Here is a 226605-nt window from a genome sequence, read left to right as displayed (position 1 = left end):
CGGCGCCGCACGCGCGGACCGCCGGTACGCGCGGCGCACGGCGGAGGAGTCCCGCGCCGGTCCCGGCCGGTGGGGGCCCGGCAGCGTGGCCGCTGTGGCGGTGCCGCTGGTGGCGGGCTACAGCTTCATCCTGCTGCGGGGTTCTCTGCTGCAGGGCATGGGGCGGGTGGCCATCGCGGTGCTGTGCGTCAGCTTTGTGACGACGTTCCGCCAAACAGCCCCCTCGCCTCAGGGCTTGCCCCGCGGGGAGCGCTGAGAAGGAGAGTGCCCCTGTCCGTCGTCCGCAGGCTGCGCAGGAAGTGTGGTTGCTCGCGCAGTTCCCCGCGCCCCTGACGGGGCGCCCAGGAGCCGGGCCGTACGCAACCAACTGGCAGCGCCCTTCGCCGCCGAGCCCAGGCACAGCCCCCACGCCGCGCCGAGCACACCACCCAGCGCGTAACCGCCCAACAGACACCCCACAGAGGCGAGGGAGAAGACGAGCTGGATCGGAAGCGTCGTCCGCGGCCTCAGCACCCGCAGGGCCAGCAGCCCGCAGGTGCCCAGCGCCATCGCCGCGTACTGGCTGCCGGTGGCGGGCAGCAGCCGCGCCGCCGAGGACCAGGTGTCGCCGAGCAGCGCGCGCCCGGCGCTGTCGGGCAACAGCACCAGCACGGTGGCCCAGGCGGCGGCCACCACGGCCAGCACTCCCCCGGCGGTCCCGGCCGCACGGGCGGCCCGGCGCGCGCCGCCCACCCGGTTGAGCAGCGGGGGCCCGAACCCGGTGGCCGCGTTGAACAGCACGTTCATCGGCCCGAAGAGCGTGGTGGCGCCGCGCAGCGCGCCCACCGCGAGCGGGTTGGCGATCAGACCGAGGCCGATGATGGCCAGTTGGCTGCCCGCGTTGCCGACGCCGAACTCCACGGCGAACCTGCGGCCCAGGTGGTCCCGGCGCAGACAGTGGCGCGGGTCCTGGCCCGCGCCACGGGTGTGCCGCAGCAGCAGCCAGAGCGCCAGCGCGAGCGCCGGCAGCGTGGACAGGCCCCATGCCAGCAGCAGCCGGGCCGCGCCCGCGCCGTGCGGCTGGAGGGCGAGCGCGGGCAGCACGGCCGCCAGTCGCACCAGGTCAGCGGCCAGGGCGTACTGGGGGCGGTGGAGCGTGGAGAAGGCGTAGCGGGTGGTCTCCTGCGTCAACGCGAGCGGCAGCACCAGTGCGAGGGCGGCCAGTGCGGTGGCCGTCCCGCCGTCGGCCGCGCCCAGTACGAGCGCGGCCGGGACGCCCAGCGTGGTCGCCGCCAGCGCGGTGAACGCCACCGCCGAGCGGCAGGCCCGGGCCACGGTTGCGGGTTCGCCCTTCTCCAGGACGAGGGCCTGGCCCACGTAGGCGGTCGTGAGGCCGAGGAGGACGGTGAAGACCGTGTAGACGAGGGAGAAGGTGGCGAACGCGTGCACGTCCGATCGTCGCGCCGCGACGATCACGACGGCGATGTTCGTCCCCGCCGCCACCCCTTGATCGGCTACGGAACATATGAGGGCTGATAAGGGGGTGCCCCTTTCCGCAGTTCGCAGGCTGCGGGTTCGCTGTGGCTTGTCGCGCCCACGCGGCGGAGCCGCACATCGACCCGGCCCGCGCCCCTGACGGGGCGCACCTCCGCTGCGCTTGGGAGGTCTGCGCCTGGGGGTACCCCCTGCTCGAAGAGCTTGGGGGAGCAGGGCCGGCAAGCGCAGCCCCCCACGCCGGGTACGCCGAACGAGGCGGCCCCTCACCGGACGGTGACGCGCAGGGCGGTGCCCTCCCGCGTGGGGGACCCGCGATCGGGTGGGGCCGGAGGTCCCGAAGAGGCTCCCCGGCGCCGGGGTTCGGCCCCGGCGCCCTCCGCGTGGAGAAGCGCACCCAGCACACGACCCCCCGCGCCGACGACCAACTCCCGCACCCTCGCCAGGTCGTCCCTGCGCACCTCGCGCGGGTCGCAGACGAGCAGCGCGCAGTCGACCCGGTCGATGAGCGCTATGGCGTCGGCGTACGACAGCACGGCCGGCGCGAGCACGATCAGTACCGAGTCCCGCTCGTCGGCGTGCCCGATCAGCTGGGTGACGGCGGAGGAGGTGAGCGCGCGCGGCACCTTGCTGACGCGGTGTCCCGGCACCAGGTCGAAGACGCCGGACTCGCCCGCGTCGATGGGCACCCGGTGTCCGGTGGGCCAGCCGATGGTGCCGTGACCGGGCGCGCGGGCCCATCCCGCGGGCTGGACTCCGTCGGCCTGCCTGAGGCGTTCGGTGAGGGAGGGCGTGCGCAGGTCGGCCTCAAGCAGCAGCACGTCCTTGCCCATCTCGGCGAAGGACGCGGCCAGATTGACGGAGGCGGCCAGCGCCGTGGCGATGCTGCCGCGCGGCGGGACGACGAGAACCCGGCGGCGCCGTGCGAACGTCTCGTCGTAGGCGAGCCGGAAGGCGACGGAGCGGTACTCCTCGGCGAGCCGGCCCGCGGCGAGCAGGGAACGCGGGCGCGCGCGGGCACGGCCGCGCGGCAGCGTGCCCAGCACGGGCGCGTGCAGGGCCCGTACGACGTCGCCAGGGGTGCGTACGGCGGGGTCGAAGACGAGCCGCACCCAGGCCGCGAGCAGGCCGAGGCCGATACCGACGGCCGCGCCGAGGCCGAGCATCATCGGCAGCGCGGGCCCGGAGGGCTCGCCGGGCGGGGTGGCCTTGGTGACGACCCGGCCCGGGGTGGTGTCCTCGGCGCGCAGGTCGCTGATGCTGCCGTTGATCTCGGCGATGCGGTTGACGACGGAGGAGTGCGCGGACAGCGTGCCGTCGAGAGCGCCTTCCTTGCCGGAGGAGGCGATCTCCTTGGCGAGCCGGTCGCGCTCCTTGACCAGCGGGGCGCGCTGTTTCTCGTAGGAGGAGACCATGCTCCTGACGCGGGTGGCGGCGTCCTTCTCGCGGTTGGCGAGGTAGGCCGTGGCGAAGGCGTTGGCGCCGCGGGCCGCCGCCTTTGGACTGTGTGCCGTGTAGGCGAAGCGCAGCATCCGGGTGTCGGGCGGGTTGGTGACCTGGAGGTCGGCAGCGAGCCGCTGGGGGCGCGCTTTTGAGTGCAGGGTGCGTGCGGCGCGTGCGGCGACGACGCTGCTGAGCGCGGTGCGCCGCTCGGATCCCATGCTGGTCTCGCCGGGTGCCGTCTTCTCGCCGCTGCTGTCGATGGGCAGCGGCCGGACGGTGACCTCGGTGGTTGCGGTGTAGGAGTCGGCGCCGCGCAGACCGATCCAGCCGCCGCCGAGCACACCGAGGACGATGCCGAGCGCGATCAGCCAGCGGTAGCGCAACAGCTGGCGGAACTGGTCGCGCAGCAGGTCAGGTTCGTCGTAGACGGGGGCGGAGGCGGCGGCTCCGCGCGCTTCACCGGCCGGGGTGGCGGTGCCGCTCATGCGGTGCCGCCCTGGTGCCGGGTGGCGCCCTCGGCCGCGCCGGGCAGCGGTCCGCGCCTGCCGCGTGCGCGTGCCGCGCGGAGTCCGGCCGGGCGCCGTCCGGGTGCGGGGGCCAGGGTGAGGGCCTCCTCCAGCAGGGCCGTCAGCCTCTCCAGTGCCGCTGTACGGCCGAGGTGGCCGGTGGCGTAGGCGCGGCCCGCGGCGCCGAGCGCGGCGGCGCGGGCGGGGTCGGCGGCGAGGTCGCGGAGCGCGGCGGCGAGCGCCGCGGGGTCCTCGGGCGGCACCAGGACTCCGGCGCCGGAGCGGCGCACCTCGCCCGCGGTGCCGCCGCCCGCGGCGACGGAGGCGACGACCGGGCGCCCGGCGGCGAAGTAGGAGGTGAGTTTGGAGGGGACGCTCATGTCCAGTACGGAGGCGCGCTGGGTGACGGCGAGCACATCGGCAGCGGCCAGTACATCGGGGAAGTCGGCGTCGGCGGCGGGCGGCAGCAGTTCGACCCCGGGCAGCGGTGCGGCCAGCCGGGCCAGGTGCGGGCGCTGGTTGCCGTCGCCCATCAGGACGACGCGTAACCGCTTCGGCGCCGCGCCGCCCGGCGCCCGAGTGCCCTGTTCACCGGCTTCCCCGGCTTCCCCGGCTCCATCGGCGGTGCTTCCGCGTCGGCCGTCGAGCAGCCGGGCGGTTTCGATCAGCACCTCCAGGCCCTGTTTGAGGCCCATGTTGCCGGAGTGCAGGACGACCGTCTCGTCCTCGCGCCAGCCGAGCCGGGCGCGGGTCTCGGCACGCGGCCGGGAAGGGTCCGCGATATGCGTCCAGTTGGGGACGGTGCGGATGCGCGAGCGGGGTACGCCGAGCGCCGCGACGCGGTCGGTGAAGCTCTCGTGGATGACGCCGACGAGGGTGGCGGCGGCCAGCACCCGGCGCTCCACACAGCGGGCCGGCGCTGCGGCCCGGTCACCGCCCCGGATGCCGCTCTGGGCCGCCGCCGCGCCCATCAGATCCTGTACGACGGGTATGAACGGCACCCCGGCACCGCGCGCCATGCGGGCGCCCAGGAGCGCGCCCGCGAGGCTGGGCAGCTGGGCGACGACGGCGTGCGGCCGCCCGCCGAGACGGGGCGGCGCGAGCAGGCCGTGGGCGAGGATGGACGCCTCGTACAGCGCCCGGCGCCCGGCGGTCTGCCGGGGCGGGACGGTGTGTCTGCGGCGGTGCACCCGCACCCCTTCGCGCAGCTCGGTCGCCCGCCAGACGCCCCGGTAGTCGGGGTCCGTACGCCAGGCGGGGTAGTGCGGCATACCCGCGAGGACGTGGACGTCCCAGTCCGGTTGTGCGGCCCAGTGCTCGGCGAGCTGCGCGGCGTAGGGTCCTATCCCCGCCTGCTCCGGCGCGTAGTTGGTCGATACGAGTAGCACCCGGCGTCCGGGGCCCCGTTCGCGCCGCTGTCCGGGCGCGGTGCCGTTCGCGGGCACGGCATCGCCGTTCACCATGAATCCCCCCACAGTTCTTCCCCTCGGGCAGCGTAACGCCTGTCGTGCGCGCTTTCGCCAACCTGTCCCTGTTTCTTGCGGGTTGTGGTTGCATGCAGCGATGTACGACGGCCGGGGAGGGCCGCGGTACATCCAACGGCACGCGTCCAGGGGGGACTTCGCATGACCCACACCGTCGGCTACGCGCCCGGTGCCTACGACCTGTTCCACGTCGGCCATCTGAACCTGCTGCGGCACGCCCGCTCCCGGTGCGACTACCTGGTGGCGGGGGTGGTCTCGGACGAGATGGCCGAGCGCGCCAAGGGGCGTCCACCGGTGATTCCGCTCGTCGAGCGGCTGCAGATCGTCCGCAGCATCCGCTTCGTGGACGCGGCGTTCGTGGAGACGGTGCCGGACAAGCTGGAGACCTGGCAGCAGGTCAGGTTCGACGTGCTGTTCAAGGGCGACGACTGGCGCGGTACGCCCAAGGGCGACAAGCTGGAGGCCGATTTCCGTACGGTCGGCGTAGAGGTCGTCTACTTCCCGTACACCGTCCATACGTCCAGCACTCAGCTGCGGCGCGCGCTCGACGCTCTCGCCGGGCCCGCCGCCGGACCCGCCCTCGCCCAGGAGACCGGTCAGCACTGAGGCGCGGCCGACAGTTCCCGGAACCATTTGACCGCGAACGCGGCGAGGAACAGCGCGTAGCAGGCGAACAGTGCCGCGTAGCAGGCGCGGAACAGCCCGGGGGCGCCGAGCAGCAGGAAGACGGCGCAGAAGACGCCGTAGTCGACGGGCAGCAGCGCCACCGCGCGCAGCCGCGAGGGGGGCCGGTCGTGCGCTCCCCCGCCGGGCCGCGCGGGGCGCAGCTTGTCCGTCAGCAGCCCGCCGAAGAAGATCAGCACGGCCACGAGCTGGAAGCCCAGCGGCAGCAGCAGCCAGCCCTCGCCTGGCAGGTCGGCGAAGCGGTGGAAGGAGATCAGCACGGCCGCGTGCAGCCCGGTGATCTTTGCGCAGTCCACGACGTGGTCCAGCCACTCCCCCGCCGGGCTGCCACCGCCCCGCAGCCGCGCCAGTTGTCCGTCGGCGGAGTCCAGCGCGAACCCGACGACGAGCGCGGCCCAGACGCACCACCCCAGCGTCCAGGACGGCCGTACCAGCGCGACCGCCGCGACCCCCGCGAAGCTGCACACCGCGCTCAGCAGCGTCACCTGGTTCGGGGTGAGCCCGGCGCGGTGGGCGGCCGCCGCCAGGACGCGGCCCAGCGGCCGGTTGACGTACCGCGAGTAGAGCGAGACGCCCTTGGCCGTCTTCTGGGCCTCCCGCAGGCGGCGCAGCGCCGTGCCGAATGCCGCGGGTTCCGGGTGCCGTTCGGCAGCCTGAGCCATGTGCCCCCCTTGATCGTCCCCTCTGATCCCCGCCGCGCATACTGTGCCAGGCACCACGCGGCGCGCCAGACCGCGCGCGGTAGGGTGCCTTCGCCGACAGCACCGGGAGGGTGGAACAGGTGAAGGGGTTGAGGGCTGGCAAGCCCCCGCGCATACCGTTCGCAGCGGCCGTGACGGCCGGGGCGCTGCTCGCCTCGCTCACGGGCTGTGTCACCGTGCACGGCGAGAGCGCCGTCGTCCCCGCGTTGAGCAAGGCGGAGGCCGCCAAGGTTCTGGGGACCTTCGTGAAGAAGAACAACCAGGCCAACACCGCCTACGACGCCGAGCTCAACGCCACCATCGAGTCGGGCGCCCTCGGCGCCATCGACCAGGCGGGCCTCAAGTCCCGCAAAGAGGTCCGCCCCAAGGGCAACCCCGACTACCGGCCGCTGGAGCTGACCGACACCCGCTATCTGATCCCCGAACAGGCCGGCTGGCCCAAGTTCTTCGTCACCGACTCCAAGAGCAACCGCAAGGGGCAGGGCCGCTGGCTGTTCGTCTTCCAGCGGGACCGGGCCGACGGGCCGTGGAAGGCCTCCTACCTCTCGGTCGTCGACCCCGGCGAGATCCCCCGGTTCGCGCGCGACGAGCACGGCCATGTCAAGGCCGTGCCGGTGGGCGGCGGCTCCGGGCTGACCGTGTCGCCGGACCAGCTGAGCAAGCGCTACGCCCGCTATCTGCAGGAGGGCGCCGGAGAGGACTTCGCCCCCGGCCCGCATACGAGCAAGGTGCGCGAGCAGCGCGAGAAGGCGATGAAGCGCACCAGCGTGCGCAACGAGTTCGCGGACCAGGCCGCACAGCCGCCGCAGTTCGCGCCGTTCGGGCTGCGCACCAAGGACGGCGGTGCGCTGGTGTTCTTCACCTCGCACCACCACCACAAGCAGACGCTGCCCAAGGGCTACCAGCCGCAGATCAAGGACCCGCTGGTCAAGGCGCTGATGTCGGGCACGCCGAAGCACTCGGTGACCTTCAAGCGGGTCTCGGAACAGGCCGTGACCGTCCCGGCCAAGGGCAAGAAGGGCAAGGTCACCTTCCTGAGCCGCATCGAGGGCCTGACAGCGGCCCAGGGCAGCTAGCCGGCGCCCCGAAGGGAGGCAGCCCCTCCCCAGCGTCACCGCCCAAGCAAGCGCAGCGTCACCGCACCGGCCAGGGCGCGGCCTCCTCGCGGCCGTCCGCCGTCAAGGCGTACTCCGCGCACGCGTCGGTGAGCGTCTCCAACAGGACGAGAGGTTCGGGGAGCGCCGTCCCCGGCTCGGGGGGCCGCAGCCAGCGGACGCCCTGTCCGTCGTCGGGCAGCCGCGACGGCGGCAGCAGCACATAGCTGCCCCGGCAGTGCCACCGCAGCCCGGGGTGCTCCTCCATCGTCTCGGGGTGGCTGTCCAACTCGCAGGGCCACCACTCGTCCTCGTCCTCGGGAGTGCCCCGGGTCTTGGTGAAGAAGAGCATCCGGTCCTCGCCCAGCAGCGCGACGGGCCCCAGCACCGGCTCGGCACCGGGGTCGGCCGCGCCCTCCCGCTCCTCCAGCCGGGCCAGCGCCGCGTACCCGGCCTCGGCGGGGACGTCCAGCACGTCGTGGGCACGCCCTGTGGCGGTGATGAAGTTCGCGTCCGGCTCGGCACGCAGCCAGCGCTCGATCTGGGCGCGGTCGGTGGTGGCCTGGGTCTGCCAGGCGAAGGAGACGGGGTGCCTGCCGGGGGTGGGACAGCCGATCCGTACGCAGGAACAGCCGTACCCGGACGGGTGCGCGGCGGGGGCCAGCGGGAACCCGGCCTCGGCGGCCGTGAGCAGGAGGGTCTCGCGGTCCCTGGCCGCTTCCGCGGCCTCGGCGGCCGGCTGGCCGCCCCGCCCACCCCAGCGCCGTACACCCGAGCGGGCCGAGCCCTCGCGTGACCTGCGGCCGGGGGCCGTCCCGGTCCCCGTCGTCCCGTCCCGGGCATCGGGCCGCGCGGCCGCCGTTCGCTCGGCGCGCTCGGCGGCGCGCTCGGCCCGGCGGCGCAGCCATTGGGCGATCCTGCTCTCGCGTTCCATCTACCGCCTCACTCCGCGACCGAGAACCATGAACTCCGAGGGTACGCAGCCGTACGGCACGCTGAGGTGGAATCCACGGATCACGGATGTCTCTCCTCTATCCTGCGCTCCCTCGCGGCCGCTCCGGTACGCGGGGTCGGGCGCGTCACCCCTGAGGGCCACCCGGCCGGACGCCCCACCCGGCGTATCGTCCCGGTCACCCCTAGCTTGGGACCATGGTCACAAAGGCGGTTTTTGTCCCAATGGTCCCGTTGATCGCCCTGACCCTCGCCACAGCTCCGGCCACACCGGCCGCACCGGCCGGGCGCACCGGCCCGTCGGTCGCCGCACCGGAGGCCCCGAGCGAGGTCGTACCCCGAGGCGCCCGGCTCACCGGCACCACCTTCACCGCACACCGGGGCGGTGCTCTGGAGGTCCCCGAGAACAGCATGCAAGGGATGATCGCGACTCAGCAGCGCGGGTACGCCCGGGTTCTGGACGCCGACATCCGCCAACTGCGCGACGGCACCCTGGTGGCGATGCACGACGCCACCCTCGACCGCACCACCGACAAGCACGGCAAGGTCAGCGCGCTGGACTGGAAGGACTGGCAGAAGGTGCGGATCGTCCCCAAGCGCAGCCTGCCGGGCCACTGGCGGCGCGAGCGCCCCCCGGCAGCGCGGGAGATCCTCGACCGCTTCGGCGGCGACACGCTGCTGATGCTGGAGCTGAAGGACTCCGAGGGGCTGTCCCGGCTCGCCCGGCTCATCCGCGACCGGCATCTGACCCGCTCGGTCCTGGTGGAGTCCAACGACCCTCAGGTGGCGGAAAAGGCCCACAAGATGGGCCTGCTGACGGCCGTATGGCGCTCGGCACGCCAGCTGGCCCACGACCAGCCGAAGGAGTGGCAGGACTTTGTGACGATGCTCAGCGTCGACCACCGCGCCCCGGCGCGGCACGTCCGCAAGGCCGTGGAGTCCGGCATCACCTATGTGTGGTCGCACACCGTCAATACCGAGAAGACCCGCGACCGGATGCTGAAGCTGGGCTGCGACGGCATCGTCACCGACCGGCCGGGCAGCCTGGCCCTCACCGGGGCCGAGCCGTAGACACGGAGGGTGGATGTACGGGCGGGCGACGACGCTGTTCCGGCGTGCGCCGTCGCGCGGCGTCTCAGGGTGCGCCGTCGCGCGACGATCAGCGTGTGCCGTCGCGTGGCGCGAGGGCCCGCAGGACCAGCTCGACCAGCCGGTCGGTGAACTCGTGGGTCAGCGGGCCCGAACGGCTGAGCCAGCGCTGCTGGAATGGGCCGAGCAGCAGTTCGACGGCGAGGTCCAGATCCAGCTCGGGGTCGATCTGCCCGGCCTCCTGCCCTGAGCGCAGCCGCTCGGTGTACACCTTCAGACCCGGCTCCCTGAGCCGGGTGACGAACTGGTCGGCCAGCTTCGGGTCGGTGGCGGCGGCGACGGCCAGCGCGCGGTAGGGGGCCTCGAAGGCGGCGTCGGAGAACTCGTCGGCAGTGGCCCTCAGCACCGTCTTGAGGTCGGCCTCGATGTCACCCGTGTCGGGGAGGCCGCTGTCGTAGTCCTGGTCGTGCACGACCTCGGTGAAGGCGTCGAGCAGCACGGCCGCCTTCGAGGGCCACCAGCGGTAGATCGTCTGCTTGCCGACACCGGCCCGCGCCGCGATGGCTTCGATGGTCAGCTTGGGGTATCCGACCTCGCCGACCAGTTCCATGCTGGCCTCGAGGATCGCCTTGCGGGAGCGCTCGCTGCGGCGCGAGACGTCGGGGTGCTTCGCCGTGGTGGGTGACATGGCCCGAATCTAGCAGCGTGCTGAGACGAGACGAACCGTCTTGACAAGACGGTTCGTCTCGCCGCATGCTCCTCAGGCGGAGCGGCGAGACGATACGTCTCGTAGCACTTCCCTGCACTGTTCCGTTCACCAGGAGAGGAGACGTTCATGAGCAAAGGACGCGGCGGAAGGATGCTCGGCGTCGGCGGCACCCGCGCACACCTGTCCCGCAAGCAGCTGCGGGGCGGGGGCGCCACGGGCGGCGGCCACGGCTCGGGCGGCGGGACCGACCCGCTCACCCAGAAGCGCGAACTGCTGCGCAGGCTGCGGGAGTCACGGGAATAGCGCGGGCGCGCCGTAGTGCGCCCCCGCTCCCACTCCCCCGCTCCCGCGTTCCCGGCCGGGAATCCGAGCAACTTGACCGGCAATCCATCCGAACAGGCTCCTCAGGGCGCACCATGGGCGCACCGCATCACGCATGTGCCCTGAGGAGCCTGAGATGTACGCAACCCGTCGCTATCTGATGTGCCCTCCGACCCACTTCCGCGTCACCTACTCCATCAACCCCTGGATGGACCCCGGCAAGCCCGTGGACCTCCGCCTCGCGCTCGCCCAGTGGGAAGCCCTCCGCGACCGCTACCGCTCCCTCGGCCACACCGTCGAGATCCTCGACCCGGAGCCGGGACTGCCCGACATGGTCTACGCCGCCAACGGTGCGACCGTCGTCGACGGGAGAGTGCTCGGCGCCCGGTTCGCGCACCCCGAGCGCGCCGGAGAGGCGGCAGCGCACCGCGCCTGGTACCGGGCACACGGCTTCGCCGACGTGACCGAGCCCGTCCACATCAACGAGGGCGAGGGCGACTTCGCCGTCACCTCCTCCTGGCTGCTGGCCGGCCGCGGCTTCCGCAGCAGCCCGCTCTCCCACGGGGAGGCCCAGGAGTTCTTCGGCCGCCCCGTCATCGGCCTCGACCTGGTGGACCCGCGCTACTACCACCTCGACACGGCGCTGTGCGTGCTGGACCCCGAGGGGGACGAGGTGATGTACCACCCCGCCGCCTTCTCGCCGGGCAGCCAGGCCGTCCTCGCACGGTTGTTCCCCGACGCGCTGCTCGCGGAGGAGTCCGACGCGCTCGCTCTCGGCCTCAACGCCGTCAGCGACGGCCACCATGTGTTCCTGCCCGAGGCTGCCGCCGGGCTCTTCGCGCCGCTGCGGGCACGGGGCTATGAGCCCGTGCCCGTCGATCTGACAGAGCTGTTGAAGGGCGGCGGCAGTGTCAAATGCGTGACAGCGGAGTTGCGGCCGTAGGCCGCCCGCCGAATGGTGCGGCACCCCTTCTCCTTGTGCTGGGGAGGGGGTGCCGCTTGCCCCGTCTTCGCCGGGTCAGGGGTGGGTGGGCGGGAAGGCGCCGCCCCATTCCGCTTTGCGAGCGGCGCGATACGTGGGGCCCTCGCGCTTGGTGACCGTCCGGCGGCGCAGGCCGCCACCATCCTCGCCCTCGCACAGATCGAGCAGCACCTGCCCCTTGCGAAGCTGCGGCTTCCGCACGATGCGAGCCGGCGCGGCCGAACCCGCAACCGCGTCCCGCACCGCCACCACGTAGCTGAACTTCTCATCCTCGTACGGAAGCTCCCCGCCCTTCACCCGGCGGTGCAGCGAGGAGCGGGCGACCCGTACCGCGAAGTGGCACCAGTCCTGCCCCACCACGATCGGGCAGGCACCGTCGTGCGGACAGGGCGCGAGCACCCGCAGCCCTGCGGCGATCAGCGCCTCGCGGGCCTCGCGGATGCGCAGGTAGCCGTCCGGCGTACCGGGCTCGACCAGCACGACCGCACCCCGCGCGGCCCGCGCCGCCGCCTCGACCACGGCACGCCGGTCCGCGTCGGCGAGCTCCCCCAGCACATAGGAGACGGTCACCAGGTCAGCGGGCTCCCACCCGGGCGCCGTACCGCCGCGTAGCGACCCGCGCCGCCACTCGGCACCGTCGAGTGCCGCCGCCCCGGCTCCGGACGCGAGCCGGCGGCCGAGGGCGAGCGCGGGCTCCGCCCAGTCCAGTACGACGGTGGAACGTGCCGTATCCCACACCCGTGCCGCCGCCCACACGGCGGCGCCCGTACCGCCGCCCACGTCCAGATGGGCGGCGGGGGCCCAGCCGGGGGCGCGCTCGGCCAGCGCTTCCAGCGCCGCGGAGGCGGCGGCGAAGGTGGCGGGCATCCGGTAGGCGGCGTAGGCGGCCGCGTCGGCGCCGTCCCGCAGTACGGGCGCCGTGGTGGGGGTCTCCCCCCGGTAGTGGGCGATCAGCCGTTCGACGGCGGCCGACGCCTGCCGCGCGGGCAGCCCGTCCAGCGCTGCGGCGAGCGCGCCGCGCAGTTCTTGCTCGATCACCTCGACAGTGTAGGAAAGCCGGAGGCCGCACCGTCCCGGCAGCTCACAGCACGCTCACAGCACGGCCCGGGCCAGCCGGGTGGCCGCCGCCGCGCGGGGGCGGCTGTCCGGGGGCCGCCGTACGGGGTGGACGGTGTTGGCGAGCAGCACCAGAAAGGTGTCGGTCGCCGGGTCGAGCACCAGGCTGGTGCCGGTGAAACCGGCGTGCCCAGCGGCACGAGAACCGGGCCCGGCAGCCAGGTCCCCCATGAGCCAGGCGGCGCCGGTGTGGAAGCCCAGGCCCGGTGGGGCCAGCAGCTCGGCGACCGAGGAGCGGGCCAGGATGCGTGCCTGTCCGTACGCGCCGCCCGCGAGCAGGGTGCGGCACAGCACGGCGAGGTCGCGCGCCGTGGAGAAGAGTCCGGCGTGCCCGGCGACGCCGCGCATGGCGTAGGCGTTCTCGTCGTGCACGCGGCCGTGGATCAGACCGCGGTTGAGCTTGGCCCAGGGCCTGCGCTGGTCCTCGGTCGCGGCGATACGGGAGCGCCAGGAGCGGGGCGGGTTGAAGCGGGTGCGGTCCATCCCGAGCGGGGTGGTGATGCCCTCCCGTACCAGGGCGTCCAGCGGCCGGCCCGTCACCTGCCACAGCACGCTCTCCACCAGCAGCAGGTTGAGGTCGGAGTACAGATACGCCGTGCCGGGTTCGCTCACCGGCTTCTCGGCCCACAGCAGCGCGAGGTGCTCGGCGGTGTTGTGCTCGTAGAACGGCAGCTCGGGCCGGAGTCCGGAGGTGTGGGTGAGCAGGTGGCGGACGGTGATGCCGTGGTCGGTGACCAGCCCGGCGCGCGGGTCTGCGTACCCGGCGACGGGCGCGTCGAGGTCGAGCGTGCCGCGCTCGGCCTGCTGGACGGCGGCTATGGCGGTGAACAGCTTGGTGAGCGACGCCAGGTCGAAGACGGTGTCCGTGCGGACCGGCAGCCACTTCTCGCGCGGCAGCTCCACGGGCAGCCCGCGCTCCGGGTCCCAGGCGGCGTACCGCAGCGCCCACCCGGTGGCGTGCTCCAGCGCGATGTACGGGCCGCGCCCCGCCAGCACGACGGCACCGGCGCACCAGCCCGCGGCGGGCAGTGCGTCGGTCTCGTCGGCCAGCGCGGCCAGGTGGTCGTCGTCGAGCCCGGCCTTGTCCCGGAAGCGGCGCCGCGCTTGCGCGTCGTCCAGGACGGCCACGCTCCTCAGTCGCGTGCGCGCCATGGACGGCAGAGTGCCACGAAGGCGAGCGAGGCCACAGCAACGGAGCTGAGCTGGACGAGTGCCATGGGCACGGCGGTGCCCTCACCCGCGACGCCCACCAGCGGGGAGGCGACGGCTCCGATGAGGAACTGCGAGGTGCCCAGCAGCGCGGAGGCCGAGCCGGCCGCGTGCGGGGTGCGCATCAGCGCCTGGGAGTTGGCGTTCGGCATGATCAGCCCCATGCCGGACATCATCACGCACAGTCCGGTGGCCAGCGGGACCAGGCCGACGTGCCCGAAGACTCCGGTGGTCATCACCAGCAGCGCCACGGTGGCGGCGCCGACCATGCACAGCCCGAACGCCAGCACCCGGTCCAGCGGGACCCGGCCGACCAGGATCTTCCCGTTGAGCTGTCCGAAGGCGACCAGCCCGATGGAGTTGACCATGAACAGCAGGCTGAACGTCTGCGGCGAGGCACCGTAGATCTCCTGGACGACGAACGGCGAGGCCGCGACGTAGGAGAACAGCGCCGCGAACGCCAGGCTGCTGGTGAGCAGATATCCGGTGAAGACGCGGTCCGCGAGGAGCCCGCGCATGGTGCGCAGCGCGTCGGGCAGGCCGCCCTTGTGCCGCCGCTCGGCGGGCAGCGTCTCGGGCAGCTTGCGCAGCACGACCAGGACGAGCAGCAGTCCGATCCCGGCCAGGATGCAGAAGACGCCCCGCCAGTCGGTGAAGCGCAGCACCTGGCCGCCGAGGACCGGTGCGAGAATCGGCGCGGTGCCGGAGATCAGCATGAGCGTGGAGAAGAACCGCGCCATCGCCAGCCCGTCGTACATGTCCCGTACGACGGCGCGGGCTATCACCACGCCCGCGGCGCCCGCGAGGCCCTGGGCGAGCCGGAAGACGGTGAGGGTGGCGGCGGTGGGCGCCAGCGCGCAGGCGACGCCGGCGACGATGTAGCAGACCATGCCGGTCAGCAGCGGGCGGCGGCGCCCGAACCGGTCGCTCATCGGCCCGGCCACGAGCTGTCCGACGGCCAGCCCGACCAGGCAGGCGGTGAGGGTGAGCTGAGCGCTGGCGGCGGGGATGTGGAGCGCTTCGCCGACCTCCGGGAGCGCCGGGAGGTACATGTCGATGGAGAGGGGCGGAAGCGCGGTCAGTCCGCCGAGGATGAGGGTCAGCAGCAGTCCGGCACGGCGCCGCCGCGTCAACTCGGGGGCGGCGGTGGGGGTTTCCGCGGTGGCTTTCGCGGAGGCGTCTGGGGTGGCTTTCGCGGTGGGTTCCGCGACGGGTCCGGGCTGGTGCCCGGGGTCGGTGGGTGGGGCGGCCGATGTCTGGGGGCCGGGCTTGGTCATGCACCTCTCCAGGAGATTGTCACGGGCCCGAACATTCTCCCAGGGATTCCGGGAACGGCCCACACGTTTGTTCCCCCACCGGACGGCCGCGACGACCCCGGGCCACCGGCGACGACGCTTCCCGGCCACCCGGTGCCGACGCTCCCGGCCGCCCGGCCACGGCGTCCCGACCGCCGGGCGCCCACACGTACGCTGCGCTCATGACGCAGCAGAACCACGAGGCACACGAGGCGAACGACGCCAACGAGCACCCCGCCGAGACGGCCGGTACCGCCGTGGTGACCGGCGCGGGCTCCGGAATCGGCCGCGCCGTCGCCCTCACCCTCGCCGACGCCGGCTGGACGGTCGTCCTGGCGGGCCGCCGCCGGGAGACGCTGGAGCAGACCGCGCAACTGGCCGCGGGTGCCGCGACCCGGTGCGTCCCCACGGACGTCACGGACCCGGCCGACGTCACAGCGCTGTTCGACTCCGTACGCGAGCACGAGGGGCGGCTCGATCTGCTGTTCAACAACGCGGGCACCTTCGGCCCCGCCGTACCGCTGGAGGACCTCTCCTTCGAGCAGTGGCGCGGCGTCGTGGACGTCAATCTGCACGGCGCCTTCCTCTGCGCCCAGGCCGCCTTCCGGCTGATGCGCGACCAGCGGCCCAGGGGCGGCCGCATCATCAACAACGGCTCCATCTCGGCCCACACCCCGCGGCCGGGCTCCATCGCCTACACCGCGACCAAGCACGCTGTGACGGGCCTGACCAAGTCCCTCTCACTCGACGGCCGCGCCCACGACATCGCCTGCGGCCAGATCGACATCGGCAACGCCGCCACCGAGATGACCTCGGCCATGTCCCAGGGCGTCCCCCAGGCGAACGGCAGCCGTGCCGCCGAGCCGACCATGAACGCCGAGGACGTGGCCCGCACCGTGCTGCACATGGCGTCGCTGCCGCTGGAGGCCAACGTCCAGTTCGCGACGGTGCTGGCGACGAAGATGCCGTACATCGGCCGGGGCTGAGCCCGCCACCCGGTGCCGCCCGACCGCCCGGCCGTGAGCGGGTACGATGGCCGCACGGCGGACGAGCCGGCCGGGCGGTCGCGTCGGGAGTGCCCAGCGCATTCCCGCCGAGGAACGTCCGGGCTCCACAGGGCAGGATGGTGGGTAACGCCCACCCGGGGTGACCCGCGGGACAGTGCCACAGAAAGCAGACCGCCAGGGCCGTGCTCCGCACGGAGGACGGCTCTCGGTAAGGGTGAAACGGTGGTGTAAGAGACCACCAGCGCCCAGGGTGACCTGGGCGGCTAGGTAAACCCCATCCGGAGCAAGGTCAAGAGGGAGCACCCTGGTGCTCCTGCGCGGACGACCGAGGGCGGCCCGCCCGAGTCCGCGGGTAGACCGCAGGAGGCCGGTGGCAACACCGGTCCTAGATGGATGACCGCCACCCGGAACGCCGCAAGGCGCCCGGAGCACAGAACCCGGCGTACAGGCCGACTCGTCCGCCCCATCTCGGCTTGCTGTCCATGCTGAGCCCGTGCCCAGGCGCCGAACCTCTTTCTTGGCCTTTCGGCGTCTGTCTCGTTCCTTCGTTTTGCGGCCGCCTCAGAACCGCCTCAGGCTCAGGCTGTGAGTGCTGGCGGTCCTCCGCAACGACGACCGCCCCGCCCCCTGGTCAGGGGCGGGGCGGTGCCCGCCCACCGGGCCCACGCCTCCTCAGGGGTGTGCCCGGCGGGCCGGCTGCTGCGCATCGCCGACGCCCTCGACACCCCGCTCGCAGACCTGGTGCGGGACTGAGCCCTGGCCGCCCGCGACGGGGGAGGCACGAACGGCCAGGTGATCAGAGTGCGGGCGTCACTGGGTGGGCTGGCCAGAACCCGGGCATGTCCGGTTGGTTCCGGTCTCCTGGTGGTTCGGGGCGCCTTCACCCTTCTCGACGCTGACGCCCGCTCCGCACACGGAGCAGTTCGAGTAGCTGGTGATGCTGGGGTCGTACCGTCGTGGCCGCACAGTGCACCTCCGGTAGAAGGGGCTCGCGTCGTCACAACAGCAGCATGTTGACCTTGCTGCCGTTGTGGAACACCACACCGAGCCCGGGGTTCTGACTGCTCTCCTCGTAGGGATAGACGCGGGCCAGCTCCTTGTGGCCCGTGCCGGCCAGGACGGCGGCGAGAAACTGCGCCGTCTGCCTGTCCCTTACCCCCGAGGGGGTCGGCCGGGGCTCGATCGGGGCGGGCGGCTCGCCCTCCGCGACAGGCTCCGGCTGCTCCAGGTCCTCGCCCTCCACCCGCACCCGCGTGATCGCGTGACGGACGACCTTGCCACCGGCCAGCTTGATCTCGACACCGGCTGGCCGGTTGTGGCCCTCGGTGTAGGGCTCCGCCGAGACGACCTCGGGGGCCTGCTGGTAGGCGGCGACGGCGAACTCCTGGAACTGCTGAATGCGCATGTGGATCTTCCTCGCGTTTCGGGCGGCGACCTGAGTCTAGGGATAGTGGGCACTTCCTGGTGGTCGGTTCTCGGGTGAACCCGCCCCGGCCGGTACGCACGAGCGGAACCGCGTCTGGTGTCGCTCCGGCCGGGGGCGGGGGGCATCAGGCGCTCGCGATAAGTCGCAGTTCTGGCGGCCCTGGATGCTTGGCTTCCCGGTGCCGCCGCATCACGATGACCAGGGCGTACGCGACGTCGGCCTCCTGCCTGTGTCGCGCGAGGGCGAGCATGTGGTGGATCTGGTCGCACATCCCGCACGGCGCACCGTCGAGCTCGTCCTCGTCTTCGACGGCGCGCAGTTGCGCAGCGGCCAGCACCAGGTCGTCATCCGTCACGGTGTGTCTTCCGGCTGGGCGATCTCGACGGGAAGGGCGGCGGCGCGGTTCGGACAGGCGGCGAGGAGCACCAGGGCGGCCTCCATCTGCACCGGCCACGTCCTGGCCAGGAGGCGGTCGAAGGGAACGATGTCGTCCCGCTGACAGGCGGCCTGCTGCAGCTCGGCGGCGAAGCTGTGCGCCTCTCCCGTCGGCCACCTCACAGCGTGGTCACGGGCGTGCCAGGCGAGCCGGGCCAGGATCCGGGAGCGGGCCTCGATCTTCGACGTCTTCCACACCGCGTGGAGGAAGGTGCTCTCGACGGCGCGGCGACCATGCAGGTGCAGCTGCTGGCGCAGGTGACGGCTCAGCGACTGGATGGGGCTGTCAGGGTTCTCAGCCACGGCTGGCCTCCTGCGCAGCTTGGTGCTTGCGGTGCTGGTCGCGCTTCTCAAGGGCGGCGACGGCGGCCTGCGCGTCCCGGCCGTAGTGGTCCAATGGCAGCTTCTGGGCGCACGGCAGGCAGGCGAACAGGCCGTAGCCGCCGCCAGATCCCTGCTCGTGGTGGATGATCAGCGCCACGTCGTCGGCGGGGCCTTCGTGCCACCAGCAGTGCGCTGTGCTCAAGACGTCGTCCTTTCGGTGATGTTCGGTGGGCAGGCACACTTGCCGCGCACGGTGATCCAGTCCGGCCCCTCGCCGCCGGGCGCCGGCACGGCGCGGACGGTGAGGGTCGGCAGCCGGTCGCAACGTGGGCACGGGGCGCGTTCGGACTCTGCGGCCGCCCGCACGGCGACGACTACCGGGTCAGCCGGCGGCATGGCGACGGTCGCGTCGGCAGCGCGGGCAGTCGCATGGCGGGAAGTCCGGGCTGACGAGGGGAGCCCCACCGCGCACGGTGCGCCGCCTCGTCCAAGTGCGGCCGCCGTCGCGGGAGACGCGCAACGTCATGGTGCTCACGCCTCGGCCCTCCCCAGCGGTTTGAGGAAGACTCGCCGGGCCGCGTTGTAGACGTCGCGCTCCTGCTGGGTGGCCTCGCGCAGTCGCTGCGGATCGGCCGGCCACTCGTAGCCGGTGTGGGTGACGAGCTGCACGCGGCCTTCAGAGAACGTCTGCTGCGCTGGGCCCGCCCATGAGGGCTCGGGCGGCACGGGCTGCGCGGCGTCGAGGTCCACCACGTAGTCGCCCCCCTTGTAGGGGGCCTTACTGGTGGTGGTCATGACGCCCTCTTTCGTGGCCGAGTTCGCACGTTCACGTGTACGCGTCCTTGTCACGCTTGGATGATGGTCGTGCGTGACATACGCCAACTAGGCCGAGCGGCGGCCACTTGGCGGCCATTCCGCGGCCACGCTCAGGAGTGCGACCCATGACAACTCACACTGCATCCACAGGCGGCAACGACACTCTGCGAGCAGCCCGGCTCAAACGTGGCTGGCGCTCGCAGGAAGCCGCCGCGAAAGGGGTTTCGGCAGCAGGTCGTGAGGCATTGGATGACATGCACTTCGAGGTGGCGCCCCGCACGTGGCGCCGGTGGGAATCCACCCGCCCCGGTTGGCCGCGAGACGACTACGCCGTCGCTCTTCATGCCGCGTTCGGCCGCTGGCCTGAAGACCTCGGCTTCGAGGTGCCGGAGGGCTGGCACCGCGAGGAACGCCACACCACGGACGATGACGTGAAGCGCCGCGCTTTCGTCTCGGTCACAGCGGCAGCGCTCACGGCCGGCCCGACACCACCTCGGCACGTCGACCCCGCACTGATCACCTACTTCCATGAGCAGTTGGAAGGCCACTACCGGGCCGACATGCTCCTGGGGCCGCACGACCTGATCGGCACGGTCTCAGCCCAGTACGAGCTGATCGACCGCCTGGTCCGCGTCGCCAAGGGCGAGACCCGCCGGGGACTGCTGCGGGTAGGTGCCGCGTATGCCGCACTGGTCGGCTGGCTCTACCAGGACGCCGGCGATATGGGAGCCGCGGCCTTCTGGCGTGGCATAACGCAAGAGATCGCTCTGCGCTCCCGCGATCCGCACTTGGTCGGCTACTCCCTCGTCAACCAGGCGCAGGTGCGCACCGACCTGCAGGACGGTTATGGAGTCGTGGACCTGTGTGAAACCGCGCTGGAGAACGAGCGCGCCTTGGCGCCGAAGGTGCGGGTCATGGCTCTTCAGCAGCAGGCCCACGGAGCCAGCCTCACCGGCGACCGGCAGACCGTCGACACGCTGATCGACCAGGCTTCCAGTCTCCTCTCCCGCGTGGACGACGACTTGCCTTGGGGAAACGCTTGTCGCCGCACACCGAACTACCTGGAGGTGCAACGCGCCACCTGCTACGGCCGACTCGGGCTCGGCCGGGAGGCTGGGTCCCTGTGGAGGCAAGTGCTGGACGAAGTCCCGGAGACAGCGCGACGGGACCGAGGCGTCTACCTCGCCCGGCATGCGACAGCCGCAGCCGCAGCACTGGACCCGGACCAGGCGGTTGAGGTGGCCAAGGAGGCAGCGCAGATCGCCGTGGACACTGGCTCGGTGCGTATGCGCCGGGAGCTGGACACCCTTCAGCGTGCAATGCGGCCGTGGCAGGATGCGCCCATCGGCCAGGAGCTCACCGAAGTCCTGGCCCCCGTGGACGAGAGGGGATGACGTGGGCGACATGCCGCAGGTGTTGTCCGAACAGGAGATCACCGAGCGCCTGGAACAGCTACCAGGCTGGCAGCGCTCCGGCGACGAGATCACCCGTAGCTACGGCACCCGATATCACGGCGGCGTCGCGATGATCGTGCACGTTGCTGACGTTGAACGGCTGATCGGGCATCACGCGGACATCGACCTGCGCTGGGACCATGTACGTTTCGCCATTACCACGCATGACGCCGGTCACAAGCTGACCTCGGCTGATTTCGATCTCGCCGCGCGGATTGATCAGATCGCGGCAGCTCACGATGCCCAGCCGATCTGACCCGACACTAGAACGGTACGCCTCAGCGGGGCGCAGTTTCATCGGTCGCGGCCTCTACTCGTTTTCGAGCAGGGGCGGTTGCCGTGCCGGGGCGGCACGAATCGTGACGTCACCGCCCACGCCCCGGCCACGTCGACCGCCAGTTGCACGACAGCGATCAGCGCCACTCGCTGCGGCCAGTGCCCTTGCGAGTTCCTCCTGGAGTCCCGGCACCTTGCGGGCGATGCGCAGGTATTGGGCGCCCACTCGCCAGTCGACTGCCTCGGAGACGGCCGCGCGCAGCTCGTGATGGGGACGCATCGGTCCGTCCTCCGGCAGGTCGTAGGCGGCGATCATCCGCGACAGCTCAGGGATTTTGTCGTGCACGCGGGAGTCGGTATGGCCTCGGTGTCCCAGCAAGCGGGCCGGATCCACGCTCAAGGTCGCGGCGAGCGCATCGAGAACGTCGTCCCGGGCATCCGCGCACCTCGCTCAAGGGCACGCACCATGCTGGAGGAGACGCCTGCCGCATCAGCCAGTGCCTTCTGCGTCATACGGGCGAGTCGGCGAGCAGCAGCGATCGTTCCCCGACTCCGTAGCGCGGATCCATGCATGCTGGTCTCCGTTCTGTGCAGGCACATAGAACGGTAGCGACTGGTGCCCCGACAGGCTGCGTCTTCGGCGGGGCACCACGCCTATGAGGTCAGCACCGTGGGCAAGTCGAGAATGCTGTCGATGCGGAAGTCCGGTGCAGGATCGGCAGTGCCCGCCCACAGATGCCCCCACGGTCCACGGCGCAGCAGGCAGGTCCGCAGTCCCGCGCGTGCGGCCGGCGCCACGTCGTTCTTCGGGTGGTCACCCACGTACAGGGTGGCGGCCGGTTCGCTGCCCGCCGTGGCCAGCACCCGCTCGAAGAACGCGGCCTCGGGTTTGGCACACCCCCACTCGCCGGAGGTGGAAATCGTGTCGGCCGGAAGGTCGAGGCTCCGCAGCAGCTCGCCGACGCGGGCTGTCTGGTTCCCGGCGATGTGCACCCGGTAGCCAGCAGAACGGAGGGCTGCCAGGCCCGGCCGCACATCGTCGTACAGGTCCGAGTCGTCCAGGATCTCGCCGAGACCTGCAGCCTCCATCGCTGCCCGTTCCGCAATCAGGTCCATGTCGGGACGCAGCACCCGGATGGCGTCGGCGTTGTCGCGCCCTTGAGCGACCACGGCGCCGACCAGTGCGGAGAGCGTATGTCGCGGAACGTCGAGCCAGTCGGCCCAGCGGCCCCAGTAGCGGTCGTCTCGGGCGAGGGTCTCGCCGACGTCGAAGACGATGCTGGTAATCATCAGCATCAGCCTACGGCTGTCGTGCCACTGGCTGTGGCGGGTGCAGGGGCCTCCGAGATGCGGGCCGCTCGGTGCGAGAGCACGGTGGTGTCATGGCTGCACCGGTGTCACCGTGCACCCCTGCCGACGCCCCGAGGTGATCAACTCGGCGAGCTGTACTCGTATACGGTCGGGCAAAGCAAGGCGCGTGCCGCCCGTGACGTACGCGACCGCCTCCGTGAACTGCTGGCGGACCGATGAAGGGGCACACCCCGATGACCATTCTCGCGGTGACAGGACACATGGACCTCACGAACGAGGCCGTGCCGCTCGTCCGGGACGCGCTGGACAAGGTCCTCGCCGACTACGAGCCCACCGACCTCGTCGGTGTCTCCTGCATCGCCAAGGGCAGTGACAGCCTCTTCGCGGAAGCCGTCCTGGCGGTCGGCGGCCGACTCGTCGTCGTGCTGCCCTCCCAGGACTATCGGGAAGCCAAGGTCAAGCCCGAGCACGCGCCGACCTTCGACCGGCTCCGCGCGGCTGCCTCGGAGGAGATCGTGATGCCGCACGAGACCGCGAACCGAGCGGCGTACGAGGCGGCCAACGCTGAGCTGCTGCGCCGTGCGGACCGGCTCGTGGCGGTGTGGGACGGGCAGTCGCCTTCCGGGAAGGGCGGGGGCACTGCGGGCACCGTGCGGCAGGCGCAGGATGAGGGGATCGGAGTCACGGTGGTGTGGCCTGAAGGGGCTGCCCGGAAGGGCTGATCCCAGATCGGTCCGGCAGGCGCTCCGCAGGAAGCCGCCTGCTCAGGGGCAGTTGATGACTTGGGCCGCGTAACTGAGGCCCGCGCCGAAGCCCAGCAGGAGGACGGGGTCACCTGATCGGAGGCGGCCCAGGTCGATCAGTCGGGAGAGGGCCAGCGGGACGGAGGCGGCCGAGGTGTTTCCCGTCTCCACGATGTCGCGGGCGACGGCGGCCTCGTCGACGCCGAGAGCGGCTGCCAGCCGTTCGATCATCCGCAGGTTCGCCTGGTGCGGTACGAAACCACGCAGCTCGGAGGGGGTGATTCCGGCGCGGGCGCAGGCGGCTTCGGCGACTTCGGCCAGCTCTGTGACGACCCACCGGTAGACGGCCTGGCCCCGCATGGCCACGCTGCTGTAGCGGTCGGGGATGGTGACGAGCGATGCCTGGTCGCCGTCGCCGCCCCACACCACCGGATGGACGCCGGGGGTGTCGGCCGGGACGACGACGGCGGCGCCGGCCCCGTCGGCGAAGACGGTGGCCGTGTCCACATCCGAGGGGTCCACCCAGTCGGTCATCCGCTCGGCGCCGATGACCAGCGCACACCTGCTGGTACCGGAGCGCAGCAGACCGTCGGCGGTGGCCAGGGCGTAGCAGAAGCCCGCACAGGCCGCGTTGAGGTCGAAGGCGGCGGTGTGCGGAACGTCCAGCAGCGCGGCGACGGAGGCGGCGCCGCTCGGCATGGGCGAGGGCATCGAGCAGGTCGCCAGCAGCAGAACGTCGACCTGGTCGGGCGAGAGTCCGGCCGCCGCGAGCGCCTTGCCCCCCGCCGCCGCGGCCATCGCGGTGACGGACTCCCCCGGGCCGGCGAAGCGCCTTTCGCGTACGCCCACGCGCCGTTCGATCCACGGGGGCGGGACGCCGAGACCGGCTCCCAGCTCGGCGTTGTCGACCACGCGCTCCGGCCGGACCCCGGCGACCGCCGCGATACGTGCCCCTGCGGGCATGCCGGACGCGGTGGCGGGGGGTGTGGACGGACGGGCGGAGGGACGGTTGGGCGGAAGCGGGCTGGTCGACATCGGGTCACCTCACCAAGGTTGCGCCGCCGGGCGGTCGCAATGAGCTGATTTTCCGTTTCGCGGATTTCTCAACTGTGAATCCGCCATCTGCTGCACCGGATCCGGGACGGACTCGCACAACTGGAACTCTGGTTGCGCCGCAGCGAGTTACTGTTATCGAGTACCACGAGCACCACCAGGCTCGACGACTGCGATGAAGGTCGCAGTCCAAAACGGCCGGCAGGTCGGGGGGTCTCTCCCGGGTCGCCCCGGAGGGATTTGCGGGTGCATTCTCGCCGCACGCTGATCGGCCGGGTGTCGAGCCTCTTCGTACGGCTGGAACAGCTCAACGAAATGGGGAGCATGTGAACGGGGACAGCAGTGGTATTACGACGGTGGACCACGACAGATCGAGGGCGCTGGACGCGCTGACGCCTCGCGAACGCGAAGTGCTCGGCGTACTGGCGGCCGGCGAGGGGAACCGGGCCCTGGCACGTCGCCTGGGCATAGCGGAGCGCACCGTGAAGGCGCATCTGACGAGTATCACCCGCAAGTTGGGGCTCAGGTCCCGTATCGAGGCCGTCATCCTGGCGCGGGAGTGTGCGGGTGACGTCCGGCCGCAGGGAGGGCCGCGTCCCACCGAGGGCGTCAACGGCATGACGTCCCTCGCCTAGCGGCTTGCCGCGCATCGCCGACCTCCCTCCGCCCGGTGAGGTCGTCGTACGGCTGCTGCGGATCGGCAGCTCCACGGCAGCCGCCGACTCCCGCATCCTGGACGAGGAAGAGCGGCGCCGGGCCGCCGGGTTCCAGGACCCGGCGGCCCGGGAGCGCTTCCGCGTCTCGCACATCGGGCTGCGGACGCTGCTCGGCGCCCGTCTGGGCGTCCGGCCTCAGGACGTGACCCTCACCCGCGAGCCGTGCGGTGTGCCGGGGTGCGGCCGGCCGCACGGCCGCCCCGCCGTCGCAGGCGCGACGGGGCTGGAGTTCTCGATGTCGCACGCGGGCGATGTGGTGCTCTACGCACTGGCCGGCGCCGCCGTCGGCGTCGATGTCGAGGCCGAGGAAATCGCCCGGGACGGCGTGGAACGGCGCGCCCGTCGGCTGCACCCGCAGGAGCGCGCCGAACTGGCCGCGCTGCCCGCCGAGCGGCGCGCGCGGGCGCTGCTCGGCTGCTGGGTGCGCAAGGAGGCGTACTTCAAGGGCCTCGGCACCGGCCTTGCCGCGGGCACCCGACGGCACTACGTCGGACTCGCCGTACGGGACGCCGACCGCCCGGGGCGGCCCGAGGACGGTACCGGGTCCGCGCATACCGGGCCCGGGGGCTGGGGGCTGGCCGAGGTGCCGGTTCCGGCGGGGTACCGCGCGGCCGTCGCCCTGCGTACGGCGCGGCCGGGTCCGCCGACCGTGCGGGCGGCGCCGCTGCGGCTGGGCTGAGGGTGCGGGCGCCGCGGACATACCGCCGTCACCGGCCACGCCGTCCGCACCGGTCACGGTCTCCATGCCGTCCGTCCTCTCCCGTGCTGGCCGGCCGCTACGCACCCGCGCCGCTGACGGCCTTGTTCAGCCGGTGCATCCGGGTCGCCAGGCTCATCCGGCCCTCCAGCCGGAAGGCGGGCGGGCGCCGGCCGTCCACATCGTCGAAGCCGTACTCCTCCGCCAGATCGCCTGCGGCGAGTACCTGCCCCGAGCGCTCCATCAGCCGCGGATCGGCGAGCAGCAGGGCAAGGGCCCGGCCCACGTACTCGGGCGAGTGCACCACCGAGGCCGGGCCGTCGCCCATCGCCTCCCACGCGGCCTGCACCCGCTCGGTGCGGACGAAGCCGGGGTGCAGCGAGACCGCCGCGATCCCCCGCTTGCGCAGATCGGCGGCGAACCCGCGGCACATGCGGTCGGCGGCCGACTTGAAGACGTCGTAGCCGACCTGCCCCAGGTAGGTGTCGCCGTCCGAGAAGCTGATGCCGGCGACCAGGCCCTTCCCCTGCGGAAGCATCAGCGGCACCAGGCGGCGGGTGACGTCGTACTGGGCGCGCAGTGACGTGCTGAACAGGTCGTAGCGCCACATGGGCTGGTCCCAGAACGGTGCGTCGAAGCGGACCTCGGCGGAGCGTTCGTACCCTCCCCAGGCGTTGTTGACCAGCACATCGAGCTTTCCGTGCCCCTCGCGTACCCGCTCGGCCAGCGCCTCGTTGGCATCGCCGTCGGCGTGGTCGCAGGGCACCGCGATACCCGTGCCGCCGCGCGCTGTGACCTCGTCGGCGGTGTCGTCCACGGTGCCGGGGAGATCCTCGGTGCGGGCCCCGTCCCGGGTGCTGCGGCCCGTGACATAGACCGTCGCGCCGGCGTCGCCCAGCGCCAGGGCGATGCCACGCCCCACGCCCCGGCTGGCACCTGTCACCACCGCCACGGTCCCGCCGAGTTCGGGCGCTCTCCAGCCCTCGTTCGCGTTCACCACTGTGTGTCCTTCCGTCTCGTCAGCTCCGGCGCCCTGAGATCCGGCGCCCTGCGGTCCGGCGCCCTAAGCCAGGTGCGCTGCGGCGTACTCCAGGCTGGTCAGGTAGGCGGCCGTGTCCTCGACGTACGGAACGCCGTACCGTTCGCGCAGTTCGGGCATCGAGGTGGGCAGCACACCGCCGCTGCACCAGGTCACCTCGCTGACGTCACGCAGCACGGACAGGTAGGAGCGGGTGCGCGCGGGGGTGCGCGCCAGGTCGTCCGGGCCGATATGGCGCGCGTCGGCCGGCTCGGGAGGGGTCAGCGTTCTGCCGCTCGCGGCCGCGTGTTCGACCAGCAGCTCGAGACAGGTGCCGATGTCCATGGCCTCGGGCCCGTAGGTCACCCAGAACTCTCCGGCATCGTCGCCGAGTTCGATTGCCCGCAGCACTGCCTTGGACAGCAGGTCCTGCGCGACGAAGTCCATCCGGATGCCCGGGTGCACGGGTACGAACGGCGCCCTGCCCCGGCCGATGAAGTCGGACATCAGCTGGACGATCTGGCCCTGGGACGTCCAGCCGGTCGCGGCCTCGCCGATCAGGTTGGTGGGCCGGAAGACCGTGTGCGGCACCCCGCTGTCCCGCAGGACGCGCTCGGCCTCGGCCTTGGAGCGGATGTAGGCACGGCATACGTTCCGCTCGCTCAGCGGCTCCGGCGCCCGGTCACCGAGCGCGGCGACGAAGGCCGTGCTCATGAAGTGGACGGTGGCGCCCGCGCGTTCGGCGAACTCGGCCACCCGGCGGGTGCCTGCCACATTGAGGGGCAGGTAGCGCTCGGCCGGCAGGCCCCACTCGGTGAGGCCCGCCGAGTGGACGACGACCTCCACCTCGGCGGCGAGCGCGGCGTAGCTGTCCTCGTCCAGGCCGAACCGCTCGGCCGTCAGATCGCAGCGCAGTACCGTCCCGGCGGCGGCCTCCGGCACCGGGGCGCTGTGTGCGGCGGCCAGCACCCGTCGCCCGTCGCCCCGCGCGTGCACCTCTCGCAGGAAGGAGCGGCCGACCACCCCGGAGGCCCCGGTGAGGAGGACGGTGGCAGGCCTGCTGCGCGGGGCGGCGCCGCTCATGCTCGGGACTCCTTCCAGTCCAGCAGCCGCGTCACCGTGCGGGCACCGGCCCACAGCAGCGGTTCGGGCGGGAACGAGGCGAGCGGTCGGCGGCGTGCGTTGTCCACGAACAGCAGCCGCGAGTAGTCCGTGTCCTTCCCCAGCGCCAGATCGCGCAGTACCTTGCCCCCCGTGTGGGTGGCGGCGATGCCGTTGCCGCAGTAGCCGTAGCCGTAGAGGAGGTTTCCGCCGAGGACGCCGAAGTGCGGCGCGAAGTCCCGTACGACGTCGGCGGTGCCGCCGTAGGCGTAGCTGAAGGTGAGGTCGTCCCACATGGGAAAGAACCGCAGGAACTCCCGGTGGATGGCGCGGTAGACCTCCGGGCGGTTCATGTTGCGCTGCCGCTTGTCACGCCCGAAGTAGTACGGCGCGGGTCCGCCGGCGAACATGACGCGGTTGTCGTGCGTGAAGCGGCAGCAGGTCAGCAGCGACTTGGCCTCGACCAGCCCCTCGCGGCCCGTCCAGGGGACGCGGGCCAGCTGCGCCTCGGTCAGCGGTTCGCTCACCATGGCGTAGGTCCACACCGGTATGACCTTGCGGCGGAACGGTGGAAAGGCATCCATATGGACATTGGTGGCCAGCACCACCTTGTCGGCCTTCAACCGGCCTCCGGTGGTGACGACGGTGGGCCGGGTGCCCGGCTCTACCCGGAGACACGGCGTCCGGTCGTAAATCGTCACGCCCTTGCCGCGGACCACGCGGGCGAGCCCCCGGGCGAGTTTGAACGGGTTCACCAGCGCGCCGCCGGTACGCATACTCGCGACGATCGCGGGTGAGCCGATGACATTCCGGGACGCGGTCCCGTCCAGCAGTTCCGGCTGCGGCGCACCCATTCCCACAGCAAGTTCACGGTCCTGCCGCAGCCGCCTGACCTGTGCGGCGTCGGTGGCGACCATGAGGTAGTCGGTAGCCTCGTATTCCGCGTCGACGCGATTCTTCCGGGCGAATCTCCCGATCTCCAGAATGGAACGGCCCACCGCCTGGGACGCCTCCAGCGCGCGCTCAGGACCGAATTCATCGACCAGTGCCCGGATGTCCTTCCCGATGGTAGGGGTGACGAATCCATCGGCCCTGCCCGAGGCGCCGTAACCGGAATGATGGGCCTCGACGACACGGATATCGAGTGCCGGTTCGGCTTCCTTGAGGAAATAGGCGGCCCACAGTCCGGTGAAACCGCCGCCGACGACAGCGATATCGCAGTCCGCCGATTCCCGCAGCGGTGGGTGCGGTGTCACCGGTTCCGTGTCGTGCCAGTAGACGACGTGCTTGTAGGTGTTCACAGGTGCTCCTTGCCGGCCGCTGGGCGGGCTCCCGCCGGGCGGCTTTTCCCGCCCCGGGGCCCCGAACCGGGCACACGGCTGCCGCTCACACGGCCTCGAGGACGAGTCGCGACAGGCCCAGATGCCGGTTGGTGAAGTGGCCGACGGTCGCGGCCAGATACCGCTCGTAGTCGGCGGTGTGGGCCTCACCCGCGCACTCCACGGCTTCGGCACGGCGGGCGCGCAGCCGGCGCAGCCACTCCTGGCAGGTACGGGCGTAGTGGTCGGGATCGTTGCGCAGCGAGACGAGATCGAAGTGCTTCTCGCTGCCCTCCACGACCTCGGACAGTGCCGGGATCTCGGACTCCGGGAAGATGGTCTCGATGATGAACATCAGGTCGCGGACGGTCTGCTTGTCCATCCGCACGTTGTTGCCCTTGATGTTCGTCTGCAGGGCGAGCCGCCCCCCGCGGGGGAGCCAGGCACGGCACCGCTCGAAGAACTCGCGGTAGGCGGCCACCCGCTCGGCACGGTCCAGGCCCGTCCGGGCGAAGTGCTCGAAGGCGCCGATGGAGACGATGGCGTCATAGCGCTCCTCCGGCTCGTGGTCGAGCCAGTTCTCCACCCGCACCTCGGTGCCCGCCAGGGGCCGGCCCCTGAGCCACTCGGCCTGGCTTTCGCTGAGCGTGAGCCCCACCGCGTGGGCCACCCCGTGCGTGTGCACCAGGCGGCGCAGCATGCTGCCCCATCCGCAGCCGACGTCCAGCACCCGCGCAGCTCCGGGGGCGCGTGCACCCTCGGCGAGGAAGTCCAGCTTGCGGCGCTGAGCCGACTCCAGCGTGTCTCCCTCTTCCCACAGGGCGCAGGTGTAGGTGAGGTCCTCGTCCAGCCAGAGGGCGAAGAACGCGTTGGACAGGTCGTAGTGGTGCCTGATGGCTTCGGCGGTCGCGCCCTGGTATGCCGTGCTCACGCCGCGGTGCTGCCCTGCTCGGTCTCCTCGACGAGCCGCACCAGGTCGCCGACGGTCTTGACACCCGCCGCCTTGCTTTCGTCGAACTCGATCTCCAGGTCGTCCTCGATCGAGTAGACGATGTCCGCGATCTGGAGGCTGGAGAGGCCCACCGAGTCGAAGGCGGTGTCGGCGCCGAGCGTGTACGAGTCCGCCTTGCTGCCAAGTTTCTTGGCGATACGGGAACAGATCTCTTCAACAGTGATCACGGGAGCCCCCCTGATTCGTGGAATGGTGAAAAACGTCCGCGACGCGACAGGTATCGGTCGCGAGGGAACAGTGCCGGTCAGCCCCGCAGCGGCGATCCGGTCTCCGCACGGAATCGGCCACGTCGCACGGATTCCGGCACGCCGCGGAATGCCGGAATCCGGATGCGCAGAAGTGCATCAGCGCAGAACAGAAGCACGACGGCCCGGAAGCCCGGTGAAGCAGCCGAACCGAAGAAACAACGGGCGGGTGAACACCACCCAGGACCCCAGGGATCCGGACACTACGCCCGGACACACGTGGCTGACTATTGCCCTTTGGGGCATTGCCCTGAAAGCAAGCACATTCTGCTGGCGGAATACGTCTGAAGATGCTTTCCTTACGCCTATGACTCTTGAAGTGCGCCTCTCCGCCGGCCCGGTCGAGTACGAGGACACAGGCGGCGAAGGGCCGGTCGTCGTCCTGCTGCACGGAGTCGCCATGAACGGGTCGCTGTGGCGGAACGTGGTCTCCGCGCTGCGCCCCGACTTCCGCTGTGTGGTGCCCACGCTGCCGCTGGGCGGGCACCGGAAACCCATGGACCCGGACGCAGATCTGTCCATCCCCGCGGTGTCCCGGCTGGTGGCCGAGTTCCTGGACAGCCTGGACCTGCGGGACGTCACCCTGGTGATGAACGACTGGGGCGGTGCGCAGGCGCTGGTCGCCCAGGGCCGGGACGAGCGCATCGGACGCCTTGTGATCACCTCGTGCGAGGCGTTCGACAACTTCCCGCCGGGGTTGCCCGGAAGCAATCTGCACACCTCGGCCCGGCTGCCGGGCGGGCTGGCCCTCGCCTTCGGCCTGCTGCGGCTCAAGCCGATGCGGCGACTGCCGATGACCTGGGGCTGGATGAGCAAACGGCCCGTACCGCCCGAGGTGATGGACGACTGGTTCGGCCCTCTGTGGAACTCCAAGGAGATCCGACGGGATCTGCGGAAGTACGTCCTGGGGGTGCCGCCCGAACAGGAGCTGCTCGGCTGGGCGGAGGCGCTGCGCGGCTTCGACCGCCCCGCGCTCGTCGCCTGGGCCGCGGAAGACAAGGTCATGCCGCCCGAGCACGGGCGCAGGCTGGCCGAACTCCTGCCGAAAGGTGAGCACGTGGAGATTGCCGACAGCTTCACCCTCATCCCCGAGGACCAGCCCCAGCAGCTGAGCGAGCACATCCGCTCGTTCGTGCAGGCCGGTGCCCAGGGCGGCGAGGCGTAGCGCGACGCGGGGCCGGCGGGCCCGCGGGCTCCCCGACCCCGCGAGTCCGCGGGGTCGGGGCGAGGAGGGTGCGGTGGCACGGGCTCGGGGGTAGGTGGAGCCCGGGACAGGTGGAGCTCGGGGGTGGGGTGGAGCTCGACGGCAGGTGGAGCCCGGTTTCCGGGTGACGTCGAGGCAGAGCAGAGGTGGGGCGGCGGCCAGGCCGTGCGAGGCGGGGCGGCAGCGGAGAGGTGACAGGCCGGGCGGGCGGCGCGGGGATGAGCGGCTGACCGTCCGAGGCGCCGGCACAGAGGTGAGTCGGCACAGAGGTGAGCCGGCACGGGCGTGGGAGCAGGAGGCGGCGCCCACGCGGAACAACTGCGGTGTGCGGACCACACCGGCGTCCGTCCACCGTGCGACGACACGAAGGGCTCGCGAGGCGACGGGACTTCAGGGGCACAACGCGCCACCCAGCGCGGACCGTTCGGGACATCCGACGGATCGACCGCCGAAAGAGCCTTCGGAAAAGCATTCGGAACACGACCGACCGGCCATGGCAGGCCGGACGCGGTCCTTTGACGGCTGAACACCGCCCAACGGGGGGCGACGACCTGAAAGCGGACGACGTGAAGGCGGACGAGAACAGCATGGCTGAGCCCAGCCCCGAGCAGAACGATTCCACGGAGACGCTCGCCGAGCGACTGGCCCGGCTGCCCGAGGACGAGCGCTACCCGGCCGTCCTCGCTCTGGTACGCGACCGGACGGCGGGCCTGCTCGGTACGGACCCGGAGACCATCGACCCGCACGGCGCCTACCGCGACTACGGCTACAACTCACTGGCCGCCGTCGAGTTGACCAGCAGGCTCAGCAAGGCCACCGGCCGCCGGCTCCCACTGACCCTGCTCTTCGACCATCCGACCCCGGCCGCCGTCGCCGAACAGCTGCTGACCGAGCTGGGGTTCAGCCGCCCCGGAACCGGGACCGCGGCAACCGCCGCCACCGGAGGTGAAGAAGCCACCGAGGACGACGACCCGGTGGCTGTGGTGGGTATGGGGTGTCGTTTTCCGGGGGGTGTGGTCTCCCCGGAGGGTCTGTGGGAGGTGGTGGCCTCCGGGCGGGATGTGGTCTCCGGCTTCCCCAAGGACCGCGGCTGGGATCTGGAGCGGCTGTTCGCCGACGACCCGGACGTGCCGGGCACCTCCTACGCACGCGCGGGCGGCTTCCTGGAGGACGCCGCCGGCTTCGACGCCGAGTTCTTCGGCATCGGCCGCACCGAGGCACTGGCCATGGACCCCCAGCAGCGACTCCTCCTGCACACGGTGTGGGAAGCCCTCGAACACGCCGGCATCGACCCCGAACAACTGCGGAAGTCGGCAACCGGCGTCTATGTGGGCAGTGCGGGCCAGGACTACGAACAGGTGGCCAGATCCGGTCCGGCCGAGCTGGAGGGGTACTGGGGCATCGGCTCGGCCGGGAGCGTGCTCTCGGGCCGGATCGCCTATCACTTCGGCTTCGAGGGTCCGGCACTGACGGTGGACACCGCCTGCTCGTCCTCCCTGGTCGGCGTACACCTGGCGGTACAGGCCCTCCGGCGCGGCGAATGCACGCTGGCCCTGGCCGGGGGTGTCACCGTGATGTCCACACCGGGCACCTTCACGGAGTTCTCCCGGCAGCGGGCGCTCTCCCCCGACGGACGGTGCCGCTCCTACGCGGACGCCGCCGACGGCACCGGATGGGCCGAAGGCGTCGGCGTCCTCGCCCTCGAACGCCTCAGCGACGCCCAACGCCACGGACACCCCGTCCTCGCCCTCATCCGCGGCACCGCCATCAACCAGGACGGCGCCAGCAACGGACTCACCGCCCCCAACGGCCCCGCCCAACAACGCGTCCTCACCCAAGCACTGGCAGACGCACACCTCACCCCCACCGACATCGACGCCGTCGAAGGACACGGCACGGGTACGACGCTGGGTGATCCGATCGAAATCGCCGCGCTGGCAGCCGTTTACGGCAAAGGGCGCGGGGCGGACCACCCGCTGCGGCTGGGGTCGCTGAAGTCGAACCTGGGCCACGCCCAGGCGGCGGCAGGCGTGGGCGGACTGATCAAAATGGTGCAGGCACTCCGCCACGAAACCCTCCCCCGCACCCTCCACATCGACAAACCCACCCGGAAAGCCGACTGGACACCCGGCACCGTCCAACTCCTCACCGAACCCCTCCCCTGGCCCCGCGACACCGCACATCCACGCCGCGCCGGAATCTCCTCCTTCGGAGTGGGCGGCACCAACGCCCACGTCATCGTCGAAGAGGCACCGGCGGAGGCCGCCACCCCCGATGCCGACACCGCGGACGCCGGCACCACGGCAGAACCCGGCACCGCGCCCGTCAGCTGGGTGCTCTCGGCCAAGACCCCCCAAGCACTCCGCGCACAAGCAGCCCGCCTCCACACCCACCTCACCCACCCCAACAAGCCCAACCCCCACCCCACCCACATCGCCGCCGCCCTCGCACTCACCCGCACCCACCACCCCCACCGCGCCGCCCTCACCACCACCGACCACCACCACCTCCTCCCAGCCCTCAACGCCCTCGCACACGGCGAGCCGCCAGACAGCACGCACGGGACGCACGGCACGCACGGCGCCGTCACAGTCCAGGGCCGGGCGCGTTCCGGGAAGGTGGCCTTCGTCTTTCCGGGGCAGGGCTCCCAGTGGCCCGGCATGGGGCGTCAACTCGCCGCAGCACACCCGGTGTTCGCCGAGGAGTTGCGTGCCTGCGGGGATGCGCTCGCCCCGTACGTCGACTGGTCCTGCTCGCTGGCGGACGTGCTGGACGGTGTGCCCGGTGCGCCGCCCCTGGACCGGGTGGACGTGGTGCAGCCCGCGCTCTTCGCGGTGATGGCCGCGCTCGCCGCGCTCTGGCGGGAGCACGGCGTCCAGCCGGATGCCGTGGTCGGCCACTCGCAGGGCGAGATCGCCGCCGCCTACGTGGCCGGCGGTCTCTCCCGCGCGGACGCGGCCCGGGTGGTCGCGCTGCGCAGTCGGCAGATCGCGGACGGCATGGCCGGCAGGGGCGGAATGGCGTCGGTCACGGCGGAGCCCGCACAGCTGGATGAGTTGCTCCAGCGCTGGGACGGGCGGATTTCGGTCGCGGCCGTCAACGGACCGGCCTCGACGGTCGTCTCCGGGGACGCCGGTGTGCTGGAGGAGCTGCTCGAGGCGTGTGCGGCTGACGGTATCTGGGCCCGGCGCGTCCCCGTCGACTACGCCTCGCACTCGCCGCACGTCGCCGGGATCCGGCAGCCCCTCGCCGAAGCGCTGGACTCCATCGAACCGCGGCCGGCCGACGTGCGCTTCCATTCCACCGTGACCGCCGGCGAGTACGCCGCAGAGGGGCTGGACGCCGACTACTGGTACCGCAACCTGCGGCAGCCGGTGCGTTTCGAGGAGACCGTACGCGGCCTGCTGGACGCGGGGTTCACCACTTTCGTCGAGGTCAGCCCGCATCCGGTGCTCACTGTCGCGCTCGAGCAGACGATCGAGGCGGTGGCGGCCGAGGCGGGCACCACCGGCACGGGTGCGACAGCGCTGGGCACTCTGCGCCGCGACGACGACGTACGGTCCTTCGTCGCCGCACTCGCCGAGGCCCATGTGCACGGCGTACCCGTCGCGTGGGAGACGGTCCACGACGTGGGCGCCGCGCGCCGCGTCGAGCTGCCCACCTACCCGTTCCAGGCCGTGCGCCACTGGGCGGCGCCGCGCCCCACCGTCGGTCCGGCCGGTACCGGGACCCGCGCCACCGGGCATCCGCTGCTCACCGCCGAGACTGAACTGGCGGACGGCGGACGGCTGTTCACCGGAAGCGTCGCACGCGACACCCACCCCTGGCTGGACGACCACGCCGTGTACGGCACCGTGCTGCTGCCCGGCACCGCGTTCGTCGACGCGGCCGTATGGGCCGCGGACCGGGTGGGCTGCGGCGCCGTGGAGGAGCTGACCCTCGAGGAGCCGCTCGTGCTGCCGGACGAGGGCGCCGCCGAGCTGCAACTGCTGCTCGGAGCAGCGGACGGGCAGGGGCGGCGTACGGTCCGCGTGCACTCCCGGGCCGCCGGGACCGACACCGCGGGCGACGACTGGGTACGGCACGCCACCGGGCAGCTGGCCCCCGTCCCCGGCCGCTCCGCCGAGCACCCCGGCGACCTGGACGCCTGGCCACCGCCCGGCGCCGCACCGCTCGAACTCGACGGCCACTACGACGCACTGGAGGCCCGTGGTTTCGGCTACGGCCCGGCCTTCCGGCTGCTGCGCGCCGCCTGGCGGAGCGGCGACACGCTCTTCGCCGAGATCGACTTCGAGAGCGCGGGCCCGGACGGCGGCAAGGGCGAAGTGCCGCCCACCGGACACGCGGACAGCGAGTCCGAGAGCGGGCCGGGCCGACGCGCCGCCGGATTCCACCTGCACCCCGCGCTGCTGGACGCGGCGTTCCACGCACAGCTCGCTCGGCTGGCGGACAGCGGATCCGGAAGCGAAGAAGGCCGGGCATGGCTGCCGTTCGCCTGGTCGGGCGTACGGGCCGGGCAACCGGGTGCGAACCGGCTCCGGGTCGTACTGACCCAGCAGGGGCAGGGAGCCGAGGACAGCGCGGGGACGGTGCGGATGGCGGCGGTCGACGCCGACACCGGCGCTGTCGTGCTCTCGGTCGAGGCAGTGGTGGCGCGCCCGGTGTCGCCGGCGCGGCTCGCGTCGGCCCGGCCCGCGGCGGACGCGCTGTTCCGGCTCGACTGGTCTCCGGTGCCGGTGCAGCCGCCGAGCGGCGAGGGCGGCGAGGGTGACGGGCCGCGCTGGGAGGTGCTGGAGGCGTTCTCCGGCACCGCCCCCGCGTCAGAGAGGCCCGCGCCGGACGTCGTCGTCATCCCGGTGCCCGGGCCGGACGTCGTCGCCCCGGAGCCCGGACCGGCGCCGTCCGGGGCACCGACGCCGCAGGCCGTACACGCCATGGCCCGGCGGACGCTGGAGTTGGTGCGCGGCCTGCTGGCGGACGAGCGGTACGCCGACTCCCGGCTGATGTTCGTCACCCGGCATGCCGTGGCCACCGGCGACGACGCGCTCGTCGTTCCGGAACTCGCCCCGCTGTGGGGGCTGGTGCGCACGGCGCAGTCCGAACATCCCGGGCGGTTCCTGCTCGTGGACACGGACACAGACGTCGCGGACACCCGCACGGACACCGGTACGGACACGGACGGGCGGGCCGGTGGACTGCCGGCGGCCCGGCTGGTGCGGGACGCACTGGCCACGGGCGAGCCCCAGCTCGCCTTCCGGAACGGGGTGCCGTATGCACCGCGTGTGGTGCGCGCCAGGGGCGGCGCCGACGGGGCGCTCGCCCTCGACCCGGACGGCACCGTGCTGATCACCGGCGGCACCAGCGGCCTCGGGGCCCAGGTGGCCCGGCAGCTGGTGGCCGAGCACGGAGCCCGGCGGCTGCTGCTCGTCAGCCGACGGGGCCGCGCCGCCGAAGGAGCGGCAGAGCTGGAGAGCGACCTGGCGGCCCTCGGCGCCGAGGTGACCGTCGCCGCCTGCGATGTGGCCGACCGGACGCAGCTGGCGCACCTGCTGGCCACCGTGGAGGACGACCATCCGCTCACCGCCGTTATCCACTCGGCGGGCGCCCTCGACGACGGACTGCTCGAATCGCTCACCCCCGAACGGCTGGAGCGTGTCCTGCGTCCCAAGGTGGACGCGGCACTGTGGCTGCACCAGTTGACGGCGGACGCGGGGCTCGGCGCCTTCGTCCTGTTCTCCTCCGTGGCCGGCACGCTCGGCGGGCCAGGCCAGGGCAACTACGCGGCGGCCAACACCTTCCTGGACAGCTTCGCCGCCTGGCGGCGCGCCCAGGGGCTGCACGCCGTATCGCTCGCCTGGGGACTGTGGGCGGACGCCGGCGAGCTGACGAGTCACCTCGGCGCCGCCGAGGTGGCGGAGCTGGCCCGCTCGGGCCTGGCCGCGCTGACCGACGAGGAGGGACTGCGGCTCTTCGACGGCCTCTTCGACCCGGAGCGCGCCACGGGCGACGCGCTGCTGATCCCGGCCCAGCTGGACCGCACGGCCCTGCGCGCCCGGGCACGGGAGGGCACGCTGCCCGCCGTTCTGAGTGCCCTGGTGCCCGCCGCGGCACGGCCGGAACCGGCGGCGGCGTCCGGTGGCGCCGCGCTGCTGCGGCAGCTGGCGGAGACGCCCCCGGGCCCGACGCGCGACGCGCTGGTGCTGGACGTGGTGGCGGCCCGGACCGCCGCGGTGCTCGGGCACGACGAGGCCGGGGCACTGGATACGGAACGCCCCTTCAAGGAAATGGGCCTCGACTCGCTGGGCGCGGTACGGCTGCGCAACGCGCTGAGCGCGGCAACGGGACTCACCCTGCCGTCCACGCTGGTCTTCGGCCACCCCACCGCCGCTGCCCTCGCACGCCATCTGCGGTCGTTGCTGGATGAGCGTCTGGAGGAACGTCTGGCGGAGCGCCGGGAGCCTGACGCGGGGCGACGGACGGGGAAGGGCGCGGGTCTCGACCCGGGTGGTGCGAGCCCGGCGGTCCACGAGGGCCTGGACCGGCTCGGCGGGCTGCTCCCCTCGGTACCGGACGCCCAACTGGGCGCGGTCGGCGCCCGGCTGCGGTCGCTGCTCACGCAGCTCGAGGAACGCGAATCCGGCGGCGCCGGGAGAGCCGGAGCCGCGGGAGCCGGAGCCGGGCAGGGCCAGGGCACGGCCTCTCCTGCCCTCGAGACGGCATCCGCCGACGAGCTGTACGACCTGATCGACAACGACCTGGGGGTGCGCTGACGGTGTCGGACGACCGGGAAGTGCCGGACCAGGAGAAGGCGCTGCGCTATCTGCGGCGCGTCACCGCACAGCTGCAACAAGCGCGCGAGGAGCTGCGCGAGGTGGAGCGGCGCGCTCACGAGCCGGTGGCTGTGGTGGGTATGGGGTGTCGTTTTCCGGGGGGTGTGGTCTCCCCGGAGGGTCTGTGGGAGGTGGTGGCCTCCGGGCGGGATGTGGTCTCCGGCTTCCCCAAGGACCGCGGCTGGGATCTGGAGCGGCTGTTCGCCGACGACCCGGACGTGCCGGGCACCTCGTACGCGCGTGCGGGCGGCTTCCTGGAGGACGCCGCCGGCTTCGACGCCGAGTTCTTCGGCATCGGCCGCACCGAGGCACTGGCCATGGACCCCCAGCAGCGACTCCTCCTGCACACGGTGTGGGAAGCCCTCGAACACGCCGGCATCGACCCCGAACAACTGCGCGGCTCCCGTACCGGCACTTACATCGGTACCACCGGGCAGGACTACCAGCAGCGCGCCAGGTCGGGTCCGGCGGAGTTGGAGGGGTACTGGGGTATCGGCTCGGCCGGGAGCGTGCTCTCGGGCCGGATCGCCTATCTCTTCGGCTTCGAGGGTCCGGCACTGACGGTGGACACCGCCTGCTCGTCGTCCCTGGTCGGCGTACACCTGGCGGTACAGGCCCTGCGGCGCGGCGAATGCACGCTGGCCCTGGCCGGGGGAGTCACCGTGATGTCCACACCGGGCACCTTCACGGAGTTCTCCCGGCAGCGGGCGCTCTCCCCCGACGGACGGTGCCGCTCCTACGCGGACGCCGCCGACGGCACCGGATGGGCCGAAGGCGTCGGCGTCCTCGCCCTCGAACGCCTCAGCGACGCCCAACGCCACGGACACCCCGTCCTCGCCCTCATCCGCGGCACCGCCATCAACCAGGACGGCGCCAGCAACGGACTCACCGCCCCCAACGGCCCCGCCCAACAACGCGTCCTCACCCAAGCACTGGCAGACGCACACCTCACCCCCACCGACATCGACGCCGTCGAAGGACACGGCACCGGCACGACGCTGGGTGATCCGATCGAAATCGCCGCGCTGGCAGCCGTTTACGGCAAAGGGCGCGGGGCGGACCACCCGCTGCGGCTCGGCTCCCTCAAGTCGAACGTGGGCCACGCCCAGGCGGCGGCAGGCGTGGGCGGACTGATCAAAATGGTGCAGGCACTCCGCCACGAAACCCTCCCCCGCACCCTCCACATCGACAAACCCACCCGGAAAGCCGACTGGACACCCGGCACCGTCCAACTCCTCACCGAACCCCTCCCCTGGCCCCGCGACACCGCACACCCACGCCGCGCCGGAATCTCCTCCTTCGGAGTGGGCGGCACCAACGCCCACGTCATCGTCGAAGAGGCACCGGCGGAGGCCGCCACCCCCGATGCCGACACCGCGGAGGCCGGCACCACGGCAGAACCCAGCGGCACACCCGTCAGCTGGGTGCTCTCGGCCAAGACCCCCCAAGCACTCCGCGCACAAGCAGCCCGCCTCCACACCCACCTCACCCCCCCCAACAAGCCCAACCCCCACCCCACCCACATCGCCGCCGCCCTCGCCCTCACCCGCACCCACCACCCCCACCGCGCCGCCCTCACCACCACCGACCACCACCACCTCCTCCCAGCCCTCAACGCCCTCGCACACGGCGAGCTGCCCGCGCGAGCCGTCCAGGGGGTGGCTGCCCGTCCCCGCAAACTCGCCTTCCTCTTCTCCGGGCAGGGCTCCCAGTGGCCCGGCATGGGGCGTCAACTCGCCGCAGCACACCCGGTGTTCGCGGAGACGCTGGAGGAGGTCTGCGCCGAGCTGGACCGGCACCTCGACCGTCCGCTGCGCCCGGTGATGTTCGCGGCGGACGGCACGCCGGAGGCGGAGCTGCTGCACCGGACGGGCTGGACGCAGCCCGCCTTGTTCGCGCTGGAGGTGGCGCTCTCCCGGCTGGTGGGGTCCTGGGGGCTGACGCCCGACTTCGTACTGGGCCACTCCGTCGGTGAGCTGTCCGCCGCGCACGTGGCGGGTGTGCTGTCACTGCCGGACGCCGCCGCGCTGGTCGCCGCGCGCGGACGGCTGATGCAGGGGCTGCCCGCAGGGGGCGCGATGCTCTCCGTCCGCGCCGCCGAGGAAGAGGTACGGGAGCGGCTGCGCGGCTGGGACGACCGGCTTGCCGTCGCGGCGGTCAACGGGCCACGCTCGGTTGTGGTGTCCGGTCCCGCCGACGCGCTGGGCGACTGGGAGCGGGAGTGCGGCTGGCAGGAGCGCGGTGTGCGTACCCGTCGGCTGACGGTCAGCCACGCGTTCCACTCGCCGCTGATGCGCCCGGTGCTCGGTGAACTGACGTCTGCGGCCCGCACTCTGGACTTCCGGCCGCCGACCGTGCCGCTCCTGTCCAATGTCACCGGGGACATGGCGGAGGCGGCCACCCTCGCCGCGCCCGGCTACTGGGCGCGCCACGCGGAACAGGGCGTCCGGTTCCACGACTGCGTACGCCGGTTGGAGCGCGCGGGTGTCACCGCGTATCTGGAGCTGGGTCCCGGGGGTGTGCTCACCGGCATGGCCCGTGAGTGTCTCAGGGCACCGGCCGACGCGGTGCTGAGCGCCTCGCTGGGCGCGCGCCGCACCGGCCGCGACGAGGAGAGCGAGCCGGAGGCGCTGCTCGCCGCGCTCGCCGAGCTGCACACGCACGGTGCGGACAAGGGCGCACTCGCGGCGTACTACGCGCCCGCCGCCCGGACCGTGCGGCGCCGGGTGTCGTTGCCGACGTACGCCTTCCAGTCGCGCCGCTACTGGGTCGACGGCGTCGGGACCGGGGGCGCCGCCACCGGGCCGGCGCGCACGGAGCCGACGGCGGCGACGGCTCCGGGATCGGAGCCGGGGCCCGCAGCCCGGCCGGCCGACCCGCAACCCGCCTCCGACGTCCTGCACATGGTGCGTACGCAGACCGCGCACATCCTCGGCTTCGAGGACGCGGCGGACGTGGCCGAGGGCCGCACCTTCATGGAGCAGGGAGTCGACTCGCTGGGCGCCGTACGCCTCCAGCAGCGTCTGGTGGCGGCGGTCGGCCTGGACCTTCCGGCCACGCTGCTCGCCGACCACCCGACCCCGGCCGCCCTCGCCGACCGGCTCCAACCCTTGCTGGCCACGGCCGCGGCCACAGCCGAGGGCTCCGGAGAAAGCTCCGAAGGGGACACCGCCGAGAGGTTCGGAGGCAACCCCGGAGAGGACCGCGCGCCGGCCGCCGTACCCGCACCGTCCAGCGGCCCGTACACCGAGCTGCTGCGTGCCGCGCACGCGCACGGCGAACTCGCGCAGGCCCTTCCCCTGCTGCGCACCGCGGCGCGGTACCGGCCCCGTTCGGCCCCCGGCACCCGGCCCGCTTCACCGCACCCGCCGGTGCTCGTCTCGGACGGGCCCGCCACGCCTGCCGTGATCTGTGTGCCCTCCTTTCTCGCGGGTTCGGGGCCGCATCAGTTCGCGCGGCTGGGGAGCGGGTTCGGGCAGCGGAGACGGATGGCGGCGCTCACGCTGCCCGGGTTCGGGGGTGACGGCACGGAACCGGACCCGCTGCCCGCCACCTGGGAGGCGGCGGTCGCCGCGCTGGCCGACTCCGTGGTACGCACCGCCCAGGAGGCGCCCGCTGTGCTGGTGGGCCACTCCATCGGCGGGGTGCTGGCGCACGCGGCCGCCGCGGCGCTGGAGCGGGCCGGGCACCGGGTCGCGGGCGTCGTGCTCATCGACACCTACGAGCCGGAACCCGGTCGGCAGAGCGAGGTGTTCGCCTGGGCCATGGGACGTGTACTGGATCTGGACCAGGGCCGGTCCGGCTCCGGCTTCGGTCGGCTCGGCATCCACGACGACACCGTGCTGGCCATGGGCGGCTATCTGGGGCTCTTCGACACGTGGGCGGCCGACGCCCTGCACGCGCCGACGCTGCTGCTGACGGCTGGGAATGCGCCGGACGCGCCCGGCAGCGGCAGCTGGCAGCACTGGAGGGCGCGCACCCCCTCCACCACCCGCGTTCCGGTCCCCGGCGATCACTTCTCGCTCCTGGACGAGGACGTGCACACGACCGCGCGCACCGTCGAGGAGTGGCTTCGAAAGGAAACAACATGCAGCCAGGCATAGTCGGCATCGTCGACTTCGGCAGTTATCTGCCCGGGGAGCCCGTGGGGCCCGAGTTCTTCCGCGACGAGAGCGACGAGGGCAAGGCCGCCGATCCGCTCGCGGACCTCCCGCTGTTCCGCGTTCCGCCGGCGCGGCACCATGTCGCCCCGGACGAGCAGGCCGCAGGCATGATCGCCGAGGCGGCCCGGCCCCTCTTCGAGCGCCTCGGCAGGGATCCGGCGGACAGTGTCGATGTGCTGATCACCAATGTGCTGCTGCCGGACGAGTTGTTCACCGGTATCGGCGCGCGGGCAGCGCACGCCCTCGGCTGCAGCCCGGAGTGGATCGTCGACCTGCACAACGGCGGCTGCGCCTCATTCATGTACATGCTGAAGCTCGCCCAGAAGATCATGGCCGACGGGTCCGCCCGTACCGCGCTGGTCGCCAATGTGCAGAACTCGGCAGGCCAGGTCTTCGCCCAGTCCGAGGTGCGCAAGGAGGCGCACGCCGCGTACCCCGGGGACGGCTGCGGCGTGGCCTATCTGACGGTCGACGGCGGCTCCCCCGTGCTCGGCGTACGCACGCGCAACATCCCCGCCCACGCCCTCGATCTGGGCCTGGAGACCCCCGACGGACGGAAGTACTGGGAGCCGGGCACGGGCCAGATGGACATCCGGTTCCACCCCGACAAGACGACCGAGATCATGGAGCGGGGCAACACGCTGGTGCCCGAACTGGTCCAGAAGCTCTGCGCGGACCTGGGCGAGCCGCCCTCCGCCATCGACCTCCTGGTCACCAACCAGCCCAACCGGATCTTCCTCAAGAACTGGAGCGAGGCCCTCGGCCTGGCCCCCGAGCGCCACCTCGACACCTTCGACCACTTGGGAAACCTGTACGGCGCCGCCGTGCCCATCACCCTGGACCGGGCGGCGCGCGCGGGCAGGCTGCGCGACGGCGATCTCGTCATGATGGCCGGGTTCGCGCACGCCGGCGACTTCGCCGCCGCCGGGGCCCTCCGGTGGAGCGCGCGGTGAGCGGCGGGGACGAGACGGTCGATGTGGCTGTCGTCGGCGCCCGCGTCGCCGGCGCCGCGCTCGGCACGCTGCTCGCCCGGCGCGGGCTGCGTGTCGCTGTACTGGACCAGGCCGCAGCGCCGCGCTTCACCCTCTCCTCCAACATCATCCAGGCCGACGCGCTCGCCTTCCTGCACCGGCTCGGCGTACTGGAGCGGCTGCGTGCCGCGGGGGCCGGCACCATGAGCCATGTCGACATGCGGCTTGAGGACTTCCGCTGCCGGGTGCCCTTCCCCCAGCGGCCCGGGGACCGGGGCGGCGCCGCCTGTCTGCGCCGGGAGGTCCTGGACCCGGTGCTCGCCCAGGAGGCCGCCGCGTCCGGGGCGCGGGTACGCCTGGGCGCCAAGGCCGTGGGGCTGCTGGAGGAGGACGGCCGGGTCACCGGTGTACGGGTGGCGCACGGCGGGAGCGAACACCGGCTGAGGGCCCGCCTCGTGGTGGGCGCCGACGGTCGCGCCTCGTCCGTCGCCGCGTGGTGCGGGGCCCGCCGGTATCACGTGCTGCCCGGGCGGCGCAGCTACTACTGGACGTACTTCGAGGGCGCCGACCCCGGCCCCGAGCCGACGTTCGTCTTCCACCGCTGGGGTGACCAGCACCTGCTCGGCGGGCCCGCCGACAACGGTCTCTACATCGTCGGCGTCTCACCCCGGCGCGAGGAGCGGGACGCCTTCCACCGGGATCTGGAGGGCGGTGTGCGGGCGCACGCGAGGAGCTGCGAGCCCATCGCAGCGGCGCTGGCCGGTGCGCGGCGCGCCACCCGGATCTTCGGCATCCGGCGCTTCCACGGGTACTTCCGCGAGGCCGCGGGCCCCGGCTGGGTGCTGCTCGGCGACTCCGGGCACTTCAAGGACCCGGCGGGCGGGCGGGGCATCGGCGACGCCTTTCACCAGGCGGAGCGGCTGGCCCCGGCCGTCGCGGCGGCGCTGGAGGGCTCGGACGCCGAAGTCGACCGCGCCACCGCCGCGTTCGGCCGCTGGCGTGACAGGCACTACGCCGAGTACTACGGCCTCGCCGCCGACCTGGGCATGGACGGGCCGATCGCCGCCGTCGTCCCGCGGGTCGTCGCCCGGCTGCACGCCCGGGGCAGGACGGACGAGGTGCTCGATCTCCTCAGCCACCGCGCCTCGGTGCTGCGGGTCCTCTCCCCCGCCCGGGTGCTGGCCGCCACCGGAGGGCTGCTGGCACGGCCCGCACCGCCCGGCCGGCGCCTCACCGCGCTCACCGGACTGGGCGCGCTGGCCGCCACCGAAGTGCGCCGCCGCCGCGCGATGGCCCGGCCGGTCCACAGCACCGGACAGCCCCCGCACCCCACCGATCCCGTACAGCCCGAACCCGCACAGCCCGAACCCGTACAACCCGACTCTTCCGAAGCGGAGCTGAGCCGATGACCACATCCGCGGCCCGGACGGGCGGCCTGCTGCCCTGGGACCTCAGCCTGGGCTTCGAGCAGACGGTGCCGCGTGCCCTGGCGCACCGCAGCCAGATCGGCGAGGTCTTCGTCGCCGACTCGGCGCAGACCTCCGAGGACGACCACTACCTGTCGTTCCAGATCCCCCGCGCGCACAGCCTCTGGTCGGACGCGCCCCGGGGCCATCACGACCCGTTCGCCTCGGCGGAGGCGGCGCGGCAGGCCATCTTCGTCATGCTGCACCGGCACCTCGGCGTGCCCGTCCAGCTCCCTTTCAGCCTCCAGCGCATCACTCTGCACGTCGAGGACCCGGAGGCGTACGCACGCGAGGGGAACCGGCCGCTCCAGGGGTTCTTGCACTACCGCGTCACCGGCCGCGAGCGGCGGGGAGCCGACGTGGTGGGCATGCGGCTCGCCGGCTCGATGGAGATCGGCGGTCGCCCGGCGCTGAGCCTCACCGCCCAGCTGGCGTTCATGTCCCAGGGCGACTACGACGTCTTCCGCTCCTACCAGCGTGCACGCAAGCCGCTGGCCACGGCCCGCCTGACGCCGTCCACGCCGCTGCCACCGGCCGCGGTGGGCCGGGGCGACCCGAGGAACGTGGTGATCGGCGCCGCCGGTGACGGTACGGCGCCGACGGCTGACCGGTATCTGCTGGTGGCGGACCGGACGCACCCCGCCTTCTTCGACCACGAGTACGACCACGTCCCGGGCCCGTTGATGGTGGAGGGAATGCGGCAGGCCGCAGTCGCCGCCGCCGGCCGGGCCGGGGCGCTGCGGGCCCCGTCGGCCCTCCTCACCGGCTGCGAGGCCGACTTCCTCGACTTCGCGGAGTTCGAAGCCGACCTCGCCTACGAGACGGAGGTCGGCGCCCCGGGAGCGGACGGGCGGCTGTCTGTGGAGGTGGCCGTACGGCAGTTCGGCAACCGGGTCGTGGCCGGCCGTATCGAGCTGCTCCCGCTGGGCCACGCACCCGCATCAGTACCAGAGGAACCACGGTGACCATGGATCTCACACCCACAGCAGCGCAGCGCCGGGTCGCGGTGGTCGGGGGCGGCATCTCCGGCCTGACGGCCGCGCTCCGGCTGCACCAGCGCGGATACGACACCGAACTCGTGGAGGCGGCCGACACACTGGGCGGCCGGTTCGGCGTTGCCGTACTGGGCGGCAGGCAGGTGATGACCGGCGGCAAGAACATCGGCCGCCGCTACACCACCTTCCGCCGGTTCACGGCCGAACTGGGCGCCGACGACTACGAGTCGTTCGGCTACAACGCCTCCCGCGTCAAGGACGGCAGGGTGCTCACGCTGGACAGCGAGAAACGCGGCCAGACGCTGCGGAACATCCGCCGCATGGGCTCCTCGCGCGACCTCGCACGGCTCGCGGCGATGGCGGCGCGGATACGGCTGGACGACTCCAACCGGTTCCTGGGCTCCCGCTACTTCAGCGGCGTCTCCCGCCGCCACGACCGGGCGCCGCTCAGCACCTTCTTCGGCCGGGAGCTGACCGACTCGCTGATCCGCCCGATGGTGATCCGCAACAACGGCGCCGAGCCCGACGAGGTCTACCCCGGCACCTTCGGCACCAACCTCGCCATGCTGCTGGACCACTACGACCAGCTCGCGCACGGCATCCAGCCCGCACTCGACGCCTTCGCCGCCCGGGTCCCCGTCCGGCTGGGCACCCGGGTGACCGGTCTGGACATCCGGGAAGGGGCGGTGCGCGGCCTGCGCCTGGCGGAAGGGGACGGCGGCACCGAGGAGACCGTCGCCTACGACGGGGTGGTGCTGGCCACCCCCGCGTACGCCACGGCCGGCATCGTGCGCTCCGCGCAGCCCGCGCTGGCCCGCCGGCTGGCCGATGTGCGCTACTTCCCTTCCACCGTCGTGCTCGTCGAGTACGACCGGCCCGTCTTCGACGAGAACGTACGCGCGCTGGCCATGGACGACGGGCCGTGCAGCAACGCCGGCTCGTACGGCATGCAAGAGCGGCACATCGTCCGCTACACCTACAGCGGCAGGGAGGGCAGGCTCACCGACCTGAGCCCGGAGCACATCGACAAGCTGACGGGCGAGGTCGAGGAGAAGCTGGTCGAACACCTCGGCGCTCCGCGTGCCGAGCGCGTCCACACGCTGGTCAAGCACTGGGACGCCGCCTACAGCGGTTATGTACCGCACCACCCCTCCTTCCTCGCCGAGGTCAGGGAACGGGTCGGCCGGCTGGCCGGCCTCGAGCTGGCCGGTGACTACATCCAGGGCGTCAGCATCGAGGCGTGCGCCCGCTCCGGCAGCGCCGCGGCAGCCCGGCTCACCGCCCACCTCTCCACCCCGCGGGAGCGGGCATGACCTGGGCGGTGGTGACCGGCGCCTCGTCCGGTATCGGCGAGGCTCTGGCACGTCAGCTGGCCGCACGCGGCTGCGATCTGCGGCTTGTCGCACGCAGCGAGGACACGCTGGTCCGGCTGGCGGACGAACTGTCCCGCGCACACGGCGTCCGGGCCACCCCGCTCCCCTGCGACCTGGCCGATCCCGGGCAGCGCCGGGAACTGTGCCGGGAGTTGGCCCGGACGCCGGTCACCGTGCTGTGCGCCAACGCCGGCTTTCCCACCTGCGGCCCGCTGCGCGACACCGACCCCGCGCGGGAGAGCGCCGAAGTCCAGGTCAATGTCGTCGCGCTGCACGAGCTGACCCGCGCGGTGCTGCCGGGCATGCTCGCCCGCCGCCGTGGCGGCATCCTGATCTCCGGCTCGACGGCGGGCTGCCAGCCGGTGCCCACGGCCGCGACCTACTCGGCCACCAAGGCGTTCGCCAACACCTTCGCGGAGTCGCTGCACGAGGAGCTGCGCGGTACCGGGGTGCGCTGCACGCTGCTCGCGCCGGGCCCCGTGCGCACCAACTTCTACGCCGTGGCCGGGATGACCGCGCTCCAGGAGGAGAAGCTGCTCGCCTGGCAGACGCCGCGCCGTGTCGCCGCCGCCGGACTGCGCGCCCTGGCGGCCGGGCGCCGGGTGGTGGTGCCGGGGCCCGTCGCCAAGGCCCAGTACCTCGCGGGCCGCCACACCCCTCGCGGGCTGCTGTTTCCGCTGCTGCGCGGTGCGATCCTGCCGCGCTTCCGCAACGCCCGGCTCCAGGAGCGGCGCGAGCCGCCGACGGTACGGAGCCGCCAGACCCCTCGAACCCCCACTGACGGTCCACTGACGGCCGAGTGACCGGCCGACCGACGGAAGTGAAAGCCTCATGGACGGAAGAGAACACCGCTGGTTCATCCTCGGCGCCTCCCTCATACCGCTCATCGCGGTGTTCGGCGCCATGGTTCTGCTCTGGAACCGGATCTTCGGCTGGACGGACCTGCTGGTCCTGTTCATCATGTACGCGATCTCCGGCTTCGGGATCTCCGCCGGCTACCACCGGATGCTGACCCACCGCTCGTTCGAGACGTACAAGCCGGTCCGCGTCGCGCTGGCCACGGCCGGCGTCATGGCGGGGCAGGGCCCGCCGCTGATCTGGGCGGCGCACCACCGCAAGCACCACCGGGTCGCCGACAAGGAGGGCGACCCGCACAGCCCCCACCTGGACTTCGAGCCCGGTCTGAAAGGCGCCCTGGCGGGCCTGTGGCACGCCCACCTCGGCTGGCTCTTCGACGACAAGCTCACCTCCGACCCGATGCGTTACTGCCCCGATCTGGTACGGGAGAAGCCGCTGCGCCTGCTGAGCCAGCACCTGGTGCTGGTCACCGCGGCCGGCGTGGTGCTGCCGGGCCTGATCGCCTACGCGGTCACCGGGGGCGACCTTCGGGCGCTGCTCACCGGGATGCTGTGGGGCGGTCTCGTACGGATCTTCCTCATCAATCACATGACCTACGCGGTGAACTCGGTCGGCCACTACTTCGGCCGCCGCCGCTTCGAGACCACCGACGAGTCCCGGAACGTGGCCTGGCTGTCCCTCCCGTCGTTCGGCGAGGCGTGGCACAACAACCACCACGCCTTTCCCCGCTCCGCGCGCCACGGCATGAAGTGGTACGAGGTCGATCTGAGCGCTGTCCTCATCTGGAGCCTGGAGAAGACCGGACTGGCCTGGAAGGTCGTTCGTATCGACCACGAGCGGATGGAGCTGCGCGAGGCGGGGATCAGCCGCGTCACCGGCAGCGCGCGGGAGCGCCAGGAGCTGCTGGAGAGCCAGCAGCGGATCGCACCGCTGGCCGAGCGCGGCAACCGCCAGGACACCTCCCTGGTCGACGTCGAGTAGCACCCCCGAAGCCCGGGACGGCGTACCCGGACCGGCACCGGGACGGCCTGCACGGACCAGCACAGCGCAGCACCACGCGGCATCACGAGACATCACCAGGAACGGGGGAGCGGCGAGATGCGCTTCTGGAATGCCCTGACGAACAGTACGTCGCACGGCGTACTGCACATCTGGAACGGCGACGAGTTCGAGCACACCCCCTGGCGCGACGTCGCCCGGGACTCGCTGGCCATGGCCGCCGCGCTACGGCGCAGGGGCGTACGGCCCGGCACCCGGGTCGCGGCCATCCTCACCAACACCCCAGACACCGTGCGCGGGCTGCTCGCGGTCTGGCTGGCGGGCGGCGCCGTGGCCTCGCTGCCGCTGCCGACCCGCGGCCAGAGCACCGAGGAGTACGGCCGCCAGCTCACCGCTCTGGCGGCCCGGCTCGATCCGGTCCTCCTCCTCGCGGACGACTGGATAGCGCCGCTGCTCCCCGCTGAGCTGAGCGGCCACCTGCCGGTGTGCGGCTGGTCGTCGCTGCGCGGCACCGGCGCCGGTGCGGGTGCCGGGACCGCCGCCGGTATCGAGCCGTCGCCGCCGGGCGACGACGAGCTGGCGTTCATCCAGTACTCCTCGGGGAGCACCAGCACCCCCAAGGGGTGCGCGCTGACCACCCGCTCCATCGAGGAGCAGCTGCGGATCATCCTGCATCTGACCGGCGGGCGCCCCGGCGCGGACACGGTGGCCTCCTGGCTGCCCCTCTCGCACGACATGGGGATGTTCGGCTGCCTGCTGTACTCGTGGGCGTACGACTTCGACTTCGTCCTCTCGACACCGGAGCGGTTCGGCATGGCGCCACGGACCTGGTTCCGCGACATGTCGGAGTACGAGGTGACGATGACGGCCGGGACCAGCACCGCCGTCTACCTCGCCGCCCGGGCGCAGGGCAACGGCCGGCTCCCACGCGAACTGCGGCTGCGCGCCGCGGTGATCGGCGCGGAGCGCGTGGAGTGGGACACGCTGGCCGCGGCGACCGAGAAGTTCCGCCCGTTCGGCCTGTCCGACACCGCCTTCCAGCCCGCCTACGGGATGGCCGAGGCGACCCTGGCGGTGACCGGCAAGCCCTGGGACCAGCGGCCGAAGGCCCTCACGGTCGACGGCAGCGCGCTCGTCGAGGGCGAGGTGCGCCAGGTGGAGCCCGGCCATCCGCTGGCCACCCGGCTGGTCTCCAACGGGGTGCCGCTGCCCGGAGTCCGGGTGACCACCGACGCGCCCGCGAGCTCCTCCCCCGGTGTCGCGGAGATCCGGGTGTCCTCACCGAGCCTCGCCGAGGGCTACTACGCGGACCCGCGCCGCACGGCGGACCGGTTCGAGAACGGCCGGCTGCGCACCGGCGACCTGGGGTTCCTGCGGGACGGCGAGCTGTACGTCATGGGCCGGGCCGACGACATGCTCTCGGTGGGCGGCCGGAAGGTGTACGCGTCGGAGATCGAGTCCGCGGTGGACTCGTTGAAGAACGTACGCAAAGGCTGCGCGGCCGTCATCGACGCGGGCGGCGGCAGCGGGAGCGGAAACGGCGCGTCGGCCCCGTCACCGTCCCGGCTGGTGCTGATGCTGGAGCCGCAGGGCAACCCGCGCGACTTCCGCCCGATCGCCGACGCGGCGGCGTCACTGGCCATGGACAAGGCCGGCGTGGCGCTGGCGGAATGCCTGTTCCTGCCCCGCGGCGTCCTGCCGAAGACCCCCAGCGGCAAGATCCAGCGCTTCCGCTGCCGAGCCCTGCTGGACAGCGCCGACAGCCTCCAGCCCCTGGCAAGGGTCTCCCTGTCCTGAGCGGTTCGGGTGCCGGGCGTCAGCCGGCCTTCTCGTCGGGACCGGCATCGAGGTCGACACGGATGGTCAGCAGTTCGGTGCCCACCGCGCGGACCACGGCGCTGTTGAGGCGGGGAAGCGTACGGAGCCGGGCGCGGGTGTCGTCCTCGGGGAGGAGGTGGGCCGTTCCCGTGTGCCAGCGTCCGGACTCGCGGACGCGGACACGCGGGTCGGCCTGGATGTTGCGTACATACTGCGACCGGGTGCCGTGCTCGGACACCAGCCAGAACTGCTGCCCGATGCGGCGGCCGCCGACCGGGGTACGGCGCGCGACGCCGGACTTGCGGCCCGTGGTCTCCAGGAGGACCTGTCCCGGCATCCGCCGGGAGAGGGGATTGACCACATGGCGCTGGAGCGCTGTGACCGCTCGGAACTTCCGGCCGCCGCTGCTGCCGCCGCCCGCCACGCCTGTCATTGCGTCCTCCGTCTGTTGAGCGGCCCCGCCGCGCTGTCGGCGGGGCCTACCGTCCACACGCAGCCAGCATGATGGTTACGGATGAGCAGGAGTCTGTCACTCGCCACTGACAGTCTTCGGGCGCCGGGCGCGAGTGTCCGCGCGGGCGCGGCCGCGCCGGGCCGGGGCGCCTGGTGCCGGGGCCGTGTCCGCGCCCGTCGACCGCTCGGCGAGGTGGTACAGCTCCGTCCACTGCGCTGCGGTCAGCGACTTGGGCAGGGCGCCCGGCCGGATGCCGTGGCCGCGCAGCCAGGCGAGGAGCCGGTCCCTGGACAGGGCGGCGCCTCGTCCGGTGCCGCGGTCGGCGCCACGCCCGGTGCCGCGGCCGGCGTCGCGTGGGCCGCCCCGGTCGCGGGACGCCCGCGGGACGATCTCGATCAATCCCGCGGCCGGGGCCGGCGAAGACCCGGTGGACGAAGTCCGGGTGCGGACACGCGGGAAGGGCGCGGCCCCCACGTAGGCCGCGCCCTTCGGCTGCTCGCGGCTGCCCGGGCAGCCGGCCGTCACATTCCGGGCAGCTGTCCGATGCCCATGGGGCGCATGTTGTCCTGCATGCCGCCCATGGGGCCCATGTCGGCCATCCGGCCCTGCTCGGCCATACCCCCCTGGTCGCCCATCCCACCCTGCTCCTGCTGCGGCATGGCGTCCTGCCGGCCCGCGGGCGGCACGGCGCCCTGGTCGGCCGCCGGGTCCATGGCGGCCTGGCCGTCCTCGGCCTGCTGGTGCGGCGGCGGCAGGACCATTCCGTGGTCGTCGCGACCGTTCTGGTGCTCGGGGCACGCGGCCGCGGTGCCCGCGGCGGCGAGGAGCGCGGTCGCGGTCAGGGCGACCGCTGCGAGGGCTGTGCGCTTGCGCATGGGGGGTGTGCCTTTCTGTGGTGCCCCGGTAGGGGCTGGTGGACCACCGAACACGTGCGGGCTGCCCTGGTTGCGGTCCCGTCATTCGGGACGTATACGCACTTCACCCGATGGCCCGTCACCCGGACGGAAACGCTCACCCTCCCCGCGTCCCGCGCCCCCTCCACACATGCGAACCGTTGGCCACAGTTGCACGCTGGAGATATGACCCCACCTATCGTCGTGCACCCTCCGTCCGGAACCAGTGGACGGAAAGTAACCGCACACACCGAGAGCCTCGGCTTCGCGCACCGGCCCGAGGATGTCGTCGAGTTCCTGCGCCGCGCCGGACTCGACCCCTCCGACATCCAGCTGGACGACCCCAACCTGATCGAGTGGCGCGGCGGCGGCCCGGACGTATGGGAGTGAACCTCCCCGGGGAACCCCCGTCATTCCGGGCCAGACGTACGGAACAAGAGGCAGGTGTGCGGCTCTTTCGGGCACCGGAGTACCGTCGGGTACGCCCCCGGGCCGCGAAGTGAGGAGCCTGATCACACCATGCCGTCAACGCCGACTCCCCTGCCGATGCCGTCCCCCGCACCGTCGGGGCGCAGCCAGCAGGGCCAGCGGGACCAGGAGCAGGGAAACCGGACCGCGCTGGTCGAGGACCTGATGGAGCGCTTTCCGCACATCCCGCGGGAAGCCGTGCTGAAGGAGGACCTGCTGCGGGGCGGGATGGCCTTCGACGACTCGGCGCTCAGCGACACCGCCGACAAGGCGACCGGCGAGATCAAGCCGAAGTCCTACTTCATCTTCTCCTTCGACCACCGCACCCTCCCCGAGCTGGGCGAGGCGGCGCTGCGGCGGCCGCCGGAGGAGGTCGTCCTGACGGGCGGGCCGTACGACCTGAGCCGCACCGTCGTCTCCGTACGGGTGAACCCGAGCTCGCCGTACCGCGTACAGGCGGGTGAGGACGGCGCCCTCGGCCTCTATCTGGACGGGCGGCGGATCGCCGACGTCGGGCTGCCGCCGATGCCGGACTACTACCGGCACACGCTCGCCAACGGGAAGTCCGTGATGGAGGTGGCGCCCACCATCCAGTGGGGCTACCTGATCTATCTGACGGTCTTCCGGGTGTGCCAGTACTTCGGCGCCAAGGAGGAGTGCCAGTACTGCGACATCAACCACAACTGGCGCCAGCACAAGGCCGCCGGGCGCCCGTACACCGGGGTGAAGCCGGTGGAGGAGGTACTGGAGGCGCTCCAGATCATCTCCGACCACGACACCCTCGGCGCCTCCAGCGCCTACACCCTCACCGGCGGCTCGATCACCTCGCAGGTGCAGGGCAAGGACGAGGCGGACTTCTACGGGCAGTACGCCAAGGCCATCGAGGAGCGCTTCCCCGGCCGCTGGACCGGCAAGGTGGTTGCGCAGGCGCTGCCCAAGGAGGACGTGCAGCGCTTCCACGACTACGGCATCCGCATCTACCACCCCAATTTCGAGGTGTGGGACAAGCGGCTGTTCGAGCTGTACTGCCCCGGCAAGGAGCGCTACGTGGGCCGCGAGGAGTGGCACCGCCGCATCCTCGACTCGGCGGAGGTCTTCGGCCCGCGCAATGTGATCCCGAACTTCGTCGCCGGGGTGGAGATGGCAGCGCCCTTCGGTTTCGACTCGGTGGACGATGCCATCGCCTCCACCACCGAGGGCCTGGACTTCTTCATGTCCCACGGCATCACCCCGCGCTTCACCACCTGGTGCCCGGAGCCGACGACACCGCTGGGCAAGACGAACCCGCAGGGCGCGCCGCTGGAGTACCACATCCGGCTGCTCGACGCCTACCGCGCCGCCATGCAGCGGCACGGGCTGTCCTCGCCGCCCGGATACGGCCCGGCGGGCGCGGGCCGCGCGGTCTTCTCCGTCAGCTCGTTCATGGACACGCTGCCGGCGGAGGAGGGCGCGCCGGTCGCGTGAGCCGTGCGGCGCGCCGCCGATGAGTTCTCCTGAGGGCTCCGGTCTTCTTCTTACGGGAAGGGACCGGAGCCCTTCCATGTGCACCAGAAGGAGACGAGAACCATGGCGAAGCTGACACTGACCACCATGCTGTCGCTCGACGGTGTGATGCAGGCGCCCGGCGGCCCCGAGGAGGACCCGCGCGACGGGTTCGACCTCGGCGGCTGGGTGGTGCCCTACGCCGACGAGGGCATGGTCGACCGCATCACCACCTGGTTCCAGCGCGCGGGCGCCTTCCTGCTGGGGCGGCGCACCTACGAGATCTTCGCGGCGTACTGGCCGCAGGTCGGCGACGAGGAGGACCCGGTGATCGCCGCCCGGTTGAACCGGCTGCCCAAGTACGTCGCCTCCACCACGCTGGAGCGCGCCGACTGGCAGGGCAGCACGGTGCTGGGCGGCGATGTGGTGGACGCCGTACGCGAACTGAAGCAGCAGCCGGGCGACGAGCTGCAGATCCACGGCAGCGGGGTGCTGGCCCGGTCGCTGATGGCGCACGACCTGATCGACGAGTACCGGCTGCTGGTCTACCCGGTGGTCCTGGGCAAGGGACACCGTCTCTTCGCGGAGGGCGCCGTGCCCACAGCCCTGCGGCTGGAGGCCACCGACGCGCTCCCCTCGGGCGTCACCATGCAGACCTACACCCCGGCCGGGCGGCCGACGTTCGGCTCGTTCTGACCAGGCACCGCTGCCGCCTCAGCGCCCCGTGGCACCGTCGGTCTGCTCGCGGAGGATGTCGGCGTGGCCCGCGTGCCTCCCCGTCTCCTCGATCATATGGACGAGGATCCAGCGCATCGACGGCGGTTCGCCGTCGCGCAGGGAGCGCTCACCGCGCCGGTCCAGGTCGTCGCAGGCGGCGATGGTCTCGTCCGACGCGCGGATCGCCTCCTGGTAGGCGGCGATCAGCGAGCCGCCGGTCTCGCCCGGCAGGGGCGGCTCGTCGTCGTCCAGGGGCTGTTCGCCGCGCCCGGCGTACGCCCAGCCGAACCAGTTGTACTCCACCCGGGTCAGGTGCTTGACCAGGCCCAGCAGGCTGGTGCCCGAGGGGACGCCGGGTGTGAGGCCGACCTCGTCGGAGAGTCCGGCCGCCTTGGCGATCACCGCCTCCCGCAGATACCCCAGGAACGCCGTGAGGGTCTCCTTCTCGCCACCCATCGCATAGGGGGGCCTGACATCGCCACGCGCGGAAAATCCGGTCACATCAGTCATGCCGCCGACTGTAACCAGAATTGGCTGGCGGGGGCGCGGTGCTGCTGGTTGGCTTCCGGGGTGACGGTCACCCCGGAAGTCCCTGTGCCGCTAGGCGAAGTCGGTTGTCTCCAGCGTCAGGGAGAAGGGCGCGGGGACCTCGATCTCCTTGCCGAACGGCATGGTGACGACCTGCTGGTAGTCGTCGTTGTCCGGCTCGCTGAAGAGGGTCACGGAGCCGCGCTCGCGGTCGACGAGGAGATAGAGGGGGATGCCCGCGAGGGCATAGCAGTGGCGTTTGACCTCACGGTCGCGATCCGCTCGGAGCGATGTCACCTCAGCCACCATTGCCACGCCCTCGGGAGGCATCCAGGAGTCGGCGCCCCAGAAAAGACCAGCCGAGGTGGGGGCCCAGGTAGCGTCCGGGATGACGTAGTTCTTCGGGCAGCGCCCTCCTCTGTTCAGCTTGAGTCCCTTGTGGCCGGAGATATCCATATCGGTGGCGGACTTCCGCGTCACCTGCTTCATCACCACACTGATGTAGCCCTCATGGTCCCCGTCCGGCGGCGGCGCCACGACGATGTCCCCCTCGATGAACTCGGCCCGGTAGCCCTCGGGCGTATCCAGGGCCAAGAAGCCCTCCAACAGGAGCTCTTCCTGCGAAAGCGGCTCGTGTGCCATGGCTGTCATGTCACACCCTTTCCTTGGTCACGATCAGTCTCAGCTGCCGCCCGCGTCGGTGCCGGGGGACGGGTCGCCCTTCACGCGATCGTGGCACACGAAGCGCAACCAGGCCGCCGCCTTCCACACGGAACCGCCTTACCCGCACATCCGTCCCCTTCCATGACGGAGTCGATCTTCGTCGACGACCAGGGGAACGAGCGGGACAGCAGGGGGCGGCGACAGCGATGGCGAGCACAGGGGCAGGGACGACGCGGCGTGGGCTGTTGCGGGGCGGGATCGGCGTCGGGATCGCGGCGGCGGCCGGGGGTACGTGGATGACGGGGCGCGGCGCGTACGCGGCGGCGGACGACACCGGCGCGGCGTGGAAGGCGCTGGGCAAGGGACTGGACGGGACGCTGCTGCGGCCCGGCGACCGGGACTTCACGGCGGCACGCAAGCTGTTCAACCCCCGCTTCGACTCCATACGCCCGGCCGCGGTGGCGTACTGCGCCGGACCGGGTGACATCGCCGAGTGCCTGTCCTTCGCGCGCCGGCACGAGATACCGGTGGCCGTGCGCAGCGGCGGGCACTCGTACACGGGCTGGTCCAGCGGCAAGGGCCGGCTGATCGTCGATGTGCAGAAGATGGCGTCGGTGAAGGCGTCGGGGCGCAGTGCCACGGTGGGGGCCGGGGCCAAACTCATCGACGTCTACGCCGGGTTGGCCGCGCACAAGCGGACGATACCGGCGGGGTCCTGCCCCACGGTCGGGGTCTCGGGGCTCACGCTGGGCGGCGGGATCGGCGTCGTCGCCCGCGCGTACGGGCTGACCTGCGACAGCCTGACCGGCGCCACGGTCGTCACGGCCGACGGCAAGCGGCGCGAGGTGGCCGAGGACCACGACGGGGACCTGTTCTGGGCGCTGCGCGGCGGCGGAGGCGGCAACTTCGGTGTCGTCACCTCCCTGGAGTTCCGCACCCATGTGGCGCCCTCCTGCCAGACGTTCTTCCTCTCCTGGCCGTGGTCGCGGGCGGCCGCCGTGGTGCGCGAGTGGCAGCGGTGGGCGCCGGTGGCGCCCGAGGAGATCTGGGCGAACCTGCATCTGTCGGCGCCGGTCGGTGGCCGTCCCGGCAGTGTCCGGGTCGGCGGGCTGTCGCTGGGGGCGCGCCGCGAGCTGGAGAACCAGCTCGACCGGCTCGCCGGCCGGATCGGGGCGCCTGCCTCCGACACCTCGCTGCGGCGGCACTCCTATCTGGACGCCATGAAGGTGATGGGCGGCGTCTCCGGCTGGACGCTCGCGCAGGCGCACCAGCGGGGCACGCTGCCGGGCCGTACGAAGCGGGGGAAGGTGGCCCGCGAGTCGTACGCGGCGCGCTCCGACTTCTACACCCGCTCCCTGCCGACGGCCGGGATCAAGGCGCTGCTCGACCGGGTCGAGCGGCTGGCCAAGCTGCGCGGCGGCGGCGCCGGGAGTGTGGCGCTCGACTCAATGGGCGGCGTCGCGAACCGGCCGCGGCCGGACGCGACGGCGTTCGTGCACCGGGACGCGCGCTTCCTGGCGCAGTACATCGTCTCCTGGCCGGACTCCGCCGATCCCGAGACGGTGGCCGGGCACCGCGGCTGGCTGGACGGCACGCACGCGGCGATGCGCCGGTGGGCCAGCGGGTTCGCCTACCAGAACTACCCCGACCCGGCCCTGCGCGACTGGCGGCACGCCTACTACGGCGCCAACGCCGACCGGCTGGCCAAGGTCAAGGCGGTGTACGACCCGGACCGGGTCTTCTCCTTCCCCCAGGCCGTGTGAACGTCACCTGCTGAGGGGGTGACGTTTCCACGGTACGTACGCTGGGGTCCCCGCCACCGTACGTACCGAGGAGAAGTGCCGTGCTCGTTCTGTTGCCGCCGTCCGAAGGGAAGGCCGAGGGCGGCAAGGGCCGTCCGCTGGACCTGGAGACCCTGTCGCTGCCGGGGCTGACGCAGGCGCGGGAGACGGTGCTGGAGGAGCTGGTGGCGCTCTGCCGCGCCGACGAGGAGAAAGCGCGCGAGGTGCTGGGGCTGAGCGAGGGGCTGCGCGGCGAGGTGGCCAAGAACGCCGGGCTGCGCACAGCCCCGGCCCGCCCCGCGGGCGAGATCTACACCGGAGTGCTGTACGACGCGCTGGGCCTGGCCACCCTGGACGCGGCCGCCAAGCGGCGTGCGGCGCGCTCGCTGCTGGTCTTCTCCGCGCTGTGGGGCGCGGTCGGGATCAAGGACCGCATCCCCTCCTACCGGCTCTCGGGGGGCGTGAAGCTGCCGGGCACCGGCGCGCTGGGCCGCTTCTGGCGCGGCCCGCTGGAGTCGGTGCTGCCCGAGGCCGCGGGCGGCGGCCTGGTGCTGGACCTGCGCTCGTCGGCGTACGCGGCCATGTGGAAGCCCAAGGGCGACCTGGCGCGGCGCACCGCGACCATGCGGGTGTTGCAGTCGCGGCTGGTGGACGGGGTGGAGAAGCGGTCGGTCGTCAGCCACTTCAACAAGGCGACCAAGGGCCGCATCGTGCGGTCCCTGCTGGAGGCGGGCGCCGCGCCGAAGACCCCGGCCGAGCTGGCCGGGACGCTGCGCGAGCTGGGCTACGTGGTCGAGGGCGCCGAGAACGGCGACGGACCGAAGGCCACCGCGCTGGACGTGGTGGTGACGGAACTCTAGGCGCGGCTCCCGCGAAATTGCACGCTGTGCAACGTCTGTTGCGCCCTCTGAACCTCCCGGGCACGATACGGGCATGACTCCCTCGGTGCTCGACCTCGCCCCCGTCGTCCCGGTCGTCGTACTGGAGGACGCGGCGGACGCCGTGCCGCTCGCCCGGGCGCTGGTCGACGGCGGACTGCCCGCGATCGAGGTGACGCTGCGCACCGCGGCCGCACCGGAGGCGATCCGCGCCATCGCGGACGCCGTACCCGAGGCGGTCGTCGGCGCGGGCACGGTCCTCGGGCCTGAGAACGTGCGTACGGCCGTGGCGGCAGGGGCGCGCTTCCTGGTCAGCCCCGGCTGGACGGAGGCGCTGCTGGAGGCCATGCGGGCTTCCGGAGTGCCGTTCCTGCCCGGCGTCTCGACGGCCTCGGAGGTGCTGGCGCTGCTGGAGCGCGGCGTCACGGAGATGAAGTTCTTCCCGGCGGAGGCAGCGGGCGGCACCGGCTATCTGAAGTCACTGGCCTCACCCCTCCCCCAGGCCCGCTTCTGCCCCACCGGCGGCGTGACGGCAACCAACGCGGCCGACTACCTGGCGCTGCCCAACGTCGCCTGCGTGGGCGGAACCTGGATGCTCCCCACCGACGCCCTCGCATCCAAGGACTGGGACCGGATACGGTCACTGGCCGCCGACGCGGCAACGAGGCGCAACCAGCCCGCGAAGCGTGGCCCTATCGCAGGTGACCCGTGTCGTTGAGCAGGCGCAGCGACGCGTTGCCGTCGGCGTAGTAGGCGACAGCCGAGAGGGACGCGGCGGACAGTTCCATCCGGTAGAGGGACTCGGGCGGGGCGCCGAGGGCGAGGCGGACCAGGGTCTTGACCGGGGTCACATGGGTGACGAGCAGCACCGTGCGGCCCTCATAGCGGGCCAGGAGCTCGTCGCGGGCCCCCGCCACCCGCTCGGCGACCTCGGCGAAGGACTCGCCGCCCCCTGTCGGGCGGACCGACGGAGAGGCCAGCCAGGCGTCCAGGTCCTCGGGGTGGCGCTCACGGACCTCCGCGAAGGTGAGACCCTCCCAGGCGCCGAAGTCCGTCTCGCGCAGACCCGCGTCGGTGTGGACGCCCAGCCCGAGACGGCCCGCGACAGTGGCGGCGGTCTCCTGGCAGCGGCGCAGCGGGGAGGAGACCACGGCCTGGACCGTGCCGCGCGCTGCCAGCGCCTCGGCGACGGCGGCGGCCTGCCGCCGCCCCACGGCTGAGAGCTCGGGGTCGGAACCACCGCTGCCGGAGAACCGCTTCTCGGGCGTCAACGGCGTCTCACCGTGGCGAAGGAGCACGAACGTGGTGGGGGTGCCCAGATCGGGCCCCCAACCGACACGGGTGCCGGGCGCGGTGGGGCCAGGCTCGGTAGCGGCAGCCGGCTCAGCGGCAGCGGACTCGGCGGCAGCCGGCCCGGCGGCAGCGGACGCCGCATGGGCGTCCAGCTCCGCACGGGAGGCACCCGCGTCCCACCGCTCACCCCGCTTGCCCGCGTCCATCGCCTCGTTGGCGAGGCGGTCGGCGTGCTTGTTCTGCTCGCGCGGGATCCACTCGTAGGTGACGGCGTCCGGCGGGAAGACGGCGGCGGCCTCCAGGGCGAGCGGGCGCATATCGGGGTGCTTGATCTTCCAGCGGCCCGACATCTGCTCGACGACGAGCTTGGAATCCATCCGCACCAGCACGGCGGCGTGCGCGTCCAGCTCGTAGGCGGCGCGCAGTCCGGCGAGCAGGCCCCGGTACTCGGCGACGTTGTTGGTGGCCTGACCGATGAACTCGGCGGTCTCGCGCAACGTTTCACCGGAGGCGGCGTCCCTGACGACGGCTCCGTATCCGGCCGGGCCCGGGTTGCCCCGCGAACCGCCGTCCGCCTCGACGACGAAGGTGCGCCGCGCCTGGGAACCGCTCACAGCAGCCCTCCGTCCGCCGCCGCACTCACAGCCCGGAGTCCGGGGTGCGCACCAGGATGCGGCGGCAGTTCTCGCACCGGACCACGGCGTCGGCGGGCGCCTCGCGCACCTCGTTCAGCTCGGTGATGTTCAGCTCCAGGCGGCAGCCCTCGCAGCGCCGCTGGTAGAGCTTGGCCGCGCCGACGCCGCCCTCGCGCTCCCGGATCTTGTCGTACAGCTTGATCAGCTCGTCGGGGACGGCACCTGCGACGGTCTCGCGCTCCTTGCGGACACCGGCCAGCTCGGCCTCGATCTCGGCCAGCGCGGCGTCCCGGCGCTCGGTGGCCTCCTGGAGCCTGCCGCTGACGGACTCGACGCGCTCGCCGAGTTCGGCGGCGCGCTCGGCGGCGGACTCGCGGCGCTCCATGACCTCGAGGACGACGTCCTCCAGGTCGCTCTGGCGCTTGGCCAGGGAGGCGATCTCGCTCTGCAGGTTGGCCAGGTCCTTGGGGTTGGTGACGGCACCGGAGTCGAGGCGCTGCTGGTCGCGGGTCGCGCGCTGGCGGACCTGGTCGACGTCCTGCTCGGCCTTGGTCTGCTCGCGCGCGGTGTCGCTCTCCTCGGTCTGCGCGGCCACGAGCAGGTCGCGGAGCTGGGCGAGGTCGGCCTCCAGCCGCTGGATCTCCTCGTGCTCGGGCAGGGTCTTGCGCTTGTGCGCGAGCTGCGTCAGGCGCGTGTCGAGTGCCTGGACGTCGAGCAGGCGGATCTGATCGGCGGGCGCGGCGTTCAGTTGGGGGCTCCCGGGGTGAGGTCGTTGTCGGTCAGTGCGGTCTGCTGGGCCGTGTCCTGCGCCGAAGGCGCGGCGAGCGGGGACGCCTGCGGCAGCGAGGGCGCGTGCGCGGTCCACGGGTCGGTGACGGTACGCGAGACCTCGGTGCGCAGGTCCCAGCCCTCCCGTTCGGCGACGGCGTCGAGCTGCGCTGCGGCCTGCTCGCACCAGGGCCATTCGGTGGCGAAGTGCGCGGCGTCCAGCAGGGCGAGCCCGGAGTGCTCGCGGGCCTCGGAGGCGGGGTGGTGGCGCAGGTCGGCGGTGAGATAGGCGTCCACGCCCGCTGCGCGTACGGTCTCGAAGAGGCTGTCCCCGGAGCCGCCGCAGACGGCGACCGTGCGCACCGTCATGGCCGGGTCACCGGCGGCGCGGACGCCCTGTGCCGTGACGGGCAGCGAGGCGGCGGCCCGCTCGACGAGGTCGCCGAGCGCCAGCGGGCGCTCCAGCTCGCAGATCCGGCCCAGTCCGCGCCGCCCGTCCGGGTCGGTGGCGTCGGGCACCAGGGGGCGCAGCACCCGCAGCCCGAGCGCGGCTGCGAGCGCGTCGGAGACGCCGGGGTCGGCGGTGTCGGCGTTGGTGTGGGCGACGTGCAGCGCGACGCCGTTCCTGATCAGCGTGTGGACGACGCGGCCCTTGAAGGTGTCGGTCGCGACGGTTGTGGTGCCGCGCAGATAGAGCGGGTGGTGGGTGACCAGGAGCTCGGCGCCCTTGGCCACGGCCTCGTCGGCGACCTGCTGCACGGGGTCGACGGCGAACAGGACACGGCTGACGCGCGCTTGCGGGTCGGTCACCTCGCCGCAGACGGTGCCGACGGCGTCCCACTGCTCGGCGCGGTCGCGCGGCCACAGGGTGTCGAGCGCGGCGATGACTTCGGAGAGTGTGGGCTGTGCTGGCACGAGGCAAGGCTACCTGCCCGCTGCCCCGGAGCCGTCGGCCCGGTCGACGGCTGGGGCGGCGGTCCACAGCGCGGACCCGGGCCGCCCGGTTTTCGAACGAGGGGAAGGCCGTCAGCTCGGTGTCAGCACACCCTCCGGAGCCTTCGCAGGCGAACGGCATATGCGGTCACCCGTCCGCGTGAAGCGGTTCAACTGTCGTTGTTCGACTGCGAGTACGACGCCTAGCTTCGTGACCGGAGGTGACCGAGGCATGACGGCGAGTGTCGCAAGGGTCATGAACGAGAGCTTCACGGTCGCGGCGGACGGCTCCTACGCCGCCAGGCTCACCACACGGCCCGGCGCGGAGCTCTGGTACCCGGAGCGCTGGACGCTCGACGGCCCCGAGCCGTACGCGGTGCCGCTGCCGGTGGAACAGCCCGAGGAGGCCGACAGCCAAGTGCTGCCGCTCAAGGACGGACGGGTGCTGATCGCCCGCCCGGCGCCGGGGCGTCATTCCCTGGCCCTGCTCTACCCCTCGGGCCCGGAGACCGGCGAGCGGCGGCTGGGCACCGTGGAGACCGACGAGCTGCGGCTGCTGCCCCCGGCGCCGTGCGGTATGCGCGCCTACGCGCTGGCCCGCGAACCCGGCGGCCGCACCACCGGAGTCTGGCTGGTGGCCGACGGCTCCTCCCGCCCGCCCGCGCGGGTCGCACTGCTGCGAGGTCGCTGCTCGGGCGGCGCCTGGCTGGACCGGGAGGGGCGGCTGCTCGCCCTCGACACGGCCGGCCCGGACGGGGAGGGTCCCGTCAAGACGGTCGCGGTCGACCTCGGCACGGGCGGCGAGGTCTCGCCCCTGCTGGAGATCACCGAGGACAGCGACGACCGGCTGCTGCTGGCCGACCCGGACAGCGGGCTGCTGCTCGTCCGCTCGAACGCGCCCGGGACGGAGCGGCTGGGCTGGGGGGTGCTGGGCAGCCACCGCCCGGTCCGGTTCCCCGAGGCGCTGCATCCCCAGGGCGCCCGGCTGACGCCGATCGCCGTCCAGCCGGGCCAGACGCTGCTGCCCGAACGGTGCGCGGTGGCGCTGCGGGTGGACACCCCACCGGGGGTGCCGCCCCGGCTTCCGGGGCCCTCAGGTGGCACCTGGCTCGCCGTCTGGCGGCCCGGACTGCGGGAGTTGCGGCACCTGGCGAGTCCGCCCGGCTGGCTGACGGGACACGGACTGTGGACGGCGGACGGGGAGTTGCGCGTCCCCTACTCGACGGCGCACACGTCGTGCGGGCTGGCACGGATGCGGACACCGCTGCCGGACGAGGAGGAGCCGGCGCCCGCGATGGCACCTGCGGCCGCGGCACCGGCCGGTCCGGTGGCCGCGCCCGAACCGATGCCCGCGCCCGGGCCCGCGCCTGGGACCGCTCCCGGACCAGCGGCGACGCCCGCATCCGCGCCCGCACCGGCACCCGCACCCACCCGGAGGGAGGCCGGGGGTGACGTCACGGCTCTACAACATCACGATCACGGAGTGCCGCCCTCCGGACTGCTGGGTTCCATGGTCCGCAGAAGGGTTTCCGCAGGCAGTGCCCGGTCGTTCGGGGCCACGGAGGAACCTGTGCCCAAGCCGGTGCCCCTCCAGCAGGCTCCGTTGGCCAGTGGAACGGCGTAACCGGCCGGTGAAACGGATCGAAGGGCGCTCGTACAGATCGATAAACTCCGCCGGGTACGACGGCAGAGCAAGAGATTGACGGAGTGACATCACGATGTCGGACACCCAGACCGAGACGCCCAGCAACACGCAGACGGCCGGCGAGGGGACTCACCGGGGGAAGCACAGGGGGGAAGCCGCCGCACATGAGGAACAGACCGTACCGGCCCAGGGCCGCCACCGCCGTCCGGAACCGGCCCAGTAGCGGACGGGCCCGGTAGCCGGCGGCCCCGGCCGCCGCCAGACCCGGCGGTGGCCGGGGCCGCGCCGTCGGCACCCTCGGGGAGCCTCACCCCTTCCTGAGGCCGAGCACCTCAGGCGCGGCGAACGTCTCCTGCGGAGAGCGCTCGGCGAAGAAAGGGGTCAGCCGCTCGTCCAGCTCCGCGACGGTGAACATGTCCTTGGCGGTGTCGAACTTGGCCGCCACCCTGGGCCGTTCCAGCAGCGCCACCATGCCCCCGTGCACCACCAGCACCTGGCCGCTGATCCGGGAGGCGGCCGGGGAGGCGAGGTAGCCCACCAGCGGGGAGACATGCGTGGGCGCCAGCGGGTCCAGGCCGTCCGCCGGCGGCTCGACGGACCGGAAGACGTCCTCGGTCATCCGGGTGCGGGCACGCGGACAGATGACGTTCACCGTCACCCCGTACTTGGCCAGCGCGCCCGCCGTCGAGGTCGTCAGGCCGACGATGCCGCCCTTGGCCGCCGCGTAGTTGGGCTGGCCCGGTGAACCGGCCACGAACGCCTCGGACGAGGTGTTGACGATCCGCCCGTAGACCGCGCCGCCCGTGGCCTTGGATGCCTCGCGCCAGTGCGCGGCGGCGAAGCGGGTGGTGTTGAAGTGGCCCTTGAGGTGGACCCGGACGACCGCGTCCCACTCCTCCTCGCTCATCGAGAACACCATCCGGTCCCGCAGGATGCCCGCGTTGTTGACCAGGATCTCCAGCGAGCCGAACGCCTCGACGGCCAGCCCGACCAGTTCGCGGGCCTGCCCGAAGTCGGCCACGTCGCCGTGGTGGGCGATCGCCTCGCCCCCGGCGTCGCGGATCTCGGCAGCGACCTGTTCGGCGCCTTCGCCGAGGTCGTTGACGACGACGCGGGCGCCCAGGTGGGCCAACTCCAACGCCTCGGCGCGGCCCAGCCCCTGGGCCGCGCCGGTGACGATGGCGGCCTTGCCCTCCAAACAACCTTCGGCAGACATACGGTCCTCTCTCGTCCTGCGTACCCGACATGGGACGTGCCCCGTCAGGGGCGCGGGGAACTGCGCGACCCGCCACAACGCACCCGCACCCCGCAGACAACGGACAGGGGCACCCCCTACAGCGCAATACTGGTGCGCAAGGCCTCACCGGTACGCATCTGATCGACGGCCTCATTGATCTCACTCAGCCGCACCCGGTGGGTGATCATCCCCTCCAGGTCGATCCGCCCGGCGCGCCACAGCGCCACCGCACGGTCGTACGACCGCAGCACGTCCCCACCCCCGTAGAGAGAGGGAAGGATGCGCTTCTCGTCGAAGAAGAGCTCGAACATGTTGAACTGGAGCTGGTCGTCCAGCGCACCGGCGCCCACCACGCACAGCGTGCCCCCGCGCCGGGTGGCCTCATAGGCGGCCCGCGCGGTCGCGGATCTGCCGACGACCTCGAAGACGTGGTCGAACCCCTCATCAGCGGTGACCCGCCGCTTCGCGTCGGCGAGTCCGTCCGGCGCGACGGCCTCCGTCGCGCCGAACCGCAGGGCGGCCTCCCGGCGCGCCGCCACCGGGTCGACGGCCACGATCTGCGCCGCCCCGCAGGCCCGCGCACCCTGGATCGCGCTGATGCCCACGCCGCCGCAGCCGAGGACGGCGACCGAAGCGCCGGCCTCCACCCGCGCGGTGTTGAACACCGCACCCAGGCCCGTGGTGACACCGCAGCCGATGAGTGCGGCGATCTCGAACGGCACGTCGGCGGGGACCGGCACCGCGCACGGCGCGTCCAGGACGACCTCCTCGGCGAACGTGCCGGTGCCCGCGAAGCCGAACACCTCGCCGCCGCCGTCACCGGTTGTGCGACGGAAGTTGGGAGTGCCCGCGTTCATGAAGCCCGTCAGGCACAGATGGCTCTGGCCCCGGCGGCAGGCGGGGCAGCTGTTGCAGGCGGGCAGCCAGCACACCACGACGCGGTCTCCCTGCTGGGGGCGGGTCACCCCCTCGCCCACCTCCAGCACCTCACCGGCGCCCTCGTGGCCCGGTACGAACGGGGCCGGCTGCGGGAGCACCCCGCTCATCGCGGAGAGGTCCGAATGGCACAGGCCCGTGGCCTTGATACGGACCCGTACCTTGCCGGGGCCGAGCCCGGCCGGTTCGATGTCGTCGAGGACTTCGAGCTTGTCCTGGCCGGTTTCGAGCAGTACCGCTGCGCGCATGGTTCAGCTCCCGTCAAGGTAGGTGGGTCACCACGCCGTCCCCCAGCACCGGTGCGTCGTCCCGCTCCACCGCCGTCGCCGTCAACTGCAGTCGCCCCTCGTCCAGTTGCCAGGCGCGCACCCGCAGCGTCTCACCGGGGTACACGACTCCGGCGAAGCGGACGCCGTAGGACGAGACGCGGCTGACGTCCCCGTCCAGCCCCCCGTCCACCAGCGCCTTCAAGGCCATCCCGTACGAGCACAGCCCGTGCAGGATGGGCCGCTCGAACCCGGCGAGCTGGGCGAAGTCGGGGTCGGCGTGCAGCGGGTTCCAGTCGCCGGAGAGGCGGTAGAGCAGCGCCTGGTTCTCGCGGATGGGGAGCTCGGTGGCGAAGTCGGGCTCACGCTCCGGCGGCGTCATCCGCCCGGAGGGTCCGCGCTCGCCGCCGAAGCCGCCTTCGCCGCGTACGAACAGCTGGGCCTGGGTGGTCCACAGCGGCCCGTCCTCGTCGGCGACGTCGGTTCGCAGCACGAGGACCGCGGCCTTCCCCTTGTCGTAGACGTCGGCGACCCGGGCTGTGGCGGTGGCCCGCCCGTCCACCGGGATCGGACGGTGCAGCTCGATGGACTGGGTGCCGTGCAGCACCGCGGCCAGGTCGACCTCGATACCGGGTGCCGACAGCCCGCCGACCACGCCCATGTCCGCACCGGCGACGGTGGCGAACGACGGCAGGACGTGCAGCCTGCTCTCCAGGGTGTAGCGCAGTTCGGCCGGGTCGGTCGCGGGCACTCCGGCGCCGAGCCCGAGATGGTAGAGCTGGACGTCCTTGTGGCCCCAGGAGATCTCGGTGCTACGGGGCTCGGCTGCGAGGGCCTTCGCTACGTCGATGGGCATCGGGGACTGATCTCCTTGTTCCTCGGCGTCCGACCATAATGGAACACGTTCTAGCTGCCGCCGGCTCCCTGTATAACGCAGGGCCCTCGACATGGGAAGAGTTGATGCGGCGTCAGCGGGAGCCGAGGGCCGGGCAGGGGACACCCCCTCAATCGGTCTTCGCGGCGGCGCGCGGCAGCGCAACCAGCATGAACAGCACACACGCCCCGAGCAGCACGGCGCCCGCGTAGAAGGCCGTGCCGTACCCGGCGGCCAGCGAGGCCGCATCTTCGCGGCCGTCCGTCCGGGCGGCCGCAACCGTCGACAGCACGGCCAGCCCCAGCGCACCGCCCATGGTGCGGCCGGTGCCGAACAGCCCCGACAGCAGGCCCGCCTCACCCGGCTCCGCGGTCGCCGTTGCGATGGTGGCCAGCGGTGTCGCGGCCAGCCCGGCGCCGAGCGCCATCAGCACGCCGGGCCCCAGCAGTGTCGTCAGATAGGCGCCGTCGGCGCCCATGGAGCCCTGCCACACATAGCCCAGTCCGGCCATGGCGGCGCCCGTCACGGCGAGCCGGCGGTCGCCGATCCACCCCATCAGCATCGGCGCGATCTTGGAGCCGATCACGATGGTCAGCGAGTGCGGGACCAGCGCGAAGCCCGCCTGGAGCGGCGTGTAGTGCAGCACATTCTGGGTGTAGAGGGACAGGAAGTACCACATCGCGAACATCGCCAGCCCGGTGATGAAGATGGCGACGTTGGCCGAGGAGACCGCGCGGCTGCGGAACAGCCGCAGCGGCACCAGCGGTTCGGGCGAGCGGGCCTCCACCGCGACGAACAGCGCGAGCATCACCAGGCCCGCGGCCAGCGGACCCAGCGCGCTGAGCGACGTCCAGCCAGCGCTGTCGGTCCGTACGATGCCGTACGCCACTGCGCCCAGGCCCAGCGTCACCAGCAGCGCTCCGGGCACGTCCAGGCGCCGGACCGACTCCTCGCGGCTCTCCGTCAGCCACGCGAGGGCCGCCAGCAGCACCAGCACCCCCACGGGGACGTTGATCAGCAGCACCCAGCGCCAGGACAGCGCGTCGGTGAGCACCCCGCCCACCAGCCCGCCGGCGGCACCGCCGCCCGCGCCCACGGCCGACCAGGTGGCTATGGCGCGGGTACGGGCCGGGCCTTCCGGTACGGAGGTCGTCAGCAGCGTGAGGGTGGCGGGCGCCAGGATGGCGGCGCCCATGCCCTGCACCGCGCGGGCGGCCAGCAGGTGCCAGGGCTCCTGCGCGAGGCCGCCCGCCAGGCTGGCGGCGGTGAACAGCGCCAGCCCGGTCACGAAGACCCGCTTGCGGCCGAAGAGGTCGGCGGCCCGGCCGCCGAGCAGCATCAGGCCGGAGAAGGTGAGGGTGTAGGCGTTGACCACCCACTGCAGGCCGACCTGCGAGAGGGAGAGGGTGGCGCGCATCGAGGGGAGCGCGACGTTGACGACGGAGACATCGAGGACGACGAGGAACTGCCCGGCACACGCGGCCAGCACGACCGCCCACAGGCGTGGTGCGGTGGCGCCGGATCCGGATATGGAGCGAGAACTCGCGGGCTGAGCGGTCTGCGGCATGCGCGTCAGTGTGACACCTTCGGCCCGAGGGTTCCGTACAGTTGCTCCGGACGGTTACGAGGTCCGCTCCGGGCCCGTCACCCGCACCTTTCCGCAGCCGATCCGCTTCGCCTCGGCCGCGACGTAGGCGGGCAGCAGCTCGATCATCGGCGCGTGCTTGCCGAGGAAGTCCTCCTGCTGCACCAGGAAGGCCACGTGCCCGGTCTGGCAGGTGGCGACGTAGACGCTCATGTCGCCGAAGACGCCGCCGAATCCGTCGCCGCGGAACCGCACGGGACTGCTGTAGGCCAACGGCTCGACGAAGCCCGCCAGGTGCGGGTCCTCGATGGTGGTGAACCGGGTGGCGTCCAGATCGAAGTTGCGGCCGTACTCGCACGAGTGGGCCGGGCCCGTGACGTCGGTGGTGACACGCACGGACTTGCCGAAATCCCCCTCGTCCTTCATCCGCGCGGGCAGCCGCGTTCCCTTGAGCCCGCACAGTTCGTCCGCGCCGGGGGTGTCCGCGTCCCGGCGCTCGGGCAGCGGGGCCAGCTTGCCCGGCTTCGGATAGCGGCCCTGGCACTCCCTGCTCGCCAGCACGCCGTTGGTCAGCTCGACCACGGCGTCGGCCAGTACCTTCCGATAGGTACGCGCCTCGTCCGGGTCGCTCTCGTACGCGTCGAGCGAGCCCGAGGAGAGCGAGACCACCGTCGGGGGGTCGTCCTCGCTCGCGCCCCCGGTGCAGCTCTGGGGCAGCGCCACCCACGCCCGGGTGCCGGAGACCATGCCGGGTATGCCGTCGCCCAGCGGAACCATCGCCGGGGAGAGGAACTCGCGGGTCCACTCGCGGGCACCCCGGCCGTTGAACTGCTCCAGTTGCCGCACCCGGGCCGAGATCTGCCACTTGAGCTCGTCGTCCTCCCAGCGCTGGAGGCGGCACTCGGTGCTGTACCCGTCCTCTTCGCCGGTGCTGCGCAGCGACAGTTCCTTGGTCCGTATCTCCCCGTCCGAGAAGAGGCGGTCGACCGTGTCCGGGGACAGCGAGCCCCAGCAGACGTCCCGCGGGACGAACGGCAGCTCCCCCGCCCGCCACGCCATGGTGCCCCCGGCCAGCAGCGCCCCCACGACCGCGCCGACGACGGCCACGCCGGGCTTCCCGCGGAAGAAGCGCCGCACCCGGCCGACCGGACCCGGCGCCGGGGCGGCGGACTTGGGCTCGGGGGCGGACTTGGGCCCGGGGGCGGACTTGGGCTCGGGGGCGGACTCCGGTTCCGCGTCCGGTGTCGGGGCCTGGGCGGCGTCGTTCGGCTCCTCCTCGGACATCTGGTCCCTCTCGCTGTGCTGTTCTTCCTGCTGTTCGCTCATGAGGTGGGTGCCACCGCCCGGCAGTCGAGGCGGTCGGCGACGGAGTTGGCCGCGGCGGCGAACACCTGGCGCGGGCCTGGATCGGCGTGCGCGGACAGGAAACGGTCGAGCTGCATGAAGAAGACGGTGGGCCTGCCCCCGCAGTCGGCGGTCAGCACGGCCCGCTCCTCGCCGATCTCGCCCTTGCCGCGCCAGCCCTTGCCCGGAGCGCTGTCGTCCGCGAGGCCCGTGAAGAGGGCGGCGAGCCGGGGCCGGGAGACCATCACGAACTGCCCGGCAGGTGTGGGAGCCCGCACGTCCGTCCGGTCGACCATCGAGCACGTCTGCAGGTCGTCTCGGACGGCTCCGATGTGTGCCCGGTAGTGGTCGTCCTTGCCCAGGCGGAACCGGAAGCCGGAAATCCGGCACAGGGACGACCCTTGCGCGGCGAGGCCGTCGTCGGCGGTCGCCTCGGCGAGCGGCGAGGTGACCTCGAACGGCTCGCCGGGCGCGCACCCCGCCTGCTCCGCGGCATGGTTGGCGAGGGAGAGCAGCAGGTCGGCGACGTCCGCCTCGGACCCCATGGAGGCGGTCGCGAGCATCGCGGTGTCCGAGGAGCCCTCCAGGGTCACCACGGTGGGGCGCCCGTCGGCGGCGTCGCACTTCTCCGGGAGGACGAAGGCGGCGCGCCCCCTCCCCACCAGGCCCGGCAACCCGTCCGGCAGCGGCGCCGACTGTGCGTCAAGAAAGTCGCTCAGCCACGCGGCACGCGCTCCCTTGCCGCGCGGAACGGGCGCGATCTCGGCGGTGATCCGATCCTCGCGCGGTTCGGCCGCCGGGGAGTCGCCGTACTCGTCGCCGGTTCCGGTGACGCTGTCACCGCTGTCGGCGCTGTCACCGCTGTCGGCCTTTTCCTTCAGCGTCACCGAGCAGGTGGCCCGCTCGCCCTTGCGGGGCGGGGCCGACTGCTCGCCCGTGCGCTCGTACCCCTCCGGGACCTCGTCGAGGGATCCCGGCGACTCGTCGCCGTCGCCCTCGTGCCAGGCGCCCCAGCAGTAGCTCTCCTTGTCGAACGGCCAGGTGTCGGTGGCCCAGGTGCCCACCCCGGCGCCGGCCAGTACGGCGAGTCCCAGCAGCACCGCGAGGCCCTTGCGGCGGCGCCGCGGTGTTCCACCGGCGGTCGCCGCGGACTTGTTGCTTCCTGTCACTCCACTCCCCCGTGTGTCCCGCAACAGTCCGGTGAGGGTACCTGCCGCCCGTGTGGGGGACGGCGGTAGGGCAGCATGGCAGCACTCCACCCGTCCCAGGTGAAGAGCCGACCCCGGGCACGCGAGCGCGCCCACGACAGCGGAGGAACGAACGATGAACCGTCCGGCGCCGGAGCCCGAGGCCAGTACGCGCGCGGCGTTCGAGGCGGCGAAGGGATTCATGCCGCTGGACGAGGGGCTGGCGCTGTACGCGGCGGCCCTGGAGGCGGGCCGGCTGGGGCTGCCGCTGCTGGAGGTCGGCACCTACTGCGGGCGCTCCACGCTGCTGCTGGCCGACGCCGCGCGGCGCACCGGGGTGACGGCGCTCACCGTCGATCACCACCGGGGCAGTGAGGAGCAGCAGCCGGGGTGGGAGTACCACGACCCGGAGGTCGTCGATCCGGTGGTGGGCAGGATGGACACACTCCCCACCTTCCGCCGCACGCTCCACGCGGCGGGCCTGGAGGACCAGGTGGTCGCGCTGGTCGGCCGCTCGCCGCAGGTCGCGGCGGTATGGGGGGCGCCGCTGGGGCTCGTCTTCATCGACGGCGGCCACACCGATGAGCACGCCACCGCCGACTACGAGGGCTGGACGCCGCACCTGGCGCCGGGTGGGCTGCTGGTCATCCACGATGTCTTTCCCGATCCGGCCGACGGTGGCCAGGCCCCGCACCGTATCCACGAGCGCGCGCTTGCCTCGGGCGACTTCCGCCCCGGCCCCGCCACGGGTTCCCTGCGGGTGCTGCGGCGCGATTGATGGTGCCCCCTCCTCCTGGGGCCGGGGAGGGGGTGCCCCTGTTCCCCGGTTGCGGAGTGCGGGTGTGCTGTGGCTGATCGCGCCGTTCCTCGCGCCCCTTACGGGGCGCGCTCGCGACGCAGGGCCTAGCATCTGTGCCCGTGGTGAAGAGATGCTTCGCAAGGGGGCGGCAGGCGGCGGCCTCGGTGGTCGTTGGGGCCCTGTGTCTGGGGACCGCCGGGTGCGGGGCGTCCAGCGGTGGCGATGGCGGCGGCAAGGGGGGCGAGGACAGCAAACCGTCCTCCGCCACACCGAGCACGGCCGACAAGGGCGACGGCGGGCACCAAGGGGCGCGCAAGCCTGCGGACGCGCCCCTGCGAGGCAAGGTGATCGTCGTCGATCCGGGACACAATCCGCACAATCGTGACCAGCCAGGCAAGATTTCCCGGCCTGTCGATATCGGCACGGGAAAGAAGGAATGCGACACCACGGGCACCTCGACCAATTCCGGTTACGCGGAGGCCGAGTTCACTCTCGATCTGGCGCACCGCGTCCGTACACAGCTACGAGAACGTGGTGCGACGGTGAAGTTCACGCACGACGGCGACGAACCGTACGGGCCGTGTGTGGACGAACGTGCGAGGAAAGGGAATCGCGCACAAGCGGACGCCGCCATTTCGCTCCACGCGGACGGCGCACCCAGGGGAAGCCGCGGTTTCCATGTGATTCTTCCCGCATCGGTGCACAAGGGCGAGGCCGACACCCGGAAGATCGTGGGCCCCTCGCGCGAACTGGGCACCGAGGTGCGGGACGCGTTCCGCGAGGCCACCGACGAGCCGCCGGCCAACTACCTGGGCGACGGCAACGGTTTGGACACCAGAGGCGACCTGGGCGGTCTCAACCTCAGTAAAGTTCCCAAAGTCTTCCTCGAATGCGGCAACATGCGTGACCCTGCCGACGCCGCACTCCTCACGTCGGCGAAGTGGCGTGAAAAGGCGGCGCGCGGGGTCACGGACGGCATCGCCGCATTCCTCAGCTGAGAGACGGGGAATCATGAAACGGACAGGCGAACCCCCGGGAGCGGCCCGTAGTGTCATCCGTACGATGGGGTGCTCACCCCCGGCAGACCTCAACCATGACCAGACCGATTAAGGACCCCACGTGAACATCCGCTCGCTCACGCGAGGCGACGGCGCGGTGATAGGAGCAGCGGTGCTGCTGTTCATCGCTTCGTTCCTCGATTACTTCTCCGCAGGCGACTGCGGCTCGTACTGTGACAAGATCGATATCCCCAACGCCTGGAACGCGGAGAAGCTGCCGCTCGTCCTGCCGACGATCACCCTGACGGGTATCTTCGGCGCCGCGCTGATCGTCATAGGCCGCTTCCTGCCGGAGGGCCGTAAGGTCGGTCCCATCTCGCTGCCGCAGGCCGGCACGACCTTGATGGTGGTATCGCTGTGGTCCGCGATCTGGGGGATGGCCGTCGCTCCTGACGAGGCGGACATGGGCCCCGGCGCCATCATCGGGCTGATCGCCGCGCTCATCGGCGCGGCCGCCGCGGTGGTCAGCCCCATGGTCCCCGCCCTCGCGGCCCCGCTGGTGCCCGCGGGCGGCGCGGCACCCGGCCCGTACGGCGGGCAGTACCCGCAGCAGGGCGGCGGCTACGGCTACCCGGGCGGCCCGCAGGGCGGCCAGCCGGGTCCCTACGGCGCCCAGCCCGGCCAGGCCCAGCCGCAGTACGGGCAGCAGCCGGGCCAGCCGCAGGGCGGTCAGCCGGGTCAGCCCGGCCCCGGCCAGCCGGGGCCCGGCCAGTCGGCCGGCGGCCCGCAGGGTGCCACCGGTGGCGCCCCGGACCCGAACTTCCAGCCGTTCTGGTTCGCCGTCCCGATGGCGCGCCCCCTCTTCCCGGAGGACGGCTCGCCGCAGCCGATCGCCGAGTTGGCGCCCGGCACCTGGTACCTCGCGGTGGAGCAGCGCGGTCAGGCGCTGATCGCGCAGACGCAGGACGGCCGGCGCGGCGTCCTCCAGGACACCTCCAACATCCAGCGCGGCTGAGCCCGGCTCCGCCGCCCGCACGCGGCCCCTCGCCCTTCCGGGCGGGGGGCCGCTGCCGTACGCTGCCGCGAAACCGGTTCACTGACGCCCCGTCAGCCGGGGCCGGGCGGAGGGGAGGCGGCACATGCGGCTCGGACTGGCGCTCGGCTACTGGGGGCGCGGCCCCGACCCGCGCCACCTCGAACTCGCCCGCCGGGCCGAAAAGCTGGGCTACCACTCGGTGTGGACGGCCGAGTCGTGGGGCTCGGACGCGTTCACGGCGCTCACCTGGATCGCCGCGCACACCTCCCGTATCCGGCTGGGCACCGCGGTCGCCCAGATGGCGGCCCGCACCCCGACGGCGACCGCCATGCACGCGCTCACCCTCGACCACCTCTCCGGCGGCCGGATGCTGCTCGGCCTCGGCCTGTCGGGGCCGCAGGTGGTGGAGGGCTGGTACGGCCGCCCGTTCCCCGCCTCACCGCTCACCCTGACCCGCGAGTACGTGGACGTCGTACGGCAGGTGCTGCGCCGCCAGGCGCCAGTACGGCTGGACGGGCGCTACCACTCGCACCCGTACGCCGGTGAGGACGGCACCGGCATGGGAAAGCCGCTCAAGCCGATCACTCATCCGCTGCGGCCGGATCTGCCGGTGCTGCTGGGTGCCGAGGGGCCCAAGAACGTCGCCCAGACAGCGCGGATCGCCGACGGCTGGCTGCCCCTGTACTGGTCGCCCATCCGGGCCCGGGTCCACGAGGAGGCGCTGGCCGAGGCGCCGCCGGGGTTCCTGGTCGCGCCGATGGCACAGGCCCGGATCTGCGACGACGTCGCGGAGGGGCTGCTGCCGGTGAAAGCCATGCTCGGCTTCTACATCGGCGGCATGGGCCACGCCCGCCGCAACTTCCACGCGGAGCTGATGGCTCGCATGGGATACGCCGAGGACGCCGCCCGCATCCAGACCCTCTTCGCGGAGGGGCGCCGCGAGGAGGCGGTACGCGCCGTGCCCGACGCCTTCGCGGACGAGATCTCCCTGGTCGGCCCCCGCGAACGGATCGCCGAGCGGCTGGAGTTGTGGCGCGCGGGCCCGGTGACGGACCTGCTGGTGACGGCACCGGACCCGACGACCCTGCGGGTGCTGGCGGAGTTGACTTAAGGGGCGCGGGGAACTGCGCGAGCAACCAGCGCACGCCCGCAGCCTGCCGACGGCAAACAGGGGCACCCCAGTGGCAAAGGCCCGCGCGGGCTCAGCAGCAGTCGGGCTCCAACCCATGAGGCAACCGATCGCCCCCAAAGACCTGCACCGTCGCGTCGTCACCTCCCAACGCGGCGACAGCCAACAGCAGAGCGGCAGCAGTCCAAGTCGTCCGCTCCACCGGCCAGATCGCCTCGTCCTCGAAGACGAAACCCGTCCAGTACATGCCGTCGTCCGCGCGCAGGTGCTGCATCCAGCGCAGGATGTCCAGCGCGTGGTCCGACTCGCCCGTCGCCCACAGGGCCAGCGCCAGCTCGGCGCTCTCGCCGCCGGTCACCCACGGGTTGGGGGTCACGCACCGGACGCCGAGACCGGGCACCACGAACCGGTCCCAGCCCTCCTCGATGCGCTCCTTGGCCGCGGGCCCGCGCAGCGCTCCGCCGAGTACGGGGTAGTACCAGTCCATGGAGTAGCGGCTCTTGTCGAGGAACCGCTCGGGGTGGCGGCGGATGGCGTGGCCGAGCCACCCGGCGGCCAGCTCCCAGTCGGGCTGCGGCTCCTCGCGCCGCTCGGCCAGCGCGAGCGCGCACCGCAGGGCCTGGTAGACGGAGGAGGACCCGGTCAGCAGCGCATCGGTGCAGGCGGTGCCGTCGGCATCGCGCTTCCAGCCGATCTGGCCGCCCGGCTGCTGGAGGCGCAGCACGAACTCGACGGCCGACACCACCATGGGCCACATCCGGTCGACGAAGGTGTCGTCCCCCGTTGAGAGGTAGTGGTGCCATACGCCGACAGCCGCATACGCGCAGAAGTTGGTCTCACGGGTGCGGTCGGTGGGCGCGGCCGCGTCCCCGTCGGCGTACGCCGCGTACCAGGAACCGTCGGGCAGCTGGTGGTCGGCCAGCCAGCGGTAGGCGGCCTCGGCGCGGTCGTGCTCCCCGGCGGCGTCCAGCGCCATGGCGGCCTCGACGTGGTCCCACGGGTCGAGGTGGTGCCCGCGGAACCACGGTATGGCGCCGTCCTCGCGCTGCCCGGCCACGATGCCCTCGACGGTCAGTCCGGCCTGCGCGGCGGTCAGCACGCCGGGCAGCACCAGCCGCTCGGTCCGCCCCGGGCTGGTCACTTGGCCGCCGCCGCGGACGCGCCGGCCGCCTGGGAACCGGTCAGCTCCGCCGGAAGGCGCGGCAGGTGCGGTTTGGTCGCGTAGGCGACGAAGCTCTTGCCGATCAGCGGGTCGAGGGCGCGCTCGGCGAGCCGGGTGGCCAGCGGGCGTTTCATGATGTCCCAGACCAGCAGCTTGTGGTAGGCGCGCACCGGCAGCGCCTTGTCGTTGTCCACGCCGAAGGCGCACTTGAGCCACCAGTACGGCGCGTGCAGGCCGTGCGCGTGGTGGGTGCCGTAGGGGCGCAGTCCTGCCTCGCGCAGCTTGGCGAGGAGTTCGGTGGCGCGGTAGATGCGGATGTGGCCGCCCTCGACCTCGTGGTAGGCGTCGCTCAGCGCCCAGCAGACCTTCTCGGGACCGTAGCGCGGCACGGTCACGGCGAGCCGGCCGCCCGGCTTGAGGACCCGCACCATCTCGGCGAGTACGCCCTTGTCGTCGTGGATGTGCTCCATGACCTCCGAGATGATGACGACGTCGAAGCTGTCGTCGGGGAAGGGCAGCGCCAGCGCGTCGCCCTCCATGGCGGTCGCGGTGGCGCCCTCGGGCGCCTCTCCCGCCTCGGCCATGGCAGCGAACCAGGTGGCGACCTCGCGGATCTCCTCCGCGTTCCGGTCGAGCGCCACCACGCGCGCACCGCGCCGGTAGCACTCGAAGGCGTGCCGTCCCGCCCCACAGCCCAGGTCGAGCACACGGTCGCCCGGGGCGAGCGGGAATCGGGAGAAGTCCACGGTCAGCACGGGGGATCAGCCTTCCACAGGGTTTTCAGCGGGTGGTGGGCGGGGGAAGCGGGTGGGCCGGTCACCGGCTGTCGGCAACGGCGCGCACAGGCTCGGCGGGCAGCCGCGCCACGGGAGCCTGCGCCAACGCTGCGGAGGGCGCCCCCATCGCAGCGCGATAACACTCGACCGTGCCGGTCGCCGCCCGCTCCCAGGTGAAGTTCCGCAGCACCCGCTCCCGCCCGGCGCCCCCGAGCCGGGCCCGCAGCGCACCATCGCCCAACAGCCGGACCAGCCCGGCGGCGAGCGCCCCCGCGTCGCCGGGCGGCACCGCCAGGCAGGTCTCGCCGTCCCGCCCGGCGACCTCCGGGATGGCGCCGCCGGTGGTGGCCAGCAGCGGGGTGCCGGTGGCCATCGCCTCGGCGGCGGGCAGCGAGAAGCCCTCGTACAGCGAGGGCACACAGGCGACCTGCGCCGAGCGGAGGAGCCCTGCCAGCTCCGCGTCGCTGATGCCCTTGACGAACTCGACGGCGCCGGCCAGCCCGTGTGCCTCCATCGCCTCGGCGACGGGGCCTTCGGCGGGGCGCTTGCCGACGACGACCAGATGGGCCTCGGGCCGCTCGGTGCGCACCTTGGCCAGCGCCTCGATCAGGAAGACCAGGCCCTTGAGGGGGACGTCGGCGCTGGAGGTGGTGACGATACGGCCCGGCACCTCGGGCACGCCCTGCTCGGGCGCGAACAGGCGGGTGTCGGCGCCGATGGGCACCACGTGGACGCGCTCGTGCGGTACGCCCAGGTCCTCGGCGATCTCCTGGCGGGACGAGCCGGAGACGGTGACGACCGAGGGCAGCCGGCGGGCGACGCGGCGCTGCATCCGGGTGAAGCCGTACCAGCGGCGGACCGAGGCGCTCTGCCGCCAGCCGGTCGCCGCCTCCAGCTCCAGCCGCCGGTCGACGGTGATGGGGTGGTGGATGGTGGTCACCAGCGGCGCGCCCAGGGCGCGGGGGCCGCCCAGCAGCCCGTAGCCGAGCGTCTGGTTGTCGTGGATGACGTCGAAGTCGCCGCGCCGCGCGGCCAGGTGGCGGCGGGCGCGCAGGGAGAAGGTGAGCGGCTCGGGGAAGCCCCCGGTCCACATCGTGCCGACCTCCAGCAGGTCGACCCAGTCGCGGTACTCGCCCCGCTTGGGGGTGCGGAAGGGGTCGGGCTGGCGGTAGAGGTCGAGGCTGGGCAGCTCGGTGAGGGTCAGCCGGCCGGCGCCCGGCCCCTCGGGCACCTCGTCCAGCACCGGGTAGGGCTGGGCTCCGATGACCTCGACACTGTGGCCGAGGCGGGCGAGTTCCCTGGACAGATGGCGTACGTAGACGCCCTGGCCGCCGCAGAAGGGGTTGCCCTTGTACGTCAGCAGCGCGATGCGCAGCGGGCGGTCGGTTACGGCCTCTGCGGTCACTCGCGGCCCCCTTCGTCACTGCGTTCCGCCGGAGCGTAGCCGCTCGCGCTAACCTAGAACAAGTTTCAGGATTGACATTCGCAAGGGACGGGCCCCGGCGGGCGGACCACCGCGGACTCGTGCCCGGACTGCAGAATTTACCGGCCAGTCACTTCGGGCGAGCCGTCGGAGCAGGTGATTCGCGCCACCCCCGCGGCGCCTGCAAGAATGCACGGCTCCCCACAGGGCTGAGAGAACGCCACGGAAACGGGACCAACAACGCGATGCCGACACCGCCGCAGCCCAAGCCCAAGCCCACAGGCGGGACCCCCCGAGGCGGGACCGGGCCGCTGCCGGGCCGGTCGCTCCCGCACTCGCCGCCGCTGACCGAGCGCCAGGAGGCCAGGCGCCGCCGCATCCTGCAGGCCAGCGCCCAGCTCGCCCGCCGGGGCGGGTTCGACGCGGTGCAGATGCGGGAGGTCGCGGAGTCCTCGAACGTGGCACTGGGCACCCTGTATCGCTACTTCCCCTCCAAGGTGCATCTGCTGGTCGCCACCATGCAGGACCAGTTGCAGCACATGCACGAGACGCTGCACAAGCGCCCCCCGCAGGAGACGGAGGCCGCCGCCCGGGTCGCCAAGACGCTGATGCGCGCCTTCCGCGCCCTGCAACGGGAGCCGCAACTGGCGGACGCCATGGTGCGCGCCCTCAATTTCGCGGACCGCTCGGTCAGCGCCGAGGTGGACACGGTCTCCCGGCTGACCACGGCGATCATCCTGGAAGCGATGGGCCTGGAGGGCCCGCCCACCCCCGAACAGCTCTCCGCCGTCCGCGTCATCGAGCACACCTGGCACTCGGCCCTCATCACCTGGCTCTCGGGCCGCGCCTCGATCGCCCAGGTGAAGATCGACATCGAGACGGTTTGCCGGCTGATCGACAGGTGAGGGCGCCCCGAAGGGGCGCGGGGAACTGCGCGCCCAGCCGCAACGCCACCCGCAGCCCGCAGCCGCGAGCAAGGGGCACCCCCTTACCGGCAGGGGCTCCACAGGGTGAAGCGGACAGCCGTACCCGGCGCGGCCTGCGCGGCGGCGCCCAGCGCCCCAGCGGGGACTACGCCGATGACCGGGTAGCCGCCCGTCGTGGGGTGGTCGGCGAGGAAGAGGACGGGCCGCCCCTCGGGCGGCACCTGTATCGCGCCCAGCGGCATACCCTCGCTCGCCAACTCCCCCTGCCTGGCCCGAGCAAGGGCCGGCCCCTCGGTACGCAGGCCGATCCGGTTGCTGGCGGCCGACACCCGGTAGGTGGCGGTCACCAGCGTGCGCAGCCCCTCCTCGGTGAACCAGTCGTGCCGCGGCCCGTAGGTGACGGGGAGTACGAGTTCGCGCGGGGGCGCCGCCCAGGGGGCCGCGTCCGGCACGGTGCGCCCCGCCGCCGTGCGCGGGGACGCGAGCGGGAGGATGTCGCCGTCGCTCAGCGGCGCCGGACCCAGCCCGGAGAGCAGATCGGTGGCGCGGCTGCCGAGCACCGGCTGCGCGTCGAGTCCCCCGGCGAACCCCACATAGGAGCGCACCCCATGGGTGGCGGCGCCCACGTCGAGCACGGCACCGGCCGCGAGGCGCACCGGCTGCCCCCAGGGCACGGGCCGCCCGTCGGCCGTCACGGGACAGGGCGCCCCGGTGACGACGGCGGTGGTGGGCGCCAGCGCCCGCACCGCGCAGCCGGTGAGGGTGGTCTCCAGCGTGGCGGCGGTCTCGGGGTTGCCCAGCAGCCGGTTGGCGAGGCGGTGCGCTGCCGGGTCCAACGCGCCCGAACGGGGCACGCCCAGGTGTGCGTATCCGGGGCGGCCCAGGTCCTGGACGGTGGTGAGGGCACCGGCCCGTACGGTCTCCACTCCCGTCTGTGCCATCACGGCCGCTCCCGCACGGACCGGGGCCCGCTCTGGCGGGGGACATCAGCGCGCGGATCGGCAGGCGGATCGGTGGGCCGACCCAGCGGGACGAAGCGCACGCGGGTGCCCGGCGCCAGCAGCGCCGCCGGGGTGCGGCCGGGGTCCCAGAGCACCGTCTCGGGTGCTGTCCCGATGAGCTGCCAGCCGCCGGGCGACGAGCGCGGATAGACACCGGTGTAGCCACCGGCGAGGCCGACGGCACCGGCCGGGACCCTGGTGCGCGGGGTGGCGCGGCGTGGCACGTGGTACCGCTCGGGCAGCCCGGTCAGATAGCCGAAGCCGGGCGCGAACCCGCAGAAGGCGACGCGGAAGTCGCCGGCCGCGTGGATGCGGGCCACCTCGTCAGGGGTGACGCCCCACAGCGCGGCGACGTCGGCGAGGTCGGGTCCGTCGTAGCGCACGGGGATCTCCACCGCCTCCGCGCTGCCGCCGGTCAGCGGCGGCACCTGCCAGCCGGGCAGCTCGGCGGCCAGCCGCCGCGCCTCGTCGCGGCTGCCGAACTCGTCGAGCAGGACGGTCCTGGCCCCCGGCACGATCTCGCGTACCGGCGGCAGGGTGCCCTCGGCCCGGCGGCGCAGCAGCTCGGCGTGGAGCGCCTCGGTCTCCTCAGCCGTCGCGAGCTCCACGAGCAGGCCCCGGCTCCCCACGGGCCGGACGACGGGAGGGGCGGCGGTGTCCTGGCGGGCCGTGGCGGCCGCGGCGGCCGGGCCGGTCGGCGTGGTCATGCGAACGCCCGGACCAGGACGCCGGCCGTGGCCAGTTCCCCGCGTATCCGGTGGGCGAGGCGGGCGGCGGCGGGGGTGTCGCCGTGCACGCACAGCGAGCGGGCCCCGGCCGGCAGCACGGTGCCGTCGGCCGCGACGATCTCACCGTCCCTGGCCAGCCGTACCGAACGCTTGACCACCTCTTCGGGGTCGTGCAGCACGGCGCCGGGCTCGGTGCGCGGCACCAGGGTGCCGTCGGGCCGGTAGGCGCGGTCGGCGAAGGCCTCCTCGACGGTGGGCAGCCCCGCGTCGGCGGCGGCCGCCAGCAGCCGGGAGCCGGGCAGCCCCAGCACGGGCAGCGGCGCACCATCGCCGGTGGCGGCGCCGGAGAGCCGGACGCCCGCCACGACGGCCGCGGCCTGCTCGGCGTCGCGTACGACACGGTTGTACAGGGCGCCGTGCGGCTTGACGTAGGCGACGCCGACGCCTGCCGCGCGGGCGAACACCTCCAGCGCGCCGATCTGGTACGCCACTTCGGCGGCCAGCTCGGCTGCGGGTACGTCCATGGCGCGGCGCCCGAAGCCGGCCAGGTCCCGGTAGGAGACCTGCGCGCCGATGCGCACGCCGCGCTCGGCGGCCAGCTCGCAGACGCGGCGCATGGTGACGGGGTCGCCGGCGTGAAAGCCGCAGGCGACATTGGCGCTGGTGACCGAGGCGAGCAGGGCCTCGTCGTCGGTGAGCTGCCAGCGGCCGAAGCCCTCACCGAGGTCGGCGTTAAGGTCGATCTTCCGGTCCATCAGCAGCAACGTAAGCGATTGTTGAACAATCCGGCAAGGGGGTCGGCGGCCGCACGCTCCGCGCGCGCCGTGCCGCCTGCCGCACCGGGCCCGGCCGGCGCCCGCTCACCCAAGGGAGACACGATGACCGCCGACCCGTCCGCCGCCCTCTCCGAGCTCGCCGCCGACCGGGAACTGCTCGGGCGCACGAGCACGGCCGAGCGGGTGGCGGCCATCCTGCGCGAGCGGATCGCCCAGGGCTCCTTCCCGCCCGGCACGCGGCTCTCCGAGGAGCGGATCTGCGGCGCGCTGGGGGTCTCGCGCAACACGCTGCGGGAGGCGTTCCGGCTGCTGAGCCACGAGCGGCTGCTCGTACACCGGCTCAACAGGGGCACCTTCGTCCGCGTACTGACCGACACCGACATCCGCGACATCTACCGCGTACGGCGCCTGGTGGAGTGCGCGGCCGTACGGGGACTGGGCGAGCCGCCGTACGACGTCACGGCGGTGCGGGCGGCCGTCTCGGACGGCGAGCAGGCGGCGGCGGCCGGGAAGTGGCAGGAGTGCTCCACCGCCAACATCCACTTCCACCAGGCGCTCGCCGCGCTGGCCGGCAGCGCCCGTACGGACGAGATGATGCGCGGCGTGCTGGCCGAGCTGCGGCTCGCCTTCCACATCATGGGCGACCTGCGCCGGTTCCACGACCCGTATCTGACCCGGAACCAGGAGATCGTCCGGGCCCTGGAGGCGGGGGACGCCGCGGGTGCCGAACGGCTGCTGGACGCCTATCTGCGGGACTCGCTGCGGCAGCTGCTCGACGCCTATCCGGAGGAGGCCGGCGAGACCGACGAGTGATGTGCCTCACTCTTGTCGGATCGTTCAACAATCCTCTAGCCTCCCGAGGAATCGCTCACGGAAGGCGGACGACATGATCGTTCTCCTCGGCGTCCTCGTAGTGGTCCTCGGCTTCGCGACGCGCCGCAACCCCCTGCTCGTCGTCGGCGTGGCGGGGATCGTCACCGGACTGCTGGGCAAGCTCTCCCCCGTCGAGATCCTCGGGACCTTCGGCGAGAGCTTCGCGTCCAGCCGCTCGGTGACGATCTTCGCCATCACGCTGCCCGTCATCGGCCTGCTGGAGCGCAACGGCCTCCAGCAGCAGGCCCGTACGCTCATCGGCAAGCTCGGCACCAAACTCACCACCGGACGCTTTCTGACCCTGTATCTGCTGCTGCGGCAGGTGACCGCGGCAGTCGGGCTGCAGACCATCGGCGGGCCCGCGCAGAGCGTCCGGCCCATGATCGCGCCGATGGCGGAAGCCGCCACCGAGCGCCGGAACGGGGGGCGGCCACTGCCGGAGAAGGTCCGCGAGAAGGTCCGCTCGCACGCCGCGGGCACGGACAACGTGGGGCTGTTCTTCGGCGAGGACTGCTTCCTCGCCATCGGCTCCATCCTGCTGATCACCGGCCTGGTCAACAGCACTTACCACACACACCTGGAACCGCTGCACCTCGCGCTGTGGGCGATACCCACCGCCGTGTGCGCCTTCCTCATCCACGGCGGCCGGCTGCTGCGGCTGGACCGCACGCTGGAGCGCGAACTGGTCACCGCGAACGCGCGGATGACCGTCGAGCGGGAGGACGCACTGGAGCGCGGCGTTCCCGGCCAGGGTGGCCCGGGTGCGGACCGCAGCGCTCCCAGCGAGGAAGGCGGGGCCGCCAAATGATCAAGTCCGAGTGGTTCTTCTGGCTCGTCGGCGCCGTCTTCATCGCCATGGCGGCGCAGATGGTCTTCGACCGCACCAACCCCAAGCGCCACGGCACCGCCGCCTTCTGGGGGCTGCTGGGCATCTGCTTCATCTACAGCACCTGGGTCAACGAGAAGACCCTGCCCGCCGAACCGCTGGGCGTGGCCGTACTCGCCCTCATCTGCCTGGGCGGTTTCAACCTCACCGGCAAGGGCAAGCCGGACACCACCAGCGAGAGCGAACGCACCCGGCTCGCCGCCAGGTTCGGCGGCAAGCTGTTCATCCCCGCGCTGACCATCCCGCTGGTCGCCATGGTGTGCGCCGTGTTCGCCGACAAGTGGAAGATCGGTGGGCGGCCGCTGCTGGAAGACGGCAGCGAGACCATCCTCGGCCTCGGCCTGGGCGCCATCTTCGCGCTGGGCGTGGGCATGTGGGTGCTGCGCGAACGCCGGGCGACCGTACCGCTGCACGCGGGCCGCGGACTGCTGGAGTCGATGGGCTGGGCCCTGCTGCTGCCGCAGCTGCTGGCCGTACTGGGTGCGATCTTCCAGGCCGCGGGCGTCGGCACCCAGGTACGGAAGATCACCGAATCGGTACTGCCCGACGGGCAGAAGCTGGCCGCCGTGGTGCTGTACTGCGTGGGCATGGCCGTCTTCACCATGATCATGGGCAACGCCTTCGCCGCCTTCCCCGTGATGACCGCCGCCGTCGGCTGGCCGGTACTGATCGAGCAGATGAACGGCAACCCGGCCGCCGTACTCGCCGTCGGCATGCTCGCCGGCTTCTGCGGCACGCTGTGCACGCCCATGGCGGCCAACTTCAACCTCGTACCGGCTGCCCTGCTCGAACTCAAGGACCAGTACGGGCCGATCAAGGCCCAGGTACCGACCGCCGGGGCGATGCTGGCCTGCAACATCTTCATCATCTACCTGTTCGCGTTCTAGTCGCATTCCCAGTGGACCGAGCGGAGCCGTCTGCCATGTCTTCCACGAAAGTTCTCGTCACCGGGTTCGCGCCGTTCGACGGTGAGGAGGTCAACCCCTCCTGGCAGGCCGCCGAACTGCTCGCCGCCGGCCCACCGGCCGGGCTTGAGGTCAGCGCGGTGCGGCTGAGCTGCGTCTTCGGCACGGCACTCGACGAGCTGCGGAGCGCGGTGGACGCGGCCGGGCCCGGCCTGGAGCTGGTCGTCTGCCTGGGACAGGCGGGCGGACGCGCCGACCTCACCGTCGAACGCGTGGCCCTCAACGTGGACGACGCCCGGATACCCGACAACGCGGGGCAGCAGCCCGTGGACGAGCCGGTCGTCCCGGGCGGCCCCGCCGCCTACTTCGCCACCCTGCCCGTCAAGGCGTGCGTCGCCGCGGCCCGCGCCGCCGGCGTGCCCGCCTCCGTCTCCCAGACGGCAGGCACCTTCGTGTGCAACCACGTCTTCTACGGCCTGGCCCATCTGATCGCCACCGAACGGCCGGGGATACGCGGCGGCTTCGTCCACGTCCCCTACACGCCGGAACAGGTGGCGGCCCGCCATCCGGCGCCGCCCTCCCTCTCCGTACACGACGCCGTACGCGGCCTGTCGGCGCTTCTGACAGCCGCGGCCCACACCACCACCGACCTCCGCGAACCGGGAGGGGCGACTCATTGAGCACGGGCACCGGAGCGGGGATGGACGCGGGAGCGGGAGCGGGAGCGGGAGTGGGGGCGGGGGTTGGGGGGCGGGTGCCGGTCGGGCGGTTCGCGGAGGTGGCGTTGGCCAATATCGTCCGCGAGTACCCGAACGCCCCGGCGCATCTGCTCGCCGGCCCGCACGAACTCGTTCCGCCCCGGGTTCTCCATCCCGCGTTCTACGGTTCGTACGACTGGCACTCGAGCGTCCATATGCACTGGCTGCTCGTCAGGCTGCTGCGGTTGCCATGGGACGGTGACGAGGACGGGCAGCGGCGCGCGGCGGTGGTGCGGGCGCTGGACGCGCAGCTGACCCCCGAGGCGCTCGCCGCCGAGGCCGCGTATCTGCGTGCCCATCCCACGTTCGAACGGCCCTACGGCTGGGCGTGGCTGCTGGCGCTCACGGGCGAGAGCACTGCTCTCACAGCGGACGAGAGCACGGCTCTCGTAGCGGATGAGAGCACTGCTCTCATAGCGGAGCGGCGAACCGGCCGGGAGCCGGAGCAGCGAGAGGTGGCGGCAGCACGGCGATGGCGCGCGGCGCTGGAGCCCGCCGCCGAGGCCGTGGCCGAACTGGTGCTGGACTGGCTGCCGAAGGCGACCTACCCGGTACGTCACGGAACGCACGCCAACAGCGCCTTCGCACTGGGGCTGCTCCTCGACAGCGCCGAACGGGCGGACGCACAGCGGCTCGTGGGGCCTGTGGAAGCCAAGATCCGCGAGTGGTACGTACCCGACCACGCTGCCGCTACCCGATGGGAGCCGTCCGGGCAGGACTTCCTCTCGCCACTGCTCTGCGAGGCGGACGCGGTGCGCCGGGTGCTGCCGCAGCACGAATTCACCGCATGGCTGGCGCGTTTCCTGCCCGAGCTGGACCGCGCCACCGGCCCGGAGTTCCTCCCGCCGCCCCACGTCTCGGACCCGGCCGACCCTCAGCTCGGGCACCTGCTCGGGCTGTGTCTGAGCCGGGCGGTGGCGCTGCGCGGCATCGCCGCCGCGCTCCCGCCCGGTGACCCGCGCGCCGCCACCCTCACCACGGCGGCCGAGGCCAACCTGGCAGCGGGGCTGCCGGCCACCACCTCGGGCGACTTCACCACGGAGCACTGGCTGGCGACGTTCGCCACGCTCGCCCTGGGAAGCCCGGTCACCCGCTGAGACCGGCCACCCCCTGTGAGCGGGCGCCGGTCACCCGTTGGCGGTGGGGCGGCTCATGCCAGCAGGGGGCTGACCTCCTGGGCGGCGAAGCGGACGAATCCCTCCGGGTCCGGCTCGTCCGCCGTGGGCTGGAGGACGACCGTGTCGGCCCCGGCGTCGAGGGCCTGGCGGACCGCCTCGGCCACCGTCGCCGCGTCGCCCGCCACACCGGGCCCGGTGGCGGGGTCGTGGCCCTCGCGTTCGAGCTCCGCCCGGAGGCGGGTCGCGGCGTCGGGGCCGGTCGCGGTGTTGAGGTAGTGGACGACCTGGTGGTGCTCGGTACGTCCGGCCGCGGACCGGCCCTCTTCGATGAGCTGCCGCGCGCGACGGATGCCCGCGAGCGAGGTGTTGGCGTCGAGCACCGTGCCGTCCGCCGCCTCGCCGCTGAGCCGCAGGGAGCGCGGCCCCCGCGCACCCGCGTACACAGCCGTGTCCGCGGCGGCAGTCGGCGGCGGCCAGTCCAGGGCGACGCCGTCCAGTTGGACGTACCGGCCCTTGGAGGTGACCCGCTCGCCGCGCAGCAAGGCCCGCATGGCGTCCAGGTGTTCGCGCAGCAGGGTCACGGGCGAGTCGACCCGCGCACCGACCTGCCCCATCCAGTCCTGGACACCATGACCGAGCCCCACCAGGAACCGGCCGGGAAAGAGGCGGCGCAGGGTGGCCGTCTCCATGGTGGTCAGCGCGACGTTGCGCAGCGGGACGGGGAGCAGGCCGACGCCCACCGTGATCCGTTCCGACCAGGCGAGCGCGGCGGCAGCCGTGGCGATGCCGCTCTCCAGGAAGCAGTCCTCCCACAGCCACAGCTGGTTCAGACCCGCCTCGTCGGCGGCGCGCACGACGCTCCGCAGCCGCTCGGGCGGCAACTGGGGCCGGAAGACCGCGCCGAGAGAACCACCGCCGAGAGAACCACCACCGCTGTCAGCACCAAAAGATGTCATACGGCTGTTCCTATCCCGCCGCACGCTCCCCCGGCAACGGATTACCACGGATTTCACGGACCGTCGCGGACCGGCACGACCACGAGCGAGTACCGCACGACTACGAGCGAGTACCGGCCGGTCCGCCGCGGGCGCCCCCCGGCCGGGCTCCTCGTCACTCCTCCGGGGGGAAGACCGCTTCGCCCGTGGCCGCGAGGGTGATGGAGATGGCCTCGACAGGGCAGCTCTCGGCGGCGGCCAGCACCTCTTCGGACGGCTCGCGGTCGGGGCTGACGGGATGCGACTGGCGGGCGGCGTCCAGCCGGAACTCCTCCGGCGCCCCGCCCACGCACATGCCCGAACCGATGCACAGGTCCCGGTCCACCTCGACGTGCCAGCGGTCGGCCATCGCCGCCTCCTCCGTTTCCTCCACGCCCGCCTCGTCCTCCACTTCCTCCACTTCCTCCACTTCCTCCACTTCCGCCTCCGCGAAGCTCACGCTTACGCGGGCAGGTGGATCATCTTGTGCTCCAGGTACTCGGCGTATCCCTCGGGGCCGAACTCGCGGCCGATGCCGGAGTTCTTGTAGCCGCCGAAGGGACCGAGCATGTCCAGGCTGAAGGTGTTGACGGAGTAGGTGCCGGTGCGTACGCGGCGCGCCACGTCGATGCCGCGCTCGGTGTCGGCGGTCCACACGCTGCCGGAGAGCCCGTAGTCGGAGTCGTTGGCGATACGGACCGCCTCCTCCTCGTCGTCGTAGGGCAGCAGGCAGATGACGGGGCCGAAGATCTCCTCCCGGGCGATCCGCATGGAGTTGTCGACGTCACCGAAGAGGGTGGGCTCCACATACCAGCCGGTGGGCATGGACTCCGGCCTGCCGCCGCCGGCGAGGACCTTGGCGCCCTCCTCCTGGCCCAGCGCGATGTAGTCGAGGGAGCGGCGGCGCTGGCGTTCGGCGACCAGCGGGCCGACCTCGGTGGCCGGGTCCAGCGGATCGCCGACGGTCAGCCCGTCGGCGGCGGCCTTGAAGCGCTCCGCGATCTCGTCGTAGTGGCTGCGCGGCGCCAGGATGCGGGTCTGGGCCACACATGCCTGCCCATTGATCATCCAGGCGAACGGGGTGATCCCGGCGACCGCGGCGTCCAGGTCGGCGTCGGGGAGTATGACGGCGGCCGACTTGCCGCCCAACTCCAGGGTGACCCGCGTCAGATTGCGGGAGGCCACCTCCATGACCCGCTTGCCGGCGGCCACGGAGCCGGTGAAGGACACCTTGTCCACCCCCGGGTGCCCGACCAGGTACTCGCTCACCTCCCGGTCGGCGGGGAGGATCGACAGCACGCCGGGAGGCAGCCCTGCCTCGTCGGCGATCCCGGCCAGCAGATAGGCGTCCAGCGGGGTCTCCGGCGAGACCTTCAGCACGGCCGAGCAGCCGGCCAGCAGCGCGGGCGCCAGTTTCGCCGCCGCGGTGAACTGCGGCACGTTCCACGGCACCACGGCCGCCACCACACCCACCGGCTCCCGGCGCACCAGCAGGGGGCCCAGCACCCCGGCCCTGCGCTCCTCGTAGGGGAAATCGGCGGCGATCTTGAGCGCGGTGTCCCACACCATCATCGCGGCGAGGGACTGGAGCATCACCGCTGAGGTGTAGGGCGTACCGTTCTGGGCGCTGATGACCTTGGCGATCTCCTCGCTGCGCGCGGCGATTCCGTCCTTGATACGGGCGACGGTCTCGATCCGCTCGGCCAGCGGCCGCCGCGCCCACACCCCGGAGTCGAAGGAGTCGCGTGCGGCGCGCACGGCACGGTCGACGTCCTCGCGCGAGGCGTGCGGGACGTGCCCGATGGGCTGCTCGGTGTGCGGGGAGACCACCTCTATCGTCCGGTCACCGGCGGGATCGGTGAAGCTGCCGCCGATGTAGAGCTGTTGGTGGGCGGTGTAGGGGATGCCGCCGCCGCTCGCCTCGGGTCCGCTGGGGGTGTCCGTCATGGCCGTGCCCTCTCTTCCGCCCGCCCTCTTCCGCCCGCCCGCCGCCGTCGACTTCCTGACAGCGCATCAGAACTAGTACCAGTTCTAGTTCTAAGGGACAATGCCGGTGCCGATGCTCTGCCGGACCGCCGTCCATGGCGGCGCGGCCGTCAGACCCGCGCGACCCGCGCAACCCGCGCACGGAACCGGGAGCCGCCATGACGAACAGACCGCAGGCAACGGACGACGGGCCGGGGGTCGGTGACCACGGGGGCGGCGTGTGGAGCATTCCCGTACCCATCCCGGACAACCCGCTCGGCCACACCCTCGTCCATCTGATCGAGACGGACGCGGGACCCGTGCTGATCGACACCGGCTGGGACGACCCCGCCTCCTGGCAGGCCCTCGCCGACGGGCTCGCCGCGTGCGGCACCTCCGTCGACGCGCTGCACGGCGTTGTCGTCACCCACCACCACCCCGACCACCACGGCCTGTCGGCGCGCGTACGGGAGGAGTCGGGCGCCTGGATCGCCATGCACCCGGCGGACGCCGCCATCGTCCGCCGCACCCGCGACTCGGACCGCCGCCAGTGGCTCGGCTACCTCGCCGAGAAGCTCGCCGCCGCCGGTGCCCCGGACTCGCATACGGCACCGCTGCGCGCAGCCCTCGCACAGGGCGGGGACGGGACGCTGCCGGGGGCGCGGGCAGCACTGCCCGACCGGGAGATCGAGCCGAACGAACTGCTGGCCCTGCCGGGGCGGCGGCTGCGCGCGGTGTGGACCCCGGGGCACACGCCGGGCCATGTGTGCCTGCACCTGGAGGAGCAGCACCCGGGCCGGGAGGGAAGCCGGGAGGGGACACGGGAGCGGGGTGGTCAAGAGGGAGGCGCGGAGAGGTCGCGGGAGGGGAGCCGGGAGCGGCAGCAGGCGGGGCGCCGGGGCGGGCGGCTGTTCTCCGGGGATCATCTGCTGCCGACGATCAGCCCGCACATCGGCCTGTACGAGGACCCGGACAGCGACGAGATCACCGATCCGCTCGGTGACTACCTCGACTCGCTGGAACGGATCTCCAGGCTGCGGCCCGCCGAAGTGCTGCCCGCCCACCAGCACGCGTTCGCGGATGCGCGGGCCCGGGTCGACGAGCTCACCGCTCACCATGCGGAACGGCTCTCCGATCTGAGAGCACTGCTCTCGAACCGGGACCTCACCCCCTGGCAGCTCGCCGAGGCCATGCGCTGGAACCGCCCCTGGGAGCAGATCCCGTTCGGGTCCCGCAACATCGCCGTGGCCGAGGCCGAGGCCCACCTGCGCCACCTGGTGAAACTCGGCCACGCGGAGGCGGTACCCGGCAGCGCCCCGGTCACCTACCGCGCCACCGGCTGACCCGCCACCGGCACCTGCGGACGAACCGGGACCGGGCCGACGGAACGACCCGGTGGACGGTCCCGCTACAGTGGCCGACAGCCAGACAACGCCTCCGACCGGGGGAAGCCGGTGCGAATCCGGCGCTGACCCGCAACCGTGAGCGGTCCGCCACCCCGTCGTCGTCCGTGGTCCGTCGGCCGTGGTCGCACTCTGGCGGCCGCGCCCCGGCGACCGCGTACGGCACAGGTGGCCGGCCGTGAGCCGGAGCACCCGGGCGGAGGTGGGCTCCTGTGGCCGAGAGGCCACCGGCCCGTCGAGGTATACGGAGCCGAGCCCGGTGCGCCGCGATGCGGGGCCGCCAGAGCGCGAGCCCCCTCGGCGGGGTGGCCGTGCCCGGCTGCGGTCCGCTCCCGTCACCGAAAGGCACTCGCAATGTCACCGCGCCGCCGCCGCGCCACGGTCCTCGCCGCCGCCACCGTGCTGTGCGCGACAGCCGCACCCGTGGCATCCGCCGCACCCTCCGCGCCCCACGTCGCTTCACGGGGGGCCCGTGTCGCCGAGAAGCCGTCCGAGCTGCCGGACGGGCTCTACGGGACGGCTGATCCGAAGTACGACGGGGTGTGGCGGCAGTCGATGGCGCTGCTGGCGCTGGACGGTGCCGGTGCGGTCCCCGCCAAGAAGGCCGTGGACTGGCTCACCGAACAGCAGTGCGCCGACGGCTCGTTCACCGCGTACCGCGCCGACACCACCGGGAAGTGCGACCCGGACGCCACCCCCTCGGACACCAACGCGACCGCCCTCGCCGTGCAGGCTCTCGCCGCCGTCGGCGGCCGGAGCGACGCCGTACGCGAGGCGGTGGAGTGGCTGATCTCGGTCCAGAACAAGGACGGCGGCTGGGGCAGCGCCCCGCACGCCCCCTCGGACGCCAACTCCACCTCGCTGGCCATCGGCGCCCTGCACGCCGCGGGTGAGGACCCGAGGAAGACCACGGCCGAGGGCGGCAAGTCGCCGTACGACGCGCTGCTCTCCTTCCAGCTGACCTGCGGCTCCAAGGGCATCGAGGAGGCCCGGGGCCAGCAGGGTGCCTTCGCCTACCAGCCGGACAAGAAGGGCAAGCTCGTCCCGAACGCGGACGCCACCGCTGCCGCCTCCCTCGCCGCGCTGGGCAAGGGCGCCCTGACCGAGCCGCCCGCCAAGGACGCCGAGGACAAGCCCGTCACACCGCTGAAGTGCGCCACAGGTGCGGACGGCGGGGACAGCGGGAACGACGGGGACGGTGGGAACGGCGGGGACGGCAAGGGTGTCCCGGGTGGCCGGAAGGCGGCGGCGGGCGCGGGCGCCGCGTATCTGGCCGCGACGCTGGAGAAGAACGGCGACCACTTCAGTACGGTCATGCCGGGCGCCTCCAAGAAGCAGCCCGACTACGGGAACACCGCGGACGCCGTCGTCGCGCTGGCCGCCGGCGGTCACCTGAAAGCGGCCAAGTCCTCCCTGAACTGGCTCGCGAAGAACCTCGACAAGTGGGACAAGGCCAAGAACGATCCGGCCGCCATCAGCTCCCTCATGCTCGCCTCCCGCGCCACGGGCGGTGACCCCGGCGAGCTCGGCGGCACCGACCTGCTCTCGCGCCTCAACCACACCGGGCCCAAGCCCGCCAAGATGCCCGCCGCCGACGGGGACTCGTCCTCCTCCGAGAAGAAGGACGACGGCACCACCATCCCCGTCTGGGCGTTCATCCTGGTCGGTCTCGCCATCGGCGCCGGCTTCGGCATCCTGCTGAGCGGCCGCCGCAAGAGGCAGCAACTGTGAGCGCCCGGACGGCAACCGCCCTCGCGGCCCTCGTACTGCTGCCGACCACCACCATGGCAACGGCCTCCGCAGCGGGGGCCGCATCCGCGGCGGCGGCCGCCCCAGCAGCTGCGGCCGCACCCATGGCGGCGACCGCGGACTCGGACGGCTACCGCTACTGGTCGTTCTGGCAGCAGAAGAAGGACGGCTCGTGGTCGTACGCCACCGAGGGACCGGCCACCCTGCGCCCCGAGGACGGCGACACCGTGGGCTTCCGGTTCGCCCTGAGTACCAACTCGCAGCAGGCCGACACCCCGCGCGGCGCCGTCTCGTTCACCGACGCCTGCGCCCGGACAGCGGCCAAGGACGGCAGCAAGCGGGTCGCCGTCCGCATCGACTTCGGTGTCCGCGCCGACGCGCCCAAGGGCGAGTCCCGGAAACCGCCGGCACCCCGCACCGGCTGCGCCCGCATCCCGGGGAACGGGACCGCCGCCGATGCCCTCGCCAAGGTGGCCGGGCCCCTGCGCTACAACTCCGAAGCACTGCTGTGCGCCATCGACCACTACCCGGCCAAGGGATGCGGCGAGCAGGCGAAGACCGGCGATGGGAACGAGAAGAACGGCGAGGGTGGGCGCGAGGGCGGGAGCGAGAACGAGAAGAGCTCCGACAGCAACGGCACCGGCACCGGCACCGGCAGCAGCGACCGCAGCGGTGACGGCGGGGGCGGTCAAGGGGACGGCCTGTCGACGGGGCTGGGGCTCGCGGCGGGGGTTGCGGCTGTGGGGATCCTCGGCGCCGCGGCGCTGTGGCAGGCGCGCCGCCGGAAGCAGTAGCTGATGCACCGCTCCACGTCGAGAGCACCGCTCGCCACGGAGGCGGGGGCTCGTGCATCGCGACGCCGCTCTCACCTGAGAGCACCGCTCTCGACCCGTAGCACCGCTCTCCACCCGGGGGCCTGGTGGCTCTGGGCCCTGGGCCTGGCCACCGCCGCCTCCCGTACCACCAACCCCCTCCTCCTCGCCCTGCTGATCGTGGTGGCGGGCTATGTCGTCGCAGTACGCCGCACCGACGCGCCTTGGGCCCGCTCCTACTCGGCGTTCCTCAAGCTGGGCGTCCTCGTGCTGGCCATCCGTCTGGTGTTCGCCTTCTTCCTCGGCTCGCCCATCCCCGGCAGCCATGTGCTCGCCGAACTGCCCGAGGTACCCCTGCCCGACTGGGCACGCGGCGTGCGGATCGGGGGGAGGGTGACGGCGGAAGGCATGGTCTTCGCGCTGTGCGACGGGCTGAAACTGGCGACTCTCCTGGTGTGCGTCGGCGCCGCCAACGCGCTGGCCAATCCGGCCCGGCTGCTCAAGTCCCTGCCGGGCGCACTGTACGAGGCAGGTGTGGCGGTCGTGGTCGCGATGACCTTCGCCCCCAACCTGGTCGCCGACGTACGACGGCTGCGGGCGGCGCGCAGGCTGCGGGGGCGGGACGACCGGGGTCTGCGCGGCGTACTCCAAGTGGGACTGCCCGTACTGGAGGGCGCGTTGGAGCGCTCGGTGGCGCTCGCGGCGGCGATGGACGCGCGCGGCTACGGCCGTACCGCACGGGTACCGACCGCCGTCCGGCACACCACCACAGCGCTGACCCTCGGCGGACTGCTGGGCGTTTGCGCCGGCACCTACGGTCTGCTCGCCGCCGAGGGAGCGGGCTTCGGCCTGCCCGTACTGCTGGCCGGTCTGGCCCTCGCGCTGGCCGGGCTGTGGCTGGGCGGCAAGCGGGCAGCCCGTACCCGCTACCGCCCCGACCGCTGGGGCATACGCGCCTGGCTGGTCTCCGCGTCCGGCGCCGCCGTGGGCGCCCTTATGATCACGGCCGCCGACGTGCTGCCCGCATCGCTGAATCCGCCTGCCGTCCCGCTCACCGCGCCTGACCTCCCCCTCTGGCCGGCCGCCGCCGTTCTCCTCGGCCTCCTCCCCGCCGCCCTCGCCCCCGCACCCCCACCCACCCCGGGCAAGCCCACACCCTCTCCCGTACGCACCGCACAGCCCGCCACCGCGCACCCCGCCGCCGCACAGCCCGCCGCCGACAAGAGCGCCGCCAAGGGGAGCGGCGCCGACGAGGCCGCCGCCGACGAGGGCGCGGCCGAGGAGGGCGCCGAGGTGCCACGGCCCCGCACGCACCGCACGTCACCGGCGCTCCGCACGCCACGGGCGCTCCGCGGCCGGGAGCACGACGAGGAGAGTCCCCAGTGATCACCTTCGACCAGGTCACCGTCGTCCACGACGGCGCGAAGGCCCCCGCCCTCCCGGTAGTGGACGCCCACCTCCCGGAGGGTGAACTGTGCCTGCTCATCGGCCCGAGCGGAGCGGGCAAATCCACCCTGCTGGGCACCGTCTCCGGGCTGGTACCGCACTTCACCGGTGGCACCCTGCACGGCCGGGTCACCGTGGCGGGCCGCGACACCCGTACCCACAAGCCCCGCGAACTCGCCGACGTCGTGGGCACCGTGGGCCAGGACCCGCTCGCCCACTTCGTCACCGACACGGTCGAGGACGAGCTGGCCTACGGCATGGAGTCCCTCGGCCTGCCCCCCGGCACCATGCGCCGCCGCGTGGAGGAAACCCTCGACCTGCTGGGTCTCAACGAGCTACGGGACCGTCCCATCACCTCCCTCTCCGGTGGCCAGCAACAGCGCGTGGCCATCGGCTCCGTCCTCACCCCGCACCCCAAGGTTCTCGTCCTCGACGAACCCACCTCCGCGCTGGACCCGCCCGCCGCCGAGGAGGTGCTGGCCGTCCTGCAGCGGCTCGTCCACGACCTGGGCACCACCGTCCTGATGGCCGAACACCGGCTGGAGCGCGTGGTGCAGTACGCGGACCAGGTGCTGCTGCTGGCGCCGGAGGAGGAGTTGTCGAACGTGCCTCCCTCCGCTTCGTCCCCTCCGTCCCCTCCGGCCCTTCCCTCCCCTCGTGGAACGGCGCAGCTCGGGGAGCCCGCCGCCCTGCTTGCCCTCTCACCCGTGCGGCCGCCCGTCGTGGAACTGGGCGAGCTCGCCGGCTGGGACCCCCTTCCGCTCTCGGTGCGGGACGCCCGCCGCAGGGCAGGCCCACTCCGCGACCGCCTTGCCCCGCGCCTCTCCCCCACCGCCAACCCCGGCACCGGCGCCGCCTCCCGGTTCCCGGCCGGGTCAGTGGCGCCCGGCCCGCAGCCCGCCCCGCAGGGTGCGCGGCCGCTCGCGGAGGTCTCACGGCTGACCCTTGTCCGTGGCCGTGTCACCGCCCTTCACCATGTGTCCCTCTCCCTCGGGGCGGGAGAGACCGTGGCCCTCATGGGGCGCAACGGAGCGGGAAAGTCCACTCTGCTGAACACCCTGGCCGGCATGCACAAGCCCACCTCGGGCGAGGTCACCGTGGGCGGCAGGACTCCTCACCGTACGCGGCCGACCGAGCTCCTCCGCCATGTCGGCCTGGTGCCGCAGGAGCCACGCGATCTGCTCTACGCGGAGACCGTTGCCCACGAGTGCCGGGCGGCGGACGCGGACGCCGAGGCCGAGCCCGGCACTTGCCGGGCGCTGGTCTCCCGGCTGCTCCCTGGTATCTCTGACACGACGCACCCCCGCGATCTGTCGGAGGGCCAACGGCTGGCCCTCGCCCTGTCGATCATCCTCACGGCACGACCGCCGCTGCTGTTGCTGGACGAGCCCACCCGAGGGCTGGACTACGCCGCCAAGGACCGGCTGGTCACGCTGCTGCGCGAACTGGCGACCGATGGCCATGCCATCGTGCTGGCCACCCACGATGTCGAGCTCGTCGCGGAGCTGGCGCACCGCGTCGTCGTCCTTGCCCAGGGCGAGCCCGTGGCCGACGGGCCCACCGACGAGGTCGTCACCTCCTCCCCCGCTTACGCTCCACAGGTCTCCAAGATCCTTGCTCCACAACCCTGGCTGACGGTCAGCCAGGTACGGGAGGCGCTGTGATCCGCCGGCCCGCCCCGCCGTGGCCTCGCCGGACCGACCGCGCTGCCCCGTCGGTCCCGGCAGACCAGGACTCCCCGGCGCCGCCCGCATCCCCGACGCCCCCGGCATCGGCGACACCTGAGCCCGTCCAGACCGCCCCGGCCGTCCAGACCGCCCCGGACGGCCCGGGCGTCCGGTCCATCCAGCCCGTCCGGGCCGTCCGGCTCGGGCCGAAGTCCATCGCCGCGCTGGCTCTCACCAGCGCCACCGGTGTTGTCGCGTTCGGCTGGCCCCTGCTGGCCGACCGGACCTCCGGGTTGGCGCACTCGCAGGACGCCCCCTGGCTCTTCGCCGCACTGCTCCCCCTTCTGCTCGCTGTCGCCGTGGCGACCGTCTCCGAGACCGGGCTGGATGCCAAGGCCGTGGCCATGCTGGGCGTGCTGGCCGCGGCCGGTGCCGCGCTGCGGCCGCTGGGCGCGGGCACCGCTGGTCTGGAGCCGATGTTCTTCTTGATGGTGCTCTCCGGCCGGGTGCTGGGGCCGGGCTTCGGGTTCGTTCTCGGTGCTGTCTCGATGTTCGCCGGTGCCCTGCTCACCGGTGGGGTGGGTCCGTGGATGCCGTTCCAGATGCTCACCATGGGCTGGGTGTCCATGGGTGCGGGCCTGCTGCCGGGCCCCGGCACGGTTCGGGGCCGGCGTGAACTCCTCCTCCTCTCCGTCTATGGAGCGGTTTCCGCGCTGCTCTACGGCCTGATCATGAATCTGCAGGGCTGGCCCTACATCGCGGGGCTCGGCTCGGGTGTCTCGTTCGTGCCCGGTGATCCCCTCCAGGAGAACCTCGCCCGCTACGGCGCCTATGTGCTGGCGACCTCGCTCGGCTGGGATGTGCCCAGAGCGCTGCTGACCGTCGTACTGACCCTGACGCTGGGCGGTACGGTGCTGCGCGCGCTGCGCAGGGCCACCCGTCGCGCCGCCTTCGACGCCTCACCGGTGTTCGAGCCGTCGGGGCAGGAGCGCGATCAACGGTCGGAGCGTGACCAGCCGCCTTCGCAGGCTGAGGAGCCGGTGAAGGAGTGAGGTTCCCGTGTTCCTGCCCGACCCCGACGGGCAGGAACACGGGCGTTGGAGCGAGTACCGCTGGTTACGCGGACTCGCGGCTCCGCCCCGGCGACACGGCCTCGCATCGGCCCCGGGGATCGGGTGGGCTCCCGGGATGCGGCGGGGTGCTGCGGGCCTGTGTGCCGGTGTGCTCCGGTGGTGCGGCGGGCTCTGCGCTCAGCCGCGGGCGGCAGGGCCGGCGCCGGCGCCTATGAGGCCGGTTATGTGACGGCCGGTGCGCCGCAAGGGTCTGGTCTCGGCGTGGCGGCCACGGCAGGTGGTGGCGCCGGTACCAGTGCCGGTCGGCCGCCGGTTGGATATCCGTCCCGCGGACGGCACGGCGACTCCATGCCTCCACTCGGCTCGCGCCGACGGGCGCGCACGGCGCCCGCTGGTCGCGAGGAGTGCGGTCTTCGGCAGCGCGGCAGTGTCGTGTGCGCCGACGGCGACCGGGACTGCGAACAGCCCGGTCCCCGCCGGCTCACCCAAGCCTGTCCAGTTCCGCAACGTCTGCTCGGCCATGCTTGGGTTCCCCCGTTCTCCCCGTTGATGACCCGGAGAACGTCCGTTCTCCCGGCCAAGCAAGACTGTATCCTAGAGAACGGCGGTTCTCAAGGCATGGGGAGACGGGGAGAAGCGGGGAGTACGGAGAGCATGGACAGCGAAGCCACGACCGCGGCTCGCATTCTCAGCGCGGCGGACGCGCTCTTCTATGAACACGGTGTGCAGGCCGTGGGCATGGACCGGATCCGCGACGCCTCCGGCGTCTCACTGAAGAAGATCTACAAGTGCTTTCCGTCCAAGGGCGCCCTGGTCGAGGCGTATCTGCGCCGCCGGGACCGGTGGGCCCGGACGGCGCTCGAGGAGCGCGTGGCCCGGCACACCGATCCCCAGGAGCGGGTGCTCGCGGTCTTCGACTGGCTCTACGACTGGGTGGACGGGCCGGACTTCCACGGCTGCGCGTTCATAAACGCCTTCGGCGAACTGGGCGCGGACTCCGAGGCGGTGGCCGACGCCGTGCGCGACCACAAGACGGCGGTCCGCACCTATCTCAAGGACCTGGCCCACGAGACCGGCGCGGCGGAACCCGAGTGGCTGGCGGCGCAGTTGGCCGTGCTGCTCGACGGGGCGATGAGCAACGCCTCCATCACCGACTCGCCGGCCCCGGCGCAGCATGCCCGCTCCGCGGCGATGACGTTGCTGAACGGCGCGACCGGCCCCGCCGCCTAGGCTTGTCGCGCAGTCCCCCGGGCCCCTTCGGGGCGTGACCTCGCGAAGTCGCCTACCGCGCCAACCACTACAGCCACAACAACCGCTACAACCGCTACAACCGCTGGATGATGGTGGCCGTGGAGAGCGCGCCGCCCGCACACATGGCGATCAGGGCGAACTCCTTGTCTGCACGTTCGAGTTCGTGGAGCGCGGTGGTGATCAGCCGCGCTCCGGTCGCGCCGACGGGGTGGCCGAGAGCGATGGCGCCCCCGTTGACGTTGACCTTCGTCAGGTCCTGTTCGAAGACCTGGGCCCAGGAGAGCACGACGGAGGCGAAGGCCTCGTTGATCTCGACCAGGTCGATGTCGTCGAGGGTCATACCGGCCTTGCCGAGGACCGCGCGGGTGGCGTCGATGGGCCCGTCCAGGTGGAAGTGGGGGTCGGAGCCGACCAGGGCCTGGGCCACGATCCGGGCGCGCGGACGGAGTTTGAGCGCGCGGGCCATACGCTTGGAGGCCCACATCACGGCGGCGGCGCCGTCGGAGATCTGGGAGGAGTTCCCGGCGGTGTGCACGGCGGTCGGCATGACGGGTTTGAGCCCGGCGAGGGCTTCCATGGAGGTGTCGCGCAGCCCCTCGTCGCGGTCGACGTGGCGCCACATGCCCTGACCCGCGGCCTGTTCCTCCTCGGTGGTGGGCACCTGGACGGCGAAGGTCTCCCGCTTGAATCGCTCTTCGGCCCAGGCGGTGGCGGCGCGCTCCTGGGAGAGGAGGCCGAGGGAGTCGACGCGTTCCCGGGTGAGGCCCCGGTGGCGGGCGATGCGTTCGGCGGCCTCGAACTGGTTGGGCAGGTCGACGTTCCACTCGTCGGGCCAGGGTTTGCCCGGCCCGCCTTTGGAGCCGCTGCCCAGCGGCACCCGGGACATGGCTTCGACGCCGCAGCCGATGCCGATGTCGATGACTCCGGCGGCGACCATGTTGGCGACCATGTGGTTGGCCTGCTGGGAGGAGCCGCACTGGCAGTCGACGGTGGTGGCGGCGGTCTCGTAGGGCAGGCCGACGGTCAGCCAGGCGTTGCGGGCCGGATTCATGGACTGTTCTCCGGCGTGGGTGACGGTGCCGCCGACGATCTGTTCGACGCAGTCGGCGGGGATGCCGGTGCGGCCGAGCAGTTCGCGGTAGGTCTCTCCCAGCAGGTAGGCCGGGTGCAGGTTGGCCAGGGCGCCGGCGCGCTTGCCGATGGGGGTGCGTACCGCTTCGACGATGACGGGTTCGGCGGCCATGAGTCGTCCTCTCCAGCCCGGCTGGCTCCCCACCAGCACAACTAGTACGCGTTCTAGTTCTTCGGTCAGTGTGCGGAGCACCCTCACCGCGGCGCAAGGGTCTTGCACGCCCTATGTGCACTCCGCGCCGATCTTTGCCCTACGCTCCGTACACAAGAACCGGGCGAGAGGCCGCGCAAGTACCGGCGACACACCCCTTGCCAGTTGTAGAACCCGTTACTACCTTCGGGGCGATTCTGACGTGCCGTCAGGAAACGCTCCGGGAAGCGGCTCCTGGGCGTGGCAGGACGAGCCGTCAGCACGTCGAAGAGGGAGCTGAGCTGCCGATGTCCTCCTGTCCAGCGCTGCCCGACGGGTTCGACTTCACCGATCCGGACGTCTACCAAGAGCGCGTCCCGCTGCCCGAGTTCGCCCTGCTGCGCGAGACGGCTCCCGTGTGGTGGAACCGGCAGCCGCGCGGTGTGGCCGGCTTCGACGACGAGGGGTACTGGGTGGTGACACGCCACGCGGACGTCAAGGACGTGTCCACCCGCCCCGAGCTGTTCTCCTCCAATCTCAACACCGCGGTCATCCGGTTCGCCGACCATATGAGCCGCGACCAGATAGACGTCCAGAAGCTGATCATGCTCAATATGGACCCGCCCGAGCACACCCGGGTCCGCCAGATCGTGCAGCGCGGCTTCACGCCCCGCGCCATCCGGGCGCTGGAGAACGCCCTGCGTGAGCGCGCGGAGCGCATCGTACGGGAGGCCAGGGACAGGGGCAGCGGCGACTTCGTCACCGACATCGCCGTCGAACTGCCGCTCCAGGCCATCGCCGAACTCATCGGCATCCCTCAACAGGACCGGTCCCGTATCTTCGACTGGTCCAACAAGATGGTCGCCTACGACGACCCCGAGTACGCCATCACCGAGGAGATCGGCACCCAGTCGGCGGCGAAGCTCGTCTCGTACGCGATGACGATGGCCGAGGCCCGCAAGGAGTGCCCGGCCCGGTACGCCGGGGACATCGTCAGCCGCCTCGTGGCGGCCGAGGGCGAGGGCAATCTCAACCCGGACGAGTTCGGCTTCTTCGTCATCCTGCTGGCCGTCGCGGGCAACGAGACCACGCGCAACGCCATCAGTCACGGCATGCACGCCTTCCTCACCCACCCCGACCAGTGGGAGCTCTTCCGCGGTGAACGCCCCGATACGGCGGCGGAGGAGATCGTGCGCTGGGCCACACCAGTGGTCTCCTTCCAACGCACCGCGACCCAGGACACCGAGCTGGCCGGCCAGAAGATCTCCGCGGGCGAGCGGATCGGTCTCTTCTACTCCTCGGCCAACAACGACCCCGAGGTGTTCGAGGACCCGCACCAGTTCGACATCACCCGTGACCCCAACCCCCACCTCGGATTCGGGGGCGGTGGCCCGCACTTCTGTCTCGGCAAGAGCCTCGCCGTGCTGGAGATCAACCTGATCTTCAACGCCGTGGCCGACCTCGCCCCCAGCATCTCCCTCGCCGGACCGGGCCCGCGCAGGCTCCGCTCCGCCTGGCTCAACGGGATCAAGGAGCTGCGCGTCGACTACGGCTGAGCCCCGCGGGAGCTCGCCGACGCCTCGGCCCCCGGCTTCACCGGTGCCTCGTTATCTGGCTTCGACGGCTCTTCGGTCACCGTCCCGTCCCCGGCCGCAGCCCCGTCTTCCGCCGTCTGCGTGGCCGCCTCGCCCCCCACGCCGCGGATTCGGGCGAGCCACCGCTGGCCGAGGAAGCCGGCCGTCACGACGGCGACGCCGCCGACCGCGTCGAGCAGATAGTGGTTGGCGGTGGCCATCACCACGAACGTCGTCATCAGCGGATAGAGCGCGCCCAGCGCCCGCAGCCAACGGCTGCGGGTGAGGAAGAAGACGACGATCGCACACCACAGCGACCAGCCCACGTGCAGCGAGGGCATCGCCGCGTACTGGTTGGACAGCTGCGTCAGGGCGCCGAAGTCCGGGTTGGACAGATCCTGGGGGCCGTGGGCCGTATCGATGTAGCCCAGGCCGGGCATCAGCCGGGGCGGCGCCAGTGGGTAGAGCCAGAATCCGACCAGCCCGAGCAGCGTGGCGAAGCTCAGCGCGGTGCGAGCCGCCCGGTACTGCGGCACTCGGCGCATGTACAGGAAGGCCAACAGGGTGATGGGCACCAGGAAGTGGAATGTCGTGTAGTAGGTGTCGCAGGCGTCCCGCAGCCACTCCGTGCGTGCGGCCAGTTTGTTGAGACTGTGCTCGATGTCGATATGGAGGAAGGACTCGGCCGTCAGTATCTGGTCGCCGTGCCCCTCGGCCAGGGAACGTGAATCGGGCGCGTGGCCACGGACGTAGGAGTACGCCCAGTAGCCGACGCGGATCAGCAGCAGTTCCAGCAGCAGGTTGGGGCGGCTCAGCGGTCCCGAGTGCTGCGGCTGTGACCAGGCGGCCGAGTCGCGGGTCAGGAACGGGACCGCGCAGGAGCCCAGCAGTGCGGCGAGCAGTACCGCGTTCTCGCCGAGCATCGCGAACGCGGCGACCTTGGGCACCAGTGCGGCGCCGTCCAGTGTCATCACCAGGACCACGAAAACCGGCCACACCAGCCGGTCCCCGGTCCGCCGGCCGACCCGGCCCACCACGGCCAGCAGCACCCAGAGCTGCTGATGCTGCCAGGCCATCGGGGAAGCGACCACAGCGGCGCAGCCCACGACGGCCGCGGCCAGCAGCAACTGACCGTCCCGCGTGTAACGCACCGCACGGCGCAGCGCCAGCCAGCTCACGGCGGCCACCAGTACGGCCAGCAGCACCGCTTCGGGCACCCCGCGCAGTCCGGCGCGCAGCAGTGCGCCGTGCAGCGACTGGTTGGCGGTGGCGTCCGCCGTATCGCCCAGGCCGACACCCGCGACATGGTGCACCCAGTACGTCCACGAGTCGTCCGGCATGGTGGCCCAGGTGGCGAGGGTACAGATGAGGAACGTTCCCCCGCCCAGCACGGCCGCCCTGCGGCGCCCGGAGAGCCACAGCAGCGGGACGAACAGCAAGGTGGCGGGCTGCAGCGCACCCGCGACGCCGATCACGACGCCACCCGCGCTCCCGCCGAAGCGGCTCACGAGCGCGCCGTACCGCCGGCCCTGTTCACGGAGTTCGCGCTGTCCGCCCTGTTCGCGCTCGCGCCCCAGCAGCCAGCCCACCAACACCAGCAGCACCGGCAGAACGCTGGTCTGGCCCAGGTGGAAGGTGTTGCGCACCGGTACCGAGAGGACCAGCAGGCTCAGCGCGCCCGGCACCGCGAACAGCGCCGTGCGCCGCGAGAGCGGCCCGGGCAGCGCGCGGGCGGCCACCACGCCCAGGGCGACGACCAGCAGCAGCGTGCCGAACGTCCAGGCCACACCCAGCCCTTGTTCAGCAGCCCGGGTGAGCGGCTTGAGCACCAGCCCGGCGAAGGGCGTTCCGGTGAACGGCGTCTCCGAGTCGTAGAGCGAACCGTGCACCCGCAGTACGCCGTTGTCACCGATCCAGGTGAACAGATCTACGAGGCGCTCGTCCTGGGGGAGTCGCAGCACGGCGGCCGCCTGCCGGACGGCCAGCGCCAGCGCCAGCAGCCACAGCCCCGCCAGCAGCATGCCCGAGCGGGACCCCAGTTGCTCCCACTGCCGGACCAGCCGCCGGTACGGTCCGCCTCCGGAGGGATGCCATTCACCGCCCCCGTCCGGCCCTTTGGGTCCCTCCGCCACCGATTCCGCCGCCACGCCCCGCCGTCTCCGTCCTGTCCACCGGTCTGCCGTCCGCGGATTCCCGCGCCTGTCCGGATCCCCCCGATTCCTGAGGGTCGTCCTCAGGTCAGACGCCAGAAACCTACTCGCTGCCTGACAGCTCCGCTCGACAGGACGCCACGCCGGAGCCGGGCCCTGAGGTGAGGCAGGATGGGCCCATGAGCATCGTCAAGATCAACGCGCTGACCGTACCGGCCGACCAGCGGGAGGTACTGGAGCAGCGCTTCGCGGCGCGCAAGGGTTTCGTGGAGAGTGCCGACGGGTTCGAGTGGTTCGAACTGCTGCGTCCGCTGGAGGGCAGCGACCGCTACCTCGTCTACACCCGCTGGAGGGACGAGGAGTCCTTCCAGGCGTGGATGAACGGCCCCATGAAGGAGGCACACCAGCGTGCCAAGGGCGCTGACAGCGGCACGGAGGGCAAGCCGGCCGACTCGGGTGCCGAGGCCGGCGGCGAGCGCCCCAAGCCCGCGGCGACCGACTCGGAGACCTGGTCGTTCGAGGTCGTCCAGCAGGCGCCGCCGAAGAAGTGAGTCGGCTCGGCCCCTGGTTCAGCCGTCGAACGTGAGGCGTACGCGGCCGTCCGGGAGCCCGGTGACCCGCACCTGCTCCAGATCCGGTATCTGCACGGTGGGGCCGTGTTCCCGGGCGCGCGTGCCGACGCCGACGACCGGCATTCCGGCGGCCAGGCCGGCCGCGATCCCGGCGCCCGAGTCCTCGAACACGACGCACTCTTCCGGGTGATGGCCCAGTTCCGCCGCGCCCTTGAGGAAGCCCTCCGGGTCGGGCTTGCTCGCGCTGACGTCGGCGGCGGTGACGCGCACCGCGGGCATGCGCAGTCCTGCCGCGGTCATCCGCGCCTCGGCCAGTGCGCTGGTGGCCGAGGTCACCAGCGCGTGAGGCAGGTCCTGGAGCGCCGCGAGGAAGGCGGGAGCGCCGGGAACGGGGACGATGCCCTCGGTGTCGGCGGTCTCCATCGCGAGAAGGCGGCGGTTCTCCGCGTAGTTCTGCTCCATGGGCCGGTGCGGCAGCAGGGTGGCCATCGTCAGATGCCCCTGGCGGCCGTGTGCCACCCGCAGCACCTCGTCCGGGTCGAGGCCCTGCTCGACGGCCCAGCCACGCCACACCCGTGCCACGACGGCGTCGGAGTTGACCAGCGTGCCGTCCATGTCGAGCAGCAGCGCGCGGACGGTGAGCGACGGTGTGGACATGCGAGGGCTCCCGGAGGGCAGTCGTCGGCGCACAGCTCGGGAAAGCTGACGGCAAAGGGACGGGGAAGCTGACGGGAAGGGACGGGGGCGGGGGCGGGTCTGGAAACGCAGGACGGCAAGCAAAAGGTGGAGAACAGATGGCCCGCCCGCCGGTCAGGGACGCCCCTCCCGTCAGGTGAGGGACACGGGCGGGACCATTTGTTTCCTCATCATACAAAGCGGCCGGGCAAACCGGCCAGCCCCGCACGTCATCCCGCTCAGCCCGTCGTCCTGGCCTCCAGATGGCGCCGGGTCGCAGGGCCGTACTCACCGGGGGTGTCGTCCCACAGGTGGTGGCGCGCCTGGTAGCGGAAGACCGCCTCCTGGACCTGGGAGGAGTACTCGCCGTCCTCCGGCGCGTTGCGGTCGTAGTAGCCGACCTGCTTCAGCCGGCGCTGGAGCTCGACGACCTCGGTGCCGGAGTCGCCGGGGCGCAGGGTCTCGTCCGAGGAATGGCCCGGCCACCGTGGCCGCCGGCCGTCGTGGCCCCGCTCCCCCTTCCCGGAGGAGCCCGGCTTGCCGGACGCGTGTTTCTTGCCGCCCCGGGAGGGGGACGGGCTCGCGGTGTGCTCGCCGCTGTCCCGGTCGGCGCGGGGCGTCGCGGAGGCGCCGGCACGGGAGGGAGTGGGCCGGGGCCGCTCGCCGCGCTCCGGCTTCTCCTCGGTGGACGGGGAAGGGGTGGGCGGGGTGTGTGTGGGCGCTCCGGTCGGCATATGGCGCAGTGCGCGGCCGTCCCCGGAGCGGCTGCCGTTGTCGGTGAGGAGCTGAGTGGTCAGCAGGCCGCCGCCGAGCACGGCCGCCACCCCGACCCCGGCGAACACCGCCGTGCTGGGTCTGCGGCGCTCGCGCGGCCTGCGGTGGTCGGCGGGTGCGGCTCCCTTGGCGGCGCCGGCGCCCCCGCGACGGGTCCTGGCGCGTTCATCACCCGATCCGCCACCCGATCCGGTGACGGCGGGCAACTCGGCGGTCTCGTCCGTGCCGTGTACCGCGAACGGCGACAGATCGGGCAGCGGCACATGGGCGTCGTCCGGGGCCGCCTCGTTCCCTGTGCCGTCCGCCGCTCCGTCAGGCACCTGCTCGGCGGGGTGCGTCGGACCGTTCTCACGGAGCTGCACATAGGGGCGGATGTGCAGCGGGTCCTCCGGTTCGTACGGGGCTCCGCCGCGGTCGTCAGATCGGTCGTCAGGTCGGCCGTCCGTGGCCGCCGGTTCAGCGTGTGCGCAGAGCTGCTCGTTTCCGCCGCACTCGGGACATCGCCCGTCCCCCGTCATCCGGTCCCCTCCCCTGGCACAGCCGCACCGTCCGGTTCACGGCGGGCGTACCCGAATCGTCGGCAACTGTCCAGTGCTGGACCATACGCGGTCGAGGTCGGTCAGGGTCAAGCGCACGGGAAAAGCCTGACAGGGGCGGAATGGTCGTACTCGATCGACCGGTTCCAGCACGACTGAGCCGCGGCCCCGGACGGTCTCCGGAAGCCGCCCGGCCGAGCCCGGCCGAGGCCAGCCGAGCCCGGCCGCCGGAGGAGGCCACCGGAGGAGGCCACCGGTGCCTCACACCGTCCGAGGTGGTTCCGCCTGCCCGGTCTCCGCGTTCAATTGCCGTACCAGCTCCGTCAGGTCCGTGGGACGCTCCGGTGTCCACCAGTCGCCCAGCAGCTCGGCAAGCTGCTCCTGGCGGGCGTCGGAGAGGGCACGCGCCGCCTGTTCGCCACGCGGTGTCGCCACCAGCTCCAGGCCCGCGCGGGTGGCCAGCCCGCGCTCCTCCAGCTCCCGGGCCCCGTCGGCGACGACCCGGCGCGGTACCACCCCCGCGTCCTCCAGCAGCGCGGGCTCGACGGGGCCGTCGAAGTGGACGCGCAGCAGCATCCAGGTGGCGGCCGGGGCCAGGTCGACTCCGGCGCTGTGGGCGATCCGCGCGTACAGGTCGCGCCGCCCCTCGATGGTGCTGAGCCGGGAGAGCGCCCGGGTGACCTCGTCGGCGGGGCTGCGTTCGACGGGACAGGCGCCCAGCGTCTCGCTCTCGTCGGGGACCTGCACGCTGCGCCGCAGCCGCTGTTCGCGCAGCAGCCAGGTCAGCACGAAGGCCAGCGCGGCGAGCGGCGCGGCGTAGAGGAAGACGTCCGTGATGGAGGTGGAGTAGGCCTCCAGTGCCCCGCGCCGGGCGCCGGGCGAGAGGCGCCCGATGGACTGCGGGTTCCGCCTAAGCGACTCGGGGGTGACCCCGCCGGGCAGGGCGCGGCCGCGCAGCGCTTCGGTGAGCTCGCTGCCCAGCCGGGAGGCGAAGACGGCTCCGAAGACGGCGACACCCACCGCGGCGCCCACCGAGCGGAAGAAGGTGACGCCGGAGGTGGCCACTCCCAGGTCCTCGTAGCGCACGGCGTTCTGCGCGACCAGTACGAGCACCTGCAGCACCAGTCCGAGGCCGAGGCCGAAGACGGCGAAGTAGGCGCCCATCTCCCACTGCGAGCTGTCCGGACTCATCACATGCAGCAGGAGCAGCCCCCCTGTGGTGACCGCGGTACCCACCACGGGGTAGATCTTCCAGTGTCCGGTGTGGGTGATGAGCTGGCCGGACAGCGTGGAGGAGAGGAGCAGGCCGAGCACCATCGGCAGCATGTGCACACCCGAGAGCGTGGGTGTGATTCCGTGCACCACTTGGAGGAAGGTCGGCAGGTAGGTCAGCGCGCCGAACATGGCGAAGCCGACGACGAAACTGATCACCGCGCAGAGGGTGAAGTTGCGCACGGCGAAGATGCTCGGCGGCAGCACCGGCTCCGCGGCCCCGCGCTCCACCACGACGAACCAGCCGAGCAGGAGGACGGCCAGTACGGACAGTCCGTAGATCTGGGCGGAGTTCCACGGCCAGGTGGTGCCGCCCAGTGAGGTGACCAGTACGACACAGGTGGCGACAGCGGCGATCAGGAAGGTGCCCAGATAGTCGATCCGGTGCGGCTCGGCGTGCACCGGGATGTGCAGTGCGAGCAGGATCACCACCATGGCGACCGCGCCGATCGGCAGGTTGATGTAGAAGACCCAGCGCCAGTCGAGATGTTCGGTGAAGAACCCGCCCAGCAGCGGGCCGAGCACACTGGTGGTGCCGAACACCGCGCCGAACAGGCCCTGGTAGCGGCCGCGCTCCCGGGGCGGCACCAGGTCGCCGACGATCGCCATGGACAGCGTGATCAGCCCCCCGCCGCCCAGGCCCTGCACCGCGCGGTACCCGATGAGCTGCGGCATGTCCTGCGCCACCCCGCACAGCGCGGAGCCCACCAGGAAGATCACGATGGCGGTCTGGAAGAGGCGTTTGCGCCCGTACTGGTCGCCGAGCTTTCCCCACAGCGGGGTGGCCGCCGTGACGGCCAGCAGGTAGGCGGTCACCACCCAGGACAGGTGTTCCATGCCGCCCAGGTCGCTGACGATGGTGGGCAGCGCGGTGGCGACGATCGTCTGGTCGAGCGCGGCCAGCAGCAGCCCCAGCAGGAGCGCGCCGATCGGCAGCAGTACCCCGCGTGTGCGAGGGGGTGCCGGTTCCGCCGCGTGTTCCCCGCTCATAGGCCCACGGTGCCCCGCGGCGTGCAGGGCAGCCCGTCGACGGCCTCCATTCGAGGGAGCGGGGAAGACCCGCGGGCAGGCCCTAGGCCAGCGCCTCGTACAGGCTGAACGCGGCCAGCGCCAGCATCAGCAGCGCGGCGATTCGGGTGATCAGCCGCAGCGGGACGTACTTCATCAGAGTGCGTCCCCCCAGGATGCCGAGTGCGGCCACGGCCCACAGTGCGAGCACGGCGCCCACCCCCACCGAGAGGGGATCGTCGTAGCGCGCCGCGAGGTTGGCGGTCATGATCTGCGTCAGATCGCCGAACTCGGCGACCAGGATCAGCATGAAACCGCTGCCCGCCACCTTCCAGAACGACTGATCGGCCGGCTTGCGGGCCTGCTCCTCCTCGTCGTCGTCCTTCTTGAGCAGCAGCATCGCGGCGCCCAGCAGGAACAGCACGCCCACGATGCCCTGCACCAGCCGGTGCGGCAGCAGGGTCAGCACACTGCCCGCCGCGACGGCGAGGGTGACGTGGACGAGGAAGGCGGCGGCGACGCCCGCGAAGACGTAGGACGCGCGGTAGCGGGTGCCGAGCATCAGCCCGGCAAGGGCCGTCTTGTCCGGCAGCTCGGCGAGGAAGACGACGCCGAACACGACGGCGGCGACGGTGAGGCTGAGCACGGGGTTTCCTCCGTGGTCGGGCTGCCGCACCGGCGCGGGCCCTGGGAGCACACTTCGGCACGGCAGCGTCATGGGCTGCCCGTGCGCTGGGCACGGACGCGGACACTGCGGCCGAAGGTCTCGCTGGCGCGGCACCGCCACCGGGTGGCGGGTGCCCCGCTCCGGGCGCCGGGCCCGCACGCGGCGGGCCAGTGTGTCGACGGTCCGGCGAAGAGCTACTCCCCTTCAGACGCGTACGACTGTACGCGATGTCCGTCCCCGGGGGCGATCGGCTGGTCCGCGGCGGACGGAACGGCAGTGGGTCGGGCAGTGGGTCGGGGAGCGAGACGGGCAGTGCGCCTCCGGGGGCGGTGGAAACCGCTCTGGTGTCCAACTCCCGTACAGCATCCGTCGGGTGGGTGTATCGCGTGTGGCCGGAGGCGTATTACCGGGCAGGCTCTTGATGTGACGTGCACACGACCGTCAGGCTGTGAGCCGCACCACCCGAGCACCACCAGGCAGCACCGCTCGACTTCCCCCCACACACCGGGAGTTCGCATGGCGCACAAGCACCGGACAACCCTCGCCCTCTACGCGCGTCGACGCTGGTCGGCGCTCTTCGCGGCCCTGGCGGCAGCCCTCGGCGGCGTACTGGTCGCCGTCACCCTGGGCGCCTCCCCCGCCGCGGCCGAGCCCCCCACGCCGCCGAGCGCCTCGGAGGCCGCCACCATGCTCGGCGACCTCACCGAGAAGGGCGAGGGCTCGATGGACGGCTACTCGCGCGAGAAATTCCCCCACTGGGCCGACCAGGGTGACAACTGCAACACCCGTGAGGCCGTCCTCAAGCGGGACGGCAAGGGTGTCGAGACCGGCAGCGACTGCTACCCGACGAAGGGCAGCTGGACCAGCCCCTACGACGGTGAGACCTGGACCAAGCCCTCCGACCTGGACATCGACCACGTCGTCCCGCTCGCCGAGTCCTGGCGCTCCGGCGCCTCCGGCTGGACCCAGGACAAGCGCAAGGAACTGGCCAACAATCTGAAGATCGCCCAGCTGCTCGCCGTCACCGACAACGTCAACCAGGAGAAGGGCGACAAGGACCCCGCCGAATGGATGCCGTCCAAGTCCTCCTACCACTGCACCTACGCGCGCATGTGGATCTGGGTCAAGCACACCTACGACATGACGGCGGACTCCCAGGAGAAGGCGGCCCTGAAGAAGGCCCTGGGCACCTGCTGAGTTCCTGACTCCGAACCCGGTCAGGAAACTGGCCGGGCCGCTCCCTCGTTCCGTACGGTGCGGGTTCCAGGCCCGCACCGTACGGCGCCACACGGACGAGGGAGATCCGCATGACCGGCCTCCGACTGGGCCCGCTGCTGCGCTACGTCGACCAGGACACCGCGACCGTCTGGGTGGAGACGGAAGCCCCCTGTCAGGCCGAGGTCCACTGCGAGGGCAGCACAGCGGGCGGTACGGCCCGCACCTGGCAGGTCGCCGGGCACCACTACGCGCTGATCACCGTCGTCGGCCTGGAGCCGGGCACCGAGACGCCCTACCGGGTCACCCTCGACGGCGAGCAGGTGTGGCCACTGGCCGGCTCGCCCTTTCCCGCCAGCACCATCCGCACCCTCCCGCCGCCCGACGCTCCCCCCGCCCGTACCCCGCCCCTGCGGATGGCCTTCGGGTCCTGCCGCTGGGCCGCCCGCCCCGCCGGCGCCCGGCACGACCCGATGGGGCCCGACGCGCTGGACGCGCTGGCGCACCGGGCACTGAACGGCGGCCCGCGCCCGGACGTGCTGCTCCTGCTGGGCGACCAGGTCTACGCGGACGAGACCTCCGAGCCGGTCCGCGCCAGGCTCGCCCGCCACCGCGATCTGTCCCGGCCCCCATGGGACCAGGTCGCCGACTACGAGGAGTACACCGAGCTGTACTACGAGTCCTGGCTGGACCCGGAAGTGCGCTGGCTGCTGTCCACCGTCCCCAGCTGCATGATCTTCGACGACCACGATGTGATCGACGACTGGAACACCAGCGAGGCGTGGCAGCGCGAGATACGGGCCACCGACTGGTGGCGCGAGCGCATCCTGGGCGGACTGAGCTCCTACTGGGTCTACCAGCACCTGGGCAACCTCTCGCCCGCCGAGCTCGCCGAGGACCCGGTCTTCGCCGCCGTACGGGCCGCGGACGACGGAGCGCCGCCGCTGCGCGCGTTCGCCGAGCGCGCCGACCAGGACCCGGCCGCGGCGCGGTGGAGCTACCGCCGCGACTTCGGCCGCACCCGGCTGGTGATGATCGACACCCGTGCGGCCCGTGTGCTGCCCGAGAGCGAGCGGCGGATGGTCGACGACGAGGAGCTCGACTGGCTGCACGAGCAGGTGCTGGACGGCGGGCCCGGCTCGGTCGACCACCTCGTCCTGGGCACCTCGCTGCCGTGGCTGCTGCCGCCCGCGGTGCACGGACTGGAGGCCTGGAACACGGCCCTGTGCTCGGGGGCGCGCGGGACACGCTGGAGCAGGTTCAGCGAGAAGCTGCGGCAGCGCGCCGATCTGGAGCACTGGGCGGCCTTTCCGCGCTCCTTCCGCGCCCTGACCGAGCTGATCCAACGGGTGGCCACCGATCAGGACGCGCCCGCCTCGGTCAGCGTCATCTCCGGCGATGTGCACCACGCGTACGTCGCCGAACCGGAGTTCGACGACCTGAAGGTCGCCGGTGGCGGACAGCGGTCCCGGGTGGTGCAGCTCACCTGCTCCCCGATACACAACAACATCCCGGCCGTGATGCGGTCGGGCTTCCGCTTCGGCTGGAGCCGGGCGGGGCGCCGGCTCGGCAGGCTGCTGGAGCAGCACGCCCGCACCGGGGAACCGACCCTGCGCTGGAACAGGACCGGCGGCCCCTGGTTCGGCAACATGCTGATGACGCTGACGCTGCACGGCCGCGACGCCACCTACCAACTGGAGCAGGCCCGCCCCGCCACCTCGGCGCCGGACGGGACGCCGCGCACCGGCCTGGAGCCGGTCTTCAGCGGCCGGCTCAGCGGAACCGAACCGGCCGCCGCCCCGCCGGGCCGGGACAAGAGCTGAGGGGGAGTGAAGGGGGATCAGGACACGCTCAGCGGTACCGAGAAGCAGGCCACCCGCGCACCGGCCTGGCCCGCGTGCCCGGCCTCGGAACTGGTGCCCTTCTCGTGCAGCACGACGGACCTCGCCTCCCCCTCGCGGAAGGTCCAGTGGTGGCGCGAGACGGCGTCGCCGCGGCCCCTCGAGTCCGTGGTGAAGTCGAGCCACACCTCGTTGTCCGGGTTGGCGTAGCGCGGATCGGTGGAGGGCTGCTTCGGGTCCTTGCGGTGCTGGTAGTGCGGCCCCGAGTCGTCGGGCTTGGCGCCGCACGGATGGGTGTGGACATGCGCCCCGTAGGTGCGGTCCGGGACCAGGCCGCGTACCTGCAGCCGCACGCTGGTGCTGTGGTCGGTCGCCGTACGCGCCACCATGATGCCCGCCCCGGCGGGCACCTTGCTCCGGTCGTAGGTGACCGCGTCGGGACGGATGAAGGCGTTCGCCGGTGAGAACCGGTCGTAGCGCACCAGGATCGACTTCCGGGAGGAGAAGGCGGATTCGTCGGCGGTGGTGCCGTCGGCGGCGTCCGATGCCGCGCCGGGCTCGCCGGTGCGCCCGTCCGTGGCCTTGCCGGTGTGCTCTTCCGGGGCTTTTCCGGTGTGCCCGTCGGTGTGCCCGCCCGTGGCTTTTCCGGTGTGCCCGTCCGTGGCCTCTTTCGTGACCTCTTCCGTGGCCTCCTCGGTGTGCCGGACGATCGGGTCGGAGCTGTCGCCCCGGCCGAAGGGGAAGAGCCGCTGTCCGCCGCTGACGATCTCGACCTCCCCGGAGCCCACCTTCACCTGCACGCTCCCGAATTGGGCGTGGTGGAGGAGGTCGGGAAGATCGCCGAGGTTCCGCAGCGCGGCGAGGCGGTCGATGTCCGCAGCGCCGGAGGCCGAGCCGGCACCGTCAGGGGCGTCGGCACCGTCATGGGCGTCGCTGAGGCTCTTGAGCACCTCGGTGAGGTGCCTGAGCCCGATGTCGCCCGCGCGGGCGGCGCGTTCCCCGTCGTCGTCCGGTGGCAGACCGCTCGCCGTACCCGACCCGCTGCCCGCCAGCAGAGCCGTCACGAGCGTGACAGCCGCCACTCCCCGCACCCCCGCCGTGCGCATACCTGCCCTCATCGTGTCGGCCTCCACTGAATTGCGGTTGTCCTATGGTCCGATTCCGCAATATCCGTATCCCGCGCCGGGATGGGAGTGTCGCCACGAGCACCCAGCGGCCCTGAGCGGGGGACCCGGGCGTACGCTGTACGGCGGTAAACCGCCGGCGACGAGAGCCGGACAGGGGAAGAAACGGGGACAGCAGTGCCGGAAGTCCTGGGGTCGGTGACCGGATCCCCGTGGATCTACGTTGTCATCGCCGCATCCGTACTGCTCGACGTCTTCGTGCCCGTCCTGCCCAGTGGCGTACTCGTGATCGCCGCCTCCACCGCAGCGGCCGGAACCACCGCCGCCGACGCCGCCGACCTGCCCACGGCCGCCGCCCGCAGCGCGGCCGGGAACGGGCACCTGATCGAGGTGCTGCTGCTGGTGCTGTGCGCGGCGGCCGCCTCCGTACTGGGCGACCTGGTGGCCTGGCGGCTGGCCTGGCGGGGCGGCGACCGCTTCGACCGCGCGATGGCCCGCTCCCGCCGGCTCACCTCCGCACAGGAACAACTCGGCCGCGCCCTCTCCCGGGGCGGCGGCGCCCTCGTCGTCCTCGCCCGGTTCGCGCCCGCCGGACGCTCGGTCGTCAGCCTGACCGCGGGTGCCACCCACCGCAGCGCGCGTGACTTCGTGCCCTGGTCGGCGCTGGCCTCAGTGGCCTGGGCGGTCTACAGCGTGGGCCTGGGCTACCTCGGCGGCCAGTGGCTGGGCGCCAGTTGGCTGGGCACGGCCGTCTCCGTCCTCGCGCTGTTCCTGGCCGGCGGACTCGCGGCGTATCTGATACGGCGTGAGCCGGGAGCGGCGGCGGACGCGGGCGCGGCAGCGGACGCGACGACGAGCGAGGCGGTGACGCCGGACGGCGCCGCCGCGGGAGCGGGCACGGCAGCAGCCCGGGAACCGGCTCCGGGACCGGGATCTGGACCCGGACCGTGGAGAGGGCCCGGGGCGGGACCGGGGCCCGGACGCGGGCCGTGGACAAGTTCCGCGCCGGGAGCGGGATCCGGGCCGTGGACGAGTTCCGCGCCGGGGGCGGGGATGCTCCTCCCCGGACCCACCACGTTCCCCCTGCTGCCCATGCTTCCTGTCCTGCCCGCGATGCGCGCGGTCGTGGAAGAGGACAGCGGCATCGAGGACGGTACGGTCACGCCCACCGCCACGGTTCCGTCAGCGCCCGCGTGAACTCCCACGGCTGCTGCGGCACTCCCGAACAGCGGTCCTCGGCCGGATAGGGCAACTTGCCGCACGGCCGGTCCCGGTTGACGGACCAGAAGGCGAGCCGGGCCAGCCCCCGGGTGTGGGCGTACCACGCGATGAGGCGGAAGTCCTGGACTGTGATGACCTCCTGATGCCCCGTGATGCCGTTCATGGTGGAGATGCCACTGTGTGCGTACGCCCTCGCCCTGCTGTACCCGTACGCCTCGCGCAGCCGTGCGGCCAGCCCTTCGGCCGCCCGCACCGTGGTACGGCCCATGTTCTCGCGGCGGGGGTGCTGCTGGGTACTCCCGGCGGTGGCCGGTCCGCTGCCGAACGCGAACGGCATGATGGTCCAGGAGTCCGGCTCCAGCCCCGCCCGCGCAGCGGTCCCGATCAGCCGTGCGTCGGGCCCGCCGCGTTCGCTGGGCAGCGTCACATGGATGGTGAGCCCCGGGTGGGCGGCCTTGACCCGCTTGAGCGCCGCGACGGTCTTCCTGCGGGCCGCGGCGCTGTCGTACGCACGCATCTCGATGTCCACGTCGATGGCGCGCAGCCGGTAGGCCCTGATCACCTTCTCGTAGGCACCGGCGAGCGCCGCAGCATCCGGGCAGTCCTGCTCCAGCTTGCGCCCCGTGCCACCGCCGAAGGACACCACGGGCTCCCCGCCGGCAGCCCGCACGGCCCGCACCGCGCGCTCGTCCATCCCACCGGTCAGCGGCCGCTCCCCGTCCCAGCGCGGCTCGCATCCCCCGGCGCTCAGCATGAACGCGAACGTGAACCCACCCACCCCGGTCTTCCGCAGCACGGCCGCCGGATCGGGCGGGTCGCCCCACCCCAAGGAGAGATACGGCTCCACGGCGGGCCCCCACCCCCGCGCCTGCGCGGTCCCACCCCCCACCCCCGCACCGGCCAGCCCCACCAGCACCAGCCACACCCCCACCACTCGCGCCACCCGCCGCCGCACTCTCTCGCAGCGATCCCGGCCCGCCCGGCCCGCCCGACCCGGCCGCCTCTTGAAACCCGTCCTTCTCATCCCGCTCATGAAGGACATCCCTGTCCCCCCTCGCCCGCAAGGCACCGGACAGCCGGGAATCTTCATACCAACCAACGACAACCCCACAGCCCGACCGACACAGGCCCAGGCCCCACCCCCTGGACCCCGCACAGCAAAAGGTCCCCGCAGGAACCTGCGAGGACCTTGTTCGCCTCTGGCCAGAGCTTGACCATCCGGTGGGCACAACTGGGATCGAACCAGTGACATCCTGCTTGTAAGGCAGGCGCTCTACCGCTGAGCTATGCGCCCGGGCATGTGTGGGACGACAGCGTACCCCGCCCGGTGCGGGGCAGCGCAAACGTGGGGTGGGGGAGCGGCCGTGAACGAATCAGCTCGTGTGTTCGTTGAGCCCAGGTGGGAGAATGAGCACCGGTCGAAGAGCCACAGGCGCGTACGGGGAGAGGTTTCGTGACGGCGATGAACGGCGGTGGTATTCGCCGCTGGGGCTGGGGCAATGGCCGCGCGGAAACCCTCAGGGCCGACGCGCAGGCCGCGAAGGACGCCGCGGCAGCAGCCTTCTACGACCTCGACACAGCCCAGCGTGAGCTGCGTATCTCCATAGAGACGATCAGCGCGGTCGACAGCTCACCGGCGGGCCGCAAGGCCGCCGCGGACTTCGCCGAGCTGGGCACGCGCATCGACAGTGTCAGCCACGACTACATCACCGCCGTGGACGCCCACGACCTCGACCGGGACGACCTGGACGCCGCTGCCGCCTCCCGTGCCCGCGCCGAGCTTGAGCGGGCGCGCGGTGAGCTGGAGCGGGTCAAGGGCGAGCTGGACAGGTTCGCGCAGAGCCTCGGCCCGACGCTGACCCGCGCCGAGAACCAGCTCGCCCGCCTCGCACCCGCCGTGGAGCGGGCCCGGCAGGCGCTGCTGGCGGCGAGCAACGCGCTGGACGCGGTGCGGGGCCAGGGGCTGAAGGCGGACGATCTCGCGGCGCGGCTGGCGGCGCTCTCGCCCGAGCTGACCAAGCTCAACGAGGGCGCGGGCACCCATGGGGTGCAGGAGACCATTCAGCGTGCCGACCGCGTGGTGCGGGAGGCGGAGGCGATCCGCGCTCAGGCCGACGGGCTGCCGCAGCAGGCGGCCGACATCGACAAGCGCCTCGCCTCGCTGCGTACCCGCACCGAGGCGCTGCAGAACAGGGCCAAGCAGGTCGAGCCCGTCCTCAGTGAGCTGCGGCGCCGCTTCAGCGCGGCGTGCTGGCAGGACCTCCAGCAGGTTCCCCAGGAGGCCGAGCGCTCGGCGCGGCAGGCCGACGAGAAGCTGCGGGAGGCGCGCACGGCGCGCGAGGAGCAGCGCTGGCCGGACGCCACAGCGCTGCTGTCGACGGTGCGGGCGCTGCTGAACACCACGGACGAGGCGGTGAAGGCCGCGGGAGAGCGGCTGCAGCGGCTCAACGAAGTCTCCTTCGACCACAGCAAGGAGGTCGAGCGCACCCGCTTCGCCATCCGCGACGCACAGCGGCTCGCGATGGCCGGGCGCTCCACCCCGGACCCGCGGCACGCGCAGCCGCTGGACAACGCGGTGGAGCGGGTGGACCGCGCGGTCGCCTCGCTCACCGGCCGCCACCCGGACTACTGGCATCTGCTCACCGAGCTGGACGCGGTCAAGGAGACGGTGCAGCAGGTGGTCGAGCAGATCCGGCAGGAGCGCGCCACCGGACGCTGACGACGGTCACCGGGCGGCGGCCGCTACTGAGCGTCGCTGTTGAGGCACAGGCGCTCCGGGCGGATGCTGGAAGGCACAAGGTGAACGTCGCCTCCGGCCGTTCCGAGGAGGCCCCCAGTGGCCGCGTCCCCCACTCGTACGTTCCGCCGTCGCAGGATCCTGCCGCGCGGGCGGCGGGTACTGGACGAGCACATGCCGGTGCACCACAAGCTGAGCCGCGTCTACCGGGTGGGGGCCGGGGTGGTGGGGCTCGGGCTGACCGTCTTCGGCGTTCTGGGGCTCACCGACAACATCGGTTTCTTCGACACCGGCGGCGACCGGGTGGCCGGTCTCAACACCAACGGAGCGCTCAGCGTGCTCTCCGTCGTCGTCGGAGTGCTGCTGATCGGCGCCATGGTGCGCGGCGGAAACTTCGCCTCCAACGTGAACATCACTTTCGGCGGACTGTTCCTGCTGAGCGGGTTCGCCAATCTGGCACTGTTGGAGACGCGTCTGAACGTGCTCGCGTTCGAGCTGGAGAACGTGCTGTTCAGCTTCGCCGTCGGACTGCTGCTGCTCGTCTTCGGGATGTACGGGAGGGTGGGCGGCGCCCTGCCGCACGACAACCCCTACTGGCAGCAGCGCCACCGGGACGAGGTCGAACGCGCCCGCCGCGCCCGGGATCTGCGCGAGCAGCGCACCCGCGCCCGGATACGCGGCGAGGAGCTGCGCCGCAGGGCCTCGCTCTACGGGGGAAAGGGGGAAGGGGAGGACGGCGGGCGGCGGCAGGAGCCCAGCGAGGAGCGCGGTGAGGAGCGCCGGGAGGAGCACCGGGAGGGCGAGAAGCGGGGGAAGGACGAGAAGGGCGCGAGGCGCGGGAAGGGCGGGAGGCGCGCCGGCCGACGACGCCGGTGAGCAGCGGGGGCGCGCCCGTCCGTCAGTCCGGCACCGGGGCCACGGTCCCCGGCTCGGTGGTCACCGCCGCGCGCATCCGGCGCAGAATGGCCTCGCCCGCCAGTACGCCGCGCTCCGGCAGTACCCGTACGTGTGGCAGGTGCCAGCCGCTGTCGGCCAGCTCGCCGTGTGCCGGGCGCCAGGCCACGTCCGCGGCACGCAGCAGGTCCGCGTCGAGCAGGGAGTCGCCGGCCGCGAGGGTCCGCGCGGTGCCGGCCCGGCGGGCCACCTCCGCCACGGCGGCGCTCTTGGTGAGCGGGTGCGGTACGGCGTAGATCTTGCGGCCCTGGAGGGAGACGCTCCAGCCCTGCGGGCCCGCCCATGCGGCGAGTTCCTTGACCCAGGTGTCGGGCAGCAGCGCCCGTTCGACCACCAGATAGGCGAACAGGCCGTCCGCGACGCGCTCCTTGAGGAGCCATTCGGGGCGCGCCCGGCCCAGCATGTGGTCGCGTACCTGGGCGAGTGGGGCGCACTCGGTCAGCCGTTCGCGCACCCGTTCCCGCCACTCGGGGTCGCTCTCGCCGTCGACCAGCAGGTGACCGCCGTTGGCGCAGACCGCGTAGCGGGGCGGCGGCCCCGGCAGCCGGACGCGGCGGTACTGCTCGGGGGTGCGGGTGGTGGCGGGCACGAAGACCGCCTGGCCGGCGAGGGCTGCCAGCAGCGCGGCGGCCTCCTCCGTCATGTAGGAGAGCGGACGGTGGTCGTACGTCTCCACGCACAGCAGCCGGGGCGCCCGGGTGTCGGGCATGGTCAGCTCCAGCGCAGCCGCCGAGTAGATCAGCGTACGGTCCAGGTCGCTGGCGACCAGGACGTCTTCCGCCGGGCCGGACCCGGCGGGTCTCGGCGTCACCGTGGCCCCCGTCGCAGGTGTGGCCCCCGTCGTCACCGTGGCCCCCGTCGTCGGTGTGGTTCCCGTGGTCGCTCTGGTCACCGTGCGGCCTTTCCGTCGGCGCCTGTCGCACCGCGCGTGTAGCGGGGATGGACGATGCCGACGCAGCTGTAGGGGAGATCGTCGGTCTCCTCGACGGGCACGCCGCGCTGTGCGGCCAGCAGCCGTACGTGGTCCAGGTCGGCGCCGACGCCGCGCCGGGCCAGGATGCGCCAGGGGACGCGGCGCAGCAGGACACGGGTCGTCTCGCCGACGCCCGGCTTGATGAGGTTCACATCGCCGATGCCGTACTCCTCGCTGATGTCCTCCACGGCACGCCAGCCCGCCCAGGTGGGGGTGCGGTCCGCGCCCGCCAGCGCCGCCGCCTGCCGGGCCGCGCTCTCCCGCACCGCGGGGAAGCGCGCCGCGACCGTGTCGACGAAGTGCTGTGACAGGTCGCTGTCGGCCAGTTCGCGGTAGAACTTCGCGCCGTGGAAGTCGTGCGGTCCCACCAGGTCGGCGCGGAGCACGGTGCGGGAGATCAGCCCGGAGACGGTCGAGTTGAGGCAGGCGGAGGGGATGAGGAAGTCCTCGCGCGTGCCGTAGGTGCGCACGCACGAGCCCGGGTCGGCCAGGACGGCCAGCTCGGGGTCGAAACGGGGATGCGCGGCGAGCGCCTGGGCCAGCTCCCGGGTGATGGCGCCCTTGCCGGTCCAGCCGTCCACGAAGACGACGTCGGCCGGATCGTGGCGGGCCGCCAGGTGGGCCAGCGCGTTGGTGTCGATGCCGCGGCCCCGCACGATGGAGACGGCGTAGTGGGGCAGGTCCAGCCCGTGCGCGTACCGCGCCCAGCGGCGCATCAGCACCCCCACCGGCGTACCGGCCCTGGCCAGCGAGACGAGCACGGGGCGCGGGCCGCGTTCGGCCAGCACCGTCTCGGTCACCGTGCCGACCGCGCGGGCCAGGCGCTCGGCCGCCGACTCCAGCGCGCTGTGGAAGAGCTGCTGGTACTCCTTGGAGGGCTGGTATTCGACGGGCAGCGACTCGGCGTAGTGCGCACCGCCCGCCTGGATGGCCTCCTCCCGCTCCTCCGTCGGCGCCTCCAGTTCGATGTCGGACAGGTCGCGCAGCAGCCACGCCACGTCGGCCGGCGCGTACGAGGAGAAGGCGGGGCCGTGCAGCGGCGCTGGCGGGGCCGGCCGGGCCCGGTCCGGTACGTACGCCGGGACGACCGACAGCAGCACCTGCCGCGCGCAGCCGGCGAGCTGGTCCAGCAGGCCGCCGGGGGCGTGCAGTTCGGGGGTGTCGCCCTCGCTGTCCACGACGGCCACGACGGCGTCGAAACCCTGGCCGGCGACGTTGTAGGCGTAGCGCTCCGCGGCGACGCCGCTCCCGGGTCCGTCCTGGCGGGGCAGGTCGTGCGCCGGGAAGCGCAGCGCGGTGCGTATCGCGTAGCCCGGGTCGTCGAGCGGCAGGACGGGCGAGCGGGTCGTCGTGGAGAAACGGACCTCCGCACGGCCCTTGGCGCGCTTTTCCATCTCGGACGCGAGCAGCAGCGGCGCGTACATCAGCTCCTCGTTGCCGAGGACGAGAACACGCGGCGGTTCGGTGCCGGACGACTCGTCCGGTACGGCCGACTCGTCCGGTACGGCCGACTCGTCCGGTACGGCCGACTCCAGTGCGGAGAGCACCCGTTCGGCCATGTCCGGGAGCGCGGCTTCCAGCCGGATCTGCTCGCGCGGGCCGAAGCCGTGCCGGCCGCCGTCCGGCAGCTCCGCAGGCCAGCCGAGGTCCACCCGCCGCACGGTGCCCTTGGGGACCGCGGGCCCGGGCGGCGCGGCGGCCGCCGGTTCGCTGCCGTGCTGCTCCCCGCCGTGCTTCTCGACCAGCTCCCGGCCGCGCTCCAGTACGTCGGCGGGGAGCTCCACGCGGCCTGCGGCCAGGGCCACCACATCGACGCGGGCGCCCAGTTCGGCGGCGAACTTCTCCAGCGCGGCCGCGTCGCCGTCGCCCCGGGTGTCGACCAGTGCGGCCACGACGTACCGGTCACGCGGGTGGACGGCGTGCAGCGCGGCGATGGTGTTGCGTACGGTCCGGCCGGTGGACAGTTCGTCGTCCACCAGCACCAGCGGACCGTCCGTACGCAGCAGTCGCGGATTCTCCGGCAGGAGCAGATGCGCGGTGGCGTGGCTGTGCTCCTCCTCGAAGCCGCCGTACTGCCGCACCCCCGGCACCCGGCGGCGCGTGGAGTGCAGAGCGCTCATCCGGCTGCCCATGCTGTGCGCGACGGTGAGTCCCAGCCCGGTCGCGGTCTCGGCGAAGCCGAGCACGGCCGAACGGTCTGCCTCCTCGGCGCCGAGCAGCTCACGCACCCGCTCTCCCAGGCGGCGGCCCGCGCCGAGCACCCGGGCCGGGCGCTGCGGCAGGTGCTTGCCCAGGACGGTGGAGACCAGCAGGTGGGCCCGCTTGGGATTGCGCCGCAGTGCGAGGCCCAGCAGGTCCCGCAGCCCTTCGCCCTCCAGCCGCACCCCGAGCCGCTCGGCCACCCAGCTGCCCGGCCACATCTCGGCCCCGGCTCCTTCGATCCCGGTCCCCTCGCTCCCGTTGGGCCTGGTCCCGTCCGGCCTGGTCCCGTCCGTCCCGATCCCGGCTTCCCGTACGCTTGCGTTCACTTGACTCCCGCCGCCAGCAGTTCCACGAAGCTCACGCCCTCGCGCGCCACCCCGAAGACCTCACCGCGCAGCAGCGTGCGCTCGGCCCAGGCCCGGTGCGGCTTCACCTCGTTCATCTTGTTCGTATACGCGGAGCGCAGCACTCCGCCTCCGCCGCGCTCCGGGCGCAGCACATCGGTCGCGTCGCAGAACTCCTCATGGCTCACCACCGACAGGGCGTGCACCGGGGCCACATGGGAGGGGTGGATACAGGTCTTGCCCAGCAGGCCGTTGGCCCGGTCGAGCTCGATCTCGCGCAGCAGACCGTCGAGGTCGTGCTCGATCAACGCGGCGCGCACGTCCTCGGCCCGGCCGCTCAGGAACGGGCTCTGCCGCAGTTGCGGTTTGAACATCCTCTCCTGCGGCCGGAAATACTCCCATACCGGTCCGGTGACCGTGAACCCGGTGCCGTCGGCCCGGCCCAGCACATTGACCACGTCGGCGATGACCGACGCGACGAGTTGCACGTCGTACGCGGTCATCTCGGGGGTGCGGCGCAGCCCGTAGGCCGCGCAGAAGTCGGTGACGCCCAGGCGCAGCGCGAGAACCCGCTCCCGGTACTTGTCCAGGGTGCGGGCGATGCCGACGAGCGCCTCCGTGCGGCTCTCCCGGTGCAGCAGCTCGGGCGACTCCAGCACGGGCATCGCGAACAGCCGTCGGCCGCACGCCGCCTCCGCCTCGGTGAGGGCCTCCAGGAAAGGCACCGAGTGGTCCTCGGTGAACTTGGGCAGCACGAAGCCCGACAGCAGCCGTACGGCAGGACCCAGCCTGCGCACCAGCGCGGTGATCTGCCCGTGCTCGCGTACGCGGACGAACAGCAGCGGAAGCCCGTCCTTCGCGAGGCGCTCGGGTACCCGGCCGGCCAGCTCCCTCAGCTGGCCGACGAGGTTGTCCTCGGCGTCCGGCACCTCGGCGTCGGCTATCGAGTCCTCCAGGCACAGCACCATCGACACGACGCCGCGCGCCGCCTGCTTGAGCACGTCGTCGGCGAGCGCGGGCCTGGTCGCGGGGCTGTAGAGGGTGGCGCCCAGCGCGACGGCGAGAATGCTCGGGTGCGAGTCCGGCGTGAACTCGACCGGCTCGCGGTGGAAGAGCGCGTTCCGGCGCTCAGGCGTCAGCTGGCTGAAATGCCGCATGGATGTATCCCCCGTCCCGCCGTCTCAGCGTCCTGCCCAGCTGTCATGGCGTACCTGGTGGCACACGCGGTGGCGGTGGTCCTGCCGGGGCCGCCATGGTGCCGCGTGGCTGCTCATCGTACGTACGAGGACCGGCCACAAGTTCCCTCGGTGCGGGATGCGGCCGCCGGGCCCCTCGCGTCCCGCGTTGTCGATCACGTCCCGCGTTGTCGATGCCGTCCGTCCGGGGGCAGGATGAGGACATGACGCACGCGATGACGAAGGGGTCGAACATCCCGCTGGAGGCCACGGCGGTCCGCGCTGTGCTCTGCTGGGCGCCTGGTGCCGGTGTGCCGGATGTCGATGCCTCGGCTCTGCTGCTCGGCCCGGACGGCAAGGTTCGCTCCGACGACGACTTCATCTTCTACAACCAGCCCCGCCACCCCTCCGGGCTGGTGCGGCACCTGGCCAAGAAGCGCGAGCCGGAGGGGCTGCGCGACACCGTCGAGGCGGACCTGGGCACGCTGGACGCCTCCGTGGACCGCGTACTGCTGGCCGCCTCGGCCGACGGCGGCACCTTCGCCGACGTGAGAGAGCTGCGGCTGCTGCTGCACGACGCGGGCAACCCGGATGGCGCAACCGACCCGGCCCGCGGTGGGCAGCTTCTCGCGCGCTTCGACATGGAGCCGGAGACCGGCGCCGAGACCGCCATGGTCTGCGGCGAGCTGTACCGGCGGGGGGACGGCTGGAAGTTCCGCGCGCTGGGCCAGGGCTACGACACCGGGCTGGTCGGCCTCGCCACCGAGTTCGGTATCACCGTGGACGAGAGCGAGAGCGCCGGTGAGGGCGGCGGGGCCGGCACCGACGCCTCCGGCGACGCCACGGGCGACGCCGACGCCGACCGCCAGGCGGCACGGGATCCGGAGCACGACCCCGACGCGACCGTGGCGCACGATCCGGACGCGACCGTGGCGCACACGCCCAGCCCCGACACGGTCGGCTCCCCGGACTTCCGGCTGGGCCCACCGTCCGCGACCGTCCCGCAGCCACCGCCCGAGCCCGACTTCCCCGAGCCGGAGCCGGTGCCGCCCGGGCCGCAGCCGGAGCCGTCGCCCAACCCGGAGCCGGGACCGCCGCCCGGGCCGCCGCCCTCGCCGCCCGGCCCGGGGCCCGAGCCGGTGCCGCCGGGGCCGCCTCCGGGGCCCACACCGGGCCCAGGGCCGGTTCCCGGGCCCGACCCGGCACCGCCGCCCCAGCCGCCCGCTCCGGAGCCGCCACAGCCCACTCCGTCGCCGGAACCCCAGCAGGACCCGGCGGGGGTGGGGGCTGCCCAGGCATCGGCCTCCGCTGTCACGGCGCATGTGCCGCCGCCCGGCGCGCCCCCGTTCGGGCCCCCCTTCGGGCCGCAGGGGGCCCCGGGCATCCCGGCGCCGCCCACCCACCAGCCCGGGTACGGCTATCCGCAGCCCCCGCACCAGCCGCCCCAGCAGCCACCCGCCACCCAGCCCGCGTACGGCTATCCCCAGCCGGCGTACGGCTACCCGCAGCCGGACCCGGCCTTCGCGCTGCCGCCACAGGGCCCGCAGTTCCTCACCAGCCGCTGAGCGCGCTCACCGAGGACACCGAGCGCACAGTGCGCACAGAGCGCGCAGACGGCTGAGAGAGCGCACGAGGGAGAGCACGAAGGAGAGCACACAGGCGAACCGCGAGGCCCGCCCGGGTGACCGGACGGGGCCCCGCCGTCGTATGCGCGCGCGCTCGCTCCGGCGGCCGGTCAGACCTTCTGCGTCTTGTAGGCGCGGCCCCACTGCAGGCCCCAGCCGTAGAGCCGGTCCAGCTCCGCCTGGAAGCCGTAGACGTAGCGGACCTCGCGGCGCACCCTCAGCTCGCCCTTGACGTTCTCCATCAGCATCACCGCGCACGAGCGCGCCTGGGGAGCCCGCTCGTCGAGGCCGACCTCCACATGGGGGCCGTTGCTGGGGATGAGCGTGACGATGGCGTGGGTCCGGTCGAAGGCCGGGGTGCCGTCGTAGATGTAGACGAAGAAGAGCAGCCGCCTGATCTCGTCCTTGTGGTCGAGATTGACGTACAGCGTCTCGCCGGACGGCGAACCGAACCGGTCGTCACCGGTGAGCTTGACGTAGGGGGGCGCGTTCCAGTCCCCCAGGAAGTTGCCGAGCGGCTGGACGACGCCCTTGCTGCCGTCCACCAGCTCGTACATGCAGGCCAGGTCGAGGTCCACATTGACGACACCCTGCGTGTGCGCCTGCACGACGGTGGGCTTGAACGCTCTGAGCGGGTGCCGCAGCGAGCTGCCGGTGCGGCGGCCGACCCCTTCCAGGTCCGAACTGCGCATCCGCCACGAGAGGTTGACCTGGAGGCTGCCGGTGTCGGCTCCCTGTTTGGTCAGCGACAGCTCGGAGTGCCGTCTGGTCAGCTCCATCGCGTACGTCGAAGGACCCCCGACCGTGTCGAACCTCGGTCCGCGCCGGGACATACCCACACCCCGTCGCCAGTTCTCCCACAGGGAGACCATCCCGCACCCCCACTCGTCCTCAGCAAGCCCGACTCACCACTGCGGGGCGGCCCGAGGACGGCGGCCGGGCCGATTGGCCCTGAGCCGACGCCGCTGCAAGCCGCCCCGCTGGGAGCGTTCCTCGTTCAGAAGCCGGTCACACGCGCACGGGGGTCTCGGATTGCTCGGATTCGTCCCCACCGGACCCGTCTCCCCCGTTGGCCTCGATCGCACGGTTGCGGCGCAGCGAGGACCAGAAGGAGGTGGCGATCAGCACCACACCGACGAGGCCCGTGATGACCTCGTTGATCTCGTACTTGACGGTGACCAGGAGGATGACCGCGAGGGCGCCGATGGCGTAGTGCGCGCCGTGCTCCAGGTAGACGTAGTCGTCCAGGGTGCCCTGGCGCACCAGGTAGACCGTCAGCGACCGGACGTACATCGCTCCGATGCCCAGGCCGAGTGCCATCCAGAAGATGTGGTTGGTGATCGCGAAGGCGCCGATGACCCCGTCGAAGGAGAACGAGGCGTCCAGCACCTCCAGGTAGAGGAACATGAAGAAGGCCGCCTTGCCGGCCAGCCCGACCGCCGAGGGCTGTTTCCCGGCCTTTTTGGCCTCTTCCTCGGCTTCCTGTTCGCGCTCTTCCTCTTCTTCGAGTTTGTTCTCGAAGTGGCCGGAGAGGCCGCCGACGATGAGATAGGTGATCAGTCCCGCGATACCGGAGAGCAGCACCGTGCCGGACTTGTCGGCATGCCCGGCGTGCTGGTGCGCGGCGGTGGCCAGCGTGGTGGCCGTCACCAGCAGCACGACCAGCGCGATACAGACGGAGAGCCCGTCGATCTTGCCGAGCCGGGACAGCGGACGCTCGAGCCAGCCGAGCCACTTCTCGTCGCGCTCCTCGAAGATGAAGTCGAGGAAGATCATCAGCAGGAACATCCCGCCGAACGCGGCAATGGCCGGATGGGCGTCCGTGACCAACTGCTCGTAGCGGTCGGGGTTCTCGAGCGCGACCCGCACAGCCTCGACCGGCCCGACTTTCGCGCTGATGGCGACGATAATGACCGGGAAGATCAGCCGCATGCCGAATACCGCGATCAGAATGCCGATGGTGAGGAAGATCTTCTGCCAGAAGGCGTTCATCTTCTTCAGTACGCCGGCGTTGACGACCGCGTTGTCGAAGGACAACGAGATCTCGAGGACGGAAAGGATCGCCACGAGGGCGAACGCCTCCCACCCCCAGAAGAACGCCGCTGCGGCCAATCCGGCGGCGGTGACGCCGAAGGACCAGCCAAAGGTTTTCAGGAGCACTGGCTTCCCAATCCGGTATCCGGTCTACGTAGATTCACAAGAGGCGAGAGTCCCGGAACGACTGCACCCTCGGAGCCGTCCAGGTGGTTTCGGAGCGACTAGGCGACATTGACGCCGAAGTCTAGAGCGATGCCCCTCAGACCCGACGCGTACCCCTGACCAACCGCACGGAACTTCCATTCCCCGCTGTAGCGGTACAGCTCACCGAAGATCATCGCCGTCTCCGATGAGGCGTCCTCGGTGAGGTCGTAGCGCGCCAGCTCGACCCCGTCCTCCTGGTTGAGCACGCGGATGTACGCCTCGCCGACCTGGCCGAAGGTCTGGTGCCGGCTCTCGGCGTCGTAGATCGAGACCGGGAAGACGATCTTGTCCACCTGCGCGGGGACCAGGGTGAGGTCCACCAGCACCGTCTCGTCGTCGTCGCTGCCGGTGCCGCCCACCAGTTCGTCACCGGTGTGCTCGACCGAGCCCTCGGGGCTCTTGAGGTTGTTGTAGAAGATGAAGTACTCGTCGCCGAGGACCCGGCCGCCGGAGCACAGCAGCGCGCTCGCGTCGAGGTCGAAGTCGGCGCCCGTGGTGGAACGGGCCTTCCAGCCCAGACCGACCTGCACCTTGGTCAGGTTCGGTGCGGCCTTCGAAAGGGAGACGTTTCCCCCCTTGGCGAGCGTCACGCTCATGTTTCTGGTCCTCTCCCCGGCTTGCGGCACGGCCGTGCGGCCCGCGTCGCGGTGTATCCAGTCTCTCCGTACCACCGGGCGCCGCACACCTCCGGGTCACGGAAGTCTGCGGCGCCCGTGGCTGCCGGGCCCCGGCAGGTGCAGCCACCGGCCCACTCGCCGGGCCGGTGGCGCTGCCCGTCAAGGTCCTCAGACGTTCACGCCGAAGTCCTGCGCGATACCGCGCAGACCGGAGGCGTACCCCTGGCCGATGGCGCGGAACTTCCACTCCGCGCCGTGCCGGTACAGCTCACCGAAGACCATCGCCGTCTCGGTCGACGCGTCCTCGCTGAGGTCGTAACGCGCCAGCTCGACGTTGTCGGCCTGGTTGACGACGCGGATGTAGGCGTTCCGCACCTGGCCGAAGCTCTGCTGGCGGCTCTCCGCCTCGTAGATCGAGACGGGGAAGACGATCTTTTCGACATCGGCGGGCACCCCGGCGAGGTTCACCTTGATGACCTCGTCATCGCCTTCGCCCTCACCGGTGAGGTTGTCGCCGGTGTGCTCCACGGAGCCGTCGGGGCTCTTGAGGTTGTTGAAGAACACGAAGTTCTGGTCGTTGGCGACCTTGCCCTCCGCGTTCGTCAGCAGGGCACTCGCATCGAGGTCGAAGTCGCTGCCGGTCGTCGTACGCGCGTCCCAGCCCAGACCGACGATGACCGCGGTCAGGTTGGGCGCTTCTTTGGTCAGCGAGACGTTGCCGCCCTTGCTGAGGCTGACTCCCACGAGTCCTCCTGGTCAGTTGTTTCGTCGAGGAGCACCGCGTGCCCCCGTTTGTGGATGCCGTCGGATCAACGATTCGATCCTAGTGAGCGGTTCCCCGGCACACAGCCCTCTTACGGAGCGGAATCGGGGTTGTTCCCAGCGTCGCGGGAGCGCGCGGAGGCGCCCCCCGGCGCGGCGGTCCTGGCTGTCCTCGCGATGCTCGCGGTCAGAGCTTCTCGAGAACCTTCACGTAGTCCTTGAGGTCCCGCGCGTCGGGCAGCCCGTTGACGACGGTCCAGCGCACGGTGCCTTCCTTGTCGATGATGAAGGTCCCGCGCACCGCGCAGCCCTTCTCCTCGTCGAAGACCCCGTAGGCGCGGGACGCCTCGCCGTGCGGCCAGAAGTCCGACAGCAGCGGGTACTCCAGGCCCTCCTGCTCGGCGAAGACGCGCAGTGCGAACGGCGAGTCGTTGGAGACCGCCAGCAGCTGCACATCGTCGTTGACGAACCGGGGCAGCTCGTCACGCAGGGCGCACAGCTCACCGGTGCACACGCCGGTGAAGGCGAAGGGGTAGAAGAGCAGGACGACGTTCTTGCGGCCCTGGTAGTCCGAGAGCCGCACGGTCTGGCCGTGCTGGTCCTTGAGCTCGATGTCGGGTGCCTGGGAGCCGGCCTCGATGGCCATGACGGGGTCCCTTCGGTGGACGGACAAAGACGTCCCCACCCTATGCACCGAGCCCCTGCCGGACATGGGCCGCTCAGGGGCTCGTCGCATACACGTCGGAACGTGTCGGGCACGCACAGGAAGCAACCGAAACGTGGCGGCGGGGCGCCCGGAACGAGACCGCTTTCCGCTCCGGGCGGAAAGGGAACGGTCCCCTTCCGGAACCGGAGGCCGGGGCCGGACCCGGTGCCGGGGGCCGGGCCCGAGGCCGGGGGCCCGGACCCGAGGCCTGGGCCGGAAACCGGAGGCCGGACCGGGGCCCGAGGCCGTGGCCGTGGCCGGAAGCACAGCCGGAAACGGTGACCGGCTGCCGGAACGGTCCTGAGCCGCGAACCGGAGCGTGAACCGGAGCCGCGCGCCGGAACCGCGCACCGGAACCGGTGCCCACGGCCGGAGAGCGGGTGAACCGGGACCGGGACCCACGGCAGGGGAGCCGTGAGCCGAAATCGGGCACAGCACTGGAATCAGCGGCCGGGCCCCTCTCGGCGTCGGCGCGTGGCGCGCCCGCGCCGCTCAGCGCTTGTTCGGGGCGCCCTTGGGGGTGACCAGCCGGCTGCCCGTCCAGTCCTTGGCCGCGTTGAAGCTCTTGGTCTGGGAGAGCCCGGCGGTCTGGGACGCCTCGCCGATGTCGCTGGGCTCCACATAGCCCTCGCGACCGGTCTTGGGGGTCAGCAGCCAGACGGGGGCACCCTCGTCGATCATCGTGGTCGCGTCCACCAGCGCGTCCGTCAGATCGCCGTCCTCGTCGCGGAACCACAGCACCACGGCGTCGGCCACATCGCCGTAATCCTCGTCGACCAGCTCCGTGCCGGTGATCTCCTCAATGGACTCGCGGAGCTCCTGGTCGACGTCGTCGTCGTAGCCGATCTCCTGGACCACCTGTCCGGGCTGGAAACCCAGCCTTGCGGCGGGGTTGGTCCGCTCCTCCGCGTGGTCCGCGGTCGCGCTCACGGATTGCCTCCAGTCATGTCTTTCGAATATGGGGTTGCACCCCGCGCACACGCGAGGCATGGGCCGTAGTCCACACGGGCGGGCCGGATCACGCAAGTACCCGACGTTCCATCCCGCCCAAACGTTGACGTCTCATCCCACAATGCCTGATCGAGAGTGATTCAGGCCACATTGCGGGCGCTGGGATCTGCCAGGTTTGCCCCGGGTGAGCCGGGGGGAGCCGTAGGGATGCCCCTGTGGACCGAACGGATGTTTGGGGTGGTCGGAGCGGAAGGCCGGGTACGACCCCCAGCGGGCGTAGGGTTGCGGTTCCACCACGTCGCTGTTCCCGCGAGCACCTGCGTACACCGCTCCTCCGGCCCACCTCGAGAGGTGCTGGGTTACTTATCGGTAGAGATGACGCCACAGCGGCGGCGGTACACGATGGAGGCGGCGCGCCACCCCTTGAGCACGAATCACGGCGTCCGCCGTCGCCCGGCCCCCGAGCACCACCCGACCGACACAGCGAAGGAACAGCGTGGCTTCCGGATCCGATCGCAACCCGATCATCATTGGCGGCCTTCCCAGCCAGGTCCCGGATTTCGATCCCGAAGAGACCCAGGAATGGCTCGACTCGCTCGACGCCGCCGTCGACGAGCGCGGACGGGAACGCGCCCGCTACCTCATGCTCCGGCTGATCGAACGCGCCCGCGAGAAGCGCGTCGCCGTCCCGGAGATGCGCAGCACGGACTACGTCAACACCATCGCGACCAAGGACGAGCCGTTCTTCCCCGGCAACGAGGAGATCGAGCGCAAGATCCTGAACGCGACCCGGTGGAACGCGGCCGTCATGGTCTCGCGCGCCCAGCGCCCGGGGATCGGGGTAGGCGGCCACATCGCCACCTTCGCCTCCTCCGCCTCGCTCTACGACGTGGGCTTCAACCACTTCTTCCGCGGCAAGGACGAGGGCGACGGCGGAGACCAGGTCTTCTTCCAGGGCCACGCCTCCCCCGGCATCTACGCCCGCGCCTACCTGCTCGACCGGCTCAGCGAGGCCCAGCTCGACGGCTTCCGGCAGGAGAAGAGCAAGGCGCCGCACGGGCTCTCCAGCTATCCGCACCCGCGGCTGATGCCGGACTTCTGGGAGTTCCCCACCGTCTCCATGGGACTGGGCCCGATCGGCGCCATCCACCAGGCGCGGATGAACCGCTACATGGAGGCCCGCGGGATCGCCGACACCTCCAAGTCGCGGGTGTGGGCCTTCCTCGGCGACGGCGAGATGGACGAGCCCGAGTCCCTCGGCCAGCTCTCCCTGGCAGCGCGTGAGGGGCTGGACAACCTCACCTTCGTGGTCAACTGCAACCTTCAGCGGCTGGACGGCCCGGTCCGGGGCAACGGCAAGATCATCCAGGAGCTGGAGTCCTACTTCCGGGGCGCCGGCTGGAACGTGATCAAGCTGGTGTGGGACCGCTCCTGGGACCCGCTGCTGGCGCAGGACCGGGACGGCGTGCTGGTCAACAAGCTGAACACGACGCCCGACGGGCAGTTCCAGACCTACGCGACCGAGAGCGGCGCCTATATCCGCGAGCACTTCTTCGGCGGCGACCAGCGGCTCCGCAAGATGGTCGAGGGCATGACCGACGACCAGCTCCTGCACCTGGGCCGCGGCGGCCACGACCACCGCAAGGTCTATGCGGCCTACAAGGCGGCGGCCGAGCACAAGGGGCAGCCGACCGTCATCCTGGCGCAGACGATCAAGGGCTGGACGCTGGGCCCCAACTTCGAGGGCCGCAACGCCACACACCAGATGAAGAAGCTGACGGTCGACGACCTCAAGGGCTTCCGCGACCGGCTGCATCTGCCGATCCCCGACAGCGAGCTGGAGTCGGGCCTGCCGCCCTACTACCACCCGGGCCGCGACTCGGAGGAGATCCAGTACATGCACGATCGCCGCCAGGAGTGCGGCGGCTACGTGCCGACGCGGGTCAACCGGGCCAAGCCGCTGCGGCTGCCGGACGAGAAGGCGTACGCCACCCTGAAGAAGGGCTCGGGGCAGCAGCAGATCGCCACCACGATGGCGTTCGTGCGGCTGCTGAAGGACCTGATGCGGGACAAGGAGATCGGCAAGCGCTTCGTGCCGATCGCCCCCGACGAATACCGCACCTTCGGAATGGACTCCTTCTTCCCCTCGGCCAAGATCTACAACCCGCTGGGGCAGCTGTACGAGTCCGTCGACCGCGAACTGCTGCTCGCCTACAAGGAGTCGCCGGCCGGGCAGATGCTGCACGACGGCATCTCCGAGGCGGGCTGCACCGCCGCCGCGATCGCCGCCGGCTCCGCCTACGCCACCCACGGCGAGCCGCTGATCCCGATCTACGTCTTCTACTCGATGTTCGGCTTCCAGCGGACCGGCGACCAGTTCTGGCAGATGTCCGACCAGCTGGCGCGCGGCTTCGTCCTGGGCGCCACCGCCGGGCGCACCACGCTCACCGGTGAGGGGCTGCAGCACGCCGACGGCCACTCGCAGCTGCTGGCCTCCACCAACCCGGCGGTGGTCTCCTACGACCCGGCCTTCGGCTTCGAGATCGCCCATATCGTCCGCGACGGGCTCCGCAGGATGTACGGCTCCAGCGACGAGCACCCGCAGGGCGAGGACATCTTCTACTACCTGACCGTCTACAACGAGCCCATCCAGCAGCCGGCCGAGCCGGAGAACGTGGACGTGGAGGGCATCCTCCAGGGGCTCTACCGCTACCGGGCGGCAGAGCGGGGCACCCATGCGGCGCAGATCCTGGCCTCCGGGGTCGCCGTGCCGTGGGCGCTGGAGGCGCAGCGCATCCTCGCCGAGGAGTGGGACGTGAGGGCCGATGTGTGGTCGGCGACCTCCTGGAACGAGTTGCGGCGTGAGGCCGTGGCGGTGGAGGAGCACAATCTGCTGCACCCCGAGGAGGAGCAGCGGGTCCCCTACGTCACCCGCAAGCTGCACGGCGCCGAGGGTCCCAAGGTCGCCGTCTCGGACTGGATGCGGGCCGTGCCCGACCAGATCTCGCGCTGGGTGCCGGGTACCTACCAGTCGCTGGGCGCCGACGGGTTCGGCTTCGCCGACACCCGGGGCGCCGCGCGCCGCTACTTCCACATCGACGCGCAGTCGATCGTGCTCGGTGTGCTGACCGAGCTGGCGAAGGAGGGGAAGGTGGACCGCTCCGCGCTGAAGCAGGCCATCGACCGCTACCAGCTTCTGGAGGTGGCGGCGGCCGACCCGGGCACCGCCGGCGGCGACGCCTGAACCGACGCCCGAGCCGACGCGTGAGCCGGCCTCGGCTCCTGGCCGGGAGCCGCCGGGCTCCCGGCCCCGGCCCTGCGGCCGGGTGCTGTCCCTGTCGGGGCGGCACCCGGCCGCAGGTGTGCGGGGCCTGTCACCGCGCCCCGCGTATGCGGCGGGCATCTCAGTGCTCCCAGACCTTGAATGCGCGTGCCCGGTAGGGCAGCTCCGGTGTCCAGGAGCCCGAGGGATGGGTGTTGAACTCCGCCGTCTCCGCGCAGACCGCGCTCTGGTAGAGCGTGACTGGCCGGCCTGTGCGGTTTGCCGCGGAGAGGGCCGAGACCCCGCCCGGCAGCGCCGTACAGCTCTCGATGTCGATGCCGCTCAGCTCGTGAACGCGGCGCTTCCCCTTGAACCGCGCGCTGTCCCACAGACACAGCTCTCCGGGACCGCACGTCCCGAGCCGGGGACCGTTCCGTTGCTCATGCCGGGAGCCCGGCTGGGTCCCGTCCCTGGTCTGCGCCCCTACCGGCTGCGCTGCGCCTGTCAGCACCGCAGCGAGCGCTGTCGCGGCCAGGATCACGGCCGCCGTCCTCGGACCTCGTCCGAACATGCCTTTCATGGCTGATCACTCCCCCGCCGAAGGCCGGGCACGTTCTCGCCCGGCGTGTGATCAGCATGTCGGCGCCGCCGACGGGCCGCCAAGAGCAAACGGCCCGGTTCACCGGGACAGGTGGCGGAGTTGTCCACAACTCGCGAGTTATCCACCGTCCCGGCGCCACCGGGCCGGGAAATTGCTGGGATACATCCGTTTCGTCCGTCACCCGGGGGCGACCGTCAGACGTGCACCGACGGCCCCGCGTCGTTCGTGCCGCGGCTGGTGAAGACCGCGACGCCGGCGGCCAGGACAGCGACGATGCCCGCGCAGACGAACGCCAGCCCCATGCCGGAGACGAAGGAGTCGTGCACCACGTGCTTGATCGTCTGAGCCATCTGCTCCGGCGTGCCCTTGGGCACGGGTGCGATGCCGACCTCGGCGGCGTCCCTGAGTGCCGCCTCCTTCTTCTCCGGGAGCGGCGGGAGCTTGGACTCGGCCCACTTGCGGGGCAGTTCGCTGCCGACCCGGGAGGCCATCACGGCACCGAGGACGGCCGTTCCGAGACTGCCGCCCACCTGCATGGCGGCCTGCTGGAGCCCGCCTGCGACACCCGCGTGCTGCAACGGGGCATTGCCGACGATCACTTCGGTGGCGCCCACCATCACCGGCGCGAGCCCGAGACCCAGGAGGGCGAACCAGAGCGAGGTGATGGCCATGCCGCTGTCCGCCTCCAGCGTGGAGAGGCCGAACATGGCGACGGCGGTCAGCACCATGGCGCCGACAAGCGGGGGGCGGGGGCCCACCTTGGTGATGATGGTGCCGGCCAGTGGCGAGGCGACGATCATCATCGCGGTCAGCGGCAGCAGTCGCAGGCCGCTGTCCACCGGTGAGAGTCCGTTGACGTTCTGCAAGTAGAAGGTGACGAAGAACAGGCCGCCCATGAAGCCGAAGGCCATGAGCACCATCAGGACGGTGCCGGCCGTCAGCGGTACGGAGCGGAACATGCTCATCGGCAGCAGCGGCTCCTTGACCTTGGTCTCCCAGAAGCCGAAGAGCACGAAGGCCGCCACGGAGACGGCCAGGAAGCCGAGCGTCCTGGCGTCTCCCCAGTGCCAGTCGGGCGCCTTGATGATCGCCCAGACGAGGCAGAACATCGCGCCCGACAGCAGCACGATGCCCAGCAGGTCGAAGGAGCGGGGAGCGTCCTTCGCGCGCCGGTCCAGCAGCAGCACGAGGCCCATCACCAGTGCGAGCGCCCCGACGGGGACGTTGACGAAGAAGACAGACTCCCAGCCCTTGTGCTCGACCAGCAGGCCGCCGACGATCGGCCCGGCCGCTGTCGAGGCGCCGATGACCGCGCCCCAGATGCCGATGGCCGCGTTCAGCCGCTCGGCGGGGAAGGAGGCGCGCAGAAGGCCGAGCGCGGCAGGCATCAGCAGCGCTCCGCATATGCCCTGGAGCACGCGGAAGGTGATGACCAGAGCGACGCTGCCGGACAGTCCGATGGCGGCGGACGCGGCCGCGAAGCCGACGACGCCGCCGAGGAAGGTCTGGCGGTGTCCGAAGCGGTCACCCAGCTTGCCCGCTGTGATCAGCGAGACCGCGAGCGCGAGCAGATAGCCGTTGGTGATCCACTGGACGTCCGCGAGGGACGCGTCGAGGTCGTCCTGGATGGCGGGGTTGGCAATGGCGACGATCGTCCCGTCGAGGGCGACCATCGCGACGCCGAAAGCGACGGTGACGAGGGTCAGCCAGGGGTGCCCGCGCAGCCCGCCGCGGGTCTTGTGGCCACCGCCCTCGGGGCTTGCTGGATCCGGCGCGCCGTGCGCGACGGTGCTGGTCTCGGTGCTCATGGCGCCACGGTAATGACAGTCGCTGACAATTGACAAACCAAATTATTAGCCGGTAAATGTCAGTCCGCGCTCACGTATCGTGAGCACCCTGACGCGGGAGAGGAAGCGGCTTTGACGGGTCTGCGTGAACGGAAGAAACAGCGCACCAGGGACGCCCTGATCGTGGCGGCCCATGAGCTATTCGTCACGCAGGGCTATGAGGACACCACGGTCGACCAGATCGCCGAAGCCGTCGACGTCTCCCAGCGCACCTTCTTCCGCTACTTCACGAACAAGGAAGAGGTCGCGCTCTTCGTGCAGGACATGGTCGAACAGCTGTACTGCGAGGCCGTCTGCGCCCGTCCGACAGGCGAGTCTCCGCTGGACTGCCTGCGCAACACCCTCGACGACGCCTGGGACGACGTCGGAGAGGCCGTGGAGGAGATCACCCCTCTCGACCTGCACCTGAAGATGTGCCAGGTGATCGAGACGACGCCCGCGCTGCTCGCCGCGCACCTTCGGCACTCGCTGCTGATGGAGGAGAAACTCGTCCAGGAGATCGCCCGGCGTGCCGGTGTGGACGCCGAGAAGGACCCACGGCCGCGGGTGCTGGTGGCCGCCTTCAGCGGCGTGATGCGCACCGCCGCACGGCAGTGGAGCATGCGCAACGACTCCTCCCTCCAGTTGGCCCGCCAGGTCACCCGCGACTACGTGGCGCAACTGGGCCCCGCCCTCACAGCGGACTGGGGACAGCAGCGCTGAGTTCGACTGCCCTTCTCCGCACGGCAGTTGCGCACGGTGACCAGTACGCCAGATGGACGCACCGCACTGACCCGACAGCGGAGTACGAAACGTGAGATGACTCACTGGGCGCCCAGCAATGCGGGACCTCCGCCCGGCATCTCCTAAGGTGTCGCCCCAGTGACTTACTTCTCCGCACTAGGCAGCCCGCTGTCCGGATCAGGCGTCCCCGCGCCGGGAGCCCCGGGCATCACGGCCTGGCGCGCGCTGCTCGCCCTGGCCGTCGTCTTCGTACTGCTGGCGACGACCGGCTGGACGGCGGTCCGCAAGCACCAGGCGGATGCCGGCCCCCGCGCGGCAGCACTGCACGCCTGGGAGAAGGGTTCTTTCGCCGGCCGCCCGCTGCCCGACCCGGACGCCTCCCCCAGCCGCATCTCCCGCTACTTCGCCCAGCTGAGCGCGGCCCAGCAGCGCACCCTCGCGACGCGCTACCCGCTGGTCGTGGGCAACCTCGGAGGCGCTCCCCTGCAGCTGCGCTACCGGGCCAACCACACCGCGCTGCTCCAGGCCCGTGACATCGAGCGCGAACGGATGCGGGACCAGCGGCTGACGGACGAGGGCCGCGACCAGGCCGGGCAGCGGATGCACCGCTTCGAGTCGATGCTGCGCCCCGGGCGGCAGATCCTCGCCTTCGACCCGACGGGACGCGGCCGGGCCGCCGAGGTCTTCGGTGACCTGCGGAAGGCACGGCGCGTCTCGGTGGTCGTCCCCGGGGTCGACACCGACCTGCTGACCTTCGAGAAGTCGGCGCGGCAGTACTCGGCCCCGGTCGGCATGGCCGAGTCGCTGCAGCGGCAGCAGCACACCGCCCGCCCCGGCACCCGTACGGCGACGATCGCCTGGGCCGACTACACCGCACCCGAGGGGCTCGGCGTGGACGCGGCCTCCGGGGCCGCGGCCCAGGACGGCGCCGTACGGCTGAACAAGCTGCTGCGCGCCCTGCCTGCCACCTCGGCCGGCGCCTCGCCCGGGGTCGCGCTGATCTGCCACAGCTACGGCTCCGTGGTCTGCGGGGTGGCGGCGCACCAGGTGCCGGACAGCGTCACCGACATCGCCGTCGCGGGCAGCCCCGGGATGCGCGTGGACAACGCGGCACAGCTGGGCACCCGCGCCCGCGTCTGGGCGATGCGCGACAGGGACGACTGGATCGCCGACGTGCCCCATATGGACGTCGGCGGGCTCGGACACGGCGCCGACCCGGTCTCGGACGCCTTCGGGGCGCGGCACCTGTCGGCCCGCGGTGCCGTCGGCCACACCGGCTACTTCGTGCCGCACACCCGCAGCCTCGCCAACTTCGCCGCGATCGGAACCGGCTCCTACCGGGACCTCAGCTGCCACTCCTCCGACCCGAAGTGCTCCTTCGTCCCCAGCGTGTCCTGACGTCACGCACGGGCGCACGAGGCGTCCTGGGACACCCTGTCCGAGCCGGCACGGGAGGCCGTATGCACCGAATCAGCGCGCGTAGCGTCGCGGAGAGCGGCGGAGGGGGGACGGACAGGCGGCAGCCGCATACGATGGCCCACATGGGTGACGTACTGGCTGGAATTCACTCCACCTGGGAGTTCGAACCCGACTCCGTGCTCATCCGCTTCGAACGGGGGATTCGCACACCGAAGCTCTTCCAGGTGCTCGGAGAGCGGCGTATTCCGTACGAGGCGCTGAGCGCCGTCGAGCTGGCCCCGGGGGGCAAGCGGGGCACCGTCGTGCTGCGCGCCGTGCCCCGCGAGGGCGCGGACCCGCTGCTGGAGGCCGCCGCGGGTCAGCTCAAGGAGAGCAGCGACCCCTACCGCCTGGTGCTGCCGGCGGAGCGCGAGACGCTGGCTGACTACTACGCGACCGAACTGCGCGACGCACTGCCCGCGGACGCGGCCAAACCCGCCGAGCGCTATCTGGTCGCCGCTCCGGCGGCACCGCAGAGCTTCAAGGCGTACGACGGCAAGGCGTCCTTCGACGGCAAGGTCGTCGCCTTCCGCTGGTTCTGGACGGGCGCCTCCACGGCCAAATGGAAAGCCGGCGACCAGTTCTTCCCCGTGGGAGAGCTGGAGGACGTCGAATGGCGCTCGCCGGAGGGGCTCAGCGGCCATCTGCGGCTGCGTCCACGCGGAGCCGAGATGCTCGCGGAGGCCGACCAGGACCCGGCCTCCGTGGTGTTCGGCCTCGGCTACGGCCCCGTCTACGAATCGCTGCCCTTCGCCGCCTCGGTCCTGGAGGCGGTACGCGAGGCCGACCCGGTGCGGGAGCCGGCGAGCGTCTGCTCCGCCCCTGCTCCGCCGAAGCCGCACCGCTCCGACCCGGCCGATGTGGCCGAGCGCATCCGGCACCTGGGCGAGCTGCACGACGCCGGGCTGCTCACCGACGACGAGTTCACCGCCAAGAAGGCGGAGCTGCTGGCGGAGCTGTGAGCACACGCGCTGTCGCGCCCCGGCTGCGCGACGGTCTGCGCTCGCTCGGCACGGCGCTGATCGTGCCCGCCACGTCCGACGAACCGCTGCTGGCACACGCCTCCTCCCGCGCCGTACGGCTGCTGCCCTACGTGGTGGCGTTCGTGTTCGCCGTCTCGCTCCTCCCGTCCAGCATCCAGGTGCTCGCGCACGACTACGGGCTGCACGGCGGACTGGCCGGCGCGCTGGGCGTGGCACAGGCCGCACCCCTGCTGCTGGCCGTGACCAGACCGCTGCCCGCCTGGTGGATCATTTTCACCGCCGACCTGCTGGGCGCGCTGGCCCTGCTGACCGCCGACGGGAACGCGGGCCGCGCCTGGCCGTGGCCGCCCACGGTGATCGTGGGCTACCTGGTGCTCTGCCTGGCGCTGGCACTGCGCGAGAGCCGCCGCACCCTGCTGTCCGTCTGGCTGCTCACCGTGGTCGCCTCGCTCACGCTCGGACAGCTGGCACCGGAGCGCAGCGAGGGGACGAACGTCCTGCTGATCGTGCTCAGCGGTGTCGTACTGCTGCTGGGTGCCGCACTGCGGGAGCGGGCGGAGGCACAGCGGCGGCTGGCCGAACAGGAGACCATCAGCGAGGCGGAGCGCGCCCAGCGGACGCTGCTGGAAGAGCGCGCCCGTATCGCCCGCGAACTGCACGACGTGGTCGCGCACCACATGTCGGTCATCACCGTCCAGGCGGACAGCGCTCCCTACCGGATCGCCCAGCTGCCCCCTCAGGCACGTGAGGAGTTCGGCTCCATCGCCGCGACGGCACGCGAGTCGCTGAGCGAGATGCGCCGTCTGCTGGGTGTCCTGCGGAGCGAGAAGACCCGCGGGGAGCGCGCGCCGCAGCCCGGTCTGGACAGGCTGGAGCAACTCGTGGAGGCGACCGTACGGGCCGGGGTCCCCGCCGAGCTGAGTATCTCCCTCCCTGGGGACGAGGACGGGGACGAGAACGGGAACGAGAACGAGGACGGTGCGGCAGGCGAGGGGTCGGGCTCCGGGCCGGCGCCGAGTGTGACGCTGTCGGCGTACCGGATCGTCCAGGAGGCGCTCGCCAACGTCGTACGGCACGCGCCCGGCGCCCGGACCCGGATCTCGGTGACGGCGCCGGACGGCTTCCTGTCCGTCCTGGTCGTCAACGGGCCCTCCCCCGAGCCTGAGGCCGCGCCGCTGGAGACCAGCGGGACCGGACACGGCCTGGTCGGGATGCGGGAGAGGGTGCGGCTGGTCGGCGGCAGCCTGGAGGCCGGCCCGCTGCCGGACGGAGGCTTCCGCGTCGCAGCGCGGCTCCCGCTGGACCCGCCACCCGCAGCCTTCAACGACGAGCCGCACGGTGCAGCGGAAGGGACCGAAACCGAGGGCACGCACTCGCAGCTGACGTACTCGAAGAAGACCCACTCGAAGAAGAAGACGCACTCGAAGAAGACGAAGAACACGAAGGGTTCCGCGACCGAATGAACGGCATCGGCGCCCCCGGCGCCTTCCCCTCGGACCAGGTGACCCGCGTGGTCATCGTCGACGACCAGGCCATGGTCCGTGCCGGGTTCGCGGCCCTGCTCGCCGCCCAGAGCGACATCGACGTGGTGGGCGAGGCGCCCGACGGCGTGGCGGGCGTCGAGCTGTGCCGCCGCGCCCACCCGGACGTGGTGTTGATGGACGTACGGATGCCACGCCTGAACGGTCTGGAGGCGACGCAGCAGCTCCTCGACCCGCCGCCCGGCGTCACCCACCAGCCCAAGGTGCTGATGCTGACCACCTTCGACGTGGACGACTACGTCTACGAGGCGCTGCGGCTGGGGGCGAGCGGCTTTCTGCTCAAGGACGCGCCGCCGGCCGATCTGATCGCCGCGGTACGGGTGGTGGCCGAGGGCGAGGCGCTGCTGGCCCCCTCGGTGACCCGGCGGCTGATCGCTGAGTTCGCCAAGCAGCGGTCGGGCCACACTCCGCGCAAGGGGCGGACTTCGGGGCCCGAGCTGCGGCTGAACGCGCTGACGGAACGGGAGACCGAGGTGCTGGAGCTGGTGGCACGCGGCCGGTCCAACACCGAGATCGCGGACTCCCTCGTACTGGCCGAACAGACGGTGAAAACCCATGTGAGCCGTATCTTCGCCAAGCTGGGGCTGCGTGACCGGGCCCAGGCGGTGATCTTCGCCTACGAGTCGGGGCTGGTCGCACCCGGCGACCACGACCAGTAGCGCCGACCCGGACCCGAACCGCCCTCGTAGGACCCGTCGACGCGTCCGCCCACAAGGCGTGCGACGCCCGACGCGCCCGAGCCGCCGACGCGCCCGAGCCGCCGACGCGTGCGAGCCGCGGAAGGGTTCACCCTCGAACGCGTCCGCCCCGCGCACGCGTTCGCCGCCCTCTCCTCCACCCCCTACCCCGGTAGCACTCCGCGATTGGCTCCGCAGTGTGACGACCTGCGCACAGCCGGGCCCGCACTCTCCTTCTGCCGCCATCCGGAGACTCCGGAACGGCGGTGGGAGGAGGGGACCGTATGAAGCGCCGCCGCAAGCGTGCACTGCTCGTCGCCCCGCTCGTCGCGGGCGTCTTCGCCGCGACGGCGGGTGTCACCAGCGGGACGGAGCAGACGCCCGTCACCGGGCCCGCGCCGGGCGCCGCCGCCTGGCGCGCCGACCATACGCTGGGGCGCACGCTGCCGGACCCCGCAACCGCGAGCCCCGAACGAGTCGCCGCGTTCTTCGCGGGACTCGGGAAGAACGAGCGGCGGGCGCTGGTGCGGCGGCATCCGCTGACGGTGGGGAACCTGGACGGCGCCCCCCTGGGTATCCGTTACCAGGCGAACAGGGTGGCGCTCAAGGAGGAGCGGCGGGCGCAGTTGGCGCGAGCGCGGGGGCGGGGCCGGGCCGGAGAAGGCGGGCTGACGCGCGCCGATCGCCGGGAGGCCCGTGAGAAGGCCGAGCGGTACGCCGAACTGCTCACACCTGGACGGCAGATCCTCGCTTTCGACCCGCGCGCCCGTGGCCAGGTGGCCGAGGTGTACGGGGATCTGGCGCACGCCACCCGGACCGCTGTCGTCGTACCCGGCTCGGACATCGACCTGGCCACCTACGACGGCCGCGGCAAGAACCGGTACGGCAAGCCCGCGGGTATGGCCACCGCGCTGCGCCACCGGATGGCGGCACGCGCTCCGCACACCCGTACCGCGGTCGTCGCGTGGGTCGGCTACACCACCCCCGTCGGCCTCGGCCCGGACGCCGCCACGGCGCGGCTCGCGAACGCCGGTGCGCCCCGGCTGGTGCGCTTCCTGCGCGGGCTCGAGCGGACCGGGGCGCCCGCTCCCGCGGTGCTGTGCCACAGCTACGGCTCGGTGGTCTGCGGCCGGGCGGCCCCACGGCTCGACCGCTCGGAGGCTGCCGACCTGATCGTCTTCGGCTCCCCCGGGATGCGCGTCGGTTCGGTGGAGGGGCTGCACACCCGGGTGCCGGTCTGGGCGGCCCGGGCCGCCGAGGACTGGATCGGCCGGGTGCCCAATGTCGAGGTGCTCGGACTGGGACACGGCGCCGACCCCACGGACGCCGGATTCGGTGCCCGTGTCGTCACAGCGGCACGGGCCGACGGGCACAGCGGCTATCTGAAGCCGGGCACCGACTCGCTCGACAACTTCGCCGCCATCGCACTGCGCGCCTATGGCTCGGTCCGGTGTGCGCCCGCCTCCCAGGAGTGCGCCGATGCCCGCTGAGACGACCGCGCAGCGTTCGCTGCTGCACCAGGCGCGAAAAGCCGTCCGAGCCATCGAGGAACGCACTCCAGCGCACCGGGACCGTGCGGTGGACGGGCTGCGCGCGCTGGCGCTGCTCGCCGTGCCCCTGGGGCACTGGATGCTCGGCGGGTTCACCCGCGGCCCCCAAGGCGCCCTGCACAATGCGAGCCCGCTCGCCACGTTCGGCTTCTTCGCGCCGCTGAGCTGGATGCTGCAACTGCTGGGCATTTTCTTCCTGGTGGGCGGCTACTCCTCGGCGCTCTCTCTGCAACGTGCCACCGAGCGGGGCGAGAGCGCCGGGCACTGGCTGCGTGGCCGGCTGGTGCGGCTGGGCCGTCCCGTGCTGGGTGTCACCGCCGTGTGGGCGGGGCTGCTGCCTGTGCTGGCGTTCTGCGGGGTGCCGGAGGCGACACTGCGCACGGCGGCGGTGCTGGTGGTGCAGCCGCTGTGGTTCGTCGGCGTGTACGCGGGTGTCACCGCGCTGACGCCGTACTGCGTGCGGGCGGCGAGGCGGTGGGGAGCGTGGACGGCTGTGCCGCTGCTGGGGACGGTCGCTGTGGTGGACTTTCTGCGCTACGGGGTGGTGGCGCAGCAGATGCCGTCCTGGCTCGGTCTGGTGAACCTGCTGCCGGGGTGGCTGTTCGGCTACCAACTGGGTGTCTGCTGGGGCGTCGGCAGACTGGGGCGCAAGGGTGCCGCAGTGCTGTGCGTCGGGGGCGCTGCGCTGTTCGCCGTGCTGCTGCTCGGTTTCGGCTATCCGGCGTCCATGGTGGGCGTTCCGGGGCAGGCGCGTACCAATTCGCATCCCCCGTCGCTGCTGGTGCCGGCGCTCGCGTCCGCGCAGTGCGGTGCGGCGGTGCTCTTGCGGGAGCGCATCTCCCGGCTGCTGCGCCGTCCCGCGCTGTGGGCGCCTGTGGTGGTGGTCAATCTGTCGGCGATGACGATCCTGTGCTGGCACCAGACGGCGATGCTGGCGGCAGCGGTGCCCGGCGCCCGGCTGGGTGTGGTGCCGGGGCTGACGACGGCGCCCGACTCGCTCGGCTGGGTGGCGGCCCGGCTGGTGTGGCTGCCGGTGTTCGCCGTGGTGCTGGTGGCGATCGGCAGGGTCACCCGCCGGTTCGAGACGCCGTGGTACGGCGCGGGGCGGGGCGCGCGGGCGGCTGCCGGGGCGCTGGCCGCCGCGTTCGCGCTCTACGCGTTCGCCGTGGTCTGAGGTGTGGTGTGGGCGAGGACGGCGCGGGTCGCCGGGAGTTCCCCGGTCTTCTCCGCGTAGATGTCGATCTTGTAGTCGAGGACGGCGAGGGTGTCGTGCAGCTCCGCGATACGTGTGAGCACGTCCTGGCGAGTGGCCTCCAGGAGCTCCTTGCGCTCCGCGAACGTCTCAGCGCCCCGGCGCACCATCTCGGCGTAGCGCACCATGTCGGCGACGGACATCCCGGTCCGCCGCAGCTTGCCGACGAGTTCCAGCCAGTCCAGGTCGCGGTTGGTGAAGCGCCGCTGCCCGGTGTGGGAGCGGTCCACGTGCGGCATCAGGCCGATCCGCTCGTACCAGCGCAGCGTGTGGGCGCTCAGGCCGCTCAGCGCCGCCACCTCGCTGATGGTGTACCTGTCCTGCCCGTCGGGCCTGGGGTGGACGGCGCCGCCGTCGGCGCACTGCCGCGGTAGGAGGGGCTGCGGTGTGGGGGACTGCGGTGTGCGGGGTTTCTCCATCTGCGTCACGGTCACAAGTCAACGCTATGGAGTTGGAGTGCACTCCAAGCAAGGGCAAAATCGTCGGCAAATCGCTGCCGTTAGGCTCGGTGCCATGGACAGCCTGCGGATGATCGAGAACTGGCCGGTGCCCACAGCGGCGGCGGCTGTCGTACGCGCCGACGGCACCGTGGCCGGCACGCACGGCCCTGCCGACCAGCGGTTCGCGCTGGCCTCCGTCACCAAGCTGCTGACCGCCTACGCGGCGCTGATGGCGCTGGAGGAGGGCGCCGTGGAGCTGGACGAGGCGGCAGGTCCCGAGGGCTCGACGGTGCGGCATCTGCTGGCCCACACCTCCGGTCTCGCCTTCGACGAGCAGCGCTCCATGGCCGAGCCGGGTACCCGCCGTATCTACTCGAACGCGGGTTTCGAGACGCTTGCCGACCATCTCGCCAAGGCGACCGAGATGCCCTTCCCGCAGTATCTGCGCGAGGGCGTGCTCGACCCGCTGGGCATGGCCGCCACCGAGCTGGAGGGCTCGGCCGCCAAGGACGCCGTCTCCACACTCGCCGACCTGATCCGCTTCGCAGCCGAGCTCCAGTCCCCCACGCTGCTGGACCCCTCCACGGTGCGCGAGGCGGCCCGCGTCGTCTTCCCCGGGCTCAACGGTGTGCTGCCCGGCTACGGCAACCAGAAGCCGAACGACTGGGGCCTGGGCTTCGAGATCCGCGGCACCAAGTCCCCGCACTGGACGGGCGAGACGTCCTCGCCCGGCACCTTCGGGCACTTCGGCCAGTCCGGCACGTTTCTGTGGGTCGACCCGGAGGAGGGTGCCGCGTGTGTGGCGCTCACCGACCGCGACTTCGGCCCGTGGGCCGTGGAGGCGTGGACGCCGTTCACCGACGCGGTCCTGGCCGAGCTGCGGTAGCGGCGGCGGACGCGGCTCAGCCGTAACCGGGCTCCGCGTGCATCTCCCACAGCAGCACCTCGGCACCGCCCTCGGCGCGCAGCTCACACGCGGCGCCCTGGTCGGTCAGCCGGGCGGCGTCGCCCTCGGCCAGCGCCGTACCGTCCAGCAGGGCCCTGCCGCGCGCCACGTGGACGTACACGAAAGCGGCGTCCGGCACGGCCGTGCGCTCGCCGTCGGCCAGCCGCCGCACATGCAGCACCGCTTCGGTGCGCGGCAGCGCGAAGGGGGTGTTGTCCGCGATGCCGCGGACGATCTCGTACTCGGGCTCGGTGCCGAACGCGCCGGGCACCAGCCACATCTGGACGAAGCGCAGCGGGGTGTCGCCGGCGTTCCGCTCGGTGTGCCGTACGCCGCTGCCCGCGCCGAGCCGCTGCACGTCACCGGCGCGTACGACGGTGGCGCCGCCGGCGGAGTCGCGGTGTTCCAGCTCGCCCTCGACGACCCAGGTGACGATCTCCACATCGCGGTGCGGGTGCTCCTCGAACCCGGCGCCCGGTGCGAGGCGCTCCTCGTTGCAGGCCACCAGCAGCCCGAAACCGACGTTGTCGGGGTCGTAGAAGCCGGAGAAGGAGAAGGCGTGCCGGGTGTCGATCCCGGCCCGCTGGTCGCCGCCCCGGTACCGGTCCTCGGCCCGCCACACCACCTGCTGCATGCGCTCCACGGTAGCCCCGGCCACTGCCCGCAAAGTCCCGGTCCGCCCCCCACGCCCTTGACGGGCATCCGGTAAGGCAGGCTTGTCCCGTGCCCGAAGCCACAGACCCACCACCCCAGCACCCCCACCTGGCCACCCTGCGCCGTCTGGAGCAGTCCTCAGGGAAGCTCGCCGCCGCCGCCATCGCGCGGATGGACGAGCAGCTGCCCTGGTACCGGGCGATGCCACCGGAGAACCGCTCCTGGATCGGCCTGGTCGCCCAGGCGGGTATCGCGGCGTTCACCGAGTGGTTCCGGCATCCGGAGACGCCGCAGGCCATCAGCACCGATGTGTTCGGCACCGCGCCGCGCGAGCTGACGCGGGCGATCACCCTGCGGCAGACCGTGGAGATGGTGCGTACCACGATCGAGGTGGTCGAGGCGGCCATCGACGAGGTCGCGGCGCCCGGGGACGAGGCGGTGCTGCGCGAGGCGCTGCTGGTGTACGCGCGGGAGATCGCCTTCGCCACCGCGCAGGTCTACGCGCAGGCCGCCGAGGCGCGCGGCGCGTGGGACGCCCGGCTGGAGTCGCTGGTCGTCAACGCGGTGCTCTCCGGGGAGGCGGACGAGGGCGCCGTCTCGCGTGCTGCGGCGCTGGGCTGGAACTCGCCCGAGCATGTGGCCGTTGTGCTGGGCACCGCGCCGGACGGCGACAGTGAACTGACCGTCGAGGCGATCCGGCGCGCCTCCCGGCACGCGAAGCTCCAGGTGCTCACCGGCGTACTGGGCAGCCGGCTGGTGGTGATCGCGGGCGGTTCGGACGATCCGCTGAAGGCGGCCAAGTCGCTGATCGGCCCGTTCGCGGCCGGCCCTGTGGTCGCCGGTCCTGTGGTCGGCGATCTGCTGGCGGCGACCCGCTCGGCACAGGCGGCGATGGCGGGCCTGAAGGCGTGCGCGGCCTGGCCGGACGCGCCCCGTCCGGTGCTCGCGGACGATCTGCTTCCGGAGCGCGCGATGGCGGGTGACCCGGTGGCGCGGGAGCTGTTGGTGGAGGAGATCTACAGACCGTTGGAGGAGGCCGGGTCGGCGCTGCTGGAGACGCTCAGCGTCTACCTGGAACAGGCGAGTAGCCTGGAGGGTGCCGCGCGGATGCTGTTCGTGCACCCCAACACCGTCCGCTACCGGCTGCGACGTGTGACGGACGTCACCGGCTGGTCGCCTTCCGATGTACGTTCCGCTTTCACCCTGCGTATCGCGCTGATCCTGGGGCGTCTCGCCGACTTCCCCGGTCAGCCGTAAGCTGTCGGGCGTCTTTTGTCGAGGGTCCACAATTCCCCTCACCGTTCTTCGTCTCGGTCCCCACCGGCCGGGACCCGTGCCCACAGGAGAGAGTGAAAGAGTGCTCGTACTCGTCGCTCCCGGCCAAGGCGCTCAGAAGCCTGGCCTGCTGACCCCCTGGCTCGAACTCCCCGGCGTCGCCGACCGGCTCGCTCAGTGGTCGGCCGCCATCGACCTCGACCTCGTGCACTACGGCACCGAGGCCGACGCCGAGGCGATCCGTGACACGGCCGTGGCCCAGCCGCTGCTGGTCGCCACCAGCCTGCTGTCCGCGTACGAACTGCTGGAGGGCGAGCCCACCCAGGACGCGCCCGGCCGGGCCGCCGACGTCGGCGCGTTGGCCGGCCACAGCGTGGGCGAGCTGGCCGCCGCCGCGCTGACCGGTGTCCTCTCCCCGCTGGAGGCGCTGCGCGTCGTACGCGCCCGGGGTAAGGCGATGGCCGAGGCCGCCGCCGTGACCGAGACGGGGATGTCCGCGGTGCTGGGCGGCGACCCGGAGACGGTCACCGGGCATCTGCACAAGCTCGGTCTGACGCCCGCGAACATGAACGGCGCGGGCCAGATCGTGGCCGCCGGTACCGCCGAACAGCTCGCCGCGCTGTCCCAGGACCGCCCCGAGAAGGCCCGGGTCGTCCCGCTGAAGGTCGCCGGAGCCTTCCACACCGACCACATGGCCGGTGCGCTGCCCGCCATGGAGGCGGCCGTCGAGGACGTCACCCCCGGCGCCCCGCTGACCCGCTACGTCTCCAACTTCGACGGCCAGGTCGTCGAGTCGGGACCCGAGGTCGTCCGCCGCCTGGTGCACCAGATCTCGGCGCCGGTGCGCTGGGACCTGTGCATGGACACGTTCCAGGAGCTGGGGGCCACCGCGCTGATCGAGCTGTGCCCCGGCGGCACCCTGACCGGCCTGGCCAAGCGCGCCCTGCCGGACGTACGGACGCTGGCGCTGAAGTCGCCCGACGACCTCGCCGCGGCGCGGGACCTGCTCGCCGCTCACACGTCCGCCTGACCTCCAAGGAGTCCCGAGAAGCATGACCGCGAAGATCAAGCCCGCGCAGGGCTCACCGTACGCGCGCATTCTCGGCGTCGGCGGATACCGACCGACCCGCGTCGTACCGAACGAGGAGATCCTCAAGCACATCGACTCCTCGGACGAGTGGATCCGCTCCCGTTCGGGGATCGCGACCAGGCACTGGGCGAACGACGAGGAGACGGTCGCCGAGATGACCCTGGAGGCCGCGGGCAAGGCCGTGGCCGACGCCGGGATCACCGCCGACCAGGTGGGCGCGGTCATCATCTCGACCGTCTCGCACTTCAAGCAGACCCCGGCCATCGCCACCGAGATCGCCGACCGGATGGGCGCGCGCAAGGCTGCGGCCTTCGACATCAACGCGGGCTGCGCCGGCTTCGGCTACGGCCTCACCCTGGCCAAGGGCCTGGTCGTCGAGGGCAGCGCGGACTACGTGCTGGTGGTCGGCGCCGAGCGGCTCTCGGACCTGACGGATCTGACCGACCGCTCCACCGCGTTCCTGTTCGGGGACGGCGCCGGAGCCGTCATCGTCGGCCCCTCCGACGAGCCGGGCATCGGCCCCTCGATCTGGGGTTCGGAGGGCGACAAGCGGGACGTCATCTCGCAGACCATCCCGTGGGACGGCTTCCGGGTGGGCGACGTGGCACAGCTGCCGCTGGGCGAGGACGGCTCGGTGAAGTTCCCCGCCCTGCGGCAGGAGGGCCAGACGGTCTTCCGCTGGGCCGTCTTCGAGATGGCCAAGGTCGCGCAGCAGGCCCTGGACGCGGCCGGGATAACTCCCGAGGACCTGGACGTCTTCATCCCGCACCAGGCCAATATGCGGATCATCGACTCGATGGTGAAGACCCTCAAGCTGCCCGAACACGTCACGGTCGCCCGTGACGTGGAGACCACGGGCAACACCTCGGCTGCCTCCATCCCACTGGCGATGGAGCGGCTGCTGGCGACGGGGAAGGCGAAGAGCGGCGACACCGCCCTCGTCATCGGCTTCGGGGCGGGTCTCGTGTACGCCGCCACGGTCGTTACCCTCCCCTAGTCAAGATCCGAGCAGCCCCGTACGACAGGGTCGGGCGCTGCGGACTCACCGAATACGAAGGAGCGCCGCAATGGCCGCCACGCAGGAAGAGATCGTCTCGGGCCTCGCCGAGATCGTGAACGAGATCGCCGGTATCCCGACCGAGGACGTCCAGCTGGAGAAGTCCTTCACGGACGACCTGGACGTGGACTCGCTGTCCATGGTCGAGGTGGTTGTCGCCGCCGAGGAGCGCTTCGGCGTCAAGATCCCGGACGACGACGTGAAGAACCTCAAGACCGTCGGCGACGCGACCGACTACATCCTCAAGCACCAGAGCTGAGACATCCCTTGACGCGTTTGTCGCCACCCGGCGTGCGGGTGGCTCAAACGAGTCACCCCCTACCGTGGAGAGAATTCCAGTGAACGCGACCAATGACACCGTGGTCGTCACCGGTATCGGCGCAACCACACCGCTGGGTGGCGACAGCGCATCGACCTGGGAAGGGCTCGTCGCCGGGCGCTCGGGCGTCGCACTGCTCGAGGAGGAGTGGGCCGCCGACATGCCGGTACGCATCGCGGCGCGGGCCGCGGTCGAGCCGGGTGAGAGCATTCCCCGTCCCCAGGCCAGGCGGCTGGACCGCTCGGCGCAGTTCGCGCTGATCGCGGCCCGGGAGGCCTGGGCCGACGCGGGCTTCACCGCCCGGGCCGGCGAGGACGCCTCCGTCAACCCGGACCGGCTCGGCGCCGTCGTGGCCTCCGGTATCGGCGGCGTGACCACGCTGCTGGACCAGTACGACGTACTGCGCGACAAGGGCGTTCGCCGCGTGTCGCCGCACACGGTGCCGATGCTGATGCCGAACGGCCCCTCGGCCAACGTCGGGCTCGAGGTCAACGCCCGGGCCGGGGTGCACACCCCGGTCAGCGCCTGCGCCTCCGGCTCCGAAGCGGTGGGGTACGCGATCGAGATGATCCGCACCGGCCGCGCCGACATCGTGGTCGCCGGTGGCACCGAGGCGGCCATACATCCGCTGCCGATCGCCGCGTTCGGCAACATGATGGCGATGTCCAAGAACAACGACGACCCGCAGGGCGCCTCCCGCCCCTACGACGTGGACCGCAACGGGTTCGTGCTCGGCGAGGGCGCCGGAGTCGTCGTCCTGGAGTCGGCCGAGCACGCCCGGCGGCGCGGGGCGCGGATCTACGCCGAGGCCGTGGGCCAGGGCATCTCCGCCGACAGCCACGACATCGTGCAGCCCGAGCCCTCGGGCAACGGCATCGCGCACGCGCTGCAGAACCTGGTCTCCAGGACCGGTCTGGACCCGGCCGAGATCATGCACATCAACGCGCACGCGACCTCCACCCCGCAGGGCGACCTGGCGGAGCTGAAGGCGCTGCGCAAGGTGTTCGGCGACGACGTCGACCACATGGGCATCGCGGCGACCAAGTCGATGACCGGCCATCTGCTGGGCGGCGCCGGCGGTGTCGAGACGGTGGCGACGCTGCTGGCGCTGCACCACCGCACGGCCCCGCCGACGATCAACATCGACAACCTCGACCCCGAGGCCGACGGCGACATCGTGCGCGACACCGCGCGCGAGCTGCCGGCCGAGGGCCGTATCGCCGCGCTGAACAACTCGTTCGGCTTCGGCGGCCACAACGTGGTGCTGGCGTTCCGTACGGTGTGATCCCGGCTCTGTGCCGGTAAGGGGCGGTCTCCTTGGGAGGCCGCCCCTTACATGTGCGCTCATGCGCTCATGCACTGGTGCGCCCTGCGCTCATGCACTGGTGCGCCCTGGCGTGCGCGCTGCTACGCGGAACCCCGGGTATCGCCCCTGCCGTAATCGGAGGCCTCGAAGCTGGCGTAGAACGAGGCCGCCGCGTCGTCTCCGCCGTGCCCCTGCGTCTCGGCGCGTCGCAGCCGATCGGCCATCGCGGGGGTCGCGTCCAGCCGCACACCGGCGTCCCGTGCCGCCCGCGTGATGAGCTCGGCGTCCTTGCGGGCGCCGGAGAGCGGGAAGCCGGCCTCGTAGGCGCCCTCCAGGATGAGCCTGGCCTTCGCCTGCAGGTAGGGCGCGTCCAGCGGGCCTCCCGCGACGGCACCGAGGAAGTCGTCGGCTTCTACGCCAAGCCCCTCGGCGAGCGCGAGCGTCTCGGCGGTGCCGTTGATGAGGGTGAGCACCCAGTTGTTGACCACGAGCTTGAGGCGGCTGGCGGCACCGGGCTCCTGGCCGAGCCACAGGGTCCTGGCACCGATGGCGTCGAAGACGGGGGCCGTCCGCTCGCGCACGAGAGCGCTGCCCGAACCGCCGGAGACCAGGACGGTCAGCTGCCCGGCCTCGGCGGGCGCCTTGGTGCCCAGTACGGGGGCGTCCAGGAAGCGCAGCCCGTGCGCCTCGGCGAACTCGGCCAGCGGCGCGAGTCCGTCGGGCCCCACCGTGCTGGCCTGGATCCACACGGCGCCCTCGACCAGCCCTGGTGCCGCTGCGCGCATCGCAGCCAGCACGGCGGGGCCGTCGTGGAGGGAGGTCAGAACGGTACCGGCGCCGCGTACCGCCTCGGCTGCCTCGTCCGTGACGGTGATGCCGTGGCCGGTCAGCGGTTCGGCGCGGGCGCGGGTGCGGTTCCAGGCGCGGACCCGCAGCCCGGCCGCTGAGAGGTTGCGGGCCATGGCGGCGCCCATGGTGCCGGTGCCGAGCACTGCGACTGAGGTTTCGTCAGGCATGCGGGATTCGTCAGGCATGCGGGAACGGTAGGCGTTCGAGCGCCCTTGAAGGCAAGCGGCACGCATACGGATGTGAGGGCTTCAGGCGTGCGGCGTGCAGCGCGGACGGGCCCGGGGGAGGCGGGCCTCACGACCTGGCGCGGCGGGCCTCAGACGACCTGGTGCAGCCAGCGGACCGGCGCGCCCTCTCCGGCGTAGCGGAACGGCTCCAGCTCGTCGTCCCAGGGCTTGCCCAGCAGCTTGGAGATCTCGGCCTCCAGCTCGCTCTCGCCCCGGCCCGCGCGGGCGACGGCGGCGCGCAACCGGTCCTCGGGGATGAGGATGTCACCGTGCATACCGGTGACCGCGTGGAAGATGCCGAGGTCCGGGGTGGAGCTGTACCGCTCGCCCTCGGCCGTCGCACACGGCTCGGCCGTCACCTCGAACCGGAGCAGATGCCAGCCGCGCAGCGCGGAGGCGAGCTTGGAGGCGGTGCCGGGATCCCCCTGCCAGGAGAACTCGGCACGCCAGGTGCCGGGCGAGGCGGGCTGTCTGATCCAGTCGAGGTTGACGCGCGCGCCCAGCACACCCGCGACAGCCCACTCGACGTGCGGGCACAGGGCGCGGGGCGCCGAGTGGACGTACAGAACTCCACGTGTCGTCACCGGGACCTCCAGTGCGCTCCGAGGGTCGCCACCGGGCGGCCTCGATCACCTACCGGTCACGCGCCGGAAAAGCGCCTGACATTTTGCACCACCGGTCACTTTCCTATCAGCTCCCGAGGTTACGAATAGTAAACACCATTGCGCCCAATTCTCCCCGAAAGGGACAGTATGTGACGCGAGGTAATATTTACCAGTCGCTGTGCCGGTCGACTCACCCACTCACCGACCACGGCACAAGCTATCGCGAGGCGGCGCACGGTGGGTGACGTACCGTCGGTTGGGCACGGGCGAAACAGGGGGTCGGATGACGGAGAGCCGCAAGCCGGGGAACGCACGTCCACTGAGCGCGCGCCCCACCGCGCCGAAACGGTCCCGCACCGCCGCGATCTGCGCTTTCGCCCTGATGACCCTAGCGGGTCTGGTGCTCGCCGTGGCATGCGGCAGCTTCCCCGGTGGAGGCGACAAGCGCGGCGCGCAGCGCGCCGAAGACTCCTCGCGCCCCCACCCGAAACCCACCCCACGGCGGATCTGGGACCGCGATCCTGACTCGCTGGCAGCGGTGGGTGACTCCATCACCCGTGGGTTTGACGCCTGTTCCCTGCTGGCCGACTGCACCAAGGTGTCCTGGGCCACCGGCACGGAGAAAGGCGTCGACAGCCTGGCGCGGCGGCTGCTGAGCGACCCGGCGAAGGAGAGCTGGAACTACGCGGCCAGCGGCGCGGTCATGGCCGACCTGCCCGCACAGATGCGCCGGGCCGCCGCACGCGAGCCGGACATGGTGACCGTGATGAGCGGCGCCAACGACGCCTGCCGCCCCACGGTGGAGCAGATGACCCCCGTCGCGGACTTCCGCGCCGACTTCCGCGAAGGGCTGCGGACGCTGCGCAGCGAGGCGCCCAAGGCGCAGGTGTACGTCTCCAGCGTCCCCAACCTCAAGCGGCTGTGGCGGGAGGGCAGGAAGAACCCGATAGGGCAGCGGGTGTGGGGGCTCGGCATCTGCCAGTCGATGCTCAAGGACCCGCAGTCGATGGCCACGGCCGACCGGGAGCGGCGGCAGCAGGTATACGACCGGGTGGTGGCCTACAACTCCGTGCTCAAGCAGGAGTGCGCCAAGGACCTGCGCTGCCGCTACGACAACGGGGCGGTCTTCAACTACCGCTTCACGGGCGCCGAGCTGAGCAACTGGGACTGGTTCCACCCCAGCAGGGAGGGTCAGCGCAGCCTCGCCGAGCTGGCGTACGAGCAGATCACCGCACGACGCGGCGCCGGATAGCCGCCGGGCAGCACCGCACGGGCAGCACCATCGGGGACGCCGGCCCGGGACCGGGCCGCGGAGCACCGCCCACGCTGCGGCGCTCGCGACCCGGAACCGGGAACCGGGTCAGGCGACGTGCAGCGCGACCTCGATGTTGCCGCGCGTGGCGTTGGAGTACGGGCAGACCTGGTGGGCCTTGTCCAGCAGGTCCTTCGCCGTGGCCTCGTCCACGTTGGGGATCGTGGCGCGCAGGGCGACGGTGAGGCCGAAGCCGCCCTCCGGCGTGTTGCCTATGCCGACCTCGGCGGTCACGGTCGAGCCGGATATGTCGGCGCCCTCCTTGCGGGCGACGACGCCGAGCGCACCCTGGAAGCAGGCGCTGTACCCCGCGGCGAAGAGCTGCTCGGGGTTGGTGCCCGCGCCGCTGCCGCCCATCGCCTCGGGCGGGTTGACGACGACATCGAGCTGGCCGTCGTCGCTGGCCACGCGGCCGTCACGGCCGTTCTCTGCGGTGGCGACGGCGGTGTACTTGACGTCGATCGGCTGTATTGCCATGGATGTCCTCCTGTTGATGGCACGACCGGGGGAACTCGCGCCCAGGTTCCCGCCGGTGCGGGCACCAGCGTAGGTCCTCGGTGCGCGGGCGGAGCAGGGAGCCCGACCGGGAGCCCCGTCCGGCCAGGCTCAGGCGTCCAGGGTGACGATCATCTTCCCGACGTTCTCGCCGCGCAGCAGGCCCAGGAAGGCGTCCAGGGCGTTGTCGATGCCCTCGACCACGGTCTCCCGGTACTTCAGCTCACCGGAGCGCACCCAGGGGGCGACCTCCTCGACGAACTTGGGCTGGAGATCGTAGTGGTCCATCACCAGCAGCCCCTCCATACGGAAGCGCTTTGCGATGATCTGCGCGAGATTGCGCGGGGCCGGGGTGGGCTCGGTGGCGTTGTACTGCGAGATCATCCCGCACACCGCGATCCGGCCGTGCAGGTTCATGGCGGCGATGGCGGCCTCGAGATGGTCACCGCCGACGTTGTCGAAGTAGACGTCGATGCCGCCCGGTGCCGCCTCCTTGAGCTGTTCGGCGACGGGGCCGTTCTTGTAGTTGAAGGCCGCGTCGAAGCCGTACTCGTCGGTCAGCAGCTTGACCTTCTCGTCGGAGCCCGCCGAGCCGATCACCCGGGAGGCGCCCTTGAGCCGGGCGATCTGACCGACCTCGCTGCCGACAGCGCCGGCCGCGCCGGAGACGAAGACGGCGTCACCCGGCTTGAAGTCGGCCACCCGGAGCAGGCCCGCGTAGGCGGTCAGGCCGGGCATGCCCAGCACACCGAGATAGGTGGAGAGCGGGGCGGCCTCGCCGTCGACCTTGGTGGCGTACTTGGCCCGCAGCGTGGCGTACTCCCGCCAGCCCATGTCGTGCAGGACATGGTCACCGGGCGCGAAGCCGGGGTCCTCGGAGGCGAGGACGACGCCGATGGCGCCGCCGGTCATCGGCTCGTTCAGCCTGAAGGGCTCCACGTAGGACTTCGCCGCGCTCATCCGGCCGCGCATGTACGGGTCCACCGACAGATGGATGTTCCGCACCAGGATCTGCCCCTCGGCCGGGGCACGGACCGGCTCCTCCCGCAGCGCGAAGCCGTCCGGTGTGGGCCAGCCCTGCGGCCGCTCGGTCAGATGCCAGGCGCGTCCGGTGGCCGGGATCTGATGCGCGGCGGAGTCGGGGGATACGGATGAGGTCACGGTGTCGCCTCCTGCAATTGCTTCAGCTACTGAAACAACCATGCTCCTGGATATTTCATGTTGTCAAGCATTGCGCTAGGCTGGTCGCATGGCAGCAGCGGAGAGTCGCACCCCGGACGCGCTCACCATCGAGGTGGCCGAGCTGATCGGCACGGTGGTCGCGCGCTATCACGAGGAGTACGAGCTGGCCGCTGCCGAGCACGCGCTGACCGGTGCGCAGGCCCGGGTCCTGGCCCTGCTGGCGCGGGAACCCACCCCGATGCGGCAGCTCGCCCGCCACCTCAAGTGCGAGCCGTCGAACGTGACGGGCATAGTCGACCGTCTCGAGTCGCGCGGGCTGGTGGAGCGCAGACCCGACCCCGCCGACCGCCGGGTGAAGATCGCAGCGGCCACCGAGGAAGGGCGCGCGACGGCGGCGCGGCTGCGCGGGGAGCTGGACTTCGCCGGCGAACCCCTCCAGGAGCTCACCCTCGCCGAACGCAGGCTGCTGCGCGATCTGCTCAAGCGGATGCTGGGCGAGCCCCCGCGCTGAGCCCGGCCACCAGCAGGTCGAGACCCGCCCGGAACTCCTCGGTGCGGTCGCCCTGCGCCGAGGCCGTGGCGATCTCCACGACGCGCGGATAGCGGTCCGCCGGGAGCGTCCGGCCGCGTTCGATCACCTCCTGGGCCGAGCCGCCCGTCAGACTGAAGGAGTCGGCTCCGGCCTCGCCCTGCGTGAAACCGATGACGAACCCGGTCACCAGCCGGAAGGCCACCAGCAGATCCCGGCCGGACCTGCCGCTTCTGGCCAGGGCCTCCAGCATCCGCTCCCCGAAGTCGAGGGTCGCCCCATCGGTGGTCCGGCGCGCCACGATCAGCGGCACCACCTGGGGGTGGCTGCGGATGGTGGACCAGTAGGACTCCGCGAGGGCGCGCACCTCCTCGCGCCAGTCCGCCGCCGGCTGCGGCGGATAGCCGACGTGCCGGACGACCGCCTCGATGACCAGCGACTCCAGCCCTTCACGCCCGTCCACGTAGTTGTAGAGCGTCATCGGGCCGGTACCCAGCCGCGCGGCGAGTGTGCGCATCGAGAGGCCGCCCAGCCCCTTCTCGTCGGCCAGCTCCAGCGCCGCCGAGGCGAGTTGCTCCCTGCTGAACTTCTTCGGTGCGGGCACCGGCGATCCACCTTTCCGACTTTCCCGATCTGTCTGCTCACATCGTCGGCAGAGCGGGACTTGACTACGTACGGCGTACGTGTTCCACTGAAATCCGATCACGTACACCGTACTTGATGAGGGGGCGGCAATGACCGCGGTGGATCTGTTCTCTTCCATGTTCCGGCTCGGCCCGGCAGGCGACGTCCGCGCCGAGGAGCGCCGGATGTCGCCCGACCTGGACGGCTGGACGGTGATGACGCTGCACGTCGAGAGCGACGCCGACGCCCACCCCGAGTCGTGGGAGCAGCACAGGGACGGCGAGGAGGTGCTGTGTGTGCTGACCGGCGCGGTCCGGATCTACTTCCGCGCGGACGACGACCCGCAGGACCCCGACGGGGAGCTGGTGGCCAGGCTCACCCCGGGCACGGCATTCGTCATACCCCGGGGCCGGTGGCACCGTACGACGGTCGAGGAACCGAGCGACATCATGGCGTTCTCGCGAATAGCCGGGACGCGCATGGAGCGGCGCGCCGGCTGGTGAGCGGCAGCACGGGGCGGCGTGGTGGCCGCTGCCCCGCGCTAGGGCGGTCCCAGCTCGCCGCGTAACCGCATCGACCGCAGCACCAGTTCCAGTTCGAAGCGGCTGTCGGGGTCGTCGATCTCATCGCCCCACAGCTCGCGGATCTGGCGCAGCCGGTAGCGCACGGTCTGGGGGTGCACCCCCAGGCGTCCGGCGACTTCCGGGGCGCCCCCGCGGGTTTCCAGCCAGGCCAGCAGCGTCTCGGCCAGCCGCCGGCTGTGGGCGGGGCCGCAGGACTCCAGCGGCGCCAGTCTGTGCCGGGTCAGCCCGGCGATCAGCTCCTCGGGCGGCAGCAGCACAAGAGCCTCGGTGTACTCGGTGCAGTAGAGCAGTTCCCCACCCGGCAGCAGCCCGCGCTCCATCAGACCGACGGCGGCCTGGGCCCAGCCCAGCGACTTGGCGGCCTCAGCCAGCGGCACCGGAGGCCCCACAGCGCCGGACCAGCCGGCGACGGCGCGGCGCAGCCGCTCCGGCCTGCCGGGCGCCTCCGGCTCGGGCACCACCATGCGGGGCTGTTCGCACTCCATGTCGAGCAGCACCTCGTCCCCCACGGCGGGCGGGACGGCCGAGCGGGCGGGGCGCACCAGGACGGCGACGGCGACGGTCTGCGGCAGCCGCCAGCCGATACGGGCGGCGCGGTCGGCGAGCAGATCGGCGCGGTCCGAACCGCCGCGCGGCGGGTGGTCGGACAGCAGCAGATCCAGCAGCCGGCGCTGGAGGCGCAGCCGCTCACCGGCCTGCCGTGCCGCGGCCTCCGCGTAGCCGCGCACCGACTCGGCCACCAGGCCGTCGAGGTACTGGAACCCGGACTCGGCCAGCTCGTACATCGCGGGCGGCGGTATCTCCATCTGGGTGCCGATCTCGGCGAAGCGGCGCCAGGCCAGCCGGATGCCGAGCCGGTAGATGGCCTGCAGCGAGTCGAGGCTGCGCCCGTGGAGGACCTCGCCGCGGCCGAACTCCTGGAAGACCTGCGGCGGCACGTGGGGGGCCTCCAGACCGGTGGCCAGGTTCTCCACGAAGTGCTCCAGCGCGCGCCGGATTCCGACGAGCGCCATCGGCTCGCCCGACTCGTCCAGCACCAGCGGCAGGCCGGGGTACTCACGCCGGATGGCGGAGAGGATGTCCTGGGCGAGGACCGGCACCTCGGCCATGGCACGCTCGGCGAACTGCCGTACCCGCAGCGGTGGTACGTCCTGCCAGGCGGAGCGGGCGGGCGCGGACGTCACCGTCACTCACCCGGCGCGGCGGAGGACGTCGAGGGCGCCGCCCTGTCCCGCTCGCCCGGGGAGGGGGCGGGACTCTTGGACGGGCTCGCGGACTCGCTCGGTGAGGCCGACGGCAGCGCCGACTCGCCGAGTCCTGGGACCTCGTCCGGTGACGAATGGAAGTGCACCAGCGGCACGTTGGGCTGCTCGGGTGTGGCGTCGAGCGCGGCGACGATCCCGAAGCCCGTGCCGACGGCGAGACCGGCGGCGGCCACGCAGACGAGCGTGGCGGCGAGGAGTCTGTGCATGGCGGAGGCGAACCTCTCTTCGTGGGTGCCGTGGTGGCCGTTACCCGCCGCGCCAAGGCGCGACTGTCCGGTGTGACGGCCCCGCCCCAGGAGCCAACCCCTTGTGAGTTGCCGAGTGTCGATGGGCATTGACTCCGTGTCAAGGGACGGCCTACGGTTTCCGGCCCATACGGACCGTCCAGACGAACCGACCTTTCCCTTCACGTGGTTGGGCGGCCCGTCATCGAACGTGCACTTCCCCGTCGTAGCGCCGCACCTGCCGCAGGACCGCCCCTGTGTGCGGGCCAAGACCACCCTCGGAGTGCCCCGTCATGCGCCGTTCCGCATCGCCTCTCGGCCTGGTCCTGCTGGGCCTGGGCGTCTTCCTGCTCGTGCTCTCTCCGATGCTCGCCTGGTACGTCGAACCACGCGCCAAGCGCACTCCCACGGATGTGAACATCACCTCGGTCTTCACCGGCACCGGCACCTACTTCGACCAGCAGGAACTCAAGCCGAAGAGCGGCCAGAAGCTGACCGTGACCCGTCGCGTGCTGGGGGATGTCGCGGCCAGTGAGAAGAGCGGGCGAGCGGTGTGGAACGTCTCGCAGGCCATCGACAACCCCAGGACCCGGAAGCTGGACGACCCGCGCAAGTCGTTCCAGTGGACGACCGAGCGTCTGGTGACCGACCGCAAGAGCAACCGGCCGGTCGACTGCTGCCGTGCCAAGCCGAGGAACATCGCCGGAGAGGCCTATCTGAAGTGGCCCTTCGACGTGGAGAAGCGCGACTACGCCTGGTGGGACAGCAGCCTGGGGGCGACGGTTCCGCTGCACTACAAGGGCGAGGCGAAGGTGCAGGGCTACCAGGGGCTGCGGTTCTCCGGCACGGTGGAGCCCACCCGGGCCGGTACGCGGCAGGTTCCCGGCGTCCTGGTGGACCGTCCCGACAGCGGCCAGGTGAACGCCGAGGAGTGGTACTCGAACTCGGGCCTGGACTTCATCGTCGACCAGCGCACCGGACGCATCCTCTACGCGGCGACGGGGCCGAAGCTGGTGCTGCGCGCGCCGGGCGGCAAGGCCGACAAGGTGACGCTGCTGCAGAGCGACAAGCTGGCCTTCACCGCGAAGACCCAGCGGGAGGCCGTCGGCCTGGCCAAGGACGACAACTCCCGGCTGCGGCTGGTCGGCAGCGTGGCTCCCATCGCAGCGGTGACGGCCGGCGGGGTGTGCGCGGCGCTGGGTGCCGTACTGGTGGCCAGGCGGCGCCCGGCCCCGTCGCCGGCAAATGGTTGAACACGCGACAGAGCGCGAAGTGATGAAGCATCAGCCTCATTCCGGAGCAAAGTTGTCACTCCGGTGAGTAGCCACCCTCGAACGCAGCGGCGAACACTGAGCCATCCGACGCGCACCGCCCCGCACAATCCGCGCGCACGGCCCCCGCAAAACCTTCCCACCTCCTGCGAGCCACCTCCCTACGACAACACCCCTACCGCAGCACACCTCTTACCGCAGAACACCCCTACCGCATCGTCCCCACCGCACCCTGAGACGAGTTGGAGCACCGATGCCCCAGCACGTACAACCCTCCCTGGTCCCCCCACACGACCGGCACGCAGCGCTCGCTCCCGCGCCCGCCACCGGGCAGGGCTCCACCCCGCGCAGGCAGCGTCCGGCCGATCCAGGGTCCCCCCGCCGCATCGTCTTCCTGGCGCGGCGCGATCTGGGCAATCCGGCCGCCGGCGGCTCCGAGCTGCTGATCGACCGGATAGCCGAGGGGCTCACCCACCACGGCCATCAGGTCACCCTGCTGTGCGGCGGCCCGGCCGCCTACCGCGACTACCGCGTCGTGTCGGCGGGCGGGGACGCCACCCACTTCCTGCGCGCCCGCAGCGCCTTCTCCCGGCAGGTGGGCGACTGCGATCTGCTGGTCGAGGTGTGCAACGGCATGCCCTACCTGGCACCGCTGTGGCACCGCGGACCGACGCTCTGTTTCGTCAACCATGTGCACACCGACCTGTGGGGCATGCGCTACCCGGCGCCCGCCGCGCGGCTCGGCCGGCAGCTCGAACACTGGGCGCTGGCCCGCAACCACCGGCACAACCTCAAGGTCGCCGTCTCCGGGTCGACCGCGCGGGCGCTGACCGAGATCGGCGTGCCCGAGCAGGAGATCCGTATCGTCCCCAACGGCGTCGAGGAGCCAGGCCCGCCGCACCCCAAGGCGCCCGAGCCGCGGTTCCTGGCGATGGGGCGGCTGGTCGAGTACAAGCGGGTCGATCTGCTGCTGCGGCTGTGGGAGCGGGTCAGACCGGTCACCGGCGGCCGACTGGTCATCGTCGGCGACGGCCCCGAGCGGTCCGCGCTGGAGGCCATGGCCGGACCGGACGTCACCTTCACCGGGCACATCAGCGAGGGCGAGAAGCACCGGCTGCTGTGCCGCTCCTGGCTCCTGCTGCACCCCTCGCTGGTGGAGGGCTGGGGACTGGTCGTCACGGAGGCGGCTGCGCGCGGCACTCCCACGATCGGTTTCGACATCCCCGGACTGCGCGACTCCGTGGAAGACGGGGTGACCGGGCTGCTGGCGCGCGGTGAGAGCTCCTTCGCCGCGCACTGGTGCGCGCTCGCGCTGTCGGCCGAACGCCGGCTGGCGCTGGGCCGCGCGGCAGAGCGCAGAGCCGCCCAGTACCGCTGGGCGCACACGGTGCGCAGCTTCCGGGCCGTCGCGGCAGAGGCGTACGCCCGCGCCGCAGGCACTCCGGCAGCGGCCGGACGCACCGACAGCCGCACACCCGGCGGCACCGACAACCCGACGGACAGCCGCACTCACAGCCGCACGGACAGTACCCCGGACGGCACCCCGGACAGCCGAACCGACAGCCCAACGGCCGGCCCAACAGCCGACCCACCGGCCGGCCCGACCGACCCGGAACCCGGGCAGAACCCCGGCCCCCGCAGCCCGCACGGCGCCCCGCGCCACGTCCCCCTGGGGCGGTGACAGGGCGGTGCGGGATCCCTCCATCAGACGATCCGTCGCGCTCTTCCGTGCCTTCCTGCGCGAGCAGTCCGACCCGGAGCACTGCTACGGCCTGCTCGCGCGGGACGCGGTCGGGCAGGTGGAGCGACACATCCCGGTGGAGGGCCGCACTGTCGTGGACATCGGCGGCGGCAGCGGGCACTTCACCGAGGAGTTCCGCCGCCGGGGAGCGCACTGCTATCTGTTCGAGCCGGATGCGGCGGAGCTGCACGCGGGCGGGCGCAGACCGCGGGGCGCGGTGCTGGCAGACGGCTATCTGCTGCCGCTGGCCGACGGGGTGGCGGATGTGTGCTTCGCCTCCAACGTCCTCGAACACGTTGCGGACCCGCGGACGTTCCTGTCCGAGATGGTGCGGGTGACCCGCCCGGGCGGGCTGATCTATGTGTCGTTCACCAACTGGCTCTCCCCCTGGGGCGGCCACGAGACGGCCCCCTGGCACTACTTGGGCGCCGACCGTGCCGGTGCGCGCTACCGGCGGCGTACCGGGCGCGCCCCCAAGCACACCCTGGGCGTGAATCTGTTCGCCGTGCACATCGGCCCCACTCTGCGGCATGTGCGTGCCCGGGACGACGTCCAGCTCGTCGCAGCGCGCTCCCGCTACTGGCCATTCCTCGCGGGCGCCATCACCCGGGTGCCCGGACTGCGCGAGTTCGCCACCTGGAACCTCCTCCTCATCCTCCGGCGGTGTCCCTCATGACCACGACCGTCCAGGCGCCACCTCAGGCCCCGGCCCCGTCCCCCGGGCCCGCTCCCGCCCCGGAGCGGCCCAGGAGCCGGCGCTGGCTGTTCGGTTTCTGGGCGGTCGTCCTGGTCGCCTTCCTGGCCAAGTCGCCGGGGAAGATGACGTTCGAGACGAAGCTGGGCGTGGCGGCCGACCCCTGGCAGTTCCTGGGGGACCTCGGGCAGCTGTGGCACGACCGGGGCGGGTTCGGCGGAATCGCCGACCAGTACGCCGGCTATCTCTTCCCCGCGCTGCCGTACTACGGGCTGACCGACCTGCTCCAGATGCCCACCTGGCTGGCCGAACGGCTGTGGATGTCGCTGATCGTCTCGGCGGCGTTCTGGGGCGCGCTGCGGCTGGCCGAACGGCTCGGTGCCGGCACCGGCCCCACCCGGCTGACGGCCGCCGTGGTCTACGCCCTGTGGCCCACCTACACCATCGTGATCGGCTCCACCTCGGCCGCGGCGCTGCCGGGCGCCGTACTGCCATGGGTGCTGCTGCCGCTGACCTCCGCCCTGGTGGCGCCCCGGGTGGCGGCTGCCCGCTCGGCGCTGGCGATCCCCTTCATGGGCGGTGTCAACGCGGCCTCCACGCTGGCGGCTCTGCTGCCGGCGCTGCTGTACGTCGCCACCCGCACCGGACGCACCCGCCGCACTCTGCTGGCCTGGTGGCTCCCGGGCGTCGTCCTGGCCACCATCTGGTGGTGGGTGCCGCTGCTGCTGCTCGGCACGTACGGCGAGGACTTCATGCCGTACGTGGAGAACGCCGAGACGACGACGAGCACCATGTCGGCCACCGAGATGCTGCGCGGCAGCGGCAACTGGACTGCCTATCTGCACTTCGGCGAGGCGTGGTTGCCCGCCGGATGGGCGGTGGCGGCGGGCCCGCTCGCCATCCTGGGCGGCGCTTTCGCGGCCGCGCTGGGCCTGGCCGGGCTGGCCCGGCGCGACCTGCCGGAGCGCCGCTGGCTGCTGCTGACGGTCGTGACGGTCACCGGCATCATGCTCGCCGGATACGGGGGAGCGCTGGGCGCGCCGTTCGCCGAGCAGATCCAGGGCTGGCTGGACGGCTGGCTGCGCCCCTTCCGCAACATCTACAAGTTCCAGCCGGGACTGGCCCTCGCGCTCGCCCTCGGTCTCGCGCACCTGACCGCCGTCGTTCCCGGCACCCGGGGCAGCAGAGCCGCCAGAGGCGCCAACGGCTCAGGGCCACCGGGACGCGGGCTGCTGCTGTGGGTGGCGACGCTGGCCGTACTGCCGGGGCTGTGCCTGCCGTACGTCACCGGGGACGTCCTGCAGCCGGGCGCCTTCGACAAGCTGCCCAGGCACTGGCAGCAGACGGCGGACTGGCTGGAGAAGCACAGCCCGCACACCCGCGCCTACGTCACACCCGCGACCGCACACGGCGTCTACACCTGGGGCTCCCCCATCGACCAGCCGCTGGACGTGCTCGCCGAGTCCCCCTGGGCGCAGCGCGACTACGTGCCGTTCGGCACGCCGGGCAACCGCAGGGCGACCGACGCGGTGGAGCAGGCCCTGATGAGCGGCGGCGAAGTGCCCGGCCTGGCCGACTTCCTGGCCCGCGCGGGCCTCTACGACATCGTCGTACGCAACGACCTCGACCCCGACCAGATGGGCTATGTGCCGCCGCAGATCGTCAAGCGCACCCTGGAGGCTTCCGGCTACCGGAAGGTGAAGGCTTTCGGCCCGACGCTGACCGGAGGCCGTATCCCCGAGGGAACGCCCGTGCAGGTCGCGGGCTTCTACCCGCGCCAGCGTGCCGTGGAGATCTACCAGCCGACCGGAACGGCACGCCCGGACAGAGCGGCACTCGAGCCGGTGTCCCTTACGGCCGAGGTCAGCGGCGGCCCGGAGGCGCTGCTGCCGCTGGCGGGCGACCCGCGGATCAAGGGCAGGCCGACCGTGCTGACCGGCGACAACCACCCCGGTCTCGGCACCCCGGCCCTCCACGTCAAGGGCGACGGCCTGCGGCGCGCGGACACCCGCTTCGGGCTGGTCAACACCAACACCTCGTACACCTACACCGCCACCGAGCGGAACCATCCCGACAGCGTGCAGCAGCCCGGTGAGAAGCCGAAGCAGATCCTCCCGGCCGAGGGCACCCGGCACCAGACGACGTCCGTACTGCGCGGCGCCAAGTCGGTGACGGCCTCCAGCAGCGGCAACTGGCTCTTCCACCTGCCGCAGTACGAGCCGGTCGGCGCCTTCGACGGCAATCCGGACACCGCCTGGGCCGAGGGCACGGCGGGAGAGCCCGAAGGCCAGTGGATCAAGGCCGAGTTCCGCGGGAGCGTGGACATCCCCCGCCGGATCGAGGTGACCCCGCTGCCCGGTGACGCCACCCGAGCGGCACCCACCCGGGTACGGGTGGAGACCGAGCACGGCAGCGCCTCCAGCTTCCTGCGGCCCACCGGTGAACGGCAGCAGATCAAGGCACCGCGAGGTGCGGCACGGTGGCTGAAACTGACCATCACCCAGGCGCAGTCGCCGCGCGCCGGGCTGTCCGGTGCCGGGTTCTCCGAAATCAGCATCCCCGATGTGCAGGTGACGCGGCTGTTGAAGCTCCCCGCTGACGCCGAGAAGGCCGGTGCGGACAGTGAGCTGATCTCGCTGCACCGGGGCGACGATCCCGGCGGCCTCTCGCCGGTCGCCGCCGAGGTGGGTCTGCACCGGAAATTCACCACTGCCGCGAGCTCCGACTACGACATACGGGCACGAGCACTCCCGGTGCCGGGCGGCGAGCTGGACCGGCTGCTGGACGAGGCGGCGCCCGGGTCGCGGGACCGGATCACCGCGTCGGTCGACTCGACGGCCAGAACCGGCACCTCGCTGGGCGCGCGCAATCTGGTGGACGGAAACCTCTCCACCGCGTGGATCGCCGGGGACAAGCCGACCATCCGGCTCGAGTGGCCCGGGAAACGGAAGATCGACGAGATCGTCCTCGCCCCGGCGGGCGGGATCTCAGCGGCGGCCGAGGAGGTGCGGATCAGCTCACCGGACGGCGCGACGACAGCCGCGGTCGACAAGAACGGCCAGGCCCGCTTCGAGCCGATCGAGACGGACAGGATGACGCTCACGGTCACCAGGACCAAGCAGCTCACCGTGCACAACCCGGTCGCGGACCGGAAGCTCCAGCTGCCCGTCGGGCTGAACGAGGTCTATCTGCCCGCGCTGGACGACTTCCGGGTGCCCGCCCCTGACGCAGACCAGAAGTTCGAACTGCCCTGCGGCAAGGGCCCGGTGCTCGCCGTGGACGGCACCCTGCACGCCACCAAGGCGGCCGGCAAGGTGCGCGACCTGACGCAGCGCCGCCCCATCGATGTGGAGCTGTGCGCCGGCGAGGCCGAGGACGGCAGCCTCGAACTGGACGCCGGGGCCCACACCGTGGAGAGCGGGGACACGGGCCCGCTGGCCATCACCGATGTGACGCTGGGCAGCGGCGAGGAGGGAGCCGCCCCGCAGGCCACCGAGGAAGCGGGCGCCTCTGCGGAAGAGGGTGCCTCGGAGGCGGCCACCGGCGAAGCGGGCGCCTCCGCTGAAGCAGCGGACCGCAAGAGCGTCGTCCGCGACTGGGCGGGCGACGAGCGCACCGTCGAGGTGGGCGACGGTCCCGACGCCTACCTCCAGATGTACGAGAACGCCAACGACGGCTGGAGGGCCACCCTCAACGGCAAGGAACTGCGTCCCCTGCGGATCGACGGCTGGCAGCAGGGTTTCCTGGTGCCTGCGGGTGCGACGGGCACGGTGAAACTGGAGTACCGGCCCGCCACCTGGTACCACGCCGGGTTCCTCGCGGGCGGGCTGGGACTCGCCGCCCTGTTGTGCCTCGCCTTCATCGGCATGCGGCGCGGTACGCCGCTGGGCGAGGAGCGCCCCGATGCGGTGCCCGCACCCGGCCGGGTCCTCGGCACGGTGGTGCTCACCCTGGTGGTCGCGCTCGTCGCGGGCCCGTACGCGCTGGTCGTGCCCGCGCTGGCGGTGGCGGCTCGGCTCCGGCCCAGGGTGCTGGCGCCGGTGGCGCTGGTGGCCATGGCCGGTGCCGGGGTGCTCGCGGCGCTGGGTGCCGGATCGGCCTTCGCCGACGGGCGGGGCGCCTTCGGGCACGCGGCGCAGGCGCTGGCTCTGCTGGCACTGGCCGCCGCGCTGGTGACGCTGCCCGCCAGGGAGCCGGAGCCCGCCCTCGCCTCCGAGCGGGGTCCCGGCGCCTCCGAGCAGGGCCCAGGAGCCGCTGAGCCGCCTCCAGGGGCCCCGGAGACGCGGCCGTTGGCCCCCGAGGCCGGGCCGCCGCTCCCGGCCGCGCCACCCGCGCCGTACGCGCCGCAGCACGACGGGCCGCACGCCGGGCAGCAGCCGCCGTACGACCCGGAAGCCGCGACGGCGCAGCTGCCGCCCGTGCCACCCGCCGACGCGTACGGCGAGCACTCCGCGGCCCCTCCGGAATCGCCCGCCCCGCCCGACGACCCGCGGCCCGACCCGCGGCAGGCCCGTCGGCACGATCCGCACGAGGGGGAGGGAGCCGCCCCATGACACCACCGCACAAGGGCACGGGAACCACGGGCTCGTCGGCACCCGTCGTCGTATCGGGTGGCGCGGCGCCGAAGGCGTCAGCGGCGGGTGCGCCCGGTGAGGGCAAATCCGGTGCAGAGCAGCGCATTCCGTTCCCCACCGTCGACGAGATCACCCGGCACTGTCTGGACGACGACGAGCCGGAAACGGTGCATGTGGAGATCCATCTGCCCGGACTGCCCGATCCGGACCGGCTGCGTGCCGCGTTCGCCGAGGCGATGCGGCGGCATCCGCGCATCCTGCTGCGGCAGGCGCCCACTCGCTGGTGGGCGCCCCGGTACGAATGGGTGCTGACCGAACAGCCCGACCGGGACCCGGTCTCCTTCCCCGGCGGCACCCTGGAGGAGGCGCGCTGCCGGGCGCTGGCGCAGTGCCCGTCGCTGGAGGCCTCACCGCCGTTCCGCGCCGAGGTGATCGAGGGGCACGGGGGCGGGTGCGTGCTGCTGGTGACGATCAACCACACGGCGCTCGACGGCCCGGCGTGCCTGCGGGTGGTGGCGACAGCGGCCGAACTGTACGGCGGCGCCGACAACTCGCCCGCGCCACCGCCCGTACGGACCGCCCCCGCTCAGCAGGGCGGCGCGGACGAGCGGCCTTCGCCGGGCGGGCGCCTGTGGACGCGACCCGCCCGCGTCGCGGCGGACACCCGGCATCCGGCAGCGCCCGGCAACGGCATGCTGATCGCCGAACTGCCGGTGCCCGCACGACCGTCCCGCACCACGGGCCTGCCGGCTCCCTACACCGTCAACGACCAGCTGCTGGTGGCCACCTGGCTGATGGTGGCCCGCTGGAACAGCGCCCATGAGCGCCCCGTACGTCCGGTGCGGATCACCATGCCGGTCGACGACCGGCCCCGCACCCTGGAGATGCCGATCGGCAACGGCACCCGGCTGGTGGAGGTCACCTTCGGGGCACAGGAGCGCGAACTGCACCGGGTGCTCACGGCCCCCGGCGCACCCGACCGGGAGGCGGTCGAGCGGCTGCTGCGGGCGACCGCGGCGCGGACCCGCGCGCTGAAGTCCGTACGCCGTCCCCAGCTCGGTTTCAGCGGAGATCTGCTGACCACCCCGCTGCTGCCCGTGGGGCTGCGTGCGGCAGGCATCCGTACGCTGCGCAGGGCTGCGGGTCCATGGGCCTCCACCACTCTGCTGTCCAACATCGGCCGCATCCCCTACCCGCTGGACTTCGGTGACGCGGGCCGCGCACGTGCGGTGTGGTTCTCGGCGCCGGCCAAGGTGCCGCGCGGACTGTCGGTGACGACCGTCTCGACGGGCGGGCGGCTCCAGTTGGCGCTGCGCTGGTCGCACGCCCGGCTGGACGACAGCGCGGGAGAACGCCTCGGCGCACTGTTCGCCGAGGCGCTGGCCGCCACCTCGTACACGCCCCGCGAGACGCCGTGCGAGGCGGCGGAACCGGACGAGGAGCCCGCACCGTGAGCGGCGGCACCAGCAGCCTCCGGCAGCTCTACGAGGACCCCGGGACGCCGGTCGCCTCCGGTGGGGACCGTGCGCGCCGCCAGGCGGCGATTCTGGCGCGCGCTCTGGGCAGCACCCCCTCGACCGTCCTGGACATCGGCTGCGGTGACGGCAGTGCGGCGGCCACCGCCGCCCGTTCGCTGCCGGGACACCGCCTCGTGGGCGTCGACTGGTCACAGGACGCGCTGCGCCGCGCCTCGTCCCGTCTGACGGCCGTACGGGGCGAACTGTCTGCGCCCGGCCTGCCCTTCGCGACGGGCTCGGCCGACGCGGCGCTCTTCTCGGAGGTGATCGAGCACCTGGTGGACCCGGACGCCGCGCTGGACGAGCTGCACCGGGTGCTGCGCCCGGGCGGGCATCTGCTGCTGTCCACCCCGAACCTCGCCGCCTGGTACAACCGCGCACTGCTGTTGCTGGGCACTCAGCCGGTCTTCTCCGAGGTGTCACTGCGCGGCATCCACGGCCGCCCCGGCTCGCAAGTGGTCGGCCATCTGCGGCTGTTCACCGCTCGTGCGCTGCGCTCGATGCTGCCGGCGGCCGGTTTCCGCGTCGTACGGATCACCGGGGCGCCGTACCACGACGTGCCGCGCCCGCTGCGCGGCCTGGACCGTGCCGCCTGTCATGTTCCGTCGCTGGCCTCCATCCTGCTGGTGCACGCGCGGGCGGTCCCACGGCGGGACGGGCCGCGGGGCTCCGGGGCACCGCGCCGGGAGCCGCCCGGGGAGGAGGGCGTCTGATGCTCTGGGGCGTCGCGGCGGCGCTGCTGGCCAATCTGCTCTTCAGCGCGGGTTTCGTCATCGAGAAGCGGGCGCTGGGCTCGCTGCCGCCGCTCTCCGCAGGACACCCCGCCCGGCTCGTGCTGCAGCTGCTGCGCAGTCCGCTGTGGATGGCGGGCGCCGCCTCGCTGCTGCTGGGTTTCGCGGCGCAGCTCGCCGTCTACCGCACGCTTCCCCTGGTGGCCGCCCAGGGGCTGTTCGTCACCGGCCTGGTGATGCTCCTGCTGCTGTCCGCGCTCTTCCTCGGCGAGCGGTCCGGCGGGCGCGAACGGCAGGGGATGGTGGCCATTCTGGCCGCACTGCTGATGATCGTTCTCTCACTGCACGACAGCTCCGAGACGATCAGCAAGCTGGCGCCCGTACCGGTACTGCTCGTCATCTGCCTGCCGTCCCTGGCGCTGGGTCTGGCCCTGTTCCTGTCGGCTGAACGGCGCTCCCGGCGGCGCCACCGGCTGCCGACGGCCGGTGTGCCCTACGGAGTCGCGGTGGGCTTCCTGTACGGGGTCAGCTCGCTGGCCATCAAGGGCGTCGCCGGGCTGCTCGATCCCGACGACCCGGGCGGCACTGTGACGGCGCTGCTCACCTCGCCGTACCCGTACCTCCTGCTGTTCACCGGTTCGACGGGGCTGGTGCTCTCGCAGACGGCGCTGCAGCGGTGCCGCGCCTCTCTCGTCGTGCCGGTGTGCACCACCGTGAACTTCCTCTACGCGACGGTCAGCGGCACCGTCGCCTTCGCCGAGCCGCTGCCCGACGAGCCGCTGCGGCTCGCCCTGCGGCTGGGCGGCGCGGCGCTGGCCATCTGCGTCCTGGTCCTGCTGCCCCGTCACGAGACGGGCACCGCGCCGGGCGCTCCGCAGTCGCCCGGTACGGAGCCGGCACCAGGGCCCGTACCGAAGGCCCTCCCTCCCGCCGGGCGTCCGCTGTCGGCGACGCTGCCGCCCGCGCACCCCGAAGACGCACCCGAAAGGCAGTGACCATGCCCCCGTTCTGTGCCGACGACCCCCTGCTGAAGATCCTCGCCTGCCCGCTGGACAAGGGGCCGCTCACCCTGCTCCAGCCCGAGGAGGCCCTCTACAACCCCCGCCTGCGCCGCCGCTATCCCATCGTGGACGGGATTCCCCAACTGCTCCCCTCCTCCGGCGAGCAGGTCGGCGACGAGGAACACCGGCGACTGCTGAAACGGCTCTCCGAGCCGGAGGCACCCTCCTCATGACGCTCGCCTCCCGGATCGGCCCGCGCCTGCCCGCACGCCTGCTGACAGCCGCGACCGACCTGCTGTACCCGCGCTTCGAGCCGGAGCTGGGACGGCTGGCCGACTTCTGCCCGCGCGGCGGCACAGCTGTCGACGTAGGCGGCTGGTACGGCCCGTGGACGCGGCGGCTGGCCCGGCGCGCCGACCGGGTCGTCACCCTGGAGCCCGTCCCCCATCTGGCGCGCCGGCTGCGGGCCACTGCGCCGCCGCGCACCGAGGTGCTCCAGGCGGCGGCCAGCGACCGCTCGGGGACGGCGACACTGTGGCTGCCGCCCGACGGGCGCGGCGACCGTGGTGTCTCCTCCCTGGTACGGCGGGAGGTCCACCAGGCGGCCCTCGACGTGCCCTGCCTGCCGCTGGACGAGCTCGCCCTGACCGAGGTCACCCTGTTGAAGATCGATGTGGACGGGAGCGAGCTGGCCGTACTGCACGGCGCGGAGGCCACTGTCGCGCGTGAGCAGCCCGCTCTCTTCATCGAGCTGGAGTCGCGCATCCAGCCGCTGGCACCGGTGCTTACTGTGCTGTCGTCCCACGGGTACACCGGCTGGGTGCTGCCCGGTCGCACCTGGGTGCCGCTGGCCGACTTCGATCTGGCCGCACACCAGCGGCGCACCGCACATGTCGCCGAGCACGGACTGCTGCGCCGCTCACTGGCACCGCACCGGCGGTATGTGAACTCGGTGCTGTTCCTTCCGGCTGGCCGCAGACCGGGCCACCAGGGCTAGGCAGGACGCGCCCCGTCAGGGCGCGGGGAACTGCTCCCCTGGGGGCACCTCCCGGCCGGAGGCCGGGGGACTTCGGCCGGGTGGGGGTGCCCCCGGCCGGAGGCTGGGGGAGTGCCCTCACAGCCACGAGACACCGCAGCCCGCAACCGACAGGCGGGGCGGCCTCAGGCCGTCTTGCGCGGCCGTGTGGTCTTCTTCGCGGCTGTCTTCTTCTTTGCCGCCGCCTTCTTCGGGGCAGCAGCCTTGGAGCCCGTCTTCTTGGCGGCGGCCTTCTTGGACGCGCCCTGCTTGGAGGCGGCCTTCTTGGAGGCAGCAGCCTTCTTGGGCGGTGCCTTCTTCGCGGGCTGCCGGTCCGACAGCTCGTGCACCGTCGCCTCGCCCTCCTGGCGGCCGCTTCTGGCCTCCTGGACGCTGCGCTCCAGCACGGACATCAGGTCCACCAGCTTGCCGCCGCCCGCCTCGGTCCTGCGGCGCAGTTCCTCCCCGGGCGGCTCGGCGCCCTCCACCTTGGCCCTGACGAGCTCTTCCAGCGCCTCGCGGTACTCGTCCCGCAGGTCGCTCCAGTCCAGCTCGCCGAGCGTCTCCATCAGGGTGTCGGCCAGATCGAGCTCTGCGTCCCGCACCTCGACCTGGCCCTCGGGCGCCACCCCGCCGACCGCGCGGATCTCGTCGGGCCACAGCATGGTGTGCAGCGCCAGCGTGTCCTCGTACACGCGCAGCATCCCCAGGCTCTCCCGGGCGCGCAGCGCCAGTTTGGCGACGGCCACCTTGCCGGATCTTCGCAGCGCCTCGCGCAGCAGCACATACGGCTTGTCGGCGCGCTTGCCGTCGGCGGCCAGGTAGTAGGAGCGGTCGAGCTGGATGGGGTCGATCTCCTCGGCGGGTACGAAACCGAGGATCTCCACCGTCTTGGCGGTGGGAAGCGGGAGCGCTGCCAAGTCGTCGTCGGTCAGCAGCACCGTGCGGCCCTCTTCGGTCTCGAAGCCGCGGCCGATCTCCTCGCGCGGCACCTCCTCCTCGTCCAGCTCGCACACCTTGCGGTAGCGGATACGGCCCCCGTCGGCCGTGTGCACCTGGTGGAAGGAGACGCTGTGGTTCTCGGTGGCGGACACCACCTTGATCGGGATCGAGACCAGCCCGAACGAAATGGCCCCTTTCCAGATTGAACGCATACTTTGTCCCTTCTATGGGACTCTCAGGGTATGCCGCACACGGAGATCGGGGGCCACCGTCTGGCCCTCAGCAACCTCGACAAGGTGCTCTATCCGGCGACGGGTTTCACCAAGGGCGAGGCGATCCACTACTACGCCTCGATCGCCCCTGTCCTCCTCCCCCACCTCGACGGACGCCCCCTCTCCTTCCTGCGCTATCCGGACGGCGTCGAGGGCGAGAAGTTCTTCACCAAGCACGTGCCGCCGGGCACCCCCGACTGGGTGACACGGCGCAAGATCACCGTCGTCAGCAGGGAGCCGCTGCACCAGGTGCTCATCCAGGACGAGGCGACCCTGGTGTGGGCGGCGAACCTGGCGGCGCTGGAGCTGCACACCCCGCAGTGGCAGTCGGACCACCAGGCCGAGGCCGACCGTCTGGTCTTCGACCTCGACCCGGGCGAGGGCGCCGACATCCTGGACTGCCGCCGGATCGCCGACTGGCTGCGCGAGCGCACCGGCGCCGACGGCATCACCCTGCTGCCCAAGACCTCCGGCTCCAAGGGGCTGCATCTGATCGCCGCCATCGAGCGCACCCCCTCCGACCAGGTCTCGGCGTACGCGAAGAAGCTCGCCCAGGAGGCCGAGGCCGAGCTGCCCGAGCACGCGGTCAGCAAGATGGCCAAGAACCTGCGCCCGGGGAAGGTCTTCGTGGACTGGTCGCAGAACAACCAGGCCAAGACGACGGCAGCCCCCTACACCTTGCGCGCCAAGGAGCGCCCCACCGTCTCCACGCCGCTCACCTGGGAGGAGCTGGCCGCCGCCAGGAAGCCGCAGGATCTGGTCTTCGTCAGCTCCGACCTGCCGCCGCGGATCGAGGAGTGCGGCGACCTGCTGGCCCTCCTGCTGGAGGGCGGCGGGGACGGGAGCGGCCGGGGCCGCATCCCCGGGTGACCGCCCGGGGCTGCGGCCCCGGCCGCGCGCCCGCTCATCGGCCTCAGCGGCGCTCCTCCGTATCAGCTGACGCCCACCGCCTCAGTGGGCCTTCATTCAGTGGGCCTCGGCGCCCCAGTCGCTCCCCGCACGGGCGCGGTGGTCACGGACCGTACGAACCCGGTCGCTCACCGGCGAGGGGAGCCGGTCCTGGACGGCGTCGGCCGCCTTGGTGGCCGCCTGCCGCCCGCTGAGCGCCGCGGCCTCCCCGGCGTTGCGTACCGCCGGGTTCTCCGCGATCCTGCGCACGCCCTTCATGATCTGCTCGTAGCGCTCGCGTCCCGCGCGGGCGCCGAGCACATAGCCGACGGCCAGTCCGGACACGAACGTGAGCCGGTAGCGCATAGCTTGCCCCTTCTCTCGGCTGGTGGTCCTGCTGCCGGTGCCCCGGCGGCAGCTACCGCCGTCGGGGTCCTTGAGGGGTACCGCGTACGGGCGACAGCAATACCGATTTCGGAGCACCCCCTGGCATGCGCTAATGTATTCCTCACCGCAAGGGAGCGCCCCGGGGTTCCGGAGTGCGACCGACGAGACGGTCCCGTGTAGCTCAATCGGCAGAGCAGTCGGCTGTTAACCGGCAGGTTACTGGTTCGAGTCCAGTCGCGGGAGCAGTACCCGAAAGGGCCCCTTCCCAGGGGCCCTTTTTCGCTGCCGTCGCTCACTCCTCCGGGCTCCCGGGGGACGTTCTCCCGTTTTCCAGGGGAAGTTGACCCCGACCGGGAACCGATCACCCCTGGTTCGCGGTCCTCACCTGCGTAGATCTCCCCCGGCGCGGGCGGCAGATCCTATGAACGGTTATGCTGCGGCAGACGGCGCGCACAGATGTGCGCGGTGCGCCGTTACGGGGCGGTAGCTCAGCCGGTTAGAGCAGCGGACTCATAATCCGTCGGCCGTGGGTTCGAGTCCCACCCGCCCCACCTCAGCACGACCCAGCAGAAACGTTCCAGCCTGGACCTTCGGCGGGGCGCTCCGGACAACCGGGCGCCCCGTCCGGCTTTTCGGCGACAGACCGGCCGGACGCCGGCCCCCTCTCATCGGTCACCCGTTCGACCCGCGAGCCGACCGGCCGCCCGCAAGCCGCCCCGCGCTCGCCGTGAGCGCCGCGCGAGCCACACGGAACAGCGCCGCAGCGACCCCGCGCGCCCCTCCCCGGGGCTCCCCGGTCGTCATGCGCGAGCGCTCGCGCGGGCCCCGCCATCTCTTCGGCGCCCCGCCGCCGCCCTCCACCAGCCCCCGGTCCCCCACCGCGGCGTTGCCGTGCGGCACCGCCCACCTCTCGGCAAGCACACGTCAATGCAGGTTGACACGGCCACCCTGTCATCTTAAGTTGACGCCATGGCAGGAACGGAAGCGCACGAAGCCGATGAAGCGGTGCATACCGCGCAGGCGGCCGTGCACCGCGACCCAGCGGTCGGGCTGCGGGCCGTCGCCGCGCTGCGGCGGCTCGCGGAGCGCCTGGAGGCGCTGCAGGTCGACAGCGCGCGCCACCAGGGGTGGTCCTGGGACGAGATCGGCGCGGCCCTGGGTGTCAGCAGGCAGGCCGTCCACAAGAAGCACGCCAACCGGACAGAGAACCGGGCAGGGAACCGGACAGGGAGGTAGGGCCGATGTTCGAACGGTTCAGCAAGGAGGCGCGGGACGTGGTGATCCGCGCCCAGGGTGAGGCCGGCTCGCTCGGGCACGACCGGATCGGCAGCGAGCATCTGCTGCTCGCCGCGCTGCACCACTCCGAGCAGCCAGGCGCGGCGACGCTGCTGCGGCTCGGCGTCACCGCGGCGTCGTGCCGGGCCGCGGTCGCGGGAGTGGTCACCGGAGCACACGAGGATCTCGGCCCGCAGGACGCGGAAGTGCTGCGGGCGTTGGGTATCGATCTGGAGGAGGTCCGCAGGCGGGCGGAGGAGTCCTTCGGCGAGGGCGCGCTGGAGGGCGCACCGGGCCCCGGCCACGCGGAGCGGCGACGCGGCAAGGACACCACCGCACTCATCCGGCACATTCCGTTCGCCGCACGGGGGAAGACGGTCCTGAAACAGGCGCTGCGCGAGGCGCTGGCGCGCAAGGACCGGCGCATCACTGTGGCACACGTGGTGCTCGGCATACTCCACGCCGAGGACAACATCTCCTGTGCCGTCTTCTCCCGACTCGGTATCGAGCCGGGAGCGGTGCGCGAGCTGGTATTGGACGATCTGCGGGCGGCCGCTTGAGCCCACGCCTGAGCCCCGGCACTCGCACGCGTCGACGCGGCGTCAACTCGCCGCGGCGGGAGGCGCGGTGGCGTACAACCCCCTGAGGGGCCGACGTGTCGTACTGGGTAACCCGCGCATCAGGCCCATAGCTCGGATGCCCCGGATATCCCTGATGCGACTGTTCTTCGCCAAAGAGGGGGAAAAATCACTATGCGTTCCACACGCTTCTCCAAGGGCGCACTGGCCGCCGCGACCTCGGCGCTGGTGCTCCTGCCCGCCGGTGCGGCGTACGCCGGCAGCGGCCCGGCCACCCCGCCGTCCCACCCGCAGAAGCTGACCCGCTCCACGGCTCCCTCCCCCGACGGGAACCCGGCAAGCAAGCTGGCGCAGGCGGCGGGCGTGTGTGACGACGCCGTGCCGATCGGCACCCGTGGGCTGATCAAGCGCGGGTCGGAGACGATTGCCTCGGTCAAGCAGTTCTATTCGAAGAAGTGCAACGAGAACTACGGCTATGTGTGGGTGTGGGAGAGCTTCCGCAAGACCGCGGCTCCCTACGACATCACCGTCGGCGTCTACAGCTACAGCGACGACTCGGTGCACGCCGCCAAGGCATGGAAGGCCACCAAGCAGCAGGAGTTCTGGACGGACGGCGCGAACACGGTCGACCACTGCACCTCCGGCGTGGGCAGCCTGCGCCCGGCGGGCGCGCCGCAGCCCTTCCAGGCGTACTCCGAGAAGCGCTGCTGACCAGACGGCGTCCCGAGCGCCTGCTCCCGCCCCAGGGCCCCGCGTCACCTTGGTGACGCGGGGCCCTTCTCCGTTCCGTGGCGGGGCTCTACAGCGCGCCGGCCGGCCCCGCCGCCCCCGCCCCGCACGAGAGCCCGAACCGCCCCGCCGTCCCGGTGCTGTACGACCCGCCGTTGCGCGCGAATACCCGCCCTGGGGGTCGAAGCCTCTTACTGTGAGCGCGACCGGTCTGACCGATATGACCGGATTCCCACTTTCTTCCGACAGGAGGAGCTCTATGCGCAACTTCTCTCCCACCAAGGGCCTCATCGCCACGGCCGCCTGCGCCATGATGCTGGTGCCCGCCGGGGCGGCCCAGGCCGGCAGTGCCCAGGCCCCGACCTCGGCCAAGGCCGGCCAGGTGACGGCCGGCACCGCCTCCTCCCAGAGCACCCAGGCGAGCCCGACCATGCGGGTGGCGCGCGTGTGCAGCGACGCCCACCAGATCGGCCCGACCGCTTACATCAAGCGCAAGGGCTACACCATCGGCTCGGTCAGGCAGTGGTACTCGCCGCGCTGCAACCGCAACTACGGCTCGCTGTACGTGTGGAAGGGCTTCCGCAACCACGTGCGGCACTACACGACGACCATCGGCATCTACGACTTCAACGTCAGGAAGCTGGTCGGGCTCCGCATCTTCCGCAACACCTCGGCCTCGACGTTCTGGTCGTACCCGACAGCCACCGTGCGCCACTGCACGTCAGCGCGCGGCTCCATCGAGGTGCCCGGGGAGCAGAAGCACTACGTCTACACCTCCAAGCGCTGCTGAGCGGCGGTGTACCCGCTGAGCTGACAGCATCCGACACCGTCCGGCGCATGCCTCCGCCGGGCGGCGTCGAAGACGAGGGCGACCTGGCCGCGCTCCGGAAGGCCGCGGCCGGGTCCTCGCGCGAGGGGGTCCCCGAGGGGGCCTACAACGGGGACCCGCACGCCGGGCTCACGCACGACGCCCGGGGCGTACGTCACCGGTCGTGCACCCGGGGCGCACGAGACCGGTCGCGCGCCGGGAAGCGGCCGGGAAAGGGGTACCGGGCCCGGTACGGGCGGCTATGAGGCATCATTCCCGCCATGGGGATAGTCGCCGGACTGGACAGTTCAGCCGAGTACACAAGCATCGTCGTCTGCGACACGGAGACGGGCGCGGTCGTCAGGCACGGCCACGCCGAGCATCCCGATGAGCGCGACGACCCGCAGTCGTGGCTGCTCTCGCTCGGTACGGCGGCAGGCGGCGGGCAGCTCGCCGAGGTGCAGGCGATCGGCGTCTCCGCGCAGCAGCAGGGCCTCGTCGCACTGGACGGCGGCGGGAACCCGGTCGGGCCCGCGCTGCTGGGCAACGATCAGCGGATGCAGACGGCGGCGGCCGACCTGGTGGACGCGTTCGGCGGGCGCGCCGCGTGGGCACAGGCCGTGGGCACCGTGCCACAGGCCGCGCACCCGGTCTCCAAGCTGCGCTGGCTGGCCCGCGAGCAGCCGGAGGCCGCCCGGCAGGTGGCCGAGATCATGCAGCCGCACGACTGGCTGGTCTGGCAGCTGCTGGGCCGTCCCGCGCGGCGGGTGACCGACCGCGGGGACGCCTCGGGCACCGGGTACTGGTCGGCGGCGACCGAGTCCTACCGTCCTGACCTGGTCGAGCTGGCGCTCGGCCACCAGGTGGGGCTCCCCGACGTGGTCGGCCCCTCCCAGCCCGCCGGGCACACCCCCGAGGGGCTGCTGATCTCCGCCGGTACGGGCCAGACGATGGCGGCCGCCTTCGGACTGGGGCTCGGCCTCGGCGATGTGGTGATCTCGCTCGGCGCCACGGGCTCGGTGTGCGCCGTGCACCACGAGGCGCTCGTCGACCCCTCCGGCACCATCACCTCCTACGCCGACGCCACCGGGATGCACCTGCCGGTGGTGCGCACCCTCAACGCGACCCGCGTGCTGCGCGGTGCCGCGGGGATGCTCGGCACCGATCTGGAGGGCCTCTCCGAGCTCGCGCTGACCTCGACGCCCGGCTCCTCCGGACTGGTGCTGCTGCCGTATCTGGAGGGCGAGCAGACGCCGCAGCTCCCGCACACGGCGGGCTCGCTGCACGGGCTGCGGCGCGAGAGCATGAAGCCCGAATTCCTGGCACGGGCCGCCGTCGAGGGGATGCTGTGCGGGCTGGCGGACGCGCTGGATGTGCTGCGCGGCCGCGGCGTGTCCGTACGGCGGGTCTTCCTGCTGGGCCAGGCCGCCGGGCTGGCCGCCGTGCGGGACGCGGCCCCGGCGCTGCTGGACGCGCAGATCGTGGTGCCCGAACCCGCCGACTACGCCGCGATCGGTGCCGCGCGCCAGGCGGCGTGGGCACTGTCCGGTTCCGGCCTTCCGCCCCAGTGGCCGACCGCGGCCTGCCAGGTCTTCGAGGCCGGGGAGCAGCGGGCCGTCGGACAGGCGGTGCGCCAGCAGTACGCGACCGTGCGCGAGGAGATGTATCCGGGAGCCCTGCCCGAGCCGTATCCGGGCACACAGGAGCCGTATCAGGGGGCAGTGGCCGGGTAGCCCGCGCCCTTTGCCAGGACTTGGCCAGGGAAGCGCCGGAAACAATCAAAACGGGGGGCGGGAGCGAGCCGCACACTTGTACGCTCTTTCCCTTCCGTCGCCATGCCCTCGTCCGCCCGCCGCCATGCCCGCATCCGCTTCCGCCGCACACCCAGCTGTCACTGACCGACCGAGGAAATCTGTGTGCTGATCCGCCTCCTACGCGCCCGGCTGCGCCAGTACCAGCGGCCGATCGCGCTTCTCGTCCTGCTGCAACTCATACAGACCAGCGCCACGCTCTATCTGCCCACCCTGAACGCGGACATCATCGACAACGGTGTCGTCCGCGGTGACACCGGCTACATACTGCGCCACGGCGGCCTGATGCTGGCCGTCTCGGTGGTGCAGGTGGTCTGCAACATCGGTGCCGTCTACCTGGGTGCGCGTACCGCGGCGGCGCTCGGCCGGGACATCCGCGCGGGCGTCTTCGACCGTGTGCAGTCCTTCTCGGCGCGCGAGGTCGGCCAGTTCGGCGCACCCTCCCTGATCACCCGCACCACCAACGATGTGCTCCAGGTGCAGACGGTGACACTGATGGCGTTCACCCTGATGGTGACCGCGCCGATCATGTGCTTCGGCGGCATCTTCATGGCGCTCGGCCAGGATGTGCCGCTCTCCGCCGTGCTGCTGGGTGTGGTGCCGGTGCTCGGTGTCACCGTCGGGCTGATCGTGCGGCGGATGCGGCCGCTGTTCCGCTCCATGCAGCAGCGGCTGGACGGCGTCAACCGCATCCTGCGCGAGCAGATCACCGGTGTCCGTGTCATCCGCGCCTTCGTCAAGGACGACTACGAGCGCCGCCGGTTCCACGAGGCCAACAGCGACCTGACCCAGGTGCAGCTGCGCACCGGGCAGTTGATGGCGCTGATGTTCCCCGTCGTGATGACGGTGGTGAACGTCTCCAGTGTGATCGTGGTCTGGTTCGGCGCGCACCGCATCAGCAGCGGCGGCATGGAGATCGGCGCGCTGACCGCGTTCCTCGCCTATCTGATGCAGATCGTGATGTCGGTGATGATGGCCACCTTCATGTTCATGATGGTGCCCCGCGCCGAGGTGTGCGCCGAGCGCATACAGGAGGTCCTGGGGACCGACACCAGTGTCGTGCCGCCCACCGCTCCGGTCACCACACTGCGGCGGCACGGCCATCTGGAGCTGCGCGGCGCCGGATTCGGCTACCCGGGAGCCGAGGCGCCCGTGCTGCGGGGCATCGACCTGGTGGCGCGCCCCGGCGAGACCACCGCCGTGATCGGCTCGACGGGCAGCGGCAAGTCGACGCTGCTGGGGCTGGTGCCCCGGCTGTTCGACGCCACCGAGGGACAGGTCCTGGTGGACGGTGAGGACGTGCGCACCCTCGACCCGCAGCTGCTGGCCGGCACTGTCGGCCTGGTGCCGCAGCGCCCGTATCTCTTCTCCGGAACGGTCGCCTCCAATCTGCGCTACGGCCGCCCCGACGCCAGTGACGAGGAGCTGTGGGAGGCCCTGGAGGTCGCCCAGGCCAAGGAGTTCGTGGAGCGGATGGAGGGCGGGCTTGAGGCGCCGATCGCCCAGGGCGGCAGCAACGTCTCCGGCGGGCAGCGGCAGCGGCTGGCCATCGCACGGGTGCTGGTGCACCGGCCGGAGATCTATCTGTTCGACGACTCGTTCTCCGCGCTCGACTACGCGACCGACGCGGCGCTGCGGGCGGCGCTCGCCCGCAGGACAGCGGACGCGACGGTGGTGATCGTCGCCCAGCGCGTGGCGACCATCCGGGACGCCGACCGCATTCTCGTCCTGGACGAAGGGCGCGCCGTGGGCGTCGGCCGCCACCACGAACTGATGGAGGGCAACGAGACCTACCGGGAGATCGTGCTCTCCCAACTGACCGAAAGCGAGGCTGTGAGCTGGGGGCACCGCCCAGCGGTAGCTGGGGGAGTACGCCCAACCGCCCAGCCGCAGACGGCTGCGATAGCCGCACCTCTGCGTTGGGCGGACGGAGAAGCGAACGGGAAGGGCACAGCATGAGCGGGCCGGGGGGAATGGCCGCGGGGCCGCCGCGGCGGTCCATGGACTTCACGGGGTCGGGCAAGCGGTTGCTGAGGCAGTTCCGGCCGGAGCGCGGGCGGCTGCTGCTGATGCTGGCGGTGCTCGTGGTCAGCGTCGGGCTGAACGTCGTAGGGCCCAAGGTCCTCGGCCACGCGACGGACCTGGTCTTCGCCGGCTTCATCGGCGAGAAGCTGCCCGACGGGGTGACCAGGGAGCAGGCACTGGAGGGCCTGCGGCAGCGCGGGGACGGCGGGGTGGCCGACATGCTCTCCGGGATGGACTTCACCCCGGGGCAGGGCATCGACTTCGGTGCCGTCGGCACGGTGCTGCTGGTGGTGGTCGTCGTCTACGCGGCGGCCGGGCTGCTGATGCTGTGGGCGGGGCGGATCTCCACCCGCGTCATCACCCGGACCGTCTTCCGGCTGCGGGAGCGGGTGGAGCACAAGCTGGGCCGGCTGCCGCTGTCCTACCTGGACGGCCAGTCGCGCGGCGAAGTGCTCTCGCGGGTCACCAACGACATCGACAACCTCGGCCAGACGCTCCAGCAGACCATGGGGCAGCTGATCAGCTCGCTGCTGACCATCGTGGGCGTACTGGCGGTGATGTTCTGGATCTCGCCGCTGCTGGCGCTGGTCGCCCTGGTGACGGTGCCGCTGTCGGCGCTGGTCGCCACCCGGGTGGGCAAGCGCGCGCAGCCGCAGTTCGTCGCACAGTGGAAGTCGACCGGCGCGCTGAACGCGCACATAGAGGAGATGTACACCGGGCACGCTCTGGTGAAGGTCTTCGGCCGCCAGCAGGAGTCGGCCCAGGTCTTCGCCGAGCAGAACGAGAAGCTGTACAAGGCCGGTTTCCGTGCGCAGTTCATCAGCGGGATCATGCAGCCGGCGATGATGTTCGTCGGCAACCTCAACTACGTACTGGTGGCGGTCGTCGGCGGACTGCGGGTGGCGTCCGGTGCGCTGTCCATCGGTGATGTGCAGGCGTTCGTGCAGTACTCGCGGCAGTTCAGCCAGCCGCTCACCCAGGTCGCCTCGATGGCCAACCTCGTCCAGTCCGGAGTGGCCTCGGCCGAGCGGGTCTTCGAGATCCTCGACGCCGAGGAGCAGTCCCCCGACCCCGACGAGGCACACGCCGAGCGGCCGTCCGAGCTGCGCGGCCGGGTGGAGCTGAAGAGCGTCTCCTTCCGCTACGCCGAGGACAAGCCGCTGATCGAGAACCTGTCACTGGCGGTCGAACCCGGCCAGACAGTGGCCATCGTCGGTCCCACCGGGGCGGGCAAGACCACCCTGGTCAATCTGCTGCTGCGGTTCTACGAGGTGCGCGACGGCCGCATTCTGCTGGACGGCACCGACATCGCGGCCATGTCCCGCGAGGAACTGCGCTCGGGCATCGGCATGGTGCTCCAGGACACCTGGCTGTTCGGCGGCACCATCGCGGAGAACATCGCGTACGGCGCACAAGGGACGACCCGCGAGCAGGTGGAGGAGGCCGCGCGGGCCGCGCACGCCGACCGGTTCATCCGCACCCTCCCGGACGGCTACGACACGGTGCTGGACGCGGAGGGCGACAGCGTCAGCGCGGGCGAGAAACAGCTCATCACCATCGCGCGCGCCTTCCTCTCGGACCCGGTGATCCTGGTCCTGGACGAGGCCACCAGCTCCGTGGACACCCGCACCGAGGTGCTGATCCAGCGCGCGATGGAGCGGCTGGCCTCCGAGCGCACCAGCTTTGTGATCGCCCACCGTCTCTCCACCATCCGGGACGCGGACGTGATCTTGGTGATGGAGAACGGCTCCATCGTCGAACAGGGCACCCATGACAGCCTGCTGGCCGCCGAGGGCGCCTACGCACGGCTGTACCGGTCGCAGTTCGCGGCGGCGGTGGCGGAGGTGGAGTGACCACCTCCGCCCCGCCCCGGGGGCTGGGAGGGATCAACCCGCGAGCTTGCCGGCCGCGGCCTGGATGTCCTTGGCGAACGTGCTGACCTCGGTGTACACACCGGGCTTGCCCGGCCTGGCGCAGCCGTCGCCCCAGCTGACGATGCCGACCTGGACGAACTCACCGGCGTCGTCCTTGCGGAACATCGGCCCGCCCGAGTCGCCCTGGCAGGTGTCCACGCCGCCGGTGTCCATCTTGCCCGCGCACAGTTCCTCGTCCTCGACGAGGTTGGAGTAGGCGGTCTTGCAGGTGGCGTCGTCCACGAAGGGGACCTGCGCCTTGAGCAGATACCGCTGCTGCCGGCCGCCCTCCTGGTCGGCGCCCCATCCGGCGATGGTGAACTCGCCCTTGTTGTAGGAGGAGTCCTCGGCGATGGGCAGGGTCGGCTGGTCGATGGGCTTGTTCAGCTTGATGAGTGCCCAGTCCTTGCCCGTGCCGTCGTAGCCGGGTGCCTGGACGACCTCGGTGGACTTGGCTGTCTTGGCGGCCGGGTCCTCGAGGTCGACGACGCCGCCGGTGGCGGTGATGCTGGTGTCGGGGCCGCTGCCGTCGACGCAGTGGGCCGCGGTCAGCACGATGTCCTTGGTCAGCAGCGAGCCGCCGCAGCCCATGGACAGCCGCACCATGAAGGGGAACTCGCCCTGCCCGGCCTTGGTGCCGCCGACGACGGTCGCGCCCGGGTCGCGGTGGCCGCCGGGTCCGTCGTCCGGCATCGCGGAGGCGATCGAGGGGCTGAGGCTGAAGGCGGCGAGCGCGACGGCGCCGACGGCGGTGACTCTCTTGAGGTGCTTCCTGGTGTCCTGCGCGGAATGTATCCCGGAGTGCTTCAACGGGCTTCCTCTCGTGGGGGGTTGCTCGCGCACCCGCACCCGCCCGTGGCAGTACGACGACAGCACGGCAGCACGCGCACATGAGTGCGATGCTCACTGCGACTGCGGCGGCGAGCATGCCCATGCCAAACCGAGCCGACAGCAGTCCGCAGGGCAGCACGCTCCGCCGGACGTCCCGTCACGAGGGGGCCGGTCCGCGAGATACTGCCGCGATTATGGAGAGGACTCGAACAGACTGACAAGGGCGCCTCGAACAGGCGATCAGTCGAGATAGCCCCGCAGTTGGTCGGCGAAAGCGTGGTCCCGCAGCTTGGTGAGGGTCTTGGACTCGATCTGCCGGATGCGCTCCCGTGTGACGCCGAAGAGCCGGCCGATCTCCTCCAGAGTGCGCGGCCTGCCGTCGATCAGCCCGTACCGCAGCTGCACCACCTTGCGCTCGCGCTCGCCCAGCGTGGAGAGCACCGCCTCCAGGTGCTCGCGCAGCAGCAGAAAGGCGGCCGATTCCACCGGCGAGGGCGCGTCCCCGTCCTCGATCAGATCGCCGAGGTTGACGTCGTCCTCCTCGCCCACCGGGGCGTGCAGCGACACCGGCTCCTGCGCGAGCCGCAGCACCTCGCTCACCCGCTCCTCGGACAGGTCGAGCTGGGCTGCGACCTCCTCGGCCGAGGGCTCGTAGCCCCGCTCCTGGAGCATCCGGCGCTGCACCCGCACCACTCGGTTGATCAGCTCGACGACATGCACCGGCACCCGGATCGTCCGCGCCTGGTCGGCCAGCGCCCGGGACATCGCCTGGCGGATCCACCAGGTCGCGTACGTCGAGAACTTGTAGCCGCGCGCGTAGTCGAACTTCTCCACCGCGCGGATGAGCCCCAGGTTGCCCTCCTGGACGAGGTCCAGCATGGTCAGACCGCGCCCCACGTAGCGCTTGGCGACGGAGACCACCAGCCGCAGGTTCGCCTCTATGAGCCGGCGCTTGGCGAGCCTGCCGCGCACCACGAGCCGGTCGAGGTCGAGCGCGAGCTGCCCGTCCAGGCTGGGCGAGTTCGCCAGCTTCTCCTCGGCGAACAGCCCGGCCTCCACGCTGCGGGCCAGCTCCACCTCCTCGGCGGCGGTCAGCAGCGGGATACGGCCGATCTCCCGCAGATACTGCCGGAAGAGGTCGGCCGAGGGGCCGCTGGTGGGCAGTTCCCGCTGCGGAACGGTCGGTTCCGCCTCCACCGCCGGCTCGGCCCCGGGTGCACCGCCCTGGTCGGGGACGGCGGCCGGCTCGGGTACGGGAAGGGGCGCGGGCGCGGGTCCGGGCGGCTCGAAGGCGGTCGGCTCGTGCGCGGGCGACTGCCCCGGGTGCGCGGGAGGCGCCGGGGGCGCTGACGGCACGGGGGGCGCTGAGGGCGCAGCGGGCGTGGCCACTGCGGCGGTCGGGGCGGCGAGAGGCGCCGCTTTCAGGGTCCGGGTCTGCACGGGGGCGACCTCCAGTGTGATCGCTGCCGGTTCGGGGGCGGCGTGCGAGGCGGGGACGGCTGCGGCCGGGCCGCGCTCCATCCCGTACGAAACGTGCGGATCCGCGGGGGACTTTGGCCCTTCCCGGCCAGCACCGCCCCGCTCCGAGGACTCAGGCACCGCCCACCAGTGTGGGGTACGACACATGTCCGCCACGAGAGGCGTGCGGGCAGTTTTTCCGCCAAACGTCACCCTCAGCGCACGGGTCGCTACGCACCTCTGGGGCGTCGGAGGCCGCTGTGCCGCTTGGGGCAGCGGAACCGTGCCCCTGGGGGCGGCGGAGCTCGAGCGTTCCTCGCGGCCGCGGGGCGCCCCCGCCCGCCGTCAGAGCGCCGCAGCGCCCCGCTCGCGCAGCGCGATGCCGTACTGCTGGAGCGTCCAGATCTGCTGGCGCACACCCGCCGACTGCTCGTACTCCCCGCGGGCCTCCATGCGCCGCGCCGCACCCTCCAGCTCGGCGATGCGGGCGTTGACGGCGGCACGGCGTACGGCGACCAGCTGCTCACCCGCGTACGCCTCGTCGACCTCGCGGTTGCGGGCACTGCGCAGCGGTTCGACGGCCAGCTCGGTGATCAGGGAGCGCACCGTGTCGTCCGGCGCCGCGTCCCTGACCCGGCCCAGATAACCGCTGTCACCGATGCCCGCCTCGGCGCCGCCGGCCGCCTCCAGCGCCTGCCGCACCACCGCGTAGGGCGCCGCGGTGAACTCGTCGGCGCCATAGGCGTCGAAGGCGGGCGAGACCAGCTCGGGGCGCTGGAGCGCCAGCTTCAGCAGCTCACGCTCGACGCGGTGCGCGGGGCTGCGGAGATTCAACGCCGGGCCGTGCGGCACGAACGGGGCCTGTACGGCGGGGGTTTGCGGCGTACGGGACGCGCGGGCCGCCGCGCCCGGGGGCGCCTGGCCGCGCTCGCGCGCCCACTTGGCGAGCTGGGCGACGCGGTGGACGACGAACTCCTCGTCCACGATGCCCAGCAGCCCGGCCAGCCGCACCGCGTAGCCGCGCCTGATGGAGGGGTCCTTGATCTGGGTGACGACCGGCGCGACCTCCTCCAGCGCGGCGGAGCGCCCCTCAGCCGTATCCAGGTTGTGCCGGTCCACGATGGAGCGGATGGCGAAGTCGAAGAGCGGGGTGCGGCTCTCCACCACCTTGGCGACGGCCTCGTCGCCCTGTGCCAGCCGCAGATCGCACGGGTCCATACCGCCCGGCGTCAGCGCGATCCACGTCCGCGCCGCGAACTTCTGGTCGTCCTCGAAGGCGCGCAGCGCGGCCTTCTGGCCCGCCGCGTCACCGTCGAAGGTGAAGACGACCTCCGACTGGGAGTTGTCCATCAGCACCCGGCGCAGGATCTTCACATGCTCGCCGCCGAAGGCGGTGCCGCAGGTGGCGATGGCCGTGGTGACCCCGGCCAGATGGCAGGCCATCACATCCGTGTAGCCCTCCACGACGACGGCCCGGTTGGCCTTGGCGATCTCACGCTTGGCCAGATCGATGCCGTAGAGCACCTGGGACTTGCGGTAGATGGGGGTCTCGGGCGTGTTGAGGTACTTCGGCCCCTGGTCGTCCTCGCGGAGCTTGCGCGCTCCGAAGCCGACGACGTCCCCGGTGATGTCCCGGATCGGCCACATCAGCCGGCCACGGAAGCGGTCGATGGGCCGGCCGTTGCGGGCCTCCTGGGCGAGGCCGGAGAGGGTCATCTCCTTGTCGGTGAAGCCCTGGCCGCGCAGATAGCGCACCAGGTGGTCCCAGCCCGCCGGGGCGTAGCCGATACCGAAGTGCTGGGCCGCCTCCTGGTCGAAGCCGCGGTCGGCGAGGAAGCGGCGGCCGATCTCCGCCTCGGGCCCTTCCAGCTGCTCGGCGTAGAACCGTGCCGCGATCTTGTGGGCCTCCACCAGGCGGGTGCGCTCGCCCTGCTGGGAGGCGCGGCCGTAGCCGCCCTCCTCGTAGCGCAGCGTGATGCCGGCGCGGGCCGCGAGCCGTTCGACGGCCTCGGAGAAGGACAGGTGGTCGACCTTCATCACGAAGTCGAGGGTGTCCCCGCCCTCCTGGCAGCCGAAGCAGTGGTAGAGCCCCTTGCTGGGACTCACATGGAAGGAAGGGGACTTCTCATCATGAAACGGACAGAGCCCCTTGAGGTTGCCGCCGCCCGCGTTGCGGAGCTGGAGGTACTCGGACACCACGGAGTCGATCGAGACCGCGTCCCTGACCGCCTTCACGTCCTCGTCGTTGATCCTCCCAGCCACGCCACGAGTCTACGGGCCGTCGCTGACATGGTTGCTCCCTCCCTTGCGGGGTGCTCCCCCGGATTCCGGCACGGTGCTGCCCCTGTCCGTTGTCTGCGGGCTGCGGGTGGGGGGTGGCTTGTCGCGCAGTTCCCCGCGCCCCTTCGGGGCGCTCTCCCTTCGGGGCGCTACGGCCGGGGGAGGTTGCGGAGGTTGGAGCGGGCCATTTGGAGCATGCGGCCCACGCCGCCGTCCAGCACGGTGCGGCCCGCCGAGAGGGCGAAGCCGCTCACCTGTTCGCGGGTGATCTTCGGCGGGAGGGAGAGCGCGTGCGGGTCGGTCACGATGTCGATCAGCGCGGGGCCGTCGTGGTCGAGGATGTCGCGGAGGGCGCCGCGCAGCTGTTTGGGCTTCTCGACGCGGACGGCGTGCGCCCCCGCCGCCTGCGCGAGGGCCGCGAAGTCCGGGTTGCGGTTGTGCGTACCGTACGCCGGCATGCCGTCGACCATCATCTCCAGTTCGACCATCCCGAGCGAGGAGTTGTTGAACAGGACGACCTTGACCGGCAGGTCGTACTGGACGAGCGTGAGGAACTCCCCCATCAGCATGGCGAAGCCGCCGTCGCCCGACATGGAGACGACCTGGCGGCCTCGGTCGAGGAACTGTGCGCCGATGGCCTGGGGCACTGCGTTGGCCATCGAGCCGTGGCTGAACGAGCCGATCACCCGCCGCCGCCCGTTCGGGGTGATGTAGCGGGCCGCCCACACGTTGCACATGCCGGTGTCGACGGTGAAGACGGCGTCGTCGGCCGCCTCCTCGTCCAGTACGGACGCCACGTACTCGGGGTGGATGGGGATGTGCTTGTCCACGTTGCGGGTGTACGCCTTGACCACGCCCTCCAGGGCCTCGGCGTGCTTCTTGAGCATCCGGTGCAGGAACCCGCGGTCGGTCCTGGCCCGCACCCTGGGGGTGAGACAGCGCAGCGTCTCACGGACGTCGCCCCAGACGGCGAGGTCGAGACTGGTACGGCGGCCGAGGTGCTCGGAGCGGACATCCACCTGGACGATCTTGCAGTTCTTGGGCAGGAACGCGTTGTAGGGGAAGTCGGTGCCCAGCAGGATCAGCAGGTCGCACTCATGGGTGGCCTCGTAGGCGGCGCCGTAGCCGAGCAGTCCGCTCATGCCGACGTCGTAGGGGTTGTCGTACTGGATCCACTCCTTGCCGCGCAGCGCGTGCCCGACCGGGGCCTTGAGCCGCTCGGCGAACTCCATGACCTCCTCGTGCGCGCCCGCTGTGCCCGCGCCGCAGAACAGGGTGATCTTCTCCGCGTCGTCGATCATGCGTACCAGCGCGTCGACCTCCGCGTCCCCGGGGCGCACGGTGGGGCGCGAGGTGACCAGCGCGTGCTCCACCGGGCTCTCGGGCGCCGGCTCGGAGGCCAGGTCGCCAGGGAGCGCGACGACGCTCACGCCCTGCCGGCCGACGGCGTGCTGGACGGCCGTCTGGAGCACCCGGGGCATCTGCCGCACGCTGGAGATCAGCTCGCTGTAGTGGCTGCACTCGACGAAGAGCCGCTCGGGGTGTGTCTCCTGGAAGAAGCTGGTGCCGATCTCGCTGCTGGGGATGTGCGAGGCCAGCGCGAGGACCGGCGCCATCGAGCGGTGCGCGTCGAAGAGCCCGTTGATCAGGTGGAGGTTTCCGGGGCCGCAGGAGCCGGCGCAGGCGGCGAGCTTCCCGGTGAGCTGCGCCTCGGCGCCCGCGGCGAAGGCGGCCGCCTCCTCGTGGCGTACCTGGACCCAGTCGATGGCCGGGGTGCGCCGGACCGCGTCGACGATCGGGTTGAGGCTGTCCCCCACCACGCCGTAGAGACGCTCCACTCCGCAGCGCACCAGGGTGTCGACGAACTGCTCGGCCACCGTCTGCTTCGCCATCGCTCACTCGTCCTCAGCTCGCCGCATGCCAGGGCGGCGGTACGGGGCATCGCTCCTACCCGGAACGTATTCCCCGTCCGCCGCCCTGGCATCACGCGAATCCGCCGCCCCGGCGATCAGTGGTCAGCCATTGGTGCCGTCCAACGACTCCAGGGGCACACCCGGGTCGGCCAGCGCGTGCGGGTCCACCCGGGCGCCGGAGCGGATCAGGTCCTGGATGGGTCCGGTCACATCCCACACATTGGCGTTCAGCCCGGCCAGCACCCGGTTGTCGCGCAGCCAGAAGGCGATGAACTCGCGCTTGCCCACATCGCCCCGGCACACCACCTGGTCGTAGGAGCCGGGCGGGGCGTAGCCGGAGTACTCCATGCCCAGGTCGTACTGGTCGGAGAAGAAGTACGGCACCCGGTCGTAGGTCACGTCCTTGTCCAGCATGGCGCGGGCGGCCGCCGGGCCGCCGTTGAGGGCGTTCGCCCAGTGCTCGACCCGCAGCCGCTCGCCGAGCAGCGGGTGCGCGACGGCGGCCGCGTCACCGGTGGCGTAGATGTCCGGGTCGCTGGTGCGCAGCGAGGCGTCCACCGCGATACCGCCGCCAGGCCCGGTGGCCAGCTCCAGACCGGCCGCCTCGGCCAGCGCGGTGCGCGGGGCAGCGCCGATGGCGGCCAGCACATCGTGCGCGGGGTGCTCGTCACCGTCGTCGGTACGGACACTCTGCACCATGCCGTCGGTGCCGGTGATCTCGGTCAGCCGGGCACCGAAGTGGAAGCGGACGCCGTGCTCGCGGTGCAGGTCGGCGAAGAGGGAGCCCAGCTCGGGGCCGAGCACGGTGTGCAGCGGCGTGGGCTCGGGCTCGATGACGGTGACCTCGGCCCCGTACGTCCGCGCGGCAGCGGCCACCTCCAGACCGATCCAGCCGGCCCCGGCGATCACCAGATGGCCGTTCTCCTGGCCCAGCGCGCTCAGCACCCCGCGCAGCCGGTCGGCGTGCGCCAGTCTGCGCAGGTGGTGCACGCCCGCCAGGTCGGTGCCGGGGATGTCCAGCCGGCGCGGCTCGGCGCCGGTGGCCAGCAGCAGCTTGTCGTAGTGCACGCGGGTGCCGTCGCCCAGCCGCACCGACTTGCCCGCCCGGTCCAGCTGCACGGCCGGCTGTCCCAGATGGAGTTCGATGTCGGCGCCCGCGTACCAGGCCGGCTCGTGCACGAAGACGCTGTCACGTTCATCCGAACCGGTGAGATAGCCCTTGGAGAGCGGGGGGCGCTCGTAGGGATGGTCGCGCTCGTCGCCGATCAGGATCACGCGGCCGGTGAACCCCTCCGCGCGCAGGGTCTCGGCGGCTTTCGCCCCCGCCAGTCCCCCGCCGACGATGACGAACGTACGGTGTGCGTCGACCACTTGAAGCCTCCTCCTAGAAGACGCTGCCCCCTGCGGGCCGTGCTGTCCCCCGTCGTCCACACGTGAGCGTCCCGCATCGGGGCAGGCGCGGGAAGAGGCAGGGGGCATGGATGGGACGTATGAGCACCGCGACAAGTTCCGAGGCGCGGTGTGGACCGAGGGCACTGCCCAGTGGGGCTGACGGCCCTCGCGCCGTCCTCGCGGTCCATCAGCGGCGCCCTCGTGCCGTCAGCGCCCCGTGCAGTGACCGGGCCGCCGCGTCGGTGAGCGTGGAGATCTGGTCGACGACCACCCGCAGCCGGGCCCGCTCGGGGTCCGGCGCGCCGGCCGCCTCCGCGTACAGCTCCGCATACTGCGGGTCCAGACCCTCGGGGGCACGCTCCAGCAGCGACTCGGCCAGCTCCCCCACGACGATCCGCTGCTCGCTGCGGAGCCGCTCCAGATCCGGCCGCTGCATCACATAGCGGTCGGCCACCGCCTTGAGCACCGCGCACTCCAGCCGGGACGTCTCCGGGACGATCAGCTGGGCGGCGTACCTGGTCAGCGGGCCCGAACCGTAGGCAGCGCGGGTCGCGGCCTCGGCGGCGAGACAGAACCGGCCGATGAGCTGGCTGGTGGCGTCCTTCAGCCGGGCCTGGTCGGGCGCCGTGCCGTCGTAGCCGCGCGGCCACCACTCCTGTGCCGCCAGCCGGTCGAGCGCGGCCGCCAGCTCGCCGTCCGAGGCACCGGCCGCGTAGCGCTCTGCGGCGACGGCGAAGACCTCGCTCCGCTCGGGCCCGGACAGCAGCATGCGCGGGTCCAGATGCCCGGCCCTGATGCCGTCCTCCAGATCGTGCACCGAGTAGGCCACATCGTCCGACCAGTCCATGACCTGCGCCTCGAAGCAGGTGCGGCCCGCGGGCGCGCCCGCGCGCAGCCATTCGAAGACCGGCAGGTCCTCCGCGTAGACGCCGAACTTCGGCGAACCCGGATCGACGGGGTGCTCACCGCGCCGCCACGGGTACTTGGTGGCGGCGTCCAGCGCGGCGCGCGTCAGATTGAGACCGACGTGCACCTGTCCGTCCGGCTCCTCGGAGAACCGTTTGGGCTCCAGCCGGGTCAGCAGCCGCAGCGACTGCGCGTTCCCCTCGAAGCCGCCCGCCGGTGCGGCGATCTCGGCCAGCACGGCCTCGCCGTTGTGGCCGAACGGCGGGTGCCCCAGATCGTGGGCGAGGCACGCCGTCTCGACCAGGTCGGGGTCACATCCGAGCGCGGCACCCAGTTCCCGGCCCACCTGGGCGCACTCCAGCGAGTGCGTCAGCCGGGTCCGGGGCGTGGCGTCCCACGCCGGGCTGACGCTGCCGGGCGCGACCATCTGGGTCTTGCCGGCCAGCCGGCGCAGCGCGGCCGAGTGCAGCACGCGGGCACGGTCGCGCTGGAAGGCGGTACGCCCCGGACGCTTGTCCGGCTCCGGCACCCAGCGTTCGAGGTCGGCAGGCGTGTAGCGGGGCGCCGGCGGGCCGCCGCCCTCCACCGGGGGCGCGCCGCCGTGCGCGGAGGTGTCCTGGGCGGACGTGCCGCCGTGGGCGGGTGTGCCGTGGCTGGCGTGCATACGCCGACCGTAACCGCAAGGCCGCGCCTCAGGACTGCTGAGAGGGCCGCGTCTCCTCCTCCACCCACCGCAGATAGTCCGCGCTGCCGCGCACCACCGGGGTGGCGATGATCTCCGGCACGTCGTACGGGTGGGCCTCGCGCAGGTACGCCTCAAGCGCGTCGTAGCGGGCGGCGCTCGTCTTGAACAGCAGCTGCCACTCGGGGTCGTCCTGTACGGCGCCCTCCCACCGATACAGGGAGGTGACAGGGCCGTTGAGCTGCGCACACGCGGCCAGCCGCCGGGCGATCGCCTCCGCGGCCAGCGTCTTGGCCTCTTCCTGGGAGCTGGTCGTCGTCAACACGGTGAGGATCTCGGCCATCGCACCAGGGTAAGGGGGGCGCCGAAGGCAGGGAGGCGAAGGCAGGGAGCGAGGGCCGAAACGTTCAAGACCGGCGGGGCACGACGCCATAGCGTACGGGTATGACACCTCGTTTCGACCTCATCGGCATCGTCACCTCCGACATGAGCGCCTCGCTCGCCTTCTACCGGCGGCTCGGACTCGACATCCCCGCTGACGCCGACGCCCTGCCGCATGTGGAGTTCACCGGCCCGGGCGGCGTACGGATCGCCTGGGACACCGAGGAGACCGTCCGCTCGTTCGATCCCGACTGGACGGCGCCGCCGCGGGGTGCGGGCCGGATCGGGCTGGCCTTCCTGTGCGACTCGCCCGCCGAGGTCGACAAGGCGCACGGCGAGCTGACCGACGCCGGGTACGAGAGCCACCATGCGCCGTGGAACGCCGATTGGGGCCAGCGCTACGCGACGGTGCTCGACCCGGACGGGAACGGGGTCGATCTGTTCGCGCCGCTGGGTTAGGGCCTGCCGCACGCCCTCAGCGGCGGACCAGCTCGCTCATCGGTACGCCCGCCAGCGCACGCGTCTCGCGGGCCAGGTGGGCCTGGTCGGCGTATCCGGCTCGCAGCGCCGTCTCGGCGAGCGGTCCGCCCGACGCGGCGAGCTCCAGCGCCCGCTGCATCCGCAGTACCCGGGCCAGCGTCTTGGCGCCGTAGCCGAAGGCGTCCCGGCAGCGGCGATGGAGCTGACGTTCGCTCAGCCCCACCCGGCGGGCGACCTCGGCGACCCCGGCACCGTCCCGCAGCGCCGCCACGACGGCGTCCACCCGGTCCGCGTCGCGCGGGTCGGCGGCCGCGCGCCGCTCGGCGGCCAGCCGTCGGCCCGCGACGCCCTCCAGCGCCGCCAGCGGGTCGTGGGCCTGCGCGACCCGTTCACGCAGCTCGCGCACCTGCCGGTCGGGCCACAGATCGGCGAGCGGTACCCGCTGGTCGCGCAGCTCCCAGGCGGGTACGCCGAAGACGCGTGGGCCCGTCCCCGGCGGCAGCCGGAGGCCGAAGACCGGAAGGCCCCGGCGTTCGGTGGTCAGATACGCGCGGGTGTCGGGACCGGCGACGACCAGTTCGCCGTTCCACAGCAGCAGGTCCATGCAGCCGTCTGGCAGCACCCGCCCCGTCGTCCCCGGGGGCACGGGGGCGCGGGTCCACACCACGGCGCCGCGCAACCGCGACGCCCGTTCCTCGTACATGTCCTCAGGATGCACCCGGCCACTGACAGCGCCGACGGCAGCCGGGGAGGCTCAGCGCCGACGGAGCCGGAGGGTTCAGCGGGAGCCGAAGGGTTCAGCGCCGCGGAGTGAGCCCCGCCAGATACGCCGTCGGGCTGACCCCGCGCAGCCGTTTGAAGGCGGTGCTCAGCGCGAAGCCGTCCGCGTAGCCGACCCGGCGGGCGACGGCCCCGACTGTCGCGTCCGGTTCGCGCAGCAGCCGTGCCGCCAGGTCGATGCGCCAGTGCGCGAGATAGGTCATGGGCGGTTCGCCGACCAGTTCGGTGAAGCGGCGGGCGAGGCCGGCCCGGGACACGCCTGCCTTGGCGGCGAGCGCCGCGACCGTCCAGGCGTGTCCGGGCTGCTCGTGCAGCAACCGCAGCGCCACTCCGACCACCGGGTCGCTCTGCGCGCGGTACCAGGCGGGAGCCCGCGCCTCGGGGCGCGCGAACCAGGCGCGCAGCACGGAGACCAGCAACAGGTCCAGCAGCCGGTCGAGCACCATCTGCTGGCCCGGGGTGTCCTTGACGACCTGGGCGGCCACCAGCTCGATCAGCTCGGCCTCCCATTCGTCCTTCCGCAGCACCAGTACGTGCGGCAGCGCGTCCAGCAGCCGTGCGCTGAGGTCCCCGTGCAGCTGATAGTTGCCGCTCAGCAGCGCGACGGGATCGTCCAGGCTGCGGCCCCAGGTGCGCACCCCCAGTGCGAGCTCCTCGCACATGTCGGTCCCGTCCGGGGTGGTGCAGCAGTCACCCGGCTGGATCAGCAGTCCTGGTTCGGTCGCCGGGCCGTCGGCGAGAACGTATGGCGCCGGCCCGCGCAGCACCACCACATCGCCCGGCGCGATCCGGACCGGCTCCGGCGCCTCGGAGTGCCGCACCCAGCCTTCGCCGCGCAGCATGGACGCCACGGACAGCGGGGTCCCGTCCTGGACCCGCACGCCCCACGGCGGCGCCAGCACCGCCCGGTGGAAGAGTCCGCCACGCGCCCGCGCCCCGCTCAGCACGTCGGTGAGCGCCTCGGTGAGTCCGTCGATCTGCTGCGCCTGTCGCGCGCTGTCCCCGTTTGCCGTCACGAGCGCCGTCACAACAGCAGCTTAGACGCGCGGACATGGAACCGAGCCGCTGAGCGATGTCCGATCGCGGCCGGACGGCGTTGGCTTGGACCATGACACAGCACATGACGCAGCACGCGACGCAGCACGCGACAGTGGAGGCAGCAGAGCAGCAGAGTGCGACGGCTCCGGTCCTCGTCCTGTGCGGCACCGGCAAGAACGGCAGCAGGGTGGTGGACCGGCTGCGCGAGCGCGGCCACCCGGTGCGGGTGGGCTCCCGCTCCGGCAGGCCGCCGTTCGACTGGGAGTCCCCCGACACCTGGGACCCGGCGCTGGAGGGAGTGGGCGCCGTCTTCCTCGTCTGCCAGCCCGATGTGGGTGCCCCGGGGACCGCGCGGATGGTGCGCGCTTTCGCGGAGCGCGCCGTGAAGGCCGGGGTGCGGCGCCTGGTGCTGCTCTCGGCACGCGGTGAGGACCTGGCGCTGGAAACCGAAGAGGCGGTCAGGGAAGCGGGCACGGAGTGGACGATCCTGCGCGCCGGCTGGTTCTTCCAGAACTTCACCGAGGGTGTCTTCCGGCCGTACGTCATGGCAGGCGAACTCCCCTTCCCGGCGGGCGACGTGCGAGAGCCGTTCATCGACGCCGACGACATCGCCGAGGTGGCCGTGGAGGCGCTGACCGGGGACGGACACCACGGGCGCGTCCACGATCTGACAGGGCCGCGGCTGCTCAGCTTCGGTGAGGCCGTTGCCGAGCTGGCGGCGGCCGGCGGGCCGACGGTGCGCTATGTGCCGCTCCCGCCCGGGGAGTACGCCGAGTGGCTGGCCGGGCAGGGCTTCGAACCGGAGCTGGTGGCCTTCTTGAGCGAGCTGTTCGCGCAGCTCATGGACGGACGCAACGCGGTGGTCTCCGACGGCGTGCGCGAGGTGCTGGGCCGGCAGGGCCGGGATTTCGCCGACTTCGCCCGGGAGGCGGCAGCCGAGGGCGTCTGGCGGGACTGACCGTCGGACCGGCCGGGCGACGGAACCCGCGGAGGGAATCCGCGGGCGTACCGCGGGTCGCCCGGTTGCATCGTGTGGCATGCGGGGCACGATGGACGCATGGATGATGTGACCGCCCTGGCAGCCGAGCATCTGGCGCTGGCAAGGAAAGACCCGCACGGCCGCAGCGCGTATCTCTTCCTGCACGACGGACCGCTGCGGCAGTCCGTCATCGCACTGACGGAGGGTGCGTCCCTGGAAGAGCACAACACGCCTCCCGCGGCGAGCGTCCATGTCCTCCAGGGCTCCATCCGGCTCACCGAGGGCACCGCCGACCAGGACGTCGGTGCGGGGCAGATCCAGCGGGTCCCGCATCTGCGGCACGGAGTGCTCGCGCTGGAGGACTCCGTGTTCATCCTGACGGCCGTCACGGGCACGGACTGACCCGCCCGCCGGTCTGCGGCCGACCGCTGGGCCGGTCGGCCGGTCAGGCGTTCTCTTGCGCGGCGCTCCACTCCGCGATGCGGTGCAGTACCGAACGCAGCGCCAGCTCGTAGCCGAAGACGCCGTGTCCGGAGACCATCCCCTGGCACACGGGAGCGGTCACCGAGGTGTGCCGGAAGGGCTCACGGGCGTGCACATTGGAGATGTGCACCTCCACGCACGGAATGCCGAGCCCGGCGACGGCCTCCAGTGCGTCCCGCAGCGCGTAGCTGTAGTGCGCGTAGGCGCCGGGGTTGAAGACGATGCCGTTGTCGCCGCCGCGGGTGGCGTGGATCAGGTCGATGAGCGCTCCCTCGCTGTTGCTCTGGGCGCAGCGGACCTCGGCGCCCAGCTCCAGGCCGAGCGCCGTGGTGCGCTCCTCGACGTCCCGCAGGGTAGTACGGCCGTAGGTGGCCTGGTCGCGCTCGCCGAGCAGGTTGAGGTTGGGACCGTGCAGCAGCAGCACCCGCGGCCGTGTGGAGCCAGGTGCAGCGGAGGGAGGGTTCGCGTTCATGGGTGCAGCCTAGAGCCCCCCGGGTGGCGGCTTCCCGGTCGCGGTGCGTCCGGCCTCGACCGTCCGGAGGCGTACCGCTAGCCTCCTCGGACGAGGGGGCCGTCAAGGCGAGGAGCAGGGCGAGCGATGGGCTGGACAGCGCGGAACATCCCGGACCAGAGCGGCCGTACGGCGGTCGTGACCGGCGCGAACAGCGGGCTCGGTCTCGTCACGGCCCGGGAGCTGGCACGCCGCGGCGCCCGTGTCGTACTGGCCTGCCGGGACGAGGAGCGCGGCAGCCGCGCGCGGGACGCGCTCGTCGAGGAGCTGCCGGAAGCGGGGCCGCGCACCGAGCTGCGCAGGCTCGACCTGGGCGATCTGGCGTCGGTGCGGGCCTTCGCCAAAGAGCTGCCGGACGACCGGGTGGACCTGCTGATCAACAACGCGGGCGTGATGGCCCTGCCGTACGGCAGGACGGCAGACGATTTCGAGCGCCAGTTCGGCATCAACCATCTGGGGCACTTCGCCCTCACCGGGCTGCTGCTGGACCGGTTGATGGCCGCCCGCGCCCCACGCGTCGTCACTGTCTCCAGCTTCGCCCATGTGCTGGCCAACGTCGACATCGCGGACCTCAACAGTGAGCACTCCTACCGGCGCTGGGTCGCCTATGCCCGTTCCAAGACCGCCAATCTGCTCTTCACCCACGAGTTGGCCCGCCTCCTGGCCGACACCCCGCTGATCGCGGCGGCCGCGCATCCCGGCTACGCCGCGACAAACCTCCAGACAGCGGGGGCGCGGCTGGAGGGCCGCAGGGCCGTGGAACGCGTGATGGCGCTGGGCAACCGGCTCGTCGCCCAGTCCGCGGACGCGGGCGCGTTGCCGATCCTCTACGCCGCGACGGCGCCCAGGGTGGCACCGGACTCCTTCACGGGGCCGCGTGTGCTGGGCTGGCGGGGCGCGCCTGTGCCGTCCTGGCGGGCGCCGTGGACGCTCAGCGATGTGGCCGCCGAACGGCTGTGGGCGGCCTCTGAGCAGCTGACCGGGGTCACCTACGCGGTGCCCTCATAGGGATGCTTCTCCTCCACTGCTGCGTTGAGGTCTGTTGCGTTGACGTCCGCGTCAACCCATAGCGTGCCGAGCACCGTACGAGAGCACGGCGGACACGGCGGACCAAGGCGGCGGAGCACGCGGAAAGGAGGACCGTATGCGCATCGGGGAGCTGGCAAAGCGCGCCGGTACGACCACGCGCACCCTGCGCTATTACGAGTCGCGGGGTCTGCTGACCGTGTCGCGGGACGCGCACGGGTACCGCACGTTCGACGAGGACGACCTGCGAGTGCTGCGGCAGATCAGGACCCTGCGCGAGAACGGCTTCGAGCTGGAGGAGACCCGGCCGTTCGTGGAGTGCCTGCGCGCCGGGCACCCGGCGGGCGACTCCTGCCCCGACTCGCTGGAGGTCTACCGCCGCAAGCTCGCCGAGCTGGACGCGTGCATGGCCGATCTGCGCTCCGTACGGGACGAGGTCGCGGCGCGGCTGGCCCGCGCCGAGGTCGAGGCTGCCGCGGGCTTGCCGCACGGCCCCGAACCGCGGTGCGAGCTGAGCCTCCCCGGCCCGTCGCCGGACACGCCACAGGGACACCAGGGAGACGAAGGCTCATGAGCGCAACAACCGCACACCTGCGGGAAGTCACAGACGCGACGTTCGCCGAGGAGGTGCTGCGCTCCGACATCCCCGTGCTGGTCGACTTCACCGCCGACTGGTGTCCGCCGTGCCGGATGGTGGCGCCTGTGCTGGCGCAGATCGCCGAGGAGCGTGCGGACACGCTGAAGGTCGTCTCCCTCGATGTGGACCGGAACCCTGAGACGCAGGCCGCGTACAGCGTTCTGTCGATGCCGACGCTTGTTCTGTTCCGTGGTGGGGAGCCCGACCGGTCCGTCGTGGGCGCCCAGCCCAAGCGGCGCCTGGTCGAACAGCTGGGCCTGGACGAGGTGCACTGACGCGAGGGCGTACCCCGGCATCGGTCCGTCCGAAACAATGGAGGCGGCACCCCCGCACGGGTGCCGCCTCCTGGTCCGGGCCGTTCCGCGGTGAGGGTAGGTGCGGAAGGGGAGCCCGGCGGTTGAAATGGCTTACTCGGAAACGCGCTGCTGCGCCGCCGCGCGGCCCGCCTCCAGGCGGGCCACCGGGATGCGGAACGGGGAGCAGGACACGTAGTCGAGACCCACCTCGTGGAAGAAGTGCACCGACTCCGGGTCACCGCCGTGCTCGCCGCAGACACCGAGCTTGAGGTCGGGCCGGGTCGCCCGGCCCGCCTCCGCGGCGCTGCGCACCAGTGAGCCGACACCGTCCTTGTCGATGGTCTCGAACGGGGAGACGCCGAAGATGCCCTTCTCCAGGTAGGCCGTGAAGAAGCTGGCCTCCACGTCGTCGCGGCTGAAGGCCCACACGGTCTGCGTGAGGTCGTTGGTGCCGAAGGAGAAGAAGTCGGCGCACTCGGCGATCTGTCCGGCGGTGAGCGCCGCGCGGGGCAGCTCGATCATGGTGCCGAGGCTGAGCCCGAGCTCGACGTTGTGCTCCCGCTCGATCTCGGCGATGACCTGCTCGGCCTCCTCGCGGACGAGCTCGAGCTCCTGCACGGTGCCCACCAGCGGAATCATGATCTCGGCACGCGGGTCGCCGCCGGCGGCCTTGCGCTCGGCGGACGCCTCGGCGATGGCGCGGATCTGCATGGTGAACAGGCCGGGGATGACGAGTCCGAGCCGGACGCCGCGCAGGCCCAGCATGGGGTTCTGCTCGTGCAGCCGGTGCACGGCCTGGAGGAGCCGCAGGTCGTTCTCGTTGGCATCCTTGCGGGACTCGGCCAGCGCGACCCGTACCGACAGCTCGGTGATGTCGGGCAGGAACTCGTGCAGCGGTGGGTCCAGCAGCCGCACCGTCACCGGGAGTCCGTCCATCGACTCGAACAGCTCGATGAAGTCGCCCTTCTGCAGCGGCAGCAGCGCGCCCAGCGCCTGCTCGCGCTCGTCCTCGGTGTCGGCGAGGATCAGCCGCTCGACCAGCTCGCGCCGCTCTCCGAGGAACATGTGCTCGGTGCGGCACAGGCCGATGCCCTGGGCACCGAACCTGCGGGCGCGCGCGGCGTCCTCGGCGTTGTCGGCGTTGGCGCGTACGCGCAGCCTGCGTACCCGGTCGGCGTAGGCCATGATCCGGTGGACGGCCTTGACCAGCTCGTCGGCGTCGTCGGCGCCCGCGTGCATCCGGCCCTCGAAGTATTCGACCACCGGGGAGGGCACGACCGGCACCTCGCCTGCGTAGACCTTGCCGGTGGAGCCGTCGATGGAGACGACGTCGCCCTCCTCGACGACCCGTCCGTCCTGGGTCTTGAGGCAGCGCCGTTTGGTGTCGACCTCCAGCTCCTCGGCGCCGCACACACAGGTCTTGCCCATGCCGCGCGCCACGACGGCCGCGTGGGAGGTCTTGCCGCCGCGCGAGGTGAGGATGCCCTCGGCGGCGAGCATGCCGTCCAGGTCGTCGGGGTTGGTCTCGCGGCGGATGAGGATGACCTTCTCGCCTGAGCGGGACCACTTGATGGCGGTGTAGGAGTCGAAGACGGCCTTGCCGACGGCGGCGCCCGGCGAGGCGGCGATGCCCCAGCCGATCTGGTCGGCGTCCTTGAGGCCGCCGTTGGAGTCGAAGCGGGGGAACATCAGCTGGGCGAGCTGGGTGCCGTTGACCCGCTGCAGCGCCTCGGCCTCGTCGATCAGGCCCTGGTCGACGAGCTGGGTGGCGATCCGGAAGGCGGCGGCCGCCGTGCGCTTGCCGACGCGGGTCTGGAGCATCCACAGCTTGCCGCGCTCGATGGTGAACTCGATGTCGCACAGATCCCGGTAGTGGTTCTCCAGGGTCTCCATGATCTGCATCAGCTGGTCGTACGACGCCTTGTCCAGCTGTTCGAGGTCGGCGAGCGGCACGGTGTTGCGGATACCGGCGACGACGTCCTCGCCCTGGGCGTTCTGCAGGTAGTCGCCGTAGACGCCCTGCTGGCCGCTGGCCGGGTCGCGGGTGAAGGCGACGCCGGTGCCCGAGTCGGGGCCGAGGTTGCCGAAGACCATCGAGCAGATGTTCACGGCGGTGCCCAGGTCGTGCGGGATGCGCTCCTGGCGCCGGTAGAGGCGGGCGCGGTTGCCGTTCCACGAGTCGAAGACCGCGCGCACGGCCAGGTCCATCTGCTCGCGCGGGTCCTGCGGGAAGTCGCGGCCGGTCTCCTCGGAGACGATGGCCTTGAACTTGCCGACCAGTTCCTTGAGGTCGTCGGCGGTCAGGTCCACGTCGGTGACGGCGCCGCGCGCGCTCTTGGTCGCGTCCAGCGTCTCGGCGAACCGCTCGCCGTCGATGCCGAGCACGGTGTCGCCGAACATCTGGATGAGGCGGCGGTAGGAGTCCCAGGCGAAGCGCTCGTCGCCGGACTGGGCCGCGAGCCCGTGCACGGACTCGTCGGAGAGCCCGATGTTGAGGACGGTGTCCATCATTCCGGGCATCGAGAACTTGGCGCCGGAGCGTACGGAGACCAGCAGCGGGTCGTCGGCCTGGCCGAGCTTCTTGCCCATGCGCTGCTCCAGCGCGGCCAGGTGCTCGCTCACCTGGTCCCGGAGCGCGGCGGGGGCCTCGCCGGACTCCAGGTACGCCTTGCAGGCTTCGGTGGTGATGGTGAAGCCCGGGGGGACGGGCAGACCGAGGTTGGTCATCTCGGCGAGGTTGGCTCCCTTCCCGCCGAGGAGGTCCTTGAGGTCCTTGTTGCCCTCACTGAAGTCATAGACGAACTTCCGCTGCTGCGCCTGCTGCTGGGGCTGCTGCTGCGACGCGCCTACTGCGGACTCTGCGTCCGCGGACTCTGTGTTCTTCGTGTGAACCGGCACCGGACTCGGCTCCTCGTGGTCGGCTGCCCTGACGGCGGGGAGCGTACCCAGATCAAAGGCTTGCGAGTACGTCCAACGGCACGTCACACGGCTGTAACCACCCGTCTGCCGAGAGATCGAAAGTGCGGGGCCGTTCGGGGTGATTGGGCATACCATTCAAGACTCGAACGGATGGTGACGGTACGCCATCTGGACTGCGGGCTTCCCTCACTGAGGGTAGTGAATTCTTCGATTCGGAAACCAAGGCTCGGTAAAACCCCGACCCGCTCCTTGGAGATCTACAGCTCACATTTGAGCGCTCATTTGAGCGCACCCCTGATCAAGGTGGCGCGAATCACTGCGCTGAACGGGTGAACGTCTCACAATGCGGACGAGCGCTGGGCGGCGGAAACAGGGGTGGCGGGCCGCAGTAGATTGCCTGGATGACCGAGCCGACGATCCGTCTCTCCGCCGTCGATCCCACGGCCGACGCCCTCTTCGTCTACGGCACTCTTCGCTTCGGCCGCATCCTCGCCGCTCTGCTCGGCCGGGTGCCCTCCACGGCTCCGGCCGGCGCCGCCGGCTGGCGCGCGGCGGCGCTCACGCGCCGGCCCTATCCCGGGCTCGTCCCGGCGCCGGGGCAGACCGCGTCCGGGCTGTTGCTGAGTGGGCTGAGCGCCCGTGAATGGCGGGTGCTGGACGACTTCGAGGATGACGAGTACGAGCTGGTGCCGCTGATGGTGGAGAGCGGCACCGGGGGATCTCCGGGGACGGTCTGGTCATACATTTGGGCGGCCCCGGACGAGGTCCTCCCGGGGAACTGGGAGGCGGACAGTTTCGCGGAGCGGCAGTTGGACCGGTACGCCGCACGGCTGGAGGGGTTCTGAGCCTGGCACCCCGCATGGGGCGCTGCGCTTGCCAGCCCTGCGCCTCTGGCGCAGACCTCCCAAGCACAGCGGGAGACGCGCCCCGTCAGGGGCGCGGGGAACTGCGCGACAAGCCACATCCAACCCGCAGACCGCGACGGGCAGGAAGGGGCAGCCCCTCACCGGAGGGGGCGGCTCAACCGCCGGAGGTGTCCAGTTCGGCGTCCGCGTCGACGCCCGTGCCGCACTCGTACGGGTCGTTCAGCCAGCCGTCGGGCAGCACGACCTTGTTGCGGGAGTGGGTCCGGCCGCGCGGACCATCCGCGCCTTCCGGCCACTCCTGGGACAGATCCAGCTCGTCGAGGAGCGCGCGCAGCTCCGCCAGCGAACCGGCGACGGCCAGCCGCTTGCGCATCTCGGAGCCGACCGAGAAGCCCTTGGTGTACCAGGCGACATGCTTGCGGAAGTCGATGACGCCGCGCCCCTCGTCCCCCAGCCACTCCCCCAGCAGCCGCGCGTGCCGCACCATGACGTCGGCGACCTCGGCCAGCGTGGGCCGCGCGTACGCCTGCGTGCCGTCCCCTGCCAGCGCGGCCACCAGATCGGCGAACAGCCAGGGCCGGCCCAGGCAGCCGCGGCCGACCACGACACCGTCGCAGCCGGTCCGACGCATCATGCGTACCGCGTCGTCGGCCGACCAGATGTCGCCGTTGCCCAGTACGGGGATTTCCGGGACGGCCTCCTTGAGGCGTGCGATGGCGTCCCAGTCGGCGGTCCCACCGTAGTGCTGGGCCGCCGTGCGGCCGTGCAGCGCGATGGCGGTGATGCCCTCTTCGACGGCGATACGGCCGGCGTCCAGGTAGGTCAGGTGCTCGTCGTCGATGCCCTTGCGCATCTTCATCGTCACCGGGCGCCCGTCCGCGTTGCTGACGGCCTCGTGCAGGATGGCGCGCAGCAGCGGCCGCTTGTAGGGCAGCGCCGAGCCGCCGCCCTTGCGGGTGACCTTGGGGACGGGGCAGCCGAAGTTGAGGTCGATGTGGTCGGCCAGGTCCTCGTCGGCGATCATCCGCACCGCCTTGCCGACGGTCACCGGGTCGACGCCGTAGAGCTGGATGGAGCGCGGCTTCTCGCTCGCGTCGAAGTGCACGAGCTGCATCGTCTTCTCGTTGCGTTCCACCAGCGCCCGGGTGGTGATCATCTCGCTGACGAACAGCCCACGGCCGCCGGAGAACTCCCGGCACAGCGTCCGGAACGGAGCGTTGGTGATCCCAGCCATCGGCGCCAGCACCACGGGCGGCTGGACGGTGTGCTCTCCGATGTGCAGCGGCTGAGTCGGCTGGCTCATACGGCGGCGGTTCCTCGGGCTCGGTCGGTCTGCGGGACAGCTCCCCATTGTCCCCCATCCGGGTCCGTGCCCCGCCGCCGTGGGCTCAGCTGACGGCCTCGCCCTCCTCGATCACCTCCAGCAGGCGCTCGACCCCCGCCTGGGTCTCCTCGTCCTGCGGTACGTACGTGCCCAGGCGCGCGCCCTCGGCCGGGCCGAGCCACAGCCCGTGGTACGTGAAGGACAGCATGCCGACGTGCGCGTTGCGGAAGCGCTTGGTCTGGTCGACAGCGCGCGCCACCTCGTGCCGCTCCCACAGCTCGCGGAACTCCGGCGAGGACCGCTCCATCCGGTTGAGCAGCGCCTTCCAGGCGGGCTCGGCCAGGTGCTCGGCCATCCGGGAGCGGAAGCGGGCCGCCATCAGCCGGATCGTCTCCTGCCGGTCCGGCATGGCGGCAGCCCAGTCGGGGTCGGTGAAGGCCAGCCACATGCAATTGCGGTCCTCGGGTGGATGCGCGTCCAGGTCGCCGAGCAGCCGACCGTAGACGCGGTTGTAGGCCAGGATGTCGTAGCGCGCGTTCTGCACACAGGCCGGGAACGGTTCGAGCTGGGTGAGCACCTTGCGGATGCCGGGCGGCAGCACCGTCGTCTCGGCCGCGGGCGTCGGGTCGGCCGTGCCCGCGAGCGCGAACAGATGGGCGCGCTCGCTGGTGTCCAGCATCAGCGCCCGCGAGAGGGAGTCCAGCACCTGCGCCGAGACCTGGATGTCCCGGGCCTGCTCCAGCCACGTGTACCAGGTCACACCGACTGACGAGAGGTGCGCCACCTCCTCGCGGCGCAGCCCCGGCGTACGGCGGCGCGGGCCGCGCGGCAGGCCCACCTGCTCGGGCTTGATCCGTTCACGCCTGCTGCGCAGGAACGCCGCGAGGAGCTCGCGGCGCACGCTGTCGGCGGGTGCGGACGCCTCCGCTGCGGACGCCTCCTCTGCGGATGCGGACGCCTCCCCTTCGGAAGCCTTCGCTGCGGAGGGGGACGCCTTCGCTGCGCGGCGGCCGGTGGTGACGCTCATGACACCAGGATGAGGCAGAGCGCGTCCTGGTTCCAGGTAGTCGTCATACCAGGATGAGGACCGTCTGGTACCACGTTGACGATCGTCCGAGGCTCGTGGTCATGAGTCACGAAGCCACCACCACGACCGCGCGGCCCGGGCCCGGCGGCGGGCAGGCCGCACCCCCGGCGGGCGCGGGGAGGGCGCCCCGGACCTCCGCCGCACTCCGCCCCCTCGGGCTGTTCACGCTGCTGCTGGGCGCCGCGCTGCCCATGATCGACTTCTTTGTCGTCAATGTCGCCTTCCCCAGCATCGAAGCCGACCTCCACGCCTCCCCCGCCGCGCTGGAGATGGTCGTCGCCAGTTACGCCGTCGCCTACGCCTCGCTGCTCGTGCTGGGCGGACGGCTGGGCGACACCTTCGGACGGCGGCGGCTCTTCAGCTGGGGCGTCGCCGCCTTCGGCCTCACCTCCCTCGCCTGCGGGTTCGCGCCCGGAGTGTGGTGGCTGATCGCCGCGCGGATGGCGCAGGGCGCGGCCTCCGCGATGCTGTTCCCGCAGGTGCTCGCCACCATCCACGCCACGAGCGAGGGGCGGGTACGGGCCCGCGCCATCGGCCTGTTCGGCTCGGTCGGCGGGATATCCGTCGTCACTGGGCAGGTGCTGGGCGGCGTACTGGTCGCCGCCGACCTGGCGGGCACCGGCTGGCGGGCGATCTTCCTGATCAACGTCCCGGTGGTGCTGGTCGCACTGGCGCTGGGCGTCCGTACGGTGCCCGACAGCCGCTCGGAAGCGCCCGCGCAGGGTGACGTTGCCGGAACCGTGCTGCTGGCGTGCGGACTGGGCGCGCTGCTGCTGCCGTTGACGGAGGGCCGTGCGGCGGGCTGGCCCTGGTGGGCGGTCGCGCTGCTGGTCGCCGCTGCCGTGCTGGCGTACGCCTTCTTCGCCGTCGAACGCCGGGAGGAGCGGGCGGGCCGCAGCCCGCTGCTGCCGCCCTCGCTGCTGCGCGAGAGCGGCGTACAGCGCGGACTGCTCGCCGGAGCGCCGATCTTTCTGGGCTTCAGCAGCTTCATGTTCGAAAGCGCACTGCTGCTGCAGCAGGGGCTGCGCTACGGAGCGCTGAAAGCGGGCCTCACCCTGGTGCCGATGGGGCTGGCTCAGTTCGCCGCCTCCGTACGGGCACCCAAGCTGACCGAACGGCTCGACGCGGGGCGGGTGCTAACGCTCAGCGCGGTGGCGCAGGGTGCGGGACTGGGGGCGCTGTTGATCGCCGTCTGCGCGCAGTGGCCCGGCCTGCCGCCGGTCGCGCTGGCGCCGGGGCTGGCGCTGTGCGGCGTGGGGCAGGGGCTGCAACTGCCCACCTATTTCCGCATCCTGCTCTCCGGCGTTCCCGCCGACCGCGCCGGTGCGGGCAGCGGCCTCGCCGCCACGGCCCAGCAGTCCGGGCTCGCCCTGGGCGTCGCCACCCTGGGCTCCCTCTTCCTCGCCCTGATACCGCACTTCGGCATGCGGGAAGCGCTGGGCGCGGTACTGGCGGTGCACGGCTGCGGACTGCTGGCGCTGGTGGCAGTGGGCTTGCGGATGCCGCGCACGGTGGGGTGAGGGCGCCCTGGTCGGACCTCTGTTGTTTTTCGTCACCGGCTCAGGGGGTGATGAAAAAAACTGGTCACCAGGTGCCTGTGCGGGCGAAGCGTTCCAGGTCGGCCTCGTAGGGTGCGGGGTCGAGGCCCCGGGCGCGTACCCACTCCGCGCTGCAGTACGTGTCCCGGTACGACTCGGCACCGTCACCGAGAACGAGGACGACGCTGCCCCGCTTCCCGGCTTCGCGCATCCGGCCCACCAGGTGGCACACCCCCCACAGGGCGGTCCCGGTTGCCGGTCCGGCATCGATGCCCGCCGAGTGCAGACGGCGCATCGCCGCGATCGAGGCGGCGTCCGGCACCGGGATCACCAGGTCGATCACCGACGGCAGGAAACCCGGCTCGGTGCGCGGACGGCCGATGCCGGGAATCCGGGACGGCATCCCCGTGGCGTAGTCGTCGCAGCCGCTCGCCCAGGCGGGGAAGTACGCGGAGTTCTCCGGGTCCACCACGGCCAGCCGACTGGAGCGGCCGTGGTACCGCAGATGACGTCCGATCGTCGCCGAGGTGGCGCCGGTTCCGGCCCCGGTCACGATCCACTCCGGCACCGGGTGCGGCTCGCCCCGCAGCTGGTGGAAGATCTCGTCCGCGATCGTCGCCTCCCCCCAGCCGGCCACCGCCCGTTCGGCGTCGGCGAAGTGGTCGAGCAGGTGGCCGCCACAGCTCTCGGCCAGCTCGCGGGCCTCCTGCTGCACCGCGGCGGGCGGCCGCTCCCCGACCTGCCACTGCCCACCCGCGGCCTCGATCCGCTCCAGGAGACGCGCCGGGGTCTTCGCCGGTACGACGGCGGTGAACGGCAGCCCCAGCAGCTCCGCGAACCGGGCTCCTGCCGCGGCGACCGCTCCGCCCGTCGCCGCGAACACCGGCGTGCCCTCCCTGATCCGCCCGCCGGTGAGCGCCTCTCCGAACATGGCACGTACCAGGCGGTACTTCAGGCTGCCGGTGGGCAGCGCGGATTCGTCCTTGAGATAGACGTCGACGCCCTCGAAGCATTTGAAGCCTTCAGAAGGGGCCAGGCGCCGCAGCGGGGTGAGGGCTTCACGCGGGCCGGCGTCTTCCTCTATGCGCCGGATCGCGTCCGCGGCCCAGACTTGCGGGTGAGTCTCGCCCATGGCGCCGGACATTACCCTGGAGACCGCCGCGTTCGGGCGTCGCCGGGTGCCGCGAGGTGCACCCACACCGTTTTGCCGACCCCCGTGCGAGGGCGTACGCCCCACGCCTGTGAGAGGGCGTCGACCAGGAGTAACCCGCGGCCCGAGACCTCTTCCGGGTCCGGCTTGCGCAGCTCCGGCATCTCCCACTGGAACGAGTCGGAGACCTCCAGCATGAGGACGCCGTCCCGGCGGCGGAGTAGGAGTTCGAAGTAGTCGCCGATTCCCCATGCGGCGTGGGTGACGACGTTGGTCGCCAACTCACTTGTGATGAGCACCGCGTCGTCGCTCACCTGTCCGAGCTTCCACTCTCTGAGTACCAGCCGCACATGTTCCCGCGCCTTCGGCACGGACGCCTTGCTGATGCGGAACCTTGCGATGTTCGTACGCCCGGACATGGGGCCTCCCCGGGGGCGGGTGAGCAGATGGAAGTCGCTCACTCTTGGCGTCTTTGCGGACACACTGAGTGAGGCAAATCACGCTACGGCTAAGCGGAGCGCTTGGCAAGTCATCTACATGGCAAACTTGCCAGAGAGTCTGCGCCTCAAACTGCTGTCCCACTCAGCCAGTTGATGTGCAGACTTGGGGAAGCAAGAAGGGGAGGACCCATGCCCTCGGACCGGAAGCCCACGATGCGCGGCAGGCGGCTCGGCTCCGCGCTGCGGCGATACCGACTGGCCGCGAAGCTCGATCAGGAGCACGCGGCCAAAGCGCTGGGCTGCTCGACGGCAAAGATAAGCCGCATCGAGTCCGGAGCGAACTGCGCCCGCGTCCCGGAAGTCCGCTACCTGCTGGACCTCTACGAGGTGGACGACGAGACGACGCGCTCACAGCTTGAGCGGCTTGCCCGAAGCGCCACAAAGCGCGGCTGGTGGGTCAACCAACCGGTACCGGTGCCGGACAAGCTGGGCGACTACCTCGCGCTGGAATCCGACGCCACGTTCATCCGTACGTGGCAGACCGCATTGGTGCCGGGGCTGTTGCAGACGAAGGCGTACACGAGGGCGCTGCTTGCAACGAACCCTGCGCTCGGGGGCGAGCCGGGCATCGAGCGCGTCGTCGCAATCCGTCAGGAACGGAGGAAGCAATTCCTCGCCTCCGGCGCCCGTCTGGCGGCCGTGATCTGGGAGCCAGCGCTGACTTCTTCCATGCCCAGCGCGGAGACTCACCGGGCTCAACTGCACGACTTGCTGTGGCTCCAGCAGCAGCCGCTGGTCAGCCTTCAAGTGCTACCGCTCAGCGAGTGGTCGGCAGCGGCGAGTTCGCCTCCTTTCGCCATGCTGTCCTTCGACGGGGAATGGGCACCTTCTGCAGTCGTCCAGGACACCCATCAGGAGAGCGTCGTGCTGGAGGACGACAACCTGACGACTCCCTACGCACACGCCTTCGACGCTCTGCGTTCAGCTGCGCTGACCAGCGAACAGACCCGGGACTTCATCCAGAGGCTCATCACCGACATTCCCGAAGAAGAGGAACCCAAGTGAACAGCAGGACCGCCGTCAGCCGCTTCCGCAAGTCGTCCTACTCAGGCGCCGGTGAGGCCAGCGAGTGCGTGGAGGTTGCCTGCACCGCTGACGGCGGACGCGCGGTCCGAGACAGCAAGGACCCCGCGCGGGGGACGGCGTACTTCGGGGCGGGGGCGTGGCGGGAGTTCGTGAACGGCCTCGCGGGGCGCCCCCTACCGCAGTAGGGGCCCCAGCGGAGCGCATTGGCTCCGTGGTAGCTCGTACAGCACGAGGGCCGCGCCATAGTTTCGCTGCCATGAACGCTTCCCGGAATGCCACAGCGCCCGCACCCTCCTCCATGCCGTCCCGCGGGGCAGGGTTCGGCCGGCGGATGGGAGAGGCCCTCACCCTCTTCCCGGCCGGCCTGTTCGCCCTCGTCATGGCGCTCGGCGGACAGGCCGCCCCGGCCCGGCGGACGCTGCGGGCCGGAGCTGGGGCAGGGGCGGGGGCGGGGAGGGTGCGGGTCATGGCGTACGCCTTCCTCACCGTGCTGCTCGGCGTCCTGGCGCTGATCGTGGCGGGCGTGCTCGCCATGGGCACCGCGCGTGGGCTGTTCTACGGCTTCGTGGACAGCGGCCCGTACGACCACTCCTGGGGCGGGCCCAGCAAGGCCGGGGCGTGGCTCGCGCACTTCGCGGTGAGTCTGCCGGTCACCGCCGTGTCGATCGGGCTGCTGTACGGCCTCACCGCCCTGCACCGGCGGCTGACAGCGCCGCTGCGTGGCGAGCGCAGACCGGCGTGGGTGTTGCCGATCGTGCTGCTGAGCTGTGTGGGTGCCTCGTTGTTCGTGGTCGCGTTCTCGCACCAGTTGCACTGAGGCATGGCAGAACCCCCCTTCCGGCCGGCGCTTCGCCAGTGACGTAAGAGGGGCTGCCGTTACTTGGGGTCGCGATTGAACTGTGCGGTGGACCAGAGGTAACCGAGGAGGGTGAGGCCGACGGTCCAGGCGATTGCCAGCCAGGCATTGTTGCCGATCTCCGTGCCCAGCAGGAGGCCGCGCAGGGTTTCGATGGCGGGGGTGAAGGGCTGGTACTCCGCGATCGGCTGGAACCAGCCCGGCATCGCCTCCAGCGGGACGAAAGCGCTGGAGATCAGCGGGAGGATGATCAGCGGCGTGGCGTTGTTGCTGGCCGCCTCCGCGTTCGGGGCGCCCATGCCCATACCCACCGCGATCCAGGTGAAGGCCAGCGCGACCAGTGCGATCAGGCCGAACGCCGCCAGCCACTCCAGCGCTGTGGCATCCGTGGAGCGGAAGCCGATGGCCACCGCGACCGCGCCGACGACGATGACGCTGAGGACCGACTGCAGCACGCTGCCGACCACATGCCCGATCAGGACGGAGGGGCGGTGGATGGCCATGGTGCGGAAGCGGGCGATGATCCCCTCCGTCATGTCGTTGGAGACCGAGACCGCCGTGCCCACCACCGTGCTGCCGATGGTCATCAGGAGAAGCCCCGGCACCAGGTAGGCGATGTACGCGGAGCGGTCGGGACCGCCGCCGTCGATGCCGGCGCTCATCGTGTCACCGAAGACGTACACAAAGAGCAGGAGCAACATGATCGGGGTCAGTAGCAGGTTCAGCGTGAGGGAGGGGTAGCGGCGCGCGTGCAGGAGGTTGCGGCGCAGCATGGTGGTCGAGTCGCGTACGGCGAGGGACAGGGTGCTCATCGGGTGGTCTCCTTGGGCCGGGTGGTGGTCAGGGCGAAGAACACGTCGTCCAGGTCGGGGGTGTGCACCGTCAGCTCGTCCGCCTCGATACCGGCCGAGTCCAGCCAGTCCAGGAGAGAGCGCAACTCGCGCTGACTGCCGTCGCAGGGGATCTGGAGGGTGAGGGCGTCGTCGTCTCGGGTGGTCTCCCGAAGGGCGGAGGCGGCGGACTGATAGGCGGCCGGGTCCGTGAAGCGGAGGCGGATGTGGCCGCCGGGAATGAGGCGCTTGAGCTCCTCCGCACTCCCCTCCGCAGCAATCTTTCCGTCGCTCAGGACCGCGATCCGGTCGGCGAGTTCATCGGCCTCCTCCAGGTACTGCGTGGTGAGGAAGACGGTGACCCCGCCGGAGACCAGCTCGCGGATGATCTGCCACATGTTGTGACGGGAACGCGGGTCCAAGCCCGTGGTCGGCTCGTCCAGGAAGATGATCCGGGGGCTGCCGACCAGCGTCATCGCGATGTCCAAGCGGCGCTTCATACCCCCGGAGTAGGTGGAGGCGGGCTTCCTCGCCGCCTCCACCAGGTCGAACTGCTCCAGGAGTTCGGCGGCGACACGCCGTCCCTCCTGACGCGGGAGGTGGTGCAAGTCCGCCATCAGCCACATGTTCTCCTCGCCGGTGATCAAACCGTCCACGGCGGAGAACTGACCGGTGACGCCTATCGCACCACGCACCCCCTGCGCCTCACCGGCTATGTCGTGACCCGCGACCCGTGCCTGCCCGCCATCAGCGGCGATCAGCGTGGAGAGGATCTTCACCGCCGTGGTCTTACCCGCACCGTTCGGGCCGAGCAGCGAGAAGACCGTTCCTTCGGGGACGGTCAGATCGATGCCGTCCAGTACCACCTTGTCGCCGTAGGACTTGCGCAGGCCGTTCGCCGTGATGGCGGGGTTCGTCATGGTGTGCTCCTCAGAGGCTGTGGGCGGCGATGTTGCCGTAGGCGGTGGTGGCGTGGATGTTCAGAGCGGCGGCGCCGTCGGTGTTCTTGAGGGCGTTGTGGATCCGGCCGTAACCGGTGCCGGCATCCAGGGAGGCGGAGACTCCGGCAGCGGCGTTGACGGTGACGTCGCCCATCTGGGTGTTCAGCACGACCTCGCCGCGCACGGCTTCGCTGATGCGGAGGTCGCCCTTTGCGGTGCTGATCTCCGCGGGGCCGGTCAGGCGGCCGACCGAGACGTCACCGCCGGAAGTGGTGGAGCGGACCGACGCGGCCTCGTCGATCTTGATCCCGCCCTGTGCGCCCTCGAAGGTGACGTCGCCGAACCGTCCGACGCCCCGGAGTTCGGCGTAGGAGGACTTCATCGCGAGCTGGGAACCGGCGGGCAGCTGGACCGTGACCTCGATGGCCCCGGAGGCGCCGAAGTACTGGTTCTTCGCGGCCGGGGCGTGAATCCGCAGGACGCCGTCGCCGTAGGCGACCTCGGTCTGTTCCGCCGCCTTCACATCGCGGCTCTTGGAGGGGTTCGCGGGCAGGACCTCGACGGTGGTGTCGGCACGGTCGGCGGCGATGAACTGCACGCGCCCGGCGGGGAGGTCCAGGTCGACGGAGACCGGGGCGGGGGTGTCGAACTTCTGCATCGTGCTCTCCTCTTGCGCTCGTCGTTTCTGACATCGAAAACGCTACGTTGCCTTTCCAGGCTCGGCAACGACTCTGTTGCACTCAATCAGTGAATCTGCAGTTCAAGAGAGTTATATCGTTGCAACAGGTCAGCGCGCAATGCAACGAGCACACCTCATTCGTTGCATTGGCTTGAGGGTGAACGCTAAGGTGAAGCAACCAGAAAGCACGGAGGGAGATCGCGGTGCCGGGAGGCAGACTCACCCAGCAGGAACGCCAGAAGATCGCGCTGGGCCTGGCCGACGGGCTCGCGTACGCGGAGATCGGCAGACGTCTCGATCGCCCCACCTCGACCATCACGCGGGAGGTGATGCGCAACGGCGGTCCCACCGCCTACCGCGCCGACCTGGCACACCGCGCCACCGAACGCCGCGCCCACCGGCGCAGGCCGGCCGCCCCCCGAGGGGCCGCGCAGGTGCCCGAACAAGCCCACGGGCGCGACGCCGAGGTCGTGCGCGAGTACGAGGAGGGGTTCACCACCCTCCTGATGAAGCAGGGCGTGCCCAAGATGATGGCCCGGGTGCTGACCTGTCTGCTCACCACGGACGCGGGCAGCCTCACCGCGTCCGAACTCGTGCAGCGCCTCCAGGTCAGCCCGGCGTCCGTCTCCAAGGCGGTCGCGTTTCTCGAAGAGCAGGGCCTCATCCGCCGGGAACGCGACGAACGCCGCCGCGAGCGCTATCTCGTGGACGACGACGTCTGGTATCGGTCGATGGTCGCCGCTGCCGAGGGCACCACCCAGCTCGCCCAGACGGCACGGCAGGGCGTCGGCATCCTCGGCCGCGGCACTCCGGCCGCCGCCCGGCTGGAGAACATCGCCCGCTTCATGGACTTCGTCGGGGAGAGCATCAGCCGCGCCGCCGAACAAGGCCGCGAGATCCTGCACACGAGACCAGAGGCGGACTCGGAGGGCGCTGCTGGGCGGGGGCCGGCCGGATGACGGAAAGAGCGCGGAGGCAAGGGGCCGGGGCGGGCCGCTGCTACTCCTCGCCCTGGGACCAGGCGGCCACCGGTAGGGAGAGGTAGACGCCGAAGTCGTCCAGGCCGGTGGCCTCGGCGATGCTCTCGTGGAGCTGGTCCACGCGCTCCTGCCGGTTGGCGGCTCTGCTCTCGAACCACTTGGAGCGGATCTCGATCACCACGTCCAGGCCGCAGCGGTCGAAGGGGCCGAGTGGGCGGAACCGGAGCTCCACATCGCCGGGTTGCAGATCGCCGTCGTAGGGCTCCTCGGGGCACTCCACGGCGACGGAGACGAGGTGCGGGAGGACCGAGCCGAGCTCACGGAGCGTCGCATCCGGGACGTCGGGCGCATAGGTGACTTCGACGAGCGGCATCGGTTCGATTCACTCCTGAGCGGGCGCTGTTCGGACCCGTCGGCGACAGTGGCAGCTGAAGGCAAACGTGAAGCACCCGGCCGGTGCAAATGAATATGCGCGGCCCGGTGGACTCGGGTTTGATGAACAGATGCTCTCCACCGACCGCGTACTCGCCTTCGCCGCGATGTCGTTCCTGCTCATCGTCGTTCCGGGTCCCAGCGTGCTGTTCGTCGTCGGGCGGGCGCTGGCGCACGGGAGGCGGGCGGCGCTCACCACGGTGGTGGGGAACACGCTGGGCGCGTACGTCCTGGTGGCCGCCGTGGCGCTGGGGGTCGGGACGCTGGTGGAGCGGTCCGTGCTCCTCTTCACGGTGCTGAAGCTGGCGGGCGCCGCCTACCTGGTGTACCTGGGCATCAAGGCGTGGCGGCAGCGGCGTTCGCTGCAGGACGCGTTCGAGGGGCAGGCCACGGCGCACGGCGGGCTGCGCACGCTGTGGGAGGGGTTCGCGGTCGGGGTCGCCAACCCCAAGACGATCGTGTTCTTCGCCGCCGTGCTGCCGCAGTTCGTGGACCGGGAGCAGGGGCATGTGGCGGTGCAGATACTGCTGCTCGGCCTCGTCTTCAACGTCATCGCCGTTGTCTCGGACGGCGTCTGGGGGCTGGCCGCGGCCACCGCGCGGAGTTGGTTCGCGCGGTCGCCGCGACGGCTGTCGCTGGTCGGGGGCGCGGGCGGGCTCGCCATGATCGGGCTCGGGGTCACCGTCGCGGCGACGGGCCGCAAGGAGTAGACCGCCGTCAGTCCCCTCCCCCGCCCCCGGGTCCCCCTCCGAATCGTCACTGGTTCAGCCGGTTACGACCTGTGGTACTGCACCGGGCGGCGCGGTTCGGCGCCCAGTTCGGCCGCGGCCTCGTTCGCCCAGTACGGGCGGCGCAGCAGCTCGCGGCCGAGCAGTACCGCGTCCGCCTGACCAGAGGCGACGATCCGCTGGGCCTGCAGGGGCTCGGTGATCAGGCCGACGGCGCCCACGGACAGGTCCGTCTCCTTCTTGACCCGCTCTGCGAACGGCACCTGGTAGCCGGGGGCGGCCTCGATACGGGCGTCGGGCGCGTTGCCGCCGGTCGAGGTGTCGAGCAGGTCGACGCCACGGGCGAGCAGTTCCTTGGCGAGGCGGACGGTGTCGTCGCCGGTCCAGCCCTCGCGCTCGTCGTCCGGGTTCTCGGTCAGCCAGTCGGTGGCCGAGATCCGGAAGAACAGCGGCAGTTCCTCCGGCCAGACGGCGCGGACCGCCTCGACGACCTCCAGCGCGAACCGCGTACGGCCCTCGAAGGAGCCGCCGTACTCGTCGGTGCGGCGGTTGGTGAACGGGGAGAGGAACTCGTTGATCAGGTAGCCGTGCGCGCCGTGGAGCTCGACGACCTGGAAACCGGCCTCATGCGCGCGGCGGGCGCTGTCCGCGAACTGCCGTACGAGCTGGGCTATCTGCTCGTGCGTCAGCTCCTCGGGCGTGGTGTGGCCGTCGGCGAACGGCAGCGGGCTGGGGCCGACCGGCTGCCAGCCGTGACCCGTGCCGGGGGTCAGGGGTGCGCCGCGGTCGACCCAGGTGCGCTCGGTGGACGCCTTGCGGCCCGCGTGGGCGAGCTGGATGCCGGGGACGGTGCCCTGCCCGGACAGGAAGCGGGTGATACGGGCGAAGGCCTCCTGCTGGCGGTCGTTCCACAGGCCCAGGTCGTAGGGGCTGATCCGGCCCTCCGGAGTGACCGCCGTGGCCTCGACCAGCGCAAGGCCCAGCCCGCCGGCGGCCCGCGCGCCGAGGTGGGTGAGGTGCCAGTCGGTGGGAACGCCTTGGTCCGGTCCTTCGGGAGCGGCCGAGTACTGGCACATCGGCGCCATCCAGACGCGGTTGGGAACGGTCACCGACCGCAGCGTGAGGGGCTCGAACAGTGCGCTCACAGCGCTCTCCAATCGGGGTGGGGCGGAACGGCGCTTAGTACGATAGCCACCGTAGTACGACACCTGTCAAATTTCGATGACTGTCGTACTATGGAGGCGTGCCGACGACAAGCTCCGTACGCCAACTCCCGCACCCCGAGCGCGCGGAGATCCGCCTGGAAGCAGTGCTGCACGCACTCGCCGACCCGATACGGCTGCGCATCGTCACCGCGCTGGACCCCTACGGCGAGGGGGACGGCAGCGGCGCCACCTGCTCCCAGGTCGAACTGCCGGTCTCCGCCTCGACCAGCACCCACCACTTCCGCGTCCTGCGCGAGGCGGGCGTGATCAACCAGTGCTACCGCGGCACCGCCAAGATCAACTGCCTCCGCCGCACCGATCTCGAAGCCCGCTTCCCGGGCCTGCTGGACGCGGTTCTGCGCGCCGCCGCGAGCTGAACCCCACCCCTTCGAGGGACCCCACTGGGTAGTCCGCTCACATTGTCGGTGCGGCTGGCTACGGTGAGTTGCTAGTGGCTTACCGCACCTGGAGGGCGCATCATGACAGTGATGCTCGAACGACCGACGGCCATCGAGACCCCCGAGGGACCGCCCCGCTACCAGGCGCTGTTCCGGACACTCTTGACCATGGAGGTGCCCGAGGGATACCGGGCGGAGATCATCGGGGGAAACATCGTCATGTCGCCGTGGTCGAAGGGCTACTACCTCGACGTGATGGACGCCCTCGTCGAGCAGCTCATGCCCCATCTTCCCGAGGGGCAGCGCGTCTCCTACGCGCCGTTCCTCTTCGCCCTGCCCGGGCAGGAACGAGCTTACGGGCCGGACATCTACGTGGCCGCACGTGAGGCGTTTCGTACTCACGACCGGTATATCGACGGCGAAGCCCTCACGCTCGTCGCCGAGTTGACCTCGGACTCGACACGCAACGTGGACTCGACACGCAACGTGGACTGGACCGACAAGCTGCCGGTATACGCCAAGGCGGGTGTCCCGGTGTACCTGCTCCTCGACGTGCAGGAGCACACCATCTCCGTCTTCGCGGCGCCGACCCCCCTCGGGTACGCCGAACGCCGGACCTACGAGTTCGGTGACACCGTGCAGTTGCCCCCGCCGTTCGACTGCGAGATCGAGACCACCGGGTTCGGCGATATGCCGGGCAAGGCCGTGGAAAGCGAATAACAGCAGGCGAGACGGGAGCGCTTCCTGCGAAGCTGCCCGGATGGACCGACAAACCCGCTCCCTCCTCGCCCACGCCGACCACCCCATCGCGGCGCCGCTCGACGACTCCTCCGTGGACCGATTGCTGGCCCGGGCCGTGGTGCGCGACAACGCACGTGTGCTCGACCTCGGCTGCGGGGAGGGCGCGTGGCTCATCCGCGCACTCGGACAGCGGCCCGGCGTGACGGCGGCGGGGGTGGACGTCTCCGCGGAGGCGCTGGAGCGCGCCCGGCGCGCTGCCGAGGAGGCGGGGGTCGGCGGGCGGCTGACCCTGCACTGCGGCGAGGCCGCGGCGTTCGAGGCGCCGCACCTGTTCGAGGCGGTGCTCAGCGTGGGCGTGGCGCACGCGTTCGGCGGGCTGCTGCCCACCCTGGACGCCGCGCTCCGGCACCTGGCGCCCGGCGGCACCGTGCTGATCGGGGACGCGTACTGGGAGCGGGAGCCGAGCCGGTGGGCGCGGGAGACGCTGGGCGAGTACGAGGACCTGGCCGGAACGGTCGAGAAGGTCACCGCTGAGGGCTGGACGCCGGTGTACGCGCATGTGTCCACGCGGCACGAGCTGGACGACTACGAGTGGAACTGGACCGGCTCCCTCTCCCGCTGGGCGCTGGACCACCCGGGCCACCCGGACAGCGCCGAGGCGCTGCGGGCCGCTGCCCGGCACCGGGACGAGTGGCTGCGCGGCTACCGGGAGAGCTTCGGCTTCGTGTGTCTGGTGCTGCGCCGCACCACCGGATAGCGGGCGCCTGAAGTACCGAGGCCCGGCACCCCTCGCGGGGTACCGGGCCTCGGGTCGTCGCCGAGAGCGCGTACGGCTCAGCCGCGAGCGCGGCGGCTCAGCAGCCGATGAGGCGGCCGGCCAGGTAGCCCTCGATCTGGTCGAGGGAGACGCGGTCCTGCTTCATGGTGTCGCGCTCGCGCACGGTGACCGCGTTGTCGTCGAGGGTGTCGAAGTCGACGGTGACGCAGAACGGGGTGCCGATCTCGTCCTGGCGGCGGTAGCGGCGGCCGATGGCGCCCGCGTCGTCGAAGTCGATGTTCCAGTGCTTGCGCAGCGTCTCCGACAGGCCGCGGGCCTTGGGCGAGAGCTGCTCGTTGCGGGACAGCGGCAGCACGGCGACCTTGACCGGGGCGAGCCGCGGGTCGAGGCGCATCACGGTGCGCTTCTCCATCTTGCCCTTGGCGTTGGGCGCCTCGTCCTCGATGTAGGCATCGAGCATGAAGGCGAGCATCGCGCGGTTGACACCGGCCGCCGGCTCGATGACGTAGGGCGTCCAGCGCTCGCCCGCCTCCTGGTCGAAGTACGACAGGTCGTGGCCGGACGCCTTGGAGTGCGCGGTGAGGTCGAAGTCGGTGCGGTTGGCGACGCCCTCCAGCTCGGAGAACTCGCTGCCGCCGAAGTTGAAGCGGTACTCGATGTCGGCGGTGCGCTTCGAGTAGTGGGAGAGCTTCTCCTTCGGGTGCTCGTACCAGCGGATGTTCTCCTCGCGGATACCCAGGTCCCGGTACCAGGCCCAGCGCTGGTCCATCCAGTACTGGTGCCATTCCTCGTCCTCGCCCGGCTTGACGAAGAACTCCATCTCCATCTGCTCGAACTCACGGGTACGGAAGATGAAGTTGCCCGGCGTGATCTCGTTCCGGAACGACTTGCCCATCTGCGCGATGCCGAACGGCGGCTTCTTGCGCGAGGTCTGCTGGACGGCCGCGAAGTTGGTGAAGATGCCCTGCGCGGTCTCGGGGCGCAGATAGGTGACCGAGCCGGAGTCCTGGGTGGGGCCGAGGTGGGTGGACAGCAGCCCGGAGAACTGCTTGGGCTCGGTGAAGCCGCCCTTGTTGCCGCAGTGCGGGCAGTTGATGTCCGCCAGGCCGTTCTCGGGCTCGCGGCCGTGCTTGGCCTCGTACGCCTCGGTCAGGTGGTCGGCGCGGAACCGCTTGTGGCACGAGGTGCACTCGGTGAGGGGATCGGTGAAGGTGGAGACATGGCCCGATGCCTCCCAGACCTCGGGGGCCAGAATCACCGACGAGTCGATGCCCACCACGTCGTCGCGGGAGGTGACCATGGAGCGCCACCACTGGCGCTTGATGTTCTCCTTCAGCTCCACGCCCAGCGGCCCGTAGTCCCAGGCGGCACGCTGACCGCCGTAGATCTCACTGCACGGGTAGACGAAGCCACGGCGCTTGCTGAGGCTGACAATTGTGTCGATCTTGTCGGCGGCCACGGTGCTCTCTTCATTGACGACGAGACGGAATACCTCAGATTACTGGGGGCCGTAGGGGGCGCGGCAAATCGGTTCCGGATTCGGCCGGAGCCGTCCGTCCGGAGTCATCGGGACCGTCCCGGATCATCCCTTCCGCGTACGTGCCGTGATCACGGAGCGCAAAGCTCTAGTTGACAATCGTTTCCAATTTCGGTGAAAATGAGTGTCATGAACATCGGTCCCCGCCCCCGTCGGCTCATACGCACCGGCGCCGCACTCGGCGCTCTCACTCTCGCCTCCCTCCCCCTCGCCGCCTGCGGCAGTGACAGCGGGAGCAACGGGAAGGTGCGGGTGGCCGCGTCCTTCTACCCCATGGCCTACCTCGCCCAGCAGATCGGCGGGGACCACGTCGACGTCCAGAACCTCACCAAGCCCGGCACCGAGCCCCATGACCTGGAGCTGAGCCCCAAGCAGACCGGGGAGCTCAGCGAGATGGACATGGTCGTCTACCTCAAGGGGCTGCAGCCCGCCGTCGACGAGGCGGTCGAGCAGTCGGGCGTCAAGAACATCGCGGAAGCCTCCTCCTACACCACCCTGGAGGAACACGGCACCGATGTGCACGGCGAGGAGGGCCACGGCGAGCACGAGAAGGGCCACGACGAGCACGGCGAGAAGGGCCACGACGAGCACGAGGGCCACGACCACGGCGAGGACGCGGCGGGCGACCCGCACATCTGGCTCGACCCGGTGCGCTACGCGGAGGTCGCCAAGGGGGTCGGCAAGCAGCTCCAGAAGGCGGACCCCGACCACAAGAGCGAGTACAAGAAGAACACCGCGGAACTCGTCTCCCGGCTCAAGACCCTCGACAAGGACTTCAAGTCCGGTCTGAAGAACAAGAAGACCGACACCTTCATCACCACGCACGCCGCCTTCGGCTACCTCGCCGAGCGGTACGGTCTGCACCAGGAGGCCGTCGCCGGCATCGACCCGGAGTCGGAGCCCAGCGCAGCGCGGCTCAAGGAGCTCCACGAGGTCGCCAAGAAGGACCACGTGGACACCGTCTTCTTCGAGAACGACGCCAGCGACAAGACCGCCAAGACCCTCGCGGGCGACCTCCGGCTCAAGACCGCGGTGCTCAGCCCCCTGGAGACCATCAAGGACCCGAAGAAGCACGACTACTTCTCGGTGATGCACCAGAACCTGACCGCGCTCGAGACGGCTCTCGGCGCGAAGTGAGCCGGGACGAATCCCGCCACGTAGTGGCCCGCCGCGTAGTGAGGACGTGAGGCATGACGAGGACGACAGCCGCCCAGGACGGCGCCGGCATAGCCGAGGCACCGCCTGCCGTCGCCCTGCGCGGTGCCACGGCCGCGCTGGGCGGGCGGCCGGTGCTGCGCGGAGTGGATCTGACGGTGGGGCGCGGCGAGACGGTCGCGCTGCTGGGGGCCAACGGCTCGGGCAAGTCCACCACCATCCGTGCCGTGCTGGGCCAGGTGCCGCTGACCGGCGGTGAACTGGAGCTGTTCGGCACCCCGTTCGCGCGGTTCCGGGAGTGGCAGCGGCTGGGCTACGTTCCGCAGCGCTCCACCGCCGCTGCCGGGGTCCCGGCGACGGTACGGGAGGTCGTCTCGGCCGGCCGGCTGGCCCGACGCCGTTTCCGGCCGCTGGGCCGCGAGGACAAGGAAGCTGTGCGGCACGCGCTGGAGCTGGTCGGCATGGCGGACCGGATGCGGGACCCGGTCGAGGCGCTCTCCGGCGGCCAGCACCAGCGGGTGCTGATCGCCCGGGCCCTCGTCGCCGAGCCCGAGCTGCTGATCATGGACGAGCCGCTGGCGGGCGTGGACGTCGCCAACCAGGAGGTGCTGGCCGACACCCTGCGCCGGCAGGTGGAGCGGGGCACGTCCGTGCTGCTGGTGCTGCACGAACTCGGCCCGCTGGCACCGCTGATCGACCACGCCGTGGTGCTGCGGGACGGACAGGTCGAGCGGGTGGACAACCCCGACCGGCTGCACGACCTGGCCTGCCACCCGCACGGCTCCGTACCCGCCGCCGAGGCGGCGCCGAAGATCGAGACGGGGTTGTTCTCATGATCGAGATGCTGAATTACGGCTTCATGCAGCGCGCGCTGCTCGCCGCGCTGCTGGTCGGTATCGCCGCACCCGCTGTGGGCATCTACCTCGTCCAGCGGCGCCAGGCGATCATGGGCGACGGAATCGGCCATGTGGCGCTGAGCGGTGTGGCGCTGGGCTTCCTGCTGCAGACCAACCCGGTGTGGATGGCCGTGCTCGTCGCCTCGCTGGGGGCCATCTCGATGGAGCTCATCCGCTGGTACGGCAAGGCGCGGGGCGATGTGGCCCTGGCGATGCTGTTCTACGGCGGCATGGCCGGCGGCGTACTGATCATCAACCTGTCGCCGAACGGCTCGAACGCCAACCTCACCACCTATCTCTTCGGCTCCATCACCACCGTCTCGCCGCAGGACATCGCCGCCATCGTCGGCCTGTCCGCCTTCGTACTGCTCGTCTCGCTCGGCCTGCGGCGCCAGCTGTTCGCCGTCTGCCAGGACGAGGAGTTCGCGCGGGTGACGGGGCTGCCGGTGCGGCTGCTCAACCTGCTGCTGGCCGTGACGGCCGCGGTCACCGTCACGGTGGCGATGCGGGTGGTCGGGCTGCTGCTGGTCAGCGCGCTGATGGTGATCCCGGTGGCCGCCGCCCAGCAGGCCACCCGCGGCTTCGCCGTCACGCTGGGCACGGCGATGGGCTTCGGGGTCGCCGTCACCCTCTCCGGCACGGTGACCTCCTACTACGCCGACGTACCGCCCGGCGCCAGCATCGTCGTCATCGCCATCGCCCTCTTCGGTCTCGTCACGGTGCTCGCCGCGCCGCTGGCCCGGCGCAGGGCAGCACGTGACGCGGACAGGACTGTCCCCACAGGGCCCGGAGAGGGCACCCTGGTAGCGGACGGGAACGAGAGCGCCGGCAACGGCACGGGGCCGGTCGACCGCCCGAGCAGGGTGTAATACCCGCTCGTGGGGGGCGCCTGGCACAATGGGTGGCCGCGAACGCCGCACCGGGCCTCAGCCGCCTCGGCGCCTGTCCGGAGCCGACGAACGTAAGGAGCCAGAGCGTGACCACCGCAGGTCCCCCTGTACGCGGCCGGTCGACCCGGCAACGCGCCGCCGTCTCCGCGGCACTCGCCGAGGTCGAGGAGTTCCGCAGCGCGCAGGAACTGCACGACATGCTCAAACACCGGGGTGACTCGGTGGGGCTCACCACGGTCTACCGCACCCTCCAGTCCCTCGCCGACGCGGGCGAGGTCGACGTACTGCGTACCGACGACGGCGAGGCCGTCTACCGGCGGTGCCACAGTGACGACCACCACCATCATCTGGTCTGCCGCGCCTGCGGCAAGGCCGTGGAGGTGGAGGGCCCCGTGGTGGAGAAGTGGGCCGCCTCGGTCGCGGCCGAACACGGCTTCGTCAACGTGGGCCACACGGTCGAAATCTTCGGCACGTGCGGGGAGTGTGCCGCCGCAGGTTGAGGCTTGCCCCGCATGGGGGGGCTGCGCTTGCCCACCCTGCGCCCCTGGCGCAGACTGCCCAAGCTTCGCAGGGAGGAAGGCGCCCCGTCAGGGGCGCGGGGAACTGCGCGCGCAACCAACAGCGCACCCGCAGACTGCGACGGGCAGCAAGGGGCACCCCCTCCCCAGAACTCAGCGCCGTGCAGCGGTAAGCGCCTCCACGCCGTCCAGGATCAAGCCCAGCCCGAACCGGAAGTCGGCCGTACCCTCCGAGTCGGCGGACTCCGCACTGTCGGACAACTCGCCGGAGGCCAGCAACTCACGGGTGGCCGGAAAGTCCCCGGCCGAGGTGAGCTCGGACAGCAACCCCCAGTAGCTGCGCTCGACGCCCTCCCACGTCGTGGCCCTCGCCCGGGTCGCCTCATCGATGTCCGCCAGCAACGAGACGTTGCTGCGGACATAACCGCTGACGGTGATCAGCACGCCCAGTTTTTCCTCGGCGTCCAGCCCCGTCCCCCGCAGATACGCCAGCGCCTGCTCCATCCACTCCACGTTGTGCGGGGAGAGCGGCGGGGTGCCGATGGGGATGCGGACGATCCACAGGTGGCGCCGTAGGACGTCGCGGTAGGCGGCGGCCCAGTGCGCCAGGCCCGCGCGCAGGCCCTCCCCCGCCGGGGGGCCAGGAGGCGGGGAGCCGATGGCCGCGTCCTCCATGAGGATCAGCAGATCGTCCTTGCCCGCGACATAGCGGTAGAGCGCCATGGTCGAGACGCCGACCTCGGTGGCGACGCGGCTCATGGACACCGCGGCCAGCCCCTCCGCGTCGGCGACACCGATCGCGGCGGTCACGATCCGCCGCACGTCCAGCGCGCGTGCCGGTCCCTTGCCTGGCCGCTCCTTGAGGCCCCAAGCGGCGGCCACGCCTGCCGGGAGGCCGCTCGGGGACTGCTGCTCCCGCTTCGCCATCGCGTGCCGTTCCACCTTTCGGGTTGCCGGTGACCACCGGGGTCGTGTATAGCATACGCAGTAGAGTTTATGGCATACGCAGTAGCGCGTATCGCCTACACAGAAGGCACAAGCCACCAGGCCACACAGAAGACACAGAAGAGGGGGGATGTGCCATGCACCAAGGACCGAAGCCGAGTTGGGCGATAGAGACGCGCGGACTGAGCAAGGCGTACGGCTCCGTGCCCGTGCTCAAGGGGCTCGACCTACGGGTACGGCGCGGCAGCGTCTTCGCGCTGCTGGGACCGAACGGGGCCGGCAAGACCACAACGGTGCGCATTCTGGCGACGCTCGCCCGGGCCGACACCGGGCAGGCCACCGTGGCCGGGCACGACGTGGTCTCCGCCCGCTCCCGGGTGCGCCGCGCCATCAGCCTCACGGGGCAGTACGCGGCGCTCGACGAGGAGCAGACGGGGCTGGAGAACCTGCGGATGATGGCCAGGCTGCGCGGCCGCTCACCCGCGGCGGCGCGCCGCCGCGCGGCGGAGCTGCTGGAGCGGTTCGCGCTCACCGGGGCCGGGGACCGCCGGGTGTCCACCTACTCGGGCGGGATGCGGCGCAGGCTGGACATCGCGGCCGGGTTGGTCGGCGACCCCGAGGTGGTCTTCCTGGACGAGCCGACGACGGGGCTCGACCCGCGCAGCCGCCGCACGATGTGGGCGACGGTCGGCTCGCTGGCCGAGGCGGGTGTGACCGTCTTCCTCACCACGCAGTATCTGGAGGAGGCAGACCAGCTGGCCGACCGGGTGGCCGTGCTGGACAGGGGCCGGATACGCGCCGAGGGCACACCCGAGGAGCTGAAGAAGACGGTCACGGCCCAGCGCCTGGACCTGACGATGGCCGGAAGCGCCGCCTACGAGACGCTGGCCGGCCGGCTGGGCGGACGGGCCCTGCACCGGGCGCCGGAGGAGCTGGTACTGGGCGTGGCCACCGACGGCAGCGCGGCCCATGTGCGGGCGCTGCTGGACGAGTTGGATCCCACCCGCGAACAGGTCGCCCGCTTCGCGCTGCACAGCGCCACCCTCGACGACGTCTTCCTGGAGCTGACCCATGAGTGATCACACGGCTTACGCGGTACTGGCGGGCCGGTCCGTGCGGCTGACCCGGCGCAATCCGGACGCCGTGATCACGGCGCTGGTGCTGCCGGTGATGCTGATGCTGGTGTTCGTCTACTTCTTCGGCGGGGCCATCGAGACGAGCACCGGGACGTATGTGACCTATGTGGCGCCCGGCGTGCTGATCCTGTGCGCCGGATACGGCGCGTCGATGACGGCGACCACCGTCTCCAACGACATGACGAACGGCATCATCGACCGCTTCCGCTCGATGGACACCAGCCCCACGGCCGTGCTGACCGGACACGTCGCGGCGAGCGTGGCACGGAACGCCGCGGCCACCACTGCCGTACTGGCGGTCGCCTTCGCGATCGGCTTCCGGCCGCACGCGGGCGTGGTGGACTGGCTGGCCGCGTGCGGCATCCTGCTGCTCTACATCACCACGCTCTCCTGGCTGGGCGCCGCAGCGGGGCTGCTGGCCAAGTCCCCCGAAGCGGCGGGCGGATTCACCTTCGGAATGCTCTTCCTTCCCTACCCCAGCAGCGCCTTCGTGCCGATCGACACCATGCCGGACTGGCTGCACGGCTTCGCCGAGAACCAGCCCGTGACCCCCGTCATCGAGTCGCTGCGGGGCCTGCTGCTGGACCGGCCGGCCGGTGACAGCCCCTGGCTGGCGCTCGCCTGGTGCCTGGGGCTGCTGACGGTGGCACTGCCGGTGTGCGCGGCGCTCTTCCGGCGGCGTACCGGCTGAGGGGCGTACCGGCCGGCTGACGGGCGTACCGGCTAAAAGTACTGAGGGGCGTCAGGGTGCGGGGCTCGCCGGGTCGGAGGTCCAGTGGCGGCGGCCGAGGCTGATGAGGCGGAGCTGACGGCGGGCCGTGTGCGCGACGACGTCCTCCGGCGGCCCCTCCCCCTGGGCCGCCTCCAGGAACGCGGAGGCGGTCATCACCATATGGTCGACGTAGGTCTCGCCCAGCATCCGCAGATCCTCTGCGCTCCACCCCCGCGAGACCTCGTCGCGGGCCAGCGCCTCGGCCACCTCCTCGGCGAACCGGTCGAGTTCGGCACCGATGGCGGTGCGCACGGCGGCCACCCCGCCGTGCCGCTCGCGCACCACGAAGCGGATGTGCTCGGGGTGTTCGCGGACGAAGCGGGCGATGGCGTCCACGAGGTGGTCGATGCGCTCACCGTCCTCGCTGCGCTCGGTCAGTCCGGCCTGTATCACCGCGTGCAGACTGCCCAGCGACTCCTCCACCAGGGCGACGCCCAGGTCGGCCACGTCACGGAAGTGCCGGTAGAAGGCCGCGGGTGAGATGCCCACGGCGCGGGTGATCTCGCGCAGGCCGATGCTGCTGAGGCTCTGCTCCTCGAGCAGGGCGAGGCCGGCGTCGAGCAGGGCGCGGCGTGTGCGGGCCTTTTGCAG

207 protein-coding genes, 3 tRNA genes, 1 other RNA gene, 1 pseudogene and 1 riboswitch (2 of these 213 only partly in view) are annotated in these 226605 nt (G+C 71.9%); of the genes and pseudogenes, 113 read left to right on the top strand and 99 right to left on the bottom strand.

The features are described from left to right. Positions 1–256, top strand: partial view of an O-antigen polymerase gene (locus HC362_RS23720; protein WP_243086055.1) — the 3' portion only. The gene continues 1277 nt to the left of window position 1, outside the view; 256 of the gene's 1533 nt are visible here — the last part of the coding sequence; its start codon lies beyond the left edge, outside the window; the stop codon is at positions 254–256. On the opposite strand, the gene HC362_RS23715 is transcribed toward HC362_RS23720, so the two are convergent. The 3 genes from HC362_RS23715 to HC362_RS23705 form a co-directional block, all read right to left on the bottom strand. Further along, the gene (locus HC362_RS23715) at positions 229–1482 is read right to left on the bottom strand and encodes a hypothetical protein (RefSeq protein WP_243086054.1); all 1254 of its coding nucleotides are present in this window, start codon (positions 1480–1482) and stop codon (positions 229–231) included. The genes HC362_RS23720 and HC362_RS23715 overlap by 28 nt on opposite strands. Positions 1483–1739: 257 nt before the next feature. Next, positions 1740–3401, bottom strand: a complete 1662-nt coding sequence (locus tag HC362_RS23710) for a lipopolysaccharide biosynthesis protein (protein ID WP_243086053.1) — start codon at positions 3399–3401, stop codon at positions 1740–1742. Beyond that, entirely contained in the window at positions 3398–4885 is a 1488-nt protein-coding gene (locus HC362_RS23705; protein ID WP_243086051.1) for a glycosyltransferase family 4 protein, read from the bottom strand. The genes HC362_RS23710 and HC362_RS23705 overlap by 4 nt, the downstream gene beginning before the upstream one ends. 162 nt (positions 4886–5047) lie before the next feature. Here HC362_RS23705 and HC362_RS23700 point away from each other — a divergent pair, with 162 nt between their 5' ends. After that, positions 5048–5512 carry an adenylyltransferase/cytidyltransferase family protein gene (locus HC362_RS23700; protein WP_243086044.1) on the top strand — a complete coding sequence of 155 codons (465 nt, stop codon included), beginning with the start codon at positions 5048–5050 and terminating at the stop codon, positions 5510–5512. On the opposite strand, the gene HC362_RS23695 is transcribed toward HC362_RS23700, so the two are convergent. Continuing rightward, positions 5503–6252, bottom strand: a complete 750-nt coding sequence (locus HC362_RS23695; RefSeq protein WP_243086042.1) for a CDP-alcohol phosphatidyltransferase family protein — start codon at positions 6250–6252, stop codon at positions 5503–5505. The genes HC362_RS23700 and HC362_RS23695 overlap by 10 nt on opposite strands. Positions 6253–6380: 128 nt before the next feature. Between HC362_RS23695 and HC362_RS23690 the strand changes: the two genes are divergently transcribed. Continuing rightward, entirely contained in the window at positions 6381–7367 is a 987-nt protein-coding gene (locus HC362_RS23690; RefSeq protein WP_243086040.1) for a hypothetical protein, read from the top strand. 58 nt (positions 7368–7425) lie between these two features. Here HC362_RS23690 and HC362_RS23685 read toward each other — a convergent pair whose 3' ends face one another. After that, on the bottom strand, positions 7426–8319 hold the full coding sequence (locus HC362_RS23685) for a bifunctional DNA primase/polymerase (RefSeq protein WP_243086039.1): 894 nt from the start codon (positions 8317–8319) through the stop codon (positions 7426–7428). 242 nt (positions 8320–8561) lie between these two features. On the opposite strand from HC362_RS23685, the gene HC362_RS23680 reads away from it, so the two are divergent. Beyond that, a complete protein-coding gene (locus HC362_RS23680) occupies positions 8562–9407 on the top strand; it encodes a glycerophosphodiester phosphodiesterase family protein (protein ID WP_243086038.1) in 846 nt (281 codons plus the stop codon). An 88-nt stretch (positions 9408–9495) separates the two neighbouring features. Here HC362_RS23680 and HC362_RS23675 read toward each other — a convergent pair whose 3' ends face one another. Continuing rightward, positions 9496–10113: a TetR/AcrR family transcriptional regulator gene (locus HC362_RS23675; RefSeq protein ID WP_243086036.1), complete on the bottom strand. Its 618-nt coding sequence runs from the start codon at positions 10111–10113 to the stop codon at positions 9496–9498. A 147-nt stretch (positions 10114–10260) separates the two neighbouring features. On the opposite strand from HC362_RS23675, the gene HC362_RS23670 reads away from it, so the two are divergent. Both HC362_RS23670 and ddaH read left to right on the top strand, forming a co-directional pair. Then, positions 10261–10437, top strand: a complete 177-nt coding sequence (locus HC362_RS23670) for a DUF6243 family protein (protein ID WP_243086034.1) — start codon at positions 10261–10263, stop codon at positions 10435–10437. 154 nt (positions 10438–10591) lie between these two features. Further along, a complete protein-coding gene (gene ddaH / locus HC362_RS23665) occupies positions 10592–11398 on the top strand; it encodes a dimethylargininase (RefSeq protein WP_243086032.1) in 807 nt (268 codons plus the stop codon). A gap of 75 nt (positions 11399–11473) precedes the next feature. On the opposite strand, the gene HC362_RS23660 is transcribed toward ddaH, so the two are convergent. From HC362_RS23660 to HC362_RS23650, 3 genes are read right to left on the bottom strand one after another with little or no spacing between them, the layout of a single operon-like run. Continuing rightward, positions 11474–12475, bottom strand: coding sequence for a small ribosomal subunit Rsm22 family protein (locus HC362_RS23660; RefSeq protein ID WP_243086030.1), 1002 nt, complete (start codon positions 12473–12475; stop codon positions 11474–11476). Positions 12476–12529: 54 nt separating this feature from the next. Further along, positions 12530–13705 (bottom strand): serine hydrolase domain-containing protein, encoded by a 1176-nt coding sequence (locus HC362_RS23655; protein WP_243086028.1) that lies wholly within the window; start codon positions 13703–13705, stop codon positions 12530–12532. Continuing rightward, a complete protein-coding gene (locus HC362_RS23650) occupies positions 13687–15039 on the bottom strand; it encodes a multidrug effflux MFS transporter (RefSeq protein WP_243086026.1) in 1353 nt (450 codons plus the stop codon). Before HC362_RS23650 ends, HC362_RS23655 begins: the two co-directional genes overlap by 19 nt. Before the next feature lie 200 nt (positions 15040–15239). Here HC362_RS23650 and HC362_RS23645 point away from each other — a divergent pair, with 200 nt between their 5' ends. Next, positions 15240–16043 carry an SDR family oxidoreductase gene (locus tag HC362_RS23645; RefSeq protein ID WP_243086025.1) on the top strand — a complete coding sequence of 268 codons (804 nt, stop codon included), beginning with the start codon at positions 15240–15242 and terminating at the stop codon, positions 16041–16043. Between the two features lie 62 nt (positions 16044–16105). Then, positions 16106–16525: RNase P RNA component class A (rnpB, locus tag HC362_RS23640), an RNA gene on the top strand. A gap of 536 nt (positions 16526–17061) precedes the next feature. Here rnpB and HC362_RS23635 read toward each other — a convergent pair. The 5 genes from HC362_RS23635 to HC362_RS23615 form a co-directional block, all read right to left on the bottom strand. Further along, positions 17062–17469: a hypothetical protein gene (locus tag HC362_RS23635; protein ID WP_243086024.1), complete on the bottom strand. Its 408-nt coding sequence runs from the start codon at positions 17467–17469 to the stop codon at positions 17062–17064. 145 nt (positions 17470–17614) lie between these two features. Further along, on the bottom strand, positions 17615–17845 hold the full coding sequence (locus HC362_RS23630) for a hypothetical protein (RefSeq protein WP_243086022.1): 231 nt from the start codon (positions 17843–17845) through the stop codon (positions 17615–17617). Further along, positions 17842–18228, bottom strand: coding sequence for a hypothetical protein (locus tag HC362_RS23625; RefSeq protein ID WP_243086021.1), 387 nt, complete (start codon positions 18226–18228; stop codon positions 17842–17844). Before HC362_RS23625 ends, HC362_RS23630 begins: the two co-directional genes overlap by 4 nt. Then, positions 18221–18451: a hypothetical protein gene (locus tag HC362_RS23620; protein WP_243086019.1), complete on the bottom strand. Its 231-nt coding sequence runs from the start codon at positions 18449–18451 to the stop codon at positions 18221–18223. The genes HC362_RS23625 and HC362_RS23620 overlap by 8 nt, the downstream gene beginning before the upstream one ends. Before the next feature lie 329 nt (positions 18452–18780). Then, the gene (locus tag HC362_RS23615; protein ID WP_243086018.1) at positions 18781–19044 is read right to left on the bottom strand and encodes a hypothetical protein; all 264 of its coding nucleotides are present in this window, start codon (positions 19042–19044) and stop codon (positions 18781–18783) included. A 146-nt stretch (positions 19045–19190) separates the two neighbouring features. Between HC362_RS23615 and HC362_RS23610 the strand changes: the two genes are divergently transcribed. Together HC362_RS23610 and HC362_RS23605 are read left to right on the top strand one after the other, a co-directional pair. Beyond that, positions 19191–20459, top strand: a complete 1269-nt coding sequence (locus HC362_RS23610) for a Twin-arginine translocation pathway signal (RefSeq protein ID WP_243086016.1) — start codon at positions 19191–19193, stop codon at positions 20457–20459. A 10-nt stretch (positions 20460–20469) separates the two neighbouring features. Then, positions 20470–20775, top strand: coding sequence for a 4a-hydroxytetrahydrobiopterin dehydratase (locus HC362_RS23605; protein ID WP_243088778.1), 306 nt, complete (start codon positions 20470–20472; stop codon positions 20773–20775). A 54-nt stretch (positions 20776–20829) separates the two neighbouring features. Here HC362_RS23605 and HC362_RS23600 read toward each other — a convergent pair whose 3' ends face one another. Next, entirely contained in the window at positions 20830–21141 is a 312-nt protein-coding gene (locus HC362_RS23600) for a hypothetical protein (RefSeq protein ID WP_243086014.1), read from the bottom strand. 308 nt (positions 21142–21449) lie between these two features. Then, positions 21450–22085, bottom strand: a complete 636-nt coding sequence (locus HC362_RS23595; RefSeq protein WP_243086013.1) for an HAD family hydrolase — start codon at positions 22083–22085, stop codon at positions 21450–21452. A gap of 254 nt (positions 22086–22339) precedes the next feature. On the opposite strand from HC362_RS23595, the gene HC362_RS23590 reads away from it, so the two are divergent. Next, positions 22340–22828, top strand: coding sequence for a hypothetical protein (locus tag HC362_RS23590; RefSeq protein WP_243086011.1), 489 nt, complete (start codon positions 22340–22342; stop codon positions 22826–22828). Positions 22829–22870: 42 nt separating this feature from the next. Here HC362_RS23590 and HC362_RS23585 read toward each other — a convergent pair whose 3' ends face one another. After that, positions 22871–23812, bottom strand: coding sequence for a beta-ketoacyl-ACP synthase 3 (locus HC362_RS23585; protein ID WP_243088777.1), 942 nt, complete (start codon positions 23810–23812; stop codon positions 22871–22873). Positions 23813–24228: 416 nt separating this feature from the next. On the opposite strand from HC362_RS23585, the gene HC362_RS23580 reads away from it, so the two are divergent. Together HC362_RS23580 and HC362_RS23575 are read left to right on the top strand one after the other, a co-directional pair. Further along, complete coding sequence (locus HC362_RS23580; RefSeq protein WP_243086010.1) at positions 24229–24537, top strand: helix-turn-helix transcriptional regulator; 309 nt, start codon at positions 24229–24231, stop codon at positions 24535–24537. A 4-nt stretch (positions 24538–24541) separates the two neighbouring features. Next, the gene (locus tag HC362_RS23575) at positions 24542–25297 is read left to right on the top strand and encodes a 4'-phosphopantetheinyl transferase superfamily protein (protein WP_243086008.1); all 756 of its coding nucleotides are present in this window, start codon (positions 24542–24544) and stop codon (positions 25295–25297) included. A 97-nt stretch (positions 25298–25394) separates the two neighbouring features. Here HC362_RS23575 and HC362_RS23570 read toward each other — a convergent pair whose 3' ends face one another. The 5 genes from HC362_RS23570 to HC362_RS23550 form a co-directional block, all read right to left on the bottom strand. Next, entirely contained in the window at positions 25395–26312 is a 918-nt protein-coding gene (locus tag HC362_RS23570) for an SDR family NAD(P)-dependent oxidoreductase (protein ID WP_243086006.1), read from the bottom strand. A 66-nt stretch (positions 26313–26378) separates the two neighbouring features. After that, the gene (locus HC362_RS23565) at positions 26379–27416 is read right to left on the bottom strand and encodes an SDR family oxidoreductase (RefSeq protein WP_243086004.1); all 1038 of its coding nucleotides are present in this window, start codon (positions 27414–27416) and stop codon (positions 26379–26381) included. Then, entirely contained in the window at positions 27413–28735 is a 1323-nt protein-coding gene (locus tag HC362_RS23560; RefSeq protein ID WP_243086003.1) for an FAD-binding oxidoreductase, read from the bottom strand. The genes HC362_RS23565 and HC362_RS23560 overlap by 4 nt, the downstream gene beginning before the upstream one ends. Positions 28736–28820: 85 nt before the next feature. After that, a complete protein-coding gene (locus tag HC362_RS23555; protein WP_243086002.1) occupies positions 28821–29684 on the bottom strand; it encodes a cyclopropane-fatty-acyl-phospholipid synthase family protein in 864 nt (287 codons plus the stop codon). Then, on the bottom strand, positions 29681–29932 hold the full coding sequence (locus HC362_RS23550; RefSeq protein ID WP_243086001.1) for an acyl carrier protein: 252 nt from the start codon (positions 29930–29932) through the stop codon (positions 29681–29683). Before HC362_RS23550 ends, HC362_RS23555 begins: the two co-directional genes overlap by 4 nt. Before the next feature lie 385 nt (positions 29933–30317). Here HC362_RS23550 and HC362_RS23545 point away from each other — a divergent pair, with 385 nt between their 5' ends. The 10 genes from HC362_RS23545 to HC362_RS23500 all read left to right on the top strand — a co-directional run bounded on the left by HC362_RS23545 (position 30318) and on the right by HC362_RS23500 (position 50666). After that, the gene (locus HC362_RS23545) at positions 30318–31175 is read left to right on the top strand and encodes an alpha/beta hydrolase (RefSeq protein WP_243085999.1); all 858 of its coding nucleotides are present in this window, start codon (positions 30318–30320) and stop codon (positions 31173–31175) included. 626 nt (positions 31176–31801) lie between these two features. Next, complete coding sequence (locus HC362_RS23540; protein ID WP_243085998.1) at positions 31802–37984, top strand: type I polyketide synthase; 6183 nt, start codon at positions 31802–31804, stop codon at positions 37982–37984. Between the two features lie 2 nt (positions 37985–37986). Next, positions 37987–42147: a type I polyketide synthase gene (locus tag HC362_RS23535; RefSeq protein WP_243085996.1), complete on the top strand. Its 4161-nt coding sequence runs from the start codon at positions 37987–37989 to the stop codon at positions 42145–42147. Then, on the top strand, positions 42132–43160 hold the full coding sequence (locus HC362_RS23530; RefSeq protein WP_243085994.1) for a 3-oxoacyl-[acyl-carrier-protein] synthase III C-terminal domain-containing protein: 1029 nt from the start codon (positions 42132–42134) through the stop codon (positions 43158–43160). Before HC362_RS23535 ends, HC362_RS23530 begins: the two co-directional genes overlap by 16 nt. After that, positions 43157–44587 (top strand): NAD(P)/FAD-dependent oxidoreductase, encoded by a 1431-nt coding sequence (locus HC362_RS23525; RefSeq protein ID WP_243085993.1) that lies wholly within the window; start codon positions 43157–43159, stop codon positions 44585–44587. The genes HC362_RS23530 and HC362_RS23525 overlap by 4 nt, the downstream gene beginning before the upstream one ends. Continuing rightward, the gene (locus HC362_RS23520) at positions 44584–45609 is read left to right on the top strand and encodes an AfsA-related hotdog domain-containing protein (protein WP_243085991.1); all 1026 of its coding nucleotides are present in this window, start codon (positions 44584–44586) and stop codon (positions 45607–45609) included. The genes HC362_RS23525 and HC362_RS23520 overlap by 4 nt, the downstream gene beginning before the upstream one ends. 2 nt (positions 45610–45611) lie before the next feature. Next, positions 45612–46952 (top strand): FAD-dependent oxidoreductase, encoded by a 1341-nt coding sequence (locus tag HC362_RS23515; protein ID WP_243085990.1) that lies wholly within the window; start codon positions 45612–45614, stop codon positions 46950–46952. Continuing rightward, entirely contained in the window at positions 46949–47815 is an 867-nt protein-coding gene (locus tag HC362_RS23510; RefSeq protein ID WP_243085989.1) for an SDR family oxidoreductase, read from the top strand. The genes HC362_RS23515 and HC362_RS23510 overlap by 4 nt, the downstream gene beginning before the upstream one ends. Before the next feature lie 28 nt (positions 47816–47843). After that, entirely contained in the window at positions 47844–48851 is a 1008-nt protein-coding gene (locus HC362_RS23505) for an acyl-CoA desaturase (protein ID WP_243085987.1), read from the top strand. 117 nt (positions 48852–48968) lie between these two features. Then, positions 48969–50666: an AMP-binding protein gene (locus HC362_RS23500; protein WP_243085986.1), complete on the top strand. Its 1698-nt coding sequence runs from the start codon at positions 48969–48971 to the stop codon at positions 50664–50666. A 19-nt stretch (positions 50667–50685) separates the two neighbouring features. On the opposite strand, the gene HC362_RS23495 is transcribed toward HC362_RS23500, so the two are convergent. From HC362_RS23495 to HC362_RS23485, 3 genes are all read right to left on the bottom strand, one after another. After that, positions 50686–51120 (bottom strand): nitroreductase/quinone reductase family protein, encoded by a 435-nt coding sequence (locus HC362_RS23495; RefSeq protein WP_243085984.1) that lies wholly within the window; start codon positions 51118–51120, stop codon positions 50686–50688. Between the two features lie 96 nt (positions 51121–51216). Continuing rightward, positions 51217–51540, bottom strand: a complete 324-nt coding sequence (locus tag HC362_RS23490; RefSeq protein ID WP_243085983.1) for a hypothetical protein — start codon at positions 51538–51540, stop codon at positions 51217–51219. 122 nt (positions 51541–51662) lie between these two features. Beyond that, positions 51663–52016, bottom strand: coding sequence for a hypothetical protein (locus HC362_RS23485; RefSeq protein WP_243085981.1), 354 nt, complete (start codon positions 52014–52016; stop codon positions 51663–51665). A gap of 204 nt (positions 52017–52220) precedes the next feature. On the opposite strand from HC362_RS23485, the gene HC362_RS23480 reads away from it, so the two are divergent. From HC362_RS23480 to HC362_RS23470, 3 genes are all read left to right on the top strand, one after another. After that, positions 52221–52424: a hypothetical protein gene (locus HC362_RS23480; RefSeq protein ID WP_243085979.1), complete on the top strand. Its 204-nt coding sequence runs from the start codon at positions 52221–52223 to the stop codon at positions 52422–52424. A gap of 243 nt (positions 52425–52667) precedes the next feature. Beyond that, on the top strand, positions 52668–53966 hold the full coding sequence (locus HC362_RS23475; protein ID WP_243088776.1) for a radical SAM protein: 1299 nt from the start codon (positions 52668–52670) through the stop codon (positions 53964–53966). Between the two features lie 102 nt (positions 53967–54068). Beyond that, the gene (locus HC362_RS23470; RefSeq protein WP_243085978.1) at positions 54069–54680 is read left to right on the top strand and encodes a dihydrofolate reductase family protein; all 612 of its coding nucleotides are present in this window, start codon (positions 54069–54071) and stop codon (positions 54678–54680) included. 18 nt (positions 54681–54698) lie between these two features. Here the strand turns inward: HC362_RS23470 and HC362_RS23465 are convergent, their stop codons facing one another. Further along, entirely contained in the window at positions 54699–55211 is a 513-nt protein-coding gene (locus HC362_RS23465) for a DinB family protein (protein ID WP_243085976.1), read from the bottom strand. Between the two features lie 90 nt (positions 55212–55301). Continuing rightward, the gene (locus tag HC362_RS23460; protein ID WP_243088775.1) at positions 55302–55871 is read right to left on the bottom strand and encodes a Uma2 family endonuclease; all 570 of its coding nucleotides are present in this window, start codon (positions 55869–55871) and stop codon (positions 55302–55304) included. A 227-nt stretch (positions 55872–56098) separates the two neighbouring features. Between HC362_RS23460 and HC362_RS23455 the strand changes: the two genes are divergently transcribed. The 3 genes from HC362_RS23455 (at position 56099) to eda (ending at position 59269) form a co-directional block, all read left to right on the top strand. Then, a complete protein-coding gene (locus HC362_RS23455; RefSeq protein WP_243085975.1) occupies positions 56099–57655 on the top strand; it encodes an FAD-binding oxidoreductase in 1557 nt (518 codons plus the stop codon). Positions 57656–57735: 80 nt separating this feature from the next. Further along, a complete protein-coding gene (gene yaaA / locus HC362_RS23450; protein ID WP_243085974.1) occupies positions 57736–58533 on the top strand; it encodes a peroxide stress protein YaaA in 798 nt (265 codons plus the stop codon). Positions 58534–58606: 73 nt separating this feature from the next. Beyond that, positions 58607–59269, top strand: coding sequence for a bifunctional 4-hydroxy-2-oxoglutarate aldolase/2-dehydro-3-deoxy-phosphogluconate aldolase (gene eda, locus HC362_RS23445; RefSeq protein WP_243085967.1), 663 nt, complete (start codon positions 58607–58609; stop codon positions 59267–59269). Here the strand turns inward: eda and HC362_RS23440 are convergent. The 3 genes from HC362_RS23440 to HC362_RS23430 are packed head-to-tail and all read right to left on the bottom strand — an operon-like array spanning position 59244 to position 62162. Beyond that, a complete protein-coding gene (locus HC362_RS23440; protein ID WP_243085966.1) occupies positions 59244–60458 on the bottom strand; it encodes a bifunctional RNase H/acid phosphatase in 1215 nt (404 codons plus the stop codon). The two genes, eda and HC362_RS23440, sit on opposite strands and share 26 nt — an antisense overlap. 25 nt (positions 60459–60483) lie before the next feature. Further along, entirely contained in the window at positions 60484–61227 is a 744-nt protein-coding gene (locus tag HC362_RS23435) for a C4-type zinc ribbon domain-containing protein (protein ID WP_209263482.1), read from the bottom strand. Beyond that, on the bottom strand, positions 61224–62162 hold the full coding sequence (locus HC362_RS23430; RefSeq protein WP_243085965.1) for a Nif3-like dinuclear metal center hexameric protein: 939 nt from the start codon (positions 62160–62162) through the stop codon (positions 61224–61226). Before HC362_RS23430 ends, HC362_RS23435 begins: the two co-directional genes overlap by 4 nt. A 250-nt stretch (positions 62163–62412) precedes the next feature. Between HC362_RS23430 and HC362_RS23425 the strand changes: the two genes are divergently transcribed. Beyond that, positions 62413–63804 (top strand): hypothetical protein, encoded by a 1392-nt coding sequence (locus HC362_RS23425; RefSeq protein WP_243085958.1) that lies wholly within the window; start codon positions 62413–62415, stop codon positions 63802–63804. A 328-nt stretch (positions 63805–64132) separates the two neighbouring features. On the opposite strand, the gene HC362_RS23420 is transcribed toward HC362_RS23425, so the two are convergent. The 6 genes from HC362_RS23420 to HC362_RS23395 form a co-directional block, all read right to left on the bottom strand. After that, complete coding sequence (locus HC362_RS23420) at positions 64133–65041, bottom strand: 3-oxoacyl-ACP reductase (RefSeq protein ID WP_243085956.1); 909 nt, start codon at positions 65039–65041, stop codon at positions 64133–64135. 116 nt (positions 65042–65157) lie between these two features. After that, on the bottom strand, positions 65158–66246 hold the full coding sequence (locus tag HC362_RS23415; protein ID WP_243085954.1) for a Zn-dependent alcohol dehydrogenase: 1089 nt from the start codon (positions 66244–66246) through the stop codon (positions 65158–65160). A 13-nt stretch (positions 66247–66259) separates the two neighbouring features. Further along, entirely contained in the window at positions 66260–67120 is an 861-nt protein-coding gene (locus tag HC362_RS23410) for a MaoC/PaaZ C-terminal domain-containing protein (RefSeq protein ID WP_243085953.1), read from the bottom strand. A 148-nt stretch (positions 67121–67268) separates the two neighbouring features. After that, positions 67269–68705 (bottom strand): MFS transporter, encoded by a 1437-nt coding sequence (locus HC362_RS23405; protein ID WP_243085951.1) that lies wholly within the window; start codon positions 68703–68705, stop codon positions 67269–67271. Between the two features lie 54 nt (positions 68706–68759). Continuing rightward, a complete protein-coding gene (locus HC362_RS23400) occupies positions 68760–70049 on the bottom strand; it encodes a hypothetical protein (protein ID WP_243085943.1) in 1290 nt (429 codons plus the stop codon). Continuing rightward, positions 70046–71236: a hypothetical protein gene (locus tag HC362_RS23395; protein WP_243085942.1), complete on the bottom strand. Its 1191-nt coding sequence runs from the start codon at positions 71234–71236 to the stop codon at positions 70046–70048. The genes HC362_RS23400 and HC362_RS23395 overlap by 4 nt, the downstream gene beginning before the upstream one ends. A gap of 154 nt (positions 71237–71390) precedes the next feature. Between HC362_RS23395 and HC362_RS23390 the strand changes: the two genes are divergently transcribed. From HC362_RS23390 to HC362_RS23375, 4 genes are all read left to right on the top strand, one after another. Continuing rightward, positions 71391–72032, top strand: coding sequence for a class I SAM-dependent methyltransferase (locus HC362_RS23390; protein WP_243085941.1), 642 nt, complete (start codon positions 71391–71393; stop codon positions 72030–72032). Between the two features lie 185 nt (positions 72033–72217). After that, the gene (locus HC362_RS23385; RefSeq protein WP_243088774.1) at positions 72218–73051 is read left to right on the top strand and encodes an N-acetylmuramoyl-L-alanine amidase; all 834 of its coding nucleotides are present in this window, start codon (positions 72218–72220) and stop codon (positions 73049–73051) included. Positions 73052–73172: 121 nt separating this feature from the next. Further along, positions 73173–74066: a DUF5336 domain-containing protein gene (locus HC362_RS23380; protein ID WP_243085940.1), complete on the top strand. Its 894-nt coding sequence runs from the start codon at positions 73173–73175 to the stop codon at positions 74064–74066. A 124-nt stretch (positions 74067–74190) separates the two neighbouring features. Further along, complete coding sequence (locus HC362_RS23375) at positions 74191–75198, top strand: LLM class F420-dependent oxidoreductase (RefSeq protein WP_243085939.1); 1008 nt, start codon at positions 74191–74193, stop codon at positions 75196–75198. A gap of 91 nt (positions 75199–75289) precedes the next feature. On the opposite strand, the gene HC362_RS23370 is transcribed toward HC362_RS23375, so the two are convergent. The 3 genes from HC362_RS23370 to HC362_RS23360 all read right to left on the bottom strand — a co-directional run bounded on the left by HC362_RS23370 (position 75290) and on the right by HC362_RS23360 (position 78559). Further along, positions 75290–76357 (bottom strand): prenyltransferase/squalene oxidase repeat-containing protein, encoded by a 1068-nt coding sequence (locus tag HC362_RS23370; protein ID WP_243085938.1) that lies wholly within the window; start codon positions 76355–76357, stop codon positions 75290–75292. After that, positions 76354–77133, bottom strand: a complete 780-nt coding sequence (locus tag HC362_RS23365; RefSeq protein WP_243085937.1) for a methyltransferase domain-containing protein — start codon at positions 77131–77133, stop codon at positions 76354–76356. The genes HC362_RS23370 and HC362_RS23365 overlap by 4 nt, the downstream gene beginning before the upstream one ends. A gap of 61 nt (positions 77134–77194) precedes the next feature. Then, on the bottom strand, positions 77195–78559 hold the full coding sequence (locus HC362_RS23360; protein ID WP_243085936.1) for a glycosyltransferase family 4 protein: 1365 nt from the start codon (positions 78557–78559) through the stop codon (positions 77195–77197). Positions 78560–78822: 263 nt separating this feature from the next. On the opposite strand from HC362_RS23360, the gene HC362_RS23355 reads away from it, so the two are divergent. After that, positions 78823–79482: a TetR family transcriptional regulator gene (locus HC362_RS23355; RefSeq protein WP_243085935.1), complete on the top strand. Its 660-nt coding sequence runs from the start codon at positions 78823–78825 to the stop codon at positions 79480–79482. A gap of 83 nt (positions 79483–79565) precedes the next feature. Here the strand turns inward: HC362_RS23355 and HC362_RS23350 are convergent, their stop codons facing one another. Genes HC362_RS23350 through HC362_RS23340 form a run of 3 tightly spaced genes read right to left on the bottom strand, consistent with a single transcriptional unit; the run spans position 79566 to position 81987 of the window. Then, a complete protein-coding gene (locus tag HC362_RS23350) occupies positions 79566–80444 on the bottom strand; it encodes a biotin-dependent carboxyltransferase family protein (RefSeq protein ID WP_243085934.1) in 879 nt (292 codons plus the stop codon). Further along, on the bottom strand, positions 80444–81211 hold the full coding sequence (locus HC362_RS23345; RefSeq protein ID WP_243085933.1) for an allophanate hydrolase subunit 1: 768 nt from the start codon (positions 81209–81211) through the stop codon (positions 80444–80446). Before HC362_RS23345 ends, HC362_RS23350 begins: the two co-directional genes overlap by 1 nt. After that, entirely contained in the window at positions 81208–81987 is a 780-nt protein-coding gene (locus HC362_RS23340; RefSeq protein WP_243085932.1) for a 5-oxoprolinase subunit PxpA, read from the bottom strand. Before HC362_RS23340 ends, HC362_RS23345 begins: the two co-directional genes overlap by 4 nt. A gap of 123 nt (positions 81988–82110) precedes the next feature. Between HC362_RS23340 and HC362_RS23335 the strand changes: the two genes are divergently transcribed. From HC362_RS23335 to HC362_RS23315, 5 genes are all read left to right on the top strand, one after another. After that, complete coding sequence (locus tag HC362_RS23335; RefSeq protein WP_243085931.1) at positions 82111–82821, top strand: GntR family transcriptional regulator; 711 nt, start codon at positions 82111–82113, stop codon at positions 82819–82821. A 73-nt stretch (positions 82822–82894) separates the two neighbouring features. Next, positions 82895–83689, top strand: a complete 795-nt coding sequence (locus HC362_RS23330; protein ID WP_243085930.1) for a DUF969 domain-containing protein — start codon at positions 82895–82897, stop codon at positions 83687–83689. Then, on the top strand, positions 83686–84654 hold the full coding sequence (locus HC362_RS23325; protein ID WP_243085929.1) for a DUF979 domain-containing protein: 969 nt from the start codon (positions 83686–83688) through the stop codon (positions 84652–84654). Before HC362_RS23330 ends, HC362_RS23325 begins: the two co-directional genes overlap by 4 nt. A 35-nt stretch (positions 84655–84689) precedes the next feature. Beyond that, entirely contained in the window at positions 84690–85352 is a 663-nt protein-coding gene (gene pcp / locus HC362_RS23320; protein ID WP_243085928.1) for a pyroglutamyl-peptidase I, read from the top strand. Positions 85353–85426: 74 nt separating this feature from the next. Further along, positions 85427–86527: a DUF2891 domain-containing protein gene (locus HC362_RS23315; RefSeq protein WP_243088773.1), complete on the top strand. Its 1101-nt coding sequence runs from the start codon at positions 85427–85429 to the stop codon at positions 86525–86527. A 53-nt stretch (positions 86528–86580) separates the two neighbouring features. Here the strand turns inward: HC362_RS23315 and HC362_RS23310 are convergent, their stop codons facing one another. The 3 genes from HC362_RS23310 to HC362_RS23300 all read right to left on the bottom strand — a co-directional run bounded on the left by HC362_RS23310 (position 86581) and on the right by HC362_RS23300 (position 89469). Beyond that, on the bottom strand, positions 86581–87504 hold the full coding sequence (locus tag HC362_RS23310) for an LLM class flavin-dependent oxidoreductase (protein WP_243085927.1): 924 nt from the start codon (positions 87502–87504) through the stop codon (positions 86581–86583). A 154-nt stretch (positions 87505–87658) separates the two neighbouring features. Next, on the bottom strand, positions 87659–87892 hold the full coding sequence (locus tag HC362_RS23305; protein ID WP_243088772.1) for a ferredoxin: 234 nt from the start codon (positions 87890–87892) through the stop codon (positions 87659–87661). 92 nt (positions 87893–87984) lie between these two features. Beyond that, a complete protein-coding gene (locus tag HC362_RS23300; RefSeq protein WP_243085926.1) occupies positions 87985–89469 on the bottom strand; it encodes an aldehyde dehydrogenase in 1485 nt (494 codons plus the stop codon). 197 nt (positions 89470–89666) lie between these two features. Between HC362_RS23300 and HC362_RS23295 the strand changes: the two genes are divergently transcribed. From HC362_RS23295 to HC362_RS23265, 7 genes are all read left to right on the top strand, one after another. Next, on the top strand, positions 89667–90830 hold the full coding sequence (locus HC362_RS23295) for an MBL fold metallo-hydrolase (RefSeq protein ID WP_243085925.1): 1164 nt from the start codon (positions 89667–89669) through the stop codon (positions 90828–90830). Positions 90831–90931: 101 nt separating this feature from the next. Beyond that, a riboswitch (cobalamin riboswitch) is annotated at positions 90932–91084 on the top strand. Positions 91085–91244: 160 nt separating this feature from the next. Next, positions 91245–92621: a prenyltransferase/squalene oxidase repeat-containing protein gene (locus HC362_RS23290; protein ID WP_243085924.1), complete on the top strand. Its 1377-nt coding sequence runs from the start codon at positions 91245–91247 to the stop codon at positions 92619–92621. Beyond that, positions 92618–93433, top strand: a complete 816-nt coding sequence (locus HC362_RS23285; protein ID WP_243085923.1) for an SCO2322 family protein — start codon at positions 92618–92620, stop codon at positions 93431–93433. The genes HC362_RS23290 and HC362_RS23285 overlap by 4 nt, the downstream gene beginning before the upstream one ends. A gap of 3 nt (positions 93434–93436) precedes the next feature. Further along, positions 93437–94837: a CbiQ family ECF transporter T component gene (locus tag HC362_RS23280; protein WP_243085922.1), complete on the top strand. Its 1401-nt coding sequence runs from the start codon at positions 93437–93439 to the stop codon at positions 94835–94837. Next, entirely contained in the window at positions 94834–96561 is a 1728-nt protein-coding gene (locus tag HC362_RS23275; RefSeq protein ID WP_243085921.1) for an ABC transporter ATP-binding protein, read from the top strand. Before HC362_RS23280 ends, HC362_RS23275 begins: the two co-directional genes overlap by 4 nt. Before the next feature lie 179 nt (positions 96562–96740). After that, positions 96741–97616 carry an ECF transporter S component gene (locus HC362_RS23270; protein ID WP_243088771.1) on the top strand — a complete coding sequence of 292 codons (876 nt, stop codon included), beginning with the start codon at positions 96741–96743 and terminating at the stop codon, positions 97614–97616. 675 nt (positions 97617–98291) lie between these two features. Beyond that, positions 98292–98867 carry a TetR/AcrR family transcriptional regulator gene (locus tag HC362_RS23265; protein ID WP_243085920.1) on the top strand — a complete coding sequence of 192 codons (576 nt, stop codon included), beginning with the start codon at positions 98292–98294 and terminating at the stop codon, positions 98865–98867. Positions 98868–98961: 94 nt separating this feature from the next. Here HC362_RS23265 and HC362_RS23260 read toward each other — a convergent pair whose 3' ends face one another. Beyond that, positions 98962–100131 carry a steroid 3-ketoacyl-CoA thiolase gene (locus HC362_RS23260; protein WP_243085919.1) on the bottom strand — a complete coding sequence of 390 codons (1170 nt, stop codon included), beginning with the start codon at positions 100129–100131 and terminating at the stop codon, positions 98962–98964. Positions 100132–100457: 326 nt separating this feature from the next. Between HC362_RS23260 and HC362_RS23255 the strand changes: the two genes are divergently transcribed. Next, positions 100458–101705: a cytochrome P450 gene (locus tag HC362_RS23255; RefSeq protein WP_243085918.1), complete on the top strand. Its 1248-nt coding sequence runs from the start codon at positions 100458–100460 to the stop codon at positions 101703–101705. Here the strand turns inward: HC362_RS23255 and HC362_RS23250 are convergent. After that, positions 101696–103744, bottom strand: a complete 2049-nt coding sequence (locus tag HC362_RS23250; RefSeq protein ID WP_243088770.1) for a bifunctional glycosyltransferase 87/phosphatase PAP2 family protein — start codon at positions 103742–103744, stop codon at positions 101696–101698. The genes HC362_RS23255 and HC362_RS23250 overlap by 10 nt on opposite strands. 308 nt (positions 103745–104052) lie before the next feature. Here HC362_RS23250 and HC362_RS23245 point away from each other — a divergent pair, with 308 nt between their 5' ends. After that, positions 104053–104424, top strand: a complete 372-nt coding sequence (locus HC362_RS23245; protein WP_243085917.1) for an antibiotic biosynthesis monooxygenase — start codon at positions 104053–104055, stop codon at positions 104422–104424. 18 nt (positions 104425–104442) lie between these two features. On the opposite strand, the gene HC362_RS23240 is transcribed toward HC362_RS23245, so the two are convergent. The 4 genes from HC362_RS23240 to HC362_RS23225 form a co-directional block, all read right to left on the bottom strand. Further along, a complete protein-coding gene (locus tag HC362_RS23240; RefSeq protein WP_243085916.1) occupies positions 104443–105102 on the bottom strand; it encodes an HAD-IA family hydrolase in 660 nt (219 codons plus the stop codon). A 257-nt stretch (positions 105103–105359) separates the two neighbouring features. Further along, positions 105360–106412 carry a peptidoglycan-binding domain-containing protein gene (locus HC362_RS23235; RefSeq protein WP_243085915.1) on the bottom strand — a complete coding sequence of 351 codons (1053 nt, stop codon included), beginning with the start codon at positions 106410–106412 and terminating at the stop codon, positions 105360–105362. Positions 106413–106691: 279 nt separating this feature from the next. Further along, positions 106692–108692, bottom strand: a complete 2001-nt coding sequence (locus tag HC362_RS23230; protein WP_243085914.1) for an MDR family MFS transporter — start codon at positions 108690–108692, stop codon at positions 106692–106694. Between the two features lie 82 nt (positions 108693–108774). Next, positions 108775–109356: a TMEM165/GDT1 family protein gene (locus HC362_RS23225; protein ID WP_243085913.1), complete on the bottom strand. Its 582-nt coding sequence runs from the start codon at positions 109354–109356 to the stop codon at positions 108775–108777. A gap of 537 nt (positions 109357–109893) precedes the next feature. Between HC362_RS23225 and HC362_RS23220 the strand changes: the two genes are divergently transcribed. Then, entirely contained in the window at positions 109894–110574 is a 681-nt protein-coding gene (locus HC362_RS23220) for an HNH endonuclease family protein (protein ID WP_243085912.1), read from the top strand. Positions 110575–110684: 110 nt separating this feature from the next. Beyond that, positions 110685–112415: an alkaline phosphatase D family protein gene (locus tag HC362_RS23215; RefSeq protein WP_243085911.1), complete on the top strand. Its 1731-nt coding sequence runs from the start codon at positions 110685–110687 to the stop codon at positions 112413–112415. A 17-nt stretch (positions 112416–112432) separates the two neighbouring features. On the opposite strand, the gene HC362_RS23210 is transcribed toward HC362_RS23215, so the two are convergent. After that, the gene (locus HC362_RS23210; protein WP_243085910.1) at positions 112433–113551 is read right to left on the bottom strand and encodes a superoxide dismutase family protein; all 1119 of its coding nucleotides are present in this window, start codon (positions 113549–113551) and stop codon (positions 112433–112435) included. Positions 113552–113755: 204 nt separating this feature from the next. On the opposite strand from HC362_RS23210, the gene HC362_RS35090 reads away from it, so the two are divergent. Further along, positions 113756–114754 carry a VTT domain-containing protein gene (locus tag HC362_RS35090; protein ID WP_347568470.1) on the top strand — a complete coding sequence of 333 codons (999 nt, stop codon included), beginning with the start codon at positions 113756–113758 and terminating at the stop codon, positions 114752–114754. Here the strand turns inward: HC362_RS35090 and HC362_RS23200 are convergent. Continuing rightward, complete coding sequence (locus HC362_RS23200) at positions 114717–115721, bottom strand: chitinase (RefSeq protein WP_243085909.1); 1005 nt, start codon at positions 115719–115721, stop codon at positions 114717–114719. The two genes, HC362_RS35090 and HC362_RS23200, sit on opposite strands and share 38 nt — an antisense overlap. Positions 115722–116000: 279 nt before the next feature. Continuing rightward, a tRNA-Val gene (locus HC362_RS23195) sits at positions 116001–116072 on the bottom strand. A 168-nt stretch (positions 116073–116240) separates the two neighbouring features. On the opposite strand from HC362_RS23195, the gene HC362_RS23190 reads away from it, so the two are divergent. Together HC362_RS23190 and HC362_RS23185 are read left to right on the top strand one after the other, a co-directional pair. Continuing rightward, positions 116241–117497 carry a hypothetical protein gene (locus HC362_RS23190; protein WP_243088769.1) on the top strand — a complete coding sequence of 419 codons (1257 nt, stop codon included), beginning with the start codon at positions 116241–116243 and terminating at the stop codon, positions 117495–117497. A 192-nt stretch (positions 117498–117689) separates the two neighbouring features. Beyond that, a complete protein-coding gene (locus tag HC362_RS23185) occupies positions 117690–118391 on the top strand; it encodes a DUF4383 domain-containing protein (RefSeq protein ID WP_243088768.1) in 702 nt (233 codons plus the stop codon). Positions 118392–118413: 22 nt separating this feature from the next. Here the strand turns inward: HC362_RS23185 and HC362_RS23180 are convergent, their stop codons facing one another. From HC362_RS23180 to HC362_RS23170, 3 genes are all read right to left on the bottom strand, one after another. Next, a complete protein-coding gene (locus HC362_RS23180; protein WP_243088767.1) occupies positions 118414–119178 on the bottom strand; it encodes an HAD family hydrolase in 765 nt (254 codons plus the stop codon). Positions 119179–119357: 179 nt separating this feature from the next. Further along, a complete protein-coding gene (locus tag HC362_RS23175; protein ID WP_243088766.1) occupies positions 119358–121862 on the bottom strand; it encodes a phosphoribosyltransferase in 2505 nt (834 codons plus the stop codon). 104 nt (positions 121863–121966) lie between these two features. Further along, positions 121967–123145, bottom strand: coding sequence for an HpcH/HpaI aldolase/citrate lyase family protein (locus tag HC362_RS23170; protein WP_243085908.1), 1179 nt, complete (start codon positions 123143–123145; stop codon positions 121967–121969). Positions 123146–123387: 242 nt separating this feature from the next. Between HC362_RS23170 and HC362_RS23165 the strand changes: the two genes are divergently transcribed. Further along, positions 123388–124728, top strand: a complete 1341-nt coding sequence (locus HC362_RS23165) for a TerD family protein (RefSeq protein ID WP_243085907.1) — start codon at positions 123388–123390, stop codon at positions 124726–124728. 170 nt (positions 124729–124898) lie between these two features. On the opposite strand, the gene HC362_RS23160 is transcribed toward HC362_RS23165, so the two are convergent. The 6 genes from HC362_RS23160 to HC362_RS23135 form a co-directional block, all read right to left on the bottom strand. Beyond that, entirely contained in the window at positions 124899–125660 is a 762-nt protein-coding gene (locus HC362_RS23160) for a Tellurium resistance (RefSeq protein WP_243085906.1), read from the bottom strand. Between the two features lie 136 nt (positions 125661–125796). Further along, positions 125797–126948 (bottom strand): DUF475 domain-containing protein, encoded by a 1152-nt coding sequence (locus tag HC362_RS23155; protein WP_243085905.1) that lies wholly within the window; start codon positions 126946–126948, stop codon positions 125797–125799. Positions 126949–127046: 98 nt separating this feature from the next. Next, the gene (locus tag HC362_RS23150; RefSeq protein ID WP_209263307.1) at positions 127047–127625 is read right to left on the bottom strand and encodes a TerD family protein; all 579 of its coding nucleotides are present in this window, start codon (positions 127623–127625) and stop codon (positions 127047–127049) included. Positions 127626–127814: 189 nt separating this feature from the next. After that, positions 127815–128390, bottom strand: a complete 576-nt coding sequence (locus HC362_RS23145; protein WP_209263306.1) for a TerD family protein — start codon at positions 128388–128390, stop codon at positions 127815–127817. Between the two features lie 205 nt (positions 128391–128595). Then, entirely contained in the window at positions 128596–129054 is a 459-nt protein-coding gene (locus tag HC362_RS23140; RefSeq protein ID WP_209263305.1) for a peroxiredoxin, read from the bottom strand. A gap of 552 nt (positions 129055–129606) precedes the next feature. Further along, positions 129607–130044: a DUF3052 domain-containing protein gene (locus HC362_RS23135; RefSeq protein WP_099880468.1), complete on the bottom strand. Its 438-nt coding sequence runs from the start codon at positions 130042–130044 to the stop codon at positions 129607–129609. Between the two features lie 517 nt (positions 130045–130561). Between HC362_RS23135 and aceE the strand changes: the two genes are divergently transcribed. Then, positions 130562–133309, top strand: a complete 2748-nt coding sequence (gene aceE, locus HC362_RS23130; RefSeq protein WP_243085904.1) for a pyruvate dehydrogenase (acetyl-transferring), homodimeric type — start codon at positions 130562–130564, stop codon at positions 133307–133309. A gap of 160 nt (positions 133310–133469) precedes the next feature. Here aceE and HC362_RS23125 read toward each other — a convergent pair whose 3' ends face one another. Continuing rightward, positions 133470–133907, bottom strand: coding sequence for a peptidase inhibitor family I36 protein (locus HC362_RS23125; RefSeq protein WP_243085903.1), 438 nt, complete (start codon positions 133905–133907; stop codon positions 133470–133472). 215 nt (positions 133908–134122) lie between these two features. Beyond that, positions 134123–135736 (bottom strand): MFS transporter, encoded by a 1614-nt coding sequence (locus HC362_RS23120; RefSeq protein ID WP_243085902.1) that lies wholly within the window; start codon positions 135734–135736, stop codon positions 134123–134125. Between the two features lie 111 nt (positions 135737–135847). Between HC362_RS23120 and HC362_RS23115 the strand changes: the two genes are divergently transcribed. The 7 genes from HC362_RS23115 (at position 135848) to HC362_RS23085 (ending at position 143881) form a co-directional block, all read left to right on the top strand. Next, positions 135848–136477 carry a TetR family transcriptional regulator gene (locus HC362_RS23115; RefSeq protein ID WP_243085901.1) on the top strand — a complete coding sequence of 210 codons (630 nt, stop codon included), beginning with the start codon at positions 135848–135850 and terminating at the stop codon, positions 136475–136477. A 159-nt stretch (positions 136478–136636) separates the two neighbouring features. Beyond that, entirely contained in the window at positions 136637–137896 is a 1260-nt protein-coding gene (locus HC362_RS23110) for an alpha/beta hydrolase (protein ID WP_243085900.1), read from the top strand. Between the two features lie 143 nt (positions 137897–138039). Continuing rightward, positions 138040–138918 (top strand): DUF4429 domain-containing protein, encoded by an 879-nt coding sequence (locus HC362_RS23105; protein WP_243085899.1) that lies wholly within the window; start codon positions 138040–138042, stop codon positions 138916–138918. Between the two features lie 56 nt (positions 138919–138974). Beyond that, positions 138975–140402: a sensor histidine kinase gene (locus HC362_RS23100; protein WP_243088765.1), complete on the top strand. Its 1428-nt coding sequence runs from the start codon at positions 138975–138977 to the stop codon at positions 140400–140402. Further along, positions 140399–141139, top strand: coding sequence for a response regulator transcription factor (locus tag HC362_RS23095; protein WP_243085898.1), 741 nt, complete (start codon positions 140399–140401; stop codon positions 141137–141139). Before HC362_RS23100 ends, HC362_RS23095 begins: the two co-directional genes overlap by 4 nt. Positions 141140–141441: 302 nt before the next feature. After that, the gene (locus HC362_RS23090) at positions 141442–142647 is read left to right on the top strand and encodes an alpha/beta hydrolase (RefSeq protein ID WP_243085897.1); all 1206 of its coding nucleotides are present in this window, start codon (positions 141442–141444) and stop codon (positions 142645–142647) included. Continuing rightward, entirely contained in the window at positions 142637–143881 is a 1245-nt protein-coding gene (locus HC362_RS23085) for an acyltransferase (protein WP_243085896.1), read from the top strand. Before HC362_RS23090 ends, HC362_RS23085 begins: the two co-directional genes overlap by 11 nt. On the opposite strand, the gene HC362_RS23080 is transcribed toward HC362_RS23085, so the two are convergent. Then, entirely contained in the window at positions 143860–144393 is a 534-nt protein-coding gene (locus tag HC362_RS23080; protein WP_243085895.1) for a MerR family transcriptional regulator, read from the bottom strand. The genes HC362_RS23085 and HC362_RS23080 overlap by 22 nt on opposite strands. Positions 144394–144472: 79 nt before the next feature. Between HC362_RS23080 and HC362_RS23075 the strand changes: the two genes are divergently transcribed. After that, on the top strand, positions 144473–145285 hold the full coding sequence (locus HC362_RS23075) for a serine hydrolase domain-containing protein (protein WP_243085894.1): 813 nt from the start codon (positions 144473–144475) through the stop codon (positions 145283–145285). A 16-nt stretch (positions 145286–145301) separates the two neighbouring features. On the opposite strand, the gene HC362_RS23070 is transcribed toward HC362_RS23075, so the two are convergent. Beyond that, the gene (locus tag HC362_RS23070) at positions 145302–145979 is read right to left on the bottom strand and encodes a pirin-like bicupin family protein (protein ID WP_243085893.1); all 678 of its coding nucleotides are present in this window, start codon (positions 145977–145979) and stop codon (positions 145302–145304) included. Between the two features lie 89 nt (positions 145980–146068). Here HC362_RS23070 and HC362_RS23065 point away from each other — a divergent pair, with 89 nt between their 5' ends. From HC362_RS23065 to HC362_RS23045, 5 genes are all read left to right on the top strand, one after another. Continuing rightward, a complete protein-coding gene (locus HC362_RS23065; protein WP_243085892.1) occupies positions 146069–147256 on the top strand; it encodes a helix-turn-helix domain-containing protein in 1188 nt (395 codons plus the stop codon). A 100-nt stretch (positions 147257–147356) separates the two neighbouring features. Beyond that, on the top strand, positions 147357–148304 hold the full coding sequence (locus tag HC362_RS23060; RefSeq protein WP_243085891.1) for an ACP S-malonyltransferase: 948 nt from the start codon (positions 147357–147359) through the stop codon (positions 148302–148304). A 22-nt stretch (positions 148305–148326) separates the two neighbouring features. Next, on the top strand, positions 148327–149361 hold the full coding sequence (locus HC362_RS23055; protein WP_243085890.1) for a ketoacyl-ACP synthase III: 1035 nt from the start codon (positions 148327–148329) through the stop codon (positions 149359–149361). Between the two features lie 70 nt (positions 149362–149431). Next, positions 149432–149680, top strand: coding sequence for an acyl carrier protein (locus tag HC362_RS23050; RefSeq protein WP_209263290.1), 249 nt, complete (start codon positions 149432–149434; stop codon positions 149678–149680). 79 nt (positions 149681–149759) lie between these two features. Then, positions 149760–151025 (top strand): beta-ketoacyl-[acyl-carrier-protein] synthase family protein, encoded by a 1266-nt coding sequence (locus tag HC362_RS23045; RefSeq protein ID WP_243085889.1) that lies wholly within the window; start codon positions 149760–149762, stop codon positions 151023–151025. Positions 151026–151147: 122 nt separating this feature from the next. Here the strand turns inward: HC362_RS23045 and HC362_RS23040 are convergent, their stop codons facing one another. Then, positions 151148–152080, bottom strand: a complete 933-nt coding sequence (locus HC362_RS23040; protein WP_243085888.1) for an NAD(P)-dependent oxidoreductase — start codon at positions 152078–152080, stop codon at positions 151148–151150. Between the two features lie 131 nt (positions 152081–152211). Continuing rightward, positions 152212–152706, bottom strand: a complete 495-nt coding sequence (locus HC362_RS23035; RefSeq protein ID WP_099880502.1) for a DUF3145 domain-containing protein — start codon at positions 152704–152706, stop codon at positions 152212–152214. Positions 152707–153109: 403 nt separating this feature from the next. Here HC362_RS23035 and HC362_RS23030 point away from each other — a divergent pair, with 403 nt between their 5' ends. Beyond that, the gene (locus tag HC362_RS23030) at positions 153110–153979 is read left to right on the top strand and encodes an SGNH/GDSL hydrolase family protein (RefSeq protein WP_243085887.1); all 870 of its coding nucleotides are present in this window, start codon (positions 153110–153112) and stop codon (positions 153977–153979) included. Positions 153980–154087: 108 nt separating this feature from the next. Here the strand turns inward: HC362_RS23030 and HC362_RS23025 are convergent, their stop codons facing one another. Further along, entirely contained in the window at positions 154088–154516 is a 429-nt protein-coding gene (locus HC362_RS23025) for an organic hydroperoxide resistance protein (RefSeq protein ID WP_243085886.1), read from the bottom strand. Positions 154517–154645: 129 nt separating this feature from the next. Next, positions 154646–155695: an NADP-dependent oxidoreductase gene (locus tag HC362_RS23020; protein ID WP_243085885.1), complete on the bottom strand. Its 1050-nt coding sequence runs from the start codon at positions 155693–155695 to the stop codon at positions 154646–154648. A gap of 88 nt (positions 155696–155783) precedes the next feature. On the opposite strand from HC362_RS23020, the gene HC362_RS23015 reads away from it, so the two are divergent. Further along, positions 155784–156227 (top strand): MarR family transcriptional regulator, encoded by a 444-nt coding sequence (locus tag HC362_RS23015; RefSeq protein ID WP_243085884.1) that lies wholly within the window; start codon positions 155784–155786, stop codon positions 156225–156227. On the opposite strand, the gene HC362_RS23010 is transcribed toward HC362_RS23015, so the two are convergent. Further along, positions 156196–156849 (bottom strand): TetR/AcrR family transcriptional regulator C-terminal domain-containing protein, encoded by a 654-nt coding sequence (locus HC362_RS23010; RefSeq protein ID WP_243085883.1) that lies wholly within the window; start codon positions 156847–156849, stop codon positions 156196–156198. The two genes, HC362_RS23015 and HC362_RS23010, sit on opposite strands and share 32 nt — an antisense overlap. A 130-nt stretch (positions 156850–156979) precedes the next feature. Between HC362_RS23010 and HC362_RS23005 the strand changes: the two genes are divergently transcribed. Then, entirely contained in the window at positions 156980–157372 is a 393-nt protein-coding gene (locus HC362_RS23005; RefSeq protein ID WP_243085882.1) for a cupin, read from the top strand. A 38-nt stretch (positions 157373–157410) separates the two neighbouring features. Here HC362_RS23005 and HC362_RS23000 read toward each other — a convergent pair whose 3' ends face one another. Both HC362_RS23000 and HC362_RS22995 read right to left on the bottom strand, forming a co-directional pair. Next, positions 157411–158637, bottom strand: a complete 1227-nt coding sequence (locus HC362_RS23000; RefSeq protein WP_243085881.1) for a PucR family transcriptional regulator — start codon at positions 158635–158637, stop codon at positions 157411–157413. A 2-nt stretch (positions 158638–158639) separates the two neighbouring features. Continuing rightward, a complete protein-coding gene (locus tag HC362_RS22995) occupies positions 158640–158924 on the bottom strand; it encodes a hypothetical protein (protein WP_243088951.1) in 285 nt (94 codons plus the stop codon). Positions 158925–159235: 311 nt separating this feature from the next. On the opposite strand from HC362_RS22995, the gene HC362_RS22990 reads away from it, so the two are divergent. The 9 genes from HC362_RS22990 to HC362_RS22950 all read left to right on the top strand — a co-directional run bounded on the left by HC362_RS22990 (position 159236) and on the right by HC362_RS22950 (position 171468). Next, the gene (locus HC362_RS22990; protein ID WP_243085880.1) at positions 159236–160195 is read left to right on the top strand and encodes a DUF3068 domain-containing protein; all 960 of its coding nucleotides are present in this window, start codon (positions 159236–159238) and stop codon (positions 160193–160195) included. Positions 160196–160466: 271 nt separating this feature from the next. After that, positions 160467–161894, top strand: a complete 1428-nt coding sequence (locus tag HC362_RS22985) for a glycosyltransferase family 4 protein (protein ID WP_243085879.1) — start codon at positions 160467–160469, stop codon at positions 161892–161894. Between the two features lie 7 nt (positions 161895–161901). Beyond that, positions 161902–162630, top strand: a complete 729-nt coding sequence (locus tag HC362_RS22980) for a class I SAM-dependent methyltransferase (protein ID WP_243085878.1) — start codon at positions 161902–161904, stop codon at positions 162628–162630. Beyond that, complete coding sequence (locus tag HC362_RS22975; protein ID WP_243085877.1) at positions 162627–167201, top strand: alpha-(1->3)-arabinofuranosyltransferase family protein; 4575 nt, start codon at positions 162627–162629, stop codon at positions 167199–167201. The genes HC362_RS22980 and HC362_RS22975 overlap by 4 nt, the downstream gene beginning before the upstream one ends. Further along, positions 167198–168676 (top strand): condensation protein, encoded by a 1479-nt coding sequence (locus tag HC362_RS22970; protein WP_243085876.1) that lies wholly within the window; start codon positions 167198–167200, stop codon positions 168674–168676. The genes HC362_RS22975 and HC362_RS22970 overlap by 4 nt, the downstream gene beginning before the upstream one ends. Continuing rightward, positions 168673–169452 (top strand): class I SAM-dependent methyltransferase, encoded by a 780-nt coding sequence (locus HC362_RS22965; protein ID WP_243085875.1) that lies wholly within the window; start codon positions 168673–168675, stop codon positions 169450–169452. The genes HC362_RS22970 and HC362_RS22965 overlap by 4 nt, the downstream gene beginning before the upstream one ends. Continuing rightward, positions 169452–170465, top strand: coding sequence for a DMT family transporter (locus HC362_RS22960; protein WP_243085874.1), 1014 nt, complete (start codon positions 169452–169454; stop codon positions 170463–170465). The genes HC362_RS22965 and HC362_RS22960 overlap by 1 nt, the downstream gene beginning before the upstream one ends. A 2-nt stretch (positions 170466–170467) precedes the next feature. Beyond that, positions 170468–170704: a Trm112 family protein gene (locus tag HC362_RS22955; protein ID WP_209263275.1), complete on the top strand. Its 237-nt coding sequence runs from the start codon at positions 170468–170470 to the stop codon at positions 170702–170704. After that, a complete protein-coding gene (locus tag HC362_RS22950) occupies positions 170701–171468 on the top strand; it encodes an FkbM family methyltransferase (protein ID WP_243085873.1) in 768 nt (255 codons plus the stop codon). The genes HC362_RS22955 and HC362_RS22950 overlap by 4 nt, the downstream gene beginning before the upstream one ends. Before the next feature lie 164 nt (positions 171469–171632). On the opposite strand, the gene HC362_RS22945 is transcribed toward HC362_RS22950, so the two are convergent. Then, complete coding sequence (locus HC362_RS22945; RefSeq protein WP_243085872.1) at positions 171633–172640, bottom strand: Ku protein; 1008 nt, start codon at positions 172638–172640, stop codon at positions 171633–171635. A 30-nt stretch (positions 172641–172670) separates the two neighbouring features. Between HC362_RS22945 and ligD the strand changes: the two genes are divergently transcribed. After that, on the top strand, positions 172671–173570 hold the full coding sequence (ligD, locus tag HC362_RS22940) for a non-homologous end-joining DNA ligase (RefSeq protein WP_243085871.1): 900 nt from the start codon (positions 172671–172673) through the stop codon (positions 173568–173570). 96 nt (positions 173571–173666) lie between these two features. Here the strand turns inward: ligD and HC362_RS22935 are convergent, their stop codons facing one another. Next, the gene (locus HC362_RS22935; RefSeq protein ID WP_209263271.1) at positions 173667–173954 is read right to left on the bottom strand and encodes a YtxH domain-containing protein; all 288 of its coding nucleotides are present in this window, start codon (positions 173952–173954) and stop codon (positions 173667–173669) included. Positions 173955–174145: 191 nt separating this feature from the next. Between HC362_RS22935 and HC362_RS22930 the strand changes: the two genes are divergently transcribed. The 9 genes and pseudogenes from HC362_RS22930 to HC362_RS22890 all read left to right on the top strand — a co-directional run bounded on the left by HC362_RS22930 (position 174146) and on the right by HC362_RS22890 (position 183054). Continuing rightward, a tRNA-Asn gene (locus HC362_RS22930) sits at positions 174146–174218 on the top strand. A gap of 234 nt (positions 174219–174452) precedes the next feature. Continuing rightward, positions 174453–174526 (top strand) — tRNA-Ile (locus HC362_RS22925). 418 nt (positions 174527–174944) lie between these two features. Then, the gene (locus HC362_RS22920) at positions 174945–175211 is read left to right on the top strand and encodes a hypothetical protein (RefSeq protein ID WP_243085870.1); all 267 of its coding nucleotides are present in this window, start codon (positions 174945–174947) and stop codon (positions 175209–175211) included. Positions 175212–175216: 5 nt separating this feature from the next. Then, complete coding sequence (locus HC362_RS22915) at positions 175217–175810, top strand: Clp protease N-terminal domain-containing protein (protein WP_243085869.1); 594 nt, start codon at positions 175217–175219, stop codon at positions 175808–175810. 192 nt (positions 175811–176002) lie between these two features. Next, a complete protein-coding gene (locus HC362_RS22910) occupies positions 176003–176539 on the top strand; it encodes a hypothetical protein (protein ID WP_243085868.1) in 537 nt (178 codons plus the stop codon). 277 nt (positions 176540–176816) lie between these two features. Further along, on the top strand, positions 176817–177347 hold the full coding sequence (locus HC362_RS22905; protein WP_243085867.1) for a hypothetical protein: 531 nt from the start codon (positions 176817–176819) through the stop codon (positions 177345–177347). 299 nt (positions 177348–177646) lie between these two features. Continuing rightward, on the top strand, positions 177647–179098 hold the full coding sequence (locus tag HC362_RS22900; protein WP_243085866.1) for an FGGY family carbohydrate kinase: 1452 nt from the start codon (positions 177647–177649) through the stop codon (positions 179096–179098). 183 nt (positions 179099–179281) lie between these two features. Further along, positions 179282–181009: pseudogene (locus tag HC362_RS22895) on the top strand (ABC transporter ATP-binding protein); the annotation flags it as partial. 122 nt (positions 181010–181131) lie between these two features. Next, complete coding sequence (locus tag HC362_RS22890) at positions 181132–183054, top strand: ABC transporter ATP-binding protein (RefSeq protein ID WP_243085865.1); 1923 nt, start codon at positions 181132–181134, stop codon at positions 183052–183054. A gap of 33 nt (positions 183055–183087) precedes the next feature. On the opposite strand, the gene HC362_RS22885 is transcribed toward HC362_RS22890, so the two are convergent. From HC362_RS22885 to cutA, 7 genes are all read right to left on the bottom strand, one after another. Beyond that, a complete protein-coding gene (locus HC362_RS22885; RefSeq protein ID WP_243085864.1) occupies positions 183088–183924 on the bottom strand; it encodes a serine protease in 837 nt (278 codons plus the stop codon). 261 nt (positions 183925–184185) lie between these two features. After that, positions 184186–185544, bottom strand: a complete 1359-nt coding sequence (locus HC362_RS22880) for an RNA polymerase sigma factor (protein WP_243085863.1) — start codon at positions 185542–185544, stop codon at positions 184186–184188. 204 nt (positions 185545–185748) lie between these two features. After that, entirely contained in the window at positions 185749–187665 is a 1917-nt protein-coding gene (gene dnaG / locus HC362_RS22875; RefSeq protein ID WP_243085862.1) for a DNA primase, read from the bottom strand. A 167-nt stretch (positions 187666–187832) separates the two neighbouring features. Continuing rightward, a complete protein-coding gene (locus HC362_RS22870; protein ID WP_243085861.1) occupies positions 187833–189575 on the bottom strand; it encodes a pyruvate dehydrogenase in 1743 nt (580 codons plus the stop codon). 123 nt (positions 189576–189698) lie between these two features. Next, the gene (locus HC362_RS22865) at positions 189699–190967 is read right to left on the bottom strand and encodes an FAD-dependent oxidoreductase (RefSeq protein WP_243085860.1); all 1269 of its coding nucleotides are present in this window, start codon (positions 190965–190967) and stop codon (positions 189699–189701) included. 208 nt (positions 190968–191175) lie between these two features. Then, positions 191176–192558 (bottom strand): deoxyguanosinetriphosphate triphosphohydrolase, encoded by a 1383-nt coding sequence (locus tag HC362_RS22860; protein WP_243085859.1) that lies wholly within the window; start codon positions 192556–192558, stop codon positions 191176–191178. A gap of 28 nt (positions 192559–192586) precedes the next feature. Then, the gene (gene cutA / locus HC362_RS22855) at positions 192587–192919 is read right to left on the bottom strand and encodes a divalent-cation tolerance protein CutA (RefSeq protein ID WP_243085858.1); all 333 of its coding nucleotides are present in this window, start codon (positions 192917–192919) and stop codon (positions 192587–192589) included. Positions 192920–193020: 101 nt separating this feature from the next. On the opposite strand from cutA, the gene HC362_RS22850 reads away from it, so the two are divergent. Then, positions 193021–193416 (top strand): VOC family protein, encoded by a 396-nt coding sequence (locus tag HC362_RS22850; protein ID WP_243085857.1) that lies wholly within the window; start codon positions 193021–193023, stop codon positions 193414–193416. 16 nt (positions 193417–193432) lie between these two features. Here HC362_RS22850 and HC362_RS22845 read toward each other — a convergent pair whose 3' ends face one another. Both HC362_RS22845 and HC362_RS22840 read right to left on the bottom strand, forming a co-directional pair. Next, entirely contained in the window at positions 193433–194140 is a 708-nt protein-coding gene (locus HC362_RS22845; RefSeq protein WP_243085856.1) for a helix-turn-helix transcriptional regulator, read from the bottom strand. Positions 194141–194234: 94 nt separating this feature from the next. Continuing rightward, positions 194235–195194, bottom strand: a complete 960-nt coding sequence (locus HC362_RS22840; protein WP_243088764.1) for an AraC family transcriptional regulator — start codon at positions 195192–195194, stop codon at positions 194235–194237. Positions 195195–195325: 131 nt separating this feature from the next. Here HC362_RS22840 and HC362_RS22835 point away from each other — a divergent pair, with 131 nt between their 5' ends. Then, positions 195326–196213, top strand: coding sequence for an NAD(P)H-binding protein (locus HC362_RS22835; RefSeq protein WP_243085855.1), 888 nt, complete (start codon positions 195326–195328; stop codon positions 196211–196213). Between the two features lie 99 nt (positions 196214–196312). Next, positions 196313–196636: a cupin gene (locus tag HC362_RS22830; protein ID WP_243085854.1), complete on the top strand. Its 324-nt coding sequence runs from the start codon at positions 196313–196315 to the stop codon at positions 196634–196636. Between the two features lie 43 nt (positions 196637–196679). Here HC362_RS22830 and aroQ read toward each other — a convergent pair whose 3' ends face one another. After that, positions 196680–197189, bottom strand: coding sequence for a type II 3-dehydroquinate dehydratase (gene aroQ / locus HC362_RS22825; RefSeq protein ID WP_243085853.1), 510 nt, complete (start codon positions 197187–197189; stop codon positions 196680–196682). 126 nt (positions 197190–197315) lie between these two features. Here aroQ and HC362_RS22820 point away from each other — a divergent pair, with 126 nt between their 5' ends. The 3 genes from HC362_RS22820 to trxA all read left to right on the top strand — a co-directional run bounded on the left by HC362_RS22820 (position 197316) and on the right by trxA (position 199166). Next, positions 197316–198236 carry an oxidoreductase gene (locus tag HC362_RS22820; RefSeq protein WP_243085852.1) on the top strand — a complete coding sequence of 307 codons (921 nt, stop codon included), beginning with the start codon at positions 197316–197318 and terminating at the stop codon, positions 198234–198236. A gap of 136 nt (positions 198237–198372) precedes the next feature. Continuing rightward, a complete protein-coding gene (locus tag HC362_RS22815; RefSeq protein WP_243085851.1) occupies positions 198373–198828 on the top strand; it encodes a MerR family transcriptional regulator in 456 nt (151 codons plus the stop codon). Then, complete coding sequence (gene trxA, locus HC362_RS22810; RefSeq protein ID WP_279240131.1) at positions 198825–199166, top strand: thioredoxin; 342 nt, start codon at positions 198825–198827, stop codon at positions 199164–199166. Before HC362_RS22815 ends, trxA begins: the two co-directional genes overlap by 4 nt. A 132-nt stretch (positions 199167–199298) precedes the next feature. Here the strand turns inward: trxA and ppdK are convergent, their stop codons facing one another. After that, the gene (gene ppdK, locus HC362_RS22805) at positions 199299–202085 is read right to left on the bottom strand and encodes a pyruvate, phosphate dikinase (protein WP_243085850.1); all 2787 of its coding nucleotides are present in this window, start codon (positions 202083–202085) and stop codon (positions 199299–199301) included. A gap of 422 nt (positions 202086–202507) precedes the next feature. On the opposite strand from ppdK, the gene HC362_RS22800 reads away from it, so the two are divergent. Continuing rightward, entirely contained in the window at positions 202508–202951 is a 444-nt protein-coding gene (locus HC362_RS22800; RefSeq protein WP_243085849.1) for a gamma-glutamylcyclotransferase family protein, read from the top strand. A 175-nt stretch (positions 202952–203126) separates the two neighbouring features. Here the strand turns inward: HC362_RS22800 and dusB are convergent, their stop codons facing one another. Together dusB and HC362_RS22790 are read right to left on the bottom strand one after the other, a co-directional pair. Next, positions 203127–204275 carry a tRNA dihydrouridine synthase DusB gene (dusB, locus tag HC362_RS22795; RefSeq protein ID WP_243085848.1) on the bottom strand — a complete coding sequence of 383 codons (1149 nt, stop codon included), beginning with the start codon at positions 204273–204275 and terminating at the stop codon, positions 203127–203129. 85 nt (positions 204276–204360) lie between these two features. Continuing rightward, positions 204361–205323 carry a helix-turn-helix transcriptional regulator gene (locus tag HC362_RS22790; RefSeq protein ID WP_243085847.1) on the bottom strand — a complete coding sequence of 321 codons (963 nt, stop codon included), beginning with the start codon at positions 205321–205323 and terminating at the stop codon, positions 204361–204363. A 101-nt stretch (positions 205324–205424) separates the two neighbouring features. Between HC362_RS22790 and HC362_RS22785 the strand changes: the two genes are divergently transcribed. Continuing rightward, positions 205425–206903, top strand: coding sequence for an MFS transporter (locus HC362_RS22785; RefSeq protein ID WP_243085846.1), 1479 nt, complete (start codon positions 205425–205427; stop codon positions 206901–206903). Positions 206904–206967: 64 nt separating this feature from the next. Here the strand turns inward: HC362_RS22785 and HC362_RS22780 are convergent, their stop codons facing one another. Continuing rightward, on the bottom strand, positions 206968–208053 hold the full coding sequence (locus tag HC362_RS22780) for a pyridoxal-phosphate dependent enzyme (RefSeq protein ID WP_243085845.1): 1086 nt from the start codon (positions 208051–208053) through the stop codon (positions 206968–206970). Between the two features lie 11 nt (positions 208054–208064). Further along, complete coding sequence (locus HC362_RS22775; protein ID WP_243085844.1) at positions 208065–208490, bottom strand: ATP-binding protein; 426 nt, start codon at positions 208488–208490, stop codon at positions 208065–208067. 210 nt (positions 208491–208700) lie between these two features. Between HC362_RS22775 and HC362_RS22770 the strand changes: the two genes are divergently transcribed. From HC362_RS22770 to HC362_RS22760, 3 genes are all read left to right on the top strand, one after another. Beyond that, complete coding sequence (locus HC362_RS22770; protein ID WP_243085843.1) at positions 208701–209576, top strand: helix-turn-helix transcriptional regulator; 876 nt, start codon at positions 208701–208703, stop codon at positions 209574–209576. Further along, positions 209573–209782, top strand: coding sequence for a DUF397 domain-containing protein (locus HC362_RS22765; protein WP_243085842.1), 210 nt, complete (start codon positions 209573–209575; stop codon positions 209780–209782). Before HC362_RS22770 ends, HC362_RS22765 begins: the two co-directional genes overlap by 4 nt. Positions 209783–209853: 71 nt before the next feature. Beyond that, positions 209854–210414: a hypothetical protein gene (locus HC362_RS22760; RefSeq protein ID WP_243085841.1), complete on the top strand. Its 561-nt coding sequence runs from the start codon at positions 209854–209856 to the stop codon at positions 210412–210414. A 59-nt stretch (positions 210415–210473) separates the two neighbouring features. On the opposite strand, the gene HC362_RS22755 is transcribed toward HC362_RS22760, so the two are convergent. The 3 genes from HC362_RS22755 to HC362_RS22745 are packed head-to-tail and all read right to left on the bottom strand — an operon-like array spanning position 210474 to position 212882. Next, positions 210474–211265, bottom strand: a complete 792-nt coding sequence (locus HC362_RS22755) for an ABC transporter permease (RefSeq protein WP_243085840.1) — start codon at positions 211263–211265, stop codon at positions 210474–210476. Next, positions 211262–212203 carry an ATP-binding cassette domain-containing protein gene (locus tag HC362_RS22750; RefSeq protein ID WP_243085839.1) on the bottom strand — a complete coding sequence of 314 codons (942 nt, stop codon included), beginning with the start codon at positions 212201–212203 and terminating at the stop codon, positions 211262–211264. The genes HC362_RS22755 and HC362_RS22750 overlap by 4 nt, the downstream gene beginning before the upstream one ends. Before the next feature lie 10 nt (positions 212204–212213). Beyond that, complete coding sequence (locus tag HC362_RS22745) at positions 212214–212882, bottom strand: DUF4097 family beta strand repeat-containing protein (RefSeq protein WP_243085838.1); 669 nt, start codon at positions 212880–212882, stop codon at positions 212214–212216. A 224-nt stretch (positions 212883–213106) separates the two neighbouring features. Between HC362_RS22745 and HC362_RS22740 the strand changes: the two genes are divergently transcribed. Then, a complete protein-coding gene (locus HC362_RS22740; RefSeq protein WP_243085837.1) occupies positions 213107–213862 on the top strand; it encodes a helix-turn-helix domain-containing protein in 756 nt (251 codons plus the stop codon). 40 nt (positions 213863–213902) lie between these two features. Here HC362_RS22740 and HC362_RS22735 read toward each other — a convergent pair whose 3' ends face one another. Beyond that, entirely contained in the window at positions 213903–214256 is a 354-nt protein-coding gene (locus HC362_RS22735) for a hypothetical protein (RefSeq protein WP_243085836.1), read from the bottom strand. 130 nt (positions 214257–214386) lie between these two features. Here HC362_RS22735 and HC362_RS22730 point away from each other — a divergent pair, with 130 nt between their 5' ends. Continuing rightward, positions 214387–215025 carry a LysE family translocator gene (locus HC362_RS22730; RefSeq protein ID WP_243085835.1) on the top strand — a complete coding sequence of 213 codons (639 nt, stop codon included), beginning with the start codon at positions 214387–214389 and terminating at the stop codon, positions 215023–215025. 62 nt (positions 215026–215087) lie between these two features. On the opposite strand, the gene HC362_RS22725 is transcribed toward HC362_RS22730, so the two are convergent. Further along, a complete protein-coding gene (locus HC362_RS22725; RefSeq protein ID WP_243085834.1) occupies positions 215088–216188 on the bottom strand; it encodes an NADH:flavin oxidoreductase/NADH oxidase in 1101 nt (366 codons plus the stop codon). Between the two features lie 98 nt (positions 216189–216286). On the opposite strand from HC362_RS22725, the gene HC362_RS22720 reads away from it, so the two are divergent. The 3 genes from HC362_RS22720 (at position 216287) to HC362_RS22710 (ending at position 218144) form a co-directional block, all read left to right on the top strand. Beyond that, positions 216287–216625: a helix-turn-helix domain-containing protein gene (locus HC362_RS22720; RefSeq protein ID WP_243085833.1), complete on the top strand. Its 339-nt coding sequence runs from the start codon at positions 216287–216289 to the stop codon at positions 216623–216625. A 102-nt stretch (positions 216626–216727) separates the two neighbouring features. Continuing rightward, the gene (locus HC362_RS22715) at positions 216728–217366 is read left to right on the top strand and encodes a Uma2 family endonuclease (RefSeq protein ID WP_243085832.1); all 639 of its coding nucleotides are present in this window, start codon (positions 216728–216730) and stop codon (positions 217364–217366) included. Positions 217367–217406: 40 nt separating this feature from the next. Continuing rightward, on the top strand, positions 217407–218144 hold the full coding sequence (locus tag HC362_RS22710) for a class I SAM-dependent methyltransferase (RefSeq protein WP_243085831.1): 738 nt from the start codon (positions 217407–217409) through the stop codon (positions 218142–218144). A gap of 97 nt (positions 218145–218241) precedes the next feature. Here the strand turns inward: HC362_RS22710 and HC362_RS22705 are convergent, their stop codons facing one another. Beyond that, complete coding sequence (locus tag HC362_RS22705) at positions 218242–219624, bottom strand: glycine--tRNA ligase (RefSeq protein WP_209263232.1); 1383 nt, start codon at positions 219622–219624, stop codon at positions 218242–218244. A 207-nt stretch (positions 219625–219831) separates the two neighbouring features. Between HC362_RS22705 and HC362_RS22700 the strand changes: the two genes are divergently transcribed. From HC362_RS22700 to HC362_RS22685, 4 genes are all read left to right on the top strand, one after another. Further along, entirely contained in the window at positions 219832–220839 is a 1008-nt protein-coding gene (locus HC362_RS22700; RefSeq protein WP_243085830.1) for a metal ABC transporter substrate-binding protein, read from the top strand. A gap of 53 nt (positions 220840–220892) precedes the next feature. After that, a complete protein-coding gene (locus HC362_RS22695) occupies positions 220893–221693 on the top strand; it encodes a metal ABC transporter ATP-binding protein (protein WP_243085829.1) in 801 nt (266 codons plus the stop codon). Then, a complete protein-coding gene (locus tag HC362_RS22690) occupies positions 221690–222622 on the top strand; it encodes a metal ABC transporter permease (protein WP_243085828.1) in 933 nt (310 codons plus the stop codon). Before HC362_RS22695 ends, HC362_RS22690 begins: the two co-directional genes overlap by 4 nt. A gap of 107 nt (positions 222623–222729) precedes the next feature. Next, on the top strand, positions 222730–223143 hold the full coding sequence (locus HC362_RS22685; protein ID WP_209210409.1) for a transcriptional repressor: 414 nt from the start codon (positions 222730–222732) through the stop codon (positions 223141–223143). Between the two features lie 171 nt (positions 223144–223314). Here HC362_RS22685 and HC362_RS22680 read toward each other — a convergent pair whose 3' ends face one another. Continuing rightward, a complete protein-coding gene (locus HC362_RS22680; RefSeq protein WP_243085827.1) occupies positions 223315–224088 on the bottom strand; it encodes a TetR/AcrR family transcriptional regulator in 774 nt (257 codons plus the stop codon). A 155-nt stretch (positions 224089–224243) separates the two neighbouring features. Here HC362_RS22680 and HC362_RS22675 point away from each other — a divergent pair, with 155 nt between their 5' ends. Continuing rightward, the gene (locus HC362_RS22675; RefSeq protein WP_243085826.1) at positions 224244–225185 is read left to right on the top strand and encodes an ATP-binding cassette domain-containing protein; all 942 of its coding nucleotides are present in this window, start codon (positions 224244–224246) and stop codon (positions 225183–225185) included. After that, positions 225178–225933, top strand: coding sequence for an ABC transporter permease (locus HC362_RS22670; protein WP_243085825.1), 756 nt, complete (start codon positions 225178–225180; stop codon positions 225931–225933). The genes HC362_RS22675 and HC362_RS22670 overlap by 8 nt, the downstream gene beginning before the upstream one ends. Positions 225934–225984: 51 nt before the next feature. Here the strand turns inward: HC362_RS22670 and HC362_RS22665 are convergent, their stop codons facing one another. Beyond that, on the bottom strand, positions 225985–226605 hold the 3' portion of the coding sequence (locus HC362_RS22665; RefSeq protein ID WP_243085824.1) for a TetR family transcriptional regulator. Its footprint extends 42 nt past the window's final position; only the last 621 of its 663 coding nucleotides appear in the window; its start codon lies off the right edge, out of view; the stop codon is at positions 225985–225987.

The sequence above is a fragment of the Streptomyces sp. 891-h genome, from assembly GCF_022760275.1.
Classification (GTDB): Bacteria; Actinomycetota; Actinomycetes; order Streptomycetales; family Streptomycetaceae; genus Streptomyces; species Streptomyces spirodelae.
This window is presented reverse-complemented; position numbering and strand designations above follow the sequence as displayed.

What these genes read in the sequence shown, in the direction of transcription:
- HC362_RS22775 (WP_243085844.1), bottom strand. Translation starts at nt 208,490, where the DNA reads ATGTCCGGGCGTACGAACATCGCAAGGTTCCGCATCAGCAAGGCGTCC.
- HC362_RS23140 (WP_209263305.1), bottom strand. Translation starts at nt 129,054, where the DNA reads ATGGCCATCGAGGCCGGCTCCCAGGCACCCGACATCGAGCTCAAGGAC.
- HC362_RS22760 (WP_243085841.1), top strand. Translation starts at nt 209,854, where the DNA reads ATGAACGCTTCCCGGAATGCCACAGCGCCCGCACCCTCCTCCATGCCG.
- HC362_RS23015 (WP_243085884.1), top strand. Translation starts at nt 155,784, where the DNA reads ATGGCAGCAGCGGAGAGTCGCACCCCGGACGCGCTCACCATCGAGGTG.
- HC362_RS22995 (WP_243088951.1), bottom strand. Translation starts at nt 158,924, where the DNA reads ATGCACAGACTCCTCGCCGCCACGCTCGTCTGCGTGGCCGCCGCCGGT.
- HC362_RS23295 (WP_243085925.1), top strand. Translation starts at nt 89,667, where the DNA reads ATGACGAACAGACCGCAGGCAACGGACGACGGGCCGGGGGTCGGTGAC.
- HC362_RS22860 (WP_243085859.1), bottom strand. Translation starts at nt 192,558, where the DNA reads ATGCACGCCAGCCACGGCACACCCGCCCACGGCGGCACGTCCGCCCAG.
- HC362_RS23595 (WP_243086013.1), bottom strand. Translation starts at nt 22,085, where the DNA reads ATGATTACCAGCATCGTCTTCGACGTCGGCGAGACCCTCGCCCGAGAC.
- eda (WP_243085967.1), top strand. Translation starts at nt 58,607, where the DNA reads ATGACTCCCTCGGTGCTCGACCTCGCCCCCGTCGTCCCGGTCGTCGTA.
- HC362_RS23345 (WP_243085933.1), bottom strand. Translation starts at nt 81,211, where the DNA reads ATGACCACGCCGACCGGCCCGGCCGCCGCGGCCGCCACGGCCCGCCAG.
- HC362_RS23070 (WP_243085893.1), bottom strand. Translation starts at nt 145,979, where the DNA reads ATGCAGCAGGTGGTGTGGCGGGCCGAGGACCGGTACCGGGGCGGCGAC.
- HC362_RS23500 (WP_243085986.1), top strand. Translation starts at nt 48,969, where the DNA reads ATGCGCTTCTGGAATGCCCTGACGAACAGTACGTCGCACGGCGTACTG.
- HC362_RS22680 (WP_243085827.1), bottom strand. Translation starts at nt 224,088, where the DNA reads ATGGCGAAGCGGGAGCAGCAGTCCCCGAGCGGCCTCCCGGCAGGCGTG.
- HC362_RS23650 (WP_243086026.1), bottom strand. Translation starts at nt 15,039, where the DNA reads ATGACCAAGCCCGGCCCCCAGACATCGGCCGCCCCACCCACCGACCCC.
- HC362_RS22830 (WP_243085854.1), top strand. Translation starts at nt 196,313, where the DNA reads ATGGATGATGTGACCGCCCTGGCAGCCGAGCATCTGGCGCTGGCAAGG.
- HC362_RS23685 (WP_243086039.1), bottom strand. Translation starts at nt 8,319, where the DNA reads ATGGAACGCGAGAGCAGGATCGCCCAATGGCTGCGCCGCCGGGCCGAG.
- HC362_RS22815 (WP_243085851.1), top strand. Translation starts at nt 198,373, where the DNA reads ATGCGCATCGGGGAGCTGGCAAAGCGCGCCGGTACGACCACGCGCACC.
- HC362_RS23300 (WP_243085926.1), bottom strand. Translation starts at nt 89,469, where the DNA reads ATGACGGACACCCCCAGCGGACCCGAGGCGAGCGGCGGCGGCATCCCC.
- HC362_RS23120 (WP_243085902.1), bottom strand. Translation starts at nt 135,736, where the DNA reads ATGAGCACCGAGACCAGCACCGTCGCGCACGGCGCGCCGGATCCAGCA.
- HC362_RS23350 (WP_243085934.1), bottom strand. Translation starts at nt 80,444, where the DNA reads ATGGCACAGACGGGAGTGGAGACCGTACGGGCCGGTGCCCTCACCACC.
- HC362_RS23250 (WP_243088770.1), bottom strand. Translation starts at nt 103,744, where the DNA reads ATGCTGCTGGCGGGGCTGTGGCTGCTGGCGCTGGCGCTGGCCGTCCGG.
- HC362_RS23510 (WP_243085989.1), top strand. Translation starts at nt 46,949, where the DNA reads ATGACCTGGGCGGTGGTGACCGGCGCCTCGTCCGGTATCGGCGAGGCT.
- HC362_RS22985 (WP_243085879.1), top strand. Translation starts at nt 160,467, where the DNA reads ATGCCCCAGCACGTACAACCCTCCCTGGTCCCCCCACACGACCGGCAC.
- HC362_RS23480 (WP_243085979.1), top strand. Translation starts at nt 52,221, where the DNA reads ATGACCCCACCTATCGTCGTGCACCCTCCGTCCGGAACCAGTGGACGG.
- HC362_RS23095 (WP_243085898.1), top strand. Translation starts at nt 140,399, where the DNA reads ATGAACGGCATCGGCGCCCCCGGCGCCTTCCCCTCGGACCAGGTGACC.
- HC362_RS23520 (WP_243085991.1), top strand. Translation starts at nt 44,584, where the DNA reads ATGACCACATCCGCGGCCCGGACGGGCGGCCTGCTGCCCTGGGACCTC.
- HC362_RS23125 (WP_243085903.1), bottom strand. Translation starts at nt 133,907, where the DNA reads ATGAAAGGCATGTTCGGACGAGGTCCGAGGACGGCGGCCGTGATCCTG.
- HC362_RS23215 (WP_243085911.1), top strand. Translation starts at nt 110,685, where the DNA reads ATGACCGGCCTCCGACTGGGCCCGCTGCTGCGCTACGTCGACCAGGAC.
- HC362_RS22990 (WP_243085880.1), top strand. Translation starts at nt 159,236, where the DNA reads ATGCGCCGTTCCGCATCGCCTCTCGGCCTGGTCCTGCTGGGCCTGGGC.
- HC362_RS22920 (WP_243085870.1), top strand. Translation starts at nt 174,945, where the DNA reads ATGGCAGGAACGGAAGCGCACGAAGCCGATGAAGCGGTGCATACCGCG.
- HC362_RS22800 (WP_243085849.1), top strand. Translation starts at nt 202,508, where the DNA reads ATGACCGAGCCGACGATCCGTCTCTCCGCCGTCGATCCCACGGCCGAC.
- HC362_RS23415 (WP_243085954.1), bottom strand. Translation starts at nt 66,246, where the DNA reads ATGCGCGCAGCGGTACTGCTCGAAACCGGCCAGGACAAGCTCGAAGTC.
- HC362_RS23180 (WP_243088767.1), bottom strand. Translation starts at nt 119,178, where the DNA reads ATGCCCGACACCCGGGCGCCCCGGCTGCTGTGCGTGGAGACGTACGAC.
- HC362_RS22870 (WP_243085861.1), bottom strand. Translation starts at nt 189,575, where the DNA reads ATGGCGAAGCAGACGGTGGCCGAGCAGTTCGTCGACACCCTGGTGCGC.
- HC362_RS23505 (WP_243085987.1), top strand. Translation starts at nt 47,844, where the DNA reads ATGGACGGAAGAGAACACCGCTGGTTCATCCTCGGCGCCTCCCTCATA.
- HC362_RS23400 (WP_243085943.1), bottom strand. Translation starts at nt 70,049, where the DNA reads ATGAGCGAACAGCAGGAAGAACAGCACAGCGAGAGGGACCAGATGTCC.
- HC362_RS22950 (WP_243085873.1), top strand. Translation starts at nt 170,701, where the DNA reads ATGACGCTCGCCTCCCGGATCGGCCCGCGCCTGCCCGCACGCCTGCTG.
- HC362_RS23260 (WP_243085919.1), bottom strand. Translation starts at nt 100,131, where the DNA reads ATGGCCGCCGAACCCGTCATCGTCGAAGCGGTACGCACCCCCATCGGC.
- HC362_RS22935 (WP_209263271.1), bottom strand. Translation starts at nt 173,954, where the DNA reads ATGCGCTACCGGCTCACGTTCGTGTCCGGACTGGCCGTCGGCTATGTG.
- pcp (WP_243085928.1), top strand. Translation starts at nt 84,690, where the DNA reads ATGTCTTCCACGAAAGTTCTCGTCACCGGGTTCGCGCCGTTCGACGGT.
- HC362_RS22845 (WP_243085856.1), bottom strand. Translation starts at nt 194,140, where the DNA reads ATGTACGAGGAACGGGCGTCGCGGTTGCGCGGCGCCGTGGTGTGGACC.
- HC362_RS23085 (WP_243085896.1), top strand. Translation starts at nt 142,637, where the DNA reads ATGCCCGCTGAGACGACCGCGCAGCGTTCGCTGCTGCACCAGGCGCGA.
- HC362_RS23655 (WP_243086028.1), bottom strand. Translation starts at nt 13,705, where the DNA reads ATGGCGCGCACGCGACTGAGGAGCGTGGCCGTCCTGGACGACGCGCAA.
- HC362_RS22730 (WP_243085835.1), top strand. Translation starts at nt 214,387, where the DNA reads ATGCTCTCCACCGACCGCGTACTCGCCTTCGCCGCGATGTCGTTCCTG.
- HC362_RS23170 (WP_243085908.1), bottom strand. Translation starts at nt 123,145, where the DNA reads ATGCGGCATTTCAGCCAGCTGACGCCTGAGCGCCGGAACGCGCTCTTC.
- HC362_RS23105 (WP_243085899.1), top strand. Translation starts at nt 138,040, where the DNA reads ATGGGTGACGTACTGGCTGGAATTCACTCCACCTGGGAGTTCGAACCC.
- HC362_RS23710 (WP_243086053.1), bottom strand. Translation starts at nt 3,401, where the DNA reads ATGAGCGGCACCGCCACCCCGGCCGGTGAAGCGCGCGGAGCCGCCGCC.
- cutA (WP_243085858.1), bottom strand. Translation starts at nt 192,919, where the DNA reads ATGGCCGAGATCCTCACCGTGTTGACGACGACCAGCTCCCAGGAAGAG.
- HC362_RS23590 (WP_243086011.1), top strand. Translation starts at nt 22,340, where the DNA reads ATGACCATTCTCGCGGTGACAGGACACATGGACCTCACGAACGAGGCC.
- HC362_RS23245 (WP_243085917.1), top strand. Translation starts at nt 104,053, where the DNA reads ATGAGCATCGTCAAGATCAACGCGCTGACCGTACCGGCCGACCAGCGG.
- ligD (WP_243085871.1), top strand. Translation starts at nt 172,671, where the DNA reads ATGCCGCACACGGAGATCGGGGGCCACCGTCTGGCCCTCAGCAACCTC.
- HC362_RS23460 (WP_243088775.1), bottom strand. Translation starts at nt 55,871, where the DNA reads ATGGCACACGAGCCGCTTTCGCAGGAAGAGCTCCTGTTGGAGGGCTTC.
- HC362_RS23255 (WP_243085918.1), top strand. Translation starts at nt 100,458, where the DNA reads ATGTCCTCCTGTCCAGCGCTGCCCGACGGGTTCGACTTCACCGATCCG.
- HC362_RS22820 (WP_243085852.1), top strand. Translation starts at nt 197,316, where the DNA reads ATGGGCTGGACAGCGCGGAACATCCCGGACCAGAGCGGCCGTACGGCG.
- HC362_RS22970 (WP_243085876.1), top strand. Translation starts at nt 167,198, where the DNA reads ATGACACCACCGCACAAGGGCACGGGAACCACGGGCTCGTCGGCACCC.
- HC362_RS23405 (WP_243085951.1), bottom strand. Translation starts at nt 68,705, where the DNA reads ATGCCGCAGACCGCTCAGCCCGCGAGTTCTCGCTCCATATCCGGATCC.
- HC362_RS22715 (WP_243085832.1), top strand. Translation starts at nt 216,728, where the DNA reads ATGACAGTGATGCTCGAACGACCGACGGCCATCGAGACCCCCGAGGGA.
- HC362_RS23475 (WP_243088776.1), top strand. Translation starts at nt 52,668, where the DNA reads ATGGAGCGCTTTCCGCACATCCCGCGGGAAGCCGTGCTGAAGGAGGAC.
- HC362_RS23425 (WP_243085958.1), top strand. Translation starts at nt 62,413, where the DNA reads ATGACGGCGAGTGTCGCAAGGGTCATGAACGAGAGCTTCACGGTCGCG.
- HC362_RS23335 (WP_243085931.1), top strand. Translation starts at nt 82,111, where the DNA reads ATGACCGCCGACCCGTCCGCCGCCCTCTCCGAGCTCGCCGCCGACCGG.
- dusB (WP_243085848.1), bottom strand. Translation starts at nt 204,275, where the DNA reads ATGAGCCAGCCGACTCAGCCGCTGCACATCGGAGAGCACACCGTCCAG.
- HC362_RS23050 (WP_209263290.1), top strand. Translation starts at nt 149,432, where the DNA reads ATGGCCGCCACGCAGGAAGAGATCGTCTCGGGCCTCGCCGAGATCGTG.
- HC362_RS22835 (WP_243085855.1), top strand. Translation starts at nt 195,326, where the DNA reads ATGACACAGCACATGACGCAGCACGCGACGCAGCACGCGACAGTGGAG.
- HC362_RS23420 (WP_243085956.1), bottom strand. Translation starts at nt 65,041, where the DNA reads ATGTCTGCCGAAGGTTGTTTGGAGGGCAAGGCCGCCATCGTCACCGGC.
- HC362_RS23325 (WP_243085929.1), top strand. Translation starts at nt 83,686, where the DNA reads ATGATCAAGTCCGAGTGGTTCTTCTGGCTCGTCGGCGCCGTCTTCATC.
- HC362_RS22670 (WP_243085825.1), top strand. Translation starts at nt 225,178, where the DNA reads ATGAGTGATCACACGGCTTACGCGGTACTGGCGGGCCGGTCCGTGCGG.
- HC362_RS23675 (WP_243086036.1), bottom strand. Translation starts at nt 10,113, where the DNA reads ATGTCACCCACCACGGCGAAGCACCCCGACGTCTCGCGCCGCAGCGAG.
- HC362_RS23545 (WP_243085999.1), top strand. Translation starts at nt 30,318, where the DNA reads ATGACTCTTGAAGTGCGCCTCTCCGCCGGCCCGGTCGAGTACGAGGAC.
- aroQ (WP_243085853.1), bottom strand. Translation starts at nt 197,189, where the DNA reads ATGAACGCGAACCCTCCCTCCGCTGCACCTGGCTCCACACGGCCGCGG.
- HC362_RS23355 (WP_243085935.1), top strand. Translation starts at nt 78,823, where the DNA reads ATGCCGACACCGCCGCAGCCCAAGCCCAAGCCCACAGGCGGGACCCCC.
- HC362_RS22955 (WP_209263275.1), top strand. Translation starts at nt 170,468, where the DNA reads ATGCCCCCGTTCTGTGCCGACGACCCCCTGCTGAAGATCCTCGCCTGC.
- HC362_RS23645 (WP_243086025.1), top strand. Translation starts at nt 15,240, where the DNA reads ATGACGCAGCAGAACCACGAGGCACACGAGGCGAACGACGCCAACGAG.
- HC362_RS22850 (WP_243085857.1), top strand. Translation starts at nt 193,021, where the DNA reads ATGACACCTCGTTTCGACCTCATCGGCATCGTCACCTCCGACATGAGC.
- HC362_RS22900 (WP_243085866.1), top strand. Translation starts at nt 177,647, where the DNA reads ATGGGGATAGTCGCCGGACTGGACAGTTCAGCCGAGTACACAAGCATC.
- HC362_RS22780 (WP_243085845.1), bottom strand. Translation starts at nt 208,053, where the DNA reads ATGGGCGAGACTCACCCGCAAGTCTGGGCCGCGGACGCGATCCGGCGC.
- HC362_RS23375 (WP_243085939.1), top strand. Translation starts at nt 74,191, where the DNA reads ATGCGGCTCGGACTGGCGCTCGGCTACTGGGGGCGCGGCCCCGACCCG.
- HC362_RS22960 (WP_243085874.1), top strand. Translation starts at nt 169,452, where the DNA reads ATGCTCTGGGGCGTCGCGGCGGCGCTGCTGGCCAATCTGCTCTTCAGC.
- HC362_RS23075 (WP_243085894.1), top strand. Translation starts at nt 144,473, where the DNA reads ATGGACAGCCTGCGGATGATCGAGAACTGGCCGGTGCCCACAGCGGCG.
- HC362_RS23230 (WP_243085914.1), bottom strand. Translation starts at nt 108,692, where the DNA reads ATGAGCGGGGAACACGCGGCGGAACCGGCACCCCCTCGCACACGCGGG.
- HC362_RS23240 (WP_243085916.1), bottom strand. Translation starts at nt 105,102, where the DNA reads ATGTCCACACCGTCGCTCACCGTCCGCGCGCTGCTGCTCGACATGGAC.
- HC362_RS23495 (WP_243085984.1), bottom strand. Translation starts at nt 51,120, where the DNA reads ATGACAGGCGTGGCGGGCGGCGGCAGCAGCGGCGGCCGGAAGTTCCGA.
- HC362_RS22790 (WP_243085847.1), bottom strand. Translation starts at nt 205,323, where the DNA reads ATGAGCGTCACCACCGGCCGCCGCGCAGCGAAGGCGTCCCCCTCCGCA.
- HC362_RS23465 (WP_243085976.1), bottom strand. Translation starts at nt 55,211, where the DNA reads ATGACTGATGTGACCGGATTTTCCGCGCGTGGCGATGTCAGGCCCCCC.
- HC362_RS23470 (WP_243085978.1), top strand. Translation starts at nt 54,069, where the DNA reads ATGGCGAAGCTGACACTGACCACCATGCTGTCGCTCGACGGTGTGATG.
- HC362_RS23635 (WP_243086024.1), bottom strand. Translation starts at nt 17,469, where the DNA reads ATGCGCATTCAGCAGTTCCAGGAGTTCGCCGTCGCCGCCTACCAGCAG.
- HC362_RS23330 (WP_243085930.1), top strand. Translation starts at nt 82,895, where the DNA reads ATGATCGTTCTCCTCGGCGTCCTCGTAGTGGTCCTCGGCTTCGCGACG.
- HC362_RS23410 (WP_243085953.1), bottom strand. Translation starts at nt 67,120, where the DNA reads ATGCCCATCGACGTAGCGAAGGCCCTCGCAGCCGAGCCCCGTAGCACC.
- HC362_RS22700 (WP_243085830.1), top strand. Translation starts at nt 219,832, where the DNA reads ATGAACATCGGTCCCCGCCCCCGTCGGCTCATACGCACCGGCGCCGCA.
- HC362_RS22905 (WP_243085867.1), top strand. Translation starts at nt 176,817, where the DNA reads ATGCGCAACTTCTCTCCCACCAAGGGCCTCATCGCCACGGCCGCCTGC.
- HC362_RS23090 (WP_243085897.1), top strand. Translation starts at nt 141,442, where the DNA reads ATGAAGCGCCGCCGCAAGCGTGCACTGCTCGTCGCCCCGCTCGTCGCG.
- HC362_RS23340 (WP_243085932.1), bottom strand. Translation starts at nt 81,987, where the DNA reads ATGGACCGGAAGATCGACCTTAACGCCGACCTCGGTGAGGGCTTCGGC.
- HC362_RS22710 (WP_243085831.1), top strand. Translation starts at nt 217,407, where the DNA reads ATGGACCGACAAACCCGCTCCCTCCTCGCCCACGCCGACCACCCCATC.
- HC362_RS23040 (WP_243085888.1), bottom strand. Translation starts at nt 152,080, where the DNA reads ATGCCTGACGAATCCCGCATGCCTGACGAAACCTCAGTCGCAGTGCTC.
- HC362_RS23160 (WP_243085906.1), bottom strand. Translation starts at nt 125,660, where the DNA reads ATGGTCTCCCTGTGGGAGAACTGGCGACGGGGTGTGGGTATGTCCCGG.
- HC362_RS22695 (WP_243085829.1), top strand. Translation starts at nt 220,893, where the DNA reads ATGACGAGGACGACAGCCGCCCAGGACGGCGCCGGCATAGCCGAGGCA.
- HC362_RS23220 (WP_243085912.1), top strand. Translation starts at nt 109,894, where the DNA reads ATGGCGCACAAGCACCGGACAACCCTCGCCCTCTACGCGCGTCGACGC.
- ddaH (WP_243086032.1), top strand. Translation starts at nt 10,592, where the DNA reads ATGTACGCAACCCGTCGCTATCTGATGTGCCCTCCGACCCACTTCCGC.
- HC362_RS23030 (WP_243085887.1), top strand. Translation starts at nt 153,110, where the DNA reads ATGACCCTAGCGGGTCTGGTGCTCGCCGTGGCATGCGGCAGCTTCCCC.
- HC362_RS23455 (WP_243085975.1), top strand. Translation starts at nt 56,099, where the DNA reads ATGGCGAGCACAGGGGCAGGGACGACGCGGCGTGGGCTGTTGCGGGGC.
- HC362_RS23235 (WP_243085915.1), bottom strand. Translation starts at nt 106,412, where the DNA reads ATGACGGGGGACGGGCGATGTCCCGAGTGCGGCGGAAACGAGCAGCTC.
- HC362_RS22910 (WP_243085868.1), top strand. Translation starts at nt 176,003, where the DNA reads ATGCGTTCCACACGCTTCTCCAAGGGCGCACTGGCCGCCGCGACCTCG.
- HC362_RS23165 (WP_243085907.1), top strand. Translation starts at nt 123,388, where the DNA reads ATGACGCACGCGATGACGAAGGGGTCGAACATCCCGCTGGAGGCCACG.
- HC362_RS23150 (WP_209263307.1), bottom strand. Translation starts at nt 127,625, where the DNA reads ATGAGCGTGACGCTCGCCAAGGGGGGAAACGTCTCCCTTTCGAAGGCC.
- HC362_RS23585 (WP_243088777.1), bottom strand. Translation starts at nt 23,812, where the DNA reads ATGCCCGCAGGGGCACGTATCGCGGCGGTCGCCGGGGTCCGGCCGGAG.
- HC362_RS22745 (WP_243085838.1), bottom strand. Translation starts at nt 212,882, where the DNA reads ATGCAGAAGTTCGACACCCCCGCCCCGGTCTCCGTCGACCTGGACCTC.
- HC362_RS23280 (WP_243085922.1), top strand. Translation starts at nt 93,437, where the DNA reads ATGCACCGCTCCACGTCGAGAGCACCGCTCGCCACGGAGGCGGGGGCT.
- HC362_RS23310 (WP_243085927.1), bottom strand. Translation starts at nt 87,504, where the DNA reads ATGACATCTTTTGGTGCTGACAGCGGTGGTGGTTCTCTCGGCGGTGGT.
- HC362_RS22755 (WP_243085840.1), bottom strand. Translation starts at nt 211,265, where the DNA reads ATGAGCACCCTGTCCCTCGCCGTACGCGACTCGACCACCATGCTGCGC.
- HC362_RS23605 (WP_243088778.1), top strand. Translation starts at nt 20,470, where the DNA reads ATGCCGCAGGTGTTGTCCGAACAGGAGATCACCGAGCGCCTGGAACAG.
- HC362_RS23265 (WP_243085920.1), top strand. Translation starts at nt 98,292, where the DNA reads ATGGACAGCGAAGCCACGACCGCGGCTCGCATTCTCAGCGCGGCGGAC.
- HC362_RS22675 (WP_243085826.1), top strand. Translation starts at nt 224,244, where the DNA reads ATGCACCAAGGACCGAAGCCGAGTTGGGCGATAGAGACGCGCGGACTG.
- HC362_RS23005 (WP_243085882.1), top strand. Translation starts at nt 156,980, where the DNA reads ATGACCGCGGTGGATCTGTTCTCTTCCATGTTCCGGCTCGGCCCGGCA.
- HC362_RS23025 (WP_243085886.1), bottom strand. Translation starts at nt 154,516, where the DNA reads ATGGCAATACAGCCGATCGACGTCAAGTACACCGCCGTCGCCACCGCA.
- HC362_RS23565 (WP_243086004.1), bottom strand. Translation starts at nt 27,416, where the DNA reads ATGAGCGGCGCCGCCCCGCGCAGCAGGCCTGCCACCGTCCTCCTCACC.
- HC362_RS23610 (WP_243086016.1), top strand. Translation starts at nt 19,191, where the DNA reads ATGACAACTCACACTGCATCCACAGGCGGCAACGACACTCTGCGAGCA.
- HC362_RS22770 (WP_243085843.1), top strand. Translation starts at nt 208,701, where the DNA reads ATGCCCTCGGACCGGAAGCCCACGATGCGCGGCAGGCGGCTCGGCTCC.
- HC362_RS23485 (WP_243085981.1), bottom strand. Translation starts at nt 52,016, where the DNA reads ATGCGCAAGCGCACAGCCCTCGCAGCGGTCGCCCTGACCGCGACCGCG.
- HC362_RS23700 (WP_243086044.1), top strand. Translation starts at nt 5,048, where the DNA reads ATGACCCACACCGTCGGCTACGCGCCCGGTGCCTACGACCTGTTCCAC.
- HC362_RS23175 (WP_243088766.1), bottom strand. Translation starts at nt 121,862, where the DNA reads ATGTGGCCGGGCAGCTGGGTGGCCGAGCGGCTCGGGGTGCGGCTGGAG.
- HC362_RS22735 (WP_243085836.1), bottom strand. Translation starts at nt 214,256, where the DNA reads ATGCCGCTCGTCGAAGTCACCTATGCGCCCGACGTCCCGGATGCGACG.
- HC362_RS22975 (WP_243085877.1), top strand. Translation starts at nt 162,627, where the DNA reads ATGACCACGACCGTCCAGGCGCCACCTCAGGCCCCGGCCCCGTCCCCC.
- HC362_RS22945 (WP_243085872.1), bottom strand. Translation starts at nt 172,640, where the DNA reads ATGCGTTCAATCTGGAAAGGGGCCATTTCGTTCGGGCTGGTCTCGATC.
- HC362_RS23705 (WP_243086051.1), bottom strand. Translation starts at nt 4,885, where the DNA reads ATGGTGAACGGCGATGCCGTGCCCGCGAACGGCACCGCGCCCGGACAG.
- trxA (WP_279240131.1), top strand. Translation starts at nt 198,825, where the DNA reads ATGAGCGCAACAACCGCACACCTGCGGGAAGTCACAGACGCGACGTTC.
- HC362_RS23390 (WP_243085941.1), top strand. Translation starts at nt 71,391, where the DNA reads ATGAACCGTCCGGCGCCGGAGCCCGAGGCCAGTACGCGCGCGGCGTTC.
- HC362_RS23210 (WP_243085910.1), bottom strand. Translation starts at nt 113,551, where the DNA reads ATGAGGGCAGGTATGCGCACGGCGGGGGTGCGGGGAGTGGCGGCTGTC.
- HC362_RS22915 (WP_243085869.1), top strand. Translation starts at nt 175,217, where the DNA reads ATGTTCGAACGGTTCAGCAAGGAGGCGCGGGACGTGGTGATCCGCGCC.
- HC362_RS23680 (WP_243086038.1), top strand. Translation starts at nt 8,562, where the DNA reads ATGGTCCCGTTGATCGCCCTGACCCTCGCCACAGCTCCGGCCACACCG.
- HC362_RS23615 (WP_243086018.1), bottom strand. Translation starts at nt 19,044, where the DNA reads ATGACCACCACCAGTAAGGCCCCCTACAAGGGGGGCGACTACGTGGTG.
- HC362_RS23670 (WP_243086034.1), top strand. Translation starts at nt 10,261, where the DNA reads ATGAGCAAAGGACGCGGCGGAAGGATGCTCGGCGTCGGCGGCACCCGC.
- HC362_RS23055 (WP_243085890.1), top strand. Translation starts at nt 148,327, where the DNA reads ATGACCGCGAAGATCAAGCCCGCGCAGGGCTCACCGTACGCGCGCATT.
- HC362_RS23290 (WP_243085924.1), top strand. Translation starts at nt 91,245, where the DNA reads ATGTCACCGCGCCGCCGCCGCGCCACGGTCCTCGCCGCCGCCACCGTG.
- HC362_RS22890 (WP_243085865.1), top strand. Translation starts at nt 181,132, where the DNA reads ATGAGCGGGCCGGGGGGAATGGCCGCGGGGCCGCCGCGGCGGTCCATG.
- HC362_RS22785 (WP_243085846.1), top strand. Translation starts at nt 205,425, where the DNA reads ATGAGTCACGAAGCCACCACCACGACCGCGCGGCCCGGGCCCGGCGGC.
- HC362_RS23530 (WP_243085994.1), top strand. Translation starts at nt 42,132, where the DNA reads ATGCAGCCAGGCATAGTCGGCATCGTCGACTTCGGCAGTTATCTGCCC.
- HC362_RS23190 (WP_243088769.1), top strand. Translation starts at nt 116,241, where the DNA reads ATGAACGGCGGTGGTATTCGCCGCTGGGGCTGGGGCAATGGCCGCGCG.
- HC362_RS22750 (WP_243085839.1), bottom strand. Translation starts at nt 212,203, where the DNA reads ATGACGAACCCCGCCATCACGGCGAACGGCCTGCGCAAGTCCTACGGC.
- HC362_RS22690 (WP_243085828.1), top strand. Translation starts at nt 221,690, where the DNA reads ATGATCGAGATGCTGAATTACGGCTTCATGCAGCGCGCGCTGCTCGCC.
- HC362_RS23695 (WP_243086042.1), bottom strand. Translation starts at nt 6,252, where the DNA reads ATGGCTCAGGCTGCCGAACGGCACCCGGAACCCGCGGCATTCGGCACG.
- HC362_RS23305 (WP_243088772.1), bottom strand. Translation starts at nt 87,892, where the DNA reads ATGGCCGACCGCTGGCACGTCGAGGTGGACCGGGACCTGTGCATCGGT.
- HC362_RS23185 (WP_243088768.1), top strand. Translation starts at nt 117,690, where the DNA reads ATGCCGGTGCACCACAAGCTGAGCCGCGTCTACCGGGTGGGGGCCGGG.
- HC362_RS23515 (WP_243085990.1), top strand. Translation starts at nt 45,612, where the DNA reads ATGGATCTCACACCCACAGCAGCGCAGCGCCGGGTCGCGGTGGTCGGG.
- HC362_RS23540 (WP_243085998.1), top strand. Translation starts at nt 31,802, where the DNA reads ATGGCTGAGCCCAGCCCCGAGCAGAACGATTCCACGGAGACGCTCGCC.